This window comes from Nocardia crassostreae (genome assembly GCF_001613405.1).
Taxonomy (GTDB): Bacteria; Actinomycetota; Actinomycetes; order Mycobacteriales; family Mycobacteriaceae; genus Nocardia; species Nocardia crassostreae.
In genome coordinates, this window is the sequence record NZ_BDCH01000019.1 from 1 (window position 1) to 228,072 (window position 228,072).

At 67.3% G+C, this 228,072-nt stretch carries 223 protein-coding genes and 11 pseudogenes (1 of these 234 only partly in view); 104 read left to right on the forward strand and 130 right to left on the reverse strand.

What is annotated here, in order from left to right; all coding sequences use genetic code 11:
* Positions 1-616 precede the first annotated feature (616 nt).
* The 4 genes from ruvB to NC4_RS18895 all read right to left on the reverse strand — a co-directional run bounded on the left by ruvB (position 617) and on the right by NC4_RS18895 (position 3,535).
* A complete protein-coding gene (gene ruvB, locus NC4_RS18880; protein ID WP_067540061.1) occupies positions 617-1,711 on the reverse strand; it encodes a Holliday junction branch migration DNA helicase RuvB in 1,095 nt (364 codons plus the stop codon).
* A gap of 6 nt (positions 1,712-1,717) precedes the next feature.
* Complete coding sequence (ruvA, locus tag NC4_RS18885) at positions 1,718-2,323, reverse strand: Holliday junction branch migration protein RuvA (protein ID WP_067540064.1); 606 nt, start codon at positions 2,321-2,323, stop codon at positions 1,718-1,720.
* The gene (ruvC, locus tag NC4_RS18890) at positions 2,320-2,889 is read right to left on the reverse strand and encodes a crossover junction endodeoxyribonuclease RuvC (RefSeq protein WP_067540066.1); all 570 of its coding nucleotides are present in this window, start codon (positions 2,887-2,889) and stop codon (positions 2,320-2,322) included. The genes ruvA and ruvC overlap by 4 nt, the downstream gene beginning before the upstream one ends.
* A 127-nt stretch (positions 2,890-3,016) precedes the next feature.
* Entirely contained in the window at positions 3,017-3,535 is a 519-nt protein-coding gene (locus tag NC4_RS18895) for an O-acetyl-ADP-ribose deacetylase (protein WP_067540069.1), read from the reverse strand.
* A 186-nt stretch (positions 3,536-3,721) separates the two neighbouring features.
* On the opposite strand from NC4_RS18895, the gene NC4_RS18900 reads away from it, so the two are divergent.
* A complete protein-coding gene (locus tag NC4_RS18900) occupies positions 3,722-4,171 on the forward strand; it encodes a DUF4383 domain-containing protein (RefSeq protein ID WP_067540071.1) in 450 nt (149 codons plus the stop codon).
* A gap of 70 nt (positions 4,172-4,241) precedes the next feature.
* On the opposite strand, the gene NC4_RS18905 is transcribed toward NC4_RS18900, so the two are convergent.
* The gene (locus tag NC4_RS18905; RefSeq protein WP_067540074.1) at positions 4,242-4,994 is read right to left on the reverse strand and encodes a YebC/PmpR family DNA-binding transcriptional regulator; all 753 of its coding nucleotides are present in this window, start codon (positions 4,992-4,994) and stop codon (positions 4,242-4,244) included.
* Positions 4,995-5,098: 104 nt separating this feature from the next.
* The gene (gene pdxT, locus NC4_RS18910) at positions 5,099-5,719 is read right to left on the reverse strand and encodes a pyridoxal 5'-phosphate synthase glutaminase subunit PdxT (RefSeq protein ID WP_067540077.1); all 621 of its coding nucleotides are present in this window, start codon (positions 5,717-5,719) and stop codon (positions 5,099-5,101) included.
* A gap of 95 nt (positions 5,720-5,814) precedes the next feature.
* Here pdxT and NC4_RS45300 point away from each other — a divergent pair, with 95 nt between their 5' ends.
* Complete coding sequence (locus tag NC4_RS45300; protein ID WP_501193516.1) at positions 5,815-6,525, forward strand: APC family permease; 711 nt, start codon at positions 5,815-5,817, stop codon at positions 6,523-6,525.
* Between the two features lie 21 nt (positions 6,526-6,546).
* Positions 6,547-7,803, forward strand: a complete 1,257-nt coding sequence (locus NC4_RS18915) for an APC family permease (protein WP_501193517.1) — start codon at positions 6,547-6,549, stop codon at positions 7,801-7,803.
* A 96-nt stretch (positions 7,804-7,899) separates the two neighbouring features.
* Here the strand turns inward: NC4_RS18915 and NC4_RS18920 are convergent, their stop codons facing one another.
* Positions 7,900-8,751 carry an acyl-CoA thioesterase gene (locus NC4_RS18920; RefSeq protein ID WP_067540080.1) on the reverse strand — a complete coding sequence of 284 codons (852 nt, stop codon included), beginning with the start codon at positions 8,749-8,751 and terminating at the stop codon, positions 7,900-7,902.
* A gap of 190 nt (positions 8,752-8,941) precedes the next feature.
* On the opposite strand from NC4_RS18920, the gene NC4_RS18925 reads away from it, so the two are divergent.
* The 3 genes from NC4_RS18925 to NC4_RS18935 all read left to right on the forward strand — a co-directional run bounded on the left by NC4_RS18925 (position 8,942) and on the right by NC4_RS18935 (position 11,133).
* Positions 8,942-9,550 carry a nucleoside/nucleotide kinase family protein gene (locus NC4_RS18925; protein WP_067540082.1) on the forward strand — a complete coding sequence of 203 codons (609 nt, stop codon included), beginning with the start codon at positions 8,942-8,944 and terminating at the stop codon, positions 9,548-9,550.
* Positions 9,551-9,674: 124 nt separating this feature from the next.
* Positions 9,675-10,538 carry a P1 family peptidase gene (locus NC4_RS18930; RefSeq protein ID WP_067540979.1) on the forward strand — a complete coding sequence of 288 codons (864 nt, stop codon included), beginning with the start codon at positions 9,675-9,677 and terminating at the stop codon, positions 10,536-10,538.
* Between the two features lie 43 nt (positions 10,539-10,581).
* The gene (locus NC4_RS18935) at positions 10,582-11,133 is read left to right on the forward strand and encodes a DUF1990 domain-containing protein (RefSeq protein ID WP_067540085.1); all 552 of its coding nucleotides are present in this window, start codon (positions 10,582-10,584) and stop codon (positions 11,131-11,133) included.
* A gap of 25 nt (positions 11,134-11,158) precedes the next feature.
* Here NC4_RS18935 and NC4_RS18940 read toward each other — a convergent pair whose 3' ends face one another.
* Together NC4_RS18940 and NC4_RS18945 are read right to left on the reverse strand one after the other, a co-directional pair.
* Entirely contained in the window at positions 11,159-11,773 is a 615-nt protein-coding gene (locus NC4_RS18940; protein WP_067540088.1) for a nucleotidyl transferase AbiEii/AbiGii toxin family protein, read from the reverse strand.
* A gap of 232 nt (positions 11,774-12,005) precedes the next feature.
* Positions 12,006-12,650 (reverse strand): hypothetical protein, encoded by a 645-nt coding sequence (locus NC4_RS18945; protein ID WP_218021220.1) that lies wholly within the window; start codon positions 12,648-12,650, stop codon positions 12,006-12,008.
* 133 nt (positions 12,651-12,783) lie between these two features.
* Between NC4_RS18945 and NC4_RS18950 the strand changes: the two genes are divergently transcribed.
* Positions 12,784-13,725, forward strand: a complete 942-nt coding sequence (locus tag NC4_RS18950; protein ID WP_439957533.1) for an alpha/beta hydrolase — start codon at positions 12,784-12,786, stop codon at positions 13,723-13,725.
* 30 nt (positions 13,726-13,755) lie between these two features.
* On the opposite strand, the gene NC4_RS18955 is transcribed toward NC4_RS18950, so the two are convergent.
* The gene (locus NC4_RS18955) at positions 13,756-14,556 is read right to left on the reverse strand and encodes a thioesterase family protein (RefSeq protein WP_067540097.1); all 801 of its coding nucleotides are present in this window, start codon (positions 14,554-14,556) and stop codon (positions 13,756-13,758) included.
* Positions 14,557-14,644: 88 nt separating this feature from the next.
* On the opposite strand from NC4_RS18955, the gene NC4_RS18960 reads away from it, so the two are divergent.
* Positions 14,645-15,271: a TetR/AcrR family transcriptional regulator gene (locus tag NC4_RS18960; protein ID WP_067540100.1), complete on the forward strand. Its 627-nt coding sequence runs from the start codon at positions 14,645-14,647 to the stop codon at positions 15,269-15,271.
* Between the two features lie 26 nt (positions 15,272-15,297).
* On the opposite strand, the gene NC4_RS18965 is transcribed toward NC4_RS18960, so the two are convergent.
* Complete coding sequence (locus NC4_RS18965) at positions 15,298-15,711, reverse strand: SgcJ/EcaC family oxidoreductase (RefSeq protein ID WP_067540103.1); 414 nt, start codon at positions 15,709-15,711, stop codon at positions 15,298-15,300.
* A gap of 4 nt (positions 15,712-15,715) precedes the next feature.
* Entirely contained in the window at positions 15,716-16,123 is a 408-nt protein-coding gene (locus NC4_RS18970) for a hypothetical protein (RefSeq protein ID WP_067540105.1), read from the reverse strand.
* An 85-nt stretch (positions 16,124-16,208) separates the two neighbouring features.
* Here NC4_RS18970 and NC4_RS18975 point away from each other — a divergent pair, with 85 nt between their 5' ends.
* Positions 16,209-17,036, forward strand: a complete 828-nt coding sequence (locus tag NC4_RS18975) for a helix-turn-helix domain-containing protein (protein WP_067540108.1) — start codon at positions 16,209-16,211, stop codon at positions 17,034-17,036.
* On the opposite strand, the gene NC4_RS18980 is transcribed toward NC4_RS18975, so the two are convergent.
* Complete coding sequence (locus NC4_RS18980) at positions 17,011-17,868, reverse strand: MHYT domain-containing protein (RefSeq protein ID WP_067540111.1); 858 nt, start codon at positions 17,866-17,868, stop codon at positions 17,011-17,013. The genes NC4_RS18975 and NC4_RS18980 overlap by 26 nt on opposite strands.
* Before the next feature lie 369 nt (positions 17,869-18,237).
* Here NC4_RS18980 and NC4_RS18985 point away from each other — a divergent pair, with 369 nt between their 5' ends.
* A complete protein-coding gene (locus NC4_RS18985) occupies positions 18,238-18,747 on the forward strand; it encodes a tetratricopeptide repeat protein (protein WP_067540115.1) in 510 nt (169 codons plus the stop codon).
* 17 nt (positions 18,748-18,764) lie between these two features.
* Here NC4_RS18985 and NC4_RS18990 read toward each other — a convergent pair whose 3' ends face one another.
* Together NC4_RS18990 and pdxS are read right to left on the reverse strand one after the other, a co-directional pair.
* Positions 18,765-19,949: a metal-dependent hydrolase family protein gene (locus tag NC4_RS18990; RefSeq protein ID WP_067540118.1), complete on the reverse strand. Its 1,185-nt coding sequence runs from the start codon at positions 19,947-19,949 to the stop codon at positions 18,765-18,767.
* Between the two features lie 100 nt (positions 19,950-20,049).
* Entirely contained in the window at positions 20,050-20,952 is a 903-nt protein-coding gene (gene pdxS, locus NC4_RS18995; protein WP_067540981.1) for a pyridoxal 5'-phosphate synthase lyase subunit PdxS, read from the reverse strand.
* A gap of 237 nt (positions 20,953-21,189) precedes the next feature.
* Here pdxS and NC4_RS19000 point away from each other — a divergent pair, with 237 nt between their 5' ends.
* Genes NC4_RS19000 through NC4_RS42830 form a run of 3 tightly spaced genes read left to right on the forward strand, consistent with a single transcriptional unit; the run spans position 21,190 to position 22,589 of the window.
* On the forward strand, positions 21,190-21,402 hold the full coding sequence (locus tag NC4_RS19000) for a hypothetical protein (RefSeq protein ID WP_067540121.1): 213 nt from the start codon (positions 21,190-21,192) through the stop codon (positions 21,400-21,402).
* A gap of 56 nt (positions 21,403-21,458) precedes the next feature.
* On the forward strand, positions 21,459-21,842 hold the full coding sequence (locus NC4_RS42825) for an acyl-CoA dehydrogenase family protein (protein WP_245721787.1): 384 nt from the start codon (positions 21,459-21,461) through the stop codon (positions 21,840-21,842).
* Between the two features lie 45 nt (positions 21,843-21,887).
* Positions 21,888-22,589 carry an acyl-CoA dehydrogenase family protein gene (locus tag NC4_RS42830; RefSeq protein WP_245721788.1) on the forward strand — a complete coding sequence of 234 codons (702 nt, stop codon included), beginning with the start codon at positions 21,888-21,890 and terminating at the stop codon, positions 22,587-22,589.
* A 237-nt stretch (positions 22,590-22,826) separates the two neighbouring features.
* On the opposite strand, the gene NC4_RS19010 is transcribed toward NC4_RS42830, so the two are convergent.
* From NC4_RS19010 to NC4_RS19015, 3 genes and pseudogenes are all read right to left on the reverse strand, one after another.
* Positions 22,827-24,068 (reverse strand): hypothetical protein, encoded by a 1,242-nt coding sequence (locus NC4_RS19010; RefSeq protein WP_157554884.1) that lies wholly within the window; start codon positions 24,066-24,068, stop codon positions 22,827-22,829.
* 46 nt (positions 24,069-24,114) lie between these two features.
* Positions 24,115-24,387, reverse strand: a pseudogene (locus NC4_RS45305) (DUF8224 domain-containing phage-derived protein); the annotation flags it as partial.
* Positions 24,388-24,529: 142 nt separating this feature from the next.
* Entirely contained in the window at positions 24,530-24,952 is a 423-nt protein-coding gene (locus NC4_RS19015; RefSeq protein ID WP_067540983.1) for a nuclear transport factor 2 family protein, read from the reverse strand.
* 50 nt (positions 24,953-25,002) lie between these two features.
* On the opposite strand from NC4_RS19015, the gene NC4_RS19020 reads away from it, so the two are divergent.
* The 4 genes and pseudogenes from NC4_RS19020 to trpA all read left to right on the forward strand — a co-directional run bounded on the left by NC4_RS19020 (position 25,003) and on the right by trpA (position 27,840).
* Positions 25,003-25,485, forward strand: coding sequence for a MarR family winged helix-turn-helix transcriptional regulator (locus NC4_RS19020; protein WP_067540127.1), 483 nt, complete (start codon positions 25,003-25,005; stop codon positions 25,483-25,485).
* A gap of 42 nt (positions 25,486-25,527) precedes the next feature.
* A complete protein-coding gene (gene trpM / locus NC4_RS44715) occupies positions 25,528-25,695 on the forward strand; it encodes a tryptophan biosynthesis modulator TrpM (protein ID WP_369690770.1) in 168 nt (55 codons plus the stop codon).
* Positions 25,696-25,743: 48 nt separating this feature from the next.
* Positions 25,744-27,019: pseudogene (gene trpB, locus NC4_RS19025) on the forward strand (tryptophan synthase subunit beta).
* On the forward strand, positions 27,016-27,840 hold the full coding sequence (gene trpA, locus NC4_RS19030) for a tryptophan synthase subunit alpha (protein ID WP_067540129.1): 825 nt from the start codon (positions 27,016-27,018) through the stop codon (positions 27,838-27,840). The pseudogene trpB and the gene trpA overlap by 4 nt, the downstream one beginning before the upstream one ends.
* Here trpA and NC4_RS19035 read toward each other — a convergent pair.
* The 11 genes from NC4_RS19035 to NC4_RS19085 all read right to left on the reverse strand — a co-directional run bounded on the left by NC4_RS19035 (position 27,819) and on the right by NC4_RS19085 (position 41,826).
* Positions 27,819-28,487 (reverse strand): EthD domain-containing protein, encoded by a 669-nt coding sequence (locus NC4_RS19035; protein ID WP_067540132.1) that lies wholly within the window; start codon positions 28,485-28,487, stop codon positions 27,819-27,821. The two genes, trpA and NC4_RS19035, sit on opposite strands and share 22 nt — an antisense overlap.
* A gap of 384 nt (positions 28,488-28,871) precedes the next feature.
* On the reverse strand, positions 28,872-29,915 hold the full coding sequence (locus NC4_RS19040) for an NUDIX hydrolase (protein ID WP_067540985.1): 1,044 nt from the start codon (positions 29,913-29,915) through the stop codon (positions 28,872-28,874).
* Positions 29,915-31,039 carry a glycosyltransferase family 4 protein gene (locus NC4_RS19045; RefSeq protein ID WP_067540135.1) on the reverse strand — a complete coding sequence of 375 codons (1,125 nt, stop codon included), beginning with the start codon at positions 31,037-31,039 and terminating at the stop codon, positions 29,915-29,917. Before NC4_RS19045 ends, NC4_RS19040 begins: the two co-directional genes overlap by 1 nt.
* The gene (locus NC4_RS19050) at positions 31,036-32,043 is read right to left on the reverse strand and encodes a phosphatidylinositol mannoside acyltransferase (RefSeq protein ID WP_281186323.1); all 1,008 of its coding nucleotides are present in this window, start codon (positions 32,041-32,043) and stop codon (positions 31,036-31,038) included. The genes NC4_RS19045 and NC4_RS19050 overlap by 4 nt, the downstream gene beginning before the upstream one ends.
* Positions 32,040-32,711 (reverse strand): phosphatidylinositol phosphate synthase, encoded by a 672-nt coding sequence (gene pgsA / locus NC4_RS19055; RefSeq protein WP_067540138.1) that lies wholly within the window; start codon positions 32,709-32,711, stop codon positions 32,040-32,042. The genes NC4_RS19050 and pgsA overlap by 4 nt, the downstream gene beginning before the upstream one ends.
* A 1-nt stretch (position 32,712) precedes the next feature.
* Positions 32,713-33,336: an ATP adenylyltransferase gene (locus tag NC4_RS19060; RefSeq protein ID WP_067540141.1), complete on the reverse strand. Its 624-nt coding sequence runs from the start codon at positions 33,334-33,336 to the stop codon at positions 32,713-32,715.
* Positions 33,333-35,390 (reverse strand): threonine--tRNA ligase, encoded by a 2,058-nt coding sequence (gene thrS, locus NC4_RS19065; RefSeq protein ID WP_067540143.1) that lies wholly within the window; start codon positions 35,388-35,390, stop codon positions 33,333-33,335. Before thrS ends, NC4_RS19060 begins: the two co-directional genes overlap by 4 nt.
* 309 nt (positions 35,391-35,699) lie before the next feature.
* On the reverse strand, positions 35,700-36,566 hold the full coding sequence (locus tag NC4_RS19070; RefSeq protein WP_067540146.1) for a (2Fe-2S)-binding protein: 867 nt from the start codon (positions 36,564-36,566) through the stop codon (positions 35,700-35,702).
* A complete protein-coding gene (locus NC4_RS19075; RefSeq protein ID WP_245721789.1) occupies positions 36,533-36,994 on the reverse strand; it encodes a TIGR02611 family protein in 462 nt (153 codons plus the stop codon). The genes NC4_RS19070 and NC4_RS19075 overlap by 34 nt, the downstream gene beginning before the upstream one ends.
* Before the next feature lie 157 nt (positions 36,995-37,151).
* Entirely contained in the window at positions 37,152-39,368 is a 2,217-nt protein-coding gene (locus tag NC4_RS19080; protein WP_084529510.1) for a SulP family inorganic anion transporter, read from the reverse strand.
* 244 nt (positions 39,369-39,612) lie between these two features.
* Positions 39,613-41,826: a SulP family inorganic anion transporter gene (locus NC4_RS19085; protein ID WP_067540152.1), complete on the reverse strand. Its 2,214-nt coding sequence runs from the start codon at positions 41,824-41,826 to the stop codon at positions 39,613-39,615.
* Positions 41,827-42,178: 352 nt separating this feature from the next.
* On the opposite strand from NC4_RS19085, the gene NC4_RS19090 reads away from it, so the two are divergent.
* Positions 42,179-42,619, forward strand: a complete 441-nt coding sequence (locus NC4_RS19090; protein WP_067540154.1) for a hypothetical protein — start codon at positions 42,179-42,181, stop codon at positions 42,617-42,619.
* Positions 42,620-42,779: 160 nt separating this feature from the next.
* Here NC4_RS19090 and NC4_RS19095 read toward each other — a convergent pair whose 3' ends face one another.
* The 3 genes and pseudogenes from NC4_RS19095 to NC4_RS19105 all read right to left on the reverse strand — a co-directional run.
* A complete protein-coding gene (locus NC4_RS19095; protein WP_067540156.1) occupies positions 42,780-43,217 on the reverse strand; it encodes a hypothetical protein in 438 nt (145 codons plus the stop codon).
* Positions 43,214-44,038, reverse strand: coding sequence for a hypothetical protein (locus NC4_RS19100; RefSeq protein ID WP_067540157.1), 825 nt, complete (start codon positions 44,036-44,038; stop codon positions 43,214-43,216). Before NC4_RS19100 ends, NC4_RS19095 begins: the two co-directional genes overlap by 4 nt.
* 223 nt (positions 44,039-44,261) lie before the next feature.
* Positions 44,262-45,476 (reverse strand): annotated as a pseudogene (locus NC4_RS19105) (PucR family transcriptional regulator); the annotation flags it as partial.
* Positions 45,477-45,636: 160 nt separating this feature from the next.
* On the opposite strand from NC4_RS19105, the gene pruA reads away from it, so the two are divergent.
* The 3 genes from pruA to NC4_RS19120 all read left to right on the forward strand — a co-directional run bounded on the left by pruA (position 45,637) and on the right by NC4_RS19120 (position 49,750).
* Entirely contained in the window at positions 45,637-47,289 is a 1,653-nt protein-coding gene (gene pruA / locus NC4_RS19110) for an L-glutamate gamma-semialdehyde dehydrogenase (protein WP_067540161.1), read from the forward strand.
* Positions 47,286-48,245 (forward strand): proline dehydrogenase family protein, encoded by a 960-nt coding sequence (locus NC4_RS19115; protein ID WP_067540164.1) that lies wholly within the window; start codon positions 47,286-47,288, stop codon positions 48,243-48,245. The genes pruA and NC4_RS19115 overlap by 4 nt, the downstream gene beginning before the upstream one ends.
* Before the next feature lie 68 nt (positions 48,246-48,313).
* Positions 48,314-49,750, forward strand: a complete 1,437-nt coding sequence (locus NC4_RS19120; RefSeq protein ID WP_067540167.1) for an amino acid permease — start codon at positions 48,314-48,316, stop codon at positions 49,748-49,750.
* 15 nt (positions 49,751-49,765) lie between these two features.
* On the opposite strand, the gene NC4_RS19125 is transcribed toward NC4_RS19120, so the two are convergent.
* From NC4_RS19125 to NC4_RS19160, 9 genes are all read right to left on the reverse strand, one after another.
* Positions 49,766-54,274, reverse strand: a complete 4,509-nt coding sequence (locus NC4_RS19125; protein WP_439957535.1) for a carboxyl transferase domain-containing protein — start codon at positions 54,272-54,274, stop codon at positions 49,766-49,768.
* Between the two features lie 30 nt (positions 54,275-54,304).
* Positions 54,305-55,240, reverse strand: coding sequence for an ATP-binding protein (locus tag NC4_RS45145; protein WP_439957536.1), 936 nt, complete (start codon positions 55,238-55,240; stop codon positions 54,305-54,307).
* A 226-nt stretch (positions 55,241-55,466) separates the two neighbouring features.
* The gene (locus NC4_RS19130) at positions 55,467-56,783 is read right to left on the reverse strand and encodes a cytochrome P450 (protein ID WP_157554886.1); all 1,317 of its coding nucleotides are present in this window, start codon (positions 56,781-56,783) and stop codon (positions 55,467-55,469) included.
* A complete protein-coding gene (locus tag NC4_RS19135; RefSeq protein ID WP_067540173.1) occupies positions 56,741-57,871 on the reverse strand; it encodes an MAB_1171c family putative transporter in 1,131 nt (376 codons plus the stop codon). The genes NC4_RS19130 and NC4_RS19135 overlap by 43 nt, the downstream gene beginning before the upstream one ends.
* The gene (locus tag NC4_RS19140) at positions 57,871-58,347 is read right to left on the reverse strand and encodes an ImmA/IrrE family metallo-endopeptidase (protein ID WP_067540176.1); all 477 of its coding nucleotides are present in this window, start codon (positions 58,345-58,347) and stop codon (positions 57,871-57,873) included. The genes NC4_RS19135 and NC4_RS19140 overlap by 1 nt, the downstream gene beginning before the upstream one ends.
* Entirely contained in the window at positions 58,334-58,753 is a 420-nt protein-coding gene (locus tag NC4_RS19145) for a hypothetical protein (RefSeq protein WP_067540179.1), read from the reverse strand. Before NC4_RS19145 ends, NC4_RS19140 begins: the two co-directional genes overlap by 14 nt.
* Positions 58,750-59,424, reverse strand: coding sequence for a hypothetical protein (locus NC4_RS19150; protein ID WP_218021222.1), 675 nt, complete (start codon positions 59,422-59,424; stop codon positions 58,750-58,752). Before NC4_RS19150 ends, NC4_RS19145 begins: the two co-directional genes overlap by 4 nt.
* A gap of 207 nt (positions 59,425-59,631) precedes the next feature.
* Positions 59,632-60,045, reverse strand: coding sequence for an MTB12 C-terminal domain-containing protein (locus NC4_RS19155; protein WP_067540184.1), 414 nt, complete (start codon positions 60,043-60,045; stop codon positions 59,632-59,634).
* Positions 60,046-60,104: 59 nt separating this feature from the next.
* Positions 60,105-60,689, reverse strand: coding sequence for an ATP-binding cassette domain-containing protein (locus NC4_RS19160; protein WP_067540187.1), 585 nt, complete (start codon positions 60,687-60,689; stop codon positions 60,105-60,107).
* Positions 60,690-60,874: 185 nt separating this feature from the next.
* Between NC4_RS19160 and NC4_RS19165 the strand changes: the two genes are divergently transcribed.
* On the forward strand, positions 60,875-61,816 hold the full coding sequence (locus NC4_RS19165) for an RNA polymerase sigma-70 factor (RefSeq protein WP_067540990.1): 942 nt from the start codon (positions 60,875-60,877) through the stop codon (positions 61,814-61,816).
* An 80-nt stretch (positions 61,817-61,896) separates the two neighbouring features.
* On the forward strand, positions 61,897-63,075 hold the full coding sequence (locus NC4_RS19170) for an NAD(P)/FAD-dependent oxidoreductase (protein WP_067540190.1): 1,179 nt from the start codon (positions 61,897-61,899) through the stop codon (positions 63,073-63,075).
* An 18-nt stretch (positions 63,076-63,093) separates the two neighbouring features.
* On the opposite strand, the gene NC4_RS19175 is transcribed toward NC4_RS19170, so the two are convergent.
* Together NC4_RS19175 and NC4_RS19180 are read right to left on the reverse strand one after the other, a co-directional pair.
* On the reverse strand, positions 63,094-63,390 hold the full coding sequence (locus NC4_RS19175; RefSeq protein ID WP_067540193.1) for a hypothetical protein: 297 nt from the start codon (positions 63,388-63,390) through the stop codon (positions 63,094-63,096).
* Between the two features lie 66 nt (positions 63,391-63,456).
* Complete coding sequence (locus tag NC4_RS19180; RefSeq protein WP_067540195.1) at positions 63,457-65,640, reverse strand: serine/threonine-protein kinase; 2,184 nt, start codon at positions 65,638-65,640, stop codon at positions 63,457-63,459.
* A gap of 126 nt (positions 65,641-65,766) precedes the next feature.
* Between NC4_RS19180 and NC4_RS44720 the strand changes: the two are divergent.
* From NC4_RS44720 to NC4_RS19190, 3 genes and pseudogenes are all read left to right on the forward strand, one after another.
* Positions 65,767-66,018, forward strand: a pseudogene (locus NC4_RS44720) (FHA domain-containing protein); the annotation flags it as partial.
* A 442-nt stretch (positions 66,019-66,460) separates the two neighbouring features.
* Positions 66,461-66,814: a hypothetical protein gene (locus NC4_RS42835; protein ID WP_067540198.1), complete on the forward strand. Its 354-nt coding sequence runs from the start codon at positions 66,461-66,463 to the stop codon at positions 66,812-66,814.
* Positions 66,815-66,946: 132 nt separating this feature from the next.
* The gene (locus NC4_RS19190) at positions 66,947-68,275 is read left to right on the forward strand and encodes an MFS transporter (protein WP_281186324.1); all 1,329 of its coding nucleotides are present in this window, start codon (positions 66,947-66,949) and stop codon (positions 68,273-68,275) included.
* 4 nt (positions 68,276-68,279) lie between these two features.
* Here NC4_RS19190 and NC4_RS19195 read toward each other — a convergent pair whose 3' ends face one another.
* Positions 68,280-68,786 (reverse strand): alpha/beta hydrolase, encoded by a 507-nt coding sequence (locus NC4_RS19195; protein WP_067540204.1) that lies wholly within the window; start codon positions 68,784-68,786, stop codon positions 68,280-68,282.
* Positions 68,765-71,896, reverse strand: coding sequence for a non-ribosomal peptide synthetase (locus NC4_RS19200; protein ID WP_067540207.1), 3,132 nt, complete (start codon positions 71,894-71,896; stop codon positions 68,765-68,767). Before NC4_RS19200 ends, NC4_RS19195 begins: the two co-directional genes overlap by 22 nt.
* Positions 71,897-72,114: 218 nt before the next feature.
* Between NC4_RS19200 and NC4_RS42840 the strand changes: the two are divergent.
* Both NC4_RS42840 and NC4_RS42845 read left to right on the forward strand, forming a co-directional pair.
* A pseudogene (locus NC4_RS42840) lies at positions 72,115-72,486 on the forward strand (HAD family hydrolase); the annotation flags it as partial.
* A gap of 70 nt (positions 72,487-72,556) precedes the next feature.
* The gene (locus tag NC4_RS42845) at positions 72,557-72,730 is read left to right on the forward strand and encodes a hypothetical protein (protein ID WP_245721790.1); all 174 of its coding nucleotides are present in this window, start codon (positions 72,557-72,559) and stop codon (positions 72,728-72,730) included.
* Positions 72,731-72,762: 32 nt separating this feature from the next.
* On the opposite strand, the gene NC4_RS19210 is transcribed toward NC4_RS42845, so the two are convergent.
* On the reverse strand, positions 72,763-73,170 hold the full coding sequence (locus NC4_RS19210) for a DoxX family protein (RefSeq protein ID WP_067540210.1): 408 nt from the start codon (positions 73,168-73,170) through the stop codon (positions 72,763-72,765).
* Positions 73,171-73,196: 26 nt separating this feature from the next.
* Complete coding sequence (locus NC4_RS19215) at positions 73,197-73,976, reverse strand: dioxygenase family protein (protein ID WP_067540992.1); 780 nt, start codon at positions 73,974-73,976, stop codon at positions 73,197-73,199.
* Between the two features lie 87 nt (positions 73,977-74,063).
* On the opposite strand from NC4_RS19215, the gene NC4_RS19220 reads away from it, so the two are divergent.
* Positions 74,064-74,528 carry a MarR family winged helix-turn-helix transcriptional regulator gene (locus NC4_RS19220; RefSeq protein WP_067540213.1) on the forward strand — a complete coding sequence of 155 codons (465 nt, stop codon included), beginning with the start codon at positions 74,064-74,066 and terminating at the stop codon, positions 74,526-74,528.
* Between the two features lie 11 nt (positions 74,529-74,539).
* On the opposite strand, the gene NC4_RS19225 is transcribed toward NC4_RS19220, so the two are convergent.
* Positions 74,540-75,346, reverse strand: a complete 807-nt coding sequence (locus tag NC4_RS19225; protein ID WP_067540216.1) for an SGNH/GDSL hydrolase family protein — start codon at positions 75,344-75,346, stop codon at positions 74,540-74,542.
* 204 nt (positions 75,347-75,550) lie between these two features.
* Here NC4_RS19225 and NC4_RS19230 point away from each other — a divergent pair, with 204 nt between their 5' ends.
* On the forward strand, positions 75,551-76,747 hold the full coding sequence (locus NC4_RS19230) for a L,D-transpeptidase (RefSeq protein WP_067540219.1): 1,197 nt from the start codon (positions 75,551-75,553) through the stop codon (positions 76,745-76,747).
* 3 nt (positions 76,748-76,750) lie between these two features.
* Here the strand turns inward: NC4_RS19230 and ligD are convergent, their stop codons facing one another.
* Together ligD and NC4_RS39155 are read right to left on the reverse strand one after the other, a co-directional pair.
* Complete coding sequence (gene ligD / locus NC4_RS19235) at positions 76,751-77,716, reverse strand: non-homologous end-joining DNA ligase (RefSeq protein WP_245721791.1); 966 nt, start codon at positions 77,714-77,716, stop codon at positions 76,751-76,753.
* A gap of 47 nt (positions 77,717-77,763) precedes the next feature.
* Positions 77,764-78,492: pseudogene (locus NC4_RS39155) on the reverse strand (M23 family metallopeptidase); the annotation flags it as partial.
* 351 nt (positions 78,493-78,843) lie between these two features.
* On the opposite strand from NC4_RS39155, the gene NC4_RS19250 reads away from it, so the two are divergent.
* A complete protein-coding gene (locus NC4_RS19250) occupies positions 78,844-79,344 on the forward strand; it encodes a hypothetical protein (RefSeq protein WP_157554888.1) in 501 nt (166 codons plus the stop codon).
* 18 nt (positions 79,345-79,362) lie between these two features.
* Here NC4_RS19250 and NC4_RS19255 read toward each other — a convergent pair whose 3' ends face one another.
* Positions 79,363-80,034 carry a cutinase family protein gene (locus NC4_RS19255; protein ID WP_084529393.1) on the reverse strand — a complete coding sequence of 224 codons (672 nt, stop codon included), beginning with the start codon at positions 80,032-80,034 and terminating at the stop codon, positions 79,363-79,365.
* Between the two features lie 313 nt (positions 80,035-80,347).
* Between NC4_RS19255 and NC4_RS42850 the strand changes: the two genes are divergently transcribed.
* From NC4_RS42850 to NC4_RS19295, 8 genes are all read left to right on the forward strand, one after another.
* On the forward strand, positions 80,348-80,659 hold the full coding sequence (locus NC4_RS42850; RefSeq protein ID WP_245721792.1) for a hypothetical protein: 312 nt from the start codon (positions 80,348-80,350) through the stop codon (positions 80,657-80,659).
* A gap of 105 nt (positions 80,660-80,764) precedes the next feature.
* Entirely contained in the window at positions 80,765-84,580 is a 3,816-nt protein-coding gene (locus tag NC4_RS19265) for a LysM peptidoglycan-binding domain-containing protein (protein WP_067540234.1), read from the forward strand.
* 1 nt (position 84,581) lies between these two features.
* A complete protein-coding gene (locus tag NC4_RS19270; RefSeq protein WP_067540237.1) occupies positions 84,582-85,193 on the forward strand; it encodes a hypothetical protein in 612 nt (203 codons plus the stop codon).
* A gap of 194 nt (positions 85,194-85,387) precedes the next feature.
* Positions 85,388-86,209 (forward strand): hypothetical protein, encoded by an 822-nt coding sequence (locus tag NC4_RS19275; RefSeq protein WP_067540240.1) that lies wholly within the window; start codon positions 85,388-85,390, stop codon positions 86,207-86,209.
* The gene (locus NC4_RS19280; protein WP_157554890.1) at positions 86,203-88,515 is read left to right on the forward strand and encodes a hypothetical protein; all 2,313 of its coding nucleotides are present in this window, start codon (positions 86,203-86,205) and stop codon (positions 88,513-88,515) included. Before NC4_RS19275 ends, NC4_RS19280 begins: the two co-directional genes overlap by 7 nt.
* A 32-nt stretch (positions 88,516-88,547) precedes the next feature.
* A complete protein-coding gene (locus NC4_RS19285) occupies positions 88,548-89,465 on the forward strand; it encodes a hypothetical protein (RefSeq protein ID WP_067540246.1) in 918 nt (305 codons plus the stop codon).
* A 17-nt stretch (positions 89,466-89,482) separates the two neighbouring features.
* Positions 89,483-91,279, forward strand: coding sequence for a S8 family peptidase (locus NC4_RS19290; RefSeq protein WP_067540249.1), 1,797 nt, complete (start codon positions 89,483-89,485; stop codon positions 91,277-91,279).
* A gap of 39 nt (positions 91,280-91,318) precedes the next feature.
* On the forward strand, positions 91,319-92,653 hold the full coding sequence (locus NC4_RS19295; RefSeq protein ID WP_067540252.1) for an alpha/beta fold hydrolase: 1,335 nt from the start codon (positions 91,319-91,321) through the stop codon (positions 92,651-92,653).
* A gap of 16 nt (positions 92,654-92,669) precedes the next feature.
* Here NC4_RS19295 and NC4_RS19300 read toward each other — a convergent pair whose 3' ends face one another.
* The 5 genes from NC4_RS19300 to cynR form a co-directional block, all read right to left on the reverse strand.
* Positions 92,670-93,656, reverse strand: a complete 987-nt coding sequence (locus NC4_RS19300) for a zinc-binding dehydrogenase (protein ID WP_067540255.1) — start codon at positions 93,654-93,656, stop codon at positions 92,670-92,672.
* 25 nt (positions 93,657-93,681) lie between these two features.
* Positions 93,682-94,104, reverse strand: coding sequence for an organic hydroperoxide resistance protein (locus tag NC4_RS19305; RefSeq protein WP_067540258.1), 423 nt, complete (start codon positions 94,102-94,104; stop codon positions 93,682-93,684).
* Positions 94,104-94,544 carry a MarR family winged helix-turn-helix transcriptional regulator gene (locus NC4_RS19310; RefSeq protein ID WP_067540996.1) on the reverse strand — a complete coding sequence of 147 codons (441 nt, stop codon included), beginning with the start codon at positions 94,542-94,544 and terminating at the stop codon, positions 94,104-94,106. Before NC4_RS19310 ends, NC4_RS19305 begins: the two co-directional genes overlap by 1 nt.
* Before the next feature lie 82 nt (positions 94,545-94,626).
* Positions 94,627-95,505, reverse strand: a complete 879-nt coding sequence (locus NC4_RS19315) for an MBL fold metallo-hydrolase (protein WP_067540260.1) — start codon at positions 95,503-95,505, stop codon at positions 94,627-94,629.
* Between the two features lie 48 nt (positions 95,506-95,553).
* Positions 95,554-96,435, reverse strand: a complete 882-nt coding sequence (gene cynR / locus NC4_RS19320; RefSeq protein WP_067540262.1) for a transcriptional regulator CynR — start codon at positions 96,433-96,435, stop codon at positions 95,554-95,556.
* Between the two features lie 113 nt (positions 96,436-96,548).
* On the opposite strand from cynR, the gene NC4_RS19325 reads away from it, so the two are divergent.
* From NC4_RS19325 to NC4_RS19335, 3 genes are all read left to right on the forward strand, one after another.
* Positions 96,549-97,139: a carbonic anhydrase gene (locus NC4_RS19325; RefSeq protein ID WP_067540998.1), complete on the forward strand. Its 591-nt coding sequence runs from the start codon at positions 96,549-96,551 to the stop codon at positions 97,137-97,139.
* A gap of 28 nt (positions 97,140-97,167) precedes the next feature.
* A complete protein-coding gene (cynS, locus tag NC4_RS19330) occupies positions 97,168-97,638 on the forward strand; it encodes a cyanase (RefSeq protein ID WP_067540265.1) in 471 nt (156 codons plus the stop codon).
* A gap of 129 nt (positions 97,639-97,767) precedes the next feature.
* Positions 97,768-98,730 (forward strand): alpha/beta fold hydrolase, encoded by a 963-nt coding sequence (locus NC4_RS19335; RefSeq protein WP_067540268.1) that lies wholly within the window; start codon positions 97,768-97,770, stop codon positions 98,728-98,730.
* A 21-nt stretch (positions 98,731-98,751) separates the two neighbouring features.
* Here the strand turns inward: NC4_RS19335 and NC4_RS19340 are convergent, their stop codons facing one another.
* From NC4_RS19340 to NC4_RS42860, 3 genes are all read right to left on the reverse strand, one after another.
* Positions 98,752-100,818 (reverse strand): ATP-binding protein, encoded by a 2,067-nt coding sequence (locus NC4_RS19340; RefSeq protein ID WP_245721793.1) that lies wholly within the window; start codon positions 100,816-100,818, stop codon positions 98,752-98,754.
* 210 nt (positions 100,819-101,028) lie between these two features.
* Positions 101,029-101,625: an AfsR/SARP family transcriptional regulator gene (locus NC4_RS42855; RefSeq protein WP_245721794.1), complete on the reverse strand. Its 597-nt coding sequence runs from the start codon at positions 101,623-101,625 to the stop codon at positions 101,029-101,031.
* Between the two features lie 21 nt (positions 101,626-101,646).
* Positions 101,647-101,892, reverse strand: a complete 246-nt coding sequence (locus NC4_RS42860) for an AfsR/SARP family transcriptional regulator (protein ID WP_245721795.1) — start codon at positions 101,890-101,892, stop codon at positions 101,647-101,649.
* A 136-nt stretch (positions 101,893-102,028) separates the two neighbouring features.
* Here NC4_RS42860 and NC4_RS19345 point away from each other — a divergent pair, with 136 nt between their 5' ends.
* Both NC4_RS19345 and NC4_RS19350 read left to right on the forward strand, forming a co-directional pair.
* On the forward strand, positions 102,029-103,255 hold the full coding sequence (locus NC4_RS19345) for a cytochrome P450 (RefSeq protein WP_067540271.1): 1,227 nt from the start codon (positions 102,029-102,031) through the stop codon (positions 103,253-103,255).
* A gap of 5 nt (positions 103,256-103,260) precedes the next feature.
* Positions 103,261-103,461: a ferredoxin gene (locus NC4_RS19350; RefSeq protein WP_067540274.1), complete on the forward strand. Its 201-nt coding sequence runs from the start codon at positions 103,261-103,263 to the stop codon at positions 103,459-103,461.
* Between the two features lie 174 nt (positions 103,462-103,635).
* Here the strand turns inward: NC4_RS19350 and NC4_RS19355 are convergent, their stop codons facing one another.
* The 3 genes and pseudogenes from NC4_RS19355 to NC4_RS41680 form a co-directional block, all read right to left on the reverse strand.
* On the reverse strand, positions 103,636-105,288 hold the full coding sequence (locus NC4_RS19355) for a bifunctional 3'-5' exonuclease/DNA polymerase (RefSeq protein ID WP_067540277.1): 1,653 nt from the start codon (positions 105,286-105,288) through the stop codon (positions 103,636-103,638).
* A gap of 75 nt (positions 105,289-105,363) precedes the next feature.
* Positions 105,364-105,870, reverse strand: a pseudogene (locus NC4_RS19360) (macro domain-containing protein); the annotation flags it as partial.
* A 12-nt stretch (positions 105,871-105,882) separates the two neighbouring features.
* The gene (locus NC4_RS41680) at positions 105,883-106,032 is read right to left on the reverse strand and encodes a hypothetical protein (protein ID WP_218021225.1); all 150 of its coding nucleotides are present in this window, start codon (positions 106,030-106,032) and stop codon (positions 105,883-105,885) included.
* A 116-nt stretch (positions 106,033-106,148) separates the two neighbouring features.
* Here NC4_RS41680 and NC4_RS19365 point away from each other — a divergent pair, with 116 nt between their 5' ends.
* A complete protein-coding gene (locus tag NC4_RS19365) occupies positions 106,149-107,735 on the forward strand; it encodes an ADP-ribosyltransferase domain-containing protein (RefSeq protein ID WP_218021226.1) in 1,587 nt (528 codons plus the stop codon).
* A 73-nt stretch (positions 107,736-107,808) separates the two neighbouring features.
* Entirely contained in the window at positions 107,809-108,192 is a 384-nt protein-coding gene (locus NC4_RS19370; RefSeq protein WP_067540284.1) for an Rv0313 family protein, read from the forward strand.
* A gap of 14 nt (positions 108,193-108,206) precedes the next feature.
* Here the strand turns inward: NC4_RS19370 and NC4_RS19375 are convergent, their stop codons facing one another.
* Together NC4_RS19375 and NC4_RS19380 are read right to left on the reverse strand one after the other, a co-directional pair.
* Positions 108,207-108,917, reverse strand: a complete 711-nt coding sequence (locus tag NC4_RS19375; RefSeq protein WP_067540293.1) for an LppP/LprE family lipoprotein — start codon at positions 108,915-108,917, stop codon at positions 108,207-108,209.
* A 108-nt stretch (positions 108,918-109,025) separates the two neighbouring features.
* A complete protein-coding gene (locus NC4_RS19380) occupies positions 109,026-109,613 on the reverse strand; it encodes a hypothetical protein (RefSeq protein ID WP_218021227.1) in 588 nt (195 codons plus the stop codon).
* A 77-nt stretch (positions 109,614-109,690) separates the two neighbouring features.
* Between NC4_RS19380 and NC4_RS19385 the strand changes: the two genes are divergently transcribed.
* Both NC4_RS19385 and NC4_RS19390 read left to right on the forward strand, forming a co-directional pair.
* Positions 109,691-111,247 carry a sensor histidine kinase gene (locus tag NC4_RS19385; RefSeq protein ID WP_157554892.1) on the forward strand — a complete coding sequence of 519 codons (1,557 nt, stop codon included), beginning with the start codon at positions 109,691-109,693 and terminating at the stop codon, positions 111,245-111,247.
* A complete protein-coding gene (locus NC4_RS19390; protein ID WP_067541000.1) occupies positions 111,240-111,935 on the forward strand; it encodes a response regulator in 696 nt (231 codons plus the stop codon). Before NC4_RS19385 ends, NC4_RS19390 begins: the two co-directional genes overlap by 8 nt.
* A gap of 12 nt (positions 111,936-111,947) precedes the next feature.
* On the opposite strand, the gene NC4_RS19395 is transcribed toward NC4_RS19390, so the two are convergent.
* Positions 111,948-112,247 carry a hypothetical protein gene (locus NC4_RS19395; RefSeq protein ID WP_067540303.1) on the reverse strand — a complete coding sequence of 100 codons (300 nt, stop codon included), beginning with the start codon at positions 112,245-112,247 and terminating at the stop codon, positions 111,948-111,950.
* Positions 112,248-112,568: 321 nt separating this feature from the next.
* Here NC4_RS19395 and NC4_RS19400 point away from each other — a divergent pair, with 321 nt between their 5' ends.
* Together NC4_RS19400 and NC4_RS19405 are read left to right on the forward strand one after the other, a co-directional pair.
* Entirely contained in the window at positions 112,569-113,510 is a 942-nt protein-coding gene (locus tag NC4_RS19400; RefSeq protein ID WP_157554894.1) for a DUF5753 domain-containing protein, read from the forward strand.
* An 8-nt stretch (positions 113,511-113,518) separates the two neighbouring features.
* Positions 113,519-113,695, forward strand: coding sequence for a DUF397 domain-containing protein (locus tag NC4_RS19405; RefSeq protein WP_369690773.1), 177 nt, complete (start codon positions 113,519-113,521; stop codon positions 113,693-113,695).
* Positions 113,696-113,844: 149 nt separating this feature from the next.
* On the opposite strand, the gene NC4_RS19410 is transcribed toward NC4_RS19405, so the two are convergent.
* Positions 113,845-114,132, reverse strand: coding sequence for a hypothetical protein (locus NC4_RS19410; protein ID WP_067540311.1), 288 nt, complete (start codon positions 114,130-114,132; stop codon positions 113,845-113,847).
* A 147-nt stretch (positions 114,133-114,279) separates the two neighbouring features.
* A complete protein-coding gene (locus tag NC4_RS19415; protein WP_067541002.1) occupies positions 114,280-115,017 on the reverse strand; it encodes a class I SAM-dependent methyltransferase in 738 nt (245 codons plus the stop codon).
* A gap of 452 nt (positions 115,018-115,469) precedes the next feature.
* Between NC4_RS19415 and arr the strand changes: the two genes are divergently transcribed.
* On the forward strand, positions 115,470-115,883 hold the full coding sequence (gene arr, locus NC4_RS19420) for an NAD(+)--rifampin ADP-ribosyltransferase (protein WP_067545142.1): 414 nt from the start codon (positions 115,470-115,472) through the stop codon (positions 115,881-115,883).
* Positions 115,884-116,121: 238 nt separating this feature from the next.
* On the forward strand, positions 116,122-116,577 hold the full coding sequence (locus NC4_RS19425; protein WP_067540314.1) for a nitroreductase/quinone reductase family protein: 456 nt from the start codon (positions 116,122-116,124) through the stop codon (positions 116,575-116,577).
* 252 nt (positions 116,578-116,829) lie between these two features.
* On the opposite strand, the gene NC4_RS40315 is transcribed toward NC4_RS19425, so the two are convergent.
* A complete protein-coding gene (locus NC4_RS40315) occupies positions 116,830-116,970 on the reverse strand; it encodes a hypothetical protein (protein WP_157554896.1) in 141 nt (46 codons plus the stop codon).
* A 29-nt stretch (positions 116,971-116,999) separates the two neighbouring features.
* On the opposite strand from NC4_RS40315, the gene NC4_RS19430 reads away from it, so the two are divergent.
* Positions 117,000-117,845, forward strand: coding sequence for a class I SAM-dependent methyltransferase (locus tag NC4_RS19430; RefSeq protein ID WP_067540317.1), 846 nt, complete (start codon positions 117,000-117,002; stop codon positions 117,843-117,845).
* Between the two features lie 91 nt (positions 117,846-117,936).
* On the opposite strand, the gene NC4_RS44010 is transcribed toward NC4_RS19430, so the two are convergent.
* A complete protein-coding gene (locus NC4_RS44010) occupies positions 117,937-118,062 on the reverse strand; it encodes a hypothetical protein (RefSeq protein ID WP_281186328.1) in 126 nt (41 codons plus the stop codon).
* A gap of 98 nt (positions 118,063-118,160) precedes the next feature.
* Here NC4_RS44010 and NC4_RS44725 point away from each other — a divergent pair.
* Together NC4_RS44725 and NC4_RS41690 are read left to right on the forward strand one after the other, a co-directional pair.
* A pseudogene (locus tag NC4_RS44725) lies at positions 118,161-118,280 on the forward strand (MerR family DNA-binding transcriptional regulator); the annotation flags it as partial.
* Positions 118,281-118,354: 74 nt separating this feature from the next.
* Positions 118,355-118,897 carry a TipAS antibiotic-recognition domain-containing protein gene (locus NC4_RS41690; protein ID WP_245721796.1) on the forward strand — a complete coding sequence of 181 codons (543 nt, stop codon included), beginning with the start codon at positions 118,355-118,357 and terminating at the stop codon, positions 118,895-118,897.
* Between the two features lie 446 nt (positions 118,898-119,343).
* Here NC4_RS41690 and NC4_RS19440 read toward each other — a convergent pair whose 3' ends face one another.
* Both NC4_RS19440 and NC4_RS19445 read right to left on the reverse strand, forming a co-directional pair.
* Positions 119,344-120,261, reverse strand: a complete 918-nt coding sequence (locus NC4_RS19440; protein ID WP_067540320.1) for a hypothetical protein — start codon at positions 120,259-120,261, stop codon at positions 119,344-119,346.
* A 446-nt stretch (positions 120,262-120,707) separates the two neighbouring features.
* The gene (locus NC4_RS19445) at positions 120,708-121,220 is read right to left on the reverse strand and encodes a GNAT family N-acetyltransferase (protein ID WP_067540323.1); all 513 of its coding nucleotides are present in this window, start codon (positions 121,218-121,220) and stop codon (positions 120,708-120,710) included.
* Positions 121,221-121,419: 199 nt separating this feature from the next.
* Here NC4_RS19445 and NC4_RS19450 point away from each other — a divergent pair, with 199 nt between their 5' ends.
* Positions 121,420-121,641, forward strand: coding sequence for a hypothetical protein (locus NC4_RS19450; protein WP_157554898.1), 222 nt, complete (start codon positions 121,420-121,422; stop codon positions 121,639-121,641).
* Positions 121,642-121,772: 131 nt separating this feature from the next.
* Here NC4_RS19450 and NC4_RS19455 read toward each other — a convergent pair whose 3' ends face one another.
* Both NC4_RS19455 and NC4_RS19460 read right to left on the reverse strand, forming a co-directional pair.
* Positions 121,773-122,573 carry a polysaccharide deacetylase family protein gene (locus tag NC4_RS19455; RefSeq protein ID WP_067540328.1) on the reverse strand — a complete coding sequence of 267 codons (801 nt, stop codon included), beginning with the start codon at positions 122,571-122,573 and terminating at the stop codon, positions 121,773-121,775.
* 119 nt (positions 122,574-122,692) lie between these two features.
* Positions 122,693-123,385: a helix-turn-helix transcriptional regulator gene (locus NC4_RS19460; protein ID WP_067540331.1), complete on the reverse strand. Its 693-nt coding sequence runs from the start codon at positions 123,383-123,385 to the stop codon at positions 122,693-122,695.
* 74 nt (positions 123,386-123,459) lie between these two features.
* On the opposite strand from NC4_RS19460, the gene NC4_RS19465 reads away from it, so the two are divergent.
* Positions 123,460-124,062, forward strand: coding sequence for a class I SAM-dependent methyltransferase (locus NC4_RS19465; protein ID WP_067540334.1), 603 nt, complete (start codon positions 123,460-123,462; stop codon positions 124,060-124,062).
* Positions 124,063-124,066: 4 nt separating this feature from the next.
* On the opposite strand, the gene NC4_RS19470 is transcribed toward NC4_RS19465, so the two are convergent.
* Together NC4_RS19470 and NC4_RS19475 are read right to left on the reverse strand one after the other, a co-directional pair.
* Positions 124,067-125,035, reverse strand: a complete 969-nt coding sequence (locus NC4_RS19470) for a TerC/Alx family metal homeostasis membrane protein (RefSeq protein ID WP_067540337.1) — start codon at positions 125,033-125,035, stop codon at positions 124,067-124,069.
* 148 nt (positions 125,036-125,183) lie between these two features.
* The gene (locus tag NC4_RS19475; RefSeq protein WP_439957537.1) at positions 125,184-125,984 is read right to left on the reverse strand and encodes a carbon-nitrogen hydrolase family protein; all 801 of its coding nucleotides are present in this window, start codon (positions 125,982-125,984) and stop codon (positions 125,184-125,186) included.
* A gap of 23 nt (positions 125,985-126,007) precedes the next feature.
* On the opposite strand from NC4_RS19475, the gene NC4_RS19480 reads away from it, so the two are divergent.
* Positions 126,008-126,667, forward strand: a complete 660-nt coding sequence (locus NC4_RS19480; RefSeq protein ID WP_067540339.1) for a GntR family transcriptional regulator — start codon at positions 126,008-126,010, stop codon at positions 126,665-126,667.
* On the opposite strand, the gene NC4_RS19485 is transcribed toward NC4_RS19480, so the two are convergent.
* Positions 126,639-128,006 carry an MFS transporter gene (locus NC4_RS19485; protein ID WP_067540342.1) on the reverse strand — a complete coding sequence of 456 codons (1,368 nt, stop codon included), beginning with the start codon at positions 128,004-128,006 and terminating at the stop codon, positions 126,639-126,641. The two genes, NC4_RS19480 and NC4_RS19485, sit on opposite strands and share 29 nt — an antisense overlap.
* Positions 128,007-128,176: 170 nt before the next feature.
* On the opposite strand from NC4_RS19485, the gene NC4_RS19490 reads away from it, so the two are divergent.
* Positions 128,177-128,860 carry a DUF2848 domain-containing protein gene (locus NC4_RS19490; protein ID WP_067540345.1) on the forward strand — a complete coding sequence of 228 codons (684 nt, stop codon included), beginning with the start codon at positions 128,177-128,179 and terminating at the stop codon, positions 128,858-128,860.
* A 37-nt stretch (positions 128,861-128,897) separates the two neighbouring features.
* Here NC4_RS19490 and NC4_RS19495 read toward each other — a convergent pair whose 3' ends face one another.
* The 5 genes from NC4_RS19495 to NC4_RS19515 form a co-directional block, all read right to left on the reverse strand.
* Positions 128,898-130,751 (reverse strand): sensor histidine kinase, encoded by a 1,854-nt coding sequence (locus NC4_RS19495; RefSeq protein ID WP_067540349.1) that lies wholly within the window; start codon positions 130,749-130,751, stop codon positions 128,898-128,900.
* Between the two features lie 151 nt (positions 130,752-130,902).
* Complete coding sequence (locus tag NC4_RS19500) at positions 130,903-131,616, reverse strand: formyltransferase family protein (protein ID WP_067540351.1); 714 nt, start codon at positions 131,614-131,616, stop codon at positions 130,903-130,905.
* Positions 131,616-134,687 carry a non-ribosomal peptide synthetase gene (locus tag NC4_RS19505; protein WP_157554900.1) on the reverse strand — a complete coding sequence of 1,024 codons (3,072 nt, stop codon included), beginning with the start codon at positions 134,685-134,687 and terminating at the stop codon, positions 131,616-131,618. The genes NC4_RS19500 and NC4_RS19505 overlap by 1 nt, the downstream gene beginning before the upstream one ends.
* Positions 134,688-134,949: 262 nt before the next feature.
* Positions 134,950-135,255: a PLL family lectin gene (locus tag NC4_RS19510; protein ID WP_157554902.1), complete on the reverse strand. Its 306-nt coding sequence runs from the start codon at positions 135,253-135,255 to the stop codon at positions 134,950-134,952.
* A gap of 291 nt (positions 135,256-135,546) precedes the next feature.
* Positions 135,547-136,086, reverse strand: a complete 540-nt coding sequence (locus NC4_RS19515) for a cytochrome P450 (protein WP_067540356.1) — start codon at positions 136,084-136,086, stop codon at positions 135,547-135,549.
* A gap of 262 nt (positions 136,087-136,348) precedes the next feature.
* Between NC4_RS19515 and NC4_RS19520 the strand changes: the two genes are divergently transcribed.
* Positions 136,349-136,885: a carboxymuconolactone decarboxylase family protein gene (locus tag NC4_RS19520; protein WP_245721797.1), complete on the forward strand. Its 537-nt coding sequence runs from the start codon at positions 136,349-136,351 to the stop codon at positions 136,883-136,885.
* On the opposite strand, the gene NC4_RS19525 is transcribed toward NC4_RS19520, so the two are convergent.
* The 3 genes from NC4_RS19525 to NC4_RS19535 all read right to left on the reverse strand — a co-directional run bounded on the left by NC4_RS19525 (position 136,886) and on the right by NC4_RS19535 (position 139,598).
* Positions 136,886-137,905, reverse strand: a complete 1,020-nt coding sequence (locus tag NC4_RS19525) for an AraC family transcriptional regulator (protein WP_157554906.1) — start codon at positions 137,903-137,905, stop codon at positions 136,886-136,888.
* Between the two features lie 598 nt (positions 137,906-138,503).
* Positions 138,504-138,911, reverse strand: a complete 408-nt coding sequence (locus NC4_RS19530) for a helix-turn-helix domain-containing protein (RefSeq protein ID WP_067540365.1) — start codon at positions 138,909-138,911, stop codon at positions 138,504-138,506.
* A gap of 6 nt (positions 138,912-138,917) precedes the next feature.
* Complete coding sequence (locus tag NC4_RS19535; RefSeq protein WP_067540368.1) at positions 138,918-139,598, reverse strand: AraC family transcriptional regulator; 681 nt, start codon at positions 139,596-139,598, stop codon at positions 138,918-138,920.
* 296 nt (positions 139,599-139,894) lie between these two features.
* On the opposite strand from NC4_RS19535, the gene NC4_RS19540 reads away from it, so the two are divergent.
* Complete coding sequence (locus NC4_RS19540; protein ID WP_157554908.1) at positions 139,895-141,031, forward strand: nSTAND1 domain-containing NTPase; 1,137 nt, start codon at positions 139,895-139,897, stop codon at positions 141,029-141,031.
* Entirely contained in the window at positions 140,961-143,762 is a 2,802-nt protein-coding gene (locus NC4_RS19545) for a WD40 repeat domain-containing protein (RefSeq protein WP_157554910.1), read from the forward strand. Before NC4_RS19540 ends, NC4_RS19545 begins: the two co-directional genes overlap by 71 nt.
* 31 nt (positions 143,763-143,793) lie before the next feature.
* On the opposite strand, the gene NC4_RS19550 is transcribed toward NC4_RS19545, so the two are convergent.
* Positions 143,794-144,603, reverse strand: a complete 810-nt coding sequence (locus tag NC4_RS19550; protein WP_245721798.1) for an HdeD family acid-resistance protein — start codon at positions 144,601-144,603, stop codon at positions 143,794-143,796.
* A 412-nt stretch (positions 144,604-145,015) separates the two neighbouring features.
* Here NC4_RS19550 and NC4_RS19555 point away from each other — a divergent pair, with 412 nt between their 5' ends.
* Positions 145,016-146,341 (forward strand): carboxylesterase/lipase family protein, encoded by a 1,326-nt coding sequence (locus NC4_RS19555; protein ID WP_067540380.1) that lies wholly within the window; start codon positions 145,016-145,018, stop codon positions 146,339-146,341.
* Positions 146,342-146,685: 344 nt separating this feature from the next.
* Here NC4_RS19555 and NC4_RS19560 read toward each other — a convergent pair whose 3' ends face one another.
* Positions 146,686-147,120, reverse strand: a complete 435-nt coding sequence (locus tag NC4_RS19560; RefSeq protein ID WP_067540383.1) for a PIN domain-containing protein — start codon at positions 147,118-147,120, stop codon at positions 146,686-146,688.
* A complete protein-coding gene (locus NC4_RS19565) occupies positions 147,117-147,341 on the reverse strand; it encodes a ribbon-helix-helix protein, CopG family (RefSeq protein WP_084529406.1) in 225 nt (74 codons plus the stop codon). Before NC4_RS19565 ends, NC4_RS19560 begins: the two co-directional genes overlap by 4 nt.
* Positions 147,342-148,129: 788 nt before the next feature.
* Here NC4_RS19565 and NC4_RS40320 point away from each other — a divergent pair.
* The 5 genes from NC4_RS40320 to NC4_RS19600 all read left to right on the forward strand — a co-directional run bounded on the left by NC4_RS40320 (position 148,130) and on the right by NC4_RS19600 (position 152,712).
* A complete protein-coding gene (locus NC4_RS40320; RefSeq protein WP_157554912.1) occupies positions 148,130-148,738 on the forward strand; it encodes a hypothetical protein in 609 nt (202 codons plus the stop codon).
* 1,225 nt (positions 148,739-149,963) lie between these two features.
* A complete protein-coding gene (locus NC4_RS19585; RefSeq protein ID WP_067540398.1) occupies positions 149,964-150,311 on the forward strand; it encodes a hypothetical protein in 348 nt (115 codons plus the stop codon).
* Between the two features lie 118 nt (positions 150,312-150,429).
* Entirely contained in the window at positions 150,430-150,747 is a 318-nt protein-coding gene (locus NC4_RS19590) for a hypothetical protein (RefSeq protein WP_067540401.1), read from the forward strand.
* Positions 150,726-151,235 (forward strand): hypothetical protein, encoded by a 510-nt coding sequence (locus NC4_RS44730; RefSeq protein WP_169814831.1) that lies wholly within the window; start codon positions 150,726-150,728, stop codon positions 151,233-151,235. Before NC4_RS19590 ends, NC4_RS44730 begins: the two co-directional genes overlap by 22 nt.
* A 394-nt stretch (positions 151,236-151,629) precedes the next feature.
* Positions 151,630-152,712: a zinc-ribbon domain-containing protein gene (locus NC4_RS19600; protein WP_245721799.1), complete on the forward strand. Its 1,083-nt coding sequence runs from the start codon at positions 151,630-151,632 to the stop codon at positions 152,710-152,712.
* Between the two features lie 1,437 nt (positions 152,713-154,149).
* On the opposite strand, the gene NC4_RS19605 is transcribed toward NC4_RS19600, so the two are convergent.
* Positions 154,150-154,530 (reverse strand): glycine cleavage system protein H, encoded by a 381-nt coding sequence (locus NC4_RS19605; RefSeq protein WP_067541010.1) that lies wholly within the window; start codon positions 154,528-154,530, stop codon positions 154,150-154,152.
* 129 nt (positions 154,531-154,659) lie between these two features.
* On the reverse strand, positions 154,660-155,502 hold the full coding sequence (locus NC4_RS19610; protein WP_067540407.1) for an HARBI1 family protein: 843 nt from the start codon (positions 155,500-155,502) through the stop codon (positions 154,660-154,662).
* A 158-nt stretch (positions 155,503-155,660) separates the two neighbouring features.
* Between NC4_RS19610 and NC4_RS19615 the strand changes: the two genes are divergently transcribed.
* The gene (locus NC4_RS19615) at positions 155,661-156,074 is read left to right on the forward strand and encodes an actin-binding ADF family protein (RefSeq protein ID WP_084529409.1); all 414 of its coding nucleotides are present in this window, start codon (positions 155,661-155,663) and stop codon (positions 156,072-156,074) included.
* A gap of 38 nt (positions 156,075-156,112) precedes the next feature.
* On the opposite strand, the gene NC4_RS19620 is transcribed toward NC4_RS19615, so the two are convergent.
* The 9 genes and pseudogenes from NC4_RS19620 to NC4_RS19655 form a co-directional block, all read right to left on the reverse strand.
* The gene (locus NC4_RS19620) at positions 156,113-157,081 is read right to left on the reverse strand and encodes an MlaD family protein (RefSeq protein ID WP_067540414.1); all 969 of its coding nucleotides are present in this window, start codon (positions 157,079-157,081) and stop codon (positions 156,113-156,115) included.
* A complete protein-coding gene (locus tag NC4_RS19625; protein WP_067540417.1) occupies positions 157,078-158,145 on the reverse strand; it encodes an MlaD family protein in 1,068 nt (355 codons plus the stop codon). The genes NC4_RS19620 and NC4_RS19625 overlap by 4 nt, the downstream gene beginning before the upstream one ends.
* The gene (locus NC4_RS19630; protein ID WP_084529413.1) at positions 158,142-159,245 is read right to left on the reverse strand and encodes an MlaD family protein; all 1,104 of its coding nucleotides are present in this window, start codon (positions 159,243-159,245) and stop codon (positions 158,142-158,144) included. The genes NC4_RS19625 and NC4_RS19630 overlap by 4 nt, the downstream gene beginning before the upstream one ends.
* Positions 159,239-160,264, reverse strand: a complete 1,026-nt coding sequence (locus NC4_RS19635) for an MlaD family protein (protein ID WP_067540420.1) — start codon at positions 160,262-160,264, stop codon at positions 159,239-159,241. The genes NC4_RS19630 and NC4_RS19635 overlap by 7 nt, the downstream gene beginning before the upstream one ends.
* Entirely contained in the window at positions 160,252-160,674 is a 423-nt protein-coding gene (locus tag NC4_RS42865) for a hypothetical protein (RefSeq protein ID WP_245721800.1), read from the reverse strand. Before NC4_RS42865 ends, NC4_RS19635 begins: the two co-directional genes overlap by 13 nt.
* 12 nt (positions 160,675-160,686) lie before the next feature.
* The gene (locus tag NC4_RS42870; RefSeq protein WP_245721801.1) at positions 160,687-161,268 is read right to left on the reverse strand and encodes an MlaD family protein; all 582 of its coding nucleotides are present in this window, start codon (positions 161,266-161,268) and stop codon (positions 160,687-160,689) included.
* Positions 161,265-162,314, reverse strand: coding sequence for an MlaD family protein (locus tag NC4_RS19645; protein WP_157554914.1), 1,050 nt, complete (start codon positions 162,312-162,314; stop codon positions 161,265-161,267). The genes NC4_RS42870 and NC4_RS19645 overlap by 4 nt, the downstream gene beginning before the upstream one ends.
* 3 nt (positions 162,315-162,317) lie before the next feature.
* Complete coding sequence (locus NC4_RS19650) at positions 162,318-163,115, reverse strand: ABC transporter permease (protein ID WP_245721802.1); 798 nt, start codon at positions 163,113-163,115, stop codon at positions 162,318-162,320.
* A gap of 64 nt (positions 163,116-163,179) precedes the next feature.
* Positions 163,180-164,031 (reverse strand): annotated as a pseudogene (locus NC4_RS19655) (MlaE family ABC transporter permease).
* A 113-nt stretch (positions 164,032-164,144) separates the two neighbouring features.
* Between NC4_RS19655 and NC4_RS19660 the strand changes: the two are divergent.
* The gene (locus NC4_RS19660; RefSeq protein WP_067540426.1) at positions 164,145-164,789 is read left to right on the forward strand and encodes a TetR/AcrR family transcriptional regulator; all 645 of its coding nucleotides are present in this window, start codon (positions 164,145-164,147) and stop codon (positions 164,787-164,789) included.
* Between the two features lie 5 nt (positions 164,790-164,794).
* On the opposite strand, the gene NC4_RS19665 is transcribed toward NC4_RS19660, so the two are convergent.
* The 4 genes from NC4_RS19665 to NC4_RS19680 form a co-directional block, all read right to left on the reverse strand.
* On the reverse strand, positions 164,795-165,373 hold the full coding sequence (locus NC4_RS19665; RefSeq protein WP_067540429.1) for a hypothetical protein: 579 nt from the start codon (positions 165,371-165,373) through the stop codon (positions 164,795-164,797).
* Between the two features lie 23 nt (positions 165,374-165,396).
* The gene (locus tag NC4_RS19670) at positions 165,397-166,764 is read right to left on the reverse strand and encodes an FAD-dependent oxidoreductase (RefSeq protein WP_067540432.1); all 1,368 of its coding nucleotides are present in this window, start codon (positions 166,762-166,764) and stop codon (positions 165,397-165,399) included.
* A 38-nt stretch (positions 166,765-166,802) separates the two neighbouring features.
* Positions 166,803-167,024, reverse strand: coding sequence for a 4Fe-4S dicluster domain-containing protein (locus tag NC4_RS44735; protein ID WP_067540437.1), 222 nt, complete (start codon positions 167,022-167,024; stop codon positions 166,803-166,805).
* A gap of 199 nt (positions 167,025-167,223) precedes the next feature.
* Positions 167,224-168,549, reverse strand: coding sequence for an ABC1 kinase family protein (locus tag NC4_RS19680; protein ID WP_169814832.1), 1,326 nt, complete (start codon positions 168,547-168,549; stop codon positions 167,224-167,226).
* 252 nt (positions 168,550-168,801) lie between these two features.
* Between NC4_RS19680 and NC4_RS19685 the strand changes: the two genes are divergently transcribed.
* Together NC4_RS19685 and NC4_RS19690 are read left to right on the forward strand one after the other, a co-directional pair.
* Positions 168,802-170,235, forward strand: a complete 1,434-nt coding sequence (locus tag NC4_RS19685) for an ABC1 kinase family protein (RefSeq protein WP_067540443.1) — start codon at positions 168,802-168,804, stop codon at positions 170,233-170,235.
* Positions 170,222-170,563 carry a hypothetical protein gene (locus tag NC4_RS19690; protein ID WP_067540446.1) on the forward strand — a complete coding sequence of 114 codons (342 nt, stop codon included), beginning with the start codon at positions 170,222-170,224 and terminating at the stop codon, positions 170,561-170,563. The genes NC4_RS19685 and NC4_RS19690 overlap by 14 nt, the downstream gene beginning before the upstream one ends.
* A gap of 10 nt (positions 170,564-170,573) precedes the next feature.
* On the opposite strand, the gene NC4_RS19695 is transcribed toward NC4_RS19690, so the two are convergent.
* Positions 170,574-171,311 carry a TetR/AcrR family transcriptional regulator gene (locus NC4_RS19695; RefSeq protein ID WP_067540449.1) on the reverse strand — a complete coding sequence of 246 codons (738 nt, stop codon included), beginning with the start codon at positions 171,309-171,311 and terminating at the stop codon, positions 170,574-170,576.
* Positions 171,312-171,435: 124 nt separating this feature from the next.
* On the opposite strand from NC4_RS19695, the gene NC4_RS19700 reads away from it, so the two are divergent.
* The 17 genes and pseudogenes from NC4_RS19700 to NC4_RS19775 all read left to right on the forward strand — a co-directional run bounded on the left by NC4_RS19700 (position 171,436) and on the right by NC4_RS19775 (position 189,310).
* Entirely contained in the window at positions 171,436-173,085 is a 1,650-nt protein-coding gene (locus NC4_RS19700) for a flavin-containing monooxygenase (protein WP_084529417.1), read from the forward strand.
* Positions 173,082-174,032, forward strand: a complete 951-nt coding sequence (locus tag NC4_RS19705) for an SDR family NAD(P)-dependent oxidoreductase (RefSeq protein ID WP_084529519.1) — start codon at positions 173,082-173,084, stop codon at positions 174,030-174,032. Before NC4_RS19700 ends, NC4_RS19705 begins: the two co-directional genes overlap by 4 nt.
* Positions 174,029-174,238 (forward strand): alpha/beta fold hydrolase, encoded by a 210-nt coding sequence (locus NC4_RS39170; protein ID WP_084529419.1) that lies wholly within the window; start codon positions 174,029-174,031, stop codon positions 174,236-174,238. Before NC4_RS19705 ends, NC4_RS39170 begins: the two co-directional genes overlap by 4 nt.
* A gap of 66 nt (positions 174,239-174,304) precedes the next feature.
* A complete protein-coding gene (locus NC4_RS19710) occupies positions 174,305-174,883 on the forward strand; it encodes an alpha/beta fold hydrolase (protein ID WP_157554916.1) in 579 nt (192 codons plus the stop codon).
* Positions 174,884-174,984: 101 nt separating this feature from the next.
* Positions 174,985-175,944, forward strand: a complete 960-nt coding sequence (locus NC4_RS19715) for an oxygenase MpaB family protein (RefSeq protein WP_169814833.1) — start codon at positions 174,985-174,987, stop codon at positions 175,942-175,944.
* Positions 175,945-176,006: 62 nt separating this feature from the next.
* Positions 176,007-176,699, forward strand: a complete 693-nt coding sequence (locus NC4_RS19720; protein WP_067540461.1) for a hypothetical protein — start codon at positions 176,007-176,009, stop codon at positions 176,697-176,699.
* Positions 176,700-176,830: 131 nt separating this feature from the next.
* Positions 176,831-178,276: a cytochrome P450 gene (locus NC4_RS19725; protein WP_439957538.1), complete on the forward strand. Its 1,446-nt coding sequence runs from the start codon at positions 176,831-176,833 to the stop codon at positions 178,274-178,276.
* Complete coding sequence (locus tag NC4_RS19730) at positions 178,273-178,512, forward strand: ferredoxin (protein ID WP_218021230.1); 240 nt, start codon at positions 178,273-178,275, stop codon at positions 178,510-178,512. Before NC4_RS19725 ends, NC4_RS19730 begins: the two co-directional genes overlap by 4 nt.
* Before the next feature lie 3 nt (positions 178,513-178,515).
* Entirely contained in the window at positions 178,516-179,283 is a 768-nt protein-coding gene (locus NC4_RS19735; RefSeq protein ID WP_157554918.1) for a hypothetical protein, read from the forward strand.
* Positions 179,284-179,292: 9 nt separating this feature from the next.
* A complete protein-coding gene (locus NC4_RS19740) occupies positions 179,293-179,946 on the forward strand; it encodes a hypothetical protein (RefSeq protein WP_067540467.1) in 654 nt (217 codons plus the stop codon).
* A gap of 2 nt (positions 179,947-179,948) precedes the next feature.
* Entirely contained in the window at positions 179,949-181,442 is a 1,494-nt protein-coding gene (locus NC4_RS19745; protein WP_084529523.1) for a cytochrome P450, read from the forward strand.
* Positions 181,443-181,485: 43 nt separating this feature from the next.
* A complete protein-coding gene (locus tag NC4_RS19750; RefSeq protein WP_067540470.1) occupies positions 181,486-181,887 on the forward strand; it encodes an SCP2 sterol-binding domain-containing protein in 402 nt (133 codons plus the stop codon).
* Positions 181,884-183,407: an aldehyde dehydrogenase family protein gene (locus NC4_RS19755; protein WP_067540473.1), complete on the forward strand. Its 1,524-nt coding sequence runs from the start codon at positions 181,884-181,886 to the stop codon at positions 183,405-183,407. The genes NC4_RS19750 and NC4_RS19755 overlap by 4 nt, the downstream gene beginning before the upstream one ends.
* Positions 183,404-184,981: an AMP-binding protein gene (locus tag NC4_RS19760; protein WP_067540476.1), complete on the forward strand. Its 1,578-nt coding sequence runs from the start codon at positions 183,404-183,406 to the stop codon at positions 184,979-184,981. Before NC4_RS19755 ends, NC4_RS19760 begins: the two co-directional genes overlap by 4 nt.
* Positions 184,982-185,029: 48 nt before the next feature.
* A complete protein-coding gene (locus NC4_RS19765; RefSeq protein ID WP_157554920.1) occupies positions 185,030-185,998 on the forward strand; it encodes an oxygenase MpaB family protein in 969 nt (322 codons plus the stop codon).
* A 109-nt stretch (positions 185,999-186,107) separates the two neighbouring features.
* Positions 186,108-187,877 carry a DUF3556 domain-containing protein gene (locus NC4_RS19770; RefSeq protein WP_067540482.1) on the forward strand — a complete coding sequence of 590 codons (1,770 nt, stop codon included), beginning with the start codon at positions 186,108-186,110 and terminating at the stop codon, positions 187,875-187,877.
* Positions 187,874-189,310: pseudogene (locus NC4_RS19775) on the forward strand (phytoene desaturase family protein). The gene NC4_RS19770 and the pseudogene NC4_RS19775 overlap by 4 nt, the downstream one beginning before the upstream one ends.
* Positions 189,311-189,458: 148 nt before the next feature.
* On the opposite strand, the gene NC4_RS19780 reads toward NC4_RS19775, so the two are convergent.
* Positions 189,459-190,448: a MaoC family dehydratase gene (locus NC4_RS19780; RefSeq protein ID WP_067540485.1), complete on the reverse strand. Its 990-nt coding sequence runs from the start codon at positions 190,446-190,448 to the stop codon at positions 189,459-189,461.
* Entirely contained in the window at positions 190,445-191,335 is an 891-nt protein-coding gene (locus NC4_RS19785; protein ID WP_218021231.1) for an HpcH/HpaI aldolase/citrate lyase family protein, read from the reverse strand. The genes NC4_RS19780 and NC4_RS19785 overlap by 4 nt, the downstream gene beginning before the upstream one ends.
* Positions 191,336-191,427: 92 nt before the next feature.
* On the opposite strand from NC4_RS19785, the pseudogene NC4_RS19790 reads away from it, so the two are divergent.
* Positions 191,428-192,584 (forward strand): annotated as a pseudogene (locus tag NC4_RS19790) (acyl-CoA dehydrogenase family protein).
* A gap of 50 nt (positions 192,585-192,634) precedes the next feature.
* Here the strand turns inward: NC4_RS19790 and NC4_RS19795 are convergent.
* Genes NC4_RS19795 through NC4_RS19810 form a run of 4 tightly spaced genes read right to left on the reverse strand, consistent with a single transcriptional unit; the run spans position 192,635 to position 196,490 of the window.
* Entirely contained in the window at positions 192,635-193,942 is a 1,308-nt protein-coding gene (locus NC4_RS19795; RefSeq protein WP_067540488.1) for a phytoene desaturase family protein, read from the reverse strand.
* A 12-nt stretch (positions 193,943-193,954) separates the two neighbouring features.
* Positions 193,955-194,818: an SDR family oxidoreductase gene (locus NC4_RS19800; RefSeq protein WP_067540491.1), complete on the reverse strand. Its 864-nt coding sequence runs from the start codon at positions 194,816-194,818 to the stop codon at positions 193,955-193,957.
* Between the two features lie 43 nt (positions 194,819-194,861).
* Positions 194,862-196,022 carry an acyl-CoA dehydrogenase family protein gene (locus tag NC4_RS19805; protein WP_067540495.1) on the reverse strand — a complete coding sequence of 387 codons (1,161 nt, stop codon included), beginning with the start codon at positions 196,020-196,022 and terminating at the stop codon, positions 194,862-194,864.
* A 3-nt stretch (positions 196,023-196,025) separates the two neighbouring features.
* Complete coding sequence (locus tag NC4_RS19810; RefSeq protein WP_067540499.1) at positions 196,026-196,490, reverse strand: enoyl-CoA hydratase-related protein; 465 nt, start codon at positions 196,488-196,490, stop codon at positions 196,026-196,028.
* Positions 196,491-196,566: 76 nt separating this feature from the next.
* Between NC4_RS19810 and NC4_RS19815 the strand changes: the two genes are divergently transcribed.
* Positions 196,567-197,172 carry a TetR/AcrR family transcriptional regulator gene (locus tag NC4_RS19815; RefSeq protein WP_169814835.1) on the forward strand — a complete coding sequence of 202 codons (606 nt, stop codon included), beginning with the start codon at positions 196,567-196,569 and terminating at the stop codon, positions 197,170-197,172.
* 150 nt (positions 197,173-197,322) lie between these two features.
* On the opposite strand, the gene NC4_RS19820 is transcribed toward NC4_RS19815, so the two are convergent.
* From NC4_RS19820 to NC4_RS44020, 14 genes are all read right to left on the reverse strand, one after another.
* Positions 197,323-198,951 (reverse strand): flavin-containing monooxygenase, encoded by a 1,629-nt coding sequence (locus tag NC4_RS19820; RefSeq protein WP_084529431.1) that lies wholly within the window; start codon positions 198,949-198,951, stop codon positions 197,323-197,325.
* Between the two features lie 16 nt (positions 198,952-198,967).
* On the reverse strand, positions 198,968-199,816 hold the full coding sequence (locus NC4_RS19825; protein ID WP_067540504.1) for an SDR family oxidoreductase: 849 nt from the start codon (positions 199,814-199,816) through the stop codon (positions 198,968-198,970).
* Positions 199,813-200,937, reverse strand: a complete 1,125-nt coding sequence (locus tag NC4_RS19830) for an MBL fold metallo-hydrolase (protein WP_218021232.1) — start codon at positions 200,935-200,937, stop codon at positions 199,813-199,815. The genes NC4_RS19825 and NC4_RS19830 overlap by 4 nt, the downstream gene beginning before the upstream one ends.
* Positions 200,938-201,054: 117 nt before the next feature.
* Entirely contained in the window at positions 201,055-201,600 is a 546-nt protein-coding gene (locus tag NC4_RS19835; protein WP_067540507.1) for a hypothetical protein, read from the reverse strand.
* A 26-nt stretch (positions 201,601-201,626) separates the two neighbouring features.
* Complete coding sequence (locus NC4_RS19840; protein WP_067540510.1) at positions 201,627-202,598, reverse strand: MlaD family protein; 972 nt, start codon at positions 202,596-202,598, stop codon at positions 201,627-201,629.
* Positions 202,595-203,209, reverse strand: coding sequence for a mammalian cell entry protein (locus tag NC4_RS42875; RefSeq protein WP_245721803.1), 615 nt, complete (start codon positions 203,207-203,209; stop codon positions 202,595-202,597). The genes NC4_RS19840 and NC4_RS42875 overlap by 4 nt, the downstream gene beginning before the upstream one ends.
* Positions 203,210-203,704, reverse strand: coding sequence for an MlaD family protein (locus NC4_RS42880; protein WP_245721804.1), 495 nt, complete (start codon positions 203,702-203,704; stop codon positions 203,210-203,212). It lies immediately after the preceding gene.
* Positions 203,701-204,792, reverse strand: a complete 1,092-nt coding sequence (locus NC4_RS19850) for an MlaD family protein (protein WP_067540513.1) — start codon at positions 204,790-204,792, stop codon at positions 203,701-203,703. The genes NC4_RS42880 and NC4_RS19850 overlap by 4 nt, the downstream gene beginning before the upstream one ends.
* A gap of 1 nt (position 204,793) precedes the next feature.
* Positions 204,794-205,861, reverse strand: a complete 1,068-nt coding sequence (locus tag NC4_RS19855; protein WP_084529433.1) for an MlaD family protein — start codon at positions 205,859-205,861, stop codon at positions 204,794-204,796.
* The gene (locus NC4_RS40330) at positions 205,849-207,948 is read right to left on the reverse strand and encodes an MlaD family protein (RefSeq protein WP_157554922.1); all 2,100 of its coding nucleotides are present in this window, start codon (positions 207,946-207,948) and stop codon (positions 205,849-205,851) included. The genes NC4_RS19855 and NC4_RS40330 overlap by 13 nt, the downstream gene beginning before the upstream one ends.
* On the reverse strand, positions 207,912-208,775 hold the full coding sequence (locus NC4_RS19865; protein WP_067540516.1) for an ABC transporter permease: 864 nt from the start codon (positions 208,773-208,775) through the stop codon (positions 207,912-207,914). The genes NC4_RS40330 and NC4_RS19865 overlap by 37 nt, the downstream gene beginning before the upstream one ends.
* A complete protein-coding gene (locus NC4_RS19870) occupies positions 208,775-209,626 on the reverse strand; it encodes an MlaE family ABC transporter permease (protein ID WP_067540520.1) in 852 nt (283 codons plus the stop codon). The genes NC4_RS19865 and NC4_RS19870 overlap by 1 nt, the downstream gene beginning before the upstream one ends.
* Positions 209,623-209,943, reverse strand: a complete 321-nt coding sequence (locus tag NC4_RS44015; RefSeq protein WP_281186334.1) for an alpha/beta hydrolase — start codon at positions 209,941-209,943, stop codon at positions 209,623-209,625. The genes NC4_RS19870 and NC4_RS44015 overlap by 4 nt, the downstream gene beginning before the upstream one ends.
* On the reverse strand, positions 209,837-210,784 hold the full coding sequence (locus NC4_RS44020; protein ID WP_281186335.1) for an alpha/beta hydrolase: 948 nt from the start codon (positions 210,782-210,784) through the stop codon (positions 209,837-209,839). Before NC4_RS44020 ends, NC4_RS44015 begins: the two co-directional genes overlap by 107 nt.
* A 70-nt stretch (positions 210,785-210,854) precedes the next feature.
* On the opposite strand from NC4_RS44020, the gene NC4_RS19880 reads away from it, so the two are divergent.
* From NC4_RS19880 to NC4_RS19895, 6 genes are all read left to right on the forward strand, one after another.
* Entirely contained in the window at positions 210,855-211,487 is a 633-nt protein-coding gene (locus NC4_RS19880; RefSeq protein WP_067540523.1) for a TetR/AcrR family transcriptional regulator, read from the forward strand.
* A 139-nt stretch (positions 211,488-211,626) separates the two neighbouring features.
* Positions 211,627-212,835: a GMC family oxidoreductase N-terminal domain-containing protein gene (locus NC4_RS19885; RefSeq protein ID WP_245721806.1), complete on the forward strand. Its 1,209-nt coding sequence runs from the start codon at positions 211,627-211,629 to the stop codon at positions 212,833-212,835.
* Entirely contained in the window at positions 212,836-213,312 is a 477-nt protein-coding gene (locus tag NC4_RS42885) for a GMC oxidoreductase (RefSeq protein WP_245721807.1), read from the forward strand. It abuts the gene before it with no gap.
* Entirely contained in the window at positions 213,302-214,510 is a 1,209-nt protein-coding gene (locus tag NC4_RS19890) for a flavin-containing monooxygenase (protein WP_439957539.1), read from the forward strand. The genes NC4_RS42885 and NC4_RS19890 overlap by 11 nt, the downstream gene beginning before the upstream one ends.
* On the forward strand, positions 214,507-214,782 hold the full coding sequence (locus NC4_RS45150; protein WP_439957540.1) for a hypothetical protein: 276 nt from the start codon (positions 214,507-214,509) through the stop codon (positions 214,780-214,782). The genes NC4_RS19890 and NC4_RS45150 overlap by 4 nt, the downstream gene beginning before the upstream one ends.
* Before the next feature lie 33 nt (positions 214,783-214,815).
* The gene (locus NC4_RS19895; protein WP_067540527.1) at positions 214,816-216,291 is read left to right on the forward strand and encodes a flavin-containing monooxygenase; all 1,476 of its coding nucleotides are present in this window, start codon (positions 214,816-214,818) and stop codon (positions 216,289-216,291) included.
* Positions 216,292-216,404: 113 nt separating this feature from the next.
* On the opposite strand, the gene NC4_RS19900 is transcribed toward NC4_RS19895, so the two are convergent.
* The 4 genes from NC4_RS19900 to NC4_RS19910 form a co-directional block, all read right to left on the reverse strand.
* A complete protein-coding gene (locus NC4_RS19900; RefSeq protein ID WP_067540530.1) occupies positions 216,405-217,412 on the reverse strand; it encodes an FUSC family protein in 1,008 nt (335 codons plus the stop codon).
* A 95-nt stretch (positions 217,413-217,507) separates the two neighbouring features.
* Entirely contained in the window at positions 217,508-218,149 is a 642-nt protein-coding gene (locus NC4_RS19905; RefSeq protein WP_084529435.1) for a disulfide bond formation protein B, read from the reverse strand.
* An 11-nt stretch (positions 218,150-218,160) separates the two neighbouring features.
* Entirely contained in the window at positions 218,161-218,322 is a 162-nt protein-coding gene (locus NC4_RS40335; RefSeq protein WP_157554924.1) for a hypothetical protein, read from the reverse strand.
* 4 nt (positions 218,323-218,326) lie between these two features.
* Positions 218,327-218,674 (reverse strand): RDD family protein, encoded by a 348-nt coding sequence (locus tag NC4_RS19910; protein ID WP_067540533.1) that lies wholly within the window; start codon positions 218,672-218,674, stop codon positions 218,327-218,329.
* 89 nt (positions 218,675-218,763) lie between these two features.
* On the opposite strand from NC4_RS19910, the gene NC4_RS19915 reads away from it, so the two are divergent.
* The gene (locus NC4_RS19915; protein WP_169814836.1) at positions 218,764-219,378 is read left to right on the forward strand and encodes a GntR family transcriptional regulator; all 615 of its coding nucleotides are present in this window, start codon (positions 218,764-218,766) and stop codon (positions 219,376-219,378) included.
* Here NC4_RS19915 and NC4_RS19920 read toward each other — a convergent pair.
* On the reverse strand, positions 219,334-220,113 hold the full coding sequence (locus tag NC4_RS19920; protein WP_169814837.1) for a FadR/GntR family transcriptional regulator: 780 nt from the start codon (positions 220,111-220,113) through the stop codon (positions 219,334-219,336). The genes NC4_RS19915 and NC4_RS19920 overlap by 45 nt on opposite strands.
* A 100-nt stretch (positions 220,114-220,213) precedes the next feature.
* Here NC4_RS19920 and NC4_RS19925 point away from each other — a divergent pair, with 100 nt between their 5' ends.
* Positions 220,214-221,392: an alpha-hydroxy-acid oxidizing protein gene (locus NC4_RS19925; RefSeq protein WP_067540539.1), complete on the forward strand. Its 1,179-nt coding sequence runs from the start codon at positions 220,214-220,216 to the stop codon at positions 221,390-221,392.
* 77 nt (positions 221,393-221,469) lie between these two features.
* Here the strand turns inward: NC4_RS19925 and NC4_RS19930 are convergent, their stop codons facing one another.
* Together NC4_RS19930 and NC4_RS19935 are read right to left on the reverse strand one after the other, a co-directional pair.
* On the reverse strand, positions 221,470-222,474 hold the full coding sequence (locus tag NC4_RS19930) for an amidohydrolase family protein (RefSeq protein WP_067540542.1): 1,005 nt from the start codon (positions 222,472-222,474) through the stop codon (positions 221,470-221,472).
* Between the two features lie 128 nt (positions 222,475-222,602).
* On the reverse strand, positions 222,603-223,376 hold the full coding sequence (locus NC4_RS19935; RefSeq protein ID WP_157554928.1) for an SGNH/GDSL hydrolase family protein: 774 nt from the start codon (positions 223,374-223,376) through the stop codon (positions 222,603-222,605).
* 279 nt (positions 223,377-223,655) lie between these two features.
* On the opposite strand from NC4_RS19935, the gene NC4_RS19940 reads away from it, so the two are divergent.
* From NC4_RS19940 to NC4_RS19960, 5 genes are all read left to right on the forward strand, one after another.
* The gene (locus NC4_RS19940; protein WP_067540545.1) at positions 223,656-224,048 is read left to right on the forward strand and encodes a hypothetical protein; all 393 of its coding nucleotides are present in this window, start codon (positions 223,656-223,658) and stop codon (positions 224,046-224,048) included.
* A 150-nt stretch (positions 224,049-224,198) separates the two neighbouring features.
* Positions 224,199-224,552 (forward strand): hypothetical protein, encoded by a 354-nt coding sequence (locus NC4_RS19945; protein ID WP_067540547.1) that lies wholly within the window; start codon positions 224,199-224,201, stop codon positions 224,550-224,552.
* Positions 224,553-224,616: 64 nt separating this feature from the next.
* Complete coding sequence (locus NC4_RS19950; protein WP_157554931.1) at positions 224,617-225,705, forward strand: MBL fold metallo-hydrolase; 1,089 nt, start codon at positions 224,617-224,619, stop codon at positions 225,703-225,705.
* A gap of 31 nt (positions 225,706-225,736) precedes the next feature.
* Complete coding sequence (mdlC, locus tag NC4_RS19955) at positions 225,737-227,338, forward strand: benzoylformate decarboxylase (protein ID WP_067540555.1); 1,602 nt, start codon at positions 225,737-225,739, stop codon at positions 227,336-227,338.
* 98 nt (positions 227,339-227,436) lie between these two features.
* A protein-coding gene (locus NC4_RS19960; protein WP_067540559.1) for a LysR substrate-binding domain-containing protein crosses the window boundary here: on the forward strand, positions 227,437-228,072 show its 5' portion. The gene runs 297 nt beyond the window's last position; only the first 636 of its 933 coding nucleotides appear in the window; the start codon lies at positions 227,437-227,439; its stop codon lies off the right edge, out of view.

Here is a 228,072-nt window from a genome sequence, read left to right on the forward strand (position 1 = left end):
AGTGCCTCACCAGGCAACCGAGGTTCGCCTCCGATGGACATCCGAGACAGGGGGCCACAGTGAGCAGCCGGAGGGCTGTTCATGCTTGTCTTCTCACGGCCGCGAATGTCCGCCGCAGGCGAACCCCGAACCGCAGGTGACGCAAGCCCGTCCGCTGCACACGGCGGTCGACAGCAATCCTGTTGGCAGATTTCTATCCCGCCGCGAAAGCACGGTAACTGCAGGGAATTCCGTTCGAACAGTGCTGTGAGGGTTTGGGCCGTCTCGATTTTGGACTGAGTGGAGCGTGCGTCTGTGCGGGGGAGCGAAGCGGAGGAGCACAGACGTGCGCGGAGGGAGGGAAAAATCGAGACTTAGAGGCCCAAACCCCGCCCGGAGCGAAGCGGAGGGCAAATTAAACACAGCCACGAGCGTTCCTGATCAGACCCACCCTCTCACTTATCAGGGTGCGATCAACGGCTTCATGAAATCTCCTGCAGGCGAGCACAACCCCGCAATCCGCACACCTTCACCGCACCAACCTCACACCCTTTCCTCTGACTACACACCCCCATAGCCGGTGTGCAGTCACGAAACAGGGTGTGAGGTCACCGATTTGGCGGTTGTGGGCGTGAACTCACTCGAAAAGGTCAAGCGTCGGGTGGGATTCTCTGGCGCGGACCTCTATCGACCCGAAGACCAAGTCTGGTGGTGGTACCAGTCCCAAATGCTCCCATGCCGCTGCGGTGGCGACTCGGCCGCGGGGTGTTCGTGCGACCAATCCTGCTCGAACCAGGAAGGGTTCGCAGACTTCCTCAACGGTCGCGGCTTCCTCCCCAACTGCTACCGCGAGAGTTGAGACCCCCACGGGCCCGCCGTTGAAGCTGCGGATCAAAGCGCCGAGAACTGCGCGGTCCAGTCGGTCCAGCCCGAGGGCGTCCACATTATAAACGGCGAGGGCGGCCTGTGCGACCGCGCGCGTCACCAAACCGTCAGCCTTCACTTCGGCGTAGTCGCGGACGCGCCGCAGCAGCCGATTGGCGATGCGCGGCGTGCCGCGGGAGCGACCTGCGATTTCCACAGCAGCGTCGACCTCCAGCCGGACGCCCAGAATCCGCGCGGAGCGTTGGAGGATCAACTGGAGTTCGTCCGGTTCGTAAAAGTCCATATGCCCTGTGAACCCGAACCGGTCACGCAGTGGACCGGTCAGGGCTCCGGAGCGGGTGGTTGCGCCTACCAGGGTGAAGGGGGCGATATCGAGGGGAATCGAGGTGGCGCCTGGGCCTTTGCCTACTACTACGTCTACGCGGAAGTCCTCCATGGCGAGGTAGAGCATTTCTTCGGCTGGTCTTGCCATGCGGTGGATTTCGTCGATGAAGAGGACGTCGCCCTCGACGAGGTTGCTGAGCATGGCGGCGAGGTCACCGGCGCGCTCCAGGGCGGGGCCTGAGGTCAGGCGCAGGGCCGTGCCGAGTTCGGCGGCGATGATCATGGCCATGCTGGTTTTGCCGAGGCCGGGGGGACCCGACAGCAGGACGTGGTCGGGGGTGCCGCCGCGCAACTTCGCGCCGCGCAGGACCAGGGCGAGTTGTTCGCGGACTCGGGGCTGGCCTATGAAGTCGTCGAGGGATTTCGGGCGGAGGCTTGCCTCTATTTCGCCGTCGGAGGCGAGATAGCTTGGGCTGACTGTGGATTCGTCGGCGGGTGGAGTGAGGTCCTGGTCGTCGGTCATGATCGCCTATCGGTTCTTGCCCAGCAGTCCCAGGGCGGCGCGCAAGGCCTTGGAGGTGTCGGCGTCGGGCTGGTCGAGCAGGACGGCGCCGACGGCGGGTTCGGCGTGGCGGATGGGGAAGCCGAGGCCGATGAGGGCGTCGACGACCTGGTCGCGGATGGGGGTGACCATGGGGACGGGGCCTGCGCCGGGCGGGCCCGATTGCACGGGAACGAGATTCACCTTGTCGCGCAACTCCACGCACATGCGTTCGGCGCCGCGTTTGCCTACGCCGGGGACGCGGGTGAGGGCGGCTACGTTCGATTCGGCCAGGGCCTTGCGGAGGGCTTCGGGTTCGAGGACGGCCAGGACGGCCATGGCGAGTTTGGGGCCTACGCCGGAAACCGTTTGCAGGAGGACGAACAGCTCGCGGGCCTCGGTGTCGGCGAAGCCGAACAGGGTCATGGAGTCCTCGCGCACGATCATGGTCGTGTAGAGGCGCGCGTCCTCGCCGCGGGTCAGCCCGGCCAGGGTGGCGGGGGTGACGTTCAGGCGATAGCCGACTCCGGCGGCCTCCAGGACCACATGGTCGAGTCCGATCTCGAGTACCTCACCGCGTACCGACGCGATCACCGGGTTACCGCCTTCCGTTGCTGGGCAAGCCTTTCCTCGTACATGCGCCGTTGCTGCGCGGCCTGGGCCTCGGCCTTGGCCATGCGGTCCAGCATGGGCGCGCGCCAGCAATGGCAGATGGCCAGCGCCAGCGCGTCGGCGGCGTCGGCCGGTTTGGGCGCGACCGCCAGGCCGAGAATACGGGTGACCATGGCGGTCACTTGCGCCTTGTCCGCCGAACCGTTTCCGGTGACGGCGGCCTTGACCTGGCTGGGGGTGTGGAAGTGCACGGGAATGCCGCGGCGCGCGGCGGCTAGGGCGATGACGCCGCCCGCCTGCGCGGTGCCCATGGCGGTGCGCACATTGTGCTGGGAGAACACCCGCTCGATGGCCACGGCCTCGGGTTTGTGCGTATCCATCCAGTGCTCGGCGGCATCGGCCACGCGCATGAGTCGTTCGGCGAGATCCATCTCCGGCGGTGTGCGCACCACATCCACGTCCAGGGCCGTGACCTGTCGGCCCACTCCGCCCTCGACCATGCTGAGGCCGCACCGGGTGAGCCCGGGGTCGACGCCCATCACCCGCACGAAAACCCCTCTCACCGCTAACGAACAACTGTTCGAGAGTCTAACGGACGCAGCGCGAGTCCCCGGCAACCGACACGGGCCGGTCGGCGGCAGGGGTTCCGCTCTCACCGCCGCGGGCGGCGTCGGCTCACGCCGTGCTCGCGAGGATCGCTTCGAAGGCGTCGTGGGCGTCCGCGGTGAACAGGACGAATCGCACCTCACGCACGGCGGTATCGGCAGTGCGCACCGTCTGCACCGCAATGCGCGCGCCATCGTCGATGGGCCAGCCGTAGATACCGGTCGAGACGGCCGGGAAAGCCACCGTCTCGGCACCCAATTCGTCTGCCACCCGCAATGATTCGCGATAGCAGGAGGCGAGCAGGGCGGAACGGTCCTCGGTGGCCGACCACACCGGGCCGACGGTGTGAATCACCCAGCGCGCGGGCAGGTTTCCGGTGGTGGTGGCGACCGCCTGGCCGGTCGCCAGGCCGCGGCCGTAGTGCGAGGCCCGCAGGGCGCGACAGGCAGCCAGGATCTCCGGACCGCCCCTGCGGTGTATAGCCCCGTCGACTCCCCCGCCGCCCAGCAGTGACGAATTCGCCGCGTTCACCACGGCATCCACCCGCTGTTCGGTGATATCCCCTCGGACCGCGACCAATTCGACCATGCCCGGATTCTGCCACCCATTCCCGCGGTCCCGCCCGCGCCGTAGGCTCGTGCCAGGCGGTGACCTGGACGAATTCTCCCGCCGTTCGCGCGCGGCCGAATCGGGTACGCCGCCGGTAGGCCGGCGGACCGGACGCCGCGGCGCTTCGCGGCGCGCCGACGCCGGACGGAGAAAGGCGAACGGACAATGGCCACTTCCGGAACCATCCTCACCCGCTGGTCACCGGTACAACTGGGCGCGGCCGTCGTGGGCGCGACCTTCCTGGTGGTAGGGATTCTCGCGTTCATCCCCGGCATCGTCACCGACTACGACGACCTCGGCTTCGCCGGGCACGAATCGCACGCCGAACTCCTGGGCATCTTCCAGGTCTCGGTGCTGCACAACATCGTTCATCTGCTCTTCGGCGTGGCCGGTATCGCCGCCGCGCGCACCATCGCCACCGCCACCTGGTTCCTCCTCGGAGCCGGGGCGCTGTACCTGCTCCTCTGGATCTACGGCCTGCTCGTCGACCAAACCAGTTCCGCCAACTTCATCCCCTTCAACCCCGCCGACGACTGGCTGCACTTCGCCCTCGGCCTCGGCATGATCGCCCTCGGCCTGCTACTGCCACGCCTGTCCCCCCGCGCGGCAACCTGATCACCCCCGGCACGGCGAAGGCCGCCTCCGATCACGGAGGCGGCCTTCGTTTTTCGCTGTGTGAGCTCGATCAGGCGTCGAGTTCGGCGAGGACCTCGTCGGAGATGTCGACATTGGTGTAGACGTTCTGGACGTCGTCGCTGTCTTCGAGGGCGTCGACCAGCTTGAAGACCTTGCGGGCGGTGTCGGCGTCGACGGCGACCGACATCGACGGCTGGAAGCCGGACTCGGCGGACTCGTAGTCGATGCCCGCGCCCTGCAGGGCGGTGCGGACGGCGATGAGGTCGCCGGGCTCGGAGATGACCTCCCATTCCTCGCCGAGGTCGTTGACCTCTTCGGCGCCCGCGTCCAGGACGGCCATGAGGACGTCGTCCTCGGAGAGGCCGTTCTTCTCCAGGGTGATGACGCCCTTGCGGCTGAACAGGTAGGCGACCGAACCCGGGTCGGCCATATTGCCGCCATTGCGGGTCATGGCCACGCGCACCTCACCGGCGGCGCGGTTGCGGTTGTCGGTGAGGCATTCGATCAGGACCGCAACGCCATTGGGGCCGTAGCCCTCGTACATGACGGTCTGCCAGTCGGCGCCACCGGCCTCTTCACCGGAGCCGCGCTTGCGGGCGCGCTCGATGTTGTCGTTCGGGACCGACGACTTCTTCGCCTTCTGAATCGCGTCCCACAGGGTCGGGTTGCCGTCCGGGTCACCACCACCGGTCCGGGCCGCCACCTCGATGTTCTTGATCAGCTTGGCGAACAGCTTGCCGCGCTTGGCATCGATCGCAGCCTTCTTGTGCTTGGTGGTGGCCCATTTGGAGTGGCCGCTCATTCCCTACTTCCTCGGTTCAGGGGGCAACGTCGCCCGCGGACGGACAGCGGCCCCAGTCTACTGCGCGCCGTCGGAGCGGCCACGCACCCATGATCTTGTACCAGTCAGACTCCGGCGCGGGGGCGAACCACGGTGTCGACGAACAGCTTGTGCACGCGCAAGTCGCCGGTCACCTCCGGATGGAAGGAGGTGGCCATGACATTGCCCTGCCGGACCGCGACAATGCGCCCGGCCGCCGGACCCGACGGGACCGTGGCCAGCACCTCGACGCCGTCCCCGGCCCGCTCCACCCAGGGCGCGCGGATGAACACCGCGCGCACCGGATCGTCCAGGCCGGTGAACTCCAGATCGGTCTCGAAGGAATCGACCTGACGGCCGAAGGCATTGCGCCGCACCGTCATATCGATGCCGTGCAGCGGCTGCATATCCGGGCAGGTGTCGAGCACCTCGGAGGCCAGCAGGATCATGCCCGCGCAGGATCCGTAGGCGGGCAGTCCGTCGCGCAGCCGCTGCCGCAGCGGTTCGAGCAGATCGAACACCTCGAGCAGCTTGCTGATAGCGGTGGATTCGCCGCCCGGGATCACCAGACCATCCACGGTGTCCAGCTCGGATTCCCGGCGCACCGCCACCGGCTCGGCCCCGCAAGCCGCCAGAGCGTGCACATGTTCGCGCACGTCACCCTGCAATGCCAGTACACCAATCCTCGGAGTCACGCCGTCGAGCATACTTTTCACCGGCGGTGTGGCCCTGCTCACCCAGGGTGTGAAGGATTCGTTAGGACGGATGACCAGTCCGGTATCAGGCGCGCACACTCGCCCAAGTGACTGATGCGTTACCGCAAACCACGCCCGGACCGCGCGGCGGAGTCGACATGCCGCCGCCGCGTAATCGGGGAATGATCCGCGCCGGACGCAATACCGACCGGAACGGCCCCAATCAGATCGGCGGCAGCCCGGATACGACCGGGACTTCCACTCGTGGCGCCGGACATCCCGGCCGAGGTTCGCTGTTCCGTCGCCGCGGCGGACACGGGCTGACGGTCTCCACCGGATTGGCCGGGCTCTCCCTCGACGCCATGGCGTCGGTGTCCTACGGTCCGGAAGCCATCGTGCTGGTCCTGGCGGCGGCCGGGGCGGCCGGTCTGGGCTTCACCCTGCCGGTGACGGCGGCGATCGTGGTGCTGCTGGCCGTGCTCATCGCCTCCTACCGCCAGGTCATCGCCACCTTCCCCAATGGCGGCGGCGCGTACGCCGTGGCCAAACAGCGGCTGGGGCATCGGACCAGCCTGGTGGCGGCGGCCTCGCTGATCGTCGATTATGTGCTCAATGTGGCCGTGTCCATCGCCGCCGGTGTCGCGGCGCTGACATCGGCCTTTCCGGGGCTGCACGCCTATATCGTGGAAATCTGTCTCGCGATTCTGGTGGGCATCACCGCGCTCAACCTGTACGGGATCCGGGAGAGCGCTCGCGCCTTCATGATTCCGACGATCGTGTTCGTGCTCGGGATTTTCGCGGTCATCATCGGCGGCTAGCTGCGCGCCGAGCCTGCGAGCGTGGCGACCGGCGCAGCGGTGGTGACCGATGCGCACACCATTGGAATTCTGTTGCTGCTCAAGGCTTTCTCCAGTGGGTGTGCGGCGCTGACCGGTGTGGAGGCCATTGCGAACGCGGTGCCGAGCTTCGCGCAGCCGAAGGTGCGGCGGGCGCAGCGGGCCGAGGTGGCGCTCGGGGTGCTGCTGGGCATCATGCTGCTGGGCCTGGCGACGTTGATCGAGAAGTTCGAGGTGCATCCGATCGAGGGCACCACCGTGCTCTCGCAGCTGACCGAGGCGGCGCTGGGGCACGGAATCGCTTACTACGTGGTGCAATTCGCGACGGTGATTTTGCTGGCGCTGGCGGCCAATACGTCCTATGGCGGGTTGCCGACGCTGACCAAGATCCTGGCCGACGACAACTGCCTGCCGCACCGGTTCGCGGTGGCTTCGCCGCGGCAGGTGTACCGGTTCGGCGTTCTGGCACTGGGCATTTCGGCGGCGGTGCTGCTGGTGGCGTCCAATGGCAATATGAATGCGCTGGTGCCGCTGTTCGCGATCGGCGTGTTCGTCGGGTTCACCATCGCGCAGGTCGGCATGGTGCGGCATTGGCTGGCCACGCGCGGCGCGGGCTGGAAGTGGCATGCCGGCTCGTCGTCCATCGGTTTTGGTACCGGACTCTCACTACTCATGCTCAACGGCTTCGGTGCGATATTGACCTTCGTGGCGGCCATCGTGACCACGGCCATGAAGTTCACCGAGGGCGCGTGGCTGATCGTGGTGGTGCTGCCGCTGCTGGTGGTCGCCATGGAGCGAATCCGCAAGACCTACGGCAAGATCGAGGGCTGCCGCGGCGCGGGCTGCGTGCCCGAGACGCCGAAGGCCACCGAGACCGCCATCGTGGTGCCGGTGTCGGAGGTGTCGGAGTTGAGCCGGGAGGCGCTGTCGGCGGCCATGTCGCTGGGGCGCGATGTGATCGCGGTGCACGTGTGCCCGCCCAGGGAGAACATCACGGTGTTCACCAAGGAATGGGAGGCGTGGCATCCCGATGTGCGGCTGATTCTGCTCGAGGACGGCGACTCGACCGTCGGCGGACCGGGCGCGCGGTATGTGCGCGATACGTTTCCGGGACGGCGCAAGGTCGTGGTGATCGCGGAGATCGAACCTCCGGCGGGGTGGAACAAGGTGCTGCCCAGCCATCGCAGTGACGAACTGGAGCGAGTGCTGCGCAAGATGCCGAACACGGTGGTCTGCCACCTGCGAGTGCAGACGGCCTGATCGAAACGCGCGAGCGCGCCGAGGGAAAACCGTCGGCGCGCTCGTGACGTTCGATGCGGTGGTGCGTGCTCGGCACCGGCGCGGTCGTGTGACGCGTCAGTTGGTGCCCGGCGGGTAGGACTGCGCGTTCTTGTCGCGCGGAGTCCGAATCAGCCCTTCCTGCATGACGACCGCGACCATCTCGCCGCGCTGATTCCAGATCCGGCCGCCGGTGAGCGCCCGCCCGAATCCGGCCGAGGGCGACTGCTGGTCGTAGAGCAGCCAGTCGTCGGCGCGGAAGGGCCGCAGGAACCATATGGCGTGATCGAGCGAGGCGTTCTGCGTCGGCTCGTCCGGATGCGGCACCTTCGACGAACCGAGCAGCGTCATATCGCTCATATAGGCGAGCGTGCACACATGGAACAGCGGATCGTCGGGCAGCGGATGCCGGTATCGGAACCACACCTGCTGCTGCGCCGCCAGCCCCTCCCGCCGTGTGACCTGCTCCTGCGGAATGGTGCGGATATCCCAGTGCTCCCATTCCCGCATGGCCCACAGCCGCTCCGGTATCATCGAGGTGCGCGCGTCCAGAAGATTCTGGGGCAGCTCCACGGTCGGCATCTCGTCCTGATGCTCGGGCCCTTCGTCGCCGCGATAGAAGGAGGCCGACATGGTGAAGATGGCCTCACCGTTCTGCACGCCGGTCACGCGCCGGGTGCAGAACGAGCGCCCGTCGCGAATGCGATCGACCAGGTACACGGTGCGCTCCTGCGGATTGCCCGGCCGCAGGAAGTAGCCGTGCAGGGAATGCACCTGGAATTCCGGCTCCACCGTGCGCACCGCCGAGACCAGCGCCTGCCCGGCGACCTGTCCGCCGAAGGTGCGCGGCAGCTGCGTCTTGGTCGACGCGCCCCGGAAGATGTCGCGTTCGAGCCGCTCGATCTCCAGAGCCTCTTCGATCGTCGCCATGCACCGTTCCCTTCCGAATAGTCGGGAGCTAGGTTAACAGCCGTTCACTGAACCGAACCGCCCGACCTGCCCGAACACCGCATGGATCGTATCCGCCGGGCCACCGTTCCCGGGCCGATCACGCGGGTGCGAATGCGTGCGGCTCCCATCGCCGCCGTCCCGGCCCGTCACCATCACGCATGATGGTCGGGTGCCCGAGTTCGCCGCCGTCACCCCCGATGCCCTGACGAACCTGATCGCCGACCGCGCCGCGACTCTGCCCGCGCCCGCCGTCATTGCCGTGGACGCCGCCGACGCCGCGCGCCCGGTCCCGTTCGCACAAGCCATCGCCGCCCGCATCCGCGCCGCAGGCCGCCCCGCCGACGTCGTCTCCCTGCACGATTACGTCCGCCCCGCCTCCCTGCGCCTGGAGTACGACCCCATCGACGAATTCACCTACCGCACCGCCTGGTTCGACTATCCGGCGCTGGATCGTGAAGTCCTGAAACCACTGCGCAGCGATGGCCGCTGGCTCCCCGCCCTCTGGAACGAGCGGACCGACCGCTCCGCCCGTGCCCGCATCCGCACCGCCGCCCCCGCCATGGTCCTGCTCATAGCGGGCCCGATGCTCCTGGGCCGCGGCCTGCACTTCGACCTGACGGTCCGTCTGCGCATGTCGGAGTCCGCCCTGCGCCGCCGCACCGATCCGAGCGAGTCGTTCACCCTCGGCGCCTTGCGCGAACACGAGGGCACTCATTACGAAGATCCGGACATCCTGGTCGCGTGGGATCACCCGGACCGCCCGGCCGTGCGCACCTGACGCGGCCGCGGTGGAACCCGTCACTGCCTGCTTCCCACCGCCCGCAATGGTGGGATGATCGACCCAGTCTGCGAATTCAGTGGGCGCGCACCGCATATCGGTGCGCGAGAACGAAGGAGCGAGCATGACCATCGGAGTTCCCGGCGTCCGCATCGGCCATTGGTCGGATCCCGTAGGCGAAACCGGATGCACCGTCCTCACCCTCCCGCAATGGACCACCGCCTCCTGTGAGGTCCGTGGCGGCGCGCCCGCCACGCGTGAGCTCGATGCCCTGGCCCCGGACAAGACCGTCGCCGTCGTGGACGCCATTCTCCTCACCGGCGGTTCGGCTTTCGGCCTGGCCGCGGCGGACGGCGTCATGCGGTATCTGGAGGAGCAGGGCCGGGGCGTCCCCACTCCCGGCGGAGCCGTTCCCATTGTCCCGACCATGGCCTTGTTCGACCTCGCTGTCGGCGATCCGGCCGCGCGCCCCACCGCGGACCACGGCTATGCCGCCGCGCAGGCCACCGGTGGCGACCAAATACTGCAGGGTCGGATCGGCGCGGGCTCCGGTGCGTACACCGCGCAGTGGCGCGGCCCCGATCATCGCCGTCCCGGCGGCATCGCCTATGCCGAGCGACGGTTGGACGATGTGATCGTCGGCGCCCTCTGCGTGGTCAATGCCTTCGGCGATATAGACACCGGCTCCGCCGAGATCTCCCTTGAGGCCGTGGCCCAGCTGAACCAGCCCTTCGATTTCGCGAATTCGCGCGCGCACACCACGATCGGCGCGGTCATCACCAATGCCCGCCTGAGCAAGGCCGACTGCCACATCGTCGCCCAAGGCGCCCACGACGGCCTCTCCCGAGCCCTCACCCCACCGCACACCCGCTTCGACGGCGACGGCTTCATCGCGGCCGCGACAGGTGAGGTCGACTCCAATGTCGATGTGGTCCGCCTGATGGCCCTGGCCACGGTGACCGAAGCCATCCGGTCACTGGCTTCCTGATCGGCTAGGGTCGCGTACCGGACACGTCCAGCCGAGGAGCCGCATGCCTTTCGATCCGCCCCACGACGTGGCATTCAGCTATCCGGCCATCGGTGCGACCGCCCCCGCCCGCCCTGACTGGCCCACCGTGATTCCCACCTTCCGGCACTACGACCGGACCGTCGCGATCGGCCGGGGCGACGCCGATTGGCTCGCCACCGTGGACGCCGTGCTCACCTGGGGTATCAAGCGGCGCAGCGGTTTTCGGATCACTCCCCTGGGCGTGGCCGCCGACCGCGTCACGGCGGGCGCCGACTACCGCATCAGCGCCTTTTTCGGGCCGTTCGCGGTGCACGAGCCGGTCCGCGTGGTCGCCGTGGTCGACACCCCCACCCGCGCCGGTTTCGCCTACGGCACCCTGCCCGGCCATCCGGTCTCCGGCGAGGAAGCCTTCGTCGTGCACCGCGATCCCGACGGCACGGTCTTCCTGACGCTGCGCTCCCTGACCCGCCCGGCGCGTTCTGGCCCCTGGCGCGCCCTGTTCCCGATCCTCCCGCAAGCCCAGCGTTTCTATCGCCGCCGCTACCTGCGCGCCCTCACCCGCGGCGGCTCGTAAATGACTCGGTCCCAGGATGATTCGGTCATGTCAGGGCTCGCCGTAGGCGCTGGGCGAACTCCTCCTCACGGCCCGCCAGTTGGGGATGGTCCCTGACGGAGGCGGGCCAGTCGACATTGGTGGTGATGTAGTCGACGAGCCGGGCGTAGCTGCCGTAGTCCCGGTAGTCCTCCTCGGGGTGGAGGGTTCGGTCCAGGACCTCGCTCGGGAGGTGGCAGTGCTCGGCGAGGAGGACGGCGTCGTAGAGGTCTTTGCCGCGGGGGTACTCGTCTCTCGCCAGCCATAGGAGTTTCCAGGCCAGGGAGAGTTCGGGGGTGGCGGCGTTCAGGACGGCGGAGACGCCGGGGCGGGCCATACGAGGTATCCGGGTGAGGATGGGTGGCTGCGCCAACGGCTGCCCGAATACGAAGTCGATTTGCACTGAGCCCGAAGGAATGTCCTGATCGACTGCGGTCCAGGGCAGGAGCAGGCGACGGCCGGGGACGGTGTCGTAGGTCCAGATGTCGTCGGTGGCGGCCATATCGGCGTGGAAGCGGATGACGCTGTCGGCGGCCTGTGCGGCGAGTTCGGCCTGCTCGGCGATATCGACGAACATGTCGCCGACTCGCTCGTCGCCGAGTCGCCACTGGCCGCGAACCATGCCCGCCCGGTGTCGGGGTCCGCGAACTGGGGCTCGGTGAGTCGCAATCCGTTGCTGTGGTGGTCCATGGCGACGTCGTAGTACAGGTGCTGGACCACGCCGTCGCCGAAAACCGGTGCGACGGTGCGAGGTAGATCCTGGGCGGCGCGGGTGGCCTCGGACAAGGGCGCGTTCGGGGCGAGGTGCTCTCTCGAGCCGTGGCGGCGCTGGAAGTCCTCCCAAGAACCGGCGGTCATGGCTGCTGCCCTTCGGTGATCCACCCGGCGTCGATCGATTCGTCGCTGTCGTGGACGACGAATTCGCGCTCTACGGAGAGTATTTCGTAGTCGGTCAGTGCGGCGAGCAGGGTTTCCAGGCGGGCCGCCGCTGTGGTGTCGCCGACTCGGCGGCAGCGTTGGGTGACGAAACGTTCGGTGCGGCCGTCCGGGCGGGTGCGGCGGGCGTTGGCGGAGAGGTGGGCGGCGTGGATGACGGCTATCGCGGTCAGGGCGGTGGAGTCGGTGTCCGGAGGTAGCAGGAGCTTGATGTGGTGTTCGAAGTAGTAGCGGGGGTCGAGGGACCGCGTGTCGGATTGCGGGACGCCCTCCGCCCACGGCGCGGCCTCGATCTTGGTGCGCACCACCGGGAATCCGTCACCGGACAAGCGAGCCGCAAGGTGTTCCACCGCGACGCGAACGGCCTCGAACGATCCCGATCGCCGCACGGTGATCATCGGCTGCTGGGGAACTCGACCCCGGTCCAGGACGATGTGGATGAACTTCAGATCGTTGGCGGCGGCATAGGTTTCGAAGGCGTCGATCTCGGCGCCGGTGTCCGCGCGGACGGTCAGGTGCGCTTCGAAATCGCCGTGGAATGCCGGTGCTGTGGTGGTTGTCACCAAGACCATTTTTCCAAACCGCGAACTCGCCGTCGCGTGGATTTTCGCGGGCTATGAAGGCGCGAAATCTCGTGTCCGTGCAATGGATTACGGCGCATCCGCGAAATCCGCGGGGTGCAGTCGGTACAACGGAGTGGTGAACGCTTCGAAGATCTGGGCTCTGTTCGCGTGTGTCGCCGCCGCATCCGTCGTCCTGGTCCGGCCCGCCGCGGCGGCCCCGCAGGAGGCGTGGATGGTTGGTGAAATCCCTATTGGAGAACGTATTTCGCAGGTCGACGTCTATTCCCCGGCCATGAACCGGGTCGTGTCCAATCGGGTGATCCGGGCCGTGGACGGTCCGGCGCCGACGCTGTACCTTCTGACCGGCGCGGGCGGAGGCGAGGATGGCATCTCGTGGTGGGACGACACCGATATCCGGGAGTTCTTCGCGGACAAGAACGTCAATGTGGTGCTGCCGACCGGAGGGGCGTTCAGTCTCTACACCGACTGGATTGCCGATGATCCGATTGCGGGTCGAAATCGCTGGCAGACCTACCTGACCGCGGAACTGCCCGGGATCATCGACGCGCGATTCGGCACCAGCGGCCGCAATGCCATCGCCGGGGTGTCCATGAGTGCGGGATCGGCCATCGATCGCGCCATTCAAGCGAGCGAGAAGTATAGTGCGGTCGCGTCTTACAGCGGCTGCCCCTGGACCTCGGATTCCACCGGCGTCGCCATGGCCAGCGCCGTGGTCCTGCGCGGCGGCGGGAATCCCGGCAATATGTGGGGCCCGCCCGGCGGTGCGGTGTGGCGCTCGCACGATCCCTACCTCACCGCGGATCGCCTGCGCGGCAAGACCGTCTACCTCTCGGCCGCCACCGGCATTCCGGGCGCGATCGATCAGGGCGGCATCCCCTCCCCCGTCATCGAGGCGATCGCCGGTTCGTGCACGTCGGCCTTCGCCGCGCGCCTGACCCAACTCGGCATGCCCCCGATCCATGTCAGCAGACCGGTGGGCTCACACACCTGGGGCCAGTTCCAAACCGATCTCCACGATTCCTGGCCCCACCTGGCCCGCGCCATCGGAGCCTGACCCGACCCGCCATCGGCCGCGATGTCGCCCCTACGGCTGGGGGCGGACGGTGAGGATCTGCTGGGCGGATCCGATGGGGCCTCGGGTGTCGTGCAGGACGGTGGTGGTCAGACCCTGCCCGGTGTGACCGAAGACGACGCTGGTGTCCAGGCCGGTCCAGAGCCCCTCGGGTTGGCGGTAGAGGTGGATGGTCAGGTCCAGGTTGGGGAACATCCATTTGGTGGGTTCCTGCCGGACGGCAATGCCATTGGCGGTGTCGACCAGGGCGATATAGGACGCGAGGGTGCTCGCCTGTTCGCCCGCCACCAGGTCCAGCGGCGTCGAGACCCACATGGTGGTCCGACCGGGCTGCGGGGTGCCGACCGCGCGGGTGTCGAGAGAGGCAATGTATCCGCCGAGCCAGACCGAGGTCAGCGGCCAGGCGGACAGAGACTCGGGATTCGGGAGACGAACGGGTTCGCCGCCTGCGACGCTGTCGGTGTCATCGCCGCTGAGGAACCACGCGCGCGCGGCCACCACGCTGCGGCCCGCAATGACGACCGCGGCCTGGACGAGTTCGATGGTGCGGCCGGGCCGGAGGGTTTCGACATGGATGTCGAACTCCTCGAACCCGATGCGGCCGAGGATGTCGAACCTGATACGGCTCATTGTCAGCGCGGCGCGTCGCTCGCTCGCCCGTGCTCGTTCGATTTCGTGCACGATCAGCCCGCCCAGTGGGCTGAAGTGCTGCTCGTCGGTGGCCCACGCGCCGCTCGCGTGTCCGGTCGGGACGAAGCGGTGCGCACCGACTCGTCGGAAGTAGCTGGACTCGGGCCCGGTCGCATCGATCATGCTTATCAACCTACGGGTCGAACTTTCGTCCCACTAGTCGTATTGCCGCCTTTGTGGTTTACTTCACGACCCCGGATATGATCGGGCGATGACTTCGACCGTGGACCAGGAGGCCGCTCCCGCCGGGCGCGCCGCGCGCCGCCGTGACCGCCGCAAGGCGGAGATGATCGCGGTCGCGCTGCAGATCCTGTCCAGCAGCGGGTATCAGGGCATGCGGTTCGAGGACGTGGCCGAGCGCACCGATATCGCCAAAGCCACGCTGTACCACTACTTTCCGAGCAAGGACGCCTTGGTGTCGGCGGCCTTGGAGAAGCTGACCTCCGATGTGCTGCTCCGTCTCGGCGAGGCCCTCGACGCCGTGTCCGACCGATCGACGACCGAGCAACTGCGCACGCTTGTCGCCGAGCAGTTGCACATTCTGACCGTGCTGTATCCCGAAGTGGGCAAGCTGTTCTCGTTCCCCGCGCCCTGGCCCGACGAGCACAGCGATGCCATCAAGACCATGCGCCGCCGCCACGACCGGCTCTTTCGCGAGGTCATCGACCGCGGTATCGAGTCCGGCGAATTCGATTGCCCGGACCCGTCGGTGGCCTTGCACTGTCTGCACGGCATCCTCAATCACGCGTCCATCTGGTTGCGCCCGGAGGGCGACCCGGACGACCGGACCCGCGACGCGGTGGTCGGCGAATCGCTGCGGCTGTTCGTCCGGGCCTGACTCCGGCCGTCCGATGACCCGCCCGCTCAGGCCGGGAACTGGGTGACGCGCGTGTTCCGGAAGGTGGTGAACAACCAGGTTCCGTTGGCGCGCACCGCGACTCGGGTTTGAATGGATTGCTCGTCGGGTCCGGCGGGGTTGTCGGGGCGGCTCGGGCGCACGCCCTGGGTGATCATTACCGCGGTATCGGGGGCGGGGAACCGGATTTTCAGGGTGCCCGGCTCGGACATGCGGGTGCCCTTCATGAAGCCGTCGAAACCCTTCTGCATCTCGATGGCCATTTCTTCGCGGCCTTGAATGAATTCGCCGATGACCGAGACGAAATCGGCGTCGTCGGTGAAGGTGGCGGCGAAGGCCGGGCCGTCGCCCGCGGCCCAGGCGTCGGCTTGGGCTTGCAGCAGGGTGCGCAGGGCGGATTCGTCGTGCGAGGTGTTGGTCATGGGTTCACCGATCCTTGTGGAGGCCGAGGTATTCGGCGGTGGCGAAGAGGGCGACGACTGCGGCGCCGATCAGGAGGAATGCGCTGCCCCAGGCGGTCAGGGAGAGCACGTCCGTGAAGGCGAGGATGGTCAGGGTCACGGCGGACAGCGCGTTGACGATCACGACGGTGACCGCCGGGCGGGTCGGGATGGCCGGGTAGCCCGCGATGAGCAGGAGCGCGACCGCACCGCCGAGCATGGCGACGCCGAAGGGGGCCGACCAGGCTGTCGGCATGCCGAGGGGTTCGCGCAGGACAGGTGCGGCGGCGAGCATGAAGGCGCCGAAAACGCCTGTGCCCCAGCCGTCCAGACGCAGTGCCGTGCGCAGGGGATCGGGTCCGGTATCGATGGCCGGAAGAGTTGTCGCTGCCATGGAGTCGACGGTGCCAGCCCGACGGTCATGGTCTCAATGACCTCGGAGTTCATGGCCGCCCACCCGCCCTGGCTAATCTGGGTGTGTGGCGCGTGTGGTTCGGGAGTCCGGGGTAGGTGTGCTGCTGCGGGAATGGCGGCAGCGGCGGCGGTTGATTCAGCTGGATCTGGCGCTGGCGGCCGACAGTTCGGCGCGGCACGTGTCGTATGTCGAGACCGGGAAGGCGCAGCCCAGCCGCGCGATGGTGCTGAAGCTGTGCGAGGTCCTGGATGTGCCCCTACGGGAACGCAATACCGTGCTGCTCGCGGGCGGGTATGCGCCGGAATACCGGGAGAGCAGCCTCGACGATGCGGAGATGGCGTCGGCGCGGGCGGCCTTGGATGCCATGTTGACCGCGCACGAACCGTATCCGGCGGTGGTGGTGGACCGGTATTGGAATGTGGTCGCCACCAATCGGTCGATGGGGCTGTTCGACGATGCGGTGCCCGCCGAGCTGGCCGATCGCCCGCCGAATGTGTACCGGCTCGCGCTGTATCCCGAGAGTCCCTCCGCCCCGGCGCATATGGTGAACTACCGCCAGGTCCGCGCCTGGCTGCTGGAGCGCCTGCTCCGCCAGGTCAATGCCACCGGGGATCCGATCCTGCGCGAACTGTACGACGAGGTCTCGGCCTATCCGTTCCCGCCCGAGACCGAGGATGCCGACGAACCGCTGACGAGCCCGTTCGCGGTGCCACTGCGCATCCGCACCCCGATGGGTGAGCTGCGCATGTTCAGCACCATGGTCACCTTCGGCGCCCCGGCGGATGTCACCCTCTCCGAGCTGGCGATCGAATTGTTCTATCCCCTGGACGATTTCACCGCGACGACGCTGCGCGCCCTGGCGAGCGTCACGGCCGGTCGCGACGGGATCTGAAGGTCTCGGTGGGAAAGTCGTCGGGATCGAACCGATGCCGCACGGCCCCGTCCGCACTGGGCCAGTAGCGGCTGGCGTACTGGCCGCGGATGCGGCTGAGATCGGGCTCGTCGACATCGGTGATGCCGACCTGCAACAGCATCAGCAAAGTGACCATGCTGACCGCGATGATGAGCAGCGTCAGCAACTGCCCGGGATTGGCCCCCGGCGGAATATGCATGTCCATGTGCTCGGCGACATGCGCGCGCATGGAGTACATCCCGGTGTAATGCATGCCGCACACCGCGATTCCCATGATGAGCGCCGCACCGATGGTGGCGATCAAACCGCGCACGTGCAGCGCGAACCACAGCGCCGCCGTGGCGGCGACCACCGCGATGGCCAGCGACAACAGCACGATCCACGAGTCGTAGCGCACCGCCGCATTGGTTTTCATGGCGTACATCCCCGAGTAGTGCATGGCCCCGACCCCCAGACCGGTCACCGTCCCGCCGGTGAGCAGCGCGAACGCCTCTCCCCCGTGCCGGTGCACCACGATCGACAGCCCCAGCCACACCACCCCCATGGCGATGAGTGCGCTGATCACCGTGATCGGCACGTTGTAGCGAATCGTCGCCTCCCGCACCGAAAACCCCAGCATCGCAATGAAATGCATAACCCATATCCCGGTCCCGCCCAGGGCGACGGCCCCGATCGCAACCCACCCGCGATGCCCGGTCTGAGCGCGCGCCCGCACCATGCACCGCAGCGCCAGCAACGACCCCGTGACGGACATGACATAGGCCAGCGTGGGAGTCAGCCAGCCATAGGTGAATTGGTCGATTTCCAGCATGCGGACTCCTTGCCAGAAGCTCTAACGTCGACTGTTCACCGGTGATAGCGCCGAACACTAGCCACGAAATGCCAGGTAGTAAATTTGCCGCAGCACAATACTGGAAAAGTTGCCGAGTTTGCTGGAGCGTATGCGCGCTGGTAGCGAGACTGCGCTGCCAATACCAGGCACCACGATTTCACGTCTAGCACCCTGGACGCCCAGCGTCCGTCTCGCAACTTCCGGCAGTCGGCGAGGGCATCGACCGAGACCGAATAGCTTGCTGCGAAACGCTTATCGTGGAATCGTTGAAATGGGCTGGGGAGCTTCAACAGGCGGCGATCGTGACCGCTCCGTGCCGCCGCCGCGATCCGGACGAGCGGAGGGGGAATGATGCGGGTCTCCGCACGAAGTGTTTTCGGCAATATGGTGCTCTGGTTCGCTGTCGCCTACTGCGTCAAGTGGCTGCTCGACCAGCTGGCACCGGAATCGCGGCCTCGGCCTTGGACGGATATCGGGATATTCGCCGTGCTAGTGGTCTCCATCGTGGCGATCAAGAGCTGGCGGTCGGTGCGGACCAGTCGGCAACGGGCGTCGAACATCCTGTTCCTACTCCGTTACGGCGCGCACGACGAGGCAATCGAGCCCTTGCGCGAGATGCTGCGCGAGTGTGAGGAGCTGCAAGGACCGACATCGGACAATGCGTTGTATTGGCGGCACCGTCTCGCCGATACGCTTGCGCACGTTGGGGATACCGCCGAGGCACTAGCGCTGGCAGCCGGCGCGATGTCGGGACGCGAAGCACTGCACGGGTTCGACCATCCGGAGACGCTGGAATCGCGGCAACTCTACGAGGAACTGCTGCGGCGCGAAGCAGGTGGGCGAACCGATCGAGAGTGACCGTGCGAACTGCGCCATCAGTCGGCGATCGGCGCACCGGCCTGGATGACGGTGCGCTCGCCGTTCCACAGCACGGACGGGTCGGTGAACGGGTCGCCGTCGACGATGAGGAGGTCGGCGACGCAGTCGGGGCGGATGCGGCCGAGGTCGGGGCGGCCGATGAGGTCGGCATTGACCGAGGTCATCGATTGCAGGGCGAGGGCGAAGCCGTCGATTTCCACCTGGAGCCGGATGCCTTGCAGCTGTTCGTCTTCCAGCGCGCCCATCAGGTCGGTGCCGAAGCCGACGCGCACCCCGGCCGCACGGGCCATTCGCACCGCCTCGGCACCGGCCTCGAGGACCTCGAGGTTCTTCTCGGCCGAGACCGGAGCCAGGCCGACCTCCTTGCCGCGGCGGGCAATAGAGTCGTAGGTGGCCAGGGTCGGGACCAGGTAGGCGCCGTGTTCGGCCATGAGGGTGGCGGTTTCGGGGTACATGAGGTTGCCGTGCTCGATCGAGCGGACGCCATTGCGCACCGAATGGCGGATGGCATCGGGCGAATACGCTTGGGCGGCAACATAACTGCCGCGTCGGCTCGCCTCGTCGACGGCGGCGCGGATCTCCTCGGCCGAATACTGCGGCACCCGGATCGGATCCGCCAGCGACATGACGCCGCCCGAGGTCATCATCTTGATGGCGTGCGCGCCGCGGCGGAAGCGGTCGCGCACGGCTACCCGGACGGCGTCGACACCGTCCACCACCTCGGTCATGTGCGAATGGCAGCCGCAGACATCGGAATCCACGCCGCGCGCATCACCGTGGCCGCCGGTTTGGCTCAGCGCCGCACCGGTGTAGAGGTAGCGCGGCGCGCTGATGAGTCTCTCGGCAATGCCCCGCGCGAGTCCGGCGTCGCCGCCCGCCACATCGCGCACGGTCGTGAAACCGCGGCGCAGCGCCGCGGTGAGGCGGCGCGCCCCGGCCAGCGCGACATAGCTGGGCGCGCTGGATTCGAGACCGAGCAGATCGAGGGAGATGCCGTAGGCGTGGCAGTGCGCGTCGATCAGGCCCGGCAGCACCGTCCGGCCGCGCGCGTCGATGACCCGCTCGGCCTCGAAACTGCCGCCGACGGCGACGATTCGCCCGCCCTCGATATGCACCGGGGCTTCGACCGGTTCCGCGGATTCACCGTCGAAGATCGCGGCATTGACAATCGACAGGCTCACTGAAGCTCCCGAACGGTCGGCGGACAAGATCGCCTCCGAACCTAGCAGGGCGGGCCCGAAGGCCCGCCCTGCTAGCGCGAATCGCTTGTGCAACAGCCGATTACCAGCCGCGCTCGGCGAGGCGGTGGGGCTGCGGGATCTCCTCGACATTGATGCCGACCATGGCCTCGCCCAGGCCGCGGGAGACCTTGGCCAGCACATCCGGATCGTCGTAGAAGGTGGTGGCCTTGACGACGGCGGCGGCGCGCTGGGCCGGGTTGCCGGACTTGAAGATGCCGGAGCCGACGAAGACGCCCTCGGCGCCGAGCTGCATCATCATGGCGGCGTCGGCGGGGGTGGCGATACCACCGGCGGTGAACATGACGACTGGCAGCTTGCCGGTCTCGGCGACCTCGCACACCAGCTCGTAGGGGGCCTGGAGTTCCTTGGCGGCGACGAAGAGCTCGTCCTTCGACAGCGAGGTCAGGCGGCGGATCTCGGCGCGGATGGTGCGCATGTGGGTGGTGGCGTTGGAGACGTCGCCGGTGCCCGCCTCACCCTTGGAGCGGATCATGGCCGCGCCCTCGGTAATGCGGCGCAGCGCCTCGCCCAGGTTGGTGGCGCCACAGACGAAGGGGACGGTGAAGTTCCACTTGTCGATGTGGTTGGCGTAGTCGGCGGGGGTGAGGACCTCGGACTCGTCGATGTAGTCCACGCCGAGAGACTGCAGGATCTGGGCCTCGACGAGGTGGCCGATGCGGGCCTTGGCCATGACCGGGATGGAGACGGCGCTGATGATGCCGTCGATCATGTCCGGATCCGACATGCGGGACACGCCGCCCTGGGCGCGGATATCGGCGGGGACGCGCTCGAGCGCCATGACGGCGACGGCGCCGACATCCTCGGCGATCTTGGCCTGCTCCGGCGTGACGACATCCATGATCACACCGCCCTTCAGCATCTCGGCCATACCGCGCTTCACGCGGGCGGTGCCGATGGTCGGGGTGGACTCGGGCGTAGTCACGGCAAACTCCTGTATCATCTGGGCCAATCGGATCGCTCGGAATCGAACAACCCGATTCTAGGCGTCCACATCAGGCCACTTCATAGCCAGTCGGACACGACTGGACTGCTGCCGTGGCGAGAGTAGCCCGCATCACACCGACCGCCCGGCCGGACCGCGCAATACGGCTATTCCGCCGCTACAACCGACCGGCCGCGTCGGTGGCGAGCTGCCGACCAGGGCGGATACCGTTCAGGTATGGATTCCGGCGAGGAGATCTCGGTGGGCGGCGCCACCGAGCCCGGGGACGCGCCACCGCCGGTGCGCCGCGGCTATCCGGACGCGTATTCGGTATGGCTGGGGCCGCTCCGCGAGGAACCCCGGCGGCGGTGGCCGCGCATCACCACGCTGATCCTGCTGGCGGTGTGGCTCGGGGCGTGGGCCGCCTATATCTGGCTGCCCGGCGGATAGATCTCGAGTCGGATGCGGCTCGAACCCGCGGCGAACGCGCCGCATAGTTCTGCGGTATGACGATCACCGAATCCGTAACCCCCGCCACCGACTGGGTCGCCGCGGCCGCGGCCGTCGGAGCCGAATTGGCCGATGCCGTCGCCGAGCGTGATCGCAGCGGTGAGCTGTCGCTTCCGGCCTACGATCTGCTCCGGTCCTCGGGGCTGAGCCGGGCGCTGGTGCCCGCCGAGGCGGGCGGCGGCGGGGCCAGTCATCGCGACATTGGCGATGTGCTGCGGGAGCTGGGCCGCCACGATCCGTCGACGGCGGTGGCGTTCGCCATGCATTCGCATCTGGTGGCATTGCAGGTGTGGCGGCACAAGCACGGGATGGATGCGAGCGCCGTATTCGAGAAGGTGGTCGGCGGCGCGATTCTGGCCAGTACCGGCGCTTCGGACTGAGTGGAGTCCAATGGCAGCGCCGTCCGGGTGGAGGGGGGCTATCGGGTGAGCGCGCGCAAGGCCCCGGCGAGCGGGTGCGAGGCCGGGAATGTGGCGGTGACAAGTATTCGCTGGGAGTCGCCGGACGGGCCGCAGGTGCTGCACTGCGCGATTCCCTTGAGCGCGCCCGGGGTTCGGATCGACAAGACTTGGGACACAATCGGTTTACGGGCGAGTGGATCGCACACCATTGTGTTCGAGGATGTCTTCGTGCCGGATGCCGCGATCTCGCTGATCCGCCCGGCCGATGTGTGGCCGCCGATTCTCAATTCGGTGATCGGCGCGGCCCTGCCGCTGGTGATGGCGGCCTATCTCGGAATCGCCGACCGCGCCGTGGAATTGGTGGCGAAGGTGCTGGCGGGCCGCACCGAACCGCATATGGTGGCGCTGGCCGGGGAGATGATGAACGCCTACACCACGGCCGCGGATCTGATCGGCGCCATGTTCACCGATGCGGACGATCTCCGTTTCGGCAATACCGATGCCTTCGCCGCCCGCACTCTCAGCCGAAAGACCGTGGCGGCCGATTCACTGGTCGCCACGGTCCGCCTGGCCATCGAAACCGTCGGCGGCGCAGGCTATTCCCGTTCACTGCCATTGGAGATGTGGTACCGCGACATCCACGGTTGCCTGTTCCATCCCCTCCCCCGCGCCAAGCAGACTCGCTTCACCGGACATGTCCTGCTCGGACACAGCCCGCTCGGCTGACCGGTCAGCGCCAGCCGACCACCAACATGGTCGCCCAGTACTCCGCACCCGAGGGTCCCAGATACGGCACCAGGAAGTCATACAGCAGGTAGGACAAAACCACTCACCTCCACACAAGGGTTCGCCCTCCTGCGAACCGCCACCGACCCTAACCGACGCGGGCAGCCGTCACATCTCGATCAAAAGAACCGACCGCCCCTGACTCTGTTCCCGCGCGCCGGAGGCGCAAACCTGCGATCAGTCCCAGCGGTCCAGGGTGTAGCGCACGCGGATGCCGCCGGAGGTGACGCGGAAGGTGTGGCCGAGGGTGCCGCCCTTGGCCATGAGCAGGCCGCAGACTTGTGCCTCGTTCTTGCCCGCGACCACGGCGTCCTTGGCGTATGCCTCGAGGGTCTTTCGGATTTCGTGCAGGTCGGTGCTGAGGAATTCCGGGAAGAAGCCCGCGCCGTTGGTGTAGGCGGTGTCGGTCGCGCCCGCCAGGGCGAACAGCACCGCTTGTTCGCGGGCGGTGCGATCGGCCTCGACGTGCCAGGTCGCGGGGTGCGGGATGATCGCCGTCACCGGGCAAAACTCGCCCGGCCGCAAACCCCATTGCTTGGCCGGGGAGCCGTTGACGTAGAGGTACCAGGTGACCGGGTTGCGGCGGTCGAGCTTGTCCCACTGCACGATCGGCGGGGCATCCGGATTCGCGGCGGTCACCATGGCCCCGTAACTCGTGACGCCCGTGGGCACCTCGAATTCGATGCGCTCCGCGGTCGGCAGTACGGTGCGCTGGAACTTCTCCCAGGTCATGACCACCGGATCGGCATCCAGATCGCCGCTGCCGCGCTTCTTTCCGGCCGTCGCGAGATGCCCGAAAACACCGCTCGCGGAACGGGGTTCGTCTCGCCGCTCGGGCGACCACATCGGCTGCACATCGTCCAGCCGGGCGAACCGCCGCTCCAGTGATCCCGCCGCCCGCAACTCACCGATGACCCGCTCCGCCCGCGCGATCATGGCCGCGGTCGGGGCAGCGGTCGGCCGCCGATACTGCAGCGGATGCATCTTCTCCGCGAACCGCTGCTTCACGCTCTCGTACGGCAGCCCCGCGGCGAGATCGGTGAGCAGCGTGCCGATCATCCCGCTCTTCACATGGCAGTACCCGGCGGGCGCGGTAGCCGCCGCCAGCCACACGAGATTGTCCCGCCGCCGCTGCGCCGCCCCGTCGCGCCCGCGCACCGCCTCGAGTCGCTCGTGCAATTCCAGCAACCACGTCCCCGCCCCGAGAATCGCATCCGACCGATACAGCTGCTCCGTACGCAACAGCGCCACAGCCTTTTTCACGACATCACGCGGGAACTCCGCGACAGCGCGCACGAGCGTTTCCCGATCGGCGTTCTTGGCCGCGACGTACTGAAACGTGGTCGCCACCGCCGAGGGCCGATGCACCATCCCCTCGGGCGGCGTCACCGCGAGATGCGTCCACTCCCCCCCGCTCACCGCACCCCCAACTCGTCTCCTGCGACCGGAACACCGACCCGACGGGTCTACGCTCGACCTCCGCCGCCACCGCCCCGACAGCCCGCTCATACCGCGGCGGAACCCCGTTCACCGCCCACAACGCAGACTCGGCCCGCCCATCCGCACCGACCACCACGAGCCCGCCGAACCGCCGCACGAAGGCACGGCAAGTCCCGCAAGCATTCTCAGCCGCGAGCTCGGGCGTGAGCGCCTCGAGAAACACCTCGAACAGTCCCCCGGTATCGACGGTGAACAGCTCCCCGCCCGCGCCAACGGCCGCCCGAAACCGCTCCCGCACCGCAGCGAGAAACTCGTCCTACCGATCGTCGATGGGCCGCGGAACACTCCCCGCAGTCTGCATGGTCATAGTGGCTGTCGATCCTCCCTATCCACCCGAAGCCCGAGACTAACCGCCAACGGCACTTGATTTCCCCCGCATTTCACTCCGGAACGGGCGTAAGGCGTTCGTAGCAGTCGTAGTTCCGCTGGGCGACGATCTTGCCGTCGCGGAATTCGAGGATGGCGGCGATATGCGCGCGGAGGGTGTGACCTGCGGGGAGGTCGCCGAGGGGGATGGCTGTCGTGCCGGTCCAGAGGACTTCCAGGGCCACCTGGTTGTCCATGGCGATGGCGTTGCGGACCTCGAAACTCTGACTGCTCAGGGTTTTTCGGCCTGCGGCCGAGGCGGCACAGAGAGCGGGGAGGTCGCGGGTGTTGCCGTCCGGGAAGAGGGCGTTGGGGAGTTCGTGGTGGGTGGCTTCGGGGTGGAAGAAGACGGCGAGGTCGTCGCCGGTCGCGAATTCGGCGACGGCCCGGTGGTAGCGGATGGCGATGTCGATATTGGGGTGCTGCTGCGCTGGCATATCCACAACGATAGTTGCACAACCATGGTTGTCAATGATGTAGTTGGTCCATGACACGCACACTCGACCCGAGGGAGCTCGATACCGGGAGTCTTGCCCTGTTCGTCGGGCAGGCCGCCGCGGCGGTGGTTCAGGAGCGACTCAGCGCGCAGGGGTTCGGGGATCTGCGGTTTTCGCACGGGTATGTGTTTCAGCATCTGATCGACGGGGAGCCGACGGTCGGTGAGCTGGCCGCGCGACTGGGGGTGACGCAGCAGGGGGCTTCGAAATCCGTCGTGGAACTCGAGAATCTCGGGTACTGCGAGCGGGTGCCCGATCCGGGCGATGCGCGTATTCGGCGGGTGCGCCTCACCGATCGGGGGCGGGCGGGAGTGGAGGCGGCGCGGCAGGCTCGCGCGGACCTGGACCGGCGGCTGGGCGATGCGTTCGGCGCGGAGCGGCTGGCCGAACATCGGAGCCTGCTGGCGGAACTCTTGCACGAACTCGGTGGAACCGCGGCCGTGGAACGCCGCGCGGTGCGACCACCGCGATAATCCCGGCGGTACAAGCGAACACCACGCTGCTAGGCTGCGGGCATGTCCATTGCCGTTCGCCTCGCCCGTGGTTGCCGCCCTCGCGGCTGCCGGGCGCCTGCGCGGCGGGTGCATGGGCGTCGGGTGCGGTATGTGATCGGGTCGGAACCCGGTCAGGTCAATGGGATGCGATGGCTTTGCGCGCCGCCTCGCGGCTGCGCGTCTTCGTAACCCATAAACCATTCAGACCGCCGGGGCGCAGTGCTCCGGCGTAGGAGCATGCCGACAATGAATAGTGAGTTCTTTGTTCCGGATCCGGAGGGGCGAATCCCCGGGGCGGACGGATATTTCGGGAAATTCGGGGGGAAGTTCATTCCGGAGGCGTTGGTCGCCGCCGTGGACGAGGTCGCGGCGGCGTACGACAAGGCGAAGGTGGATCCCGGGTTCGTCGCCGAGTTCGAGGGGCTGTTGCGGCATTACGCGGGGCGGCCCAGTGCGCTGACCGAGGTGGCGCGGTTCGGTGAATATGCCGGTGGGGCACGGGTTTTCCTCAAGCGGAAGGATTTGAATCACACCGGGTCGCACAAGGTGAACAATGTGCTGGGGCAGGCGCTGCTGACCAAGCGGATGGGTAAGACGCGGGTGATCGCGGAGACGGGGGCCGGATCGCACAGGGTGGCGACGGCCACGGCGTGCGCGCTGTTCGGGCTCGACTGCACGATCTATACTCGACTGCACGATCTATATGGGCAAGGTCGATACGCAGCGGCAGGCGCTCAATGTGGCGCGGATGAAAATACTGGGGGCCGAGGTGATTCCGGTGACGTCCGGGTCGCGGACGCTCAAGGATGCGATCAACGAGACATTCCGGGATTGGGTCGCCAATACCGAGACCACGCATTACATCTTCGGCACGGTCGCGGGGCCGCATCCGTTTCCGGCGATGATTCGCGATTTCCAGCGGGTGATCGGGGTGGAGGCGCGACGGCAGATGCCGGAGCGCACCGGACGGTTGCCGGATGCGGCGATCGCCTGTGTGGGTGGCGGATCGAATGCGATCGGCTTGTTCCATCCCTTCCTCGCGGACGAGAGTGTGCGGCTGATCGGTTGTGAGGCAGCCGGATTCGGCGTCGAATCCGGCCGTCACGCGGCATCGATCTCGGCGGGCGAGCCCGGGATTCTGCACGGCTCGCGCTCCTGCGTCCTACAGGACGAGGAGGGGCAGATCACCGAAGCCCATTCCATCTCGGCGGGACTCGACTACCCGGGCGTCGGACCGGAGCACTCCCATCTCCACGACATCGGCCGCGGCGAATACCGGCCGATCACCGATGCGGCGGCCATGGAGGCCTTCCGTCTGCTGTCCGTCACCGAGGGCATCATTCCCGCCATCGAGAGCGCACACGCCCTCGCCCGAGCCCTCGAGGTGGGCCGGGAACTGGGTGAGAACGGCCTGATCCTGGTGAATCTGTTCGGTCGCGGCGACAAGGATATGGAAACGGCCACAACCTATTTCTCTCAGCGGAGCACCACCGAAGGGACCGATGCCGCATGAGCGGGAACATTCAGCTCCTCACCGACACCCTGGCCCGGGCGAAGCGTGAGAATCGCGCCGCGCTCATCGGGTATCTCCCGGCGGGCATCCCCACCGTCGACGGCGGTATCGCCGCCATCGAGACGGTGCTGACCAGCGGCGCGGATATTCTCGAAGTCGGCCTGCCGCACAGTGATCCGGTGCTGGACGGCCCGGTCATCCAGACCGCCGACGATATCGCGCTGCGCGGCGGCGTCCGCATTGCCGATGTACTGCGCACGGTGCGCGAGGCCCACGCCGCCACCGGCAAACCCGTCCTGGTGATGACGTACTGGAATCCGATCGACCGCTACGGCATCGAGCGCTTCGCCACCGAACTGGCCGCAGCGGGCGGCGCGGGCGTCATCCTGCCCGACCTGCCCGTCCAGGAATCCGACCTGTGGCGAAAGCATGCCGCCGCACACGATCTCGCCACCGTCTTCGTGGTCGCGCCCAGCAGCACCACCGAGCGACTCCACGAAATCGCCGGAGCCGGAAGCGGATTCCTCTACGCCTCCGCCCTGATGGGGGTCACCGGCACCCGCACCACGGCGGGCGCGACCGCGCAGGATCTGGTGCGCCGCATCAGAGCCGCCACCGGCCTCCCGGTCTGCGTCGGCATCGGCATTGCCGATGCGACCCAGGCCGCCGAGGTCGCGGCCTTCGCCGATGGCGTGATCGTGGGCACCGCCCTGGTCAAGGCCATGCTCGACGCCCCCGATGCGGAGGCGGGTCGCGCCGCGCTGGGCGCGCTCACCGCCGAGCTCGCCACGGGCGTCCGTCACCCCAGCTTGTACACGTAACGGCTGGTGGGAACGATGTCGAGGTCGAGGTGCGCACCGAAGCCGACCACGCTCTCCATCATGCGGGTCATGCGGCGCTGTAGCTCGGCCTCGTCACCCCCGCTGCCGTAGAAGGCGTGCAGGCTGGTCATGGCCGCCATCGGGAACAGCTCCTCGACCAGGGCATCGACGCGATTACCGGCGGTCACCGGCTCGACCACGGTGTTCTGGACGTAGCCGAAGGTGTCCTGGGTTTCGATGGCGACCGGGGTGTGCAGGTCGTGCCAGCGATGCAGCCATTCCGCGCGGGTGAGATCGGCGGGAATGCGCAGCAGCGCGATATTGGCCAGCGCATCGGTGCGCACCCCGTTCCCGACCGGCGGCGGCACGATGGGCGTCCGCTCGTCGACGACCCAGCCATTGACCTCGTCCGCCACCGAAGCCAGTGCGGCGGTGACGTTTTCGTGGTCGCCGTCGGTGCGGACGCTCACGATGGCGGCGATCGGCTCGTCGTAGGTCGTGTGCCGCAGCTGCGCCGCATCCACCGCGGCGTCGCGCACATTCACCTGGAGTTCGGTCGCGCCCAGATCCGCCAGTCGGCGCCGCAGCTCGGCGGAGTGCAGACGCTCCCCCGCCTCGGCGCCCCACAGCGCGTACATCAGTTTCATGCCGGAACCGTAGACCCGGCTATGCGTGCGTCCGCACGGTTTCGGCGGCCGATCCCACCCACCGGACCGACGTAGGACGCACCCGTCAGGCGCCTATTTTGATTCCGGGGGCGATTTCATGAAACACGTCACGTTTTGCTGCGGATTAACTCCATACCCGCATGATGCGGGACCGCAAGAAAGGAAGAAACAATTCTCATCACGCTGCTGGCTACCGCAATCTGGTTTGCGGCAGTTGTTGCGCTCGCCGGAATCGGAATATTCCTCTGAGCGACCCGCGCGCGGCTCCGGGATAGTCGGGGCCTGACCTATCCAGCCCGAACGCCACCAATGGTAACCACCGGTTATCTGGTTGGCGCTCGGCCAATTCCGGAACAAGGCGCGTCAGCGAATGGAGCGGACTTCCGGATCGGCGTCGGCATCGGCCGCGGAGACGGCCTCGTCCAGCAGTTGGTCCAGGTGGTAGGGGTACACGGTCTCGCCGGAATGATCGAGGGCGGCGATATCGGCGGGGGTGCACCATTTGTTGCCGTTGATGGAGCGGCGTTCGACGTAGTCGAGATTGGCGGGCACCGGATCGAAATTCTTGGTGCGCAGGGCGAAGAACAGTTCTTCGGAGCGAATCAATTCGCCATTGAAGGGGAAAACGGCGACCCGCCGCCACAGCGGACCCCGCAGCATGGACGAATCGGCGGGGTGGCCGGTTTCTTCGTAGAGCTCGCGAACAGCGGCTTCCCGCAAGGATTCGCCGGGATTCACGCCGCCGCCGATGGTGAACCAGAACGGGACGTCGGGCACCTTGGGATCGACGCCGCGCAGGAGCAGGACGCGATCGTCCTCGTCGAGCAGCACCACGCGGGCCGAGGTGCGGACGATATCCACATCCAGACCGGTGGAGGCCGCGGGCGTGACGCGCTCGGCGATCTCGAAATAGGTCGGCAGCGGCGCGGTACCGCCGAGGTGCAGGGTGCGGACCAGGCGGCGGGTGCGCAGTGCGAGGGTGTCGCGCACGGCGTCGTTGTGGAAGCGGCGGGCAATGAGCACGCGGGCCTCCGCATCGGCCAGCTCGGCCACCAATTGCGGCGGCAGCAGCGCGATATCGACCGCGGAAAGCGCTGCGGCCAGCTGGTTCTCGACGGCTTCGCGATCGCGCCAGTTTACCCGTTCGGCGCGGTCGGCCAGCGCGACCAAGCGGCGGGCCTGTTCCACGAGCTCCGGGTCGCCCCCGAGACCGGAGATGGTGGTGGCCACCGAGCGGGCCACCACCGCGCGCCGCGCGAGCGCCGCGTCCAGGGCGTGGCGGGCCTGATCGGTGCGCACGTGCAGGCGATCGAGGCGGTTCGCCGTGGTGTAGGCCCAGACGCCGACGGTGATGACAATGGCCGCGACGAGCGCGAGGACCAGAATCGTGGTCGCGGAGAAAGTGATCATCCGGCGGTCCTCACACGCACGTCACCGACGGTGACGGTCTCGTAGACGCGCAGGATCTGTTCCGCCACCACCGGCCAATCGTATTCGCCGACAACCTGATTGGCCGTGCGAATGAACTCCTCGCGGCGGCCGGTGTCGGTGAGCAGCGCATCGAGAGCCGTGGCGAGCCGGGCGGAATCGCCGACGGGGACGAGCAGCCCGGCGGTGCCGTCGCGCAGCACGCGCCGGAAGGCGTCGAGTTCGCTGGCCACGACCGCGGTCCCGGCGGCCATGGCCTCGACCAGGACGATGCCGAAGCTCTCGCCGCCGAGATTGGGCGCGCAGTAGACATCGGCGCTGCGCATGGCCGAGGCCTTCTCCGCATCCGAGACCTGCCCGAGGAAACGCAGATGCGAGGCGAGCGCACCGGCCTCGCGGCGCAGGCGCTCCTCGTCGCCGCGGCCCACGATCAGCACCTCCACCTCGGGATGGCGCGCCACCAGCGCGGGCAGCGCGCCGAGCAGCACCTCCATACCCTTGCGCGGTTCGTCGTAGCGGCCCAGGAACAGCACCGTGCCGCCCGCCCGCGGATACCCCGCCAGCAGCGGCGCGTGCGCGAAGAACGGCACGTCGACGCCATTGGGGATCTCCACGGCGTCACCGCCGAGGGCCTCCACCTGCCAGCGCCGCGCCAGCTCCGAGACCGCGATGCGTCCGCTGATCTTCTCGTGATACGGCCGCAGCACACCCTGAAAAGTGCTGAGCACCAGCGATTTCGTGGTCGAGGTGTGGAAGGTGGCCACAATCGGCCCCTCGGCGATCTTCAAGGCCAGCATGGACAGGCTCGGCGCGTTCGGCTCGTGAATGTGCAGCACGTCGAAATCGTTCTCGGCGATCCAGCGCCGGATGCGCGTATACGCCGTGGGCCCGAAGGACAGTCGCGCCACCGACCCGTTGTAGGGAATCGCCACCGCCTTGCCCGCCGACACCACGTAATCCGGCAGCGGCGTGTCCTCGGCGGCGGGCGCGAGCACGCTCACCTTGTGCCCGCGCTCGATGAGCACCTGCGCCAATTCCACGACATGGGCTTGCACACCGCCCGGAACGTCGAACGAGTACGGGCAAACCATGCCGATTCTCATAGCGCGCCGTCTCCCCTACGCCCCTCGGTTCCGGTGTCAGCGCCCGGTTCCCGATACCCCAGTGCCTGTTGCGCCGCCGCGATGCGATCGCGGCGGGCCTGCGACAAATCACTTTCCCACAGTGGTTGCAGCATGTGCCAGTCGGCGGGATGGGCGGCGATATTGGCCGCGAACCGGTCCGCCAGCGCCTGGGTCGCCGCGGCCACACCGGCCGAAACATCCAGGGGCGCCTCGGTCTTCATACCCCAGGATGCCCCGCCGCGGCCTTCGGTGTTGAACCAGCAGTGCACCGGGATGAGCGCCGCCCCGGTCTCGGCGGCCAGTTTGGCCGCACCGGCGGGCATCCACGTGCGCTCACCGAAGAAGTCGACGGGCACGCCTTTGCCGGTGAGATCGCGTTCGCCCATGAGACAGACGACTTTGTTCTGCCGCAACCGATCCGCCAGGATCGGGAACGGCGGCTGTTCGCCGCCGGTGAGCGGGAAGACCTCGAAGCCGAGGCTCTCGCGATAGGCCAGGAAGCGCTCGTACAGCGATTCCGGTTGCAGCCGTTCGGCCACGGTGGACAGCCCGCCGTGGTTCTGCACCAGCCACACTCCGGCCATATCCCAGTTGCCGGAATGCGGCAGCGCCAGCACCACGCCGCGCCCGCGTGCCAGGGCGGCTTCCAGATTCTCGACGCCCTCGACGGTCATCCGCCCGATGGCGGCGTAGTCCATGGACGGCAGCCGGAACGCCTCGCGCCAATAGCGGGCGTAGGAGCGCATGCTGTCGCGAATCAAGCTGTCGGGCACCTGCTCGGGCGTCGCGCCGAGCACGCGAGCGAGATTGCGCCGCAACTGATTCTGCTGTCCCCGCTGCGCGGCCCTGTTGACCTTTCGCGCGGCGAAGTCGGCTCCGGCGTCGAAACCCTTGCGCGCCATCCCCTCCGGGAGTGCGCGCACCAGCCGCCACCCGGCCGCGTACGCCTTGTCGGTCATCGCGGACGTGAAAGAGGTGCTCACCGCTGCGGTTCCTCCGGAGCCTTGACCGCCATCGGAATAACCTCGCGCGCGCCCGGCGAATTGCGCACCGCCAGCACTCGCTGGAAGACGGTGACGATGCTCAGCACCGCCAGGACGTACATGGCCGCGTAGACCGCGTAGCTCAGCCACTCGATGCCGAAATGCCCGCCGATACCGGTGAATCCGGCGCCGACCAGCATGATGACGAGGCGGTCCGGCCGCTCGATGATGCCGCCGTCGGCCGAGAGCCCGCTGGCCTCGGCGCGCGCCTTGGCGTAGGAGATGACCTGCGAGGTCACCAGCACCACCAGCGTCGCCGCGAACAGATGCTTGGAGCCCTCGTGGTACACCGCCCACCAGGCCAGCCCGGCGAAGATGGCGCCGTCCGCCACCCGGTCACAGGTGGCGTCCAGGACCGCACCGTATTTCGTGCCGCCGCCGCGGGCGCGCGCCATGGCGCCGTCGAGCATGTCGAACATGACGAACAGCCAGATCACCATGGTGCCCCAGAACAGGTGACCCGACGGGAACAGTGTCACGGCGGCGGCAATCGAGGCGGTGGTGCCGATCAGCGTCATCGCGTCCGGTGTGAGGCCGGTGCTCACCAAGGCTTTGCCCAGGGGCGCAGTCGCTTTGGCGAACGTTTCGCGACCGAAGAAGCTCAGCACGCTACTCGGATTCCTTCCATGCCTCCGCCAGCAGCGCCCGGGTTTCCCGCAGCAGCTGTGGCATGACCTTCACTCCGCCGACGACGGTAATGAAGTTCGCGTCGCCACTCCAGCGGGGCACGATGTGTTGGTGCAGGTGATCGGCGAGTGAACCCCCGGCAACGCCACCGAGATTCAGACCGACATTGAAACCCTCGGGTCGCGAGACCCGCTTCATGACGCGAATGGCCTGCTGGGTGAACGCCATCAGCTCGGCGCTCTCCTCGGCGGTGAGGTCCTCCAGATTGGCCACGCGGCGGTAGGGCACGACCATCGTGTGGCCGGGGTTGTACGGGTACAGGTTCAGCACCGCGTACACCCACTGGCCGCGCGCCAGGATGAGCCCGTCCTCATCGGTCATCTGCGGGATATCGGTGAAGGGATGCCCGGTCTTCTTGGGCACGTCCGCATTCCGCCCCTCGTCGACGGCCGCGCCGGTGATATAGGACATGCGGTACGGCGTCCACAGCCGCTGCAGGCGATCCGGATCCCCCGCACCCACATCCACGATCTGCTCGCTCGGTGCCGAATCTTCTTGCGCGGCAGTCTCGTTATCGAGATTGCCGGACGCCGTAACCTCACTCATGCGTTGGCGCTCCGAATTTCGAACCCCTCCGCCGTGGGAGAGCTGTTGTCGCGCCGCTGAATCCAATCGACAATGGTGGCGATGGCGTCGGCCACCGGCACACCGTTGACCTGGGTGCCGTCGCGGAAGCGGAAGCTCACCGCGCCCGCCTCCACATCGCGCGCCCCGGCCAGCAGCATGAACGGGATCTTCTGCGCGGTCTGGTTGAAGATCTTCTTCTGCATGCGGTCGTCGCTGCGATCGACCTCGGCGCGAATGCCCTGCGCGGCAAGCTCTTCGACGACGGCGTCCAAATGCTCGGCGAAGGTCTCGGCGACCGGGATGCCCACCACCTGCACCGGGGCCAGCCAGGCCGGGAACGCGCCCGCGTAGTGCTCGGTGAGCACGCCGAAGAAGCGCTCGATGGAACCGAACAGCGCGCGGTGGATCATGACCGGGCGATGCTTGGAGCCGTCGGAGCCGGTGTACTCCAGCTCGAAGCGCTCGGGCAGGTTGAAGTCGAGCTGAATGGTCGACATCTGCCAGGTGCGGCCCAGGGCGTCCTTGGCCTGCACGGAGATCTTGGGACCGTAGAACGCGGCCCCGCCCGGATCCGGCACCAGCTCCAGACCGGAGTCGGTGGCCACCTTGCGCAGGGTTTCGGTGGCCTCCTCCCACAGCTCGTCGGAGCCCACGAACTTCTTCGGGTCCTTGGTGGACAGCTCGAGGTAGAAGTCGTCGAGGCCGTAATCGCGCAGCAGCGAGAGCACGAACTGCAGCGTGGAGGTGAGCTCCGCGTGCATCTGCTCCTTGGTGCAGTAGATGTGCGCGTCGTCCTGGGTCATACCGCGCACGCGGGTCAGGCCGTGCACCACGCCGGACTTCTCGTAGCGGTACACCGAGCCGAACTCGAACATGCGCAGCGGCAGCTCCCGGTACGACCGGCCGCGCGACCGGAAGATCAGGTTGTGCATGGGGCAGTTCATCGGCTTGACGTAGTAGTCCTGGCCGGGCTTGCGCACCGTGCCGTCCTCGTTGAGTTCGGCGTCCAGGTGCATGGCCGGGAACATGCCGTCGCGGTACCAGTCCAGGTGGCCGGAGACCTCGAACAGATGGCCCTTGGTGATGTGCGGGGTATTGACGAACTCGTAGCCCGCGGCGATATGCCGACGCCGCGAGTAGTCCTCGAGCTCCTTGCGGATGATGCCGCCCTTGGGGTGGAACACCGGCAGGCCCGAGCCCAGCTCGTCCGGGAACGAGAACAGATCCAGTTCCAGGCCCAGCTTGCGGTGGTCGCGCTTCTCGGCCTCTTCCAGCAGGCGCAGGTACTCGTCCTGGGCCTCCGGGGATTCCCACGCGGTGCCGTATATGCGCTGCAGATCCTCGCGGCTCTGATCGCCGCGCCAGTAGGCGGCCGAGGAGCGGGTCAGCTTGAAGGCCGGAATGTACTTGGTGGTCGGGATGTGCGGGCCGCGGCACAGATCGCCCCACAGCTTCTCGCCGGTGCGCGGATCCAGATTGTCGTAGATGGTCAGCTCTTTACCGCCGACCTCCATGATCTCCGGATCGTCGATACCCGACTTGTCGGAGATGAGCTCCAGCTTGAACGGCTCCTTGGACAGTTCGACGCGGGCGTCCTCGACCTCGACCACGCGCCGCGAAAAACGCTGCGCGCCTTTGACGATCTTCTTCATCCGGGATTCCAGCTTGGCCAGATCCTCGGGGGTGAAGGGGCGGTCGACCTGGAAGTCGTAGTAGAAGCCGTCCTTGATGAACGGGCCGATGCCGAGCTTGGCCTCGGGGAACTCCTGCTGCACGGCCTGGGCCAGCACGTGCGCGGCCGAATGCCGGATCACATTGCGGCCGTCCGGGGAGTCGGCGGTGACGGCCTCGACCTCGACGTCGGTGTCCGGAATCCAGGACAGGTCCTTGAGGTTGCCCTCGTCGTCGCGCACGACGATGACCGCGTCCGGGCCCTTGCTGGGCAGGTCCGCCTCGCGCACCGCGGCACCCGCCGTAGTCCCGGCCGGCACCCGGACGAGGGCGGCTGGGGATTTCGGCGGTGAGGTGTTCACGGCTGCGCACTCCTTGGCAGTATCGTAGGCGAGGGGGCGCCTCGCCGATCTTATTCGGATGGCCGGTCCTGCCTCGTGGCGGTGCACGACAGGCAAGACTCCGGCGCGCACCATGCTATCGGCATGGTCCCGGCCCCGCGTCGATGGACCATGCCGTCGCGTCGCCGCCGGGGGCCCCGGCGACCCGGCGCACGTGCCGCGAACGCGATCCGCCCACGCCGCCGAGACCTTCCGACCGTCGCGGCGCGGGCTGATCCGACCGTCCCGGCCCCGTCTCCGCGGGCCCGCCCCGCACCGCGTCGAAGCAGCTCAGCCGCGCGCCGCCAACTCCGCCAGCAGCTGTTCCCGTTGCGCCGCAGGACGTTTCGGGCAGCTGGTGCACATTTCGCAGCCCGGCACCTCGAAGACCAGGCAGCAGGAGATACGACGCACAAAAGTGCGCCCGCCGATATCACTGAAGCGCGGTACCGGCAGCCGTCCGGCCACCTCGCGCGCCAGATGCGCCCCCACCTCTTCATCGCCCGCGTCCAGGGCGCGATTGCCGATAGCGTCGGCGACGATCACCCAGAGCGACGCCTCGCCCGCGCCCGACACGCGCGACACCACCGGAATGACCTGCGAGAGGGTGTGCCGCAGCAGCGGCCCCGCACCGGTGCGCGGAATCTCCCAGCCGAGCGTGTCGCACGCGCGGCCGGCGCAGGCTCCCGCCTGGGCCACGGTCATGTCGCCCGAGGGCGACGCGACCGCCGGTTCCGGCACGACGGGCTCGAGTTCGATACCCAGCTCGAGTTCGATACCCGGCTCGAGTTCGACGCCCGGCTCGAGCCGGATCCCGGCCTCCGGGTGTGCACCGGACGCGAGCGCGGCCACCGCCTCGGGCGTGATCTGGAGGACCTGCTCGATCCCGCCGTCGGGGCGAATCTCGAGGGCCAGATGTTCGAGGGTGGGGTCGAAGTCCTCGTCATCGTGCGCATAGGCGACCACGATCGGTTTCACCAGCGAGGAGGCGGCCATGCACCACCACAGGGTGCCGGAGACGCGGACGTCGCCGGTGCCACAGGAGATCCCCATATCGGCAATGCGCTCCCCCAGCCACTCCGGCCGGAGCAGTTCCGTGCCAGGCACGATCACCGGCCCGATGTTCACCGGAACAGCGGACTGCGCAGTGGTTCCCATTCGACTCCGATCAGGTCGCCGACGACGCCGAAGGTTCCGAGCAGCCACAGCGTCGCCAGTACGAGGGCGAGCGTCGCCACCGCACCAAGCCCCTTGACCAGCCATCCCTGCGCGGAATACCAGTCCATGACCCGCCGATACCGCCCGTGCGTCCAGTGCAGAGTCCGATGCTCCCAGGCGAATTCGGTGGCCAGGATCCCCAGCCCCGCGAAAACGATCAGCCAGCCCGGGCCCGGATACGGAATCGCGAGAATCCCGACCACCAGTACCGCGACACCGAGCACGCCCACCGCGATGCGGTAGACGACGTTCAGCGTAGGCCGATCCGCCACGTGCCCTCGCAAGGCGCGCCAGCGCCGCCACTTCCCCGTCGCACTTTCCGGCGACTCCCCCGCGGTCCGCGGATCCGGATCAATCTCGGTGCTCACACAGCCCAGATTACGTCCGCCCGCGCCCCCCGCCCTCCGGGAAAGCCCCCAATCCGCCATCACCCCAAGGAGGTAATGCACCGGTACGCACCCCTTCTCGCTGGTGCACACCCTCTATAGAGGGTGTGCACCAGCGAGAAGGGGTGCGTAGTGGCCGTCAGCTCATGGCGGCGGCCAACTCGGCGGATAGGTCGGCGTCGTCGATTTCGGCGATGCCGTCGGGCCGTACTTCGAGGACCCGGGCGGTGCCGATATCGAAGAACAGGCCCGACAGGGCTACTCCGCGTTCGTGAATGGCGCGGCGGACCACCGGGTGGGCCGAGAGGGTTTCCAGTTGGACCGCGACATTGACCATGGCCAGTTGGTCGGGGACGCCGAAGCCCGCGCGGGCGGCGGCGAAGGCGACCGGGTGGCCGCGGCGGAAGCGGTCCAGGCTGGGGGCCGCATTGCGGAGCCAGGCGCCCAGGCCGGGGCCGCTGGGCGGATCCGCCAGCAGGGCATTCATGGCGCCGCAGGACGAATGTCCGCACACCACAACGTGATCGACCTGGAGTTCGTCCAGGGCGAAGGACAGGGCCGCTTCGATGGAGCTGTCGCGGCCCTGCGGGGGCACCAGGTTGCCGACATTGCGGACGGTGAACAGGTCGCCGGGCCCGGTATTGGTGATGACATTGGGCACGATGCGGGAATCCGCGCAGGTGAGGAAGAGCGAGTGCGGGTTCTGGCCGTCGCGCAGTTCGTCCAGGTGCGGGCGGACCACGTGGGCGTGGCGGCGGTGGTATTCGGCGACACCGGCGGTGACCGGGTTGCCGTCCTCGCCCTTGCGCCAGGGGCGCAGCACATCGTCGAGCAGATTGCGGGCGTGGCCGCGGACCGGCGGGCCGGTCACGGCATCGGCCATGGGGACCGTGCCCAGTTCGACGAAATCGACGCGGCCGCCGGTGGTTTCGTGCTGGCGCGCCCAGTCGTGGATGGCCTCGTAGGCGGCGTGGTCGAGGAAGTCGACGCTCATCTCGATCAGTACGTCGGCCCCGGCGGGCACCTTCACCAGTTCCTTGGACAGCTTGGGCAGCGCCAGGAAGGTGCAGGTGCCGTCCACGCTGATCAGCCAGTTGTCGGCGCCCTCCACCGGCCCGGCCACGATCACGACCTTGACCACGCGCCACAGCAGCAGCGCGAAGGCCAGCACCAGGCCGACGAGCACGCCTTCGAGGAGGTTCAGGAAGACCACGCCCAGCACGGTGACGACATAGACGAGCAGATCGCCGGTGCGGTGCGCCAGTTTGATGTGGGCGGTCTTGACCAGCTGGATGCCGACCACGATGAGCAGACCGGCCAGCGCGGACTTCGGAATCTGCTGCACCACGGCGACCAGGGCCACCGAGAACACCAGGATCCAGATGCCGTGCAGGAAGGCCGAGGCGCGGGTGCGGGCCCCGGCCTGCACATTGGTGGCGCTGCGCACGATGACGCCGGTGACCGGCAGGCCGCCGAGCAGCCCGGAGGTCATATTGGCGGCGCCCTGGGCCATGAGCTCCTTGTCGAAATTGGTGCGCGGGCCGGTGTGCATCTTGTCCACGGCGACCGCGGACAGCAGGCTCTCGACGCTGGCGATGAGCGCGATGGTCAGCACCGCGAGCGCGACGGCCCCCCAGCCCCCACTGGGAATCTCCGGCAGCCCGATGGCGTCGAACAGCGAGCCGCTCAAGACGATTCGCTCCACAGTGCCGGGCACCACCAGCGACAGCAGTGTGCCCGCGACGACGGCGACCAGCGGTCCGGGAAGCACCCTCAGCTTCCCGGGCATGTATTTCCAGCCCAGCATGACGGCGATGACGACCGAGCCGATGAGCAGGTCGTTGCCGTGCAGGCTGGTCAGTTCACCGGGCAGCTGCACGATGTTCTGGAAGGCCGTGCTGTGCGAGGACCCGCCCAGCAGCACATGCAGCTGCTGCAGCGCGATGGTGATGCCGATTCCGGCGAGCATGGCGTGCACCACGACCGGCGCGATGGCCAGCGCGGCGCGGGCGATCCGGCTCAGGCCGAACAGGATCTGCAGCGCTCCGGCCGCGACGGTAATGAAACAGGCTGTCTTCCAGCCGAATTTGCTGATGGTCTCGGCGACCACCACGGTCAGGCCCGCGGCCGGGCCGCTCACCTGCAAGGGCGAACCGCCGAGCAGGCCCACCACCACGCCGCCCACTACGGCGGCTATGAGACCGGCGGCAATGGGGGCGTCGGAGGCGACGGCAATGCCCAGCGACAAGGGCAGGGCGACGAGGAAGACGACGAATGAGGCCGGCAAATCGTGGCGCAACCAATTGTTGAACCGGTCAGTCGGTCTGCCTGGCGGTGAATCGGTGTCGAGGGACATCTCGGCTCCTTCTCCGGAGCACTCGCTCCGAAAGACGTCGAACATGTTCTGCGGGCATCGAATTGATGCTGTGGGCGGCATTGGCCACAGACTCACCGGACGAGCTGCCGACAGGATAAAAGTAAAATCTTAGCAAAGGCTGAGAAAACCTGAGTCACAATGTAAAACGGGCGTGAACCTTGTGTGAGGTCACGCCCGCACCATGCTGGCTACTCTGCGCCATCGCCCCGGTAGACCGGGATTTTCAGGCCGGTTGCGGCTCGGCCACCGGGTGGTTCAGGTCATCGATTTCGGCAATGCCGTCGACCGTGACCTCCACCACTCTGGCGGTCGCGATATCGAAGAACAGGCCGGACAGCACCACGCCGCGCTCCTCCACGCCCCGGCGGACCACCGGATGGGCGTAGAGCGTCTCCAATTGCACGGCCACGTTCACCATGCCCAGCTGGTCGATCGGCCCGAAGCCCGCCGCCGCGGCCGCCCGCCCCACCCGGTGCCCGCCGTGGAAGGCCGCCAGACTCGACCGGGCATGGGCCAGCCAGTCGTCCAGACCCGATCCGGTGACGGCCTCCCGGTACAGCGCATCCATTGCGCCGCAACCGGAATGCCCGCACGCCACCACCGAGCGCACATCGAGTTTGTCGAGGGCGTAGACGATGGCGGCCTCCATGGAGGCATCGCGGCCGTGCGCGGGAATCAGATTGCCCACATTGCGCACGGTGAACAGATCGCCCGGACCGCTATTGGTGATGACATTGGGCACGATCCGGGAATCGGCGCAGTTCAGGAAGAGGGCGTCGGGTTCCTGCCCGTCGAGCATCTCGCCCAGGTGCGGGCGCATGACATGGGCGTGACTGCGGTGATAGGTCGCGATACCGGCCACGATCGGGTCGACCCGCGCGCCGGTGCGCCGCCGGGGGCCGAGCACATCATTGAGGATGCGGCGGCCGTGACCGCGCGTCGGCGGGCCGGAACCGGCATTGGCCATGCGCGCCGAACCCATTTCCACGCATTCGACGCTGCCGCCGTCGGCGCGATGGCCGCGCATCCACTCCTCCAGCGCCTCGCAGGCGGCGTGGTCCAGGAAGTCGACCGTCATCTCGAGCGTAACGGCCGCTCCGGCAGGGATTTTCGCCAGTTCCTTGGTGAGCTTGGGCAGCGCCAGGAAGGTGCAGACGCCATCGATGGTGACCAGCCAGCGGCGCGAGTCGATGGCCGAGGCGGCGACCGCGACGCGCACCACTCGCCACAGCAGCAGCGCGAAGGCCACCTCCAGGCCGATGAGCACGCCTTCGAGGAGGTTGAGCAGCACCACGCCCGCGATGGTGATGGCGTACACCGCCAGATCGCCGGTGCGGTGCGCGAGCTTGATATGGGCCAGCTTCACCAATTGGACACCGACAACAATGAGCAGACCGGCCAGCGCGGCCCTGGGAATCTGCTGCACCATGCCCACCAGCGCGACGGCGAAGACCAGCACCCAGATGCCGTGCAGCACACCGGATGCGCGGGTGCGCGCCCCGGCCTGCACATTGGTGGCGCTGCGCACGATCACTCCGGTCACGGGCAGACCGCCCAGCAGGCCGGAGGTCAGATTGGCCGCGCCCTGCCCGAGCAGTTCGCGGTCGAAGTTCGTGCGGCTCCCGCCCGCCATCCTGTCGACGGCGACCGCCGACAGCAGGCTCTCCACACTCGCGATGAGCGCGATGGTCAGGACGGACAGGGCGATGACGCCCCAGCTCTGATCCGGAATCTCCGGCAGGCCGACGGCATCGAAGAGCGATCCGTCCAGCCGCACCCGGTCCGCGTCCCCCGGCAGCGCGAATGCCAGTGCGGTGCCGCCCAATACCGCGACCAGCGGCCCGGGGATCACCCGCACCCGCGGCGGCATCCAGCGCCAGCCGACCATGATGGCGATCACGGCGCAGCCGATGACCACCGCCTCCCCGTGCACATCGAGCAGCTGCTGCGGCAGTGCGGCGATGTTCTGCACCGCCGTACTGTGCGACGAACCGCCCAGCAGCACGTGCACCTGCTGCAAGGCGATGGTGATGCCGATGCCCGCGAGCATGGCGTACACCACCACGGGCGCGATGGCCAGCGCCCCGCGCGCAATCCTGCTGAGCCCGAAGACGATCTGTAATACGCCCGCCGCCGCGGTGATGAAACAGGCTCCACGCCAGCCGAACTTGTCGATGGTCTCGACGACGACCACGGTCAGGCCCGCCGCCGGGCCACTCACCTGAAGATTCGATCCGCCGAGCACACCGGCTACCACTCCGCCTACGACGGCGGCTATGAGGCCGACCTCGACCAGTGCATTGGATGCGACGGCAATCCCGAGGGAGAGGGGCAGCGCGACCAGGAAGACCACCACCGAGGCGGGTAGGTCGTATCGCACCACTGTTGCCAATCGCGGAAGCGACGTCCGGAGTGCTTGATCGGTGTCGGTGGACATATTTCTCCTTCGCCGGAGCGGCGAGCCAGTCCGGTTCATCGGTCAACATGTACTGGCATCGAGAGCGAGCGGCGGGCGCAGCTGTGACAGCACGACGCCATGGAGAACAACGAACGGCAAAATCGTAAAGACAGTGCAAAGAACCTGAAAAGGGTTTGCGTCGATTGGGGCGAACTGCGATCAAAATGTGATCTGGGCCACTCGGCGCATACCTCTCGGTCGGGTGTCCAAAACGTCCGCGATGCACATGCGTCCGGCGTTACACTCGACACGCCAGAGTGGCTGAAAGCTTAACGGACACAATGACTTCCGCTCGGGGTTATGCTTTCGTTTGCAAAGAAACGACAAGACAATGATTCTGGTATTCGTAGCCAAGGACATGAGCATCGTCGACAAGGGCTACAAGGACTCCTACACCGACAAGAGCGATAGCTTCGGCATCGCCTACGCCTACAACAAGAAGTTGTGGCCCGGTGGCATCCGGCTGGAGAAGAAGGAGAACCTCTTCATCACCGCGCACGGCAACGACGAAGAGATCGGCGACGCGGACGACACCGGCCCGGCCATGTCCTTCGAAGCCGCCACCCTGGCGGGCATTCTCAAGCAGATCATCCCCACCGGATACACCGGCGATATTTACCTGTCCACCTGCAACTCCTACGAGTACGCCAAATCCCTCGAGGCCAGCCTGGGCACCCTGACCTCCGGCAGCGACTTCTACGGAACCAAGAAGACCATCCCCTACAAGATCCAGGGGCCCGGCGGCAGCAACTGGCACAAGGTGACCACCTGAGCGACGGCGTGATACGGGCACTCCCGGCCGAGGGTGAGGGGCGTTCGGCCGGGAGTGCGTCCGGGGCCACGTCAGGTGTGCGCACCCGACGCCAGAGCAGCGGCACCCGGAGTCCGTGTCGGACGCCCGGAGGGTCGCCCGAGAATTGCGAGACGCGAAGTCACAGTCGCCCGGCGTCTTTGAGCACGCGCCGGGCCTGTGCGAACAGCATGCCGACATTGACGGTCTTGCGACAGACCACCACCACGACGACGTCCTCCCGACTTTCGGTGCGAATGAAAAGGTGGGTGAGGTTGTCGCTGTTCACCAGAATTTCCAGGAAATAATGGCGGTCGGTTCGTATTCCGCGCCGTTCCTTCCAGATATCATCGATCATGGTCACATTGCGGCCCTGGAAGATATCCAGCGTGGCCGCGGCGAGCAGATCGAGAACTTCCGGCGGATGATTGTCGATCGTGTCGACCGACAGCAGCATTCCCGTCGCCATATCGATCGCGCCGGCGGCAATGCAATCCGGCGCCTCGGACCGTAGCGCCTTCACTAGGAGCCCGACCCTGTCCGAAAGACTGCCGACACCGGTGCTGGTGGGTGTACTCATGTCGTCCTTTCTTGTTCCCGTACGGGGGTGGAAGCCTGACGTCCCGAGCTCGCGGCGCGCGGTGACGGCGTGGGCAGGGTGTCGTTGATGCCGCTGGCACCGCGGCGGCGGCGCGGTAGCACCGAGCGGGGCGTGCCCGGGCGCGGCGGCGGCTGCTCGGGGACCTCGGGGCGCACCGGCGTGATGACCAGGACCCCGGCGTCCAACATGCGCGACACCTCGACGGTCACCGCGTAGAGCCCGCGGCTGAGCAGCAGCGCGATATCGCGGCAGGTGCGCCGGCCATTGACCCAGAACAGGATGTCCTGCCAGGCCGTTCGCTCCGATCCGGCCAGCAGCGCGCGGCCGCGGTCGGTGAGCGAGAGGTGATTTCGATGCGGTGACACCGGACCGTGCGCCAGGGCCCGCAGCCGCCGCTCGGTCTCCAGCAGCAGCCAGCCCGAATCGATGCTCGGCATCGGCACCAGCCCCGGCGGCGGCACCGCCGAACTCTGCCAGCGGCAATCGCCGAGCCAGCCCGAGGCAATGGAGAAGGCGCCGTCGAGGGCCGCCATCATGGCCACCAGCCGCAGATCCGCCGCACCGCTGGAGGTGCGCCCGGGCCGCATCAGCAGATCGTGCACACCGGGCGTCCCGGCCGAGGCCACCATCACTATGTTCCCGTCGATCAGATAGAAATCCCCGCCGGGATCACCGGTTACGCGCAATATCCCGGTGCGCGATTCCACCGCCCCCGAAGACAATTCCCGAACCAATTCCCGAGTGGCTTCCCGACCGGATGTCAGCGGCCCTCCCGTATCGGAGATGTGCCCCGCGGTCATGGTCGATCTCCTGAAAATAGACACGAGCCGAGAAAAGGAAGGAATACCGATCACGGCCGCTCCATATCGAGGTGGTCGCGTGCGACATATCCTGGCAGCCCCACTGTTTTGGAGCAATGAATTCCGAAGAATTGCTCGGCGTTCGTACGCGGCGTCGCCGCGCGACACGCCCGCTACCAGTGGTCGTAGAGGCGAGATCCGCACGCGGGGACGTTAATCCGGCTTAACGGGGACGTTGCTCGCGCCGGTGCAGCGCCAGCTGGAGTTCCAGCAGCAGCCGGTCCGCCGGATCGGTGAGGACCAGGCCGGTGATGTCCTCGACGCGGCGGATGCGGTAGCGCAGCGTATTCGGATGCACCTGCAGCACCGCGGCGGCGCGGCGGACGTCGCCGTGCTCGCGCAGATAGGTCTCCGCGCTGTCGTGCAGATTCGCCGAATGCCTTCGGTCGTAATCGAACAGGGCCCGCAGGCGCGGATCGTGCAGCTCGGGCCGCGCGCGCAGCAGATCGAGCACCTCGCCGAGCAGCACCGCGGTACGCGACTCCGCGAGGGTCGTCACCCGGCCCTTGGGGAAGGTGGCGGCGGTGCTGTCGAGCACCCGGTCCACCTCGGCGCGGGCCGCGGCCACGGCCGCGAGCTCCGCCACCGGGATCACGATGGCGGCGCGCAGGGTGGGCGCGCGCTGCTCCTGCCGGTCTACCAGCTGGCGGACCCAGGCGGTGACCGCCGGTTCGGAACGGTAGCCGGGCAGCAGGACGTACACCCGTTCGGCGAAGGCCATGGTGACCGAATCGGGCCGGAAAGAGCTGGCGTGCAGGCGGATCACGCTGGCCAGATTGGCGTGATCCGATCCGGCGGGCAGGTCGGCGGCGGCGAAGCCCAGCACCGCGGCCGGACCGGAGGTCGGCAGGTGCAGCGCACCGGCGAGGGACGGGGCGTCCACGCCCTCACCGCGCACGCCGAACAGTCGCTGGTTCATGAGCGCCTCGGTGGAGGGCGCGTCCAGGATGCGGGTGATGATGCGCGCCGCAATGGCCGCCGCGCCGCGCATGACCTGCGCCGCGTCCGGGGTGAACGGGGTGTCGCCCTGTTGCAGCCAGATGGTGCCCAGCACGTCCGCGCCGCCGGTCCCGGCCGCGCGCCGAATGCCGATCACCAAGCGGCGCTTGATATTCAGCTCCGGGTGCGCGGGGACGTCGATCACCTCGTCGGTGTGGCGGATGCGGTCGAAGACGCCCCATTCGCGCAGCACCCGCAGATAGTCGCGTGGGCCCTCGCGGCCGAGGATGGATTGGATGCGCAGCGGATCGGCGGCCTCGCCGGAGGCGGAGTAGGCCAGCACGTGCGAGGCCTGATCCTCGATGGACACCATGCCCCCGGCCTGATGCGCGACCAGCTGCGCGAGACCGTACAGGTCGGTATCGGCGGTGAGTGCTTCCGCGGTCATGAGACACCGCCCTTCGGCCTACTGAACAACAAATCGGTCCAATCCTTGTCCATTCGGCTCAATCTCGGGAGCGGTTTGCGTAGTTGACTCGCGGTCACCGGAATGTGTCCCAGCGCACAGACCCGAACGCGCTATCGAACAAGGAGTCGTCATGGACGCCATCGCGACCACGCCCACCCCGGTCAACGAACCGGTCGGAACCTTCGCCCCCGGCAGCCCCGAACGGGCCCGGCTGCAGGCGAAGCTGGCCGAACTCGCCGCCACGCCCACCGAGGTGCACAACGTCATCGGCGGCCAGTATCGCCGCACGAACGGATCGGTCATCGAGGTCGTCCAGCCGCACCGGCACGCCGCGACCCTGGGCACCGTCACCGCGGCGGGACCGGCCGATGTCCAGGACGCGGTCGAGGCCGCCGCCGCGGCGGCGCCCGGCTGGCGGGCGCTGTCCTTCGAGGACCGCGCCGCCATCTTCCTGCGCGCCGCGGATCTGCTGGCCGGGCCGTGGCGCGAAACCATTGCCGCCGCAACCATGCTCGGGCAGTCCAAGACCGCGTACCAGGCCGAGATCGACGCGCCCTGCGAGCTGGTCGACTTCTGGCGGTTCAATGTGCATTTCGCGCGGCAGATCCTGGCCGAGCAGCCCATCTCGACGCCGGGCGTGTGGAATCGCCTGGAATACCGGTCGCTCGAGGGGTTCGTCTACGCCGTCACGCCGTTCAACTTCACCGCCATCGCGGGCAATCTGCCCACCGCGCCCGCGCTCATGGGCAATACGGTGATCTGGAAACCCGCACTGACGCAATCGGTCGCGGCGTACTGGACCATGAAACTGCTGGAGGCGGCGGGGCTGCCGCCCGGTGTGATCAACCTGGTCAATGGCGCCGGGCCCAAGGTGTCGGATGTGGTGCTGGCCGATCGGCGGCTCGCGGGGGTGCATTTCACCGGTTCCACCAAGACCTTTCAGCACCTGTGGCGGGCGGTGGCGGCCAATCTGGCCGATTACCGGACCTATCCGCGACTCGTCGGCGAGACCGGCGGCAAGGATTTCGTGCTCGCCCACCCGTCGGCGGATCCGGAGGTGCTGACCACGGCGCTGCTGCGCGGCGCGTTCGACTATCAGGGCCAGAAGTGCTCGGCGGCCTCGCGGGCGTTCATCCCGAAGTCGGTGTGGGCGCGCATGGGTGACGATCTGATCGACAAGACCGCGGCGCTGCGCTACGGCGATGTCAGCGATTTCACGAATTTCGTTGGGGCCGTGATCGATCGGCACGCCTTCGAGCGCAATGCCGAAGCCATCGCACGCGCCAAGGCCACCCCCGGTCTCACCATCGCCGCGGGCGGCAGCGTCGACGACAGCGTCGGATACTTCGTCGATCCGACCATCCTGCTCGGCGAGGATCCCGCCGACGAGGCGTTCCGCACCGAGTACTTCGGGCCCATCCTGAGCGTGCACGTCTACGACGACGCGGTGGCCGGATCCTTCGAGACCGCCATGGAATACATCGACGAGGGCTCGGCCTACGGGCTCACCGGATCGATCATCGCCGACGACCGGACCGCGGTCGCGCGGGCCACCGAGCGGCTCACCTTCGCGGCGGGCAATTTCTACATCAACGACAAGCCCACCGGTGCGGTGGTCGGCCAGCAGCCCTTCGGCGGCGGGCGCGCCTCGGGCACCAATGACAAGGCGGGCTCGGCGCAGAACCTGCTGCGGTGGACCTCCGCTCGCACCATCAAGGAGACCTTCGTGCCGCCGACCGAGCACCTGTACCCGCATCAGGCCACCGATCTGGAGAACCGATGACAACCGCCGGACTGCTGCGGCCCGCCATGCTGGCCGCCTCCCGCTCCCCGCGCCTGGAGCGCACCATCAGCCGTATGCTCGCCACAAAGAAGCTGGTGGATCGATTCGTCGCGGGCACCTCCGAGCTGGACGCCATCACGGCGGCCGAAAACCTGCTCGGCTCCGGTCGATTCATCTCCATCGACTATCTCGGCGAGGACACCACCGAGATCGAGCAGGCACGGACCACTGTGGCGCATTATCTGTCCCTGCTGCCCGCGCTGGCGGAGCTGTCCGCCGCCGGAACCGCTCGGCCGCTGGAGGTTTCGCTCAAGCTGTCGGCGCTGGGCCAATCCCTGCCGCGTGACGGGCATGCCATCGCGCTCGCACACGCCCATGAAATCTGCTCCGCCGCAACGGCCGTGGGCGTGGCGGTGACCATCGACGCCGAGGATCACACCACCACCGACTCCACCCTGGGCATCGTGCGGGAACTGCGGGCGGAGTTCCCCGACCTGGGCACGGTCTTGCAGGCGTATCTGCGGCGCACCGCGGATGACTGCCGGGCGCTGGCCGGACCGGGTTCGCGAATCCGGTTGTGCAAGGGCGCCTATCGGGAGCCCGCGAGCGTGGCCTATCAAAGCAAGACGGATGTGGACCTGTCGTATCTGCGCTGCCTGCGCATCCTCATGGACGGCCAGGGTTATCCGATGGTGGCCACCCACGATCCGGCCATGATCGCGGCCGCGCAGCGGTACGCCACCGAATGCTACCGCGGCAGCGAGGATTTCGAGTTCCAGATGCTGCACGGCATTCGGGAGCCCGAACAGCTGCGGCTGGTGGGCGCGGGCCACCGCCTGCGGGTGTATCTGCCCTACGGCGACCAGTGGTACGGCTACTTCATGCGCAGACTCGCCGAACGGCCCGCCAACCTGGCATTCTTCCTGCGCTCGCTGACCCCTGGCAATCGGCGCTGACTCCAGCACATAGTGTGACCTGCGTTATGCACCATCGGGCATCGCAGTAGAGAAAGGAACATCCGCATATGGCCCTCGCGGAATTGCGCACTCAGATGTTGCGCCGCAAACCCCTCCGGGAAGTCGAGGAGGACACGCCCGCCGATGAGCGGCTGGCCCGGCACCTCGGGCTCTGGCAGCTCACGGCGATCGGCGTCGGCGGCATTATCGGCGCGGGCATCTTCACCCTCGCCGGATCGGTCGCGCATTCCGTCACCGGGCCCTCGGTGCTGATCTCCTTCCTCATCGCCGGTGTCGCCAGCGCCGCGGCCGCGCTGTGTTATGCCGAATTCGCGGGCATGGTCCCGAAAGCGGGTTCGGCATACACCTACGGCTATGTCTCCCTCGGTGAGCTGGCGGGGTGGTTTATCGGCTGGGATCTGCTGCTGGAATACATCGCGGTCGCGGCGGTGGTCGCCATCGGCGTCTCGGGCTACTTCCGATTCCTGTTGGAGCAGGTGAACATCGACCTGCCCAATTGGATGATGGGCGCCTCCGGCACCGGTGACGGTCACGTCGTGGACGTGTTCGCCATACTGTTCTGCCTCGGCACCGCCTTCGTGCTCTCCCGCGGCATTCGCAGCGTCGGCCGCTTCGAGACGGTCACGGTGGCCATCAAGGTCGCCCTGGTGGTCCTGATCATCGTCCTCGGCGTCTTCCACATCGACAGCTCCAACTACACCCCGTACTTCCCGTTCGGCGCGGGCGCGGTGTGGACCGGCGCGGCCACGGTCTTCTTCGCGGTCTTCGGCTACGACGCCATGAGCACCGCCGCCGAGGAATCCGTCGACGGCAAGAAGCACCTACCCAAGGCGATCCTGTACTCCCTCGCCATCGCCATGGTGCTGTACGTGCTGGCCACCCTGGTCCTGACCGGTATGCAGAAATACACCGAGATCAGCCCCACCAGCGGCTTCTCCACCGCCTTCGAATCCGTCGGCATGCCCGGCATCGCGAACATCATCGCGGTCGGAGCGATCGTCGGCATCGTCACCGTGGTGCTGACCTTCATGCTCGGCGTCACCCGCGTCTGGTTCGCCATGAGCCGCGACGGCCTGCTGCCGGAATGGTTCGCCAAAACCCATCCCACCCGCAAGGTTCCGACCCGCGTCACCTGGATCGTCGGCATCGGCTCGGCGGCCATGGCGGGCCTGCTCGATATCAGCGTGGTCGCCGAACTCACCAATATCGGCATCCTGATGGCCTTCATCGTCGTCTCGGTCGCGGTCATCGTCCTGCGCCGCACCCGCCCCGACGAACCGCGCGAATTCAAACTCCCCTTCATGCCGGTCATTCCGCTCATCGGCATCGGCTTCTCGATCTACCTGATCTGGTCGCTGCCCTGGGAGACCTGGGTCCGCTTCGCCGCCTGGCTGGTCGCGGGTCTGATCGTGTACTTCCTGTACTCCCGCACCCACTCCAAGCTGGAAAGCCCTACCGCCGCAGGGCTTTCCAAGTCCTCCTAGGTCCGCACGCCCCCGTCAGAGCCGCGGCCGGATGGCCGCGGCGATGCGGGGGCGGAGGTCGGTGGCGGGGATGACGGCATCGACCGAGCCCACTGCCACGGCGCGCTGGATGCTGTGGATGGTGTCGAATTCGGTGGCCAGGGCCGAGAGGTGCTCGGCGCGGACCTGGGTGCGCAAGTCGGCCAGTTCGGTGGCGAGTTCGGCACGCTTTTCTGGGGTGTCGGTGACGGCGATGCGGTCCTCGAGGGTGCGGATGCGGGAGTCGGCGGCGGTACGGGAGCCGACCGTGCGGGCGAAGACCACCGCGGCAGCGGGGGCGCCGCCGATCACGGAGGCATAGGAACCCTCGACGGCCAGGACGGTCATGGCCGGGTTGAGCGCCTTGGAGAAGACGACGAAGGCGCCGCCGTGGTAGCGGGAGATGACGGTGAAGACGATGGGGCCGTCGAAATTTACTATGGCCCGGCCTATCTCGGCGCCGTATTCGAGTTGGATGCGGCGCATGGACTCGGGGGAACCGTCGAAGCCGGAGAGGTTGGCCAGGACCACCAGGGGGCGGTTACCGCTGGCGGCATTGATGGCGCGGGCGACCTTTTTCGAGGAGAGCGGGAAAAGGTTTCCGCCGGTGAAGGATTCGGGGCCGTCGGCAGGCGGGAAGCCGTGGCGGGGCACGGGGCGGGATTCGATGCCGACGAGGCAGACGGGGTGGCCGTCTATGCGGGCGTCGGCGACCACGGCGGTTTCGGCTTCGGCCATATCGGCCCAGCGTTCCAGGAGCGGGTGGTCCTGGTCGGAGACGGCGCGCAGGACGGCGCGGATCGCGAAGGGCTTCTTGCAATCCGGGTTCTCGACCGGGGAGAAGATGGCGCCGACGGTGGTGAACTCGCTGTCGGGGTGGGCGTGCGGGTAGACGGTGACGTCGCGGTCGATCGGGTCGGCGGTGGGGGCGCGGCGCGGCCCGGATTCCCCGGCGGCTACGTAGGTGTGAGCGTAGTGCTCCATCAGGATGTCCTGGGCGGCAGCCAGATTCGGCGCGAAGTACTGGGCCTGGCCATTGGGTCCCATGACGCGGGCGTAGCCGCCGATGCCGAAGTTGTCCTCGGCGGAGACGCCGCCGGAGAAATCGAGGGACTGCTTGCCGGTGAGCACCATGGCCGAGGCGGGTGTCATGACCAGAATGCCCTTGGTGTGCATGAGCATGGTGGCCTCGGCGTTCCAATACGGTTGCGCGCCCACATTGATGCCCGCCACCACGATATTGATCTCGCCGCCGTCCTGGGTGAAGCGCACGATGCGCCGCAGCGCCCGCGCGACCCAGTCCATGTTCTCGGTCCCGGAGTCCATGGCAATGCGCGCGCCCGCCGAGAGGGCGAACCATTCGACCGGAATCCCTTGCTGTTCAGCGAGATCCAGTGCGGCCACGATGCGGGCGCATTCGGGTTCGGACACCGCGCCGAGCGCGGCGAGCGGGTCGCCGAGCAGCACGATCCGCCGGATGCCCGCCGGATGCAGCGCGGTGGGCGTGCACACCGCGCCGACCACGATCCCGGCCCGATTGAGCCCGCGCGGCCGATCCACCTCGCGCAGTTCGCCCTCGTGCAGATCGAGCTCGGTGAACGCGCCGTCGGGCCCGGTCAGCAGGTCGATCAGCTCATAGGGGTACACCGCGCCGCGACGACGGGTGCGCAGGACCTTGCGGTGGTAGTCGTCCAGCGGCGGCAGCGGCTGTTCCGGCGGCGCGCCGACGGTCACCTCGGTGCCGCCGTCGCGGGCATGGCGCAGCCGCGCCATACGCAGTTCGCTGGAACCGTCGGCGCGGCGCACGTGGCCGTGCACCACGATCTCACCGATGCCCGCGCGCACGATATGCGGTGCGGCCGTGCGCAACCACTGCGCCAGCGAGTCGGCATCGGCCTCGACGACGGGGCGCACATCGAGCCAGATCGAATTGGGTTCCAGCCCGATCCCCGCCGGGTCCAGTTCGCGGCGCGCCCGCGCGATCATCTCGGCGCAGCGTTCCAGCATGGTCTCCGCGGCGGGCACCGCGACGATCGCCCCGGTCTCGTCGCGCACCGGCTCGAAGCGCCGCACCTGCGCCAGCGCGACCAGGCGCTGATCGGACGCGTTCTGCTTGGCCTCGACGCGATACAGCATGGCGTCGGCGGGCGCGGGCAGCCGGTGCAGGTGGAATTCCCGCAACCGCCACAGGTGCAGCCGCCGCGCGATGAGCGGGTGCACGCCGCGAATCACGCTGTCCTCCAACAGCTCTCCGGAGCGGCGGCGGAAGGTGTAGTGCTCCACCGGCCCGTCCTCGGCCGGGGGCACCGCCACGGTGATGCGCCGCGCCTGCTGCGCGATCGCGGTGTGCCGCAGGGCCGTCAGCAGCTCCTCGGCCCGCTCCGGCACCGAGGCGGGACCGTCGGGCCAGGCCAGCAGCAGATCGACCACCGGCACATGATCGGCCGGGGACGCGGCCAGAATGGCGTTCACCCCGGCCACCAGTGAGCTGTCCTCGCCCTGGCGCAGATCGTCCACCCGCCCGATACCGGCGACGCACACGGTCGGCACCGTGTGGTGCGGCCGCAGTTCGAGCTGATAGTCGCAGGTCGCGAAGACCCGCCCGCCAACCGCCAGGGTGCGCACCGAACCGAGCTGCTGCTCGCCGTAGCGGCGGCGGCACAGCACCTCCAGCAGCGGCTGATCGGGCACGAAACCCTGCTGCCGCAAACGCGCCAGCACGATCCCGTCGAGGGTTTCCGGCACCTCGGCCAGTGCGGCCAGCCGGTCCGCGCGCTCCCGGGAAGCGGGCAGGCCGCCCAGCGCCCGCAATTCGTCGGCGGCCGCCGCCAGCAGGGCGGTGCGCGCGGCCTCGGCCTCCGGGTGCAGGTACCAGCGGGAGACGACGCTGCGCGCCAGATCCGCGCCAAGCGGCGCCCGCCCGCCCAGCACGGTGATCAGCCGTTCGAGGGTGGCGCGTACGCCGTCGCCCGCCGGGAGGGGATCACCGAGCCACACCTTCAGCAGTTCCTGCACGGTGTGCAGATGGGTGTCGAAGTGCTTGGTGGCCAGCACGATCCGGTAGACGGCCTGCTCGAGTTCGGGCGTGCGGGTGAATCCGTCGACGCTGTAGCGGTGCAGCGCGCCGGTCAGCGCCTGCCGGAAACCGGCCGACAGCGCGCCGCGGTTCAGATCCAGGCTCTGCAGGTAGATGTGCAGCTGTTCGCGCCGACTGCGGTGCGACCCGCCCTCGGGCCGGATATCGCACAGTTCGGCGATATCGCAGAAGGCTTCGAGGATCTCCGCCTCGGCGGCGTGCCGGTCACCGAGCTCGGCGACCGACCCGGCGCGATCCCGCAGGTACTGCGTCAATGCCGCGGCCGGAACCGTCGAGCGATCGAAACCCAGTACGGTCCAGGTGATCTCGTTCAATGCCGCCCCCTCGCGGCCGGTCACCGCCGGTTCGCCGAGTTCCGGCAGCAACAGATCGACGGGCTCGGCCGATACGGTCTCCCCCGCCTCACCCAGCGGTTCCAGCTGGGCCAGCAGGGTTCCGGTGGCGACCTGACTGCCCACCGAGACCAGCAGCGACCGCACGCGGGCGTCGAAGGGCGCGGGGACGACGGTCTCCATCTTCATGCTCTCCAGCACCAATACCGGTGCGCCCGCCGCGATTTCGGATCCCGCCGCGACGGGCGTAGCCACCACCAGCGCCGGGGCCGGTGCGCGCACCGCGCCGCCCTCGTCGCGGCTGACCCGGTGCGTGACGCCGTCCACCTCCACCACCTGCACGATGCCGTGCGTGGCGGTGACGATCCGATAGGTGTGCTCCCCCACCGCCAACCGGCTCGAATACCGGTCGCGGCGCAGGAAATCCGCCTCGAAGCGCGCATCCCCGTCGATGCCGATGCGGAACCGGGTGGGCCCGACCCGCTCCGCGGTCACGCGATGACCGCGCCCGGCCAGCTTCACCTCGACCGCGCGCACCGGCTCGTCCAGCAGTTGCGGCCGCCCGCCGCGTCCGTTCTCCCACAATCGGATTCGGCGCGCGGCCTCGTCGTCCTCGTAACTGGCGATGGCGGCCGCGGCCAGCGCGATCCCGGTGTGGTGCGGCGCCATGAGCTCGCCCGCCGCCCGCGCCCGGTCGACCCAGGCGGTATCCGCGGTCGCGTCCACCACCTCGGGTGCGTCCAGCAGCGACATGAACAGGCTCTTATTGGTCGCGCCGCCCTCGATGACGACGGTGGTCTCGGCCACCGCGCGCCGCAGCCGCGCCAGCGCCTCGCTGCGATCCCGGCCGTAGGCAATGATCTTCGCGATCATGGAGTCGAAATCCGGTGGGATCTCATCGCCCTCGACGATCCCGGTATCGATGCGAATGCCAGGTCCGGCGGGCCAGCGCAGCAATTCGATCCGCCCCGGCGCGGGCGCGAAGTCGCGGTCGGGATCCTCGGCATTGAGCCGCGCCTCCACCGCGTGCCCGCGCTCGATCGGCCGCTCGCCGGTCAGCGCCAGCCCCGCCGCCACCTCCAATTGCGCCTTGACCAGGTCGATTCCTCAGGTCACCTCGGTGACGGGATGTTCGACCTGCAAGCGGGTGTTGACCTCGAGGAAGGCGAACAGCCGCTCCTGCGGCTGGTACAGGAACTCCACGGTCGCCGCCCCGCAGTAGCCGACCTTGGCGACGAGGCGTTCGGCCGATTCCTTCAACTGCGCGATCTGATCACTGTCCAGCAGCGGCGACGCCGATTCCTCGATGATCTTCTGATTGCGCCGCTGCACGGTGCAGTCGCGCACGCCCAGCGCCCAGGCCCCGCCGTGCGCGTCCGCGATCACCTGCACCTCGATATGGCGGGCCCCGGTGACCAGGCGCTCCAGGAATACCGTCGGATTGCCGAATGCCCGCGCCGCCTCCTCCCCGGTGCGCGCGTAGGCCTCGCGCAACTCCTCGGGCGTGGTCACGATGCGAATGCCGCGCCCGCCGCCACCCGCGGTCGCCTTGAGCATGAGCGGATAACCCACCTGCGCGGCCACGTCCAAGGCCCGCTCCAGGGTTTCCACCGGTCCGCGACTCCACGCCGCCACCGGCACCTGCGCCGCCTCGGCCAGCAGTTTCGCGCCGATCTTGTCGCCGAGCGCCCGCATGGCCGTGGCGCTCGGCCCGATGAAGGTCACCCCGAGGCGTTCGCACAGTTCCGCGAACGCGGGCTCCTCGGCCACGAATCCCCAACCGGGCCAGGCGGCTTCGGCCGCGGTCGCCGTCAGCGCGCCTTCCAGCACCGCCAGATCGAGATACGGCCGTGCGGAAGCCGTTCCGAGGCAATAACTCTCGTCGGCCTCCCGCACGAATCCGGCGTGCCGCTCCCCCTCGGTGTAAAAGGCAATGGTCCGCAACGGTTCCCGATCCCGATGCTCGGCATTGAACTCGCGTACCGCATGAATCAGCCGTCGCGCGGCTTCACCGCGATTGACAATAGCGATACGCGTGAACATGGAGACTCCTCCAAAGAGCGGGATTTCGTCGAGTTCGACAGAAAGAGATCCGACCGGCGACGCCGCCGCGGCAACCGAGAAATATCATTCCCGCGATCAGCCCGCCAACCCCTACCCGCTCGGTAAACCCCTAGCCGGACCCTGTTGCGCCCCGATATCCAAGCGTGACCAGCAACGAGAGGAAATCCCGAAGCCGTTGTGAGAATTTTCAATTCACCGCGGATCGTCACTCCCGTGCCGAGAACTCCCGCGCCGCGATGTCCAGGGTGAGATTGCGCGGTTTGAGGGTCGGGAACTCCTCGATATCGAGTGGTGCGACGGGTGCGCCGAGTTCGTAGCCGTGCACGAGATGCGCGACGGTGAGGACGGCCTCGTGCAGGGCCAGGGCGCGGCCGATACAGGCCCGCGCGCCGGTGCCGAAGGGCTTGTAGGTGATCGGGGCCGGGCCGCCCGCGAACCGATCCGGATCGAAGGCGCCGGGCCGCTCCCACACGGCCGGATCACGATGGATGGCGAGCAGATTCAGATACACCCAGCCGTCCGGTGTCACGCGATGCGCGCCGATACGCGTCACGCCGCGGGGGCTGCGGATGAAGGCCGGGGCCACCGGATGCAGGCGCAGGGTTTCGTCGATGACGGCACGCAGATAGCGCAACTGCACGACATCCTCGTAGTCGAGCCGCGCCGGTTCCTTCCCCAGGGCCGCGATCTCGGCCCGCGCCCGCTCCGCGACCTCCGGATGGCGCGCGAGTTCGTAGAGCGCGAATGCCACCGTCCCGGCGGTCGTCTCGTGCCCCGCGATGAGCAGCACCAGCGCCTGATCGACGATCTGCCTCCGGGTGAGCCCGGCATCGGAGGCGGTGAGCGCCCGCAGAATCGGGCCCGGCGCGCCCGTGGCGTCGGCAATGCGCTCGACATGCGCGCGCAGCGCACCCGCTTGCGGCGGAACCGGATTGATCCCGAGCATGGCGTCCAGGAACGGAATGACCTTGCCCCGGTTGGTGGCTCGAATGAGCGCGAACATCCCGTCGATGAACTCCCGGCGCTGCGCGCGGGTCAGCTCGGCCCCGAATCCCGCCCGGGTAATGATGTCGTAGGCCAGATCCTGGGTGCGGTCGGTGACATTCACCGGTTGCCCCGCCCCCGCCCATCGCCGCAGGTGCGCGGGGATGACGGGATTCATGGCCGCGTGATACTCGCGCATGGCGGCGCGGCCGAAGGCCGGTTGCAGCACGCCGTGCGCGAGCTGCCACTGCGGATCCTCGGTGGCCGTGAACAACAGGCCCGTGGGGGCCAGCGGCGCCAGGCGCCGGAAGGCCGGGCCATTGACCTTGGTGTAGGCGGCATCGTCGAGAATCGGCTCGGCCAGCGCGGCCGAATTCACCACCAGCATGCGGGGATAGCGCAGCACCCGCACCTCGAACACCTCCCCCAGGCCCGCGGCGGCATGTTCGGCAATGCTCTGCGCGGGCGTAGTGGCGGAGAGGGAGAGCGCGTCGCCTACGAGCGGGACGCGCCAGGGTGGATGAGGGACGGTCGGCATGTCGACCACTCCTTAGCGAGCGCGGACAGGATTCGGGTTTCGGTCTGCAGGTCTTCGCCGCCGGGCAGATCGAGGCCGGGCGCGGCCGAGTCCGGTGGCGCACCGGCCAGTTTCGCCGCGGCGGCGGCCGCGAGCAGCGGCGCGGTCGCGCCCGGACCACCGTGCCGCGTGCCGGAGGGTACGTACGGCGACAGCGCGAGCACGGCGTCGTTGATCTCGATCACCATGCGGTGCAGGCGATAGGTGGCGTCGGCGTGGTCCGGGCGGGGCTGCACCACCTCGGGACAGACCCGGGTGAGGTCCGCCCACAACGGCGTCAGGTCGGTAATGGCCCGCGCGGTCGGATCACCGCGCACCGCGTCGACGGCGCGCAGCGCCAGAGGAATGGCGGCCAGCGGCGTGAAGGCGATGATGTCGACCACGAAGGCCATGCGGTCGGTGTGCGCGGCATATTCGGTGAACCCGTTGACCCGCCCGGTCGCGAGGATCAGCGAGGTGGTCAGCCCGAAGCTGAGACTGCCGATGAGCCCGGTGAAGATGGCCAGGAACAAGCCGTAGAACAGCCGCGCCCCGAGCGGTGGCCGTGCGCGCAGCTCCTGAATGCAGGCGGCGACGATGAGTACCGCGCACGCGTACGGGAACACCACGAAGAACACCGTCATGGGCGCGGCCTGCCAGCCCGGGTACTGCAGCACGATCCCGCCCCCGTCGACCACGACATCGCCCAGGATCAGATAGCCCAGCCCCAGCAGCACCGCCGCGGTGTAGACCGGCAGCGGCGCCGGTGGATTGCGCTGGCGGGTATGCGAAATCATGAGATACGCCGCCGCCATGACAACGATCATCAGGGCATTGGCGAGCTGGTACTGCCGCGCGGGGCTGAGCAGTGGATGCAGGGGCCCGAGCCGATGCTGGGCCGATTCGATGAGCAGCAGCCAGGCGATGGTCGAACCCACCAGCGCCACATTGATCTGCCGGTTGGCGAAGGTGTCGGCGCACCAACGCAATCGCAGCGCGGTCACCGTCGCGGTCAGGGCCCACAGCGGCCAGGCGAACGCCTCCGGCAGCGACGAGTGCGGCGGCAGCATCAGCGCCGCCCGAAGCTGTTGCGCAACGGCGCGAACGGCCGCCGCCGGGTGGCGGGCATGATGAGATTGGCGAAACTCTCCGCCTCGATCTCCTTACCGGTGTCGAAAGCGCCGCGCGCCAGCATATTCCCCATGCGGGCCACGGAGTCCGGCCCGACGAAACCGCCGAGGTATTCGCCCAGCGCCTCGTGGATGCGCTCGCCCTCGTGCCCCAGCAGCAGATGGCCGATCTCGTGCAGCACCGTGTGCTCGACCATGTACCGCGAGGACCGCTCCTCGTAGACGATGAGGGTCATATCGTCGCTGTCGGCGAGCAGGCCGCAGGGGAATCCGGCGACCCGCAGGCCCGGGAGTCCGGTCAGCACAATGGGTTTGCCGCGGTGCGCGGCCAGCTCGTCGACGAACCGCGTGAGATTCCACGGTTCGGGGATGGCGAGTTCGGCGACCAGGACCGCGACGGGATCAGGGCTTGCCATGCGAACCGCCCGGTGCCGTGGCGCGCGCGGCCCGGATGGTCTCGATGAGCAATTCCACGGTGTCGGTATTGAGATTGCCGCCGCGGAAGTGCACCGCGCCGAGCTTGATGCCGAGCGTGCGCGCGGTTTCGAGAATGCCGAGCTTCTGATCGAGGACCCGCATCTCCTCCGCCTCGGGATCGAGCAGATAGCGGGGGTCCATATCGAAGTGCACGGCGATCGCGCACAATAGTTCCCGGTGCGGATCACCGCTCCCGGACCGGACCGCCGCGATCTCGGCGGCGGCGACAGCGCGCCCGAGTATCCGGCTCGCCGCATCCGCGATCTCCGCGTTCTGCTCGGTGTCGTCATCGGAGCGTCCGAGGAACCCGCACAGCCGGTTGACTCGATCCGCAACGACATTCATTCCGAGCCATCTCCTGCATCCCGGCGCGCCCGCGCGAGCCTGCCGGTGAATCTACCTGCCAATGCGTCCGGAATGTCGGGTGCACGGCCGATCAGCCAGCGCCGGTACAGCTTGCCCTCGTAATCCGGATCGTCCTCGGACACCGGACCGCTCAGCAGTTCGCCGAACGCCTGCTCCAGCAAGGGCGGCGATGCGGCGTCCGGATGCCAGTTCCGTTCCAGCAGGTCGGTCAGGTACAGGCCGAGCAGGCAGCCGAGGCCCGCATTGAGCCGATCCAACGCGGCGCGCAGGCAGGGCTCGTCGACCCGCTCCCCGGTCAGGGCCTCGTTGACCTCGATCTGAGTGTTGAACAGCTCCAAGGCCAATCCGGCCGGGACCGCCACCACCGCGGTGCCCGGATCCAGCGGGGGTTGCGCGAGCCGGGCGCGCGGCTTCTCGCCGCGCCAGTACGCCCGCGCGGCGCTGCCGTCCTGCCAGGACAATGCCTGGTCCAGGCGGCGGAAGGTGACCGGTTTGGGCGCGGGGCCCAGGGTCGCGGCCTCCACCCGCACCAGCGTGCGCCGCGTCGGCCCGCCTGCCGCGATCACGTCGTCGAAACTGACATTGAGCTCCCGCCGCCGCTCCCGCACACACGCCGCGAGGAACGTGGCGTACTCCGGTTGCATGTGCACCAATTTTCCCCTGCGCCCCGAAGGATTCGACCTCCAGCAGGCTACTCCCCTCGCGCAACGGCTTTTTCACGTTTTCTACCGATTTTTCTTGCCGCGCGGCAGGGCCTGGCCTAGGCTCAGGCCCATGAGCCGGGGCGGCGCACCGATCTGGTTGAGGAGGGGAGAGCTCGGCGCGCTACCCCGGCTTGTTCCGTGCGTTCCGGCTCGTCACCACGCCATATTGGCGTAGCTCACCAGCGTGTCCTGGCTCTCCTGCGAGAGCTTCAAGGTGCCGCCGACGTTCTTCCAGGTCAACGGGATCGGGAAGGAGTACGAGCCGAGGCGGCTGTTCAAGGTGGCGGACAGGACATCCCCGTCCACGGTGACCGGACCCGAGACATCCCAGCTGTACCCGGGAATGCGGTTGATGGTCTGACCGACCACGGCAATGGAGGCGGCATCGCCGGACTCGAGCTCGGCGGCGGAGCCATTGAGCGCGGCCTGCAGCTTGCCCTGCAGTTCACCCGGGCTCGGCGCGGCCGGTGCGGCGACGGCGGCGGGGGCGTTGACCACGACGACGGCGGCAACCGGGGACAGCAGAGCGGCGGTCGCCAGGGAGGCCGCGACGAGTGAACGAATCATGGGGTGAAACTCCTCTTATGTAGGTAAGCCTAAGCATATTGCACGAGGTCCGCGGCCGGTCAACCTAGGTGCACGCTCGGCCACTGCCGGATATCGCGCCGCAACTGCCGATCGCGGGTGGCCACCACCACCGCCGCCGCGGTCGCCCGCACAGCCTCGGTGAGCTCGTCCACCAAGGCGATGGACAGATGGTTGGTCGGCTCGTCCAGCAACAGCAGATGCGGGCGCGCGGCCAGCGCGCACGCCAGATCCAACCGGCGCTGCTGCCCCATGGACAGCTCGCCCAGGCGTTTGCCCGCATCCTCCCGCGAGAGCAGCCCGAGCTCGGGCAGTTTCACCACCTCGTTCTCGGCGAGCACGCCCGCCGAAACCAGACCGGAAGTGAACGCGGAGTACGCATCTCGCGCCCGGCGCTGCGGCTGTCGCGCGGATTCCTGCCGCAACAACCGAATTCGCGCCCGGCGCGCCCGGCGCACGTGCCCGGTCGTGGGTTCCAGTGTCCCGGTGAGCACATCGAGCAGCGTCGACTTGCCCGCGCCATTGGCGCCGGTGATCACCAACCGGTCACCGGAGTCCACGGCCAGCGCCACCGGCTCGCGCAAACGCTGCGCCACCGTCGCTTCCTCGACGCGGACCAGGGTCACCCCGGGCCGGGAAGGCGAGATCGATAATGGTCTCGGCCACATCGGACAGCAGCGCCCGGTCATGGCTCACCAGCACGACGCCACCGGCGAATCCGCTCCTGCGTCGCCAGCGTGCCGACCCGGTGCACCGCACCGGCATCGGGGGCGAGTGGACGCGGCCCGTATCCGTGGCCGACCATGGGCGCATGCTCAGTACGTACGAAGCCGATCTGTTCGAGAGCGCCCGGGGCCGCCTGGAGGCGATCGCCTACCGGTTGCTGGGGTCGGCGAGCGATGCCGAGGACGCGGTGCAGGACACGTACCTGCGGTGGCATGCGGCGGACCGGGAGCTCATCGAGACGCCCGAGGCATGGCTGACCAAGGTGCTCACCAATCTCTGCCTCAACCAGCTCACCTCGGCGCGGGCCCGGCGCGAAACCTATGTGGGGCAATGGCTTCCGGAGCCACTGCTGACCGGTGACCGAATGCTCGGACCCGCCGACACCATGGAGCAGCGGGAGTCGGTGTCCATGGCCGTGCTCACCGTCATGGAGCGGCTCTCGCCCAATGAGCGGGCGGTGTACGTGCTGCGCGAGGCATTCGGATACTCGCATCGCGAGGTGGCGGAGATCCTCGATCTCACCGAGGCGAACTGCCAGCAGATCTACCGGCGCGCCAAACAGCATGTCGGCGCCGAGCGCGCCCGCACGACCATCGACGCGGAGGCCGCGCGCAAGATCGTCGAGGAGTTTCTGGCCGCGGCCCTCAGCGGCGATACCCAGCCCCTGGTCCGGCTGCTCACCGACAACGCGGTCAGCATCGCCGACGGCGGCGGCAAGGTGCATGCCCGCAGGACCCCGGTCCTGGGCGTCGCCCGGGTCGCCCGCTACCTGCACAACCTGTTCCATCCGAATACCGCCAAACAGGCACTGATCGAGGGCGTCCCGAGCCTGTACGCCGTCGAGGTCAATGGCGGGCCCGCCGTGCTGCTCGAGCTCGACGGTCAGGTGTACGGCGTCTTCTGCATCCAGGCGACGGCCGACGGCATCGCGGCTCTCCATATCCAGGTCAACCCGGACAAGCTGGCTCACATCAACCGCCAGTGGGCGGCCGCCGGGCCCCAGCACCCCTACCACGCGGGGTGGTGACCCACCTCACAGCCCGGTCCTGTCAGGGTTCGCGCACCTATCCGGTTCAGGAGGTGAGTCCAACCCGATAGGAGCAAGCCATGAAGCACCGCATCGTCGTCCTCGGAGCCGGGTACGCCGGAGCCGTCACCGCGGGCCGCCTCGCCAAGCGGCTGCACCGCGACGACGTCGAGATCACCCTCGTGAACGCCGATCCCGACTTCGTGGAGCGGGTGCGCATGCATCAGCTCGCGAGCGGACAGGATCTGCCGCAGCGGCCGTTGCGTGAGATCTACGCGGGCACCGGCGTGCAGGTCCGGATCGCCCGGGTCGCCGCGGTGGACGCGGAGGGCAAGACCGTCGATCTCACGGGCGAGAACGGCGCCGAGACCCTGGGCTACGACTCCCTCGTGTACGCCCTCGGCAGCACCATCGCCGATTTCGGCGTCCCCGGTGTCGTCGAGTACGCCCACAATGTCGCGAGCAAGGCCGCCGCGATGCGGGTGCGCGCTCGGCTGGGCGAGCTGGCCGCGGGCGCGCGGGTGCTGATCGTGGGCGGCGGTCTGACCGGCCTCGAGGTGTCCGCGGAGATCGCCGAGGCGCGCCCGGATCTCGACGTCGCGATCGCCGCCCGCGGCGGTATCGGCGACTGGCTGGACGAGAAGGCCCAGCGCTACCTGCGCGCGGCCTTCGACCGATTCGGCATCACCGTTCACGAACGGACCGACATCACCCGCGTCGAAGCGAACGGGGCGGTCACCGGGGACGGCGTGATTCCGGCCGATTTGACCGTCTGGACAGCGGGTTTCGCGGTGCACCCGATCGCGGCCGCCACCACGCTGGAGGTGACCGGAGCCGGGCAGATCGTCGTCGACGCCACGCTGCGCTCGGTCTCGCACCCGGATGTGTACGCCGTCGGCGATGCCGCCGCCGTCATCGGGGTGGGCGGTAAGCCGCTCCGGATGGGCTGCGCCACGGCGATGCCCATGGCCTGGCAGGGCGCCGATGCGCTCGCCGCGCGCCTGACCGGCCGCAAGGTTCCCGATGCCCCGATCGGCTACGCCAAGCAGTGCATCAGCCTCGGTCGCCGCGATGCCGTCATCCAGCATGTGACCCCCGAGGATCAGCCCACGGACAAGGTGACCACGGGCCGCATGGGTGCGCGCATCAAGGAAGTCATCTGCGCGTCGACGGTCTGGGCCGTCAAGCACCCGACCTTCATGCTGCCGAGCCGCCGTCGCCGCATCGTGACGGCGAACCCGGCGAATGTCACCGTGTGAGAGGCGATGGGGCCGCAGTCATTCGGCGGCGGAGAGCTCGCTCTCCCATTCGTTCGGATGACCGTGCACCGTCGGGTCGTAGAGCACCACGAACCGGAATCGCTGCGGCGCGGATAGTGGGAACGGCCCGACCGCCAGCTCCTCGGAGGTGTAGCGGTCATCGCTCATGGTGCGCACCCAGGTGGGCGTCCCGCCTTGCCGGTCGATCCATTTCTGGAAGACCGACCGGGACGGCTTGGCCGCCATGATCACCGACATGAGCGGAAGCTCGTCGAGTTCGCCGGTGGTCGAAACAAACCGCAAGCCATCGCTCATAGCCGTGATCCCCTCATCCGTCTGCTACACCGTCGCCCCTCACCTCACCAAGGCGGTCGGCGAAGGTCAATCCCCGGCGACCGGTTGGTCGAGTACAGCCGCATTGACGACGCGGGTGAGCGCGGCCAGATCTGCCCGAATGGCCCGGAACAGGGTGAATGCGAGTGCGAAGGCCGCTACCGAACCGGCGCACAACCACACCACCGATCCGGCGATCGAATGCAGATCGATCGGATCCAGGAATACCAATCCGACCCCGATGGTCACCAAAGGCACCCAGGCCGCCATGGCCAGCACGCGTTCACAGCGCCGCGCCAACCGGCGCAGCTGCTCGGCATCGGCGGCGGTCCTGGTCCCGTACAGCAGCAGTGCGGGGTAGTACCAGCGCACGACATGAAAGGTGATCAGGAAGAACGGGGCGGTCGCCGCGATCACACCGGTCATGAAATGGGATCCGACCAGATTAACGAACACCCCGACCGGCGGATCGGCCATGACCAGAATCGCGCTCCCGAGCAGGGCGAGCGCAATCTCCCAGCCCGCCACCATGATCCACCCGATGCGCCGCCCGCAGGCCAGGGTGTCGGCCCGCGCGCGGGCCAGGGTCGCCGCGTCGTACCGTCTGCCCTTCCGTATACCCCACGGCACAGTGAGCACATACCGGCAGGCGACGAGAATCGCTGCGCCGCAACCGAGGTGGAGCGCGATGGCGACGATCGCCGACGTCGTCCAGTACGCGGGTTTCCCCTCCGCCGGAATGTGCACGTTCAGCAGGGTCACATTGTGGCCGAGCAGATACAGCACGGCGCACAGCTGCGCGGCGATCACGGCGAATGTGGCGACGGGGATCGGCCGCAGATCCAGCCGCGCCCGCCAGCTATGACTGGGCGGGTCGACCAGATCCCGGGCGCGCGCGTCCAGGCACACCTCCAGCTGCTGGGCGAGTTCGGCGCCGGAGGCCCAGCGTCCGCCCGGATCCGGTGCGAGACAGGTCAAAAGCACCCGGCGCAGCGTCGCCGGGCAGTCCGCCGGGAGATCGGCCAGCCGTTCCGGCCCGACGCCGTGGCGGCGCACCGTCAGCATGCGATCCACCGATGCGGCCGAGATGCCCGCGTTCGCTTCGTCGTCGAAGGGCCTGCGCCCGGTCAGCAGCTCCCACAACAGGACTCCGAGCGCGTACAGGTCGCTGCGCTCGTCGAGATCCTCGGCCCGCTCCGGCAGATACGGATGGCAGGCCGCCAGCTGTTCGGGTGACATGTAGGCCAGCGACCCGCCGAAATACGCGGCCGGTCCAGTGCCGGGGACGTGATCGCTGAACCCGATATTGAAATCGGCCAGCTTGGGGATCCCCTCGGCGGTCAGCAAGACATTGGCGGGCTTGATATCCCGGTGCAGGACGCCGTGCCGGGCCGCGTGCTCGAGCGCCTCGGCGAGGCGGCGTCCGAGCCAGGCGACGGTCTCCGGCCACGACAGCGCCGCGATCCGATCGCGGGTGCCCGACTCGCCCGGGCGCACGCCCCGCTCGCCCAGGTGCTCGTCCACACTGCCGATCAGGGTCCGGCCGCTGCGCTGCTCCGGCGGGGTCGCGGCCACCCGATGCGACAGATCCCGCAGGGTTCCCCCGGGCACGTACTCCATGTACATGAGCTTCAGGTCGCGATTGGCGAGCAGGCGCTGGTCGAAGACCCGCACGATGAACTGCTGGTCCAGTTGCGCCAGCAACTGCGGTTCGCGGCCGTGATTGTAGGAGATCTTCAGCGCGACAAGGCGTTCCATGGAACGCTGCCGGGCCAGGTAGACCCGGCCGAAGGCGCCGCTGCCGAGTCCGAGCAAGAGGTCTAAGTCGTCGATGCGGTCACCGACGTCGATGGCCGCGAGCTCGTGGTGAGCCCGCGGCGGGACGATGAGGGTGCTGCGATAGCTGTCCGCGACGTCCTCGGCGTCGCCCGATACCCGGGTCGGGTCGGTGGCGGCGCCGTAGGCCCGGACGCAGTGGAACTCCTCGTAGAGCAGGTCCGGCGGCAGCGGTTCGGCGACGAGTTCCGGGAAGTCCGCGAGATATCCGGCAAGGCGTTTGGGCGCCGCGCCGCGCCGCCATCGATAGTGCAGGTCCACCTTGATCAGTTCGATCAGGCAGATCCGCCGGAGATCGGGCGAAATCGGAAGATAGGCGGCGAGATCCGGTGGTGCGTCCGCCTTTTCCCATGCCTCGGCGAAGCGGGTGACCGCGGTGGTGAGATCTTGGTCCATTGGTTCGTGCGGTCCTTCTCCGATCCCTCCGGAAAATGATAACCCCGTGAGAACCCGATGTTCCCCGTGCTCGTATGACTTCGAGTGGTGGACAATTGCGAGCTGTATTACCACGACAATCGGGGAATGCGGTGCAGACTGGCGCTTTCCGAACAGGAGCCGCTGATTGTCATCGGGCGCGCCGACGCCACGGATATCGCGCTGAATTGGGACCAGTCGGTGTCCGCGGTGCACGCAGTCATTCGGTGTATCGGTGGTTATTGGACGGTCGAGGACAATCGTTTGTCTCGCAACGGAACTTTCGTGAACGGTAAACGGCTGTGCGGGCAGCACCGGCTCCACGACGACGACCGGATCACTATCGGCGCGATCTCGTTCGTCTTCCGGCAGCGCGGCGAGACCTGGCTGTCCGATACCGTGCAACCGGGCGGCAATCGGCCCGAGTTCGCGGTCACCCGCGCGCAGGCGCGGATCCTGGCGGCGCTGACCCGGCCGTTCCGCGACGGCCGCCCCGATCCGGTGCCCGCCTCCAACCGGCAGATCGCGATCGAGCTCGCTGTCCGAATCGACGGTCAAGACCCATCTGTGCGATCTGTTCACCCGCTTCGGCATCACCGGAGCTCCCGACCATCGGAAGCGATTCCTGCTGGCCGAACACGCGCTCCAGTCGGATCTGGTCACCCCGGACGACCCGCCGCCCTGAGCACGGCGCGCCCCCGCTCCGCATCGTGCGATGGGTTGATTGTTCTCACCCCTCGAGGGTGCGTGCGCAACGCACCCGGCCGATGCCCCGGTCACCCCGAATCCCGACCATTGAGGAATGACCACAAAGCTTCGCCGATCCTCGATTTGGATCGCCGCCGCCGTGCTGGCCGGTGCGGGCATTCTCGGCACCGGCACCGAGGCACAGGCAGCTCCGGGCAACTGCCGCTACGAATCGGTGCGCAAGACCGACGCGACCGTCACGGTCTTCGGAACGCGCGCCTGGTGCTCGCGTAACGACGGCGCCACCCATTACTACACCCGAATTACGTGCAATCTCTGGGGGCAGGCATCGAATTCCACCGCCGCCTTCGGCAACCACGTCCGCGTGGGCGAAGGCACGTACTCGACCGCATTCTGTGGCTTCGGGGCGACAGTGGGCGATTACACGGTGTGGAGTTATCAATGGTGAACGAGGGGGAACCGGTCGAACCGCTATGCTGGCGAAATCGACACACCGCGGAATTTCCGGGATGTCGCCGTTGGTGTACGCACCGGCGGCGAGAGGGGTGCGTGGCTTTCCTTCGGGGGCTGCCTGATAGCGGTGTTCATGCAGATGGTGGACGGGACCATCGTGACAACGGCGCTGCCGCGGATCACGGCGGATCTGGGGGCGTCGGCGCGGGCGCAGCTGCTGATGGTCTCGGGCTATGCGCTGGCCTTCGCGTGTACCTTGCTCACGGCGGCGCGGCTCGGGGAGCTGCTGGGTCGGCGGAGGCTGTTCCTCGGCTCGGTGGCCGCCTTCACAGCGGCCTCGGTGTGGTGCGGAATATCGACCAGCGCAACCGAACTCGTCGCAGCCCGGGTGGTACAGGGCGGTGCGGCGGGCGGGATGGCGGCCCAGACCATCGAGATAGTCACGGCGACCTTCCCGCGTGAGCGGCATGCGCACGCCTTCGCCGTGTACGGGGCGGTGGCCGGGTTCGCGGGCATGCTGGGGCCGATTCTGGGCGGGGCGCTGCTGACGGCCGATCCGTTCGGACTGGGCTGGCATTCGATCTTCCTCATCAATCTGCCGCTCGGGCTGCTCACCTTCGGGCTGGCGCTGCGCTATCTGCGTGCGGGCAGGCCAGCACGGCACGAACGGCTCGATCTCCCCGGGGCGGCGCTGTCGGCCGCCTGCCTGTTCACCCTGCTGTACGCGCTCACCGATATTCAGCAGAACGGCTGGCGGCCGGGACCATTGGCGATGATCGCGGCGGCGGGAGTGATGGCGGCGGTCTTCCTCGCACAGCAGCGGCGAGCGGCGCGGCGGGGTGCGCCGCTGCTGCGGCTGGATCTGTTCGCCGATCGCGGCTTCGCGCTCGGATCCGTCTTGATCACGGTGTTCTTCGGGCTGTTCACCGCCTTCGTCTTCGCCATCTCGATCACCTTGCAGGAGGTGCTGCGGTTCTCGCCCTGGCGCACGGGCCTGTTGATGACGCCGTTCGCCATCGGCGCCTGCGCGGGTGCGCTGGCCTCACCGATGCTGGTGCGGCGCTGGGGAATACGGGTGCTGGCGGCGGGCATCGCACTGTTCGGCGGATGGGTGGCCATCGGGGCCGGATACCTGCATCTGACAGACGGTTCGATCTCCGTCCCCTTGGTGCTCGGGCCGGTGGTGCTGGCCGGGCTCGGCGTCGGATTGTTCTCCGTGCCACTGCAACCGGTCATGCTGTTGGGCCTGGAGCATCGGCAGCTGGACGCGGCCTCGGGTGTGGTGCCGACCATCGAGCAGATCGGCAATGGACTGGGGCTGGCATTGCTGAGCGCGGTGTTCTTCCGGGCGCACACGCTCTCCGGCAGCGTCACCATGTTCGCGGCCATCGCGGTGGTGGCCCTCGGCGCCGGAGCGCTGACCCTCGCCATGCCCGAACCGGCACACCGGGATTGACGCGCTACACCCCGAGCGCGGCGGCGAACAATGGCCAGGAGTCGTGCAGATCGTCCTGCCAATACGGCCATGCGTGCGTGGCCGCGCGGTGCACCACGGTGGCCGGAATGCCCAGTGCGGCCAGCCGATCGGTGAGCGCCGCGGTGCAGCTCAGTACGGCCGCTTCCATGACGCCGCCCACCAGCAGGCGATCGGCCAGCCTTCCGGCATCACCGGCGATGGAGGGATCGCCGAGCGTATCGTGCACGCCGGGCGCGCCATTGCCCGCCGAAATGTAGAGCGCCGCACCGCGTAACCGCTCGGCATTGACCACCGGATCGTGGGCGACCCAGGCCGGATCGTCGGCCGCACCCCACATATTGGCAGCGTTCCCGCCGAACAGGCTCAGCTGCGACTGCACATACACGCGGGCCACCGGATCGCTGGTGCGCGGGCAACCGCTGAAAGCGCCCACCGCCTGGTAGTGCCCGGGGGCCTCGATGGCCAGATTCAGCGCCGAGGTCGCCGACATCGATGTTCCCGCACGGTCGGGGCGGCATAGAGCCAGCGCACCGTCACCGGCATGCCGGTGGCCGTCGCGAGTTCGGCCGAAAGCGCCACGCCCAGTAGCGAATTTCCGCCCAGTTCGAAGAAGTCGTCGTCGCGGCCGACGCGCGGGGCTCCGGTGATGGCCGCGAACTGCGCGGCGACCAGGGTTTCCACGCCGGATTCGGGTGCGCTGTAGGGCCGCTCCCCCGACGGCGGGTCGGGCAGGGCGGCGCGGTCGATCTTGCCGTGCGCGGTGACCGGGAGCCGGTCCAGTTCGACCAGTTGCGCGGGTACCAGTGCGGCGGGCAGCAATTCGCGCAGGCGGCGAATGAGGTCGGGGTGGTCGAGCGGACTGCCGGGTGCGGCGACGACGTAGCCGATCAGGCGAAGACCGCGCGGCCCGTCGTGGGCGGTCACGACGGCGTGCGCGATCTCGGGCAGCGTGGTCAGCGCGGCGGCCACTTCGGCGGGTTCCGCGCGGCGGCCGCGCACCGTCAGCTGATCGTCGGCGCGGGCGAGGAATTCGAGTGCGCCGCTGCCGGTCCTGCGCACGAGATCGCCGGTGCGGTAGACCCGTTGGCCGGTGCCCGCCGGATCGGCGAGGAAGCGTTCGGCGGTCGCGACGGGCCGCCCGCGATAGCCCGCCGCCACGCCGGGCCCGCCCAGATACAGTTCGCCCTGCCCGCAGGGCGGCGCGGGGCGGAGCCGATCGTCGAGGATCAGCGCCCGCACGCCGGGCAGCGGCGGTCCGATGGGAACCGGGCCGCCGGGCGTCAGGGCGTCGGATTGCGTTGCCATGACCGTGGTTTCGGTGGGGCAGTAGCCATTGAACAGCCGCAGGGACGGAGTCCAGCGGGCGATCAGGTCGGCGGGGCAGGCTTCGCCGCCCACCACCGCGACGCGCAGCGCGGGCACGCGTGCCGGGGTCAGCGTGGCCAGGACGGCCGGGGTGGTGAGGAAGTGGGTGATGGCGGCCTCGTTCAGCAGTGCGGCCAGATCCGCTCCGGCGATCACGGCGGGCGGTTCGACGATCAGCCGCGCGCCGCCCGCGAAGGCGGCCAGCAGTTCCAGCAGATGTGCGTCGAAGGACGGCGCGTGTGCGTGCAGGACCCGCGAATTCCGGTCCACGCCATAGTGTTCGACTATGTAGTCGGTGAGCGGGCCGAGTCCGCGGTGGGTGACGACGACGCCTTTCGGCGCGCCGGTGGTGCCCGAGGTGTAGATCAGGTAGGCCGGATGGTCGGGGTGCAGGGGCCGGGTGCGCTCGGTGTCGTCGATCGGGGCCGCGGAGCGCCGCCGCACCCGGTCCAGGGTGTCCGGGTCGTCCAGCATCAGCCAGCCCGGTTCCGGGGGCAGCGCGGCGCGGACGGCGGCGGTCGTCAGACCCCATCGCGCCCCGGAATCCGCGGCGACGGCGGCGGATCGCCGCGCCGGATCGCCGGTGTCGATCGGCGCGAAGGCGGCTCCGGTCTTCGCGACCGCCCACACGGCCAGGACCGATTCCGCCGAACGCGGCACCGCCACCAGAACGTATGCCCCGGGCCCGGCTCCGGCCGCGATCAGCTCGCGCGCCCACCGCGACGACAGCTCGTCCAGCTCCCGGTAGGTCCAGATCCGGGAACCGTCCTGCACCGCAACCGCATCGAGGACCCGATCGCCGCCGGAATCGCCGAGCACGGCGGAACGCAAGAGATCCGGCAGCAGTCGGGCGGAGTCCACCACAGCCGGAATCGATACCACGCCAGCTGAATCCAGCGACCGCACCGCCCGCTGCGGGTCGGCGAGGAAGCGGTCGAGGTACTCCAGGAAGCGCCGGTGATGCACCGCCAGATCCTGCGCCGAGTACAGCTCCGGGTTGGCCTGGATGTCGATGGTGATCGAATCCTCGTCCGGCCCGAGCTGATAGCCGTTGATCATCAGGTCTTCCACCGGCCCCAGCGACAGCAGCCTGATCCGCGCCGTATTGGATCCCATGCGCAGCGGCTCGACGGCCCCGAGCATATTCACGACCGGCCCGAAACCGCCTCGCGCGGTGTGGTTCACGCCGCGATCACGCTGAATGTCCTCGTAGCGGTAGCGCTGATGCCGCAGCGCGCCGATCAACCGCGCCCGCACCCGCTCGACCGCCTCCCCCACGGTGATCTCACGAAAGCCGCTCAGCCGCAGGGGAACCACATTCGACACCGACACGGCCGAACGCCGCAGGGCGGCGCTGGGCCGCGCCGCCACGGGCAGGGACAGCACGATCTCGTCCGCACCGGTCATGGCCGCCAGATAGCAGGCGAAGGCCGCGATGGTCAGTTCCGGAAACGTGTGCCCCGACCGTTGCCGCCACTCCGCCAGTCGCGCGGCGGTTGTCGTGGGCACGGTGGCGGCCAGCCGATGCGGCGGGCGCGGCCGCGATGCCGGGCGTCCGGCCAGGCACGCCGGTTCGCCCATTCCCGCCACCTGCTCCGACCAGTAGTCCCCATCCGTGCGCGCCCGCGCCGATTCGGAGTACGCGCACTCCTCCGCCAGCAGTCCGGCAATCCCGAGCGGGCTCGGCGGTTCCTTGACGTTCGCGGAATCCATGGTGGCGGAATACAACTCGAAGGTGCGCTGCAGGACCGACGCCGCACCCAGGCCGTCCAGCACGATGTGATGGCTGCGCAGGTAGAGCAGGTGCACACCGTCGTCGACCCGGAACAGCCTGGCGACGGTGAGACGGTCGGTGAGCAGATCCAGGGCCGACGCGTGGTCGTGCTCCATCCAGACCAGGGCGGCCGCCTCCGGGTCCGGATGGTCGGTGAGATCCTCGTAATCCATCGGGGCGAAGGCGTCGGGGTCCAGGACCTGCCGGGGATAGCCGCCGTCGAGCCGGAACCGCACATGCGGCGACTGCAACTCCCACGCGGCCTTGCCCGCGCACTCGCGCAGCGCCTCGACCTCGAACGGCCCGCGCAACTCCAGATACAGGGCGACCGTATTCGGCACCTCCGGATACAGCTGCTGGGCCACCCACCAGCGCAATTGCGCCGCCGACAGGGGAAGCCCCGCATCATCCGGCAGCGCCGCCGCTCGCGACGCCCGCAGCTCCCCATCGGCTCGCGCCAACGCGTCTCCTCACGCCCCGAGCAGCAATGATCGAACCGTTCACGGAAAACCTACGGCACAGGTCCGGATCGATCCCGGAGGAACATGCGCTCGCGCCGACATTTGTATCGTGGCAGGCGGAGCGCCCGCCCCCCGGCGGCCCGTTCCGCCGTCCGTGACCGCGCATACTCCGGGAGTTCCGCATGCCTATCCTGATCACCAGCGCCCTTCTGCTCGATATGGACGGGACCCTCGTCAATTCCGATGCCGTGGTGGAGCGCGTCTGGCGGGAGTGGTCGCTGAAGCACGGCCTGGATCCGGAGCACACACTGGCGGTGACCCACGGCAGGCAGGGCTACGCGACCATGGCCGAAATGCTCCCCGACCGCCCGATGGACGAGAACTACGCCGAGAACGCCGAACTGCTCGCCGTGGAGACCACCGATGTCGACGGCGTGGTACCGGTAGCAGGAGCCCCCGCCTTCATGCGGGCCATCGCACAACTGCCGCACGCCCTGGTCACCTCGGCCGACGAGGGCCTGGCCCAGGCCCGCATGGGTGCGGCGGGCCTGACAATGCCGGAGGTCCGGGTAACCGCCGAACAGGTCGGCGCCAGCAAACCAGCCCCCGAGGGATTCCTGAAGGGCGCCGCCGAACTGGGCTTCGCCCCCCGGGGATTGCGTGGCGTTCGAGGATTCCCCGGCGGGCGTGGCGGCCGCCCGCGCGGCCGGGATGCGCGTCATCGGCGTCGGCCCGCGCGCGGCCGACCTCGAGCCGGATGTGCACGTCGCGGATCTCACCGAGGTACGGGTGGAAGCGACCGCCGACGGCAGGATCGCACTGCATATCGGCTGAGCGCGCCCGAGCCCGGCGGTCAGGAGGGCAGGTCAGTTTCGCAGCAGCAGGGTGATGCCCGCGGCGATCACGGCCACCGCGATGGCCGCCAGGCCGTAGCCGATGCGGTGCTGACGCAGCCGGGGCAGATGGTGGTCGACGGCAATGCGACCCGGCCCGGTCAGGGCCAGCGTGGCGGCGGCCAGGGCGAGGCCGCCGAAAGTCTCACTCAGACCGGCGATCACCGCCATGACGTCGCCCGCGGGGTACCCGCTCGCGGTGAAGAACTTGCCGGTACCGGAGATGCCGCCGCCGCCGAACCAGCCGAACAGCTTCTGGACGCCGTGCGCAGCCAGGGTCAGGCCGATGGCCAGCCGCAGCACCAGAAGTCCTGCGTCGTAACCGAGTTGGCCGGAGGTCTCGGCCGACTGCCGGGCGGGGGTCAGGGTGGTCGTGGTCATGGGAACTCCTCGTACGGATCGATGGGTCAGCCGAGCTGGATGGAGCGTTTGGCCAGACCGCGCCAGAAGCCGTCGATGACGGCGCGTGGCGCGGCCGGGCCGGATTCGCCCGCGCCGAGCGCGACGAAGAGCGGGGCGAAGTGTTCGGTGCACGGATGCGCCAGATGCGCTGCGGGAGCCTTGTTCTCGAAGTCGAGCAGGGCGTCGATATCGCCGTCGGCCAGCGCCTCGCGGCCCCACTCGTCGAATTCGCTCATGACCGGATGGACCGAGCCGTGGCCGGTGAGCGCCCGCAGATTGTGGGTGAAGAATCCGCTGCCCGCGATCAGCACGCCCTCCTCGCGCAGCGGTGCGAGCTTGCGGCCGAGCTCCAGCAGCGCGCGCGGATCCAGGGTGGGCAGCGACATCTGCAGGACGGGCACGTCGGCGTCCGGGTACATCTCCACCAGCGGCACATAGGCCCCGTGGTCCAAACCCCGCTCGGGCACGTCCTGTACGGTGGTTCCCGGTCCCCGCAACAGCTTTCGCATCTGATCCGCCAGCTCCGGCGCACCCGGCGCCGGATAGCGCACGTCGTAGTAGTGCTGCGGGAATCCCCAGAAGTCGTACACCAGCGGCACCGTGCGAGTGGCCCCGAGCGCCACCGGCGCATCCTCCCAGTGCGCCGAAATCATCAGCACCGCCGTGGGTTTCGGCAATGCCGCCGACCAGTCCGCCAGCTGCCCCGGCCAGATCGGGTCATCGGCCAGCGGTGGCGCGCCGTGCGACAGGTACAGCACCGGCATCCGCTGCGCGTTCTCCGCCATCACCACAACTCCTCTTGTTCAAATTTGAACCAGGAGCCTCAGCGTACGCGATTATTCAAATTCGAACAATGTGGATAAGCTGAGAAAATGCCCGAACCCCAGTGGCTCGATGCCGAGGAGATGCGTGCTTGGAAGGCCCTGCTGTCCGGCTGGGGGCTGCTCGAGCGGGAGATCGAGCGGCAGCTCAAACGCGATGCCGGACTCTCGCACGCCCAGTACGAGGTGCTGGTCCGGCTGGCCGCGGCGCCCGGCGGCAGCCTGCGCATGACCGAGCTCGCCGACTCCCTGATCAACTCCAAGAGCCGGTTGAGCTACCAGATCGATCAGCTCGAGAAGGCCGGGCTCGTGCGCCGCGAATCCCATCCCACCGACAGCCGCGGCATTACCGCCGTGCTCACCGAGGCCGGACGCCACAAGCTCGAGGATGCCGCGCCCGGCCATGTCACGCTGGTGCGTGATCTGCTCATCGACGTCCTCACGCCGGGGCAGCTGACCGCGCTGGCCGACGGGCTCGGTGAGGTCGCCCGCCGGATCCGGGACGATGCGGAGTAAGGCGGCGGGCCCTACCCGTTGATGCTCACCGTTTTCAGCTCGGGACGCTTGGGGTCGAGGCCGTCGCCGGAGGAGCGGCCGGTGAGGCGGCGGTGGATCCACGGCACCAGGAATTCCTTGGCCCAGTGCAGGTCCTGCTGGCGCGCGGCCTGCCAGGGCATGGGTTCCTCGGCGGGCCAGGGGGCGCGCCAGTCCTCGTCCACCGGTGCGCCGAGCACCTCGCAGACGCGCAGGGCGAGGCGGCGGTGCCCCTCGGCGGACAGGTGCAGCCGGTCCCAACTCCAGGCGCGGTGATCGCGCAGCGGCTTCAAACCCCACAGATCGACCACGGGACAGTCGAATTCGTCGGCGATGACCCGCAGGTTCATGTTGTAGGTGGCGACCTTGCCGCGCAGATGGCGCATGACGGGCTGCGATCCGGGATCCCAGCCGGTGAACACGACCACGGTCGCGCCGGTGCCGCGCAATTCGGCCACGGCAACGCGGAAGATATCGGCGAGTTCGTCGGGATTGCCGCCCGGGCGCAGCAGATCGTTGCCGCCCGCGCAGAACGTCACCAGATCCGGTCGCAGTTCGACCGCGCGGGCCAGTTGATCGTCGACGATCTGGCGAATCAGCTTGCCGCGCACCGCGAGATTCGCATAGCGCACCTCGCCGACCTGCCCGGCCAGGTGTTCGGCCACCCGATCCGCCCAGCCGCGGTAGCGCCCGTTCGGCGTCTGCCCGCTGTCCGGGTACGGATCGTCCATGCCTTCGGTGAAGCTGTCGCCGAGAGCGACGAAGGACAGAATGTCATTCGGTAGTTCGATGGCGGGCATGGTGTTCGATCTTGCCAACCAACCGTCTGGTTACGCGACCGTCGGTTGCCCGAATGCACCGGGAATCACATTGTTCGGCGGTGTAGCGAGCAAAGGAACGGTGTCGGTTGCGCGACGGAAGGGTGGAGGTTCGCCCGTCGCCGCCACCAAGATCGTCCCGGTGTGCTGGGCTGCGGGGGTCGGCCTGATGAAGGGAGAGACGCGGTGGCGGTGCGACGTCGTGATCTGCTGATCGGCTTCGCGGGGGCGGGCGGATTCGCTCTCGCCGGGTGTGCGCGGGAGCAGGAACCGCCACCACCACCCAAGCCCGCCGTCATTCGGTTCGACCCACCACCGGATTCACACGGGGTCGGCGCGCGCACGCCGGGCCGGGTCACGGTCACCGACGGGACGCTGCGGTCGGTCGAATGGATCGACGAGACGGGCAGACCCTTGCCGGGTATCCCGGCGCCCGACAATCGCGGCTGGATCAGCTCCGAGCCGCTCGGCTACGGCCACACCTACACCGTGAAAGCCGTGGCGCACGGCGAAACCGGTGAGGTCGTCGCGACGGCGGTGTGCTCCACAGTGTGGGCCGAACGGCTCCTGGATGTCTCACTGCGCTCGGGCAATCTGGTCGAGCTGGCCGAAAACGACACGTACGGAGTCGGTTTCGTACTGGTCGCACGATTCGACGAGCCCGTCGACCGGATGGCGGTGGAACCCCATCTGAAGGTCACCACCGAACCGGCCGTCACCGGAGCCTGGTACTGGCTCGACGATCAGAACGCACACTGGCGCCCCGAGCGCTACCACGCGCCCGGCACGCGCATCACCGTCGCGGCCGAACTCTTCGGCGCCGACCTAGGCGGCGGCGTGTTCGGCCTGCGCGATCAACACGTCTCGGTGGTCATCGGTCCCACCCATGTCGCGATCGCCGACGACAACACCAAGCACATCGACGTTTTCGAGAACGGAAACCTGGTGCGCAGCATGCCGACATCCATGGGCATGGGCGGCACCGCGGTCGTCGGCCGCAATGTCCTGTCCTTCTGGACCCGTCCCGGCGTCTACACCGTCCTGGACCGCCGCCACCCGGTCACCATGGACTCCTCCAGCTACGGCCTGCCGGTCGCTTCTCGCCTCGGCTATCGCACCGTCATCGACCATGCCGTCCGCATCAGCCACGACGGCATTTTCGTCCACGCCCTGGCGGAAAGCATTTGGGCCCAGGGCAATACGAATGTCTCCCACGGTTGCCTCAACCTCTCCCCCGACGATGCCGCCTGGTTCTACGACTTCGTCATCCCCGGCGATATCGTCGAGGTCCGCAATACCGGCGGCGACCCCCTCGACATCTGGCAGAACGGGGATTGGACCATGCCCTGGTCCGATTGGCTGCGCGGCGGCGCGGCCATCTGAGTGTCAGTCGCCGGTGTCCTCGTCGAGGTCCACCTCGACCTTGTCGCGGTCGGCCCATTCCAGGAGCGGTTCGAGGTCGAAGACGGCCTCGTCGATACCGGCGTGCAGATCGCCGAGTTCGGCATAGCGGCCGGGGACGGTGGTCATGGTGAAGTCGCGGGGGTGCAGGTCGGGGATCTCATCCCAGCGGACCGGGGTGGAGACCGTCGCCCCGGGGACGCCCCGCACCGAATAGGCCGCGGCGATGGTGTGGTCCCGGGCGTTCTGGTTGTAGTCCACGAACAGCTGCTTCGGATCGCGGTCACGCCGCCACCAGGCCGTGGTGACATCGTCGGGGGCGCGGCGCTCGACCTCCCGCGCGAAGGCGAGGGCGGCGCGGCGGACTTCCTGGAAGCCGAAGCGCGGCGTCGTGCGCACGTAGATGTGTAATCCCTTGCCGCCGGAGGTCTTCGGCCAGCCGACCGCTCCCAGTTCGTCGAGCACCTCGTGCACGACACCGGCCACCCGCTGCACGCGCGACCACGGGCAGTCCGGCATGGGGTCCAGATCGATGCGCCATTCGTCGGGCAGTTCGGTGTCGAAGCGGCGGGAGTTCCAGGGGTGGAACTCCACGGTCGACATCTGCACCGCCCAGATGACATCGGCGAGCTTCTCGACACAGAGTTCGTCGGCGGTGCGGCCGTAGCGCGGGAAATACAGCTCCACGGTGGGAATCCAGTCCGGTGCGCCGCCAGGCAGCCGTTTCTGATGCACCTTGCCGCCGGGTAGCCCTTTGGGAAACCGGTGCAGCATGCACGGCCGGTCCCGCAGTGCGTTGACGATCCCGTCGCCCACGCTCAGGTAGTACTGCACCAGGTCGAATTTGGTCGCCCCGGTCTCGGGGAAATACACCCGATCCGGATTGGATACGCGCACCGTGTGCTCACCGACCGTCAATTCCACGGCCGGTGAGGCCGACTTACTGGCCACCCGTCCGACCATAACGGCAATCCGGGCGATTCCGCGCTACAACTCGCTCAGTCCTGCTCGGGACCGAGGGAGATACCGCGGCTGGCCAGCCAGGGCAGCGGGTCGATCTGCTGTTTGCCGTCGAGCCAGACCTCGAAGTGGCAGTGCGGGCCGGTGGAGAAGCCGCGGTTGCCGACGGTGGCGATCTGGTCCCCGGCCAGGACGCGCTGGCCGACGGTGACGGTGGTGGTGTCCACATGGCCGTAGACGGTGATGGTGCCGTCGTCGTGCAGCAGGCGCACCCACATGCCGAAGCCGGAGGCCGGGCCCGCGCTGATCACCGTGCCGTCCTCGACGGCCTCGATGGGGGTGCCGATCGGGGCGGCCACATCCACGCCGTAATGCGTTACGCCCCAGCGGGCCCCGAAGCCCTAGGTGAAGACGCCCTCCGCGAACTTCGCGAACAGCGGGCGCAGACCCGCCGAGGCGCGCGCCTCGTCGTCGGCGGCGAAGTGCTGTCCATTGCGCAGCAGGTTCTGGATCACCTCGGGATCGTCCAGCGGTGCGGCGCTGAGAATCTCGGGGAAATGCGCGTCGGTGCCCGCCAGACCGGCCTGCTGCGCGGCATTCTGCGGATCCGCCAGCAGCATGCCCTGCACCTCGACCGCTTCGTGGACGGACATCTCCTGCATGCCCGCCTGCACGGCCGCCACCGCCGCGCCCATGGCCACCGCCACCATCACGGCCCGGCCCTTCAAAGCGTCGATGGCCGAGGGCTTTCGATGCCTGCCCCGTCGCCGCTCACCCTGCCCGACTCGCCCCGACACCCCGTGCACATCCCCGGAAGCACTGCCCCGCAATAGAATCCAACCCTCCAACCGACGCTGCTCCGGCGGGTGCCACCCACAGCGCACACCGCCCATCCAGCTCGGCCGCACCTCGCCCTGACTCGGGTGCGAGACCCTACCACCCGAACCTGTGAGCCCGAATCTGCTGCGCCGTCGCTGAATCCGGGCCGGTGCGCCCGGAGCGCACCGAAGAAATCGTGATAGCCCCCTCGACAGATATCTTGCCTTTTCTCCGTTTGGTGATAGTTTTTCTCTATGGTCGATTCGACCGAAAACTCTCTGTGCATCGAGGGAGATGCCGTGTCCAGGGCTGTGAAGGTTACCGCCGCACGGGTTTGCGGGGGAATTCTGGGGATTATCTTGTGTCTGCTCGGGGTGAGCCCCGCGCACGCCGCGGACCCACCCGGTCCGGCCGTGGTCGACGGCCGCGCGTATTTCGCGCTGGGCGGCTGGAACTGCTCCATCGATGCGGGCGGTACGGTGGGCTGCGATCTCGTGGTTCCGGCGGCTTCCATGAATGTGTTGATTGCCGGAATGCAGGTGCCCATGCCGCACGTGCCCGCCATCGTCATCGATTCGGCCACCTGGCCCGCGCATCCCCAGTGGAGCTCCAATGGCAGCCATACATTGCCGGGCGGAAATCCGGTGCTGCCGCGCATCACTGCCGTGAACTACCACGATCCCCAATATTCGGTCACCCATGCCGGGGCGACCTGTCAAATCACCTTCAAAGGCATACCCGTGTGCACCTCGATGGGGCACGGGTTCAGCCAATGGGGACCAGAGCCGTTCGGCTACTGATCCCCATGAATCAACTGACTACCGGTACCAGACGCCGGAATCCCAAGCGCCGTAGTTCCATACGTTGAAATCGTATCGACTATGCGCGCCCGCGAAGAAGTAGCCCCACCAACCAGCGTTGGTGTCGCAGATCTGGTCGTCGTGGTTGCACACGGTCAGCACCGGGAAACCGCCGAACCAGTCGTCGACGCCGGCCAGTGGATAACCGATGAGGTGATTTCCCGGAGTGGCCGACAAACCGGCCCCGCCGGGCCCCGGTGCCCGCTTGGGATCGGACAGCAGAATGGCATTGGCATTGCCGACATCCTGATGGCCGGTGACCCAGGCGTGAACGAGGGCGGCGCCCTCGCTGTGCCCGATCAACCTGATGTGGTCGTCGGGGCATTGATCGCGATGCGACCAGAACAGCCGGTTGATTTCGTTCAACCCCGACATCGGATCGGCGGAGTTGTAACCGACAGGCTGATTCACGAAGGCGGAGAACACCGAGGAGGTGTTGTCGCCCAGACCGCCGATGCCGATGGCCCAGTCGCCCGTACAGGGATCGGCCTGGGCCCGAGGGCTCGTCGCGTAAGAGATGGAAAGGAGGAGGGCCAGCATTACTGCGGCGAAGAGCGCCGTTGCTCTACGCATGGTCGTGACTTTCTTCATTTGTGGTGACTCCCGGGTCCGGACCGGCTTGCGCACCATGTACCCAGAAATTGCTGGCGTTCTTGTTTCCTGCCGAAACAGTTACATCGGCCTCGAATTCGTAGGCCGTACCGTAGTGCTTCGGATTCCCGAGCCGATCAGGAATCGAGAAGCGCTCCCCGGCGCCTCCCGACTAGCGTTTCCGTATGCGTCCCCGACCGGAACAAACCGCTGGCGGACAGATTGCTCGCCCCGCGAAGGAGGATTCGATGAACTGGAACGCCGTGACCCGGAAGTCGCATCGATGGCTGGCGATCGTATTCACCGCGACCGTCGTCCTCACCGTCTTCGGGCTGGCACTGAGCGGCCCGGAGTGGCTGGCCTACGTCCCCCTGTTCCCGCTCGCCCTGCTCTTCTTCTCCGGGCTGTACATGCTCGTGCGGTTCTATGCGGCGCGGCGGCGCGGCGGCGCGGCGCGGCCACGGGAACCAGCAAGATCCGGCGCACCCATCGCTGGTCGGCCATCGTCTTCATCGTCACCGTCCTGGTCACCTTCGTCGCGCTGTCGCTGCCGGAACCGATCGTGTGGGTGTCCTACCTACCGCTGCTGCCCCTCGCGGCACTGTTGGGAACCGGTCTGTACATGTTCGTGCGCTGGGCCCGGAAGTCGCAGGTCACCGCGTAAATCCGCGCCAAAGTCAAGTAGTCCGCTACTCGTGCTCGCGACCCTCGCGCGGCCATACGGTCATCTCGTCCTATCGGAGTCGGGGAAACGCGACGGGAGAGTCCGATGGCGCGCGTGCATACGGTGGTCGCCGGTGACACCTTCCGGGGAATCGCGCAGCGGTTCTATGGCGACGGTACGAAATTCGCGCTCATCGCGGCGGCCAACGGGATAGCGAACACTAATCTGATCCATCCGGGCCAGATCTTGCAGATTCCGGATCTGCCGGGGCCCACGCCCGTGCCGACGCCGGAGCCCACTCCCCCGCCACCCGAGACTATCGAGTTCAGGCTCTTGCGACCGGCCGATCTGGTCGACTTGCGGTGCGAGGCAATCGGTTTCCGGTTCGCCCCGGCGCCGCAGCCGGGCGTGGTGACCCATGTGGTGGTCGAGGGCGATACGCTCTGGGACCTCGCGGTGCGTTTCTACAATGACGGCACCAAGTTCGCCTTGATCGCGGCGGCCAACCACATCGCCGATCCCAACCTCATCTTCCCGGGCCAGGTGCTCGTCATTCCCGATGTCCCGGCTCCCGCCCCGGATGTCACTCACCTTGTGGTGGAAGGCGATACGCTCTGGGATCTCGCGGCGCAGTTCTACGGCGACCCGACGTTGTTCACGCTCATCGCGGCCGCCAACCATCTCGCCGACCCGAATCTCATCTTCCCCGGGCAGGTGCTGATCATTCCGGCGGTCCGCCCGCCGGACCCGCCGGTCGAGCGGCCGCGGTTGGTCGCGGTCACCGAGGACGCGCACATCATCGTCCGCTTCGGCAGCCAGAACCTGCTGGAGCAGCGATTCAAGGTCGCGCCGAACGCACCGGCACAAGTGCACGATTCGCGTGTGGTCTTCGCCGTCGCGAAGGGCACCGAGTTCGACTACTCGATCGCCGGTGTCCTCACCGCGCTCGGCGCCTTCCCGCTCCGCGTGTCGAAGCTGGCGCTGCCCGCCCGGGAGGACGGTGTCGCGGTACCCGCCGATGCGCCGGACAAGCCCGCACCGCCGGAGGCGAACCAGACGGCCATCGAGGCGCCGTTCCGATTGATCGTGTCGCCGAGCCCACGCGGCGGATTCACCCACACCGGGACCGTGTCCGCGGCCCCGGGCGATCCCGCCCGGACCGAGTTGTGGACCACCCGGCTCGGCGTGCGCAAGGTGGTCGACGGGAAGTTCACCGAGGTCGACGAGCGGGACGACAACCAGCGCATAGTGCGCGCCCTGTGGACCCGGGACGACGACACCGGGACTGCCGCAACGGCTTTCACAGGGTCGCTGACCCCGATGCAGCGCCGGGGGATCGTGCGCCAGACCGCGGACCGACGGGTGCGCGACGCCGCGGGCAAACCGATCGATCCGCTGCCGCTCGGTGTGCGGCGGCTGTATTTGAGCGCGGTCGGCGCGTGGGTGGACTGGCGTGCGAGGTGGGATGCGGAGTCGTATCCGGAGGCCGCGGACACCACGACCCTCGAGGCGTACCGCCATCTGGCGCCGATGGGCCGCGACGCCTATGTCCGCGTGGAGACTCCGGCGTTCCTGTTCCCCTTCGGTCACCGAGTCACCCTGGTGAATGTCACCGAACGGCGCATCGCCGTCGGCGACGATCCGGTGGCCTTCCTGAAGGAGCGGACGTTCATCGTGGTGCGCGAGCGCACCAGAACCTACCGCGACACCCAGGGCAAGGTACTGCACGCGCTGCCGTTCGAGACCGTGTCCATCGATCCGCCCGTCACCCCCGACCTCGATTTCATCGATGTCGACACCGCCGCCCCGGCGCTTCCGGCAATCAGGGGCAAGGAATACCTCTGGAAGGTGACCGGTATCGATCACGCCGGTCAGCCGGTCGAGATGCTCGCTCCGTTGATCCTGGTCACCAAGAAGGCCGCGGCGAAACCGACGGCCATGCAGGACATCCGGGCCGTGTGGCGGAAGGAATTGCAGCAGATCCCGCTGAACGACGCCGAGGTCGCGATGGCGCCGCCGACGGCCAAGGGCGATACCACCTTCAAGGTGAACGCCCTCGATCTGGACGGCGCACACGAAACCCCGAAACTCACCAGCACACCGGCGATGGCGCGAGCGTACATCGCGATACCTGCCCTGAACGCCATCAATGGCGGCAGGGAACCGGTCGAGGTGTCCTACGAAACCGACTACAAGACCAAGAGTTTCCAGCACCGGGCCGAGGTCTTTCTCACTCTGGCGGATCGGCAGAAACTCGACTTCGCCAAAGGCAGCGATCAGGGCGGTGGTTTCATCGAGCCGAGCGTCGGCGTCGCGGCGTTGTCGCGGTCGATGGGCGCCATCGGGGATTCCGACGTGGCACCCGGGAGTGCGCTCAGTCAGGGCACATTCGATCCGACGGCCTTCCTGGCGGGAGCCCTGCCCAAGCTGTTCGGGCTGTTCGATCTGGTCGACATCATCGCCAAGGGCACGGGTTTCGACCAAGCGCCGAATCTGATCGCCGAACAACTCGGCATGATCGATTCTCTCGCCGCGGAATTCGCCCGATTGGTGGCCGTGCTCGACAAGGCGAGCACCGATCTCGGCGGTGATATCGCGAACGCCGCCAATGCCGCGGCCGGGCAGCGGCTGCAAGCCCTCCGGGGGAAGGTCGACACCGCCCGCACCACGCTGACGGGCGCGGCGACCAACCTCCAGGCCGCACTAGCCAATGTGCTCGCCGGGCAGGCCCAGGGCGCGGCGACCGAGGCATCGGAGTTCGCCGGGAAGCTCGCGAGTATCGACGCGGTCGTCTCGGATCCGATCCTGCCCGCCGCCGTCCGCGGCGCGCTGGAGAAGCCCGCGGCGGCGTTGCGCACCATCTCGGACCTGGCACAGGGCGCGAAACTGCTTGCCGCGCTGCAAGCGCCGACCTTGTCGGACGTCATGCGCTTCGAATGGCAGCCCGAGATCAAGGATTGGCCCGAGCCGGGACCCGCCATCTTCAAGCCGGACAAGAACGGCCTCACCATCGCGGTCGAGGTCCGCACCACCGACCGCGACAAACCGCAGGTCGATGTCAGCGCACAGTTGCGAGCCTTCGAACTGGTCCTCATGCCGGGCGCGGAGCTCATGTCGATGCGGTTCGGCCGCTTGGGTTTCCGGGTGAGCACCGGCCGCAAACCGGAGATCGACGTCGTCTTCGACAAGCTCGAATTCCTCGGCCCGCTCACCTTCATCGAGAAGATCCGCCAGCTGATCCCGTTCGACGGTTTCGCCGACCCGCCCTATGTGGACATCTCCACCGAGGGCGTCACCGCCGGGTTCGATCTGGCGCTGCCGAGCGTGGCCGTCGGCGTCTTCAGCCTGGAGAACATCTCCCTCGCCGCCGACTGCCGCATCCCGTTCCTCGGTGAGGCCGTGACGGTGGGATTCGGCTTCTGCAGCAAGGAATCTCCGTTCCGGCTGACGGTCATGTGCATCGGTGGCGGCGGCTGGGTGGCATTGCGGTTGAGCCCGGCCAAGATGGTCGTGCTCGAGATGGGCCTGGAGGCGTGCGCGAGCCTGAACGTCGATCTCGGCGTCGCTTCCGGCTCGGTCTCCGTCTCCATCGGGGTCTATCTGCGGCTCGAGGACAAGAAGGGTCAGCTGACCGGCTACTTCCGCATTCGCGGCGAAGTGGATGTGCTGGGCCTGATCTCGGCGTCAATCACCCTCGAACTGTCGCTCACCTATCAGTTCGACACCGGCAAGCTGGTCGGCCGCGCGAGCCTCACCGTCGAGGTCGAGGTGCTGTTCTTCTCCGCTTCGGTGGAGATCACCTGTGAACGTCAACTGGCCGGATCCAAGGGCGATCCAGCAATGCTCGACATCATGCCGCCGCACGCGGGCGGGCAGTCGATGTGGAACTCGTACTTCGACTCGTTCGCGATTGGAGCCTGATATGGCCGCCTCGGTGCAATTGATGACCACGGTGCTGCCGCACTCGGTGGATCCCAATGCCGATTTTCATGTGTCCCTGTTCTTCACTCACCGGCTCACGCCGGGCGCGACCGGCACCCTGGCCGATGTGACGGCCATGGCGAACTGGGTGAGCACTCTGAAGAACGCTCAGATCACCCTGCTCACCGATGCCGGGCCGATCGCGTGCACGCCCGTGCTCGCGCCGCTCAGCGAATCGGCTTGGCAGACAGCGTTTCCGGGCACGACCCCGGTCCGGGGTTTTCCCGCGCCCAAGACGTCCGAGGCGCCGTGGAAGAGCTACCCGGCCAACCGGCTGCCTGAACACGCACTGGCCGCGCACTATTCGTCGGCCTTCTCCTCACCGGTGACCCGGCCCGGCGTGGCCGGGAACCGGCTGGCGCAGGGCGTGCTGAAGCTGTTGCGCGAGGAGGTGGTCGGCGGCGGGCATTCGCCCAAGCTGCGCGAGACCTTCGCCCTGCTCGACTCGTATGCCCGCAATCAACGGCGGCGTCGCGCCGGATTCGACGACGCCGCCGTCACGAATGCCGGTGGCGCGGTCGAATTCGAGCTGCCGCCCCCGCGACCGAACTGAACGGCGATCCGACCTCTTTCGCGCCCGGCACGCTGCGCTCGTCGGGATTCTCGCTGGCGCACATCGATCGCCCGGACGAACTGCGAGCCCGGGTCGAGGCCGCGGAGCAACTGACCCCGCTGGTCGCGAACGGACAGGTCCCGATTGCCGAGCGCCCGCGGTTCAGTTTCGACTCGCTCGCTCGCGGCTACCGCGTGGAGGTCTGGGACGACGCCACCCATGGCTGGCACAGCCTGCATCGGCGGCGCGTGGACGCGGATTTCCGCGGCGCGCCGCTGCTTTCGGACGCCCCGGACACGGGCTACCTCCAGAACACGCCGATGAGCCGGGCGCCGGGCAATCCGGCCAACCCGTACTACGTGCACGAGGTCATCGCGGGCTGGGACGGCTGGAGTCTGGCCGCGCCACGGCCCGGCCTCCGCATCGTCCACGACAGCGGTCAGGGCGCAACCGGTGACGGTCAGAACAGCGATCCCGGTTCCGAGATGGTCACCGATGTCGCGGAACGTCCGAAGCCCGCGGACGACGGGATCGGCATCCACAGCGTCGCCGCCCCGCACACCCTGCCCGCCCTGCGGTACGGCCGTCGGTACGCGTTCCGGATCGTGGGGGTCGACCTGGCGGGCAATAGCGTCGAGCACAGCATGACCACCCGGTCCATTGCCGCGGGCGATCCCGCGGCGGCCACCGCGAGCGCCCATATCGCGGCCCTGCGCGCCGCCGCCGACGCCCGCGACGCCGCCGGACTGCTGGAGCTCCAACGCGGCGAGGCCCAGGCGAAGCCGCCCGCGAACGACCGGATCGCCGAGGTCGAGAATGCAGTGTCGGCCATCGAGGCCAAGGCCGCCCGGCTGACCACCCGGCCGCAGCTGGATATCGATCCGGCACAGTTCGCGGGCCTGTACACCGCCGAATCGGCGGACCCGAACACCGTGACCACCCCGCGGCTGTTCCTGCGCTGGGAGGCCGTACTGCCGCCCGCGGTGGTGCCGCGCCATCCCTACACCGCATGGTGATTCGCGACAATGTCGATGGCTCGGTGACCTCGCAGCGCCATCTCGTGCCGCCCAAGTCCACCCAGCTCGACGCCGAGCTGGACGGGCGTTTCGACGCGCTCATGTCCTCCGCGGATCTCGACGACCGCCGCCGCGGTTACGCCATCGCGCTGAAGGAACGCGGCAGCCTGTTCGACATCCGCATTCAGCACCTCGACGATCCGGCGGGAACCGTTGCACAGCCCGGTGTTTCACTGCACGCGTCGCCGGGCGCGGATCCGGCCGCCTTCGTGACGCTGGAGCAACTCCAGGCCGATCCGGAATTGCAGCCCGCCGAAGGCCAGTACGTCGTACACGATGTCGACGACCTGGTGGTGCCGTATCTGCCGGACTCCATGGCCGACGGCATCGCCCTGGTCTTCTACCGGGCGGGCGCGGGCCATCACCTGCGCACCGCGCAGATCCTGCAATCGGTCGTGATTCCCTTTGCGGGACACTGGCCCGGGGTCGAACCGCTGCGCCTAGTGGTGCATGGCGCACCGGCGCTGCGCGCGAAGCAACACGGGAATATCATCGATGTCGGCATCCCGCCCGGCGAGCAGATCGCCGTCGCGGTCTCCACGACGCTCGACAAGGAGCATCTGGATCGCCTGGGGCTGTGGCGATTCCACGCCGTGCACGATCCGAATGTCGCCGAGTCCGACCGCCGTCTGCTCGAGCAGGCCGCGCTCGACGGGTGGCTGTGGTGGCTGACGCCGAGTATCGATCTGCGTCTGGTGCACGCCACCGTCCGGCCCGCCATCCCGCCCGCCATCACCGCATTGACCTCGCCCGGCCGCCAACAGGGCGTCGTCACCGCCGAACTCGTCGGCACCCTCGATATCCACGGCGACAGCACCGAACGCGCCGAGTTGCGCGCGACCTGGTCCGACATTCTGGACGACGACAGCACCGACGAGGCCGAACCCGTGCCGCATCGCGAGATCGTCGCCACCTTCGCTGTCGGACAGGACGAGAAGGAATCACTCGTCACCACCCGGGGCACTCCCCCGGCGGGCGCCCGCCCGCCCGGTGTGCCGGTGCGCCCGATCGTGCACGCCCTGCCCGACACCAAATACCGCAAGGTCGACTACCGGCTGCACGGCACCTCCCGATATCGCGAGTTCTTCGACGCCGCCGACCTGCCCGCGCCCGATGACGAGGCCTCGGCCGGAAACACCTGGCAGGTCACGCATTTGAACTCCGCACCGCCGCTGCCGCCGAGCGCACGCGATGTCATCCCACTGTTCCTCTGGGAGGAGGACAGCGAACCGGAGCATCCCTTCGCGAGGCGGGGCACCCGCCGCAGCGGCGTCCGTATTTGGCTCGACCGGCCCTGGTTCTCCAGCGGCGACGGGGAATTGCTCGCCGTGGTGGTCGGGGCCGTGGATTTCCCGGTTCCGCCCGGCGCCAACCCTGCCGACCCCACGGATACCCCCACCACTGAGGCCATCAGCCTGTGGGGCCGCGACCCCGCCTTCATTACGCAGGTCCTGCGCAATGCCACCGACCTGCAAGTGGTCCCGGCCTGGCAGCAACGCGCCCTGCAACTGACCCTGGATCCGAAACAGCGCCCCGGACGCCCGGTGTCCTACGTCCAGTTCGAGTCCAAGCGCGGTGCGTATCTCTACAAGCCCGAGTACCACCGGGGACGCAAACGCTGGTTCGTCGATGTCGTCTTCGACGCCGCCGACACAGCGTGGCCGTTCGTCCGGCTGACTCTGGCTCGCTACCAGCCGAATTCGGTCGCGGGCTGCTTCATCTCCCCGACGGTCTCCACCGACTTCGTGCAGCTGCTCCCGGAGCGTATCGCCACGCTGAGCCGTCCCGAGGCGGGCCAGGTCCGGGTGACCGTCTCCGGAGCCACCGCGTTCACGAACCTCCCCGGCATCTTCGACGCCCCGAATCCGCCGCCGCAACCGGTGGATCCGGTCGCCTTCGTCACCTGGGCGCTGCCCACCAGCCGCCGCATGATCGCGACCTTGCAAGCCAAGGATCCCGGATCGGACAGCGATCTCGCCTGGACCATGCTCGAACAGGCGCACTGCACCATCGAGGGCGTGCGCGCGGTCGTGGATCCCGGCAATTCACGCATTACCGAGTTGGCCGCCAGCTGGAGTGGCGTGCTGCAACTCGATCCGGCTCATCCGCTCCAGACACCGGGCACCACACCCGAACTCCGCGTCCTGGTCGAGGAATTCGAGATCCTGCCCACCGATCCGGAGCCCGGCGCCCAGGGCAAGGCCACCATCTCGCGCCTCGTCTACGCCGACCATCTGTACCTGTGATTCGACCTACCTGACATCAGAGGATGATTCCAATGCCTCTCACCTCACCCCAATTCGCCGGTGACGCCCGCCTCGAGGCCGTCCTGGTCGACGATGCGGCACACGTGACCCCGGGCCAGACCGGCGCGCATGTTCTGAAGATTCAACTGGCTCTCCAAGTGCTGGAGGGGATCACGCTGCCCAGCGTCGAGAAGGACAATTTCAAGTACGGTCCCGAGACCGCAGCGGCGGTATTGCACTACAAGCAAATTCGGCGCATCATCAATTTTGCCATTCAGCAGGACGCCGACGATATTGTCGGCAAACGAACGATTCGCAGTATGGACGATGATCTCGCGGCGGGCGGCGTCACCCATGGCACCCAGATGTCGCAAGCCCATCGGCGCAGCCGGGAGTCGCAGGAAGCCGTCCTCGCCCGATTGGTCGGTCTGCGCACCAAAATCGATATCGCCGCCGCACTGCCCGAGCCCGCCCGCACCTTCGAGGCCGGAATCATCAGCGTGGCGCACGCGCGTGACCTGCAGGTGCTGGCGCGGCGCCTGGTGGTCAGTGCCGATCCGCTCGATGCGTTCCTGCGGCAGGGACTCACCTCGGTCATCAATCTGATCCGGGGGAACCTCGCACAACCGGTGACGGTCCTCGACGAGGGTGTGCTGGGCCGGTGCGCGGACGTCCCGCCGCCCTTCGCCGCCACGGTGGCCGAGGATCCCGATCCCAAGGTGAGCCTGTGCACCCCGTTCTTCGCGGCATCGGCGGATCTGCAACGCGACGTCATGACACACGAGTATTTCCATGTGATCGGCATCGGCGACAACTCGGTGAGCAATCTGGATGAGGCCCTGCGGAATGCGAACACCATCGCGCAGATCGTGGCATTTCTGTTCGATCGGTTCCGGCAGGTGAACTCCGATGGCAACGAGCCCGCGATTCCCCCGTTCCCGGCGCCGTAGCCCGAGGGGGCGAAATCATGAGCGGTGACCGGTCGATGTGGGACAACCGGGTGCACTGCGCGCTCGGCGAGTTGTCCACGCGCTATATAAAAATCACCGAGGAATCGGTGCTGACAATGGTCGCCGCCCGGTTCGCGTCCCGATTCGAGGCCGCGGATCGGCTGTACACGGACAAGAAGCCCAATTGGCATCATCGCGTACGGAAGTCGCTGGAGGACCTCACCACGGCCGGGCTGGTGCGCGAGTTCCATCTGACCGAGGCCGGGGAGCGCGCGCTCGGTGACGCGTGCGAGCGAGCGCGGCGGGTCGAGGAACGCCCGCTCACCTCGCCTCCGGACCCGCGCGAACGGGCGGAGATGCCGATCGCGGGTGTGCTCACGCCGCCATTGCGCGCGGAGTTCATAGCGAAGAACGGCGGTGGGCGCTCGCCGGATCCGATTCCGGTCATGATCGAGCTGAATCTCCGGTACCGCAGCGGACCGAGCAAGGCGATGGCCCGTGTCAAGGAACTGTGGCGCTACCTCGGCAGGCCGGACGAGCCGCGGCTGCTGGCCGACGAGTACGCGGTCGGCGAGCTCACCACCACCGAGATCGAAGGTTTGATCTCGGCGGACGCGGTCGGCATCGACTGGATCGATCGCTCGATCTATCGGATCTGGCCGGACTTCCCGATCGAGACGCAGATCGACGCGTCGGCGCGGACCATCAAGGCCACGGCCGCACAGCGGGCGTTCAGTAGCTTCGGCGACGGAATCGTCTGGGCGGTCATCGATTCGGGAATCCAAGGTGACCATCCGCATTTTCGCGGGTATCACACCCTCGACGATCCGACGGTCATCGGCTTGCACAAGGACTTCACCGGCACCGGCTCGGACCCGTTGATGGACGAGAAGGGGCACGGCACCCACGTGGCGGGCATCATTGCGGGCGGGCTGGAGCTGTGGGAGGGCACGACCGACCGGATCCTCGTCACCGAGAGGCGATTCAATGTCGCCGAACCGGAGACGCCCATAGTGAAACCGCGGCCGTTCGAGCGCCACGGCCTGGCGGGAATCGCGCCGCGCGCGAAGCTGGTGAGCCTCAAGGTGCTCGGCGGCCGGGGCACCCTCGACGCGCGTACCACCCGGGTGATCGAGGCGCTCGCCTATGTGCGTGAAATCAATGCCGCCAGTGGGAAATTGCCGCGCATCCAGGGCGTGAACCTGAGCCTGGGCTACGAATTCGATCCGGAATGGTTCGCTTGCGGGCGCAGCCCGCTGTGCCTCGAGGTGGACAAGCTGGTGCGTTCCGGGGTGGTCGTGGTGGTCGCGGCGGGCAATTCGGCGTACATCACCCTCAATGCCTCCATGTCGGACGTGCGGAAGTTCAGTGCGGCCATGACCATCAACGATCCGGGCAATGTCGAGCGGGCCATCACGGTGGGTTCGACGCACAAGGATTCGCCGCATTCCTATGGCATTTCGTACTTCTCCTCGCGCGGCCCGACCGCGGACGGCCGCAATAAGCCCGACCTCGTCGCGCCGGGCGAGCGAATCGCCGCGGCAGCGGCCGGTGACCTGCTGCGGCCGGTAGCGAACACGCTCGACAACAAGGGCGCGGGCATGGCCGTCTATATCGAGGACAGCGGCACCAGTATGGCCGCTCCCCACGTGTCCGGCGCGGCCGCGGCATTCCTGTCGGTGCAGCGCGAATTTATCGGCGACCCGGAGGCCGTCAAACGGATCCTGGTCTCCTCGGCCACCTCCCTCTGCCGTGACCGCGCCTTCCAGGGCGGCGGACTGGTCGACCTCATGCGCGCTCTTCAGTCGGTGTGAATCCGCAATCGGTGTGAATTTCCGGAAAGGACAAGGAAAATGACCGATACGATCGTCGGCCGCCCCTTCTGGCGACTGGTCTTCGACGATGACGGCGATGCGCAACCTCAGCAGGTCGCCACCCTCTCCCAGGAGATCCGCGATTCGGGGGTGACCGATATCGTGTTCTTCTCCCACGGCTGGAACAATGGCGAGGACACCGCGGTCCGGCTCTACAAGAGATGGTTCGAATTACTCGCCGCGCACGTCGGGGCGGCGCGCAAGGTGGGATTCGTCGGCGTGTTCTGGCCCTCGCAACTGTGGCGTGACGAACCGATCCCCGATGTCGACTCGGCCCCAAGACATGTCGGCGACGGAGCCGCGGCGCTGGACGCCGGGGCGACGGTCGACGCGGGCGCGCCGACGCTCGACCCGCTCGTTCTCGCCGACCTGAAGAGCATGTTCCCCAAGGGCTCCGGACAACTCGACGCCATAGCCGGTCTGCTCGCCGCACCGCCCAGCCGCGCGACCCTCAATGACCTTTTCGCACAGCTGCGTTCGTTCCACGAGGCCACCCCGCAGGGCTTCGGCGACGGAGAAACCGAGCAGGGCGGCGACCCCGGCATGCTCGACGCCACCGACCATTCCCCCGTCGAGCTGTTCGAGGAGTTCGCGGCCAAACTCGCCGACACCGGAGTCGAATTCGGTTCCGGCGGCGGCGAAGCCGGGCTCGGCGACTTCCTCGACAAGGCCCTGCACGGCGCGAAGGAGGCGCTGCGCCAGCTCAGCTACTGGAAGATGAAGAACCGCGCGGGCGTGGTCGGCCGCACCGGCCTCGGCCCCGTGGTCGCGAAACTCGGCGCTGACCACCCTGGTCTGCGCGTCCACCTCGTCGGCCACAGCTTCGGCGCACGGGTCGTGGCCTACGCCCTCGACGGCCTGCCCGACGGTTCCGCGACGGTGAAGTCCATAACCTTGCTGCAAGGCGCATTCTCGCGCTTCACCTTCACCGACCGGCTCCCCTTCCGCGACGGAAGCGGTGCGCTGGCGGGCCGCCTGGCCCGTCTCGACGGGCCGCTGACCGTCTGCCATTCCAGCCACGATTCGGCATTGAGCACCATGTACCCGCTCGCCTCACTCGCGGCCAAGGACGACGCCAGAGGCGCCGACGACAGACTGTTCCGCTTCCGCGCCATGGGATCTCACGGCGCCTTCGACGCCGAGCGCCACCCACTGGGCAACCCCGGCACCGCCTATCCGTTCCAACCCCACCGCATGCTCAACCTGGACGCCTCCGACGTGGTCAACCAGGGCGGCCCGCCCAGCGGCGCACACAGCGACATCTTCAAAACCCAACTCGCCTGGGTTGTCGCAGCAGCGGGCGGATTGACCTAGACCGGTCTCGCTCGAATCAGACCTCGGTCGCGGACAGTGCGATCTTGGCGTTGCGGCCGGGGCGCTCGCTGGCGGCCGCGGCGTCAGCGGCGGCATTCAGGGAGAAGGCCGCTTCCACCTCGAGTTGCAGCGCGCCCCGCGCGGCGAGGCCGACGAGTTCGGTGATCAGGCGGCGGCGGTCGGCCGCGCCGATCTCCTCGGCACGCTTGGAGCCCCAGAAGCCTTTGACCACAGCCTGTTTGAAGATCATCTTGCCCGGATCGATCACCAGGGGCTGACCCGAGAGGGCGCCGAAGGAGATCAGTTCGCCGCGCGGGCCCAGCAGGGCGAGCAGGTCGTTGGCGGCGCGGCCGCCGACCTGGTCCACGGCGCGGGCGATGGGTGCGCCGCCGGTGGCCGCGGTGGCCTGTTCGAGCCAGTCGGCGGATTCGGTGTCGAAGACCGGGTCGAAGCCCAAGTCCTGCAAGGCTTTCTGGGCGGCGGGGCTGCGGACCAGGTTGAGGACGTTGATGCCGCGGTCGCGGGCGAGCACGTTCAGCAGGCGGCCGACCGCGCCGTTGGCGGCATTGACGGTCATCCAGTCGCCGGAGGACAGTTGCAGATCCTCGAGCAGCATGAGCGCGCTGAGCGGCATGGCCAGCAGCTGGCTCGCGGTGGCGTCGGAGACCGAGTCCGGGACCGGGACGATCGCGGCGGCGGGGGCCAGGAAGTACTCCGCCCAGGCGCCCTGGATGCCCGAAACCGTCACGCGCTGACCGATTTCCAGGCCGGTCACGGCCGCGCCCAGGGCGTGGATGCGGCCCACGGCCTCGGTGCCGGGGATGGCGGGCAGCGGCGGCCGATAGCCGTACACGCCGCGAATAATGGCGAGATCGTGATTGTGGATCGGCGCGAGGATCAGTTCGATCCGCACCTCGTCGGGGCCGGGTTCCGGAATCGGCCGCTCCGTGGCGACCAGGACATCCTTCGGCTCGCCGAACTGCTCGATGACTACCGCACGCATAGTCCGCTCCTTCCGATCAGTGTTCTCAGTCTTCGGCGACCAGGACCTGGACGTCGATATTTCCGCGCACCGCATTGGAATACGGGCGCACCTGGTGCGCCGCCTCGGCCAGCGCCGTCGCCTCCGCACGGGGCAGGTGCGGCAGCGACACCTCGAGCGTCACCGCCAACTCGAACCCACCGGCGTCATTGGGCCCGATGCCGACCTTCGCGCCGACGGCCGAATCGGCGATATCCGCCTTGGCCCGCGCGCCCACCAGGCGCAGCGCCGAATGGAAGCAGGCCGCGTACCCGGCCGCGAACAGCTGCTCGGGATTGGTCCCCTCACCATTGCCGCCAAGCTCCTTCGGCGCGGACAGGTGCGCGTCGATCTTGCCGTCGGTGCTGCGCGTGCGCCCGTTGCGGCCGTCACCGGTCGCCAGCGCCCCGGCGGTGTACAGAACGTTCATTACTTCTCCTTGGGGGTATTCAGCGCCGCGGTCACCCGCCGCAATGTGTCACGCAGGGCCGCAAGCTCTTCCATCGACAATCCGGTGGCCTCGGCCATCTGCGCCGGTATCTCGCACGCCCGGCCGTACATGGCACGACCGCGCTCCGTGAGCCGGATCTCCACCCGCCGCTCATCGGCGACCGACCGCCTGCGCTCCACCAGCCCGGCCGCCGCAAGCCGCTTCAGCAGCGGCGACAACGTCCCGGAGTCCAGCGCCAGCGCCGCGCACAGGTCACCGACGGTGCGCTCGTCGCGCTCCCACAGCACCAGCATCACCAGGTACTGCGGATACGTCAGCCCCATCTCCTCGAGCTTCGGCCGATAAGCGGCGGTCATTGCCCGCATTGCCTCGTAGAGCGGGAAACAGACCTGCTGCTCGAGCGCCATCGGGTCGGCCATGTCCATGACTGTAGCCCCCAATTAAGTTGTGCACAATTTAATGGCGTGTAGCGATCGTCACGCCACGATCGCGTCGAACCGGCTAGCGAATCGGGTACAGGACGAAACGCGGGAAGGCGCGGCGCGCGGGCGAGTCGCCGATCTCGTCGAGGGCCGCGCGGATATCGCGCAGGTCATCGGGGGTCATCTGGAGCGGGAGCTCATCGGGCTGGTAGGTCGCGCCGATCGGATAGTCCTTGCCCGGTTCGGTGCTCATCTCGATATGGCAGCCGAGAATGTGGGTGATCGGCCGCCGGTCGCAGAGCGCGATCATGCGGTCGATGGTGCGACCGAAGGCGGCCCAGTCCCGGATGTAGAGACGGCCGGGGTAGACCGTGTCGCCGGTGAGCAGAATGCCGGTCCACGGGTCATAGAAGGTGACGGCCGCATCGTCGTGACCGGGGGTGGCCAGGCATTCCAGGATGCGGCCGCCCAGATCGAGAGGTCGTGTGGCGTCGGGATTCTCGGTGAATCTGAAGTAGTTCCAGGCGCTGGTCAGCTCGGCGTCCACCACCGTGGTGGCGGGCCGGTCGGCGAACTGGGCGTCGGCCGCGATGTGGTCGGTGTGGGTGTGGGTGTGCACCACCAGCAGTTCGTAGTCCGGCCGGGGGTGCCGCGCGAGCCAGTCCTCGACGAGGTCGTCGACCACCCGGCGCAGGGGGAAGAATTCGGCGTATGCCGTTGCGCCGGTGTCGATCAGCACCGCGCGGGCATTGCCGAACAGCATGTACAGGAACGGCGCTTCACAGTGGACGGCCATGTTCTGCCGCAGGATCACGGTGTGCTCGTCGTAGGCGTGTACCTGGATGTCGTCGTCGGTATTGTGCTTGGCCGACGGTGAGCCGTGGATCCACCGGACATCCAGTGCACGGGCCTCGGGATGCACCCGAGCGAAATCGATGAGCGATGCGCCTGCGGTCATGACCGCACAGTACCGAAACCCGCAGCGCCGCTTCTCCGATACGGCGGGTCAGCGGATCAGGGTCGTGAGCACGCGGGTGAGAGCGGCGGAGCCCGCGCTCTCGTAGCCGTCGGCGCGGCGCAGCAGGGCGACGCGACGGGCGGGCGGCGGGGGGTCGACGGCCAGGGCGGTCAGGCCGGGGTGGTCGGCGGCGACGGCGGTCAGAAGCAAGGTGAACAGGTCGGTGCGCTGCACTATTTCGATCAGTGCCTGAATCGAATTGGCCTGCACGGCAATGCGGGGGTGCACGCGGTGGGTGTGCAAGTAGTCGTCGATATGGCTGCGAGTCGCGAAATCGGCGCTCAGCAGCGCGAGTTCGAGTCCGGCCAGGTCCCGCACCGGGAGGGCCGCGGCCCGGTCGTGCTCGGACTGCGCTCCGGCGACCAGGCTGAGGGTTTCGGTGCACAGGCCGGTGGCGTCGATCCCTGGCAGATGGCTGCGGTCGAAGGCGATACCGAGGTCGAATTCGTCTGCCAGCAAACCGGTTTCGATGCGATCCTGGGTCGTCTCGGTGGTCTCGAGGTCGAGCCGGGGGTGACGGCGGCGCAGTTCGGCGGTGAGCGGGCCGACGAGGTAGGCGGTGAAGGTCGGGGTGAGCACCAGTCGAACGCTGCCCCGGGACAGGTCGGCGACATCGTGCACCGCGCGTTCGGCGGCGCGCAGTTCACGAATCGCGCGGGCGGCGTAGCGGGTGTAGGCCGCGCCCGCGTCGGTGAGCCGGACGGTGCGCCCGCTGCGGTCCAGTAGTTGTGCGCCCAAAGCCTTTTCGAGTTGTTTGATCTGCTGGGACAGGGTCGGCTGCGAGATGTGCAGGTCGTGCGCGGCGCGGGTGAAGTTGCCCTGTTCGGCGACCGCGAGCAGGTAGCGCACATGACGCAGTTCCGGGTCCATGGCCCAACTATAGATGAGGCCAATAGCAGCGATGGAAACTACGACTTGGACACTATACACACTGGTAGAGCACAGTTGATCGTGTCAGCCACCGGCCGATCCAAGGAGTGACCATGCACGATCTCGCGGCGGGCGTCGCACAGTTTCAGCGCACCGTCTTCCCCGCCAAAACCCCGCTGTTCACCCGGCTCGCGGGGACACATCAGCCGACCGCGCTGTTCATCGGCTGTTCGGACGCCCGCGTCGTGCCCGAGTTGATCACGCAGAGCGAGCCCGGGGACCTGTTCGTCATTCGCACCGCGGGCAATATCGTGCCCGCCTACTCCCCCGGCTCCGATGGCGTGGCCGCGAGTATCGAATATGCCGTCGCCGCGCTGCGGGTCACCGATATCGTCGTCTGCGGCCATTCGGCGTGCGGGGCGATGACGGCGCTCGCCGAACACCACGATCTCACCACCGCACCGGCGGTCGCGGGCTGGCTGCGGCACGCGGACGCCGCCCGCGCCCGGGCCGCCATGTCCGGCGGCCCGGCATCCGTCGATGCCCTGGTGCGCGCGAATGTGCATGCGCAACTGGCGAATCTGGCCACCCACCCCGCGGTTGCGGCCGCGCTGGCCGACCACGCCCTCACGCTGCACGGCTGGATCTACGACATCGGCAGCGGCGCGGTCGACGAGGTCGCGCCCGCCGCACTTCCCGCCTGAAATCCCCACCCCCGAAAGGAAACCCATCATGGTGCACGCTCAGTTCGATCCCACCGCACGCCAGGCCCTGGCCGCCACCGCCGTCGAGGCCAAGATCCGGAAGGACCTGTCCTGGCAGCAGATCTCCGACGCCGCCGGGCTGTCGGTCGCCTTCGTCACCGCGGCCGTGCTCGGCCAGCATCCCCTCCCCGAGTCCGCCGCAACGGCCGTCGCCGAACTCCTGGAACTCGGTGACGAGGCCGCAATCCTGTTGCAGACCATCCATTCTCGCGGTTCCATTCCCGGCAGGGTGCCGACGGATCCGACCATCTACCGCTTCTACGAGATGCTTCAAGTCTACGGCACCACGCTCAAAGCCCTTGTGCACGAACAGTTCGGCGACGGCATCATCAGTGCCATCAACTTCGAGCTGGATGTGCGCAAGGTCGCCGATCCCGAGGGCGGCGAGCGCGCCGTGATCACCCTCGACGGCAAGTACCTGCCGACGAAGCCCTTCTGAGCCGAACCCCACCCCCTTGGGTGGTGATCTGTTCACCCTCGAGGGCGCGATCACAGCACTCGGGGTCCTGATATCGGCGGCCGAGACGGCGCAGAGTGGTAAGCCACCACCAGTGAACCGGAGCCACCGATGACGATCACCCGCACCACCGCACCACCGGCCATGCGGCGCCACACCGTCCTGACGGAAGACGGTGTGGCGCTCGCGGTTCGTGAGTACGGGCCGCGGGATGCGGACGTCACGGTGGTGCTCGTGCACGGGCACTGCTCGAGCACCGAGTCGTGGTCGGATCTGCGCGAGGCGCTGCCGCAGCGGTATGCCGGGGCGCGGGTCGTCTGCTACGACCACCGCGGGCACGGGGAATCCGGCGCGGCGGACCCGCGGTCCTATCATCTCGGGCAGCTCGGTCGCGACCTGGGCGCGGTGCTCGACGCGGTCGCGCCGACCGGGCCGGTCGTCCTGGTCGGGCATTCGATGGGCGGGATGGCGGTCCTGACCTATGCCGCCCAGCAGCCGCACGAGATCGGCGCCCGGATCGTCGGCGCGGCCCTCGTCTCGACCGTGGCGAGCGGGCTGGCCGACTCCGGTCTGGGCCGCTTGCTGCGCCACCCGCTCATCGCCCTGTTCCAGGCCGCCGTCCGGCGCGCGCCCACCCTCATGCGGCATGCGAAGTTGCTGGCCTGCAAGGTTTTCTCACCCGTCGCCCGGATGGCCGAATACGGTGATCGCGAGGTCAGCCCGCGCGTGATCACCCTCGCCAATGCAATGCACAATGCGACGCCGATCGTCACCATGGCGAGCTTCCTGAGCGCCTTCCTGGACTTCGACCGCACCGACGCGCTGCTGCTGCTGTCGCGCATCCCGACGTTGGTGTTGTGCGGCTCCGCCGATCTGATGACCCCGCCCGCGCATTCGGTGGCCATTGCGGCGGGGGTCGACTACGCCGATCTCGTCCTGGTCGAGGGCGCGGGCCACTCGGTGATTCTCGAACAGCCGGACCAGGTCGCCCGCTCCCTGGTCCGGCTGCTGGCACGGGCGAATACCACCGGCGCGGCGCGGCCCGCCGTGCCCGTGCTGCGCCTGGTGGCCTGAGTCCGTCCGCGGTGTCCACGCTCACCCGGCGAGTACGGCCTCGGCCAGTTCGCTCCAATTCGCTTGTGTCACTTCACCCGTGACCGCGCTGAAGCGTTCCTCGCCGAGCTGGCCGCGCACGGCTTCCTCGATGCGCACCCCATCCGGATGCGACCGATCCGGCAGCCCGCGCACGGCGGCGCTGGCCGCCAGCAGCCGCGCGGCCTGCTCGTGCTGTTCCGACCGCAGCGCCACATCCGCGACCCCGATGAGCACCGCGGCGATGAGGGGCGCGTGCCCGGCCTCGGAGGCCGCGCGGACGGCCGCGGCGCGGTGGGCGCGCGCGGCGGCGAGATCCTCGGCGAGATAGCCCAGCAGATCCTCGATCACCGCGCGGACCAGATCCCGCTCGGCCGCCTCGCCGAGAATCGCCGTCGCCACACCCAACTCCCGGTGCACCTGCGCGGCATCGCCGCGCCAGCGCGCCAGCTCCGCCTTCGACAGCGCCACCTCGGCCAGGGTATTCGGCCAGGCCGAGCGTTCGGCGACGCGCTGCATATCGGCCATGGTGGCCGCGCTCGCCTCGAGATCGCCGAGCAGCCAGTGGAATTGGGCCTGCCGCGTCCCCATCCGCACGACGTCCTCGATCGCGCCGACCTCGGTGACGACCGCGATCGCCTGATCGTAGAGTTCGCTCGCACCGGCTATATCGCCGCGCATGGCACTGCGATCCCCCAGTTCGGTCAGTGCGAACGACAGCCCCCACCGCTCGCCGATGGCGCGGAACTCGGCGACCGACCGCTCGAGGTAGGCGTCCGCGCCCGGGCCGTCGTGACCGAGCTGAATGCGCATGCGGCCCAATTGCAATCGGGCCAGGGCGCGCACCCACGGATCCTCGTCGGTCAGCAGTTCCTCCCAAGCGGGCAGGAAGGCGTCCGGGGCCCGCAGCATGGCCTCCAGCGGGGCCACGAAGCGCAACACCCAGTGCCTGCTCCCGATCCGGCGGCTGATCTCGTACGCCTTGCGGATCCACTCCTCGGCCTGGTGCTCGTCGCCCTGCCGCCCGGCCGAAACGAACTGCACCACAAAGGCGTACACCACGGCCCGGTGTTCCTCGGACGCCTCACCGGGCAGATTGGCGGCCGCCACCATCAGCTCATTGCTCTCGCCCTTGTACCCGCTGAGCCACCAGTACCATCCGGCGGTCGCGGCCAGGCGCACGGCCCCGTCCGATTCCCCGGCCGCGAGCGCCCCACGCATGGCGGCGGCGATATTGTCGTGCTCGGCATCGAGGGTGGCCAGCCAGCCCAATTGCTCGGCGCGGCGCAGATGCGGTTCCGCGGTCTCGACCAGTTCGGTGAAGTACGCCAGGTGCGCCCGCCGCGCCGAATCCGCTTCCGCCGCTTCGTCCAGCCGCTGCTGGGCGTACTCCTTGATGATGCCGAGCATGCGGTAGCGCGGCGCGGTATCGCCCTCGGCGAGCACCAGCGATTTCTCGGCCAGCGCGGTGAGTAGTTCGTGCACCTCCCACGACGCGACCGCGTCGGCGGCGCAGACCCGCTCGGCCGCCTCCAGGCTGGCGCCGCCGGAGAACACCGAAAGTCGGCGCAGCACAATGCGTTCGGCGTCGGTGAGCAGCTCCCAGCTCCAGTCGACCATGGCGCGCAGCGTCCGATGCCGGGGCAGTGCGGTGCGGCTGCCGCCGGTGAGCAGGCGGAACCGGTCGTCGAGCCGATGGGCGAGCTGATCGAGGGTCATGGTGCGCAGCCTGGCGGCGGCGAGCTCGATGGCCAGCGGCATACCGTCCAGGGTCCGGCAGACGCGCACCATGGTCGCCAGGGTCTGTGCGTCGGCCCCGAGATCCTTGCGCACCGCGCTTGCCCGATCCTGGAGCAGCCGCACGGCCGGGGCTGCTGCGATCTCGGCCGGATCGGCGTCGTCGGCGGGCACGGCCAGCGGCATTACCGGCCACAGCCCCTCGCCGGTAATGCCCAGGGGTTCACGGCTGGTCGCGATGATCCGCAGGCGGCGGCATTCGCCGAGCACGCGATGGGCGAAGGCCGCCGCGGATTCGATGACGTGCTCGCAATTGTCGAGAATCAGCAGCATGGCCCGATCCCGGATGGCGGCGATGACCCGGTCGGTGGGGTCCGCGTCCGAGGCGTCGCCGTGCAGTGCGTCGCGCAGTTTGAGCGCGCCCAGGGTCGCCTGCGCGACATCGCCGTCCGCGCCGATGGCCGCGAGTTCGACCAGCCAGACCCCCTCGGGCAGATCGCCGAGCAGCGTGCGCGCGGTCTCGGTGGCGAGGCGGGTCTTGCCCTAACCGCCCGGCCCGATCAGGGTGGTGAGCCGATGTTCGGCATTGAGCCCGCGGACCGCGCTGATATCGGCGTCCTTGCCGACGAAGCTGGTCAACTCGGCGCGCAGATTGGTCTTGCGAGGCTCCTCTCGCCCGCCCAGCTCACCGCGCAGCAGCGCCACATGCAGGCCGGACAGCTCCGGTGACGGGTCCACGCCCAGTTCGTCGGCCAGGGTTTCGCGGGCGCGCTCGTAGGCGAGCAGCGCCTCGGTATCGCGACCGCTGGCGACCAGGGCGCGCATGAGGGCCGCGACCAGGCGTTCGCGCACCGGATGCGCGGCCACCAGATCGGTCAGCTCGGTGACCATATCGGCGCCGCGGCCGAGTTCGATCTCCGCGTCGAAGCGGTCCTCCATGGCGGTCAGGCGCAGCCCTTCGAGGCGGGTGACCGCGGCGTCGAACGCCCCGCTCTCCTGCAACCCGATGTCCTGCATGGCCGCACCGCGCCACAGCCCGAGGGCCTCGCGCAGCAGCGCCACCCCGCTCGGATCGTCGTTCTTGCGCGACTGGGCGAGCAGGCGTTCGAACCGCACCGCGTCGACGGCCTCGGGCTCCACGCGCAGCCGGTAGCCGTCGGACTAGCCTTCGATCGATCCGGCGGGCAGCGTCTTGCGCAGCCAGGACACCAACTGCTGCAAGGCATTCGTCGCATCGGCAGGCGGGTTCTCACCCCAGATCCAGTCGACGAGCGCCGCCTTCGGGATGGCGTGACCCGGTTGCAGCGCGAGGGCCGTCAGCAGCCCGCGCAGCCGCGCGCCCGGCACGTCGGCGAAAACGCCATCGGCCGTGCGAACTTCGAATGGTCCAAGAATCCCGATTTGCACCCGCCCGATCTTGCCATGGGCGATCGGTGCGCCGCCGCGCGCTGATACGGCCGCCGCCCGTATCAGGGCCGTGTCAGGGCGCTGACAGGCACGTCGGCGACCGTGGCTGCATTACACCGCCACGAAAGGAAATCCGATGACCCAGACGGTTCCCGTCCCGCACGGCCTCCCCATGGAACGCGATGCGGGCCCGTTCGATCCGCCCCGCGCGATCACCCGGCTGCGCGCGGCTCGTCCGGTCAGCCCCATGGTCTTCCCCAATGGTCACGAGGGCTGGCTCGTGACCGGCTACGACGCGGTCCGGCAGCTCATGGCAGACACCCGGTTCAGCTCCCGCCAGGACCTCGGAATCGTCCACGTACCGTTCGAGACTCCGGGCATGCCGCCCCAGACCGAGCCGTCGCCGCAGACGCCGGGCCTGTTCATCGCCATGGATCCGCCGGACCACACCCGGCTGCGCCGCATGCTCACCGGCGCTTTCACCGTCAAGCGCATGAAGCAATTGGAAGACCACATCGTCGAGATCACCGAGCGGCAATTGGATGCCATGGCGCGCCTGACCCCGCCGGTCGACCTGGTCAAGGAATTCGCGCTGCCGGTGCCCTCACTGGTGATCTGCGAACTGCTCGGCGTCCCCTACGCGGACCGCGAGACCTTCCAAGGCAACTCGGCCCAGTTCCTGGTCCGGGACCAGACCCTCGAGGAGAAGGCCGCCGCATTCGGCGCCATGACCTCCTACCTGGCCCAGCTGGTCATGGCCAAGCGCGCCGAACCGAGCGAGGACATCCTCTCCGACCTGGCCCGCAACGAAGACCTCAGCATCGAGGAACTGGTCGGCATCGCCTTCCTGCTGCTCCTCGCCGGTCACGAGACCACCGCGAACATGCTGGGCCTGGGCACCTTCGCGCTGCTCGAGCACCCCGAACAACTGACCGAACTGCGCGCCAACCCCGACCTCGGAGCCGACGCGGTCGAAGAACTACTGCGCTACCTCTCCGTCGCCGACATCTTCTACCGCTACGCCACCGAGGACCTCGAGCTCGGCGGCGAGCTGATCCCCAAGGGCTCGACCGTCGTTGTCTCCCTGCTGGCCGCCAACCGCGACCCCCGGCGCTTCCCCGACCCCGACACCCTGAACTTCCACCGCAACACCGGCGGCCGAGTCGCCTTCGGCCACGGCATCCACACCTGCCTCGGCCAACAGCTGGCCCGCATCGAAATGCGCGCCGGTTTCGAGGGCTTGCTCCGCCGCTTCCCCACCCTCACCCTGGCCGTACCCGCCGACGAGGTGCGCCTCCGCACCGACATGAACATCTATGGCGTCCACGCCCTCCCGGTCACCTGGACACCCGAGGAGAGCTGACAACCATGGTTATCACCGCCAACCGGGACCGTTGCATCGGCGCGGGCATGTGCGCCCTGCTCGCACCGAATGTCTTCGATCAGGACGACGACGATGGCCTCGTCCGAGTGCTCCACCCGGCCCCGACCAGCGATCACTCCACCGTCCGCGAGGCCGTAGCCGCCTGCCCGGCCCGAGCCCTCGCCATCGACGAGCCCCGCAGGTGAGCTCGCGAGGCGAATCCCCATTGCAGACGCGAGTGGCCGTGCGGGCGCGAGTCGCCACGCGGATGCTGGTCGCCACGCTGGTGCGGGTGGTCGTGCGGGCGCGGGTGGGCTGGCAGCGCGGCTGGACTGGAGCGGCGGTGTGGTGGGCGGGGCGGCGGCGGCAATGCCGCACTCTCACTTGGCGTCTCCGTAGCACTCGACGATCGCCGTGGTGAAGGCGAAGCGGACCGGGGTTGCGCCGAAGGCGATGCGGCCTGCGGTGTTGGCGGCGGATGTTATTGCCACGGCGACTGTTTCGGCTTCCTCCGCCGGGCAGTGGACGATGACCTCGTCGTGCTGGAAGAAGACCAGTTCGGCGCGGAGTCCGGCCTGAGTCATGGTCTGGCGCAAGGCCGCCAGGAGGAGCAGGGCCCACTCGGCGGCGCTGCCTTGGACGACGAAGTTGCGGGTGAAGCGGCCGCGGGCGCGGGCTCTGGGAGTATTGGCGGAGTACGGCTCGGAGTCGAGGTCGGTGTCGGCGGAGACGGGAGGGCAGGTGCGGCCCAGCCAGGTTCGCACCAGGCGGCCCTCCTCACCGGCGCGCGCCGCCTCGTCGACATAGGCGATGGCGGCCGGGTAGCGGCGGCGGAGTTCGGCCATATGGGTGAGGGCGTCACCGGAGGTTTGACCGTAGATCGCGCCCAGCAGTGCGATCTTGGCTTGGGCGCGGTCACCACCGAAGGCGCGGGCGGCGAGATCGGCGTACATGTCGTCACCGCGACCGGCGACTTCCATCAGGCCCGGGTCGCGTGAGATGGCGGCGAGCACGCGCGGTTCCATCTGCGCGGCGTCGGCGACCACCAGCCGCCAGCCGGGATCGGCACGGATCGCTTGGCGCACCACCTTCGGGATTTGCAGGGCACCAACGCCATTGGTGGTCCAGCGCCCGGAAACCGTGCCACCGGGCAGGTATTCGGGGCGGAAGCGGCCGTCGTGGACCCATTGTTCGAGCCAGGACCAGCCGTGGGCGGTGTAGAGGCGGTAGAGCGACTTGTAGGCCAGTAGGGGCTCGACTGCGGGGTGATCGATCTCCTGGAGTTCCCATTTCCTGGTGGAGGACAACAGAATTCCCGCGCGGCCGAAGGCTTTGACGATGTCGGCGGGCAGGTCGGGCCGGACCCGCACCCCGGGGCCGAATGCCCGCGACACCTCGTCGGCCAGCTCCACCATGCGGCGCGGTTCGCCGCCTGCTATCCGCTCCCCCAGCATCCGGTCCAGCAGGTCGCGGTGAACGTCTGCGCGCCAAGGGATTCCGGCCCGGAACAACTCGGCGGCCACCAGCATGCCCGCCGATTCGGCGGCGAGCAGCAGCCGCATGCGGTCGGGGTGCTCGGTTTTCGCCGTGCGCGCCACCTGCGCCGCGTACACCTCCAGCAGTGCGGTGAATTCGTCGGTCCCGCTCGGTAAGGGCACCGGCCCGGACTCGAACAGCGACGGCTGGGTCTCGGCGGCCCGCAGCGGGGCGTCCGGCGGGACCGGAAGGCGGTGCAGCCGCGCCCATGCCGCAGCCAGCGAGCGCGCCTGCCCGGACTGACCTTCCTCGTGCCCGATCAGCAGCGCTTCTGCGGCCTCCACGTCATAGCAGCGCTCCACCCGCACCCCGGCCGCCAGCAGACGGCGGTAGATCTCGGCGGTCGAGCGCCAGACCCAGCGCTCCACCTCCGGCCGCGAGCCCACCGCCGCGGCGAGCGACGGCTCGTGCAGTACCGGCCCCGCCGGTCGGCCGTCCTGATCGAGTGGGCATACCCGTGCACCCCCGTCCGCTGTTTCCGCCACCGCCCATCGCATGTTCCAGAGTCTCGCATCGAGCACAGACAACTTCGGATATCCGGCACGGGGGCGGTGGCGAACCGCGTCGGAGGGTCAGCGCTTGGCCGAGGGGCGCGCGATGCGAACCCGCTTCTCGGCAGGCGCGTTCTCGATATCGTCGAGCTGGGCGAAGATGGTGGCGCGCAGCTGGTCGTAGTCGTCGAACGAGTAGTCGTTGAACAGGGTGTAGCCCGTCCACATGAGGTTGGCGCAGACGCGCGCGGGCACGCTGCCGGTCATTGCGCCCATGCCGACCAGTGCGACCGAGGTGATGCTGCCCGGTGCGGCGTGGTTCTGGCGGTGGATCGCCTGGAACCCGGCGGCGCAGGCCAGGGCGACATTCAGGGTGGCGCTGACATTCTCCACGGTGGATTCCATGGTGGGCGTGGAGATCAGGAACTTCGGATTGGTCGCGCCGGAAGGCACGCAGACCGCGCTGCCGATCGGGAGGCGGCCCGCGAACCCGTCGCGGATGGCGCGCTGCACGCGCAACTGGATACCCGCGCCGAGATGACGCTTGATGACCGCGTCGACGCCCCCGTTCATCAGGCCGCGGGAGTTGGTGGGGGTGACCTAGGCGTCGACCTGTTCGTCGAGAATCGAGCCCCGGCGGATTTCGATGCCGGATTCGTCGGCGAAGGCGGCCCGCCACGCCTCCACGACGTTCTGGTTGATATCGGTCAGCACCACTCGCAGCGGCGTCTGCGCACGGTTCACGGTCATGAAAACTCCTATCGGAATGCGGTCCCTGCAACCGTTCTCGAAGCTAGCGCCACCCACCGACATGTCTTCTGCCAGAAGTAAATCCATGTCGGAGCCATGCCATAGAGTGCCGGGCCGTGAGCACCAATGACCCGCTGGCCCTGACCGAACTCTTCCACGGCGGCGGCGAGCCCTGGCTGCCGCTGCTGCGGCCCGTGATCGAGGCGCAGCCCAATGCCGCCATGTACATCGGCCCGAGTCGCGGCCCGCAGGTCGTCCCTGTCCGGGAGTTGACCTTCCAGGCGCTCAAACCCAATCCGCCGCACAAGTGGAAGGTCGTCGCCCTCGGCCAGAATCCGTATCCGCGGCCGGAAAGCGCCACCGGAATCGCCATGTTCGACAACACATTCCATGATTGGAAGGACAGTCAGTTCGGCCGCGTGGTGAGCATCCGCTGCATCATCAAGGCGGCGGCCGTGTGGAAGTACGGCATTCCCAAGAAGACTCCGATCGCCGATATCCGCGCCCTGCTGCGCGAGCGCGACACCGTGCAGCCGCCGGAATGGTTCCAGGCCATGCTCACCCAGGGCGTGCTGCTGCTGAACGCGGCCCTCACCGCCAGCGCCGACGGGGCGCTCGGGACCGATCAGCACACAGCGTTCTGGCGGCCGGTGGTGGAGCGGATCGTCGAAGAGATCCTGCGCGCCAAGCAGAATGCCGACCCGGCCGACCGCGGGGTGGTCTTCGCGTGGTGGGGTGCGCACGCACGAAATCTCAAGACTGTCGTGCTGCGGCTGCAAAAGAAGTATCCGGATGTCGACGTCCGGCACGTGGATCACGCCAATCCCGCGGCGCAGGGCGATATCTTCTGCAACGGAGACCATTTCGGCACGGTGAACGCGGCGCTGGCGGCGTTGGGCCTCGACGAGATCGACTGGTTGCCGAGCACCGGCTGGAACAAGGCGGCCGAGACCGGCGGAGCCGATCACAAGGTCGCCGAGCGCCTGGGCGCGTTCATCGCCTCCACCATGGAGTTGCACCAGCTGTATCTGGAACGACTGGCGAGCGTCAAGGACGAGGGCCTGGTCCTGCCCGCCATCACCGGCGTCTTCGACACGCCCCTCATGAACTTCGAGGACGCCATCGCCCCCGTGGCCCGGCAGCTGTCGGGTCTCGACTGGCACGCCAGGCAATCACGCGACTTCGGCAAGGAACGCGCCGACCAACACACCACCGCCCTGTCCGCCGATGCGATTGCCGCCCTTCACCTTTACACCTGCGAGTCCGCCTTCTACCGGGAGATCAATGCCGTCCTGCGCTCGACGGACCGCACGCGACTCACCCCGTATCTTCCCTATCTGCGGCTGCTGTTCGCGGCGGTCTCGGGCCTGCCCGCCCGCAGCGAACCCCTGTGGCGCGGCGTCTCACTGGACCTGCGCCGCCAGTATCCGAAGGGCCGCACCATCACCTGGTGGGGTGTGTCCTCCTGCACCTCGAAACCCGCCGTGGCCCATTCGTTCCTCGGAAGCCGCGGCAAGCGAACGCTTTTCGAGGTGCACCCCACCCGCGCGGTCAGCATCCGCAATTTCTCGGCCTTCACCGGCGAGGAGGAATTCATCCTGCTGCCCGGCACCCAGCTGGAGGTGACCGACGTCCGGGCCGAACGCGGCGGCCTGTGCGTCGTCGAGCTCACCGAATCGGCCGAGCAACCCCTCGTGTCCTGAGCCATTGGCGAAGTCGGCGCGGCGCGAGGACACTGGGGTCGTAGCGCCGACCTCGTCTCCAGGAGCACATGCGATGGCAACCAACGGCCCGTTCGGAATCGATCCGGAAGAGTTCGAACGCGCGCTGCGGGAAGCGGGCATAGAGGTCCGCGACCTGATCGCCAAGGCAGGCGAATACCTCGACCGCTCCAGCGCCAACCCCCTGGCCTCGCTGCTCGGCCAGTTCATCCAGCCCGAGCGCACCCAGTCCCCGAAGACCGAGGGCCCCACCACCGGCGAAACGGGTAGCGGCGTCTGGGCCATCTACACCCTCGACGACACCGGCTCCGCCCGCGTGGACCAGGTCTTCCCCACCGAACTCGAGGCCCTGCGCGCCCACCGCGACAACACCGACGACCGCCGCCGCGTCCGCTTCCTGCCCTACGGCGTCCCCGCCAGCGCGCTCGACGCGACCTGAGCGACCGGCCCGGGTTACTTCGACGGCGGGAATTTGCCGTTGGCCTGGACCTTTCCGCCGGACAGGGTGAAGGTCACGATGCTGGGGCCGCCTTCGGGGCAGCACAGGGCTTCGTTGGAGGTCAGCCAGCGGTATTGGACGCGCACGGTGTCTTTGGTTTTGCCGAGTACTTCGGTGTAGCCGTACCGGTTCGCGGTGGCGGTGCCCAGCCAGGTGCCGTTGGTGAAGAAGAGGATGTGCACCCAGGGGTGGATGTTTCCGGAGGTCACCGTCATCCAGGACAGGGTGTTGGTGCAGCCGTTGTCGATCGGGTCCTCGCTCGCGTCGCTGACGTACCACGGGCCTGCTTCGGGCACCGCGAGACTGGCGATGGCATCGCCTGCCAGCTGGGACTTCACGTCGAAGCAGTTGCCTCGACCGCTGCCATTGGGGGCCGGATCCTCGGTCACCGGCGCGACCGTGGGCGGTTGCTGCGGAGCGGTGGTTTCCCCGCCGCTTGTCCCGCTTTGATCACCGCTCGTGCCCTCGCCCTGCTCACCGCTGGTGCCGCCGCCCGGATTCCCGCCCGGCTTCGTCACCGTGGAGGTGACCACCGCACTCGGAGTCGAAGTGCCGCCCTGGTTCGGGCCGCCGCCTTGACTCGAGGTCGTGCCACATCCGCTGGCGCTCACCAGCATTCCCGCCGCGAGCAGGCCGAACACCATCGACTTCGCTTTCACGATCACTCCCGATTCCTCCCCGACCCCGACACCTACACCTTCGACCGTAGGGTGCCGCCCACCCCGGCGTTATCCGGCGAATGCCCTAACCACCCGCGGCACAGGCGAATAGGGTCACGGGCGGCTGTCGGGCGACGGCAGCAGCACCCGGTGCAGGACAGCGGCCGCCGCGGCGGCGAGGAGCGCGCCGTCGAGGTAGTGGCAGGCCATCGCACCGAAATAGGTGGGGCCGCCCCAGGCATTGACGGTGAAATTCGGGTCCAGACCGGCGAGAATTTGCAGACCGATCCGCCAGGGGCAGTAGGCCAGGAGCGCCAGGAAAGGGATGGCGAGCAGGGATCGGAGCAGGGCCGTGGGGTGACGGAAGATCGAAAGCGCGGTGTGCGCAAGCCTTTTCGCTGCCGGTGCGCCGAGGGGAGCGAGCAGCAGGCGGGTTGGCGACGGTGCGCGTCGGAATATCCGCCAGCCGATCGCGACAGCCAGGACGAGGAGGACCAGATGCGGGCCCCAAGCGGCCGTGCCCGCCACGTGCGTCGGGGGCTCCGGCGAGCGGTTCAGGAAGACCATGCCGCCCGCTGCGATGCCCCACCCGAGGGAGCCGACAGCAATGGCGGTCGACGGGACCGACAGCCGAAACGGCTCGGCGGGCGCGGGGAGGTCTCCGGAACCGGGCCGGAGGTGCTGAGTCTCTCGATGGTTCATGCCTCGAGCTTCGCGCGCACGGCCCCGCCGTGTCGTCGGCCCACGGCCGCGAGATCAGGTCCGACCCGAGGCGGACGGTGGCGGTTCGGTCCGCCTCGAGGTTGATTCGCGCGGTCGACCCAGGGCCCGACTGGCTCGATATCGCCCTTGCGGTCGCCTGTTTCGCGGTCTTCACCGGGCCACTGCTGATCGGCCTCACCGACGGGATCGGATCGAAACCGATGATCGCGGCCTACGGGGCCGCCGCGGTCGCGCCGCTGCTGCTCCGCCGCCGCCTGCCGCTCACCGTGCTGTTCGCCGTGACGGCCGTGCTGTGCGTGGCCGCCCTCGCCGGTGTGCGGTTCACGCCATGGGTGAGCAATGCGGGACCGGCCTTCGGCGTGGCCGTGCTGACCCTCGCCGATCGGCGGCCGCGCCGGGAGTCGCTGCTCGCCACCGGTGCGACGCTCATCGCCGTCTACATCACCATGATGGCCGCATTCCATTGGCACACCGATCAGGATCAGAACTTCGTGCAGCTGATCGTCGCGGTTCCGGCCTGGCTGGCCGGGGACATGCTGCGCACCCGCCGCGCGTACCGCCGCGCACTCACCGAGCAGCGGCGCGCCCGGGATGCGGAGGCGGAGCTCAGGACTCGCGCCGAGGAGCGGCTGCGAGTGGCGCGAGACGTACACGATCTGCTCTCGCATACCTTGAGCATGGTGGCCGTCCGGTCGGGCGTGGCCCGGCTGGTCATCGATCACAACCCCGAGGAGGCGCGCCTGGCGCTGACCACCATCGAGACCGCCAGCAGATCCGCCTTGACCGAACTGCGGGCGGTGCTCGCGCAAATCCGCGAACCCACACCCCCGGACGACGACCCCGCCGAACCCGGACTCGACGAGATCGCGGGCCTGATCGCCCGCATCGGCCACGACGGCCTGATCGTGGACCAGAGCGTTTCCGGCACCCCCGCCGACTACCCGCCACTGCTCCAGACCACGGTGTACCGCATTGTGCAGGAAGCACTCACGAACATCGTCAAGCACGCGCACACCGACCGCGCGCGGATCGAGATCCAGCACGAACCGCACACCCTCACCGTATCCATCGCCGACGACGGGCCGGTCACACCGGGCCCGCGCGGCAGCGTGAACCCCGCGGTTTCGGGACTCGCCGACAACCCTCGCGGGCCCGGCGACAACGACCCGAGACTCGACAACAGCGACCCGGAACTCGGCAACAGCGAACTGGGGCTCGGCAGCAATCCAGGGCTCTGCAACAGCAATCCGGAGCTAAGCAGCAGCGATCCGGAGCTCAGCGGCAGCGGCCCGGACCTCAGCAGCAGCGGCCCGGACCTCAGCAGCATCGGCCCGGACCTCAGCAGCAGCGATCCCGACCTCAGCAGCAGCGATCCCGACCTCAGCAGCAGCGATCCCGACCTCAGCAGCAGCGATCCCGACCTCAGCAGCAGCGATCCCGACCTCAGCAGCAGCGGTTCGGACCTCAGCGGCAGCGGTTCGGGTCTCGGGCTGGCCGGGATGCGGGAGCGGGTGGCGCTGTTCGACGGGCGGTTCGAGGCGGGGCCGCGGCCCGGCGGCGGGTTCACCGTCACCGCGAGTTTCCCCATCGGCGAGGATGGACGCCATGGCTGACGCCTCCCCCGCGACCGGACGGCACCCGATCCGGGTGCTCATCGCCGATGACGAAGCGCTGGTGCGGGCGGGATTCCGGGTCCTGGTCGAGGCCGCGCCGGATCTCACCGTGATCGGCGAGGCCGGTAATGGCGGCGAAGCCGTGCGCCTGACCCGCAGCCTGCACCCCGACGTCGTTCTCATGGATATCCGCATGCCGATCATGGACGGCCTGGAAGCCATGCGGCACATCGCATCCGACGGCACTGACGCCCCAAACGTGCTCATAGTGACCACCTTCGATCAGGACGAGCACGTCTTCCGCGCATTGCGCTGCGGCGCAGCCGGATTCATCCTCAAGGACTCGCCCCCCGAGCAGCTGTTGCACGCGATCCGCGTCGTGGCCGCCGGTGACGCCCTCCTGACCCCGAACATCACCCGCCGCCTCATCACCGCCTTCGCCCGCCACCCCGCCACTCCCGCAACCGAATCCACCCTCCCCGCCACCCTCACCGACCGCGAACGCGAGGTCCTCGCCCACATCGCCACCGGCCGCTCCAACGCCGAAATCGCCACCGCCCTCCACCTCGGCGTCGCCACCGTCAAGACCCACGTCGGCCGCCTGCTCACCAAACTCGACGCCCGCGACCGTGCCCAACTCGTCGTCCTCGCCTACGAAACCGGAACGGTCACCCCCGGCGGCCGATGAAACCACCCGCATTCAGTCCACTACGACACCATCGACAAGAACCGCGAAAACCGCCGCATCCCAAGGCGTTGCGTCCACCCCCGCCAGAATCGCATCCAACAGCGGCGCATACGCCAGGCTCCCCGGCCCATAGTGCCCACCGGCCCGCGCACTCGCCATCACGGCCCGGATGATGATCGCGTACACCTCGGCAAGCGGCACCGCGACGGTACTCCCCGCAGCCTCGGCACCCTGCAACAGATACTCCGCAGCAGCGATAACGTCTGCCAGCACCCGGATTTCGAGCTCACGCGCACTGTCGGCCGGATACATGCGATCACCACGCTCGATGTTTGCCGTGCAGGCGATGAGTATTGCGGAGCGGCACACGGTGGAACTCGAATCCGCCCCCACACACCGGCGCTGTCGGCGCGTCTGAGGCCGGGGAGTCGGCTGCCGCATCCAATAGCGCGCTCATCGACAGGATGAGGCAACCGACCAGAACGACGACCAACGCGATTGTTTCCCAAAGCATTACGAGCCTCCTCGCCGGTGCTTATCGCAGCTTCAGCTGTCTGTGGAGACCATTGTGTTCGCGGAAACCCACACGGAAACAACAATTTGAGAAATAAAATTGAAGTGTGCAGTGCACGTGTGCGTGAAGAACACTCCCCAGATAGCGAGGCTAACGAAATGGCCGGTTTGACGTTCTCCCGCACGGATTTCGGAAGTTTCATTCAGGGAATGCGAAAGCGCGCCCCACATACGGCGTTGTCGAGAGCGGCGGATCATCTCGAAGTGACCCGGTTTGTGTTGATGCGCATGGAGGAGGGATTGCCGACGAAGCAAACGACACCGCAGTTGAAGAGCCTGCTCGAATACTACGAAGCCTCTCAATCGGATACCACGCAGGCATTGCGACTGTGGGCCGAAGTTCGCGAACAAGACAAATCCGCCAAGGCGCAAGGAAATTCGAAAGGATTCTGGAAGGCGTACACCGACCAGATCGCCCCGAACTTTCCCAAGTTTCTACGCCTCGAAGGAGCAGCGAACCACATCGTGGCGCACCAGATCGTTGTGGTTCCAGGCTTGTTGCAGATACCGGACTACCGCCGCGCCATCGTTCGCATCAATGAACCCGAGTTGTCCGCAGTGGATTTGGAGCGCCGCCTCGAACTCACCGCACACCGCCAGGCACGGCTGAACGAATCCGATTTCCGGTTGGAGGTCTTCCTTTCGGAAGCAGTGCTGCGCCACCGTCCCGCGAGCGCGCCGTTCATGGCGGACCAACTCGCCTGGCTGATGGAAGCAAGTGAGCGAACCAATGTCAGTATCCGCGTCGTTCCCTTCTCCACCGGGCCTCATCCTGGATTGACGATGCTGATCTTCACCCTGCTGCAGTTCCCGAAGGGCGCGAGTGGAATGACACTGCCGCCCGTGGTTTACGCCGAGGGCGCGATAGGCACGACGTTCCACGAGCACAGCGAGGAAGTCAACCAGTATCGACAGGCCATCGAAGGGTTGCGGGCGGTAGCGTTGACAGAACAGGGCACCCGAGACATGGTGTCGCGCATTGCGAAGGAGTACGCGGCGTGAAAAATCCGGTGCGAGGCGAGTGGTACAAGTCGAGCCGGTCCGACGGTGGAAAACAGTGCGTCGAGGTCTATCACGACCTGGCCCGAACCGGCATACGCGACTCCAAAAACCCGACCGGTCCCGAACTATGGTTCAGCGGCGAACAGTGGGACCGGTTCCTACACAGCGGCATCTGGCAGGTCTGAGCCGGGTCACGACGGCGGGATGAGGACATCGTCGAAGCGACCAACCCGAGCCGCCGTTCGCGGATGATGTCGAGCAGTCGACCGTAGGCATGGGCCACCGCTCCCGCCCACCGTGAGAAGCCGTTTCCGAAACCGTCGGTGACTGTTGATCAGGCAGCGAGTCGGGTTGTGGCGATGGAGATGCGGTGACCGGTGGGCAGTTGCCGGGCGGACGCGGAGGCGATGAACTGGTCGTGTAGTGCGTTGAGTTGTTCGTTGTCGAGAAGTGTTGTCTCGTAATATTTTTGGATCACCAGCTGCCAAATCTGTTCGGGGTTGCCGCTGAGGCCGAGGGTGACCTGTTCCCAGATGACCGGCTCGAATCCGGCAGGGATGAGCAGTTCGTCGAGCGCCAGCGGCCTTGTCCGCAGTGAGGTCGTAGCTGGTTCGCCCGTCACCGGTCGGATGGGCGAACACGAACTCCGACATCGCTGTCGGTGCCCGATCATGCGCACTGTTGCCATCGCCGAGGTGGCCAACTTCATGCGCGGTCGGCGGATCAGAGGTTCGTCTCGAGGGTGAGTCCGGACGCTCGGGCGTAGGAGTCAGGCTTCCAACACCAGGAACAGGAAGGCCAGGAACCTCGGGTCCTCGCGGTCCTGGAAGAACTCGGGGAACCGCTCCACCGCTTCCGGGGCAGGTCCCGGTTCCTCGACGCGGGTGACACGGAACCCGCTGTCGAAGAATGTCCGGAACATCGTCGACAAGGACCGATCCCAGAACGTGAGGTCTGCGTCCTGCCCGGCCATATCGGTCATTTTGCGTTGGCGCGTGGCGAAGTAGTTCGTGGTCTCTCCGGTCTGAAGCTGCGTGAACCACATGACGAGCGGGTGCTCCACCGAGAGGATCAGGCGACCTCCGGGCTTGAGCACGCGGCGCATCTCCGCCAGCGGGGAGTTCCAATCTTCGAGGTAGTGCAGCGCGAGGGAGCAGACAATGTCGTCGAATGTGTTGTCGCCGAACGGTAGAGGGTCAGCCAGATCCCCGACGTGCAGCTCTGCGGCGGCCCCGACTCTGTCGGTGGCGATGTCGATCAGGGCCTGGCTGCCGTCGATTCCGACCGCTGTCGCTCCGCCTTCGATGAGGTCGACGAGCGTGGGACCCGAGCCGCACCCGGCGTCCAGCACATGCTTGCCCGTCACGTCACCGAGCAGGTTCCGGATCGCGGGCCGGTTATAGTACTCGTTGAGCAGGCTCGTCGCGTTCTCCGCGGCGTAGGCCTCGGCGATTGGGTCGTACGCTCCCGCGCCGCCGGAGCCGGTCCGCTGCGTTGGTGTGCCCACGTGCTCGACGCTAACACGGCAGTCGCGGATGAGCGTTGCAGGCGAGAAGCGCACCGCCGCGGAACGAAGAGAACCTCCACGCTGGATTCACTCCTCGAACATGCTGTCGCGCAGGCCAACAGTACACCCTGCATCGGCCACCGGCCTCTGAATCGATGAACTCCACCCAGCAATCATCAGCGGGCGACGGCGACGACGGCACCCACGACCGACTCCGAGCAAACAGTCGAAACCAACGATCCGCGTCAGGTTTATTGGCACAGCCGCATGTGTGCCAGAACGATGGCACTATGTCAGATGAATCGGCCAGGAGTGCCGCGGTGACAGGGGTGAGGTTCCGCTACTCGCCCCACGACCTCTACCTTCAGGATAAGACACAGGCCGGGGCTTGCGGCAAGACCCGGGCCATGCGGCAGAATCGCTCGTCCCACCAGGCAGAGGAAAGGATTCACGTGTCCGCGAATCTCGATGATGGACCGTTCTTCCACGGCACGATCGCTGATCTGCTCGTGGGCGAGTTCCTCACCGCAGGCCGCCCATCCAACTACCGCCCCGAGATCGTGATGAACCACATCTATTTCACCGCTGTTGTCGATGGGGCCGGACTCGCCGCGGAGATCGCCGCAGAACTCTGCGAGGGAGACGCGATTCCGCGGGTCTACGCGGTAGAGCCGACCGGGCCGTTCGAGAATGACCCGAACGTGACCGACAAGAAGTTTCCGGGTAACCCGACCCGGTCGTACCGCAGTAGCGCCCCGCTGCGCATCGTTGGTGAGATCACCGACTGGACACGCCTCACACCCGAACAACTGCAGACCTGGCGGCAACGGCTGTCGACCGTTGTGCGAGGCGAGATACTGAACTGACGACAACCCGCGACAACCATGCAGAAGTGTCTGGAAGCTCCGAGCGAGCAGCAGGAATGGCATTGTTCCGCATACACATCGGAGACTCCTTCGAGTTGGGTTTCGTTCGCGCCGATCGCGGTGAGCTGCTACTTACAGACGCTGCGAGGGCGGGATACACCGCGGCCACACATGATGCAGTCACGAAAAGCTCGCGAAGATGTCGACAGAAGATGTCGGCCAGCTGAAGGGAGAGACCATGGGCGACAAGCAGAAGACCCCCGACTGGGTTGCGGAAAGCGGCGCATGGGTGCTGGAAAACGGTCACCGAACCTTGTTGAAGCTGACCGGCGGTCGCTGGCCGCACAGGCTCGGCTCGATGCAAGCGTTGGAGCTGCACACCATCGGTCGCAGGACCGGTAAGCGGCGCTCCACGTTGTTGAGCTCGCCCATTTTCACTCCGGAGCGGATCGTCCTGACTGCCTCGCTCGGCGGCGCTTCGCACAACCCCGCCTGGTATCTGAATCTCGTTGCCCATCCCAATGTCGAGATCACCGTGCGCGGCGAGACCAAGCCGTACATCGCGCGCACCGCTTCCGCAGAGGAGAAGGCCGAGCTCTGGCCTGAGATCACCCGCGGCGTCGGCAACCCGTACGACGGATATCAGCGCAACACTGCGCGGGATATCCCGGTGGTTATCTGCGTACCGGCCTGACAGCGGCTCTTTCACGCCTCGATGGCCGATTCGGTCCGCCCAGTGCGCAACATAACAGTGCGTCGCAATGCAGCGGCGATCGGAGACCACGATTGTCCGATCGAGCGGCAATTGTGCGAGCTGAGGCCGACTCGCCAGAACTCGGCATTTCGGTGCGTTCGGTGGACACGGCCACCCGGCCGGGCACGCTCGATGGGAAGTCAGAGTTTGCCGATGTCAACGGATCTCAGCCTGACTTGCTGACTCGAGAGTTCACCGATAGCCGCCGTCCGGCTTGACCAGCGTAGCCACGATGGCGAGCGGATCGGGGCGGTCGGGCGATCGGGCTATGGCCGCCAGGGCGCTGCAGGCGCATCCTGTGAAGTGCGCGGGGTGGGTGGGTGTGGCCAGCATGCTGGGTTCTGGCCGACAAGGAGGAATGCATGGAAAGCGCGCCGAGCAGGACGGCGATGTTTGCGGCCGTGTCGCGTGGATTGTTTCGCCTGGAGACGGCGTCACCGTGGGTACTCGACGATGTGCTGGCCCTGGTGCTCGTCGGCCCGGTATGGCAGCAGCTGCGCGACCGGTTCGATCCGCTGTTCCCCGACCAGGTTCGGCGCGAGGCCCGCGCGTCCGCCTGCACCCGCAGCCGGTACGCCGAGGACCGGCTGGCTGCTGGCGCCTTCACACAGTTCGTGATTCTCGGTGCGGGGCTCGACTCGTTCGCGTGGCGGCGGCCGGATCTGCTCGGCTCGCTGACGGTGTTTGAGGTTGATCACCCCGCCTCCCAGGCATGGAAGCTCGAGCGCGCCAGAGAGCTCGGCCTGCCGCTCAGCGCCTCGCAGGTATTCGTGCCGGTTGATTTCGAGGCCGGACCGGTTCGGGATGGTTTGGGCGCGGCCGGGTTCGACTGGGCACAGCCGACGATGTTCTGCTGGACGGGCGTCGCCCCCTATCTGACGGCACAGGCGATCGAGTCGACGTTGCACACGATCGCGGCGGCCGCTCCCGGGTCCGAGGTGGTGTTCTCCTACCTGGCCGAGGACGCTGCGCTCGACGACGCCGGGACGGAATACGCCCGTATCTACCCCCCGATCGCGGCTTCTGTCGGCGAGCCTCTGCAGCCTGGCTGGCCGGTATCCGAGATCGAGAGCCTGGTCAGCCAGTGCGGGCTCAAGGTCGTCGACCACCACACACGCGCAGACCTCCAGCAGCGGTACTTCGCCGACCGTACCGATGGCCTGCGACCGTCTACCTTCGAGACCCTGCTGACCGCGCGAGTCACCTGAGCGAGTCGTGTCGTCCGCGAACACCCGCGTCGCCACGAACCAACCTCCGACACAGACCAACTGCGGAAGGTTCCAGCTGTGGCCGGTCGAGTCAGCGTGCCACGCGGCCGTAGCGGATGTGCTGGGGTTGGTTGCTCAGCTGATACTGCTTATCCATCTGGTGATCATGACGAGGTGAGTCAGGATCGATCGTGCCGGTCGAGGTCTTGAGGTTCACGTGGCGTGAATGTTTAGCGTCGAAGTGCCGGATGGACCGGCGGAGTTCCAACGGGGAGGTAGTGGGTCGTGTCCTGGTCGATTGTGGAAGTCGCCCGTATGTCCCGGGTGACCACGCGGACACTTCGGCACTACGACGAGATCGGCCTGCTGTCGCCAGCAGGCGTCCGTAGCAACGGCTACCGCTTCTACGAGCAAGCGCAGTTGCTGCGCCTGCAGCAGATTCTGGTGTTGCGGGAACTGGATCTCGGGCTCGATGAGATCGCAGCGATTCTCGACAGACCGATCGACTGGTGGCGCTGCGGGAACATCACGCGAGATTGCTGCGTGAACGTGACCGCCTCGATCAAGCGGTGCACACGATCGCCCGCACCATCGAGGAACTCCAGACACAGGAAGGAACAACGGGCATGCCCGAAATCAACAGGCCGGAAAACCTTTTCGAGGGACTCGACCCGAGTCGGTACGAAGCAGAGGCGCTGAAACGCTGGCCCGATCTGGCGGAGGCGGTGGACCGCTCGAAGGCGTACACCAGCTCCCTGTCAGCCGAGGAGATCGCGCGAATGCAGAAGGAGACGACCGCAGCGATGATCCGCATGGCTGAGCTGATGGCAGCGGAAACGCCTGTCAGCGATGCGGCCGTGCAGTCCGAGATCGACGCCGCATACCAACTCATCAGTGTCACCTGGAACCCGGACGCACAGATGTTCAAGCAAATTGCCCAGACCTACCTCGACGACCCCACCGCCACCGCAAGTTTCGATCAGATCGCTCCAGGACTGGCCACCTACTACCGCGACGCGATGGTGGTCTTCGCTGATACCAGACTTCCGTAGCCGACAGCCGCCCACACCCATCCGGGTACGCCAAGCGGTCGCCAGGAGCAGTCACTGGCCTGTCACCTCCGCGGCTCGGTAATCGCTCATCGGCATTTCAGGATGTCCTGCGCGACAGACGATCTCGTGATCGGCTCGACCGATAAGCAGCCGTTATCGGCGGTCAGAACCTCCCTCTCTCCTCCGAACTACAGTCGGCTGGCGGTGATGTGCTGTTTTGGACTCGCGTCCGCTGGAGTTGATCAGGGAGAAGGACCAGGTTGCGTTCGATGCGACCGGCCGGGCGTGTGCTGCGGTGGGTTGGCGGTATGCGGTGTGCGATCGGCTCGATGGGCCTCTGGGTTGCGAATCAGCCGGTGACTGGCGGGCTATCAGCATCCGTGGTGCATGAACACCGAGGTTGCCAAGCGGCTGGTGGAGGTGTTTGCGACGTCGAGGCGCAACGTTCACCCGCGGTGATTCATAGCCTTTCGGTGCGCGGCGGCGACGGCCTCGGACGCGCCCCCGTTCTGGTAGTACCAGGGGTACTGGAACATGTGGTGACTGGTGCGATCGAAGACCGCGGCGAGCTCCGACCATCGACCGGCGTGGGCGAGCACGTATCCCAACACGCTCATGTCGTGAAGCATCAGGGCGTGCATCGGCGGCTGCGACCCCATCAGGACGGCCATCGCCCGGTCGATGTCCGCTTGTGCGCGCGGCGTCGTCCAGAGTGGGTGGGGCGGATCGACGGCCACCCGATGATCCCCGTGTTCACGCAGCATGTATTCGCAGTGCGCTTGGAGCGGCACGACCACCAATGGAGAACCCTTCGGTGCTTCCGATGCGGCGGTCTCAGCGAACTCGTACATCTGCTCGTGCGAGCCGTACCATTTCTCGGACGAGAACTGCAGGGCGGCAATATATCCGGCCCTGTTGTAGGGATCGCGTGCGCAGGTTTCCTTCCAATACGACCGGAACGAGTCCGGGGATTCTTGCCCACCGATCACCAACCACAGCCTCGCGACCCATGGAGTCGGATCATCCGGGTTCAACTCGATCGCCCGCACACACCACTGCTGCGCACGGCGCAAGATCGTGGCGAAGTTGGCCATTGCCTCGTCCGAGGTCTGACTCGCGTAGGCGCTCCCCCGAGCGTTCCAGGCGCACAATACTTCCGCTTTCGCCCGCAGCACATGCGCATCGGGATCGTCCGGTCGTTCGGCACACCATCCGACCAACCACGTCATATCCGGTGCCGCCGACTCCGCCAGTGCCTCCACGCGGTAGGAACGCCGATCCCAGTCACGCCCGGTCGCCGCGAGCAGCTTCGCCGCGGGCATCCAGCTCCCGGTCGTCTTGATCTCGTCGAGCGCCGTCTTCAACGCCGAATCGTCTGCGGCCCATTCGGTAACTACCACCGGTGTGGGCCTGTGTCCGAAGCGGCGGAGGAACCCCATCTCAAACTTCCAATCTCACATCCAGCCCGAACGGCATGTTCGCGGCGCGCTCATGATCAACACTAGCGGGCCGGTGCGATACATACCGAGCGGTCCACTGGTGGACGGGAGGGCGGCAGACACCGGGCCGTCAGAAGCCCTAGCTCAATTCGACGATCTGCTCGTTTCTGGCCCTGACAGGCCAGGGCCACCGGTGCGGCGCAGTCCTCGCGCTGCAATCCGCACCGACCGCGTCGGCACGCTTCTAGGAGCCAGCGCCGACATCTGCCCTTGTGTTTGACCTTCGTATGGTTGGCTTCGGCAACACACGGGTTGCGGATGCTCTGCGCCGCAGAACATCTCGCCACGCTGCCTGCGCCGGACGCGGCATGTCAGTGCGTTGCAGGAGTCGGCAGCCTCATGAACGTGTGTCGTCCGCGCAGTGCTGGAACCCAGCGCCGGGCAGGCTGCTCGAACACGAGTCGAAACTTGCGGAGGACCACGCGCGGTGGAAGCGTCCACTTTGATATGGGGCGGAAATCGTAGCGGGCGAAGTAAGCGGGCTTCGCGGTGGCAAGCCACACGAAAGCCGCCCCGGATTCTGCTGCCTTCGTCAAGCACGCCTGCATGAGTAACGCGCCCACGCCTCGGTTTTGCGCGACCGGATCGACCGCGACCGCCAATATCTCCGCGTTCGCACGCGTATGGCGGTGCAGCGCCGCACACCCCACCGGACGTTCACCCGTCTCCGCGATCACGAAGTCGTCGAGATCGCGGAGAATCCGCCGACCGGATTGCTGAAACAACGACGCGTCGGCGGCATTCGCGGCGAGGACTCGCCGGATCGCTCCGACATCCGCCCTGGTCGCCCGGCGCACCGACACGATGTCGAATCCATTCCCCACGAACCGGATTCAACCACGACGGACGTTTCCGAAAGGTGCGAACATCGGCATGAGCGGATGCTCGTTGCCAGTACTCGAAGGTGCCGGATGTGGACACACGATCACCGGGAACTGGTGGCGGCGTCGGCCGAGAAGGCTCCGCCACCAGTTCCCGGTGATCAGTTGACCAGTCGGCAATGCGGCAGCGGAGACGGGCGCTTTGCGCTGGCTGGTTCGGTCAGCGCGGGTGGTCCGCAAGCTTCCGCAATCCGCATGGTTGACCGACAACTACCCGGACTTCGGTGGCTCCGGCCGCGGCCTCGTCGAGTCGACGATCTTCGACAGCCACATCAGAGGTGGTTGGTACGGCCCAGCGGACCTCGGCGACGAGGACAACGGTTTCGGCGACGAGAAGGACATGCCGCAGAGGCGGCGGGTCTGATGGCCTGGTACCTCCGCGGCGGCCTATTCGACAAGTTCGATTCGTTCGAGCGGGCAACAGCCTTCGACATCGCCCTACGCGAACAGTGGGACCGGTTCCTACACAGCGGGATCTGGCAGGTCGGAGCTGGGTCATGGCGGCGGTAGCAGGACGTCGTTGAGGGTTACGAGGTCGAGTCGGCGTTCGCGGATGATGTCGAGGAGTTGGCCGTAGACATGGGTGACCGGTGGGTGGTTGGCGTGGCCGATCACGATGGCCTGGGCGTTGAAGTAGCGGCGGGCGCAGTCGAGCAGGTAGTCCTCGGTGATCAGGCCCGAATCCGATAGGGATCCGTACCACATGGTCGGCACCGTGTAGCCGAGGTCGGCGGCGACGCGGTCGACGGCGGTGTTGTGCCTGCCGAAAGGCGGCCGATAGTACGGCGTGCCATCGACCCCGAATGTATTGCGCAGGAACGGCTTCGTCCGCCCTAGCTGATCAGCCACCGCCGCATCCGCCATCGTGGTGAGATCCGGATGACTCCAACTGTGATTGCCCAGCTGGATCTGCCCCGATTCGACCAATGGCCGCAGTTGCTCGCTGTGCACGGTCCACGACTCGAACTGCCCTGTGACAAAGAAGGTGAACCGGGCCCCGCTATCGCGCGCGAACCGGATATAAGCGCCGACGACATCGGAATTCGCGCCATCGTCGACCGTCAACGCGAGGTTGTTGCCGCTCCCCGGAAGCGCGGTCAAAGTGCCCCGATCGATAGCAACCGGCACAGGCCGCGGCGTCGTACTCGGCACGGCGACTTCCGGACTCGGCACGGCGGGTATCGAAACCGGCGACGGAGCCCCACCCGACTGCTCGACTGCCGCCGTATCGCTCTCCCCCGCGAGCCGGACCCCACCCAGCGCTCCCACGGTCCCCGCGGCGAGCGGCACCAACATTCGCCGTCTCTTCAGAACGGCGGGCCGATGACCGGCGGTTCTCCGACGTGACTCTGCCATGCCAGCCAGTGTGCTGAATATTTGCTGATATTGCACGTCTCTCGACCGGCAACCCGGCCCTAGCGGGATGCCGCCCGCCAGTCGCGCGGGGAGATGCCGTGTTCGCTGCGGAAGAGGCGGGCGAAGTAGCCGGGGTCGGGGAGGCCGGTGTGGCGGGCGATATCGCGGAGGGACAGGGGGTCGGGGTAGTGCTGTTCGATGATGTCGTAGACCTGGGTGAGCAGGGGGTCGTCGGTGCGGGGGTCGGTGACCACGTCAGCGGAGAGGCGGGCGAGGTCGACGAGCAGGAGGGTCAGGTGGGCGGTGATCGCTCGGCGGAAGCCGTCCCGGCGTTGGGCCAGTTCGGTTTCCAGGCCGGTGATGGCGAGATTCCAGAGTTCGCGGCGCTCGGTGGGCAGTTCGAGGCGCAGCAGACCACCGGATTGGCGGTGTCGGAAGGGGAACAGCAGCGGATGCCCGAGCTGGGGAGCGGAGGCGGGATCGTCGAGCGCGGCGGGGTCGAAGAAGATGACGAAGGCGTGGTCGTCGGCCGGGACGGTGGCCGGGTCGACGACTCGACCGGCCGCGATGACGGCGACCACGCCGGACCGGGGCAGGTACACCAGCGCGGGGAATTCGTGGATGTGCCTGTGCTCCTCGTGGTGTCCCCCGTCGAGCCGGACCACGGTGACCGGCGGGGTCGCCGGATCGGTGTGGTAGCCGAAGACCGGGATCCCGTCGCGCTGACGCACCAGCCGCGAGCTGTCGGCCATATCGCCGAGAGTAGTCCGGATACTTCCGAATATCGTCCCACTGCACGGCCAATCCGGCGCCCACCATCGATGGCATGACCGAACATCGTCCGGACTCCGTGACGCACTATCTGGGCAATCGCCACGACTACCTGCCCGCCGCGGGCAACGACCTGCTGTTACCCGCCTACGATCTGCTCACCCGGCTGCTGGGGATCGGCGGGGTGCACGACCGGCTCGTCGAGCAGGCCGAGCTCGAACCGGGGCATCGTGTGCTGGAAATCGGCTGCGGCACCGGCAATCTCACGCTGCGCGCGCACGCCGCCGGGCCGGGTATCGAGGTGGTCGGCTCCGATCCCGATCCCCGCGCCCTGGCCCGCGCCGCGAGGAAGGCGCGCGGCCGCGACGGTATCCGCTTCGAGCGCGGCTACGCGCAGCAATTGCCGTACCGCGACGGCGAATTCGACCGGGTGCTGTCCGCCATGATGCTGCACCATCTGGATCCCGACGTGCGGGTCGCCATGGCCGCCGAGGTGAAGCGGGTCCTGCGGCCGGGCGGCAGACTGCACCTGGTCGATATCGGCGACGACATCCACCACCCATTCCTCGACGCCGGATTCGATTGCACCGCAACGGCTTCCCACAAGCACCGGATTATCGGACGGCTCACCTACTACCGAGCCGTCCGTCCGGCCTGATCCGTTACGAACGCTTCGCCGGTTCGGCCTCCGGCTGTTTCCGCGAGGCAAGCAGGCTGGTGATCGTGGTGATCACCAGGACGGCGCAGATGACGACGAGGGAGAACGGGGTGGAAATTTCGGGGGTGTTCACACCGGATTCGTGCAGCGCGTGCAGGACCAGCTTGACGCCGATGAAGCCCAGGATGACCGACAGCCCGTAACTGAGGTGCACCAGCTTCTTCAGCAACCCGCCGAGCAGGAAGTACAGCTGGCGCAGGCCCATCAACGCGAAAGCGTTGGCGGTGAAGACGATATAGGGGTCCTGGGTCAGGCCGAAGATCGCCGGAATGGAGTCCAGGGCGAACAGGATGTCGGTGGTGCCGATGGCGAGCATCACCACCATGAGCGGGGTCAGCACACGCTTGCCATTGTTCTCGATGAACAGCTTGGTGCCGTGGTACCGGTCGGCGACGCCGAACTTCCGCTCGATGGACTTGAGCAGCCGGTTCTCCTCGAACTCCTCGTCCTCCTCCTCGGCCCTGGCCTCCCGAATCAGCTTCCACGCCGTGTAGATGAGGAACGCACCGAAGATGTAGAACACACACGAGAAACTGGAGATGATCGCCGCGCCCGCCCCGATGAACACCGCGCGCAGCACCAGGGCGATCAGAACACCGAACAACAGCACCCGCTGCTGCAAATGCGAAGGCACCGAGAACTTCGCCATGATCAGCACGAAGACGAAGAGATTGTCCACACTCAACGACTTCTCGGTAATGAACCCGGCAAAGAACTCGGTGGAGGCCTGCGCCTCCCCGAACACCATCAGCCCGAGCCCGAAGGCAACCGCCAGCACGATCCACACCACCGTCCAGATGCCAGCTTCCTTCATCGACACGTCATGAGGCTTACGCCCGATGAAGAAGTCCGCCGCAATGAGCACCCCCAACCCGGCGACGGTCAGCACCCAAAGGGTCAACGAAACATCCACTACGCACGCCTCCGGGGCAGATCTCTACAACAGAACCAAACGGAATTGCTCCCCTCCGTGGGCACGAGGCTACCGGGGGCGGCCTCAAAGGTAAAGAAACCCCCAAATAATGGTCAGCGTGTAGTCAATCAGCAGCCCTCCGGCTACCTCAGATCCGCCGGTTCGCCAGCACGGGCAGCACCCGCCGGACCTGGGCGACGCGGTCGAGGTCGATCGGCACGGTCAGCAGACCGGGTTCGGCATCGAGTGCGCCGAGCACCTGCCCGTCCGGGGCCACGACCACGCTGTGTCCGACGCCCAAAGGCGCTGTGGTGTGCGAGGTATCGAAGGCGGGGCGGGCCTGGCCGCAGGCCACGACGTAGGCGGTGGCATCGAGCGCCCGGGCGCGGGTGAGCAATTGCCACTGTTCGGCCTTGCCCGGTCCGTCGCCCCAGGATGCGGCGACCACGATCACCTCCGCGCCCTCCGCCGCCAGGCGCTGGAAGAGGGCCGGGAAGCGCAGGTCGTAGCAGATCGCGAAACCGATTCGGGTGCCGTCAATTTCGAGGAGCAGGGGCTTGTCGCCGGGTTCGACGGAATCGGATTCGGCATGGCCGAAGGCGTCGTAGACGTGGATCTTGTCGTAGTGGGCGTCCACGCCGCCGCCTGTGACCAGCAGGGTATTGCGCACCCGCCCGTCGGCGGCGGGTGCGAACATGCCCGCGGCCACCGTGACTCCGGCGCGCTCGGCGATCGATCGCACGGCCTCGGCCCACGGTCCGTCCAGGGGCTGCGCGACGGCGGCGAGCGGGCCGCCGAACGGATGCATCATCGCCTCGGGGAAGACCACCAATCGCGCGCCCTCGGCCGCCGCCCGGACGGTGTACTCCGCGAGGACGGCGAGGTTTGCCTCCGGGTCGCCGGTGCTGGTGACCTGCGCGAGGCCGATGGTGTGGAGCATGAAAACCATCCCTTCTGGTGTATACATGTTGTATGCGGAAAGCAGAGCCCGGGCCGGTGGTCTCGGGCCGGGAGAAGGCCTACACCTATGTCAGGGATCAGATCCTGACGGCCCTTCCGGCCACCGGAACATTCCTGAACGAACAGGAATTGGCCACCCGGATAGGGGTGTCGCGCACGCCCGTGCGCGAGGCGCTGCTCATGCTGCAGGCCGAGGGGCTCGTGGAGATGGTGCCCAAACGCGGCGCGCACGTGCCCGCCATGTCCGGGCGGCAGATCGCGGAGCTCATGGATCTGCGCGGCGTCCTGGAACGCCATGCCGCCAGTCGGACGCTGGCGGCGCACACCGCACCCATTGCCGAGATGCGCGCCGCCCTCGCCGAACAGGAAGCCCTGGCCGACACCGCCGATGAGGCCGCCGCCCGCGAATTCATCGCCTGGGACAGCAGATTCCATCAGATCCTCATCGATTCCGAGGGCAGCGAACTGCTTTCGAGCACCTGTGCCGGACTGCGCGCCCGGCAGTTGCGGGTCGGGCTGGCGGCTCTGTTCGCGACGCCGAACCGCCAGCGCCTGGTGTGCGGCGAACACGAGGAGATCGTGGACGCCCTGGAGCGCGGCGATGAACGCCTGGCGCACACCAAGATCGACGAGCACCTCGAGATCACCCTGCAGATTTTGTTGCGGGCGTGAGGATTCCGGCCAGCTCGGCGTAGTGCTCGTCCTCGGCGGTGTCACGATCGCGGGTCAGATAGAGGCCGAGCACGGTCAGCACCGTGACGATCAGGATGTAGATCCCCAGCGGCACCCAGCTGTCGAACCGGCTCAGCAGCGTGGTGAACAGCAGCGGAGCCATCGCGCCGCCGAAAACACCGGCAATGGTGTAGGCCAGCGAACTGCCCGTCGACCGCAGCCGCACACTGAATTGCTCGGTGATGAGCGCCGCCTGCGGGCCGTACATGAACGAGTGGAAGGCGAGGCCGACGGTAATACCGACGGTCAGCCACAACTGTGAATTCGTGCCGATCAACGGGAAGAACACGAAAGTCCAGACAAGCCCGCCGACCGCCGCGACACCGTAAACCAGGCGGCGGTTGATCCGGTCGGAAATCGCTCCCGCCCAAGGAATCATGAACAGCTGGAACGCCGATCCGATCAGCACCGCGACCAGCACATCGGTGCGCTCGAAATCCAAATGCTTGGTGCCGTAAGTAATGCTGAAGACGACGAACATGGCGTACATGACATCCGGCGCCAAGCGCGCGAGCACCGCCGCCACCAGCGGCCGGGTCTGCTCCCGGAACACCTCGCTGATCGGCGCCTCGGGCCGCTCACCGGATTCCGGCAGCGCCTGGAACACCGGGGTGTCCTCCAGCCGCAAGCGAATCCAGAGCCCGAATCCGACTAGCACCGCGGAGGCGAGGAAGGCCAATCGCCAACCCCAGTCCTCGAATTGGTCCTCGCTCAACACCACGGTGAGCAGGGCCAGCGCACCATTGGCCAGCAGATTGCCCGCGGGCGGCCCGACCTGCGCGGCCGAGGCCCAGAATCCGCGCCGACGGGGATCGCCGTATTCGCTCGACAGCAGCACCGCGCCGCCCCATTCACCGCCGACCGCGACGCCCTGGGCGAAGCGCAGCACCACGAGAATCAGCGGGGCCGCGATACCGATGGTGACGTAGCCCGGGATCAGGCCGATCGCGAAGGTCGAAATGCCGATCATCAGTAGCGTGATCACCAGCAGCCGCTTGCGGCCGAGAATATCCCCGAGTCGTCCGAAGACGAATCCGCCGACCGGCCGGGCGAGATAGCCCACCGCATAGGTCGAGAACGCGAGAATCGTTCCGGTCAGCGGATCTTCACCGGGAAAGAACACCTGCGGGAAGACCAATGCCGCGGCCGTCGAATAGATCGCGAAGTCGTACCACTCCAACGCGGTGCCCGTCAGACTGGCAGCGAACGCCTTGAACAACCCTTTCCGGTGTTCGGGCGAGAGTTGTGCGATCGGTGGCGCCTCGGTTCGTGCCGACATGGTGCTCCTTGATTTCGATACGCGGCCGGGCCGAACGTTGTGCGCTCGGTGACACGGCCCGTTGTACGCTGCATATACTTGCTGTATACAAGACGTATGCGCAAGCCCCCGGCTGTAAACAGCTGGTTATCTCGGCCGCATCCTCCCCGCCCCGCCCGCAAAGGACCCGTATGCCGCCCCTGACCTTCACCCTCCCCGACGGCGCCATCGAATCCGTCGAGGTCACCGCCCTGTACAACGCCGGTTACGCCGGGCGCGCCCAGGACGAGGTGGCCGCCCACATTGCCGAGCTGGCCGAACTCGGCGTCCCCGCCCCGCGCACCACCCCGACGCTCTACCCGCTCGCCCCCTATCTGGCGCAGCAGACCGACGAGGTCTTCGTCCAGCACGACCACACCTCCGGCGAGGCCGAATTGGCCCTGGTCATCACCGCCGACGACGTCCTGCTCACGGTCGCCTGCGATCACACCGACCGCACGCTCGAAACCCACGGCGTCGCCTGGTCCAAGAGCACCGCCCCCGATATCCTCGGCACCCGCGCCTGGCGCCTCTCCGATATCGCCGACCACCTCGACGCCATCACTCTCAAAGCCTGGGTCACCCAAGGTGATTCGACCGAGCTCATCCAGTCCGGCACCATTGCCGACCTGCTCCCCCCGACCTATTGGATCGATGTCCTCTACGACCGCGGCGCCGACAAACCCGGCACCGTCCTCATTTCCGGGACCATCTCCATGCTCCCCGGCATCGACCAGTTCGCGGACTCCTGGCGCGTGGAACTCCACGACCCCACCACGAACGACACCCTCGCCTGCACCTACCGCACCACCCAACTCCCCACGCCCATCGACTGATTCGAGTCCCGAGCGGTCACGATGCCATCGACCCGCACTATCCGTCATCAGGTTCCGGGGGATCTGTTCGACTGCCACCGAGTGGGAACGTCGCGGTGAGACGGGTGCCGCACCCTGCCTGGCTGTCGACGGCGAACTGCCCGCCGAGCGCGGCGACCCGGTCGGCAAGCCCGTCGATCCCGCCCCCGGGTTGTCGACGAGCGCCGCCGGATCCATTGTCGGACACACTGATCCGCAGCGTATCGGAGCGCTGTTCGAGCCGGATCTCGGCGGTGGACGCGTCGGCATGCTTGATGGTGTTGGTGAGCGCTTCGGCGGCGAGAAAATAGGCGGCGGCCTCGACCGGAGCCGGTGGCCGAGCCGTGAGGTCGCCGCTGATGTGCACGGGCAGCGGCGCGGTCTCGGCCAGTGACGACAGGGCCGCGAGCAGCCCCCGCTCGGTGAGGACCGGCGGGTAGACGCCGCGGGCGAGTTCCCGCAATTCGGCTATGGCGGTACCGAGTTCGGCGACGCCGTCGGCAATGAGGTTGCGCTGGGTGTCGCCGCCGCGGGCCCGATGCGCGCGGCCGAGCAGAATGGCCGCCGAGATCAGGCGCTGCTGCGCGCCGTCGTGCAGATTGCGCTCGATGCGCTGGCGTTCGGTGTCGGCGGCGGCGGCGATCCGCTCGCGGGAGCGGCGCACCTCGGCCAATTGGGTGCGCAGTTCGGTCTGCAGCCGCTCGTGATCGAGGGCGAAGGTCGCCGCGGCTCGCACCGCGGCGAGCAACTCGGCGTCATTGGCGGCCAAGGCGGCATCGTGCACCAGCGCGCCCACCGGCCTGCCGTCACGTTCGAGCGCGGTCGCCACCATGGTGTCGCCGATATCGTCCAGTCGCCGGGGGTTGCCGTCCGGATCCCGGTACCGACCCGATTCGGGTTCGTAGGTCCACAATTCGAGCGTCGGATCGCGGACCGCGCGGCGCAGCTCGGTCAGGAACTCGTCGCTGAGCGGCGCCGCACCGACCTCGACAATGGCCGTTCCCACGGCGGCCCGGGCGAACTGGAAGCGGATCATACCGATCGCCACCGCCACCGGCAGCAGCATGGCCACCGGATAGCGCAGGTAGAGCACCCAACTGCCGCTCAGGCCCGGTACCTGCGCGGTACTGGCGAATGCCACCACGCTCACCGCCGCCGACACCAGGAAGCTGAGAACCAGTGGTGCGTAGGCGAATCGATAGGCGGCCGTGGCGGAGCGCCAGCGCATGATCACGACGACGCCGAGCGTCAGGTCCAGACTCAGGCCCAGGATGCCGACCGCGGCCTGGATCGGCAGCGCGATCGTCGGATCATGGTGCACGAGCAGCAGATTCACCGACGTCGACGGGTGCGGGGCGGGCTCGGCCCGCGGGTCGAGAAACATCCACCCGGCCGCCACCCCGAGGGTCGACACCGCCCAATAGACGCCGACGAACCACGGCTCCCACCGCCGCCGCAGGCGACCGGACGGGAATCCGAGCGTGACCGGAATGACCAGGAGCACAGGGGCGTTCGTCAGGACTATCCCAATGGTGAACAGGAGCGGGTGGCCGGAACGCCGCAGCCCGGCCGCCAGCCACAGCAGACCGCCCACCACGATCATCCACCCCGCCCGGTCTGCCGGACGCGCGCGGCACACGGCCACTCCGGCGCCGACGAATCCGAGGCCGCACACCAGGAACAGCACCATTTCGCCGACCCCGAAAACCGGCGGATGGGGCCCGCGCGCATAGACGAAGGCCGCGCGCGGCCCGAGCAGCAGGGCGCGGGCCGGATCGTGTACCGCCGCCTGTGACCAATCCGCTTCGACGGCAACGACAGCCGCCAGCAGCGCCGCGCCCACTGCCACGCCGACGGCCGCCCACCGGTTCATCCGTCGCTCCTCGGGGCCTCCTTCGGATACCGGCCCAGTATCCGCCACCGCGGCGTCCGGCGGGGCCTGAACTCCGTGCCAGCACGGAGGTTTTCACCGCGCTGGCACGGATGGCGCGGAGCTCTTTCCGCCGTAACTTGTGGATCGGGGTTCACCCCGCGCCACGGGAGGGGAGGTGCGGGGGCGAACCCCTCACCTCATGTGCGATAGGCGTCCGGCGGCGGCCAGGTCGGGGTAGAAGGCCGAGAGCGGTGGCGCGGGGGAAGTCGGGGTGCGCGGTGAGATCGCGCAGGGATTCCAGGGATTTGCGGCCGTAGTAGGCGCCGCCGTCAGCGGATTGGGGTCGCGGGGTGGTGCGATTGGCGGCAACGGGTTCGAGGTTGCGTTCGAACAGCGCGGTACAGGCGCGCAGGCCCGCAAGCATGATGTCCTGGAAGCCGTCGGCGGGGGTGATGGGGAATTCCTCGGTATCGAGGATGGCTCCGGTGTCGACGCCCGCGTCGATCTCGTGCAGGGTGGCGCCGTAGGCGGTGTCGCCATTGAGGATCGCGTGGGCGATGGCGGCTTCGGGGAGTCCGCGGTGGCGGGGCAGCAGGCCGTTGTGGATATTGTAGATGCGCATGCCCTTGTGCAGCAGTGGCTCTCGCAGGATGGTGGCGTTGTTGATCGAGAACACCACGCCGTCGGTGCAGGCGTCAGCCAGCTGATTCGCGGCGGCGTTCACATCGGCGGTGGCGAGCACCGGGACCTGCCGTCCGGCGGCGGTCTGCCCGGCGGGGACGACCACGAGATCGACGGGATGTCCTGCGGCGGCGGTGAAGTCGACCGCACGCCACAGCATGGAACCGCTTCCGATGAAGAGCATCAGTTTTCTCCGCTCGCCGCGACGGCCACGGCCTCGCACACTCGGTCCGGGGTCAGGTGGTGGATGAGGCCCTCCACCTGGGCGACGAAGGCCTGTTCGGCGGCCGTGCCGACGATCTGGCGGGAGACCTGCGCGGCCATCTCCACGGTGGCGAGGGAATCGCCGCCCAGGGCGAAGAAGTCCGAATCCGCGACCAGTGCCGCCGAGTCGCAGCGCAGCACCTTGGCCCAGATCTCGGCGACCTGATCGCGGATGTCGGCCTCCGTGGCGATCTCGTCCGCGCCGATCTCATCCACGCCGGTCTCATCCATGCCGATGTCGCTGCCGGGCAGGGAGTTCGGGTCCCCTTCCGGAGTGGCGGCGAACAGACCCGCGAGCGCGGTGCGATCGGTCTTCCCATTGCTGGTCAGGGGCAGTTCGGCGAGCCGGTGGAACGTGCCGGGGATCATGTACACCGGTAGCCGGTCGGCGAGGAAGTCGCGCAACGCCCGGTCGTCCGGCCGTCCGTGCGGCGCGGTGGGCGCGGGCACGACGAAGGCGTCCAGGACATGATCGCTGTGCTCCTCGCGGCGGCGGCCCAGGACGGCCGCGGCGGCGATCTCGGGATGCGATTCCAGCACGCAGGCGATCTCGTCGGGTTCCACGCGATTGCCGCGAATCTTGACCTGATGGTCGACGCGGCCAGCGAACTCGAGCTCACCCCCGGGCAGGCGGCGCACCAGATCACCGGTCCGGTAGGTGCGTTCACCGCGCACGGTGACGAACCGTTCCGCGGTCAACTCCGGCCTGTCGAGGTAACCGGCGGCCACTTGCGGTTCGCCCAAATACAATTCGCCCACCTCGCCGTCCGGCACCGGCAGCCCCTCGGCGTCGAGCAGGTGGACGGTGGTGCCGGGTGACGGCAGGCCGATCGGGACGGAGGTCGCGCCCACCGATAGCGGGTCGGCGAGCACGTGCGAGGTGCACACGAGGCTCACCTCGGTGGGGCCGTAGCTGTTGACCAATCGCACGGCGGGAACGAAGAATTCGCGCACCCGCTCGGCCAGGTCACGACTCAACTGCTCGCCGCCGAGCACGACGGTGCGCATGCCGACCGGCCGAATTCCTCGCCGCAGCGCGACTTCCGCGAGGCTGGGCGTGAAGAACACGGTGTCCGCACCGTTCTCGACCAGCATGTCCGACAGGGTCAGGTGGTTGATCTCCCCGGGCACCAGCACCAGCGTGCCGCCCGCGACGGCCGGGGACACCATGGCCATGCACGCCATATCGGCTGTGGGCGTGTGATAGTGCGCGTACTGGGTGTCCGACGTGAGCCGGTACCAGTCCAGGGCGGCGCGCAGATAGTGCACGACACCGTCGTGGGTGACCCGCACGCCCTTGGGTCGCCCGGTCGAACCGGAAGTGTAGGTCACGTAAGCGATATCGCCCGGCTGCACATCGACATCGACTGCCTCGAACCCACTCTCGGGCAGGTCTTCGAGCACGAGCGTCGGGACCGTATCGCCGACAATGTCCACGTAGCGCCGCTCGACCAGGCACACGCGCGCACCCGAGTCGCGGACGGTTCCGGTGATCCGATCCCGGGGGTGTTTGGGGTCCAGTGGAAGGAAGGCAGCCCCGGTCTCCAGAATGCCCCACTGCCCGGCTTGGCCCGCCGGTGTCCGCCCCGCGAGAATGGCCACGATATCGCCTTGGCGGACACCGTGTTCCCGTAGCGCGGCGGCGATCGCCGCGGACCGCGCCCCCAGCTGCGCGTAGGTGAGGGACCCGTCCGGCCCGGTGATCGCCACCGCCTCCGGCCGCGCCGCGACCTGCTCCCGCAGCACCCCCACCAAGGTGGCCGCAACCCGCACCGGCTCCGCTTCAGCCGATTCACTCGCCGGGACCGGCTCCGACCTGCTCTCCGCGAGCACCTCGGCAATGGCGTCGAGCAGGTTCTCGAGCCGCTCCGCCGCACCGCGACCATTACGGCAGGACACCGTGATTCCGGTCGAGCCCTCCGATTCGACGATCGCGAAACTGATGGGCGCGAGTCCGGTGTGCGCCGGAATCGCGACCAGACTCCGCGGCGCGAAATCCGGTCCCGCGAAGTCTTCCAGCACGGTCTTGCCCGCATGAGAAATAATGGCCGAGCACAGATTCCGCCCCGTCCGCCTGCCGACCGCCTCGATCGAGCGCATGACAGCCCGGGCCACCGGCGCGGGAATCTGCTCCAGCCCAGGGTTTTTCATCTGATTGAGCTCATCGCGCCGCAGCAACCCCGCGAGCATCCGCCCATTGATCTCCCGCCACCCCTCCCCCGGCTCGACATCCAGGAACAACGGCAATGTGAGGTTCGCAGTCGACGCCAGCCCCACATCATGCCGCCGCAGATCCACCGGAATCATCACCCGCGCCCGAGCCCCGATCGCCCCCGCCACGATCTCCCCGATCCGCGCGACGATCGCGGCATTCGTCCCCGGCATGGTCCTATGCCGCAACAGAAACGGCCGACCGTCGGTACCCGCGCCATGCCCGACCGGCGACCGGAACTTCAACCCCATCGGCACCGGCCGCCCCGGAATTCCCAGGCGCAGCGCAAGTTCCAGATCCGTGGTGGGATCCGCCGCGCCCGCGAGCTCCTCCCCGCGCAGCGCCCGGAACACATCCGCAGCCCACATCTGTAAGCCCTTGGCGTCCATCACGCCATGAAAAGCCCGGAAAATGACGGTCACCGGATCCGCCGTGAGCAGCACCACCTCGCAGTTAGGCGGCTCCGACAAATAATCCGGCCGCACAATCGCACTGTTCACCACGGGGTCATCAGTCAACCGGTCGTAATCAAGAGTCACATTCGGCACCGCCCGAACCCGCGGCGAGGCAGCCCCCGCAACCCAGTCCTTCCCCGCCCGCACCAGCCGCGCCCCAGGATGCACCCGCGCCGCCTCCTCGACCGCCCCCCGCAGCCGCTCAGGATCCAGCACCCCGTCCCCCTCGACGATCACCTGAATCAAGAACGGCGGATGCACCTCCTGCGCCGAGAGATACATCCGTTCGGTGGGCGAAATGCGGCGTCGAAAGGCGCTGCTCAACAGGATCGGCTCCTCGGGAAGTACCGGAATACGAAGCCAGTCTAGGTTCCGCAAACGCCAAGCAATGCTGTGTGCTTCCTCTCATCCACCGTTCCCGCTGCAACGAACTCACGTGTTGTGCAGCGAATAAGCAACCATGGCCCCTGGTTGTGACCCTTCACAATCGGCCCCCGGCGTCAGGGCCGAACAAAACCGGCAGGCACGTGCAGTGCCTGCCGGTTACCACCCTGCGACCACTCCCCACGGAGGAGGGCCCGACGAGCTACGACCACCAATTCACCCAGAGATGGCCCTTGTTGGCGCGGATGAAGACGTAAGGCCGCCCCTGATAGCTCGCGGTGGCGATCGTATCCGGATCCACGGTCAGCCCCGGTGGCGTCCCCTGATCCGACCACGACCAGGCATTGCCGTTCCACCAGTTCACCCACAAATGACCATTATTGGCGCGAACGAAGACATAGGGACGATCCTGATAGCTCGCAGTAGCGATCGTATCCGGATCCACCGTCAACCCCGGCGGAGTCCCCTGATCCGACCACGACCACACACTGCCGTTCCACCAATTCACCCACAAATGACCATCATTCGCCCGAACGAAAACATACGGATTGCCTCGATAACTCGCCGTCGCAATCGTATCCGGATCCACCGTCAACCCCGGCGGCGTCCCCTGATCACTCCATGTCCATGCCATGGCTCCGATTCCTCTCTGGCAAGAGTGTTGGAGATGAGCTGCGAAAATATAACGTGCAGAAGTATTTTCACACCCGCGCACTCGATCGTCCACGGACACAGCCTATTTAGATCCCCGCCAAAAATATCCGAACCGTTCGGATTGTCCCCGCAACGAAGTTGTCCGCTACTTCAGGAGTACCGGCAGACGGTCGTGCCCATTAGCGATAAATCCCGGTGCCGAGCCCAGCTCGTCGGGAGAAACCGCCAGTTTCATCTGTGGAAACCGCCGGAACAGCGCAGGCAGGGCCACCTGCGCCTCCAGCCGGGCCAGCGGCGCGCCCGGACAACGGTGCGCGCCGTACCCGAACGCCATGTGGTCCTTGTTCGTCCGCGTGGGGTCGAACTCGCCCGCGCTGTCCCCGTAGACCTCAGGGTCCCGATTGGCCCCGGCAGGGCAGGACAGAATCGGATCGCCCGCCGCGATCGCCATATCCTTGGCGGGATTCTCCCGGCGGTACTCGACCGGGCCCTGCAGAAGCCCGATCATCTCCTCATAATTGGCGACGGCCGCCTCTTCACTCAGGGCGATGTCGAAGATGCCGTCCACACATTTCCGCAGTGGCCCGACCAGGTGCCCGGGCACCCCCATCAGCTCATTGATCACACGCAGCGGCAGCGGATAGGCGAACGCCTCCCGATCTCCCCATTCCGGAACGCGGGCCAATGCTGGCGCGGATCTTTGGACACCTCGGCCCCGGACAGGATCTCCTTCAGCAAAGCCGCACCGGTCACCGACCAGGCCGACACTCCCCCCCGGCAAGGGCGATACCTGCGGAAGCAATGCTTCCATCTGGCGGGTGTGTCGCGCCGGGTCCCCTTCCTGGCACGTTTTGTCCCCGCGCGTTCTCTGGATCCGCCGATAGGTTTCACAGCGACGGTTACGCACGAAACAAGTACTCCACGAACAGGATTCACCTATATCTCGCTTGCCCCTGATCCAGCCCGACACCGCCACCGGCAAGGCCGCCGACCTGCTGGCCGGCGTGCAGAAGGCCCTCGGCGTCACCCCGAACATGACCAAGGCCACGGTCAACAGCCCCGCCGTGCTCGAGGCCTATCTCGGGTTCTCCGGCGCGCTCGGCGGCGGTGCGCTGCCCGCGGCGACGCGGGAACGGATCGCGCTGCTGGTCGCCGAGGAGAACAGTTGCGACTACTGCCTTTCCGCGCACTCCTACATCGGCGCGAATACCGCCAAGCTCGATGCCGCCGAGATCGAGGCCAGCCGCCACGGGCAGTCGGCCGATCCGAAAGCCGCAGCGGCGCTGACCTTCGCCACCGCGGTGGTCCGCGCCCGCGGCGGCGTCGACGAGGCCGATATCAAGACCGCCCAGGCCGCGGGCCTGACCGACGGTGAGATCACCGAGGTCATCGCCCACGTCGCGCTCAACGTGTTCACCAACTACCTGAACAAGGCCGTGGACACCGACATCGACTGGCCGGTCGTGCGTCACCACGAGCACTGATCATCCGGCACGACGCCCCGACGCCTCCTTACGGACGGCGTCGGGGGTCCGCCCGGTCCAACGATGGACGGCGCGACGCAAGGCGCGGGCGTCGGCGTAGCCGACGCGGGCGGCGATGGACTGCACGGGAAGCCCGGTGTCGCGCAACAGATTCAGGGCCTGCTGCTGCCGGACACGCTCCACCTCGGCCCGCCAGGTGGTGCCCAGCTCACCCAGACGGCGCTGCAGGGTGCGCGGGCTCAGCGCCAGCCGGTGAGCCACGCCCTCCAGCCCGAGCTCGCTACGCCCCAATGCGTCGGATATCGCGGCGTGCAGTTTCTCTCGCCAGTCCGGAACCCGTCTGGAGGAGGTCAGCAGCAGCCGGGCGTAATCACAGAGCACAGCCCCCAAACCGGGATCCGCGCCAGTGGGCAGCGCGCCAGCGTCGAGGAAGGTGATCTCGGAGCGCGGCGCCCCGAAATCGATTCGCCCGGTACCGAACTCCTCGATCATCTCGGGGTAGCGGCGCGTGCAGCGATGCGTGAACGCGACCCGCACCGGTACGACCCGTTCCCCCGTGGCCTCCCGTATCCGCCGCAGGATCAGCGACAGCACGAACTCCTCCACCGGCACGAACACCGGATCGGATTCCACGGCCACCCCGACCCGAACGGTGAGCAGCCCACCATCGTCGAGAACTTCCCACACCACAGCCGGATCGGTCACCGCCGAACGCAATTCCATAACGGCACACAGACTCTCGGCCACGGTGGCGTGGCTGGAGAACAAATAATCCCAAACTCCCAGCGCGCCGCGCGCAGCGGTGGCGGACGCACACAAACCCGCCCCCGGCCCACCGACGGCGCCGATCAACTCCCACATCCGCCAAGCCGATTCGATCGGCACCCGCAAACCCTCGCCGTCCACTCCGGCCAGGTCCACACCCGAGGTGGCCGCAATCTGCCCTTGCGACGCACCGACCCGCAATGCCGTCTCGTGCAGCACAACCGCGGTGCGCATGGGAATGGTGCCTTCGATCACCAGCGGAGCATAGACGGGCAATACGACCAACCGGTTTGCATAATCCTGTCCGCGAAGCTGCCCGTCCAGTGTCAACCGGTCGGCGAGCGGATGCTGCTGAACAAGCCCCTCTTGGTGGTCCTAACGCTGATCAACCGCCGCCAGCCCCTCGAATAGGCCGACTGATACCCCGGAGGCGCAGTATTTGTCTGTTTCGATAAACCACTCACGGGTGCACAGTGGATCGCATTGTCCGGAAACCATACCCTTTTGGTTGGATATCCCATCCTGGTTGCAAGCATCGGCGGAATACGCTGACACAATGACAATAATCAAACAAGCAGTGAGTGATTTATCGCAGCGTCGGTCCGCTCGATCCATGTCACGACGGAGTCATTTACGTCGATATCTTCGACGCGCGACCGAAGGCGCGCGACCGATTCAGAACGATCGCCACCTTCGTGCCATGAGTCGGCGCCTGGCGCGCCGATCACTGCGCATCGGCATCTTGGCGATGAGCCTGGATATTCTCCGGCTATGGATAGTCATCGGTCCGACCGTGAAGAGGACGCGAGAACGCATGGTCCGCAATTGAACCCTGTGCACAGCGACGTGTGCCTCACGATGCGATACGGCCATCCTCGACCGGTGCTCGCCCGGTGATTCCGGTATCGGCGGTGGACGATTCGAGCGCGCCGCGGACCCGTGTCCGGCTGGGCGGCTCGCCGTTCCAGCGCACATAAGCCCGCCGGAACTCGCGCGCTTCGCGGTAGCCGGTCTCCGCCGCGATCTGCACAATCGTCATCCCGGTTTCCCGGACCAGGAACAGTGCACGGCGCTGCCTGACCTGATCGCGGATATCGATGTACTTCACACCCGCCGACCGCAGCCGCCTGCGCAGCGTGCGCTCGGTGATGAACAACCGATCGGCGACCTCCGACATCGTCATCGAGCGGCGCAGGTTCTCGCCGAGAATCGACTCGACCGACGCAACGACATCGGTGCTGGCCGCACGCCCCCCATCCATTCGCCTTCACGCCTCGACGGCGACCGTCAGGCCAGCCCGGTTGTACGTGGGAATCGGCCGCGTGAACAACTCGGTGCGGAAGTCCAATTCGCTGACCCCGCTGCCGAATTCGACCGGGCATCGGAAGTATCGCCGATAGTCGGCGGCGTACACGGGCTCCGGATAGCTCAGCCTGACCCCGACGGGTTCGACCCCATCGCCGACCAGTGACCGACCGAAGGACAGTGCCGCCGCGATCGCCTGCTCGGTAAGGAAGCGCACCAGCTCCGGATCGGGCACGCGCTCGAACACCCGAACCGTGCTCAGCTCACCGCGTCGGCTCAATCCGAAATCCGTCAAGGTACCGGCCAGCCCGGACATTTCGCTCGCAAGTGCCATGGCATCGCCGATGGTCCTGTTGCTGCGCATCGCGAACCCGAGCATGCCGTAGGTGACGGTCGAATCGCGCGATCCGACCGCGAGCCCGAGCGTCCCTTCCGGCATCGCACGTACGGCGCGGCGGATGATCGTCGTCGCCTGTCGGTAGGAGACCCGCGCCGCCGGGGTATCGAGCCGTCGAGGTAACACGCCTGTCCCCAGGAACCACTGTTCGGGGTCCACTCCGCGCTCCGCCGCAACCGCACAGAGGCGGATGAGGATGGTCGGCGCGATGGTCGCCGCGCTGAACTCGGGATCGAAGATTTCCATACCGGACGACTCCTTCGGTGTTGCCGTCGATCGTGGTGTATTTCGAGCTTGCCTCATGACGCGAGTCGGATTGATGCATCGAATACTTCCGTGAAACTCGCCCCGCCATCAAGCGGCAAGTTGGCAATCTCCCCAGTTCGCACTGGTGAATCGCCTGGTCGGATAATCCGGACCGGATTGCATTGACATGATGTTTACGGCTGGAGCTATGGACATGGCTGCCGTGTTGCAGTAAAAGCTGCATGCTGGAGGTTCGCTACGCACGCGCGCCAGCTGTAACCTTCACTCGGAGAGTGTTGCGCGAGCGTCTGTCCGAGCGGTGTCGTCGGATCCCCAGGAGTTTGCCGGTGGTAGCGGGTGCGCGTGAAAGCTTCGCTCAACGGCTGACCGCACTGTTCCAGCTCGCGGGCACGCCGGTGGTCAAATCCGTGGTGCGACGGGCGAATATCGTCGGTACACCCGGTACGAGCCGGGTAACCGTGCAGCGGATCAGCGACTGGCGGCGCGGCATCGGCCTCCCCGCGACCTTCGAGTCCGTACTGCCGGTCCTCACGGTCCTCATCGACGACGTGAAGGCGCGGCCACCATCGGCGAATGCCGATCAAACCCTGCTCGATCTTGGTCGCTGGCAGATTGCTTGGCAACAGGCCAAGGACGACCCCGGCGATACGGTCCGGCGCGTGCGTGAACCGGATCATCCGCCGTACCGGGGCCTGTCCCCGTACCGCGCCGAGGACGCTGACCTGTACTTCGGCCGCGACAATGCCCGCGAGGCGGTCGTCGACGCGATCGCGCAGGTGGAGGCGATTGCCGATATGGCACGCCTGGTGCTGGTGGTCGGCGTCTCGGGTGCGGGCAAGTCCTCGCTGCTCGCCGCGGGTTTGCAGGCGAATCCCGACGCGCGCACGCCGGTACTGATGAACCCCGGCGCGCGGCCCGGCGCAACCCTGCGCGCCGCACTCGACCGGGCACCCGACGGCACCGACGTGTTATTGCTGATCGATCAGGGCGAGGAACTGTTCACCCTGTGCGAGAGCAGCGCCGATCGCCGAGACTTCGTCGAGGAGTTGGCGCGCATCACCGCACCCGGAGCCGCGCGGCGGGTCATCGCAGTCGTGGCCATCCGCTCCGACTTTTTCAACGACGTCATCCAGTACCCGCTGCTGGCCCAGGCGATGAAGAATGCGTCGGTCATCATCGGTGCGATGTCCGAAGCCGAACTTCGAGACGTGATCACCGGCCCGGCCCTGGCGTGCGGTCTCAAGGTGGAGCCCGCGCTCGTCGACATCATCCTGCGCGACCTGGACACCGCGACCTCCGACGACGGCAAGGCCGCACTTCTACCGCTGCTGTCTGTCGCACGTGCTCGAGTCGACCTGGTCGCACCGCCGGGGTCGGACGCTGACGCTGGCGGCCTACCGCGAGGCCGGTGAGATAGCGGGTTCGGTCGCGGCCACCGCCGAACGGGCCTGGGCCGCACTCACCGCCGACGAACAGCGTTTCGCGCGGTCGATCCTGATGACGCTCACCGTTATCGGCCCTCGTTCGATCACGCGGAATCGGGTGCCCGGCAAAGTCATGGTCGGTGAGTCCACCGACCCCGAGTTGACCGAACGGGTACTCGGCCGCCTTGTCGACGCGCGGCTGGTGATCATGCAAGACGACGAGATCGAGTTGCTGCACGAGGCGGTGCCGCGAGTGTGGCCGCGAATGGCCGAATGGGTCTCGGAGGAAAAGGAATTCGGTCCGGCCCGGCATCGCATCGAAGAGGACGCGCGTACCTGGTTCGCCGAGGGCGGGCCGAATTCGCTGCTGTATGCCGGCAAGCGCCTGGAGACCGCCGATGTGGTGACCGGCAGTGGCGGCTCGATCAATCGGATCGCCCAGGAGTTCATTGCGGCATCGATCCATTGCCAACGTGAATTGTCTTCGCGCCGACGGATTTTCCTGTCCGCGGTAGCCCTGCTGTGCGTCGTCGCTCTGATCACGGCCACGCTGGCGTTCATCCAGCGTCGCACGGTCGTGCGCGAGCGAGTCGACGCCCAGGTCAACGCCCTGATCAACGAGTCGAAGCGGATAGAGAACTTCGACCCGGCGGCGTCGGCACGAATGGCGTTGGCGGCCTACCGGATCCGGCCCGAAAACCTCGAAACCCAGGCCCGACTGATGGCCACCCAGGCATATCCGGTGATCACCACTTCGGCCGACCGGCACGCTGGCCGGATCAACGGTCTCGCTTACGATCCGGACCGGCGGATGCTGTTCAGCGCGGGCGACGACGCGGTGATCCGGGTGTGGTCCATCACCGACGACCACGTCCCCGTCGCCCTCGGCCCCGGATTGCGCGGCCACCAACGAGCGGTGAACTCGGTCGCTCTTGCGGCGGGCGGCGGCCTGCTCGCCAGTACCAGCGACGACGGGACCATCCGGACCTGGGATATCCGTGATCCGAGAACTCCCCGGGCCCTTGGCGCCTCGACGCTCACCGCACCGGTCACGTCGATCACGTTCACCCGGGACGGCCACACGCTCGTCGCGGCAGGGGAAGACGGCGCGCTGTCGCTGGTCGATCTCACCGACCCCACCGCGCCGCGGACACAGGACCACATCCCCGCCCACACCGGCGCGATCAACGCGCTGGCGATGAGTATCGACGGGACCCTGGTCGCCAGCGGTGGGGACGACCGCACCGTCCGTTTCTGGAGCATGACCGAACCGGGTCGGCTGAGTCCGATCGGCGAACCATTGGTCGCGGCGGCCAGTGCCGTGGCCGCCGTGGCGTTCGGCCCGGACGATCGCCTCATCGCGGGGACCGAGAGCGGAACGGTGCGAATGTGGTCGCTGACGGATCGGGCCGCGCCGAGGGAATTCGGTTCACCGCAGACCGTGCACGGCGCCGCCGTCAATGCGTTGCTGTTCGGGCCGGACGGCCAGATTGCCTCCGGCAGCGCCGACGGCACGGTTTGTCTGTGGCAGCAGATGGCCTCCGGCTACCAGCCGTTCGGGCGTCCGGTCGGCGGCAACCTCGGTCCAATCTCCAGCCTGGCACTCACCACCGATACTCACCTGGTCACCGCGGGCGGGGACGGGCGGGTCCGGATCTGGACTCGCCCGGCCGCCGATATTCCCGTGGCCACCGATGGGCCGTTCACCTCGGTAGAGCTCGACGCCGCGGGGGCACGACTGGTCACCGCGAGCACCAACGACCGTTTCCAGGTGTGGACGGTCACCCGGGACGCGGTCACGCCGACCAGCGATATCCAGGCCGCGCCGCCCTATCACGGTGTCCTGGCACAGATTCGTCCGGACGGCAAGGCGCTCGCCGCATCCGACTCCTCCGGCAGCAGCCTGCAACTGTGGAATCTGGCCGATCCCGCTCATCCGACTCCGTTCGGTACCCCGCTGACCACCCGCACCAAGCACTTCACCGCCACCGGTTTCACCCCGGACGGCCGGGTGCTCGTCACCGGCGACGACGACGTCTCGATCCGGCTGTGGGACGTCGGCGACCCCGCTGCGCCGCGTCCGCTCGGCACCGCCACGTCCGATGCCACCCACCACTTTCAATCGATCGCGATCGCACCCGATGGCAATCGGGTCGCCACCGGCTCCGGCGATGCCGCGATCTACCTCTGGAACATCACCGATCGACACCACCCGGTACTCGAGCGGCGACTCACCGGCCACCAGGCCCCGGTCTCGACCCTCGTCTTCGCCGCCGACGGGCGGCACCTGTTCAGCGGCGGCGACGACGAAACCATCCGCGCCTGGAGTATCGACGACCCGGCCCACGGAGGTCCGGACGCCGAGAAGGTCGTATACACCCCATCGGTAACCACTCTGGCGGTGGACCGCTCCGGCCGCAGATTGGCCTCCGCGGGTGTGGACCAAACCGTTCGGCTCTGGGATGTCAGCAACGCCGCCGACCCGATCCCACTCGGCCGGACGATCGCCGTCGCGCTCGGTTCGCGCTGGTTCGCCCGCTTCGACGGGACCGACGACGAGCGCGTGATCGGCGTCTCGGACCTTGCGTCCGAACGCTGGACCATCGATCCGGCGGCGGTGGCCGACCTACTCTGCCGCACCGCACTGGCCCGAGCCGACCGCTCGAACTCCGCCGACCAGGCACTGCTCGATACCCGTATCGAGCTGTGCCCCCGCTGATTCCGATCCGAATCGGTGCGGGCGGCCCGAATTACGCCCCCTTCGCAAGATCTCCTGGGCCGCTGCGGAATTCGGATGCGGACGCGCGGAGACCGGTCACCTTGTCGCGGACCTCGGAGGTGGCGCGACGAACCCGGAACGCGGTGATCATCTCGAGGACGCCGATCACGATGAGTGCGCAACCGGCGGTCAAGACGAGGACGGCGATCGAATCGAACGGCGCCCAGATCAGCACGCCGCCACCGATGGCGACAACGATGCCGAAGAAGATCTGCCAGCCTCGACTCGGCATATTCGGGTCGGAGATCGCCGCGATCATCACGGTGAGCCCGCGGAACAGCCAGCTGATTCCGATCCATATCGCCAGCAACAGAATCGACTCGAATGTGCTGTTGAAACAGAAGTATCCGAGCACCAGCGACAGGATGCCGCTGATGAACGCGAGGATGCGCAGACCGGTGTCGGTATGGAGGCCGAACGCCGCGAACAGCTGAAGCAACCCGCTGGCCACCAAATAGATGCCGAATGCGACACCGGCGACGACGAGCGTCGGCCCCGGCCAGACCAGAACGACGACGCCGAGCAGCACCGATAGGACACCGGTGACAAGGATGGACTGCCATGCGCTGCGGGCCAGCTTGTTCAGCTTGTTCAGCGGCCCATCGAGAATGCTCTCTTGAATGGTTGTCATCGAAACCCTCCTCGATAGAGTGGACACTGAGAGACGATAAAGCAGAACAAATTCTCTGACCATACGGAATAAATTCAACCCGACGTCAGTTGCATACTCGACATGTGAATCGTCCGGAAATACCACGACCTGTCCGCTGATGCCCGGCACAGCCGACCTTCCGCGAGTGCGGAGCGCCACAGTCGAGCATGTCCGAATTCACCCCGGTTTTGGACAGTCAGCCCCTCACTAATTCTCCAATTCCTGTGATCGAATGAAATTCTGCCTCCACATGGAAGCAGTAATTGAAAGTCTCGGATCGACCAACGGAGGCCGGTCCGAGATCTCCGGCAACGATGGGGTTGCCCGCACAGGCGGTGTCGCCGGTGTTCTGCCCCGGCGACACCGTCGCACGGTTTTCAATGGCGAATGACATATCCCGATTCGGTCGCCCCAGGGCTTCTTGACGTGGAGGGTTCATCATGAGCGAATTCAAGGTCGAATGTCCGGTCGGCAATATCCGAGGCGTGCTCGTGAACGGCGTGGCCCGGTACCTCGGAATCCCGTATGCGCCCCCCCCCCGGTGGGCCAGCGGCGATTCGCCCTGCCGGAGCCGGTCGACCGCCTCCCGGGCGAGTTCGCCGCCACCGAGTTCGGCCCGACCCCGCCCGCCTCCATGGAACTGCCCGAGCCGTACACCTACCCGACGATCGAGGGCGACAACTGGCTCACCCTGAACATCTGGACCCCGCCCGATGTCGAGCCCGGTACCGGACTCCCGGTGTACGTGTGGTTCTACGGCGGCTCGTTCGCCATGGGCAGCACGGCCCAGTCGCTGTTCGACGGCACGTCCTTCGCGCGCGACGGAGCCGTATACGTCTCGGCCAATTACCGCGTGGGCCTGGAGGGCTTCACGCACCTGCCGGATGCGCCCGACAACCGCGGCCTGCACGATCAGCTCGCCGCATTGCGCTGGGTACAGGCGAATATCGCCTCGTTCGGCGGCGATCCGCGCCGCGTGACCATCGGCGGTGAATCGGCCGGTTCGATGAGCGTGTCCGCGCTGGCCACCACCCAGTTCGCTGGGCAGCTGTTCCACCAGGTTATCTGCGAATCGGGCATCGGTGTCGCAGTCACTTCGGAGGTAGCGGCGAAAGTCGCCGCGCCGCTGGCCATGGCCCTCGGCCTCGACCTCACGGCGAAGGCGCTGCGCGAGATGGACCCCCGCAAGTCCGCCGCGGCGGTCGCCGAGCTCATGCGCACGCTCAGTCCGCAGAACATACTCACCCTGTTCCCGCCCGTGATCGACGGCGAACTGCTCACGGACAACCCGGTGAGCCGACTCGCCAAGGGCCCGGTGCCGGTCCGCATGATCATCGGCAACAACCAGCGGGAGTCCGACTTCTGGCGAGTCTTCGGCGATTTCGTGCCGAACGATACGGCGCTCGAGGCCCTCGAGTTGATGTTCCGGCCGTTCGGCGCGACCACGATACCGGCGGCGACCTACCACTCCGAGTACGACGGCAGATTGACCCCGGCCGAGATCTTCCTGGAGCTGCTGTCGGACGCGGCGTTCGCCGCCCCCACCTACGCCGCCCAGACCGGCCAGCGGGAGAACTGCTACGCCTACTACTTCACCTGGCCGTCGAGCATCCACACCCGCAGCCCGATGCACACCCTCGACCTGGGCTTCGCCTTCGACAACATCACCGATCCCGGGTTCACGCTCTACGCGGGCGACAATGCGCCACAGGCCCTGGCCGACGAAATGCACGGCCTATGGATGCAATTCATCAAAACCGGCGTCCCATCGGACGACTGGCACCCCTTCCGCAGCGACGACGACCTGCGCGTGTTCGGCCCACCAGCGTCGCGCAACACAACCGTCCTGAAGGCATGGACCTACTGAGTGCCCAACCCACCGCAAATTCGGTGTCGACACCGATCCATGAATCGAATTACCCACCCTCGCAACGATTTCGCATTGTTACCGTGGAACCAAAGAAGCCGCAGGTCGCTGACCTGCGGCTTCTTTCTGGGTGGTCCTAACCATGATCAACCCGAACCACCCGACGGCGGCGGGGCCGAAACTCCGTGTCAAGCCGGTGGGCGCGCGCCGGGCAAGATCTGAAGTAGGTGGTGGCCACCAATGACACCCGGATCGCAGGTCCGTGATTGGTCGAACGTCCGGCGATGCTGACGGTCCACCATGACGCGACGGACACGGTGTGTGAACGTTCGCCTCCGCACTCCTCAAAGGTCGTCGGGCAGAAGCTGAAAGGCGGAGTATCGGCTCAGCGGTCTCAGGACGCGAAAGTCCCTGCGGTCCAAGGTCAGAATGCGACCAGTGTCGAAGTGATCGGCCAACACCACGCAGGTCGCATCAACGATATCGAGGTTGAGATCGTAGTAGGTAGAGCGGACCTCCACGGCCGAACGCAGCTGCGCCGCACCAATTTCCCCCACGACGACACGGGTTTCCGCAATTCGATCGGCCAGCTTGCCGAGCGCCGCGTCGGCGACTTTGCGGCCGGCACGGACCGTCGCCACGTGGTGCACCTCGGTCAGCGCCAAGGGACTCACGACCAGCGCGCTCGCCGCGTCCGCCGCCCGTCGCACCGCGAAATGCTCTGGGTCGGAACGATTGAACAGCGCCAGCAGACCAGAAGTATCCGCGACAACGATCATGCGGGCCGATTCATCGCATCATGGATATCGTCCTTGCCGATCGGACCGCCCATATCGAAGGTGTCCTCGTCCTCGACCAGCGGCTCATCCCACTGCCGGTGCCTCATCAGGTACTCCCGGACCGCATCCCGGGTGATCTCGTGCTTGGAACGCCCCTCGACCTCGGCCTGCGCTTCTAGCGCGGCCTCTTCATCGCTGGGGAATCGCATCGTCCAAGCCATATGACAACGATACCATCGGTGATACCAACCCCGCCGGATTCGCAAGAACACGTTGACGGTTTACATCAACCCCCAAACGCAAGGAGCCCGCTGACCCGCAGCTCAACCAACGTCCAGCGTCTGAACCCGTGGCGCCCCTGCAATAGCCCGATCGGCCGAGTCTGCGGCCGCAGCGGTTCGGGTTACTACACGAATGCAACAAAGCCACAGGCCAATGACCTGCGGCTTCGCCGTGCTGTGGTCCTAACCACTGATCAACCCGAACCATCCTACGGCCCGGCTGTAGCGGACGTTTGCGCTCCAAATGCTGGTCGAGCTCCTGTGGTGTCCGTTGCCGTTCGTCTCAACTGTGCGCATGTCGAGCGTTTCATCGAGGCAATGAGTGAGTGACTGTCTGGTCGGGACAAGTACTCCGACCAGATCTTGAGTTTGGGCGAGGGGCGTCAGCTGCTCGATGCGATCCCGCTGCTCGTGCGAGCCGACTTCGGATCGTGGTCTCGCGCGGATATCGACCGGACTCTCGCGGGGGTGGATCGGCCTGTCCAGGAGGACCGAGATGGGGTCAGGGCCGTCATGAAGACGGATACGCAGTGGTCGTCTGTGAATGCGACGGTGACGCCGAACTATTTGGATCCCAAGCGGTGGGGGTTCGGTGAGTTCTACGACTTGTCGATGACGCAGTATGCCGCACTCCGGCACAGTTGGATCGGGCGTACACGGCCGCGCTGCAAGCGTGCGTACTACTGCTCGGCGCACCACCGCTGGTCGGTGGACCCAACGCTGTCGCAATGTGGTGCAGACCGGATATCACCATCAGACTGACGCGTTCGATCAGATACTCGTGCCTTGGCCTCAGCATCGAGCCCACCCAACCGGCGGCCGATTACGAGCACTGGCAGTGGAAGTGCAGCGACGATTGGCAGAGTCGGGACAGCTGGCAGGTACGTCCCGATCGCAGCCGGAAGGAAGGGGCGCCGGAGTGGGGTCATCCCGAATCACCCGCGACGACATGGGAAGGCATCGACCGCATGCTCGGTGAGCTCTTCTCCTCGCTCGGCTCGGACATGCCCATACTGCGCGAGTACGTCACCGATATCGTGTGGACGATCCACAGCAGCAGCTCGGAAAGCTTTGTGCAGGGCATCTTCTCGACCAGCAAGAACACCTGCTATGTCGAGAGGTGGGACAACGATGAAAAAGTCTTCGATCAGACCTCTCCGCTGACCCTTGAAGGCAGCCAGGATGCGGCCGCCGTAACCCTGGCATTGTTACGTGAAATCGCCTCGACGCCAGAGGAACTGGAACTGAGTCAGGCGTGGACTCAAGAAGAGTGGGGGCAGCAATCCGCCCGATCCCTCTGGGCAATACGGTTCGGGTTGGAATCCCAGAGTTGCTGACCGCGACTCGATCACTCACCCAGGGTCTAACGCCTGCTGAAGCATGCGGCCGCACACATCGGCATGAGAGCGCGTTCCAACTCCAAATCCACAGCGCCGCAGCATCGCCGATACGCTCCGGCCGTCGGCGCCGCGTGCATTACGTGTTGGCTTGTCGTTACCGCAGATCGTTGACCTGCGGCTTTGAAATTTTGTGGTCCTAACCATCCGCGATCGGTCGAACGTCCGGTTGCTGCGGACACCGCCCTGCCCACACGAGCGGCAGCGTATTTCGAGGACACAGCTCGACGTACCGGACGACACGTGTGATCGGCCTGGACTCGGATTTTGCGATACCTGTTGCAGACAGAACTCCGGACGGCGATCATGAATCATGGGGAGTGAAGATACTATTGAATACTCTTGTGAGACTTGCGATCTGAATTTCCTATTCGAAACCCGCACCGGACTTGTGGATCGGCGCGGTCGAGCGTCAGGTGAACGATTTCGATGCGGGGTAACGGGACTGCCGGTCATCGAACCGCACACCGCGTTCGCTCGCAAACCCGCTGTGCCGCAAGGTGTTCGGGACTACGACAAGCGCCGGTCCGGCCCACTGAAGGTCGATGTCGCGGAATTCGAGTGCGCCCGATGCGGTCGCACTGCCCTGGCGAACGCAATGACCGGATTCGTATATCCACACGAGATCCCCGGTACGGTCCACCGGTGCCAGAACTCGGAGTCGACAGTGGAAATCGTGGACGGAATCGTGCGCGGGCAACGGCTACTGAACCGGCAACAGCGCCGATTCGAGGTCGAGCGAGCGATTGTCCGACACGGAGTGGTCTGGAATAGCTGGGGCGACGGCCGGCACATCCTCGGAGGCGGACTACCTGGCCTCGGCAGGAACCGCCGCCACTGAATCGCTGGGCAGCGTTCCAAATTGCGGGCCACAGGGTTGGCGCGACGCACAGTGACGGGACGGCCTCGAGCCGAAATCTGATTGCCCGGTACCAATCTACGAGGGATGGGCCTTGCTGCCGACGGCTTCCTCGTGCGAATGGTTCGGGTTACTACACGAAATGCGGCAAACCCGCAGGTCGATGACCTGCGGGTTTGCCGGGTTGTGGACCTAGCTGGGCGTTATTCCAAACGCGCTGACCTGCAGAAATTCGAATCTACCCGCGCGAAGATCGACACTGCACGGCCCTCAACACGCCCTCACGGACGCCAGAAGCCTCGCGCAATGCGTCCTCGCGAACCACGCGAAATCGACCGGCGCCTCAGCCTTGCCACGATCGACGATCTCATCAACGCCTACCGCGACGGCACCTCCACCGCACAACTCTCGACGCACTTCGGCATCTCGAAGACCGCAGTCCTCACACTGCTGAACAGCCGCAAAGTCCCTAGGCGCTTCCAGTCGATACCCGCAGACCACATCGACAACATCGAACGGCTCTACCTCGCCGGCCATTCACTCGCCAGCTGCAGCCGCCTGTCCGGATTCCCCGCCAGCACCATCCGCGACGCACTCCGCCAGCGGGGCACACCCATGCGACCAGCCGGCGGCCGTCACCGCGGACCGCGTTAGCGCGACGTCCTCTCGGCGTGTCGACACGCCGACTCATGGATCTCATTTCCAACCACAGCAGTCGATTAGCAATCACCTTCCCGAATCGACGCACCGTGACACCGTCCAGGGACCCGACATGCCCAACCACACCGATCTCGCCGAACGCCCAGAACAGTTCGTCTCTGGTGCGAACTCGGCGCCGCCGCGGCCCGTCGGCATCACCGGCAACGCCACCCACGCCATCCTGCACGCACAGACACTGTCAGCGATTGCCGCGGCGGTCGCGATCGTGCCACCGATCGCACTGCTCGCCGCCGTACACGCCGTCGCAATCCTGCTGCGTGCGCACGCCCGCAGCAACCTGATCCACGCACTCGCGACACTCATGACCGTGCTCATCGCGGCCGCCGCGTTCCGCTGTCGTTCACCGCGTTGCGCGACCTCGCCCTGCTGACCGCGGTCCCGGACACCGAGGCCTGGCTGTGGCCACTGATCATCGAAGGATCCAGGACACAGGCCACCGTCGCCCTCCTCGCCCTCGCGCATTCACCGCGCACGAATACACCCCGGGTAGACGATCTGAACGCCGCGGACATGTCGGGATCAGTTCACGCAGAAGGCACTCGTGCGGACGCGCCCCCTGAAGCTGCCCATCCCCGCAGTACCAGCGGGTCCGTGCACACGAATAGGGTGCGCGGCCTGAGAGGCCATCGCCTCGACGAGCCAATGACCGAACGATGGTCGCAAGTGGCCGCCGCGATCTGCGACCGTGACCCCGCCGAAGTCAGCATCGTCCTCGCCAAACATTTCGACACAGCGATTCGGCCTGCCTCCCCACCTCGCACGAACGCCGCACCAAATGCTCTGGCAGACACTGCAATCTGCGCGAGCCGCCAGGCCCTCGAAGAATTCCATACCTACGAAGGCAATTCGGCATGGTAGAAATCTTGCGGTGCACCCAACGACGGCACCGCGCCCGATCATCACGGGGCAAGATCGTCAAATTGGGCCACTCATCAGAACGACGCGTTGGGGGAACATCGTGGCCCAGACATGCTAAACCCCGGAATGCGGGCAGCCTGCTGCGTTCACCACCCGCACAAAACCTGCCTGGTGCACCGACTGCATCGACTTCATCTTCAGCAAGGCCGGCCTGGTCCCCCACGAACCCTTCGACAAACCGAAGACGTGGCGCCTCGCGACATGCGTAACGTGCGAGATCCCAACGCACTATCTACTCCAGTCCGTCATCGGTAACATTCAGGCCAACCTGGCTCCCTGTCGAGTCTGCCACTGGAAAGCATGGGCGCAGTCGACCTATCCGACGACGAAACACATGTCGGACAGCGAGATTCGGAGCACACTGGCAGCGCACAACTTCGACTTCATCGTCGGTACCCATGAACTCAACAACCTCAACTATCCGCTGGTCGCCGAATGCAGGCGCTGCGGCAAGATCAGCGCGGCACGGCTGTCGGATCTCGAATATGGCTGCGAGTGTTCACGAAACATCCGGTCGTCGAACCCGGCCAGTCCGCGAGCGGGACGTCTGCTGCTGAGTGACTCGCAGTCGCCAGCGCTCGAGTGGTGGGACCCCGACCGAAACGACGAGGCGACCTTCCGCACCGTGACAGTGCGGGCCACACGATCCTGCCACTGGGTTTGCCCGATCTGCCGCCACCGGTTCGAGGCCAGTGTCTACGGAATGGCCGAAAGTCCGGCTTGCCCAGAATGTTCCGCACGCGAGACCGAGGAATGGGACAAGCAGTACACGCAGTGGAAGACCACGCCGATCTCGGATCTCCCAGAGCTCGCGGCAACATGGAACGATGCGGACGATCCTCGCACCGTGATGGTCGCTGACCATGGCATGCGAAAGTTCCTCTGCGAGAATGGACATCAACCACTGATCAGCCCGATCAGGTTCTTGGAATCGGGATGTCCACACTGCCGAGCCAACGACACGGCCCAGTCAAAGAAGTGGCTGGCCGACGTTCTCCCAGAGATCGCTGCACAGTGGCACCCCACCCGCAACAGCCCCAAGCTGAACCCCCGCAATATTGCATGGGACTCGAAGCGACGAGCCTGGTGGCAATCCCAGTGCTGCGGTCACGAATGGCAGGACACGGTTCGAAACCGCGACAGCCATCAGCGCCTGCGATGCCCAGCCTGCAGGTCAATCTTGGGATCGCTGGCATGGCTGGACCCTGGCCTCGCAGCAGAATGGAGTCCCAACAATCCGGTCAGCCCATGGCACGTGCGGCCGCATGCCGCGATCTCCTTTGTCCCGGATGGATCTGCGCAACGAACCCCGACCACGTGTGGCAAGCGCCACTGGGTGGCCGAGCGACAGGTGCCGAGTGCCCAGAGTGCCGCCAAACCGGCAAGTCACGCGTCGAAATGGACCACTGTGCCGTAGCCGTAGAAGTCTTCGGCAACGCACGCTCGGGCGTGATTCTGACCGACAGCGCGTTCGCTTCACGCAGATCATGGACCGCCGACATCTGCATCGACCTGGACGGCCACAAATTGGTGATCGAATACGACGGTGCCTACTAGCATTCCGCACCAGCGAAGGTACTCGTCGACGAGCGCAAGAGCCTCGACCTTCTCCAAGCAGGCCATCTACTCGTCCGACTACGCGAGGATGACCTTCCCGAACTCACGATCCGCGACCAGCGCTATCGGGAGATCCGCGTGTACTCCACAGCACCGCGTCCGCATGCAGTGATCGAACAGGTACGGGAATGGGCGACCTCGACCATTCGGCAGAATCCACGACCAAGAAACTGAACGCATCTCGGCTGTCCGAACCACACCCGACCAACCGACGATCACGCGCTACATGGCACACAGACCACGTGGACGACAGCCGGTCGCCCAGCGCCACTACATCGACCAGGGCATGCACCGCATTGGACGGCTATCAGCCCGCTGGCCAGCGGAAATAGCGATACTTTCTTCATCATCTCGTAGATGCGCCAAGATCGGCCGCTGACCGGGCGATCTTGGCGGGTAACCTATTTCTACCTGGCGTTTTCCGATCTCAACGCATCCGACGACATCCCGCCGGAACCTCAGAATTCCCGCCGTCTCGGCCGCAAAATGGCACTCGAGATGGCACTGCGGTTCCCGCCACATCCCGACATTGCGGGCCGTCGGCAAGCGTAGGACGGCACCAACCGCTCACACACACCACCACACGCACGACCCGTATCCGGCCCCGGTCGGCCTGGTCGTCCCCAACCAGGACGGTGTTCGATGCCCGAACCGTTCACACTGGGCAACGGGACGGAAACGTTGATCTTTTTCTCTGCGTGAGCGATTGGAAGCCGCACGCGGCAATGCTCTTCGATGGCAACATGATTGGGAAGGGGGCTAGTGCAGACCGGCGGGTGACCGGCCTGCGTGTTGTCAGCAATGAGCCATTCCGGGTAAGCGATTGTTCCGGTTGGTCTTTTGCTGGTTAGGTTGTGCGCTGGTGCGTGACGTGTAGGAGTACCAGTACGGCGGCGACAATGTCTCCGATGCTCCAGGGGCACAATCGGATTCGCCGCAGCGCCTTGAACGTGGTTTTGAGCAGGGAGTTTCCGCGTTCGCCGACGGTGCGTTGGCGGTGTGGGCTTTGTTGGCGGCTTGTTGTTCGTCGGTGATGTGGCCGCCCTTAAGGTTTCTTGGTGGCGGTGGTGATCAGCGCGGGCATGCTCTCGTGGGCGAGGTCGCCGAGCATCTGGCGCTCGGCTTCGGTGGTCCAGGCGGTCACGGCAGCGGCCCGAAAGCCACCGCCGTCACCGTCGGCGGCCCTGTCACCGGCCCCTGACTTCGGCAGTGTGCCCGACCGGAAACGCCCCGCTGGCTAGCCCATTCGCTCTACGTATTCCGTCGCGTCGAGCAGACCGTCCGTCGACGCGTCGGCGGCGAGCCGCAGCTTGAATATCCACGCCTCGTACGGGTCGATGCTCACCCCTTCCGGCGAGTCCTCGAGGTCGGCATTGATGGCAATCACTGTGCCTGAGGCCGGCGCGTAGATGTCGTTCACGTCCCTCGCCGCCTCGATAGTGCCGACAAGCTCGCTCACGGTCACCTCCCTTCCGACATCTGGCATCATGACCGCGACCAGAACATCGTCGAGGGCGAACTTATGCTCGGTGACACCGACTGCCTCCGTCCCGTCAGCCTCGGTGCGGACCCATTCGTGCGAGTCGGTATATCTCCGGTCGGCTGGCACTTCGCTCATCGAATTCTCCAGGATTGGTGACGTAATGCTTTGCACACCAACTTAACTCATCGACACGTCCCTCATACGGCGAAACGGGCGACGGTCACGGGACCAGCTTGGCCACTGAGCCTTCCGGGTAGCGGCGTGTCAGACCATGCGGTCGTGCTCGATGTGGAGGAGCACGAGTGCTGCCGCGACGATCGCCCCGATCCGCCAAGGGCACAGGCTGACTCGCCGCAACGCCTTGAACGTTGTTTTCAGTAGCGAGTTTCCGCACTCACCGACCGCCCGCTTGCTGTTGTGAGCCTTGTTCGCCGCCTTCTGCTCCTCGGTGAGCTGACCGCCCGCCGGCTTCTTCACCGCGGTGATGCACACCTGCTCCTCGCCCTCATAGCCCCGATCGGTCAATACCTTGCGTTCGTCGGCGGTCCATTCCCGCAGGGCGGGAAGCATTCCGGAGTGGGTTTGCATCGCGGTGACATCGTGGGTACGGCCCGGCCGTACCGGCGAGACCCAGATCGGCCAACCGTCGGGCACTGTCACCACCTGCACGTTCCCGCCATGGTGGCGATGCTTTCCCGACCACCACCGATCCACCGATCTTCCCGTGGTCGATCCCTTGCGCACCGTGAGACCGGGCTCGCCGATCCGGTCGGTCGCGATCAGCGTCCCGTCCACCGAAACATGCTCGTGCCCTGCGGCTTTGGCCGCCAACAACGCGCCGTGCAGACCCGGAGCACGCGCGGCGAGAGCGTCGATCACCTCCTGCAGATAGTCATAAGCGGTGGTCTTACCGATCGAGTTGTCGGTCGCCAGCTGCGTGATCCGGGAGCCGTCGATGAACCACCGCAAACCCAACACCGCCTGCTCGAGGCAGGTCAACGCCCGCCAACGTGTCCGCTTCGCCCGCCGCACGCCCTCGAGCAAACCGGCCACGAACTCGACGGCGGCCTCCTCGACCGCCAGCACCGCCGTGTATGTCACACTCATCCCGCGCAGAGTTCCTTGTATCAAGTTTGATCTTGGTCGACCAACCTTCTACCAGGACTCTACGCGTTCTCGTTGTCCAGCAACCACTTTCGGCGTGTCGGTAGGTCAGCCAGCTACCGAGCCACAAGCCGGAAAGGCTCAGTGAAGGAGCAGCAGCAATGTCTAGTGGAGTGGCCGTCAGCGACGCATGCCTGGAAGCGTTCAACAAGCTGAAGCTCGAGCAGGCATACAGGTACATCATCTTCAACGTGAACGTGCCCAACAAGGAGATTGTCGTCGAGAAGACCAGCACCGACAGCGACTACGAGCTGTTCCTCAACGATCTCCCGAAAGACGAGTGCCGTTATGCGGTATACGATTTCGAGTACCAGCAGGACGGCAAGCGCAACAAGATCCTGTTCTACTTCTGGGCACCCGATGCCGCCGCGATCAAAACCAAGATGATCTACTCCGGCTCGACGAGCGACCTCCGGCAGCGCTTCACCGGCGTCGCCGAGGACCTCCACGGCACCGACTACGACGAGGTGTCCTGCGAGGTCGTGCTGGACAGGGTCACCCGTCGGGTGCGCTGACCACCCATCTGTCGCCGGTCACCGCCCATCATCCTCTGTCATTTGAGACCTACTCGCAGACGGATCGCACCGTCCGGGGTCACCGAATTCAATGCCTGGGCGATGAGTGCCGACAGGTCGACGCCCTGTAGGGATGCGCCCGCCCGATCGGCCAGCGGGGCCAGGGTCGGGTACAGGCGTTGCAGGTCCGGGCCGACGCGGTCGATGTAGTCGGTCAGTTCGTTCAGGAAGGGCAGTAGGCCGGTGCCGTTGACGTAGGCGCCGGGCACCGGCCGGGCACTGATCAGTACTTCGACGGCATCGGCCACCTGCCGCACCTTCGCCCCGAAATCACCCCAGTGCGGGCCCGCATCCGCCAATTGCTGACCCGCCCAAGCAATATCCGATCCAGGCAGCTGCGCATTGATCAGTAGCCGACGGATCTGCGGCATGCGGTTCAGAACGGTTGCGGCCAGCAATTGCGAGGCGTGGGCGAGCTGCGGGAGCACGGCCTCGGCGCCGCTGAAGGATTGGGTAAAGGTCTGTATCAGGGAGCCCACGGCGCGCGGGTCGATCTGGTCGAGCAGCCGGGTCACGATGCGCGCGATCTCCGGAATGGATTTCGGGGTGCGGATCGAGTCGGTGCGCAGTTCCTGCCCGTCGGTCAGATAAGGCCCGCCCGCGCGCGTGGGCTCGAATTCGATGTATGGCTCGCCCATCGCCGAGAGTGCTTCCACAGTCACCGAGCTGTCGACGGGTATCCGGCGGCCGCGGTCGATGTCGAATCGGACGCGCACCCCGTCGGGTGTATTGCCGACGGCGGTGACCTGGCCGACGCGCACACCCGACAGCAGTACCGGTGAGCGCGGCGCCAGGCTCGCCGAATCCGCGAGCAGCATGGCCACCGATATCCGGTCGTCGCGCCACCGCACCTTCGCCACCCCGAAAACCAGGTACGTGATGCCGACGATCGCGACGGTGACGATGGCGGTCAGCGACAGCACCGAGCCGAGCTTGGGTCGTTTCATCGCACCATTCCGATCATGCGCAGGGCTGCCACGATGTTGTCCACCCGGTCGTCCGCGGACATCGGCACGGTGGCGTCGGCCGGTTCGGTGCGCACGGCGAGGATGTCGACCCGCGGCCGGTTGGCGAAGGGAATCAGCTTGTCCCGCAGGAACGAGACCAGCCGCGCGAGATTGGACGGCATCGAGAGGTTCAGCGCCCGCCCGGGCGCCAGCACCATGGGAACGAAGGCGCTCGCGGCGGCATCGCCCTGCCTGATCAACGGGACGAGCCACTCGATCGCGTGCGCGATGCCGCCGATCGAGCCGAGAATGCCGGTGACCTTGATGAACGACTGCGCGATCTGCGTGAGTTCTTCGGCGCCCTGCGCGGTGAGCAGTTCCTCGAACGCCTTCTTGTTGTCCATCACGAGCTTCGCGTTGGCGTCGGCGGTGTTCAGCATCGCGTCGACATCGTCGAGATGGGTTCCGAGATCGATGATATCGGCCTTGAGCATGCCGACGATGCGAGCGGTCTCGGCGGGGTCGGCGGGCAGCGCCGCATTCACCCGGTCGATGATGTGCTGTGCCTGCTGGACAACGCCGCCGGAAGCCAGCGTGGCCATGCCGGAAAGCATGTCCTCGATCTGCAACGGCGGTGTGGTCTGGTTGCGCGGAATCGTTCCACCGTCGCCCAGCGGAGCGGCGGTACTCCCGGGCGGAATATCGAGCGCGATGTAGATGTCGCCGAGGATGGTGTCCTGGCGCAACTGGACCGTGGCGGTCGACGGTAGTGTCACCGAGCGTTGCACCTCGATGTCGGCGATCACCGAACCCGGTTTGGCCACAACGGGATCCACCACCGTGACCCGCCGTAGTTTGCCGACATCCGCGCCGTTGGCCTTGACCCGGGCACGGGAAGGCAGGTTGAGCGCGTTGGCGAGTTCGACGTGCACCGTATAGGTCGGACCGGGAACCCCGGAACCGGGAAGGGTCAACTGTGCCCGATCCACGCCACAGCCCGCCAGCGCGACCGCGGCGAGCGCGCCCGCGCCGAGACCGTGGCCGATTCGCTTGTGCCGCTTCATCGCATACCCGCCAATCCGAGGACGAGGGAGCTCAGGTCCACGCCCGCCAGGCCGTCCGCGCCGTCGGTGCAGCGGCCCGGCGCGAGGGCCGTGACGGCCGCGCATACCCGCGCCGCGTCGGCCGGGGCCAATGCCACTCGCGGCGCGGCATAGGTCACCGCTACCCTACCTGTCCGCGGATCGGTGACCGTCCGGAATGCGGTAGTGACGGTGGGCACCAACTGAATCAGCTTCTGCACCGTGCCGACCCGGGCGCTGATGAGATCGATATAGGGAACCGAGTTGTCGAGCAGTTCCAGCAGGGAGCCACCGTATTTGGTGGTCACGTCGTTGATCCAGGGCAGGATGGTGACCAGCGATCGGACCAGTTCGACCACCTGATCCCAGACGCCGTTGACGGTTTCCAGGACCGGGGTCAAGCCGGAGAGCGTCTCATGCAGATTCCCCCAGCCGTTGGCGATGCTCTGTGACAGCACGCTGAGTGTGTCGATGAGCGAGCCGATCCGGGCGATCGGTTCCTCGGGGGACCGCATGGCCGAGGCCAGCTTGGTGACCATGTCGTGCAGCTTCGGTCCGTTCCCGGCGGAAGCGCGATCGAATTCACTGATCGCCGCGCCGAGTCTCCCGCGCCGCGCCGGATCGCCGCCCCCGTCCAACTGGTCGGCGAGCGCAGCCACCGAATCCAGGGTTCGGGTCAGGCTTTTCGGCGTCACGGTGCGGTTCACGCAGGTCGCGGGATTCCAGTCCGCGCCGTGGCCGCCGATCACCGCGAGGTGCCGGGCGGCGACCAGCGTGTCGGACACGGTCGTGGCCGAAACATCCCAGCGCAGTGGATGATTCGCATCGACACCGAAGTCGACGCGCACTCCGGTGTCGATGTTGGTGATGCCGGTGACGGTCCCGACCTTCATACCGCGCAAGGTCACGTCGTTGCCGAGGTACAGGCCGACGGCATCGGGCATCAGCGCGCAGTAGGCGATGCGTTTCTGCGTGGGCTCCAGCATCATCAGGCCACCGGCGAGCGCGACCAGCGCGACCAGCGCGACGCCTCCGACAGAGATGAAGCCTCGGGATGCGAGTATCCGGCGCAGCATCAGCATTCCCTCCCCGGTACCGGCACGCAGATCGGACGCGCGGCGACGGTGTGCCCGGACTGGTCCACCTCGAGGCCATCCGGTCCCGCGAGGGCGCGCAGGCGATCTCCGGCCTGGCCGAGCCCGTCGGCGACCGCACCGAGCTTGCCGCCCAATTCACGCAATTGAGGTGCGGCGGCGAGCAATCGATCGGCCAGCGGTTCGAGCTGGTCGCGCCACGCCGGTTCGACGGCCGCGATGCGGGCCAGCAGTTCACCGGTCACGCGCAGCGCCTCGACCAGGTCGGCCTTGCGACCCAGCACCTGCCCCTCCAACGCACCGATCTTGGTGAGCATGGCTCCGATGATCGAGCGGGTGTCGGTGAGCGTCGACAGATACTCGGACGCAGTGTCGAGTGCGCGGCGGATATCGGTGTTCTGCTTGTCGAGCAGGCCCACCAGGGTCGACATGCCATCGATCGCGGCGCCCAGGGAATCCGGGCTCCGCTCCAGCCCCGCGGCGAGCGCGTCGACATTGCGCCGCAGCGTGACCGCGTCCACCGTTTGCAGCGGTCGCTGAGCGTCGGCCACCGCCTGGGCCAAGCTGTAAGGCAGCCGAACCCGTTCCACGGGAATGGATTTCGCTCCCAGCGCAATCTTCCCGGCGGGAAACAACGCCAGGTAGTGGCCGCCGATCGGGGTGAGCATGCGGACCTCGATGCTGGTCATATCACCGAGGAAGACCTTGGTGTCGGCGGTGAAGGTCAGCCGCACGGAGTCGTCGAGCAGTTCCAGCGAACGCACCGACCCGACCGAGATGCCGGCCACCCGCACGTCCTCGCCCGGCCGCACCGCACCGGATTCGGTCAACAGCGCCGTGTAGGTGTGCTTGCCGATCGGCACCAGATAGACGATGGCGCTGCCGGCCAGGATCACCGCGACCGCCGCCATCCCGAACAGGCCGAGCAACCGTTGCCGGCGGGGTGTCTCGTCCTGGCCGTAGGTCACGGTGAACAGCCAGCGCAGCACCGCGGTCATCCGTTGCATATCGAGACCTGCTGTCCGGCGAAGAGCACCGAGAGCACTCCGGGCACCTCGGCCTGCCCGCGACTACAGGTGGCTTCGGCCCCGTGGTCGCGCGTAGGAATCAGCGCGATGAGCGACTGCAACAGCGCGGGCAGCCGATTCAGGGTGTCGATCGCGGCCTGTGGATCCGGAAACGCCAGGCGCAGATCGGCTTCCAGATCCGGGTTGCCCGGGCGGGTGAAACCGAAGGTGGCCAGCAGGGAGTTCAGGCCGCCGAGCACGGACGGTGCGATATCCGCCAGATCCAGCAGGCCGTCGAATTTCTCCTGCAGTGCCACGAACACATCGGAGATGCCTTTGAGCAGGGTCGCGGCTTGCGGCGCGCGGCCACCGATCTGGTCGGAGATGGTCGCGAGGTTGCGCAACAGCATCGAGATCAGCGCTTACCGATCGGTCACCAGATCAGACAGTTTCGCGATGGAGTCCAGGGTGGCCCCGACCGCCTTGCCGTCTCCTTGAATCACGGCCAGCGCATTGCGCAGGAACTGGTTGAGCGCCTCCGGCGAGAGCTCGGTCAGCATGGGTTCGAGCCCGTTGAACAACGTGGTGATATCGAAGGACGGCACGGTGTGATCGGTTCCGATCACGGTTCCGGGCGCGAGTTTCGTTGTCGGAGAATCGGGTTGGCGGATATCGAGATACCGCTGCCCGGCCAGGTTCTGGTAGCGGACGGCGACGATGCTCGACACGTACATCGGGCGATCCACCGCGACGGTGAATCTCACCCGTGCCCGATCCGCGATCAGATCGATGCCCTGCACCTTGCCCACCGCCACGCCGAACATGCGCACGTCGTCGTTGGTGTGCAGACCGCCCGCATCGGTGAAGTCGGCCTCGAAACCGACGGTGTCCGCACCCAGCGGACGCTGGATCGCCACCACGATCCCGGCGGCCAACGCCGCTATCAGTGTCGTGAACAGGATCAGCCGAATGATCACCGCCCGCGTCGATGTCGTTCTGTTCATCGATCCCCTCCCGTTGTGGTCGGCGGCGCTGCCGCACCCAACAGCGGCACCACCAGGCCGGGCACACCACGCAGCACCACGTCGAGGCCCAGGGTCGGCCCGTCGGGGGTGGCCCGGAAGGCCCGATCCAAGCGCTCCAGCAGTTCGGCGAGATCGGCCCGCGACTGTTGTGCGTTCGGCAGTGTCCGCACCACCTGTTCCAGCAAGGTGGCCAGCACCCCGCCATACGAGTTCAGGTACTTCTGGGCGGTCGTGCCGATCCGGCTGATGGCGGGAAAGAGCTCGTCGATGATGAGATCCACGGTGGTATTCACCAGCGGCCGGTTGTTGCGCAGGATCGGAATGTTGTAGACCTCGTTGATCAAGCGCACGGTGCCATTGGCGAAGACGGACGCCCCGTTCGCGAACGACCGGTACTGCTCGAGTAGGAACGAGGTCGGAAAGCGCTGGGTATCGGCGACCGCTCGGCTCAGCTCGGTCATCGCCCGCAGTATCGGATCGAAGGCGTCGAACTGGCCACCCAGCCGGGTGAGCAGATCATTCAACTGCGGTGTCAGCGCGACCGCGCTGACATCGCCGAGCGACCGCAGCAGGTTCGCCATGGTGTCGTCGCCGACGCGTCCGGGCGCTGTGAGATCCACGATGGCGCCGTCGCGGAGCGCGGTGCCGCCGGGTTTGGTGCGCAGCACGACCTCACTGAGGCCGAACATGTTCGCGGGTGCGAATTCGACATCCAGGTCGTCGCTGAGCCCGAACACCTGGGTGCGGTCGACCATGAGGGTCAGTTGCTGCGTGCCGCCGGGCGTGCTGTCCACCCGGGTGATCTCGCCGACCCGAATACCGTTGAGCCGCAAGCCCGCTCCGGTCGTCACGCCGCCGCCGACCACGCTCGTGCGCAGTGTGATGCGCATGCCGTCCTGGGTTCGGCGGGTGCCCAGGTGGTGCCAGCCCGCACCGAGCACCAGGGCCGCGATCAGCATCAGCGCCCCCGCGGTCAACGCGCCGCGCCGACTCGTCGTGACACCGGGAATTCCATAAGCAGGCACTGGTCACCCCGTGAAAACAATCGGCGAGTCGATACCCCACAGCACGATGGTGAGCGCCATGTCGACGGTGAGTACCGCGATGAAGCTGGCGCGCACGGCCCGGCCGCTGGCCACGCCCACCCCCTCGGGCCCGCCGGCGGCGAAAAAGCCCTGATAGCAATGGATCACGATGACCACTACGCTGAACACCAGCATTTTGATCGTCGCCGCGACGATGTCGTGCACATTCACGAACTGGTCGAAGTAGTGCGAGTAGATACCCGAGGGCTGCCCGTGCACCACGAGAACGACAGCCGCGCACGAGAAGTAGCTCAACAGCAGGGCGATCAGAAACGTGGGGACGACCGCGACCGCACCGGCGATGAGCCGAGTGGTGACCACGAACGGCACCGAGCGCAACCCCATGGATTCGAGCGCGTCGATCTCCTCGGCAATGCGCATGGATCCGATCTCGGCGGTCATGCGGCAGCCGGCCTGGGCGGCGAATCCGATGGCGGCCGCGATCGGAGCGAGTTCGCGGGTGTTCGCGAAGGCGGACACGATGCCGGTCAGCGGCCCCAGGCCCACCATGTCCAGCGCGGTGTAGCCCTGGATGCCGACGCCCGCGCCGATGGCGATGCCGAGGATCACCAGGACGGGCGCGGTCCCGCCACCGACGATGACCGACCCGCGCCCCCAGGTCATATCGGTGATCATGCGCATGGTCTCGGCGCGGCACCGGCGCATCGTCACCGGAATCGCGGCGACGACCTGCCAGACGAAGACGGCGAAGAATCCCGCGTTCTCCACCGGGGTCAGCACCCGGCCGCGGTCCCGGACGCGGCGTAGACCCAGTGCAACCCCTCGGGGGCGTACGGCGCGGCCATCACGCCACCCGCATCGGATGGAACATGGTGACCACCTGGGTGATGCCGACATTCACGATGGCGATCGCCACGACCGACAGCACCACCGAGGCGTTCACCCCGTCGGCCACCCCGCGCGGCCCGCCCCTGACCTCCAGTCCACGCTGGCAGCCCACGATCACCACCAGGAAGCCGAACGCCATCGCCTTGCCCAGGGAGATGACGAGATCGGTGAACGAGGCGAAGGCGCCGAAGGTGGCCCAGTAACTGCCGGGCGTGACGCCCTGGATGCCGGTGGCGACCGCATAACCGGCCAGTACGCCGACAAAGATGATCAGCACATTGAGCAGTGGTGCGACGAACAGCATGGCGACCATGCGCGGTATCACCAGGCGGTGCACGGGGCTGATGCCCATGGTCCGCAGCGCGTCGATCTCGTCCCTGATGGTGCGCGCCCCCAGGTCGGCGGCGATGGTGGCGGTGCCCGCGCCGCCCAGCAGCAGTCCGGTCGCCATGGGCGCGCCCTGCTGGATGATGCCCAGACCTCCGGCCGCGCCGAGCATGGAGTCCGCGCCGAGTTGATGGATCAGATTGCCGACCTGCACCGAGACCACGACGCCGAACGGAATTGCCATGAGTACCGCGGGCACGGCGGTAACGGTAACGAGATACTATGCCTGCCTGAGGGTTTCGGCCCAGTGGAAGCGCCGCGCCACCAGATCGGCGATCGCGCCGCGCACGGATTCGATCGCCAGCGCCACGGTGCGGCCGAGGGTTTCCAGACTGCTCAGGACCGTTTCGGCGAAGTTCCGGCGCACCACCCGCCTCAGCGAATCCCGCTGATCGGAGGGCGCTCTCCCCAGACTGATCATCCTGGTTTCTCCTCGAGAATACTCACGGCTCGCTACATATTAGACAGAATTCGTAGCGTATGTATCCCATTTGATTCTTTGCGTGTGTATTCCGACGCGCTACTGTGAGGCCCATGGCCGCCAAGACGACCACCCCCGCTAAGGTCGCCGCCACCTCCGAACGGGCCGCGAACCTCTTACAGGCGTTGCTGTCCATGGAATCCGTTCCGCGCCCGTCGGATTCGCTGAATCCGCTGCTGGACGCCACCGAAAGGTGCATCACCCGTTACGGATTCGCGCGCACCTCGATGTCGGATCTGGCGCGCGAGATGCACGTCGCACGCACCACGCTGTACCGCCAGGTCGACTCGGTGGACGACGCGCTGCTCCTGGTCGGGGCGCGCATCGTCCATCGGTTCATGGACGAGATCGGATTGGCACTGCTGAACGGCCAGGACTGGCGGGAGATGTTCATCGACACGGTCGTCCGCCTGATCACGCTCGGCCGCGAGGACCCGATCACACGCCGCATCATCGAGCACGAACCCGAAACGCTCGGCGCGATCGCCAGTTCCGATCTGGGCACACACACGATGCGCCGACTCATCGATGTCGCGACCCCGCTGCTGACCACCGCGCGTTTGGGCGGCGACGACCCGAGCATGGCCGCGGAACTGCTGGCGCGCACCATTCTCGGCCTGCTCGTCCAGCCGACCGAACACGATCTCACCGCGATGGTGGAGTTCTCGCTGCGGCCGCTACTGCCGCCGCCCGTGTAGCCGGGCTATTTGATCGGCATTCCCGCGTCGAGGCTGCCGACATCGGTGATCTTCCAGTCGGCGTTCTTGTTCACCGTCACCTTATAGGTCACGGTGGTCACGGCGCCGTCGGGATTCTGTGCACTGGTGGCCGTGACCGTGAGGAAGACGTCGACCGTGTAGACGCCGCCGTTATCGGACAGCACCTTGGCGGTGATAGGGGTGGCGGCGGAAGTCCAGCGCAGTGGGGTGAGGATGTCGCGCAGATTCGGGGCGGTGGCGTCGAATTTGGCGGCGAGCTCGGATGTCGTGTTGAACTTGAGCTTTCCGGTCCAGGCGTCGATGTTCTGGTAGTCGATGGTGGACGCGCCGACGGCGTAATCGGTGGCGGCCCGCTCCGCGTGCGCTTGGTCGGCGGAGGTCGCGTCGCGGTCGGAGAGCTCGCCGCGAGCCATACCCCACAGCACGCCGAAGGTGCCCAGAGCGGCCAGCAGCAATGCGACGACCAGCGAGTAGACCAGGGTGGACATCCGTACCGCTACGGTTCGCGTTGCGGTGGAAGGTTCTTCGGTCGCGGGTTTCGCAGCGACGGTATCGGTTGCCATGACATCTCCTGTCGTTTTCGGCTTCACTGATGCGCCGATCTCCTGATTGGCGAGGCCCCGGCCGCGCGCAGCATGTCGGCCACCCGCGTGAACTTGACCCGGGGCCGCCCCCAATGACTGCCGCATGCCTGCTCGTGGGCGTCGATGGCCGTCCAGCCGCGATAGTCGACCAGGCCGGGCACCCGGCGGGCCAGAATGGCGGAGACCGATTCCGGAGCCAGGGTGTCCGCGCGCGACAGCAGTCCGGCGCGCGCGTCGGCGAGCAGGGCTTCGGCGGTTTCCTTGGCGCACAACCGATTCGTGCCGATGACGCCACTGGGCCCGCGTTTGATCCAGCCCGCCACGTAATGCCCGGGAAGAACCCCGCCGTCCTCCCGGACCCGGCCGCCGTTATGCGGGATGGTGCCGCGATCCGGATCGAAAGGCAGCTCCGGCAATCCCTGTCCGGCATAGCCGATCGCGTGAACTACCAGACCGGCGGGCAGCAGCTCGGTATCCGGTGTCCGGCGCGACAGCACCCGATCGCCGACCCGCACGAGTTCGGTGCGGGCCACTTCGAGTCCGCGCACTCGATCCCCGCCGTAGCAGGCCAAAGGCGCACTGCAGAAACGGAATACGATCCGCCGCGCCCGCCCTGACGGCTGACGGCCGGCGAGTTCGCGCAGGATCTCCAGATTCGAGCCGACGATTCCCTCGCCTGTTTCCGCGTCCGCCAGGTCGGCAGGGTCCACCACAACATCCACGTCGGGCAGTTCGCTCAGATCGATCAGTTCCAGGGTGGTGAACGACGCCTGCGCGGGACCGCGTCGTCCGAGCACGACGACCTCGCGAATTCGGCTGTGCGACAAGGCTTGCAGTGCATGGTCCGCCATGTCGGTGGTGACGAACCGATCCGCCCGGCAGGCGAGTACGCGGGCCACGTCCAGCGCCACATTGCCGTTGCCGATCACCACCGCTCGCGTACCGGACAGGTCCACGGACAGATCGCGGTGCTGCGGACGACCGTTGTACCAGCCCACAAATTCCGTGGCGGAATGATTGCCCGGCAACAGCTCTCCGACAAGACCGGCACGGCGCCCGCGTTCGGCTCCGATGCTGTAGACCACCGCGTCGTACCAGCGCGCGAGCTCCCCGCAGCCGATGTCCCGGCCGACTTCGACATTGCCGAAGAACCGGAATCCCGGTCGCCGCGCGATCTTTTCGAAGACCCGGTTCACCGATTTGATCTTCGGATGATCGGGCGCCACTCCGGCCCGCACCAGCCCGAACGGCGTTGGCAGTCGGTCGAACACGTCCACCGCGACGGCCTGGTCGAGTAGGTGCGAGGCCGTGTAGAACCCGGCCGGTCCCGCGCCTACGACCGCCACCCGCACAGTCCTGTCGTCGATCATCGGCCGACGTAGAAATCCGCGTTGACCTGGATGAACGGCTACCACTGCAGCGGCACTCGGCGCTCGGGATACACCGCGTCCACCGGGCAGGACTGCATGCAGGCGTCGCAGTCGATGCACTCGGCGGGGTCGATGTAGAGCTGTTTCGCCTCGGCGAAGCCCGGCTCGTCCGGAGCCGGGTGAATGCAGTCGACCGGGCACACGTTCACGCAGGAGGCGTCTTTGCTGGACATGCACGGTTCGGTGATCACGTAGGCCATCTCTGTCGCTCCTTTGAAACGAGACCGGCTGACGCCGAGCGCCTCGCTACATATTTATCATCTTGTGTAGCATTCGTCCACAGGTGGCGGGTTCACCCACACGACGGTCGCGGACATGAAGAACGGCGAGCCCATGGGGACTAGCCGTTCGAAAGACGCTGCCTCAGACTCCGACTTGCGGGTGCGAAGACCACACCCGTTATGCGCGACCCAGTTCGGTCACCGGGTCCGCGCCGTCGACCCACTCTCCGGCGATGGCGTACAGGTTGAGTCGCGGGCGCAGCTGCCCGAGAATCGCCGCCACCTGCACTTCGGCGCGCAGCCGCACCACGTGCTCGACGGGGAGGTTGTAGCGGCGGATGCTGGTGCTCTGCGGCAGCATCAGCGCCGAAATCTGTTCGCGCGCATGGGCGGTGGTGACCTCGCAGTCCACATCCCGCAGATACCAGCCGAAGCTGCGCAGATAGGTGTCGTACAGCTCGTCGGCGACATACTGCCCTTCCGCGACGAACCCCCGCGCTTGCAGAATGGCCGCCAGCTGCTCGGTCTCACCCGCCGCGCAAGCGCGTAAGGCGGTCAGTTCGGCCGCGCCGGTAGCGTGATCGATCCGCTTGAGCAGACCGAAGTCCAGGAATGCGATGGTGCCGTCGTCCAACAGCAGGGAATTACCGGGGTGCGGGTCGCCGCTGTACATGCCCAGCCGGTAGGGAGTCTCGCCGTAGAAGCGGAATACGATCTCCGCCACCCGGTTCCGGACCTCCACGGGCCCGTTGAACGCCGTCGACAGCGGTCGGCCGTCGATCCATTCGGTGATCAGAACCCGTCGCCGACTCCACTCGCCGATGACGTCCGGGATGCGTATGAACGGGTGACCACGGAAGGCATCGGCCATGGCGCGGGTATTGGCGGCCGCGAGCTCGTAGTCGAGTTCGTCGCGCAACCGTTGTTCCAACTCACCCGCGAACGCGACCACATCGAGCCCCGGATGCAGCAGGCGGTAGAAGCCGAGCATCACGCGGATGTTCTTGAGGTCGGCGACGACCGTCTCGTCCACGCCCGGATACTGCACCTTGACCGCGACCGCCCGACCGTCGGACAGCCGCGCCCGGTACACCTGGCCGATAGAGGCCGCGGCCACAGGCTTCCTGTCGAAGCCGGCGAAGACCTCGTTGAGCGGCACACCGAGCTCCCGCTCGAGCTGAGCCCGCATGACCCGCCACGACATCTTCGGGGCATCGTCCTGAAGCTCGGCCAGTTTGGCCTGGAACAACTCTCGCTGTCCGGGCGGAATCACGCCGGTGTCGAGGATGGAGAGCAGCTGCCCGAATTTCATCGCCGCGCCGCGCATACTGCCGAGGGAGGCCACGACCTGCCGGGCGAGGCGCTCGCTGTGCAGCAACATGGCCGCGTCGGCGCGCTCCTTGGACCGGACCACATTCGCGGTGCGCACCGCGGCGTGTTTGGCCGCCCCGGTTCCGGCCAGCACGCCCAGCCGCGCCGCCCGCTTCGATCGAGACCGATCCATCGCCGCACCCATCCTACCGATGCGACCCACGTCACACCGTTGCCGACAAACTAGCCCGGATATCCGACACGAGCAACGTCCGCTTCACCACCCGCATCGACTCGGAGCAATCGGGCGCTACGCCCGAGCAAACCAAACCCGAAGGGGCGAGCAGCTTCTCGACTACATCGACGCGAAAGTCATTGACCATCTTGCGGACGTTACAGTTACAACATAATGTGTCCACAATGTCCATGGCCTCGAGGAGACCTGATGCCCGCGAAAAAGAAGATCCCCACCTCACGGGCGGCGCGCAGCGCGATGCTCGGGCGAGTCGTCGCCGGGCAGGCCGCGCGCCAGGTGGGGACGAAGATCGCCACGGCGGGCCGCAGCGCCGAATACAGGAGCGCCACCCTGCAGAAACGACAGGCCGAGGCGGCCAAGGCGCTGGTGACCGGGCTCGGGACCATGCGGGGCGCGGCCATGAAGATCGGCCAGATGATGTCGATGTTCGATATCGGTCTGTGGCCGGAGGAGATGCGGGAGGACATGCAGAGGGCCATGGCCACGCTGCAGAATTCCGCACCGCCCGTGGCGTTCGACAAGATGACCCGGGTCATCGAGAACGATCTGGGCCGCGGAGTGGATGCGGTCTTCGCTGACTTCGACACCACCCCCATCGCCGCCGCGTCGATCGGGCAGGTGTATCGCGCCGTACTGCGCGAGAGCGGCGCGCAGGTCGCCGTCAAAGTGCAATATCCGGGCGTGGACAAGGCGGTGCGGTCCGACCTGCGGAATCTGTCGCTGGTCTTCAAAGCGGCGAAAGTGCTTGTGCCCAACATGGATTGGGCGGCGTTGACCGAGGAGATCCGGGATCGCATCGAGGAGGAGCTGGACTACGAGCTCGAGGCCCGAAACCAGCACCTGGCCGCCCGGCTCTACCTCGATCACCCGTTCATCGTCATCCCCGACGTGTTCACCGAGCTGTCCGGACAACGGGTGCTGGTCACCGAATTCATCGAGGGCGACCGGTTCGAGCAGGTCAAAGGGAGACCGGTCGGCGAGGTCGACCGCATCGCCGAAATCGTGTTCCGCTTCTACTTCGGCGGACTGTTCACCCATCGTCAGTTCTCCCCGGACCCACATCCGGGCAACTTCCTCGTCACCGCCTACGGCCGCGTCGCGTTCCTCGACTTCGGTCTGTACAAGCGTTTGGACAGAACGGCTTTCGAGGAACAGCGCGCCCTGATGCGCGGCATCGTCGAAGGCACCCCCGACTCGGTGTATCAGGCGTTCGTCACCGCGGGCATCGCCGCGACCGACGCGGTTCCACCGCAGCAGGCGTTCGACTTCGCGCAGCGGCTGTTCTGGTGGGCACAGCATCGAGGGCCGCTGACCATAGAACAGGATGCCGTCAACGCGATGATGGCCGGGATGATCGATCCGACGGCGTCCCAGTTCACCTTCTCGCGCAAGCAATCCGCGGATTCGACCACGGTGCTGGCGGCCCGCATGATGGGCATGGTCGTGGCCGCCCTGGGCCAGCTCGAGGCCACCGGCGACTGGAACGCCATCCTGCGCGAAATGCTCTTCGACGAGGCCCCTGCCACCGACCTCGGCACTCTGGACGCCGAGTTCCGCAGCCTCCGCGGCCCGGCGGCAATCATCCGACCCGACCGCACCGGAGCCCACCGTGAATCCCATTGACCTGCTTCAAGAAGCCACACTCAAGGCCGCCAACGCCGTGCTCGACAACCCGGTCGGAACCGAAGCCCTGCACCGCGCGGACGATGCCCGGCAGGCCATGCAACAGCTTCAGGACACGATCCTGGGCCTGCTCGACCTGCCGACCGCGACCGAGCTGTCCGCCGTGCACACTCTGGTCCGATCACTCAATCAGCGGTTCGCGCACCTCGAGGACCAGCTCGCCGAACTCGGCGATCAGATCGTGATGCTCTCGCGCCTGACGTCGCGGATCGCCGAAACCATACGGATCGAGGAACCGCCTTCGCGCACAAGCTCTCTCACCGTCTGAGCCGCCATGGCTAATCGCCGACCGGCGGGCCGGTCGATCCAGGCGAGTTCAGGACTCCGAACCCGAGTGATTCGCCGGGCAGGCCGCTGAGCATTTCCAGCAAGCTCATGCCCGCCGAGAAGAGCAGGTTGGTGCAGGTCTCGATGAATTCCTCGCGGCTGAGATCGAGCTTGCCGGTGAGCCAGTTGGTGACCATGTCGGCGGAGCCGCCTACAACGAAGACGATGGCTGCCCGCGCTTGGGCCGCTTCGTACCGCTGGGATCCGAAGACCAGCTCGACGTACTGGCCGGTGAGGTCGGCGACCTTGCCGGTCAAGGCTTCGCGGTGGCGCAGCAGCATCTCCTTACCCTGCTGGTCATCGGCCCGCAGGTCGGCGAGCATCCGTGCGAATACCGGCTCGCCGGTCAGCTCGTCGAGGGAGCCCTCTATGACGATCCGCAAACGTTCCCGTGGGTCGTCCGATCCAGCGGCGGTCACCCGCGCGTAGATCGCGGCGGCGCCTTCGGTGGCTATCTGATCGGCGACGTCGTCCAGGAACGCATCGAGGTTGGCGAAGTTCTCGTAGAAGTACCGGTCGATCAAGCCCGCGTGGGCACAGAGGCTGGTGATGGAGATCTTGGCAAGGCCTTCACCGGCGAGCAGCTCCCGTCCGGCGGCGATGAACCTCGCACGGCCTGCCGTTCTTCGGCGCTCATGCCGCCGTACCGGCGGGATGTGGTCATGGCCCACATCCTGACACACCCCCATCTGAAGAAAGATCCATCAGATTGATAGTTGTCCAGTGCCGCAACGGACCAGACTCCACTCGGTACTCCCGGTTTCTACCGACCCGACATCCAGCACGGACCGTTCTCAACGAGGAGAAGGATCCATGTCCAGTGACTCATCGCCGAGGCCCCCGGCCACCACGCGTGCCAACGGTGCGGGCGCCCCCGAGCGTCCCGACCACGAGGTGGTCGTGATCGGCGCCGGGCCGGGCGGGATCTGCGCCGGCATCTTTCTGCGGCGCGCGGGGATCGAGGACTTCGCGATCCTCGATCGGGCAGACGACATCGGCGGAAGCTGGCGGGACAACGACTACCCCGGGGTCGCGGTCGACTCGTCGGCCCTGGCGTACCAGTACTCGTTCGCACGCAACGCCGAGTGGACGCGCACATTCCCGCGCGGCGCGGAGGTGAAGGCGTACTTCGACGAGATGGTCGACCGCTTCGGGCTGCGCCCGCATCTCCGCCTGCGGACCGAGGTGGTCCGCGAGGTCTGGGACGACGAGAACCATCTGTGGCGGCTGCGCCTGCCCGACTGCCAGACGATCAGCGCGCGGTTCGTAATCTCCGCGGTGGGGGCGTTTCTCAACCCCAAGCGCGATCCCGGGATCGCCGGGATCGCCGACTTCAAAGGCAAGCTGTTGCGGCCAGTGGGGTGGGATCACAGCTACGACCTCCGCGGCAAGCGCGTCGCAGTGGTCGGCACCGGGTCGAGTTCGATCCAGATCGTGCCCACGATCGCGCCCGAGGTCGAGCGCCTCGACGTCTACCAGCGCACCCCGGCGTGGTGCGTCCCGATTCCGGACACCACGATCCCCGTCGCGGTGCGGCGGCTGATGCGGATCCCGGGCGTGACGGCAGGCGTGTTCGGCGGCGTGATCGTGGCTACGGAGGCGCTGATGGCGGTGATGACATATACCCCGCCGACGGTCGCCAAGACGGGGCTGGCGGCGGCCGACTGGGCCATGAAGCGGGGCTACCGCGGCTATTTGGCGACGCAGGTCCGTGACCCGCAGACGCGGCGTGAGCTGCTGCCCGACTACGGCATCTGGGCCAAGCGTGCAACGGCATCGAGCAAATTTCTGAAGACGTTCAACCGCAACAACACTCACCTGATCACGACGCCGATCGAACGGATCACGGCGAGCGGCGTTCGCACGGTCGACGGGGTCGAGCGCGAGGTGGACGCGCTCGTGCTGGCGACCGGCTTCGAGGTCTTCTCCGAGCCGGAAAGCTGGCGGGACGCGGTCGTCGGCCGCGACGGGCTCGACCTCGCGGACTATTACACGAACGAGGGGATGCAGGCGTACGAAAGCGTCAGCATCCCCGGGCTGCCGAACCGCTGGATGGCGTGCGGGCCGTACTCGTGGACGTTCCCCGGCTGGCCCGAGCAGATCGAGATCACGACCCGCCACGCCGTCCGGGCGATCGCCGCGGCGCGCGAACGCGGCGCCACGACCGTGGAAGTGCGGCCCGAGGCCAACGCCGCCTACCACGCGAGCGTCATGAAGCGCGGCCGCAACCTCGCGCACTGGATCGTCGAGCGCAATCCCGGGCTGCACAGCTACTACATCAACGCACAGGGCGAGAGCCCGTACATCCGGCCGTCGACGACACTGCAGGCGCGCTGGGCAAGTCGCCATTTCCCGCTCGACGACTACCGATTCACGACTTGGCGGCCGTCTGCGCGGCGCAATGGCTCCCGGCCGACGCGCCGGGCCAAGGCGGTCGCACAGGCGGCGGGGAGGAACTCATGAGGCTGCGCAGCCGTGTCCTGACAGGCGACCGCCTCGTCGTCGTATCGGGTGCCGGGAGCGGGATCGGGCGTGCCGTCGCCCGACGGTTCGCCCGCGCGGGCGACCGGGTCGTAGTGACCGACATCGACCGCGAGAGCGCGAAGGAGACCGGCGCGCTGATCCACCGCGACGGTGGGGTGGCGATCGTCGAGCGACTCGACGTGACGAAGCCGGCCGAGTGGGAGCGGCTCGCGCGGCTGCTCGCCACCAAGCACGGCGGGGCAGACATCGTGGTCAACAATGCCGGGCTCGTGGTTGTCGGCTCGTTCCTCGAACACTCCGTCGCCGACTGGCAGCGCACGATCGACGTGAACCTGTACGGGGTCGTGCACGGCAGCCGGGTGTTCGCGCAGCAGATGGTGGATCACGGGCGCGGCGGGCAGATCGTGAACGTGGCCTCCCTTGCGGCGTGGGCCCCCAATATCGACGGTGCCGCCTATTCGGTCTCCAAGACGGGCGTGCTGATGCTGAGCGAGTCGATGCGAATCGACCTGCGGCGCCACGGGATCGGCGTATCGGCGATCTGTCCGGGCGCGACTCGTACCGGCCTCTCGCGCCACGCCACCAGCGCTGCGCTCAGCTCCGACGCGAGCGCCGCCTCCCTCGAGCGGATGGGCGGGCTCCAGGAGCGGTTCGCGTTCGCGAGCCCCGATCTGGTCGCCCGCGCGATCGAGTTGGCCGTCCGGTTCGACCTCGCGGTCGTGCCGGTGAGCGCCGAGTCCTTGGCGTTCTACGCCCTGCACCGGCTGTCGCCGGGGCTCGTGCGCGAGATCTCCGCGCGAGTGGCGAATCCCGATCTTGTTCGCGGGGCGTTCGAGATGCTCGAGCGGCTGTTCCCGGGCGCCTCGGCGAGAGGCGATCGAAACGGTGCGGCCGCGGGTGCCGAGACCGCGGTGCGTCCGACATGAGTCAGGTGACCAGCGGCACGGTGACCGTGGACGGCCAGCGCGTGCGATACGACGAGTACGGTTCGGGCGAGCGCGTCGTGGTGCTGCTGCACGCGCTGCTGATGTCGCGAGCGATGCAGGCCCCACTCGCGCGGCAACTCGCCGCACGCGGCTTCCGCGTCCTCTGCCTCGACCTGCTCGGTGAGCCCGAACCCGTTGCGGCGTAAGAGGTTTGGCGCTACACGAGCGACAAGCTCGGCGAACAAGTCCTCGGCGCGCTCGACGAGCTCGGCGTGCGGCGTGCGGTGTTCGGCGGGACCTCGATCGGCGCGAACATCTCGCTGGAGTGCGCGAGCAGAGCGCCGGAGCGGGTGGTCGGCCTCGTCTGCGAGGGACCGTTCCTCGAGGACTCCCAGGTGGAGATGTCGCTGCTCTGGTCCCCGGCCTTCGGGCTGTTCACCTTCGGGGGTCACGCGCTCCGGGCGATCGGCCTGGCCGCTCGCCTGCTTCCCGCGCGGGACGGCAGCCTGATCGGCCTCGGGCGCGATGTGCTCACCCGCGACCCGCACGGCTCGGTGGCGTTCCTCCAGGGCATTCACTTCGGTCGAGTCGGGCCGCCGCGCGACGAGCGACGGCGAGTCACCGCACCGGCGCTTGTCATCGGCGTGCACCCGATCGACCGGGTGCACAGCCTCTCCGATGCTCGGCGTCTGGTCGAGGAGCTGCCGGCGGCCGAGCTCGTGCGCACCGCGTCCCTCGCCGACCTGCGTTGGCGTCCAAGGCGGCTCGCCGAGCGGATCGCGATATTCGCGGGCGACTGCTGGGTGCTGGTCAGCGACCCGGCCGCCGGTCACAAGGGAGCGCCCGCATGAGACACGACATGTCCCCAGACACAACTCCGGCAGGAGGACCCATGCCAACCGCGACACACACACCGCCGAGACGACCGGCTGTCCGGCGCGGACCCGCGCCCGTGCCCGCGGGCCAGTCGACGACCGCTGACGGTCAGCCCGACTACGGCTACTTCGGCCCGTCCTCGGTGGTGTGGCAGGTCCTGCTCGGGCCGCAGTTGGTGCCCCTGTGGGAGGCGGTCACCGGCGTGCTCGAGGCCCCGCATCCGTCGGTGCAAAGCGTCGAAGTCGACCACGACCCTGTGGTCCTCGCGGCCCGGCAGAAGACCGGCGGCCCGGGGTTGCTCCTCGAGCGGGCGCGACGCACCGCCCGGCCCGTGATCCAGATCGTCGCCGGGGACACCGCCACGGCCGACTGGGCGGCACGGCGACTGCGGGCCATCCATGCGCGGATGACCGGTCACGTCGTCGACAGCGGCGAACCCTACGACGCCCAATCGCCGGCGATGGTGATCTTCGCGCATGTCACGATCTGGCATGCCGCGCTGCGGATCTACGAGACGCACACCTTCCGCGGAGGGCGCCGGCGACGGCTGTCCGCCACCGAGCGCGACCGCTACTGGGCCGAGTTGGTCACCTTCGGCGAGCTGATGGGGGCACCCCGGGAGATGGTGCCCGATTCGGTCGCCGCCGTCGCGCGCTACTACGACAGCATCCGAGACGAGTACCGCTTCACGCCCGAAATCTTCCGGGCCGCAATGGATCTCCTGCAGGCGGTGCTGCGGCCGACGTCGTGGCAGGAGGCTCGGCTGATGCCCTGGGCCGTGGTGGTGGCCGCGGGCGCGGTCCCCACCACGCCCGCGGCCCTCCCCCGCCCGCTGCGCAGGGTCTACCGCATCCCGCGGGCAGCCGACCCGGTCATCGACGCGATCGGCTCGGCCGGGTCCCTCGCGCTGGCAGCGCTGTCGATCCGGTCGATCGGCGACCGCTACACCCGGCAATTCATCGACGACGAAACGCTCGGGCTGATCCGCAACATGAGGACGCTCGTGGCCGACACGGCCACGGCGGAGAGCGCATGAAACCGGTGCCCGGCAAACCCGCGCAGCTGCGCCTACGAAGCCTACGAAGAGGAGACGACGCGATGTTCGACCATCGTCCCAATCCCGAACAAGCGAAGTACAACGCCCTGATGCCCGGGTTCATCGAACGATGCCGGGAACGGGAGCAGCGATACGTCGAGGCCGGGTTCCCGGCCGACGGTCTGACGGACTTCTTCCTGCAGTGGTTCACGGCCTGGGAACAGCGCTCGACCGTGCTGCTGCGGGAGTGCCTGACCGACGATCTGATGTACACCGACCCGACCATCGGGTCTGTCGACTGGCAGGCCACTCAGACCGAGTACGATCTGTACGCCTTGGCGTTCCGGCTGATCCCCGATCTCGGGTTCTACCCGCAGGACGACACGCTGCGCGCGCTGCCGTACTTCGACTTCGGCGACGACGTCGTTCGAATCACGATCCCGTGGCGCGCGATCGGCCGCCCGCGTTTCTCGCCGCGCGCGTTGAATATCGTCGGGGTGGACCGCTACATCATGCGCCGCGAGGACGGCGTGTGGCGGATCGCGCGGATCGACACCGACTTCGACATGCTCACCGCGATCGGCCGGGCGCTGCCGATTCCCCTGCACCTGCCGTCCCAGGCGGCGTTCCAGCGCGCGTTCGGCGCGGTTCAGCGGCTGCTGCCCGGGCTGCGTTCGGCGACCGTCTACCCCAGACCGCAGGTCGGCGCCGGAGCAAGCGCGGGGCGACATGGCGCGAAAGCCGGTGTCGCATGAGCCAATTCACGCACGCGGAGGCGGGCCAGCTGCCTGCGACGCCAGCCAGCGCAGCAACCCGCCATGAAGGTGATCGGCCCATTTCGGCTGAGCCGGTCCCAGCGCGACTCGATCGCGGTCGGCGCAGCCTGGTGGGGGCGCTGGCCAAGGACCCGCTCTGGCCCACCCGTCACCCGGTCGGCTTCGCCGCACGCGCGCTCGATGGCCGCGGTCGCCCGGGGCCGCTGCCACCGGGTCCGGTGGGCCTGCCCGGCGTCGGGGTGTGGCCGTTGTACACCCGGGACCCGTACGAGTACCTGCGCCACTGCGCGCGGCGCTACGGCGACGTGTTCCGGGTGCCGCTACCGGGATTCGACTTCGTCGTCTTCAACCATCCCGACTACGTCGCGCACATTCTCGGCGACGCCGAGACTCGCTACAGCATGGTCGGGCCGTTCGAGCGGCTGATCCGTACCGTCGGGGCCTCTACGCCGATGATGGACGGACCCGACTTTCGTGCGCGCCGCAAGACGCTGAATCCGATGTTCGGGCATCGGCATCTGGCCCGGATCGCCGACACGATCAGCGCGGAATTCGCTGCGCGCGTGGCAGATTGGGAGCAGTGGGCCGACACGGGCCGGGTGGTCGACCTGCAGCACGAGATCGCCCGTGTCACGCTGCCCGGGTTCCTGCGGGCCATGTTCTCGGCATCGATCACCGAACAGGAGATCGCCGAGCTGGACGTCGACATGCGCATCGGGATGCGCTTCGCCGGGGCGTCGATGACCCTGACCCGCCCGCCCAACCTGGTGCCGCTCCCGGGCGTCGACAGCGTGCCGGGCGCGGTCCTGCGCGCGTGGCGAACCGTCGGCCGCCTGATCTCCGACCGCCGGGCCAACCCCACCGGGGACAACGACCTGCTGGACATGATGCTCGAGGCGCGCTACGCGGACGGCACCCCGATCAGCACCCGCGACCTGAAGATGGAGTTGCTCACCCTGATCGGCGGCGGCTACGAGACCGTGGTCGCCTCGTTGTCGTGGACTCTCGCGCTGCTGTGCGAGAACCCGGAAGCGGCCGAGGCGCTCTACGCCGAGGTCGACGGGCTCGACGGCGCGGCGCCGACCTTCGCGGACCTGAATCGATTGACCTGGGCGAAGGCCTGTTTCGACGAGGGGCAGCGACTCCAGGGCGCCCCGCTCAACATGCGGTTCGCGCTCGAGGACGACGAGATCGGCGGGTACCCGATCCCCCAGTGGACCCTCCTCGGCATCCCGCAGTACGTGCTGCACCGCGACGAGCGTTGGTGGCCCGATCCAGACCGTTACGACCCGACCCGCTTCACCGACGAGGACGTCGTCAAGGCCCGACCGAATCTCGCGTTCATCCCGTTCGGCACCGGCAGGCACCGCTGCGTCGGCTCGGCGATGGGGTACATGAACGCGCAGTTCCTGCTGGCGCTGATCTTCCAGCGCTACCGCCTGCACACACCGGCGGGGTGGCATCCGCGCCACAGCTTCGGGCTGTCGACCACGGTCAAGGGTGGGCTGCCCGTCACAGTCACCCGCATCGGGACGGCGACGAAGAGCGCCCCATGACCGCACGCGCGATGAGCATCCGCGTCTCGATCGACCAGGAGGTCTGCCAGGCCGCAGGCTACTGCGTCCGGACCGCCCCCGGCGTTTTCGAGTTCGACGCGGACGGAGTAGCCGCCGTGAAGGCCGGCAAGCGGACGGGTTGCGGCCCCATGGACGTGCCGGAGGAGAGCGTCGGCCTCGTCCGCGCCGCTGTGAACGAATGCCCTTCTGGCGCAATCACTGTCAGCGAGGAGTGAACCATGCCTGCAAGACCCGATCGGAGCGGGATCGCCATGACAACGAAAACGGATGCCGGGACGAGCCCGCTGCCACCGGCCGCCGCACCCAGCCCACGCGGTTGGACGGAATCGATCGCGAACGATCGAGACGCGGACCTGCACGCTCCGCACCGCGCCTTGTTCGATGAATGGCTGCCGAAGGTGCGGGCCCAGGAGCAGATGTATGTCACGGCAGGCTTCCCCGCCGATGGCATCACGGACTTCCTGGTCAGGTGGTTCGACGCGTGGTTCGAGCGTTCGACGGAGGCCCTGCGCGACTGCTTCACCGACAGCTTGGTATACGCCGATCCGACGATCGGAAGCCGCGACTGGTACGCCGGACAGCCCGAATTCGACATCTACGCTTTGGGATTCAAGCTCACGACCGGTCCCGTCGGCTTCTACCCGCAGGATCTCACCCCGCGCTCGTTGCCGTACTGGGACTTTCTCGACGGAGACGTCCGGCTCACGCTGCCGTACCGGGGCCTCGGGCGAGTTCGGTTCGGCCTCCGGCCCATCGAGACCGTCGGTGTGGATCGCTACCACCTGGTGCGTGATCCCGAGCGGGGCTGGCTGATCGCGCGCATCGATACCGACGGCGATCTGCTGTTCCTCCCCACCCAGTTGCTGCCGATTCCGCTCCATCCTCCGTCGCAACGTGTGGCGCGTGCGGCGCTCAGCGCGGCACAGCGAGTCCTGCCTTTCTTGCGCTCGACGCGGGTACGGCCGATGGCCGATCGCTCGATCTAGGAGAGCGCAATGGTGAAACATCGCCCCAGTCCCCAGCATTCGGAGTTCAACGCGCTGATGCCGGGGTTCATCGAGCGTTGCCGGGCGCGGGAAGAGATGTACGTCGAGGCCGGGTTCCCGGCCGAGGGGCTGACGGACTTCCTGGTGCGGTGGTGCGCGGCGTGGGCGCAGCACTCGACGGCGCTGCTGCGGGAGTGCCTGACCGACGATCTGGTGTACACGGACGTGACCACCGGGTCGGTCGAGTGGGCCGCGAGCCAACACGAATACGACTTGTTCGCGTTGCTGTTCCGGCTCGCCCCCGATGTCACGCAATACCCGCAGGACGACACCCTGCGGGCGCTGCCCTACTTCGACTTCTTCGACGATACCGTCCGAATCACGGCCCCCTGGCGCGTGATCGGCCGACCGCGCTGGTGGCCACGGGGATTCAACTTCGTCTTCGTGGACCGCTACCTCATGCGCCGCGAAGACGGCGTGTGGCGGATCGCGCGGATAGACACCGACTTCGACATGCTCACGACATTCGGCCAGCTGCTGCCGATACCCCTGCGCATGCCGTCCCAAGCCACCGTCCAGCGCGTGTTCGGCGCGGCGCGGCATCTGCTGCCGACGCTGCGCTCGCCCGCCGTGTATCCCAGACCGCAGGTCGGCGCCCGATGAATATGACCACACCCCATGCGGTTCGCCTCGAGCGAGGTCCGAAGACTCTGCTGTCCCCGCTGGCAAGGGACCCGTGGTGGCCGACCAGGCACCCGGTCGGGTTCGCCGCACGCGCGCTCGTCGGCCGCGGCCGCCCCCGGCCGCTGCCGCCCGGCCCCGTCGGTGTGCCCGCGGTCGGCGTGTGGCCGTGGCACTCACGGCAGCCGCACCAGTACCTCCAGCACTGTGCGCGACGCTACGGCGACGTGTTCCGGCTGCCGCTGCCGCTCGTGGATGTCGTGTTCCTCAGCCATCCCGACCACGCGGCACACGTCTTGAACGACCGGGCGGGTTACGGCGTCGCCGGGCCCTTCGAGCCGATCGTGCGCCGGACGGTCGGGGTATCTGTGGTCTGGGCGGAGGGCGAGCACAGTCAGCGTCGCGCGATGCTCATGCTGATGTTCGGCCGACGCCATCTCGCGCGGATCGCCGACACGATCGTCGACGAGTTCGCCGGGCGGATCGACAGCTGGGAGCGATGGGCCGATACCGGTGCGGTCGTCGACCTGCAGCCAGAGCTCGCCAAGGTCATCTTGCCGGCGTTCCTGCGGTCGATGTTCTCGGCGACGATTACCGACGAGCAGATCGCGGAGATCGATGCCGACATCCAGATCTTGACGCGCTTGACCGCGATCACGACCCTGGCGTACCCGCCGCCGAATCTGGTACCGCTACCCGGAATCCCCAGTGTCCCAGCCGCGTTCGTGCGCCTGCGCCGAACGATCGGTCGCCTGATCGCGCACCGCCGGGCCAACCCGATCGAGGGCTCCGACCTGCTGGACGCACTGCTGGGTGCCCACTACTCCGATGGCAGCCCGCTCAGCTCGCGCGATCTGAAGGTGGAGCTCATAGCCCTGATCATCGCCGGCTACGACACCTTGGTGGCCTCCCTGTCGTGGACGCTCGGGCTGCTGTCCCAGCACGCCGATCCCGCCGAGACGCTCTACGGGGAGATCGACGAGTTGGGCGGTGCGCGACCGACGTTCGCCGACCTCGCCCACCTGGCCTGGGCGAAGGCATGCTTCGACGAGGGTCAGCGCCTTCAGGGAAACCAACTGTTCCAGCCGCGGCTCGCCCTCGAGGACAACGAGATCGGCGGCTATTCGATCCCGAGGTCGACTGTTCTCGGGATTCCCGTGCACACGATCCACCGCGACCCACGCTGGTGGCCGGATCCGGATCGCTACGACCCGACCCGCTTCACCGACCAGCGGCTCATCGAGGCCCGCCCGAAGCTCGCCTTCCAGCCGTTCGGTGCCGGTCCGCACCGTTGCATCGGTTCCGAGATGGCGTACATGAACGCCCAGTTCCTGCTCGCTCTGATCTTCCAGCGCTACCGCCTGCACACGCCGCGCGGGTGGGTCCCCCGCCAGCACTCCGCAACGCTGATCACGGGCCTCGAGGGCGGGCTGCCCGTCACCATCACCCGCTCCGGAACGGCGAGGAAGTCGCGATGAGAGCTGCAGGCAACCAGACCATCGAACACCGAGGAGATATGAGATGAGCTATTTCGCAACTGCCGATGAGGTTTACGAGTATGTCGGGGGTGTGTTCCGGCTGGCCAACGACACCCCCGGGGTTGGGGAGAAACTGCGGGCGGCCGACATGGTGCTGCGGCTGAACTACCGGGGTCCGGACGCAACGATCACGGTGGTGATGAAACAGCCAGCGGTGCAGGTGATCACCGGGCCCACGGACGTGAAGCCGGACGTGGTCATGGCCTTGTCATCGGACAACGCCGACAAGTACTGGCGGGGTGAGTACAACGTGGCGGTCGGGCTGGCCAAGGGCGAGGTCAAGGCGAAGGGTCCGGTTACCAAGATCCTGAAGCTGATCCCGGTGACCAAGCCACTGTTCCCGATGTACAAGGAGCTGGTCGCCACGAAGGACGCCGCACGATGACCGAGTCCGTTCCGCACTACCGGATGTACGTGGGCGGCGAGTGGGTCGACACCGCAGGCAGATTCGAGGTGGTCAACCCCGCCACCGGTGAGCTGGTCGCGACCGCGGCCAGGGGCACGGTCGCCGATGCCGACAGTGCGGTGGCCGCGGCACTGGCCGCACACCGTGACGGCGAGTGGCGCAATACGCCGCCGGACAAGCGGGCCGAGATACTCACCCGCATCGTCGAGGGCCTCAACGAGAAGATGGACCATCTCGTCGATCTGCAGGTTGCGGAGAACGGGGTGACGGTACGGCAGGCCATCGCCTTCCATGTCGGCTACTCGATCTCGCACCTGCAGTACTTCGCCGACCTGGCGCGCACCTACGAGTTCGAGCGCTCCGGCCCACTGCTGACCTACCCCACGGCCGCGGCCGGACTGGTGCGCCGCGAGCCCATCGGGGTCGTGGCCGGGATCGTACCGTGGAATTTCCCACTGCTGCTGGCGGTCTGGAAGCTGGGCCCGGCGCTGGCGGCCGGAAACTGCGTGGTCATGAAGACCGATGAGAAGACCCCGGCCACATTGCTGGAGCTGGCGCGGGTGGCCGACGAGGTCGGCCTGCCGCCCGGTGCGCTGAATGTCATCACCGGCGTCGGCGAAGAGGTGGGCGCCCGGCTGGCGGCCCATCCCGACGTCCGCAAGATCGCGTTCACCGGCTCGACCGCGGTGGGCCGGACCATCGGCGCGCTCGCGGCCGAGAACGTGAAGAAGGTGACCCTCGAGCTCGGCGGCAAGGGCCCGAACATCCTGCTCGAGGACGCCGATCTCGACCAGGCGATCGACGCCGCGCTGTTCGCCTGCTGCCTCTACCAGGGGCAGGCCTGCGAGTCGGGCACCCGGCTGATCGTGCCGGACAGCCGCTACGACGAGGTGGTGAACCGGCTCGCAGACCGGGCCGCGGCCATCCGGGTCGGCGACCCGACCGATTTCGACACCGACATGGGACCGATCATCTCCGCCGAGCAGAAGAAGCGCATCGACCACTACATCGAACTCGGCGTCGAGCAGGGCGCCCAGGTGGTCTTCGGCGGTCGGCCTCTGGAGGGCGAACCGTTCGACCGCGGCCACTGGGTCGGGCCCACCATTCTGGCCGACGTCCACAACGAGATGACCGTCGCGCGGGAGGAGGTCTTCGGCCCGGTGCTGTGCGTGCTGAGGTACTCCGGGCTCGACGAGGCCGTCGCGATCGCGAACGACACCGAGTACGGCCTGTCGGCGGGGGTGTGGACGCAGGACATCGAGACCGGGCTGGAGGTCGCCAAGCGGCTCGAGGCCGGAACCGTGTGGATCAACGACTGGCACATGGTCAACGTGGCCTATCCGTTCGGTGGCTACAAGCAGAGCGGCATCGGCCGCGAGCTCGGGCCGCGCGCACTCGATGAGTACACCGAAGAGAAGTTCATCCACATCGACCTGGCTCGCGGCATCGAGAACAAGGTCTACGACATGGTCGTTCCCCGAGACGAGGACCAGCGATGACGGCTGCACCCGACACGAAAACACCTGCGGCCGCGGAGTTGCTGAGCGATTTCGTCGAGCACTGGGCGGAGGCGAAGCCCAACGAGGTCGCGATCGTCTTCGGCGACCAACGATGGACCTGGGCGCAGTGGGCGCGACGAATCAGAGGTGTCGCGGCGGTGCTCGCTGCCGTCGGCATGCGGCGCGGTGCCCGGATCGGATTCCTCGATATGAACCACCCGGCCTGCCTGGAGGTGACCTTCGCCGCGGCCTCGCTCGGCGTGGCCACCGTCGTCGTGAACTGGCGCTTGGCGACCGACGAGCTCAGGCACGTCCTGTGCGACAGCGGTATTCGCCTGCTGTTCGCGGGCGCGGACCTGCTGCCCACAGCCGCGCCCGCCGTCGACGCGGCACCGTGCGTGGAACGGGTCATTGTGGTCGGCGGCGACCGCGACGAATACGAGGCGCTTCTCGCCGCCGACCCCATCGGATCACCGGTCGGCGCGAGCGCCCAGGAAACCGATACCGGCCTGATCATGTACAGCTCGGGCACGACCGGCCGACCCAAGGGCGTCGTGCTCAGTCAGAAGGCGCTGGTCGCTCACACGGCCAACCTCGCCCCCGAACTCCCATTCACCGACAGCGACCAGAATCTGGTCTGTATGCCGCTGTTCCATGTCGGCGGCATTTGTTATGCGTTCCACGGCATTCGGGCGGGCGTGCCCACCATCATGACCCGCCAGCCCGACGCCGCATCGCTGATCGCCGGCCTCACCGGAGGTGCGACCCACTGCTTCCTCGTCCCGCCGGTCATCGCCGGGCTCCTCGCCGCCGGGACCGTCGGGGTCGATGCGGTGTCGAAGTTGACCTATCTGGCTTACGGCGCCGCGCCCATGCCGTTACCGCTGCTGCGGCAGGCACTCTCGGCGCTGCCGGAAGTCAACTTCGTCCAGGTATACGGGCAGACCGAACTCGCCGGGGGGATCTCCACCCTGGCCCCGGCCGATCACCGCGACCCCGACCGGCCGCAGTTGCTGCTGTCCGCCGGAAAGCCGATGCGCGGCACGGAGGTTCGCGTCGTGAATCTCGCCACCGGGACCGACGTGCCCGCTGGAACGCAAGGCGAACTGTGGTTCCGCACCGAACAGGCCATGACCGGATACCTCGACAACCCGGAGGCCACCGCCGAAACCATCACCCCGGACGGATGGCTTCGGACCGGCGACATCGGCCGCCTCGACCTGTCGGGCCACCTCTACATCGAAGACCGGATCAAGGACATGGTGATCACCGGCGGGGAGAACGTGTACGGCCCGGAAGTCGAACGCGTCCTACTGCAGCACCCCGCTATCACCGACGCCGCCGTCATCGGCGTGCCCGACGATCACTGGGGCGAGTCCGTCAAGGCCATCGTCGTCGCCAACACCACCGTCGCCCCCGACGCCATCATCGCGTACTGCCGCGACCATCTCGCCGGATACAAATGCCCCCGCACCGTCGACTTCCGGGAAGCGCTGCCCCGCAACGCCAGCGGCAAGATCCTCAAACTCGAACTGCGAAAGCCCCACTGGGAGAACCGCCAACGCCGGCTCTGACCCGGCATCTGCTGGGGAGAACCGCTGCTGCACGAAGGAGTGCATCTGATGAACGACGCTACGGCCCGCACCTCAGCGCGCGGGGACATGAGCCGGAGTTCAACAGCGACCCGCGCCGCGAGTCCCGTCGCAGGTTCGCGTCGCCACCGCGACGCGGGTGCGGCGGTCGTACCGTTCGCGCCCGGGTCGGTGATGTGGGAGCTGGGCGGGGATCTGCGCGTCCTCCTGCTCTTCACTCCGGCGGCTTTCGCCCTGCAGGGGGTGCACCCGGTGGTCGGCAAAGCGCTCGCGGACCACTCGACAGTGTGGACCAACCCGTACGGCCGAGCGTGGCGGTCGGTCGCGGCCACCCAGCGCTGGGTGTACGGCGGCCAGCAGGCCTACGACGAGGCCCGACTGCTGCGGGACCTACACAAGAACATCGGCGGCACCGGCTACAACGGCCAGCGTTACCACGCGTTGAACGCGGAACCGTACGCGTGGGTGTGGGCGACCTCTGTGCCCGTATTCATCCAAGCCCTGCGCGCGTTCTGGGCTGAGCCGGTCACCGACGAGCTGGAGGAACGCCTCTACGCGGAGCTCGAGAACCTCGGTCGGATGCTCGGCGTGCAGGAGCGGATGATCCCGCCCACGCTGTCGGAGTTCGACACCTACTACAACGACATGCTCGACCAGCTGGCGGCGGGCCACCCGGCTGCGCACGACTTGCTCGCCTTGTGGTCCTCTCCCCCAGGGCCGCCGCTGGTACCGGACCGGCTGTGGTGGCCGTTGGGCCGACTGGCCGGACGCGGGATCATGTTCCTCACGGCCGCTTTCGGTCCCGAGGTTCTCCGTGACCTGGTGGCCGAGCACGCGGGCTACGACTGGACCGAGCGACGGCAACGCCGAGCCGATCGACTGCTCGAGACAGTACAGAGGGTCAGCCCCTTCCTTCCGGAGGCGACCCGGTACCTGCCCCACGTCTACGCGATCCGCGTCGCGGCCAGGAACCGACCCATCGGAACCTACGCGGACTGACGGCTCTGGACCTGCGAGTCCGACTTCGCGAATCCGAATATCCCTCTTTGCCATGGAATTTCGGGCGCGCTGACGCCTGCCCGAAATCTCCGCACGAAAGATTCCGACAATGGGCTTCAAAACAGGCGACTTTCCGCCGGTAGACCTGGACATATTTCTCGATGAACCGCTCATGGAACGCACGAAGGCCCTCGCCCTGCATTGGGTCGAATACGGTTTCGGCACACCGAAGATGATCCATACCATCTATGTGCTCAAGGTGCTGTTTCTCTACATTCTGGCCGGCACCGCGTTGATCACCTGGACCTCCGGTGTGGGCCCGTTCTGGGATATCGCGCACTGGTGGAATCAGCCGATCGTCTACCAGAAGCTCGTGCTGTGGACGGTCCTGCTCGAGGCGCTGGGCGTGGCCGGGTCCTGGGGTCCGCTCGCCGGGAAGTTCAAACCCATGACCGGCGGCATCGTCTTCTATGCCCGGCCGGGCACGATTCGGCTGCGGCCGTGGAAGCGGGTGCCGTTCACCGACGGCGACCACCGCACCATCGTCGACGTCGCACTGTATCTCGCGTTCCTGGCGAGTCTGCTGGTACCGATCCTGCTGCCCGGCGTCGCGACCGATTCGCTGTCGGAGGCATTGCCGGACAACACTTCCGGAGTGGTGCGGCCCGTCCTGCTGATCGCGCTGTATGTGCTGTGCGGGCTGCGGGACAAGACGATCTTCCTGACCGCCCGCGGTGAGCAGTACCTGCCCGCGCTGGTGTTCTTCGCGGTGCTGCCGTTCACCGACATGATCATCGCCGCGAAGCTGCTGATCTGTGTGGTGTGGCTGGGCGCGGCCGTGTCGAAGTTCGGCCTGCATTTCACCAACGTCATCCCCCCGATGGTCTCCAACAGCCCGGCCGTTCCGGCGAAGTGGTTCAAGCGGCTGCACTACCGCGACTTCCCCCGTGACATCCGCCCGTCGCGACTGTCGAGTATCATTGCGCACGTGGGTGGTTCGACTGTCGAGATCACCGGGCCGATGATCCTGCTGTTCTCCGGCGATCGTCGACTGACCCTGGTCGGCGTGGCGCTGATGGTCCTGCTGCATGCCGTCATCACCCTGATGTTCCCGCTCGCGGTACCGCTGGAATGGAACATCCTCTTCGGTTACCTGGTGGTCTTCCTGTTCCTGGGCTTCCCGAACTGGGCCGGTCACGGTCTCGGTGACATGTCCTCGCCGTGGTTGACCGCAGCCATTGTCGTTGCCCTGCTGTTCTTCCCGATTCTGGGCAACCTGCGCCCCGATCTGGTGTCGTTCCTGCCGTCGATGCGCCAGTACGCCGGTAACTGGGCCTCCGCGTTATGGGCATTCGCGCCCGGCGCGGAGGAGAAGCTGAATTCGCTGCCCCACCGCCCGACCCGAAACCAGGTGGACCAATTGCAGGCCATGGGTTATCCGCCGACCGTCGCCGAGATCACCATGCAACAGACGATCGCGTTTCGATCGCTGCACAGCCAGGGCCGCGGCCTGTTCTCGTTGCTGCTGAAGAACATTCCCGATATCGATTCCTGGACTGTCCGTGAGGCCGAGTTCGGATGCAACTCGCTCATCGGGTTCAACTTCGGCGACGGCCACCTGCACAACCACGGTCTGATCGAAGCCGTGCAGTCCCGCGTCGGATTCGCGCCGGGCGAGTGGATGGTGTTCTGGGTCGAATCGCAGCCGATCCATCGCCGCACCCAGGAATATCAGATCATCGACGCCGCACTCGGTGTCATAGAGCGCGGCACGTGGAAGGTCCGCGACGCGGTGCAAGCCCACCCGTGGCTGCCCGACGGCCCCATCCCGACCAAGGTCACGTGGCGGCGCGAGGAAGCGTTCCAGGACATCCGATGAGTACCGCGATCGTCGTCGGCGCAGGTCCGAACGGGTTGGCCGCCGCCATAGCCCTGGCCCGGGCGGGCGTACGGGTCACCGTGCTGGAAGCCGCCGACGAGATCGGCGGCGGCACCCGCTCGAGCGAGGCGATCGTGCCCGGACTGCTGCACGACCACTGCTCGGCCATCCACCCCATGGCCGTCGGATCACCGTTCCTGCGCGATCTCGACCTTCGGCGCTACGGACTGCGCTGGGCGTGGCCGGAGATCGACTGCGCCCACCCGCTCGACAACGGCACCGCCGGAATCCTGCACCGCTCGGTCACCGATACCGCCAATGGCCTCGGCCCTGACGGCCGGGTCTGGCAACTGCTGTTCGACAGCGCCGCAACACATTTCGACCAGCTCGGCGAGGATGTCATGGGCCCCCTGCTACGGATCCCGCGCCATCCGATTCGCCTGGCGCGCTTCGGCATTCCCGCACTGGCCCCGGCTTCCATACTGGCGCGGGCCTTCACGACCGAGCAGGCCCGGGCATTGTTCGGCGGTGTCGCGGCCCACGCCTTCCACCCCCTGCACCGGCCGTTGAGCGCCAGCATCGGCCTGGGCATCCTCGCCGCCGGGCACCGCTACGGCTGGGCCGTCGCCCGCGGCGGCTCCCGGCGTATTACCGACGCCCTTGCCGCTGCGCTCGCCGACCCTGGCGGAAAAATCGAGACCGGAGTCCCTGTGCGATCATTCGCCGACCTGCCACCGGCCGACGTGACCCTGTGGGATCTGTCTCCCACCGCCGTCGCCGACATCCTCGGCGACCGGCTCCCGCCACGAATCACCAAGGCATACCATAGGTTCCGCTTCGGACCGGGCGGGTTCAAGGTTGACTTCGCCGTCGAGAGCGGCATCCCATGGACCATCCACGCCGCACGCCGTGCCGGAACCGTGCACCTCGGCGGCACCTTCGCCGAAATCGCCGCCACCGAACGCGATATCCACGCCGGGCGCATGCCCGACCGCCCGTTCGTCCTCGTCGGCCAGCAGTACCTCGCCGACCCGCAACGCTCCGTCGGCGACATCCACCCCATCTGGTCCTACGCGCATGTCCCCCACGGCTATACCGGCGACGCCACCTAAGCGATCACCACCCAAATCGAACGCTTCGCCCCCGGCTTCCGCGACCGCGTCATCGGCACCGCGATCTGCACCGCCCCCGGCTTCGCCGACTACAACCCCAACTACGTCGGCGGCAACATCATGACCGGCGCCAAGGACATCCCCCAACTCGTCTTCGGCCCACGAAAAACCCTGCACCCCTACGATATTGGCCTCCCCGGCCACTACCTCTGCTCCGCCGCCACCCCACCCGGACCCGGCGCCCACGGAATGTGCGGCGCCAACGCCGCCGCCCGCGCCCTGCGTTACCTCGCCGAAGACGACTTCGGCACAACGTCGTAGCAACTGGCGCCGCCGAGGGAGAGCGTCCTACTATCGCTGGGCTGACAGCCAGCGAGCTATCTCAGCGAAATCCCTACGTGAATGATCATGTTCACGTCCCCCACGCAAGTGCTGGAATCGTGGTTGGGGATCCACAGTCCCGTTCCCGTCAGCGATGCAGAGCCAGGAAGCGCCAGTCGAGGACTGGTTGCGCGGTGCCGTCACGGTCGGCGGTGACCATGGCGCGCAGGTCGAGGAGGGTGGCGTGTTCGCGGATGGGTGTGCGGTTCTCGATGGTGATTCGGGTGCGCAGGGTGTCGCCTTCGTAGACGGGCGCGAGGTGGTCGCAGCCGTGCCAGGCGGGAACTGTGATCAGGCCGGGGAGGTCTCGAGAGATCTGAGCGAGGGCGAGGGCGATGGTGTGGCCGCCGTAGACCAGTCGGCGAACACCGGCTGCGGATGAATCATGGTGTACCGCAGCGATGTTCAGGGTGAGGCGGGCGAGTTCGGGTGCGCTGGAGACGACGTCTCCTGCGGGGATATCCCAGGTCCGGCCGGGGCGCAGGTCGTCCGCGGTCAGCCCGCCCTTCGGGAAGGCGGTGAGATTCCAGTCGGCGAGTGAGGCTGTGGCGCTGGCGATGTCGGTCTCCGCGCCGATCGCCGAGAGATCATCGTGGTGTCCGGTCTCGATGTTGGGGTCGCGGAGCGGGATCATGGCGCAGCGGTGGAAGTCCAGGATGGGCTGTTCCTGCTGGTCTGCCGTGACGATGCGGAGGACGGCGAGGCCGGTGGCCGAGCGGCCGGGTTTAGGGGCGTTCTGGCGCAGGGCAACCACAGTGGTGGTGGTATGCAGGGTGTCGCCGATCGCGGGTGCGCGGTGGAAAGCCAGGCTACGGTAGAAGAGGTTGGCCTTGACGCGGCGGGTGGCGAGGGTGGATTGGCCGATGGCGAGGTTCCAGACCAGGGCGGGGTGGGCCAGCCTGGTTCGACCGGTGACGCGGGCCGAGAGGACGGAGTCGAGGGGTAGGCGCAGCCGGTCGCCGATGATGGATTGATGCACGGCCGCATGCCCCTCGGTGAGCGTCACGGCAGGGGCATCATCGAAGCAGGTGCCGGGTTCGAGGTCCTCGAAGTACGGACCGTCGGCCGCGAATGTCATTGCTGCTCCTGGTGATCAGGGAGGCGTCGGCCCGCACGGACCAGTACGCGGCGGGTGCGGAGGGCGACGGCATCGTCGATCATCACACCGTCGAGAGTGAAGGCGCCGACACCGAGCCGATGGTGCGCGGCCAGCGCCGAGACCACGGCCTCGGCCCGCGCGGTCTCCTCCGGGGACGGCGTGAAGGCGTCGTTCACCGCGGCGACCTGCCTCGGGTGGATCACCCACTTGCCGTCGAAGCCGAGTCCGGCCGCAGTGGCGCACGAGGCTCGGAACTCGTCGTCCACGGCCACGCCCAGGTATGGACCGTCCACCGCCTCCAGGCCCGCCGCGCGGGCTGCGGTCAGCACGGCGTCCTGCGCGTAGAGCCAGCGGTCGGGGATACTGCGGCCAAGGGAGGCAGCGAGATCCGCGTATCCGATCGCCAGCCCGCACACTCGCGCCGACGCCCGGGCGATCGGGCCCGCGGCGGCGATCCCGGCGGCCGATTCCAGCAGCGCGTACACACCCACCGGCCGGTCGATGCCGGATCGCTGCTGCGCGCCGGCGAGCAGCCGATCGGCGAAGGCGATATCCCCGGGACTCTCGGTCTTGGGGAGCATGACGGCGTCCGGACCGTCGGTGGCGGCGCACGCGACCAGGTCGAGATGACACCAGGGCGTGCCGGGTGCATTGACCCGCACTACCAGGGTGGACGCAATACCGGTGCGCGCCACGGCGAGCGCCTCCGACAACCCCGCGCGCGCCACGTCCTTCTCGGCAGGTGCGACGGCGTCCTCGAGATCGACGATGATGCCGTCCGCACCCGATCGCGCCGCTTTGCCGACCAGATCCGGGCGCGAGGCCAGGACCGACAGCCACGACCGTGGCGGAACCCGCTGAGCCAAGGAGCAACCTTCCATCGCCGACCAATTTTAATCTATATTAAACTAGAAAGAGGTGTGGGCGATTCGCTCCTCCGTGAAAACAAGGGAGTGCCGTGAGCCAGCTGTCGGCAGAGGAGAAGTTCGTCGTCCGGACCGTCCGGGACTTCGTCGACCGCGAGGTGCGGCCGGTCGTGCACGAACTCGAGCACGCCATACCTATCCTGAAGCGCTCATCGACCAGATGAAGAAGCTGGGCATCTTCGGTTTGGCGATTCCGGAATCATTTGGGGGAACCGCGGTTTCGATGCCCTGCTACGTGGGTGTCACCGAGGAGCTCGCGCGCGGGTGGATGAGTCTGGCCGGTGCGATGGGCGGGCACACGGTAATGTCCAAGCTGATCCTGGCCTTCGGTACCGAGGAGCAGAAGCAGCGGTACCTGCCGCGGATGGCGACCGGCGAGATCCGGGCGACCATGGCGCTCACCGAACCCGGCGGCGGCTCGGATCTGCAGGCCATGTCGACCGTGGCCCGACGCGACGCGGACGGCTACACGGTCGATGGCGCGAAGATATGGATCAGCAATGCCCGCCGCTCACAGCTGATCGCCCTGCTGTGCAAGACCGACCCCACCGCCCGGCCCAGGCACCGGGGAATCAGTATCCTGCTGGTGGAACACGGTCCGGGCCTGACGGTTTCGCGCGATCTACCCAAGCTCGGATACAAGGGAGTGGAGAGCTGTGAGCTGTCCTTCGACGGCTACCGCGCCCCACTGGACGCCGTCCTCGGCAGCACGGAGGGCGAGGGTTTCGCGCAGATGATGAAGGGCCTCGAGACGGGACGCATCCAAGTGGCTTCGCGGGCGCTGGGTGTCGCGCAGGCCGCCTTCGACGACGCCTTCCGCTACGCGCAGGAACGGGAAAGTTTCGGCCAGCCCATCTGGAAGCATCAGGCCATCGGTCACTATCTCGCCGATATGGCCACCAAGCTCGCCGCCGCCCGCCAGCTGGTGCTTCACGCGGCCGACCGTTACGACACCGGCGAACGATGCGATATGGAGGCGGGCATGGCCAAGCTTTACGCTTCGGAGATCGCGATGGAGATCGCGCTCAATGCGATTCGCATTCACGGCGGCAACGGCTATTCCACCGAATCCGACGTCGAACGCTACTTCCGCGACGCCCCGCTGATGATCGTCGGCGAGGGCACCAACGAGATCCAGCGCAATGTGATCGCCGCCCAGCTCGTCGCCCGCGGCGGACTCACGCACTGACACCGACGCCCCCGGCACCGTGGATATCGGTGGCGGGGGCGCAGCTTCGCCTAGTGGGCCGCTACGGGGAACGCGGCGCGGATCTTGCCCACGACGATCTGGGCTGTTTCCGCGCAGGCGGTGGTGCCACCGTTGGCGTACTCCTTGACACCGTCGCCGACGTTCCAGAGATTGGCGATCGGGATGTCGTGCGGGAGGTCGAAGTCGGCGACTGCGCGCTGCGGCGGCCAGCCGTCGCGGGTGATATTGATCGAGAGAATGCGCGCGGAGTCGAATTCAGGCACTTCGTCGCGCAGATCCCGCAGCAGCAGTTGGGTTTCGGCCTCTTCGTCGAATGCGCCGACCGAGGGCTTCGGCACGGCCGTACCCTGGTACAGATACCAACCCTCGGGGGCCATTTCCGGGCAGGTCGCGGTGAAGTTGGCGATGTAGCACAGCCGCCGGGTCTTGGCGAAACTGGTCAGACACGGAGCCTCGACGAGCGGGGTCCGGCTCACGAAGTTCACCGAGATCATGGCGCACGGCCGATCGGCAGCCGCGACCTGCGCGACATGCTCGGCGAGCAGGTGCTCGGGGCCGACCAGTCCGACGGTGCCGGACGGCCCTACGTCGCTGATCGCGAAACGGCATGTCACCTCGACTGTTTCGCCATCGCGGCGGATGCGAGCGCCGCTGATCTTCCCGTCAGCCAGGATGAGGGACTCGACTTCGCTGGACAGCCACACCTGGCCGCCGTTCTGCACGACCACCTCGGCGAGGGATTTCCATACGCCGATGGTGCCGTCGGGGCAGAAGCCGAATTTCTTGAACGCGCTCTTGCGTGTGAAGTAGGTCAGAAACACCCGCGCGGGCAGTTCCTCCGAACCGACCGCGAACACCGAACCCGCCATATTGCGGAAGACGCCGTGCACCGATTCGTTCTTGGTGTATTTGGCCACCCAGTCCGCGAGGGACAGTTCGTGTTCGGGCAGTCCGCTGTCGTTGCGGGCCGCGCCCACGCCCTGCACCAGCTTCGCACCCTGGCGGGTCAGCTTGGACAGCAGGAAGCCCCAGCCGCCGCCGGTCACGTCCACGTCCTTGCCGGCGATGCGGTACAGGATGGGCGGATCCGCCCGGCGCACATCGAATTTCGCGCCGACCTCGTCGAAGGTGTCCTCGGTGATGCCGCCGAGTTCGATGACGATGGCCCCGTTGTTGACCTTGAAGCCGTCGATGTCGTCGGTGGAGGCGCGCCCGCCGACCTTGTCCAGGCGCTCGACGACCAGGGTGCGATAGCCCGCGTGTGCGAGTCGGGCGGCGGCGAACAGGCCCCCGGCACCCGCCCCGATCACCAGTGCGTCCCAGCTGTTCTCGCTCATGACCCTGTCCCTTCAGCCGAGCGGATTGCGGCCCGGCTCCGCGCCGGACATGTCGGTGATGCGGTCCCAGTTCGCGGCCACCTCGTCGAGGGAGGGCGGCTGGGCGAACAACACCGGCTTGTTGGCGAACTGCTGCACCCGCTGCACGGAGCCGCCGCCGACCACGAGAACCGTTGCGGTGTCGGTGCATTCCTCGCTCATGAGGTAGCCGACGACCGGCGCGACGTGTGCGGGCGGCAGCTTCTCCAGCATTTCCGCGGGCGCGATGTCCGCGGTCATGCGGGTCGCGGCCAGCGGCGCGACGGCATTGGCGGTGATGTTGTACTTGCGGCCCTCGAGCGCGAGGGTATTGACCAGCCCGACCAGACCCAGTTTGGCCGCACCGTAATTGGCCTGGCCGAAGTTGCCGTAGATGCCGGAGGTGGAGGTCGCCACGACGACACGTCCGAAGCCCTGATCGCGGAAGTGCGGCCAGGCGGCGCGGGTGACGTGGTAGCCGCCGGACAGGTGCACCTGCTGCACGGCCGTCCACTGGTCGGTGGTCATCTTGTGGAAGACGACGTCGCGCAGGATGCCCGCGTTGTTGACCACACCGTGGACGGTGCCGAAGGCGTCGACGGCGGTCTGGATGAGATTGGCCGCCCCCTCCTCGGTGGCGACGCTGTCGTAGTTGGCCACCGCGGTGCCGCCCGCGGCGCGGATCTCGGCCACGACCGCGTCGGCCATCGAGTGCCCGGACCCCGAGCCGTCACGCGCGCCGCCGAGGTCGTTCACCACGACGAGTGCGCCTTCCCTGGCGAGCAGCAGCGCGTATTCGCGCCCCAGACCGCCACCGGCTCCGGTGACGACGATGACGCGATCGGTTACTCCAGGCATGATTCTCCTTGTCCCGGTGGCTGTTGCGGCGCAACCGGCGATGTCAGTAGGAATTCGGCAGGCCGAGCACGGTCTGCGCGACGAAATTGAGCACCATCTCGCGGCTAACCGGCGCGGTGCGCATGAGCCGGGCCACGAACCACAGTTCGGCCAGCCCGTACTCCTTGGACAGGCCATTGCCGCCATGGGTCTGGATGGCTTGGTCGAGGGCCTTCAGGGACGCCTCGGCGGCGGAGTACTTCGCGATATTGGCGGCGGCCGCGGCGTTCTCGCCGATGTCGAAGAGTTCCGCGGCCTGGTAGGTGGCCAGCCGGGCCAGCTCGACGGCGATGTGGCAGTCGGCGAGGGGATGGGAAATACCTTGGTGCGCAACGATGGGCGTCGACCACACCTGCCGTTCCTTGGCGTAGCGCACCGCCTTGTCGATGGCGTAGCGGCCGATGCCGGAGCTGATGGCGGCGGCCAGAATCCGCTCCGGATTGAGCCCGGCGAACACCTGTCGCAGCCCGTTGCCGTGCTCACCGATCAGCGCTTCCGGACCGACCCGAACTTCATCGAAGAAGATGGTGAACTGGTGTTCCGGTGAGACGACGGCGGTTTCGAGCGGCTGACGGGTTACGCCCGGAGCGTCCACCGGCACCACGAACATCGACAGCTTGTTGCGCGCACCACCATCCAGATCGCCCGCGCGAGTGATGACCAGCAGCGCGTCCGCTTCATCGGCGGCGGAGATGAAGTACTTGCCGCCGGAGATGATCCAGTCCGCACCGTCGCGGCGCGCGGTAGTCTTGACCGCGTGGCTGTTGGAGCCGGAATCGGGTTCGGTGAGACAGAACGCCATCTTGGCGCTACCGTCCGCGATGCGCGGCAACCAGCGCTGCTTCATCACCGATGAGCCGTGCGCGGCGATGATCGAACCGCAGATGGCCGGGGAGATCACCGTCAGTAGCAGCGGAATGCCGTGCGCGGCGAGCTCTTCGATGACAATCGCAAGCTCCGACAGCCCCGCTCCCCCGCCCCCGTACTCCTCGGGCAGGTGCACGCCCAGCATCCCCGAGGCCCCGAGTTCGGCCCACAGTTCGTCGACCTTCCGGCCTTCCCGGGAGCGCTCCAGAAAGTAGGCGGCACCGTACTTTTCGGCGATCTTCGCAACGCTGTCGCGCAGCAGCGCGCGGTCTTCGGTGTCGTTGACGAGTCCCTGCACGGTCTATTTTCCTTCGAAGGTCGGGCGGCGCTTGGCCAGGAAGCTCGCGACGGCCGCGGGCGCGTCCGCGGTGGCGGCGGTATACCGCAGCGCATCGGTCGCGGCCGCCAATTGCTCTGCGAGCGTGGAGTTGCCGGATTCGCGCAGCAGCCGGCGGATGGCCCCGTAGGCGCGGGTGGGTCCGGCGGCGAGGCGGCGCGCGGTCGTCTCCGCCTCCTCCGCCAGCGCCTCCGCCGCGACTACCCGATTGACCAGTCCCCATTCGGCGGCGGTGTCGGCGAGGATGACGCGATCCTCGAGATACATCTCGGTCGCGCGCCGCACACCGATGAGACGGGGCAGGAACCACGAGGTGCCGCAATCTCCGGAGATGCCGATCTTCCCGAACCCGGTGGCGAATTTCGTGCCCTCCGCGGCGATGGCGATATCCGCGATGTACAGCAGTCCGAGCCCGGCCAGCAGGCTCATCTGCGCCAGCCCGCGTACATCTCGCGCTTCTCGTTGCGGGACAAGCCTTTCCCGAACCGCTCGGCGACGACCGTCGATGCCCAGTATGCGGTGGCCAGCACCCACCCGATCACCGGATGCGCGACCTGCAACAGCAACGCCGAGGGCGCGAGCAGGATCACCGTGCGGACTGTGGCCGCGCGCCAACCTGTCTACGCGCTTCGTCTACGAGAGCTTCACCGACCTCGACGACCTCACCGCCGCCGCCTTCGACCACGCCTCCCGCGCACTGGCCCGAACCATTCAGGACGCCGTCCACCGCGCCGCACCGGACCTCCGCGCCCGCATCACCGCGGTCATCGAAGCCATCACCGTCTTCTTCCACGACCACCCCGAACAGGGAAAGATCCTGTCCACCAAGGCATACGGCCACCCCGCCACCGCCCGCCGCCGACTCGCCCGCACCGAAGACTACGTCGAAAACTTCGCCGAACTCCTGCGCGGCCTACTCCCCGACACCCCGGCCGACCCCCGCACGATCGACCTCACCGCCCGATTCCTGGTCAGTGGCTTCAGCGAGACCGCTACCGCATGGATCCAAGACCCCACCACCTACCCACGCGAAACCTTCATCCACGACAACGTTGAATTGTTCCTCGGAGCACTGGACGCACTCCAACACACCACCGACCAACACACGTGAGCCGAAAGGGGCGCCCGGCTAAAGGTTCTCGACGGGAGAACCGTGCCGATGAGCCTGAGGGTGAGGATGCACGCGCCGCCACTTCGTGTCTACTGCAACGGGGTTCACCAAGGTGTCGCGGATGACGCGATCCACCGGCCGGATCGCCCGCTAGGCCACGCGGCGGGAGTAGCTGTAGTCGTCGAGAGGGAAGTGTTTGTTGCGCCACCACATTTCGATGTGGGTGGAGGGGCGGATGGCGGCGGCGTCGCCCTGGTAGTTGATGTAGTAGGTGTTGGATTTGTCGCAATCGGAGTTGAACCAGAGCGAATCGCGGTGGCGTTGGGTGCAGCGCCGGTAGTAGCGGTCGTGGGGCTCCTGTTTGATCTCCACTGCGGACGCGCCTCGGCGGCGGGATTCGGTGATGGCGCGGACCGCGTGGCGGGAGGTGCATTCGATCATGGCGATGTAGGAGAAGCCGGCGTAGCCGTAGGGGCCCGCGATGAGGAACAGGTTGGGGAACTTCGGGACCGAGACGCCCTGGTACGCCTGGAAGCGGTTGGCGTCCCAGAATTCGCCGAGTTCCAGGCCGTCGCGGCCGCGCAGCGGAAACGGGGGTGTCGCGCCCTTTTCCATGACCTTGAATCCGGTGGCGCAGACCAGTACGTCGATGGGGTGCTCGGTGCCGTCGGCGGTGACGACGGCATCCGCGGTGATCTTGACGATCGGGTCGGTGATCAGGCTGACGTTCGGCTTGGTGAACGTTTTCAGGTAGGCGTTGGACACCGAGGGCCGCTTGCAGCCGAAGGCGTAGTCGGGCGTCATGCGCGCGGCCAGTTCGCGGTCGCGCAACTGGACGCGGTGCAGGCGGCGCAGCACGAAGGTGGCCAGGGTGGATAGGAATCCGAGCCGCCGGTAGTAGACGCCCATGGCCGCCACGCCCATGTCGGTGCCGAAGGCGGTGGCCCAGCGCAGCAGCAGGCGCAGCGGCGGGAACAGGTCCAGCAGTTGTTTGAGGCCCCAGTCGATGCGGAAGTCGGGTTTGGGCATGACCCAGATGGGGGTGCGCTGGAAGACGGTGAGCTGTCCGGCGGTCTTGGCCAGTTCCGGAATCAGTTGCAGCGCGGTGGCTCCGGTGCCGATCACGGCGATGCGCTTGCCCGCGTAGTCGTAGTCGTGATCCCAGCGCGAGGTGTGCACCACCTTGCCCGCGAAATCCTCGACGCCGTCGATATCGGGCATCTTGGGGATCTCCAGACCGCCGACCGCGCCGATCAGGTACCGGGCGGTCATGGTCAGGCCGTCGGCGGTGGTGACCCGCCACAGGTGCAGCTCCTCGTCCCATTCGCCGCCGACGATCGCGGTGTCGAGCACGATGTGCCCGCGCAAATGATAGGAGTCGGCCACCTGGTCGGCGTAGGCCTTCACCTCCGCGCCGGGCGCGAAAACCCGCGACCAGGTCTTCGGCTTGGCGTAGGAGAAGCTGTAGTACACCGACGGAATATCCACGGCCACAACGGGATAGGTGTTGACGTGCCAGGTGCCGCCGATATCGCTGTTCTTGTCTAGGATCAGGAAGTCGTCGATACCGGCGCGCTGGAGCTCGACGCCGGTGCCGAGGCCGCCGAAGCCCGCGCCGATCACGACGACCTCGACATCGGGTTCGGCCGGATCACCGGATCCCGTAAGGCGGGCCCGGATCCGCTCGGCGATGGCCCGCACGGCGGCGGGGCGGCCCTCACCCAGCCTGGTGCGCGCCCATTCCTCGAAGATCCCGAGTTGATCTGTCGCGTTGCTCATTCGTGTTCTTCCTATCTCACTGCGCTGTCGGCGGATGGCTGACGTCCACCAATGACCCGCGATGGCGTGCGCCGATCTCGTCGGCGTGGCTGAGCCGTCCCGCGACCAGGCGGTTGAGCCAGGTGGGCGCGGCGGACATGGCGGCGTTGAGCACGGTCGTCTGCCAGCCCACCAGGACGTGCGGGTCTTCGAGCAGTCGCTTGCGGTGCACGGTTCGCCAGACGGCTTCGGCGACATCGGTCGGAATCAGCCGCACGCCAAGGGTTTCGGCGGTCTTGGATCCCTTGCCGACCTCGTCCATCATGGCGGTGGACACGAACAGCGGCAGCACGTCGTGCACGGCGATGCCCAGGCCCCGCCATTCCAGGTCGAGCGCCTCGGTGAGGCTGCGCACCGCCGCTTTGCTGGCGGCGTAGGTGGCCAGCGCCGGCTGTCCGTACAGCGCGGAGGCCGACGCCAGGTTCACGATCTGGCTGCCGGGATTCTCCCGCAGATACGGCAGCGCGCAATAGCACCCGTTGATGACGCCCTTGACGTTGACATCGATAACCCGATGTTGTTGCGCCAGAGCCACTTCGGTGAAAGCGCCCGAGACCAGTATTCCGGCGTTGTTGACCAGGACATCCAACTTGCCAGCGGCGGAGACGAATTCGGCCAGCGCCGTCTGCCAGCCTGCCGGATCGGTGACATCGAAGGACCCGGTCACGGTACGGGCGAGCGGCCCGAGACTTGCCGCGGTCGTGGTGACCGCCTCGTGGTCGATATCGTACAACCCGACGATCCAGCCCCCGGCGGCGAAGCGCGCGGCGATGGCCCGGCCGATGCCCGCAGCCGCCCCCGTGATGAAAATCGTTCGGGTGCTCATGGTTTCGCCGTCCCGTGCCGCAGCGACTTGTGCGTGAACGTGGGCCAGGTCCCCGGCGCCAGCCAATGCGCGGTGAGCTCGCTGGTCGGGAAGAACTGCAGGAAGCGGCTGTCGGCCTGGGACCGATCGACCGGGCTCTTCTCCAGGACGCAGAAGTTGTACTGCTGGGCGGTGGTCTCGAGGACATTGGCATTGAGGATGATCTCCTGCTGCCAGCGCTGCGCCCACCCCGCGACGCCCGGGATCCTGCTGTGTTCGGGCGTCAGGCATTCGGCGGCGATCACGTTCTCGGACATGGCCCAGACGCCGGTGTCGGTATTGAGCACCAGGGTCTGGTTGCCGCGTGCGTGACCGGGCGTGCGGACGATGGCGACGCCGGGGGCCAGCAGCCGGTCGCCGTCGATGGGCAGGATGCGGTCCGGATCCAGGTCGACGAAGGTCTCGGGCTGATACCAGGGCCGCTGTAAGGGATGCAGGTCGACCATGGACTCCAATTCCCGGCGCTGCACCACGAGTTTCGCGTTGGGGAACAGTGCGGGCACCGGCGCGTCCGGTGAGATGTCGGCTTGCGGTCGGGTGGTGCCGATGAGCCGGCGCACGTCCTGGGTGTGCAGGTGGTCGAAGCCGAGGTAGTCGACCTCGGCGGGATCGATGCCCGCCTGCGCGAGCCGCTGGGCGACGGTGGCGTATTCGCTGACGCCCAGCTTCTGGATCGGACCGGGCGTCTTCTCCCGCAGCGACGCGAAATACGGTGTGTTCCGGTCGAGTTCGACGTCGCTGGGCTCCCACAGCAGGGTCCGGGTCCGCTTCCCCTCCTGCCAGCGCACGATGACCAGCCGGGTGGTGATGAACAGCATCGGAGCCGGGGACAGCGGGGCCCGCCACAGCCCGAAGCTGGTCGGGTAGGGCAGGGTGACCAGATCGTGGGTGCTGACGTGGACGGGAGTGCCCGTGCCGAGGAACTCCTTCTTGAACTCGGCCCCGGCGGTGCGCGACATGCGCAGCGCCTGCCCCATCCCCTCGATCGCGTGGATACGGTCGAGGGTGTCGATCGGCGCGCCGAGTTCGGCCGCTTCGGGGACGGGGATGGCGAAGACGGGAAGCGTCGAGGTAGGTGGCACAGCGTTCTCCGTGACTACGTTGTTCGGTACAAAATCGGTTGTTGCTCAGCACATTTCGGGTGAGCAGCACTACTTGATCGGCAGCGTGCCGTCCATGCCGCCCACGTCGGTGATCTTTCAGCCGGAGGCGCGGTCCACGGTCACGTTGTAGGTGACGGTGGTCTGCGCGCCGTCCGGGTTCTGCGCGTGGGTGGAAGACACATTGACGAAGACGTTGACCTTGTAGACGCCGCCGTTCTCGGAGGCGACCTTGGCGCTGATCGGGGTGGCAGTGGAGGTCCACTTCAGCGGGGTCAGCACCTCTTGCAGCTTGGGCGCGGTGGCGTCGAACTTGGTGGCCAGCGCGGGCGCGGTATTGGCCTTGAGCTTGCCGACCCAGGAATTGAAGTCGGCGAAATTCACCGTGGACGCGCCGACGGCGTAGTCGGTGGCGACCTGCTCGGCGTGGGCGGTGTCGACCGCCGCCGCGTCGCGATCGGAGAGCTGCCCGCGCGCGGAGACCAGGAAGATCGCCAGGGTCACCGCCACGATGGCCAGCGCCCCGGTCGCCGCGCCCCACGCGAGCGTGGACACCGGCAGCGACACCGACCTGTGGGGCGCGCGGGCGGACGGCTTCTCAGCCCGCGGCCGGTGCTCGGCGACCGCGTCGTTCTCGACAGTCATGGGGAACTCCTTTGTCTCCGTTGCCGCTAGTTGAGGCTGACCCGCAGGTGCAGGGCGCCGTCGTCGGTGGTGGAATTCAGCGCCTGGGTGATGAGCGCGCCGAGGTCGATGCCGTGCGCGACGCCGGTCGCCGCGCCGACGACCGGTCGCAGCACCGGAATCAGCGGGGCCAGTTCGGGTCCGAGGCGATTCACCCGATCGGTCAGCTCCCGCAGCAGCGGGATGATGCCCATGGATTCGGGGGTGTCGATCAGGTAGTCGGCGGGCACGTCGCCGGAGCGGACGACCCGCGCGATGGCGGCCGCGACATCGGAGACCCGGGGCCCGAAGTCGGCCCAGGGCCCGGCTGCGTCGGTGAGAGCCGGTCCGGCCCAGGCCATGTCGTCGGCGCGGGCCTGCATGGCCCGCAGCATCCGGTCGATGACGTCGGTGCGGCTGAGTAGCGTGGCCGCCAGCAGGTCGGTGGCCCGCGACAGTTCCGGTATCACCGCCTGGGTGCCGGCCATGGCCTCGTCGAAGGTGCGCACGATCTCCGACAGCGCCTGCGGATCCAGTTGCCGCAGCACGTCGGTGGTCTGGCGCGCCATGTCCGGGATGGACAGCGGTGCGGTGACGCGATCGGCCGACACCGTCTGCCCGTCGGCCAGATAGGGACCGCCCAGCGCCGTGGGCCGGAATTCGATGTAGGTTTCGCCGAGCCCGGACATGTTCTCGATGCGGGCTGTGCTGTTCAGCGGGATCCGGTAGTCGGTATTGACCCGGAAATCGACGCGGACGGCGTCGTAGGTGGTCGCGACCGCGGTGACCTCACCCACCTGCACACCCGACAGCAGCACCTTGGAGCGCGGGATCAGTCCGCCGGAGTCGGGCAGGGTCATGGTCGCGTTCAGCTCTGGCCGGAACCAATTCACGTGCACCACGCCGAAAGCCAGGTACACGCTGCCCAGCACGAGAATCACGCCGATGGTCGCCAGTGAGACGAGGTGGCCGCGCTTCATCGCACCAGTCCGATCATCCGCAGGGTGGCGACCATGCGATCGACCTGCTGGTCGGCGGGCATGGGGTCGCCTTCGACGCCGAGGGAGGTGATATTGACCTTCGGCCCCTTCTCCGCGAAGGGAATGATCTTGTCCCGCAACAGGCTCACCAGCCGGTTCAGGTTCGACGGCGAGGACAGGTTCAGCGGCTGCCCGCCGAGCAGCATGGGCACGAACGCCTTCGCCGCGGCGTCACCGGCGACCAGCAGCGGGCTCGCCCACTCCAGGGCGTGACCGACCGTGGCGAGCGAGCCCACGATGCCGAGGGTGAGCACCAGCGACTGCGCGTCGGCGGGAATGTCGGTGGCGCCGCGTTCGCTCAGCAGCGCGTCGAGTTCGGTGGCGTTGTCGCGCACCGCCGCCAGATCGGCTTGGATGGCGGCGAGCAGCCGGTCCGAGGCGTCGAGATTGTCGGCGACGTCGCGGGCGTCGCGCCCGATGACGTCGAAGATGCGCGCGGTATCGGCCGGCTGTGCGGGCAGCACCGCATTGGCCTGATTCACGATGTCCTGCATCTTCTGCAGCCCGCCGCCACTGACGAAGGTGGACAGGCCGGTGAGCAGATCCTCCACCTACAGCGCGGGCCGGGTCTGGCCGAGCGGGATCACGCCGCCGTCCGGAATGGTCGCGCCGCTGCTGTTCTCGGGTGTGGTGAGCCCGACGTAGATATCGCCGAGGATGGTGTTCTGCCGCAGTTGCGCGGTGGTCGAGGCGGGCAGCCGCACCGCCGAGGAGATGTCGACGACGGCGTCGACCCGGCCCGGGGCGGACGCGGACGGGTCCACGACGGTGACCGAACGCAGGCTGCCGACCTTCGCGCCGTTGAGCACGACCTTGGCCTGGGCGGGCAGGTTGAGGGCATTGGCGAATTCGATGCGCACCGAATAGGTCGGCCCGGCAACCGACGCGCCGGGGACGGGCACCTGCGCCGGATCGATCGCGCAGCCGGTCACCGGCAGCGCCGCCGCGAGCAGCGCGGCCGTCCCGGCGGCGACGCGATGGCGGAAATGTCCACGCGCGCGGTCATTTCCGGCGCGGACCGAGAAGGCCAGACTCCGAACGCTCATCGCACACCCGCCAATCCGAGCACCAGCGGCACCAGGTCCACATCCGCCAGCCCGTTGTCGGCCCGGCAGCGACCGGGCATGGCGGCGTTGACGACCGCGCAGACCTGGTCCGCGTTCTCCTGCGGCAGTGCGACCTTGGGCGGCGCGTAGGTGAGCCGCGGCTGTCCCGTGGCCGGGTCCACGGAGCGCTGGAAGGCGCTCACGATCGGCGGAATCATGTCGATGATCTGCTGCAGCGAGCCGATGTGGGCCGACAGCAGGCGTAGTTTCGGAATCGCCGCGTCCAGCCCGTGCAGGATGGACACGCCGTGCTCGCGGGCGATGTCATTGAGCCACGGGATGATAACCAGCAGCGAGTCGACGAGCTTCACGTCGTCCTGCCACACCTCGTTGATGAAGGTGATGCCCGGTCCGGCCTGCAGCAGGGTGTTCTTGATGTCGTCCCAGTTGGCGGATATGCTCTCCATGAGCGCGCCGAACGCGTCCAGCATCGATCCCAGGTGGCCGATGGCCGCGTCGGGCCGGTGCAGCGCGGTGCCCATGTCCTGCACCAGCCGGTTGAGCTGGGGCCCGGTGCCCGCGGTGGCCTGCTGGAACGCTTCCACACTGTCCTTCAGACGATTCCGGTCCCCCGGGTCGTCGGTGATCTTGGCGGCCAGATCGGTGAAGGCGTCGAGGGTCTGGCTGATGCTCTTGGGCGTGAAGGTCTTCTCGATGCAGGCGCCCGGGTTCCAGGTGTTCTTCGCGCCGGGCTCGCCGAGCACCGCCAGACTCCGGTCGGCGACCAGGGTGTCGGAGACGGTGGTCGCGGTCGGTGTGCCGCGCAGTCGCCGGGCGGCGTCGATGTCGAAATCGACTCGCACACCGAGCCCTTCGGGCCGGACGGTCCGCACGGTCCCGATCGGGATGCCGCGCATGGTGACGTGATTGCCCGGGTACAGGCCGACCGCGTCGGGCATGAGCGCGCAGTAGGCGACGGTCTTCTTGACCGGATCGACCGCGAGGACATACCCCACCACCGTCACCAGGGCGGCCAGCGCCACGCCGACGACGGTCACGAATCCTTGGGAGGCAACGAATTTCCGCATCTCAGCACCCCCGTCCCGGGACCGGAACGCACACGTCCGTGCCGGTCAGGGTGGTGGCGGAATGATCGACCGCCGGGCCGTCCGGGCCGATCGCGTGCTGTAGTCGGTCACGGATATCGCCCATGGCGTTCAGCGCCGCGTCGAGGCGGCGGCCGAGTTCCTCCATGGGCGGCACGGCCTCTTGGATCTTGACCGCCAGCGGTTCGAGCACCGTACGATACGAGGGTTCGATGGCCGCGATGCGCGACAGCAGCTCGCCGGCGATCTCCATCGCCGCGGTGATCTCGGCCTTCTTGTTCAGGCCCTCGGTTTCCAGCAGGCCGACCTGACGCACGAAAGTGCCCAGCAGCGACTTGTTCTCGTTGATGGTGGTCAGGTATTCGTCCATCACGGTCAGCGCCTGCGAGATCTCGCTGTTCTGCCGGTTGAGGGTGCCGACCCAGGTCTCCATGGCGGTGCCGATGCGGCGCAGCGCATCCGGATTCTCCGACAGCGACTGCTGCAGGGCGGCGATATTGCGGCGCAGCACATCGGCGTCGACCTGGGCGACCGGCGCGGCGGCGGCCTGCATCGTGCGGATCAGGCTGTAGGGCAGCCGCACGCGCTCGGCGGGAATGGTCTTGTCGCCCAGCGGTTTGTCCCCCGCAGGGAAGAGCGCCAGGTAGTGTCCGCCGACCACGGTGAGCATGCGGATCTCCATGCTGATCTGGTCGCCGAGGAATACGTCGTGGTCGACGGTGAAGGTCATGCGGACCCGGTCCTCGCCCAGCTCCAGCGATGTCACCGACCCGACGGTCACCCCCGACACCCGCACCTGATCCCCCGCCTTGATCGACTGCGCCTCGCTGAGTTCCGCGGTGAAGGTGTCCTTGCCGATCGGCAGCGCGTACACGATGCCCACGGCGGCCAGCACCACCACCGCCGAGGCCACGCCCAGCAGGCCGAGCCGCAGCTGCCGCCGCGATGCGGCGGCCTCGTGCCGGTCGACGTGTGCGGCACGACCGGCCATCGCCGCGAAGTACTCATGAACGGCCTTGCGCCATGTCGATTCCGGGGTCACTTCTGGCATACCGAAATCCTTTGCCCGGCGATCAAGACGGCGAGGGGCGCCGGCACCGCGGCCTGGCCCTTGGAGCAGGTGAGATTCGTCTGTCCGGCACCCTGCGCCTTGGCCAGCGCCTGCAACAGTCCCGGCAGGCGCCCGAGCACGTCGGCGAGCTGATTCGGTTCGGGGAACAGCAGATTCAGGTCGCGCTCGAGATCCGGGTTCGCGCCTTCGGTGAAGCCGAGGGTCCGCATCAGGCTGTTGAGCGGCCCCAGCGCCGAGGGCGCGACGGCGGCGAAGTCGATCAGGCCGGCGAGCTTGTCGCGGAAGGCGGTGAACACGTCGGCCATGCCGCGCAGCAGCGTGATCAGATACGGTGACTTCCCGCCGATCTGAGTGGAGATGGCCTGCATGTTCGCGATGACGGCCGACACCACCGTCTGCCGATCGGTGACGTAGCGGCTCATCTGCTCGAAAGCGTCGAGCGCGGGCCCGATTCCGGAGCCGTCGCCCTCGATGACGGCCAGCACGCTCTCGGCGAACTGATTGAGCGCGCCCGGCGAGAACTCCGACAGCACCGGCTGCAGACCGTTGAACAGCTGCGTGATGTCGAAGGACGGAATGGTGTGATCGGCGTCGATGGTCGCGCCCGCCGGCAGCTTCTCGCCCGCCTGATCGGGTTGGCGCACATCGACATACCGCTGCCCGGTCAGCGACTGATACCGGATGGCGGGCACGCTGCCGCGATAGACCGGCCGGTCCCGCCGCACGGTGAAGGTGACAGTCGGCGTGGTGCCGTGCAGCGTGATCGCGGTGACCTTGCCGACCTCCACGCCGAACATGCACACCCCGTCACCGGTCTTCAGACCGCTGACATCGGTGAATTCCGCGCGATAGACAGCGGTTTCGCCGCCGATGGGCCGCGTGATGGCCGCGGCGATGACCACCAGCAGCGCGATCATGGCCGCGGCGAACACAGCCAGCCGCCAGGACACGCCCAGGGTCGTCTTGCGCTTCATCGCGCACCTCCCGGCCCTCGGCGCGCCGAGGGCGGCCAGGGTCTGCTGCCCGAGCAGCGGCACCGCGATGCCCGGGACGCCGCGCAGCGTCACCGCCAGATTCACCGCCGGACCGTCGGGAGTGTCGGAGAAGACGCGGTTCAGCCGGTCGATCAGCTCGGTCACCTGAGCCCGGGAGGTCGCCGGGTCCGGCACGGTGGCGGCGATGGCGGCCACCAGCGGGGTCAGCATGTCGGTATAGCCGAGGAAATGGGTGCGGGCCGCGGCACCGACCGCGCCGATGAGCGGGAACGCCTGGTCGTTGAGGACCGTCAGCGCGTAGTCGTATTGGGCCCGGTCATGTTGGAAGACTTCGATATTGAGCACCGCGTCCAGCAGTTTGAAGGTGGCGGAGCTGAACGCGCCGACGCCGTTGAACACCGACGCGTACTGGTCGATCAGATACGACGGCGCGTAGCGCTGGGTATCTGCGATCGTGCGGCTCATGCTCACCATCGTCTGCAGCAGCGGGGTGAAGGCCCGCAGGTTGTCGCCGAACTGGTTCAGCATCGTGGTCAGCTCCGGGGTGAACACCTCATTGGAGGTCTGGGTGAGTTGCCGCAGCAGCGCGCCCATGGTCACGTCGTTCACCCTGTCGCCGAGGTCGAGCACCGACCCGTTGTGCAGCGCAGTGCCGCCCGGGGCCCGGTGCAGGGCGACGGTGCTGATACCGAAGAGATTCTCCGGCGCGTAGTCGACGGTGAGAGCGTCGGTCAGGCCGGTGGCCAGCGATGGATTCAGATCCAGTGTCAGCAGCACCCGGTCGCCGTCGGCGGGCCCCACCCGGTCCACGCGGCCGACCGTCACACCGTCCAGCCTCACCGAGGTGCCCTCCACCACGCCCTCACCGATTCGCATGGCGCGCAATTGGATTCGCAGCGCCGACGTGTCGCCGCCGCGTCCCATCGACCAGACGGCGACGATCGCGACGACGGCGACGATCGCGATCAGTCCCGCGACGCGCGCGTGGCGCGGCCGCATCGCCACACCCGGAAGTCCGTAATTGGGCACCGCGCTCACCCCGGGAATTCGATCGAGGAATTGACGCCCCATAGCAGCAGGGTCAGGACCATGTCCAGCCCGACGATAGCCACGAAGCTGGCGCGCACCGCCCGCCCCGACGCGATGCCCACGCCCTCCGGGCCGCCGGTGGCGAAAAATCCGTAGTAGCAGTGGATCAGGATGACCGCGACAGCGAAGACCAGGATCTTGACCACCGACGCGAGCACGTCGTATCCGCTGGTGAACTGGAAGAAGTAGTGGTCGTACACGCCCCCGGCCTGACCGTGCAGCGCCACCACCACGCCCGCGCACGCCAGATAGCTCAGGATCAGGGCGATGAGGTAGGTCGGCACGATGGCGATGGCCCCGCCGATGACCCGGGTGGTCACCACGAACGGAACCGACCGCAGACCAAGCGATTCCATGGCGTCGATCTCCTCGGAGATGCGCATGGACCCGATCTCCGCCGTCATCCGGCAGCCCGCCTGCGCCGCGAACCCGACCGCCGCGGCGATCGGCGCGAGCTCGCGGGTATTGGCGAACGCCGACACCACGCCGGTGACCGGGCCCATGCCGATCAGGTCCAGCGCGGCGAAGGACTGGATGCCGGTGCCCGCGCCCATGGCGATGCCCAGCACCACCAGCATGGGCACGGTGCCGCCGCCGACGATCAACGAGCCACGGCCCCAGGTCATATCGGTGATGGTGCGCAACGTCTCGCCCCGGTACCGCCGCAGCGTCAAGGGAATCGCCGACAGCGCCTGCCACACAAAACCCAGCAGGAAGCCGAGCGAATCGATGCCGAGGAAGATCCGGCTCCGATGCCGCGCACCGCTGTAAGCCCAGCGCAGGCCCTTGGGAATATAGGGAGCCGCCATCACGCCACCCGCATCGGCATGAACATGGTGACCACCTGGGTGATCGCCAGATTGACCAGGATGATCGAGGCCACCGACAGCACCACCGCGGCGTTCACGCCGTCTGCCACGCCGCGCGGCCCGCCGCCCGCCTCCAGCCCGCGCTGGCAGCCGACGATCACCACGATGAATCCGAACAGCATGGCCTTGGCCAGTGAGATCCACACGTCGCCGAGGACGGCGAAGGAGCCGAAGGTAGCCCAGTAGCTGCCCGGCGTCACATTCTGCGCACCGATGGCGACCGCGTAACCGGTGACGATGCCGACGAAGATGATCAGGATATTCAACAGCGGCGCGACCAGCAGCATGGCCGTGACACGCGGAATCACCAGTCGGTGCACCGGATCGATGCCCATGACGCGCATGGCGTCTATCTCGTCGCGAATGGTCCGCGCGCCCAGATCCGCCGCGATGGCCGACGCGCCCGCACCGCCGAGCAGCAGCCCGGTGGCGATCGGAGCGCCCTGCTGGATCACTCCCAGCCCGCCCGCCGCGCCCAGCAGCGAGTCCGCGCCCAGTTGATGGATGAGATTGCCGACCTGCACCGAGACGACGACACCGAACGGAATCGCCATGAGCACCGAGGGAATCGCGGTCACGGTGATGAGATACCAAGCCTGGTGCAGCATCTCGCGCCATTGGAACCGGCGGTGCGCGATATCGGAGACGGTGCCGCGCACTACGCCGAGACCGAGATCCACCACGCGCCCGAGCGTCCGCAGGGTCGAGCCCGCGGTCTCGGCCAGATTCTTACCGGCGATACGCGCGACGGTCTCCGGACCGCCCCCTTCGCCCGGGCCACCCCCGCTCATGCGGACGCCTTGTCCGGCACGGCCGCAGCCGAAGCCGCAGACCCCTCATCGAGCACGCGCCGATGGAAGGCGGCCATCGCCTCGACGGCCTGCCGGGCGTCGGGGATGAAGTCGGCGGCGGACTGGAAGACGTGAATGGCGTTGTCCCAGACCTGAAGCGTGCAGGGCACGCCCGCCTCGGCGCAGCGGGCGGCCAGTTGTTCGGCATCGTCAAGCAAAACCTCGGTGGAGCCGACCTGAATGAGCACAGGTGGCAGGCCGGTGAAGTCGTGATGGACCGGCGACCACGCGGGGTCCACCCGGCCGTCGACGGCCATCCCCCACTTCGACGGCACGGCCAAATACCGCTGCCGACAGGTAGGCATCGGTGCGATCGTTGGGGTGCTCGAAGCGGCGGGTCGAGTGGTAGTCGGCCCACGGTGCCATCGTGGAGACGGCGGCAGGCATCGGCAATCCGGCATCGCGGATGGCCAACGCCAGTGTGAACGCCAGACCGCCCCCGGCCGAATCACCGGCGAGGATGACGCGATGCCCCGGGAAGCCCCGGTTCAGCAGGAACCGGTAGGACTCCAGCGCGTCCTGCACCGTCTCGGCGATGCGGGCGCGGGGAACCTGTCGGTAGTCGACGCTGAATAGGGGCAGTCCGCTGACCCGCGCGATGCGCGCCGCCAACCGGCGGTGAGTGTTGAGGCCGCAGGTGACGAAGCCGCCGCCGTGGAAGAACAGGATCGCCGCGGGATCCGCCATTGCCTCCGGGTCGCCGACAGCATCGTCCCAGAGCCATTCGGCGCGGAAGTTCTCGAACGCGACTCGCCGCCGCCGGGTGCCCCGGCGCGGGCGCAGGAAGATCATGAACGGGTCGAACAACCCGAGCATGCGCTGGAGCACCGCCGCACTCACCAGTCCGCGCCGGTCGACGGCGGCGAACAGATCGAACACGGTGCGCAGGACGGCGAAGGAGAGCCGGTGCGCCAGGCGCAGTCGCAGGCTGGCGCGGCGCGGCAGTTCGGCGACAACGACCGAGCGGCCGGAACGGGTCGATTCCGCAGCCGGAACAGCCATCTTCGGATCCTCCACCTCATTGTCGAGTGAGCTGCCGCACAAGATCTCGGCGTTTCGGATAGTAGCGTTATTAAAATAGCGGTGCAATATACTCACCAAAGACTCTCAGAACTCGGGGGACGCGTCTGGTATAGAGCAGGGGACGACGAGGGAATCGAGGTTGGAGATGCGGGCTGGGCGAAAGCCGGTCAGCCGCGCCGAAGCTCAACAGCAGACGCGCGAGGACGTACTGGACGCGGCCGAGGAACTGTTCCTGGACAAGGGCTACCACGAGACCACGGTGGCCAAGATCGCCGCCGCGGCGGGCCGCACCCAGGGCGCCATCTACGCCAACTTCAGCAGCAAGGAGAACCTCTGCTACGAGGTCCTGCAACGCCGCTACGCCCGCTTGTTCACGAATCTGGTCACCCAGGTCGGCAGCTCCGGCGAGGACCTCGAAGACAAGATCGCCTCGTTCATGCGCTGGTGGAAGACCCTGGCCGCGGATACCGAATTGACCGTCCTGGCCGCCGAATACGCGCTGGCGGTGCGCAACAATCCCGAGCAGCGCGCGGCCGCCACCTCGCAGATCGACACCCTCCGGGCACTCATGACGGTGGCCATGCAGCAGAACATGGCTCGCACCAACACCATCGAGCAGGCCGACGAGGCCGTGCTCGCCATCCTCGCCACCAGCTCCGGCCTGGCGGGCATGCGCGCGGCGGGCACCATCGACGAACCGCTCTCCGCGGAACTGATGGCCCGCACCCTGCGCCTGTGGAGCACCCAACTCGCGCACACCGAACCCGACGGCGACTGAGACCGCGGGAGGAGAGCGCCGATCACGCGGCACTCCCGTCGGCCAAATTTGGCATTGCAACACTATTCGAATAGCAATACTATCCTAATAACGTTCAGCTAGCGTAACGTTCAGCTAGCGCCGACAAGGGAGTCGCTCGATGGCCCATGGAAGTATCTCGCCGCAATCCGATGCCGCGGCGGGGTCGTTCGACTACGACTGGCTGGTCATCGGCTCCGGGTTCGGCGGCCGCGTTTCGGCCTTGCGGTTGAGCGAGAAGGGTTTCCGCGTCGGGGTGCTGGAGGCGGGTCGCCGCTTCGCCGATGACGAGTTCCCGCCCAATGCGCTCAGCGCGCGGCGGTACTTCTTCTTCCCGTCGCTGGGCATGAAGGGCTTCTTCCGCGCCACCCTGTTCAAGGATGTGCTGATCGTCGCGGGCGCGGGGGTCGGCGGCGGGTCGCTGGGATACGCCAACACCCTCTACCGCGCGCGGCCGGAGTTCGCGCGGAGCAAGCAGTGGGCGCACCTCGGTGATTGGGATGCCGAACTGGCGCCGCATTTCGAGACCGCCGAGAAGATGCTCGGCGTTGTCACCTATGACGCGGACGGTGACGCGGACACGCTGGTCAAGGAGTACGCCGAGGCGCACGGGTTCGGCGACACCTATGCGCGCAGCCGGGTCGGCGTCTTCCTGGGTGAACCCGGAAAGACGGTTCCCGACCCGTATTTCAGAGGCGAGGGGCCCGAGCGCACCGGCTGCATCCGCTGCGGAGGGTGCCTGCTCGGCTGTCCCCACAATGCCAAGAACACCCTGGTCAAGAACTATCTGTGGTTCGCCGAACGGCGTGGGGCGCGAATTCTGCCGGAGCGCAGCGTGACCGACATCCGGCCGCTCGGGGCCGCCGACGGGTCCGACGGGTACGCGGTGACCTCCGTGCGCACCGGCCGCTGGCTGCGGCGAGACCGGCGGACGGTGACCGCGCGAGGCGTGGTGGTGGCGGCCGGGGCGCTGGGCACCAATCGACTTCTGTTGCGCTGCAAGATGTCCGGGTCGCTGCCCGGTATCTCGGATCGGCTCGGCGAGCTGGTGCGCACCAATAGCGAGACCATTCTCGGGATCACCGCCCCGGACGACGCGCGCGATTTCTCGCGGGGACTGGCGCTGACCTCCGGCGCGCACCCCAGTCCCGATACCCATATTCAACCGGTCACCTACGGCGGCAATGGCGACATCATGTCGCTGGCGACCACACTGGCCACCCCGACCGGCGGCAAACGCACCCGGCCGCTGTGGTTCCTGCTGAACGTGCTGCGCCATCCGCTGCGCTTCGCGCGGGCCAGCCGGATCAGCAAGGCGTCGCGGCGCTAGATGCTGTTGACCACCATGCAATCCCAGGACAACGCCATCTCGCTGCGGGTGCGGTTCCGACTGCCGACCGGTCATCCGGTACTCACCACCGAGCAGGATCCCGACCACCCGATCCCGACCACGATCCAAGCCGGATACGACGCCACGAAGTGGATCGCCGAGAAGATCGGCGGCGTGGTGAAAGCCGCTGCCCCCGAAGCGATCTTCGCCATCCCGACCACCGCGCATATTCTCGGGGGCGCGGTCATCGGCGAGTCCGCCGACACCGGTGTAGTGGACACTCGGCACGAGGTGTTCGGCTATCGCGGCCTGCTGGTGTGCGACGGCGCGGCCGTGCCCGCCAATGTCGGGCTCAATCCCAGCCTGACCATCACCGCCATGGCCGAGCGCGCCATGAGCCTCATCGCACCCAAGCCAGGCGTCGTTCCCGCCGAACCCATTCGCTACACCGCTCAGGAGTCTTCCGATGCCCTCTGATTCCCCCACGCCGCGTCACGTCGGCATCGCGATCCTCGGTGCCGGATTCAGTGGGATCGGCGCGGCCGCCAAGCTCGAATTACACGGCTACCGCGACTATCTAGTGTTCGAGCGCGGCACCGCGGTCGGCGGCACCTGGCGCGACAACCACTATCCGGGCGCGGCCTGCGACGTGCCGTCGCACCTGTACTCGTATTCGTTCGCCCCGAATCCGTCGTGGTCGCGGTCGTTCTCACCGCAACCGGAGATCCACCGGTACCTCCATGACGTGGCCGACCGATACGGGGTGATCGCCAAGACGATATTCGGGTGCACGGTCAACGCCGCGCGCTGGAACGACACCGACGCGCGGTGGGAGATCGATTCCACCCACGGGGAATTCACCGCCGATGTGCTCATCGGCGCGTTCGGGGTGCTGGTCGAGCCGTCGATGCCCGAGATCCCGGGCATCGAGACCTTCGCAGGAGAGGTCTTCCACTCCTCGCGCTGGAACCACGACGTGGATCTCACCGGCAAGCGGGTGGCCGTGATCGGCACCGGGGCCTCTGCCATCCAGATCATTCCCGCCATCGCGGGCACGGTCGGGCGCCTGGACGTCTACCAGCGGACCGCGGCGTGGGTGCTGCCGCGCGCCGACCGGCCCTATACCCGGCTGGAGCAGGCGGCTTTCCGGCTCGTGCCGGGGTATCGGGCGCTCGTCCGCGCCAGAATCTACACCGCGCGAGAGTATTTGGCGTTCGCCCTGACGCGCGGATCGGCCTGGGTGCGCCCGCTCGAGCTGCTGGCGAAGGCCAAGCTGCACTGGGAGATTCGCGATCCCGGGCTGCGGACCAAGCTGCGGCCGAAGTTCCGGCTGGGCTGCGAGCGGATCCTGCTGTCCAACAACTACTATCCGGCGCTGGCCCGGGACAACGTGGAGGTGGTGACCGAGCCGATCGCGGAGATTCTGTCGAACGCGGTGATCACCGCGGACCGCACGATCCGCGAGGTCGACGCGCTGGTGGTGGCGACCGGCTTCCAGGTCGTCGACTCCCCCGTCTTCGACCTGATCCGAGGCCGGGACGGCGCAGTCTGGCCGAGGTCTTCGACAAGTCAGGCATGCAGGCTTACAAGGGCACCACCATCGCGAACTTTCCCAACGCGTTCTTCCTGTACGGCCCGAACACGGGCACCGGCAACACCTCTCAGATCTTCATGATCGAATCGCAGATCGACTACGCCGTCGGGGCCATCCGGATCATGCGCGGGCACAGCCTGCGCACGCTCGAGGTCAGGCAGGACGCGCAGGACGAATTCAATGCCCGGGTGCAGGCTCGGCTGGCGGACAGCGTGTGGAACACCGGCGGCTGTGCCAGCTGGTATCTGGACAAGCATGGCAACAATCCCACGATCTGGCCGGGGTTCACCTATACCTTCCATCGCCTCACGCGCGAGTTCGATCTCGACGCGTACGCCACGGCACGGCGCTGAACCCGCCATCAGTCACAGAAGGGAGTGAACACTATGGCACCGCAGCACGACGTGGTGATCGTCGGAGCCGGATTCGGCGGTATGGGGGCCGCGATCCAGTTACAGCGCATGGTGATCGAGGATTTCGTCATCCTCGACCGCGAGCAGGACCTGGGCGGCACCTGGCACGTGAACCGGTATCCGGGCCTGGCCGTGGACATCGCCTCGGTCACGTACTCGTTCTCCTTCGAGCCGAATCCGTACTGGTCGCGGCTGTTCGCACCGGGCGCGGAGATCAAGCAGTACGCCGACCACATCGCGGAGAAGTACGACCTGCGCCGCCGCATGCGATTCGGCACGCCGGTCGAGAGCGCACGCTGGGATGAGGACAACCGGCAGTGGATCGTGACGCCCGCGCACGGCGACCCGATCACCGCGCGATACCTGATCACCGCGACCGGCTACCTGTCCCAGCCCCGCACGCCCGATATCGAGGGCGTGGACTCGTTCACGGGCACCGTCATTCACACCGCGAACTGGGACGACTCCTATGATCCGGCCGGACGGCGCATCGGCGTCATCGGCACCGGCGCGACCTCCGTGCAGCTGGTTCCCGAACTCGCCTGCACCGCAAGCGAACTCACGGTCTATCAGCGCACGCCGATCTGGGTGGTGCCCAAGCTCGACTTCGCCATGCCGCGCGCGGCGCAGAAACTGTTCGCACGGGTACCCGCGACACAGCGCAAAGCGCACCTGGCGAATACGGCGATGCTGGAACTGCTCATCGCGGCCGCCCTGCACTACCGGCGATTCTCGTTCCTGAACAAGACCGCCACCACCATCGCCCGCACCCACCTGCGCGCTCAGGTGCGAGACCCGCAGATACGCGAATCGCTCACGCCGCGATACGAATTCGGGTGCAAGCGCCCCACTTTCTCCAACCACTACTTCCGGACCTTCAACCGGCCGAACGTGCACCTGGAGACGACCGGCATCGCCCGGATCGAACTCGACGGCATCGTCACCGCCGACGGCCGCAAGACCGAGATCGACACCCTGGTCCTGGCCACCGGCTTCAACCTGTGGGACACCAACTTCCCCGCCATCGAGATCATCGGGCGCGAGGGCCGCAACCTCGGAAAGTGGTTGCGGGACAACCGCTTCCAAGCCTACGAAGGCTTGACGCTGCCGCACTTCCCGAACTTCCTCGGCCTGGCCAACCCGTACTCGTTCAACGTGCTGTCCTACTTCTTCACCATCGAGGAGCAGATGGCGCACATGGCGCGGCTCTTCGGCGAGATGAATGCCCGTGGCGCGCAGGTCTTCGAGATCACCGAGTCGGCCAATGACCGCTACCTCGAGCGCATGACCCGCCTCACCGGTGACGCCGTGTTCACCCTCGCCGACTGTTCATCCTCCCGCAGCTACTACTTCGACCCGCACGGCGATCCCTCCCTGGTCCGCTTCGGCGCCAACACCGCCGTCCGCAACCGCGGCCGCTTCCCCCTCGACGACTACGCCTACGAGTGAGCCCCAGCCGACGTCGGCGTGCTCGCGAACGAAACGGGCGCGTCGAATGCCGAGCCGTTCCAGCTCCGGGACCGCCTGGTGCGCTGGGATTTCCGGGGCAGAGATGGCGCGGGCTAGCCCTTCTCCGCGGCGGCGGGCAGCACAACCGGCTCGGCGAGAGGCTCGAGCAATGTCCGGCGCCGCCGGGCGCGGCCGCCGGGCGGCCACAGCAGATACCAGAAGATCACGACGATGACGCAGGCGATGGCGGTGTCGAGCAGGCGAGCGCCGAGCAGGCCCCCGCCACCCGGTCCCGCCAGCGCCAGCACGATCACCGTCACAAGCATGGTGTGCAGCAGGTAGGCCTGATCGGTCCAGCCCGGCAGCAGTGCGCCGATCACGGCCGCCACCACGACGAGAGTCCAACCGTAGGAGACGAATTCGAGTAGCGCCCAGGTCAGGAGCAGGCCGAGGATCGTGCCCGCGAACCGGTGCGCGACCCGGTATCCGATCCGGTCCTCGTTGACCCGGAAGACCAGGCACACGGTCACCGGCAGCCACCAGGAGTGCTCCGGATGGATCAGCACCGCCACCAGCGAGGCCGATCCCATGCACAGTCCCAGCCGCAGCGCGCGCAGCGGATCGGGACGCCAGGTTCGCGCCGGGGCGGATTCGTCGCTCGCCCACACCAGTTCGACCATGACGAGCGCGAGCATCGGCAAGGTGCCGAGCAGGTAGAGCCCGGCCGCCTGCCACAGCGGAACCGTCCCGCGCAGCGAGATTCCGATGGTGGTGAGGATCTGCAGTTTGAGCCCGCACAGCAGCCCCGACGGTCCGTGCGTTCCGATCAGCCCGGCGGCCAGTCCGGCGAGGGTGAGGGCCAGCACCTGCCAGGGACCGGGGCGGTGCACGAGTGCGCCGACCATGACCCCGCCCGCGCCGCCCGCCATCGTGGCCAGCAGCCGGGGCAGTCGGCGCGGCGCGGGTTCGTCGCAGTCGGCGTTGATCGTGCACAGCCCGCCGACCACAGGCAGCGCGGCTCCCGGGCCGCCGAGGAGCAGGCTCGTCATCAGCCCGACGGTCAAGGCCACCGCGCCGCGGGCGGTGCGCGCGGGTGGGAGGTCAGTGATCAGCCTGTGCACGAGTTCTGCTCCTGTCGTGGGTGTTTCGGAAATGGCGCGGCCGGGCTCTGCCGAGCCCGGCCGCGGTGCCGGTGGGTTGGGCGGTGTGGTCCGGATCAGCCGAAGAACAGCTGCCACAGTTCGTAGGAGTCCGGCCGGTGCGGCAGCAGCGGGTGCAGTCCCTGCTCGAAGACCATGCAGATCAAGTTGGTCACCAGGAAGGCCCCGAAGATCCACAGCGTGGCGCGGGACCAACCGCCGAAACGCACCTCGCCGGGCACGAAGTACTTGGAGCACAACAGCATCAGGCCCGAGACGAGGGTGGCGAGCATGAAGGTGATCCACGCCCAGGTGTAGGTGTGCAGCCCGAGCACAATGCCGCCCATGCCCAGATCGTTGACGTGCAGCAGCACGTGCCGGACCGAGATCATGGATGCGAGCAGACTCGCCACCACGGAGAACCCGTAGCCGGTGGCGAAGTCGGAGCCGGTGATGCGACCGAATGCCCGGGCGCGCAACAGGATCCACATCGGCCCCAGTGCCGACAGCATCATGCCGACGCGCTCCATCATGCACAGCGGGCACGGGTACTCGTGCAGGCCGAACTGCATGAAGTAGCCGCCGAACAGGACGCCGCACATGCCGAGCACATAGACGTGGGGAAAGACGATCCCGATCCAGCGACCCCACGCGGGTCCCCGGTCGGTCGCCGCGGCCGACCGCGGCGAAACTGCTTGTGCCATATCGGTGATTGCCATGTCGGTGCTCCTCAGAAGCGCAGCGGGGTGAACAGGGTGTGCGAGTGCACCAGGAAGGTGATCAGCACCGTCGCCAGGGTGAGCAGGCCCATTCCGGTCAGCACACGCATGGTGGGGCGGGAGACGCAGAGGAAGAAGGTGGCGACCATCAGCGCCAGGACAAGGGATTCCATGGGTTCAGTCCTCTTCCGAATCGATGCGAATCAGGCCGTCCGGGGTGATGCCCGCGGCGAGACGGCCGAGGGTGCGGCCGCGCAGTCCCAGGAAGTAGACGATCGCGACGACGATGGTGACGAGCCCGGTCCAGACCATTCCTCCGGGCCACACCACCTGGATCTGCTGTAGTCCGTGCGAGTCCTTCCACAATCGGGTGGCGGACTCCGCGGCCTCGCCGAGCGCGATCGCCGACAGCACGAACCACACCGAGACGAGGATCAGCACGTCGACCACCGCAGCGGCGAATTTCCGGCCGCCGCTTGCGGCTGGTCCCCGCGCGATGTCCGGGGCGGACGCAATGGCATCCATAGGTTTCTTCCTCCTCAGGCGCTAGTTGCATCTATCTTATATCTAAGATAAATACATCCTATTACTCGCCTCTCATGCAAGATAGATGCATGACAGTCGCCGTGGATCGCGCCTACGAATGGACCAAGGAACGCCTGCTCGACGGCACCTTCGCCGATGGCGAGCTGTTATCGGAAGGGCAGGTGGCACAGGAACTGGGGATCTCACGCACACCCGTTCGGGAGGCGTTCCTGCGCCTGCAGGCGGAATCGTTCCTCAGGCTCTACCCCAAGCGCGGGGCGCTGGTCGTGCCGGTGAGCCTGACCGAGGCACGGGAACTGAGCCAGGCGCGGACCACGATCGAGGAATTCGCCCTGCGCGCGGTCGCGCATCGCGGCGACGCCGAACTCGCCGAACTCGGGAAGGAACTCACGGCCAAGGCGGACGCCGCCGGTTCAGCCACCGGCAACGCCCGTATGCAGGCGATCCTGGACTTCCATCGCACCCTCGTCGCCGCGGCGGGCAACTCGGTCGTCACCGACATGTACCGCGGATTGTCCGAGCGCATGCTGCGCCTGGTCGCCGCGGCCTTGAATTCCTACGACCCGGTGCGGGACGCGGAGGAGCACCGCGAGCTGGCCGAGCTGGTCGGGACCGGTCAGGTAGCCGCGGCAGTGGAGCTACTGCGGCGTCATATCACCGGGAGTTTCGGCCGATTCGGCTGAATCCGATTCGTCGCGGTAGATGTCCAGATTCCGGCGCAGTGCGGCCTCGGCCGCGTCCGGGTCGCCCGCTTCGATCGCGGCGAGGATGGCCCGATGGTGTTCGCAGGATCGCGTGAACACCGTGGGCCAATCGCCCGGACTCGCGACCGCCGTCGCCATCTGGCGGACGAAGACCTCCTGCAGTCCCTCCATGAGGTAGGTCAGCAGCGAATTGCCCGCCGCTCCGGCCAGAGCCACATGGAAGCGGGCGTCGAGTTCGGTGTAGTGCTCCTGGTCGTCGGCGGCGGCTTCCATCGCATCGATCAGTTCGTGCAGCGCGGCGAGCTGTTCGGGGGTGCGGTGCAATGCCGCTCCACGCACGGCGAAGGTCTCGAGCGCGTACCGGGTCTGCATGACGTCGCGCACCGAGAAGTGGCCCAGTGCCAGGTACAAGCGCAATAGGCGGGACACCATGCGGCCGGGTCGGTCGCTGATCATGGAACCGCCCGCGGCCCCGACGCCGGTGCGGACCGTGATGATGTCCATGGCCTCGAGCACGCGCAGCGCCTCGCGCAGCGAAGGGCGGCTGACGTTGAGGGTCTCGCTGAGCTGACGTTCGTTCGGCAGTCGATCGCCCGGGCGGATGCGGCCCTCGACGATGAGATCCTCCAGTTGTTCCAGCACCACCTCGAAGGCGCGCTGCTTGCGGATGGGCTGGAACAGGGCCGCGGTGTCGGTCGGCTCACTCTCGGTCACCTTGACAAGCCTAGTGCCACGGAGAGTAAGTTGGTTTGTGCATCCTTTGGTAAGACCAAAAGACCAACAAACCATTTCTCCATATTTCAGGAGCCTCACAATGACCGAAAAGCTGCTGAGCCGCTACGGCGACTACCAGTTCGAGATCTACCGCGGCGGCAACCGCGGACGCCTGCCCAAACAGCCCTTCGACTTCCCCAGCCTGGAACGCAAAGCGCGGGAAGCGCTTCCGTCGTGGGTGCTGTCCTATGTCGCGGGCGGCTGCGGCGACGAGAACACCCAGCGCGGCAATGTCGAGGCGTTCCAGAACTACGGCCTGGTCCCCCGCATGGGCAACACCAGCACCGAACGCGACATGTCCATCGAATTCCTCGGCCGCCGGCTGCCCTCCCCGCTCATGACCGCCCCGATTGGCGTGATCGGCATCTGCTCCCAGGACTTCCGCGGCGACCTCGCCGTCTGCCGGGCCTCCGCGCGCACCGGCGTGCCGACCATCCAGTCCACACTGTCCATCGATCCGATGGAGGACCTGGCGGTCGCCTGCGGCGACACCCCGAAGTACTTCTCGCTGTACGCGCCCAAGAACCGCGACCTGGCGCTGAGCTTCATCCGCCGCGCCGAGCAGGCGGGCTACGAGGCCATCATCGTCACCATGGACACCTGGGTGCTGGGCTGGCGTCCGCGCGACCTGCAGATCGCCAACTTCCCGCAGCTGCGCGGCTACTGCCTGTCCAACTACTTCACCGACGAGAACTTCCTGAAGCTGCTCGACAAGAAACCCGAGGACGATATCGAGGCCGCCACCGCCGAATGGGCCAACCAGTTCGCCACTCCGGTGGACTGGGCGGACCTGAAGTGGATGCGCGAGGCCACCGACCTGCCCATCCTGGTCAAGGGCGTCAGCCATCCCGAGGACGTCAAGCGCGCCATCGACATGGGCGTCAATGGCATCTACTGCTCCAATCACGGCGGCCGCCAAGCCAATGGCGGCGTGCCCAACCTCGAGGTCCTCGCCGACGTCGTCGAAGCCTCCGGCGACCTGCCGGTCATCTTCGACTCCGGCATCCGCAGCGGCACCGACATCGTCAAAGCCCTGGCCCTCGGCGCCACCGCCGTCGCCGTCGGCCGCCCCTACGCCTACGCCCTCGCCGTCGGCGGCGAGGACGGCGTCGTGCAGCTGCTCCGCTCCATGCTGGCCGAGGCCGACCTGCTCATGGCCGTCGACGGCTACCCGAGCATCGAGGCACTGCGCGCCGGAGGACTACGCCGGGTGCGCTGACAGAAACCCATCGCCGCCGATCGGGCCCCAGCGGTTAAGGGTCAACCGGCGACCACCACTGCCCGCGGCCGTCTCACTCACGAGGCGGCTGCGGGCAGTGCGGGGGCGAGGCGGAACAGCCGGGCGGCGTTCTCGCCCTTGATCGCGACACCCTCCGCGGGGCGGAGGGTGTCGATCAGGTCGAGGTTGCCTTTCATCGATCCCGACAGGTGCGGGTAGTCGCTGCCGAACAGGAGGTGGTCCGTGCCGAAGACCTCCGCCGCGAGCCGGAGTTGTTCGGGCCCATAGGCGATGGCGTCGGCGTAGACGCGGCGGGCATAGGTGCTCGGGAGCTCGGAGGTGACGAGCCGGGCCGCCTTGTAGTAGCGGCTGGCCGCGTCGAGTCTCCCCATGAGGTAGGGCAGGGTACCGCCCGCATGACTGCCGATTATCGTCAGCTTCGAGTATCGATCAAGGAAACCGTCGTAGATCATCCTCGCCACCGCGAGCGTGGTGTCGAAGGGGAAGCCGACGCTGAACACCAGGTTGAATCTGTCGATGTCCATGTCCGCCACGCCGGGCGGGGTCGTGGGATGGACCAGCACCGGCAGCTCCCGCTCATCGATGACCTGCCAGATCGGGGCGAAGAGCTTGTCGGTGAGCGAAACTCCTTCGATATTGGCCAGCACCATGACACCGGCCGCGCCGAGCGCACAGGCCCTCTCGAGTTCCTCGACCGCGCGCGCCGGATACTGCCACGGCAGTGTCGCGAGAAATCCGATGCGATCCGGTCGGGCTCGATGCTGTGCGGCCATGTCGTCGTTGATCAGGCGGGCCGCCTGGGTGCTGACCTCTTCGCCACCCCAATAGGCGCTCGGGCACGTCAAGGAGACCAGGGCCAGATCGACCCCCGCCGCGTCCATGTCGGCGATACGCGCGTCATAGTCGAACATCTGGGGTGTAAGGACCACGAATGCCGTCGAAGCCTTGTAGATCGCGCGATTGTCACCCGGAAAATCGCCGAGGCTGTAGGTCCCGCTCTTGGCAACCAGTAGGTCGAGCCATTTCTCGCTCATCATGTGGGTGTGGACATCGATGATCATGCGGGCCCTCCTTCGGGTTCGGGGATCGGATCTACCAGCAACTATCGGGGCCGAACGGATGGTCGACAAATGCCTATCCCGGGGCGGGGCATACTGAACCGGCATAGCCCGCGCACCCTCGTGAGCGCTCAGCCTCGAACCGCATCCATGATCAGTGAGGCGACATACGATTGCCCGATCGCGTTGGGGTGCAGTGGAACCGAGACATAGGGCGGGTTGACCCACTGGAGGCCGGGCGGCTGGCACATATCGTGGCCGGTCACACCGCCCGGGTCGGCGAACAACGCCGAATGATCCGCGGCGACGGACCGCAACATCGCGTTGAGCGCGACACCGCCGCCCGCCGGAAATCCCCAGCAGCCGGGGCCGGTCGGCGGTGTGGCGGGCATGTAGCCGCTCACCACCACCGTCGCCCGCGGCGAGCGCTGATGGATCCCGTCCAGCACGGCCCCGATCTTCGCCGCCGCCACCGCAAGGGTGCTCGGGAAGGGGTTGTCGAAGCCGATGTCGTTGAAGCCGATGGTGATCGTCACCAGATCGGTGTCCGGAGTCAGCGCGTCGAACTGCGGCGGCATCCACATCAACGGCGCGGTCTGCGGATTCCACATGGCGTCCGTGGTGGCGAAACTGCAAGTGACATAAACGAATTCGCCCACCCCGAGGCCCCGCGCCACATCCGAGGGATAGTTGTCCGACGACCGGCCGCACAGGGGTGAGGCGTCGAACTCCAACAGGCCGAGCGACCCCACCGCGGCCGCCGAATCCCCCAGCGCCACATAACGATGGAATCCGCCGGACACCGGCTGAGCCGTCGCGGCCTTCGCGCCATACCCCGCCAGCACGGCGACCACCAGTGCGGCGACCGCGGCGAAGGAAGCCGTCCGAGATCGGGAAACCACCATGGCGAGCACCTTCTCTCTCAAATCGATTGCGATGTCGAATGGAGCGGCGAACCACGCGCGAGCGCTGACATCGTATTCCTCGTCCCCGTCGATGCCAACGAACACCCGGGGCCGATTCGACCGGTATGCGATATCGGCATAGGAGTCACGCGAATCAGCATTGGCCGTGCACAACCGCGGAATGCGCTAATCGAAGGCGCACAGAGGAGCGGTAGCCTGCACAATAGTTCCTGGCTCGACGCTCCGCGAATCCTCGACCACCGAGAGAAGAGGACGATCATGCGCACAGGCTTGCTCCGCCGATCCGGATCCGTGCTTGCCACGTTCTGCCTGTTGGGTCTCGGCGCGCCTTCGGCCCACTCCCAGGAACTGCAGACGCTGCGCATGCGGATCACGAATATCGGGACGTGTGACACCACGGTGTTGGAAGCCGAGCACGGGCAGCCGACGACGCTCAATATCGCCACCGACAATATCTATTATCCCGTGATGTTCTACGCGCCGACGCTGAACATCCAGCAGTCGGTGAACACCACCGGGGTTTGGACCGTCACCGATATCTACCTCGGTGACGACCTCCCGGCGGGGGATATTCCATTCACGATCACCGGGACATGGCTCACCGGCAGCGGCACCGACACGTTGTGCAATGGCGTCATTCAATCGCACTGAGCGGACGGTCGATCCGAGCCACTGCGGGCGGGATATGCGGGTACGGCATAGCGATTGGCGTGTATAGGTATTTGTCGGCGTTTCCAGGCGGGCCGATTCTTGCATGTAGATCCCCATTTGGATCATTGGCCCTTCGAGAAAGGATCCGTCATGTCGCTGATCAAGAAGACCTCCGCGGCTACGGCCGTTGTCGCCGCCGTCATCGTTCCCGTCGCGCTGTGCGGCGCCGCCTCGGCCGCGACGCCGCCCGGCAATTCCGTGGAAATCGCCTGGGGCACGAGTAATTCCGGTGGCACCCCGGGTGCGTTGAGCGTCGCCGGTGATATCGACGGCTGCACCGGTGCCATCGGCGTCACCTCGGCCGGGGTCACCGGGACCGAGTCCGGCGGTCCGGCCTGCCTGCGCCCCAACGGTTCGGCCGCGGCCGCGGTCGATTGGCCGAACGGACAGCGGTCGGCGGTCGGCGGCGACTGGTCGTTCACGCTGCCGGGCGCCGACTCCTAGACCACCCTCCACTCGGCAGAGGAGTCGCCTCATGTGCCTGGACAACACTTTCGGTCGGCGATCGATGCTAGCGTCCGGGCTGGCCGCCGCGGCGTTTCTCGGACTGACCGCCTGCGATTCGACCAAGGGCAAGGACGCGGCAAGCGGTTCGGCCGCGTCCTCCTCGGTCCCGAAGACCGGCGTGCACCTGAACACGCTCGGCACCGAAGCAGGACCGCCACCCAGCGCCAAGAGTGTCGGTATCTCCTCGGCCCTGGTCGTGGACGGCAAGGTGTACGTCATCGACTGCAGCCGGTCCTCGGTGACGCAATTCGCCAAGGCGGGACTGGCATTCGGAGATCTGGCGGGCATCTTCCTGACCCACTTGCACGCCGATCACATCGCGGATTACTACAACTACTTCCTGCTGGGCGGGTGGCTGCTCCAACCCGACGCACCCGGATTCCGCCCGGTGCCGGCGTACGGCCCGGGTTCGGCGGGCGGGCTGCCGCACAGGGAGGGCGGCGGCAGCGCGCCCGTGGTGGCACCATCCGATCCCACACCCGGAACCGTCACTCTCACAAACAAACTCACCGAGGCCTACGCCTACAGCATGAACATCTTCGCCCGCGATGCCTGGCTGGCGGACCCGAATAGTCTCATGGCCGTGCACGATATCGAGCTGCCGCCGGTGGGGGCGGATTGGAACAACACCTCGCCGACTATGAGCCCGTTTCCGGTCATGGCGGACGACCGGGTCAAGGTGAGCGCCACGCTGGTGCGCCATGACGACGTCTTCCCGGCGTTCGCGTTCCGCTTCGACCTCGACGGCGGCAAGTCGGTGACCTTCTCGGGCGATACCGTCAAGAGCGACAACCTCATCACGCTCGCACATGGCACCGACCTGCTGGTGCACGAGGCGATCTTCGATATCCCGGCGCATCCGGAGGCATCCGCGACGCCCGGCACGATGCCCGCGGACTACATGCAGCGATCCCACACCTCGGCACGCGAGGTCGGCGAGGTCGCGCAGGCCGCGGACGCGCAGCGGTTGGTGATCAGCCACTACGTTCCGGGGACCCCCGAATCGGAATGGGTGTCACGGATCCGTTCCGGTGGTTACACCCGGGACACCACCGTCGCCGCCGATCTGCAGACCTTCGAGGTGAAATAGGCCCACCGAACTCGGGAGAGAGTGAGCGCGGATGACACCGCTGAATCGGACCGTGCGCCGGGCCACCCACGAGGTACTGCGGGCGCACGGCATGACGACGTTCTTCGGTAATCCCGGTTCCAACGAGCTGCCGTTTCTCCAGAACTTCCCGGAGGACTTCCGATACATCCTCGCGATCCACGAGGGCGCGGGACTCGCCATGGCCGACGGATACGCGCAGGCGAGCGGCAAACCGGTACTGGTCAGCCTGCATTCGGCGTCCGGGGTGGGGCAGGCCATGGGGAATCTGGTCAATTCCGCCGCGGCGGGCACCCCGCTGGTCATCATGAGCGGGCAGCAGGCGCGCCCGCTGCTCACCATGGAGGGCATGCTCACCAACCGGGATGCCACCACTTTGCCCCGGCCACTGGTCAAATGGAGTTTCGAGGCGCCGTCTCCCCAGTCGGTGCCCGCGGTCATGGCGCGTGCCATCGCCTGTGCCACCACCGCACCCACGGGCCCGGTCTATGTCTCTGTGCCGCTGTCGGATTGGAGCGAACCCGCAGACGCCGTCAACCAGCACTTCCTCGTGGATCGCCAAATCGCCGGGCACCCACAGGCTTCCGATATCGCCCTGGCCGAACTGGCGCGCCGTCTGGACGCCGCCCATCATCCCGTGCTGGTACTCGGCCCCGACGTCGATGCCCGCCGCGGCTGGGACGACGCGGTCGCGCTGGCCGAAAAGGCCGGGCTGCCGGTGATATTCGGCAGCGACGAATATCACCGGATCTCGTTCCCGACCGACCATCCCTGCTATCGCGGCACTCTCGGCAAGACCGTCGAGCAGGTCCGCGAACAACTCGCCCCCTTCGATCTCATCGCCTGGATCGGCGGCCCCGCCCTGCCCTACCACGCCTGGACGCCGGGCGGCTACCTGCCTCCGCGCACCACATTGACCCTGGTGACGGCCGACCCCGACCAGGCCGCCCGTGCCCCGATGGGTGATGCCATCATCGGCGACCCCGCCGACGCGCTCGCCCGCCTCGCCGGATTGGTGACCACCGATCGGCCACTGCCCCAACGGGTTTCCCACGACGGCACCGACAGCGCGGGCTTCGACGAAGACCGGATCGCGCGGATCCTCGCCCGGGAGCGGCCCGCCGAGGCGGCCTGGGCGTCCGAGGCCCCCTCGATGGGAGCCTGGTGGGACACCATCCCGATCGACCGGCCCAACAGCTACTTCTACGCCGCGGCCAGCGGACTCGGATACGGTCTCCCGGCCGCCATCGGCGTCGCCCTCGCCCAACCGGACCGTCCGGTCATCGCCCTGATCGGGGACGGGGCGGCCAACTACAGCATCACCGGACTGTGGACGGCCGCCCAACACCACCTCGACATCACCTTCGTCATCATCCGCAACGGCACCTACCAGGTGCTGGTGGATTTCGGCTCGTTCCTGAAGACGCCCGACCTGCCCGGGCTCACCCTGCCCGATATCGATTTCGTATCGGTCGCCGCGGGTTACGGTGTGCCCGGTGAAAGCGTCTCCGACGCGGACGCCTTCACCGCTGCCCTGCGACGCTGCTTCACCACCCCGGGTCCCCACTTGATCCAGGCCGAGATCGATGCCGCACCCAGCGGCATGTTCGCCTGAGTGCATCGGATCCAGCAATCATCTCAAAAGGCTTCGAACCCGCTGAATATCTCCACAGCAACCTCATGGCATCCATACTTGGCGGTTAGACTCAGCCCGTGGACGTCCCATGTCTCCTCGACGGGCGGCTCAAACTCCGCCATCTGCTGCTCGTCGACGCCCTGAACCGCCAGGGCAGCGTGGTCGGCGCGGCGGCCGAACTCCACATCACCCAGCCCGTCGCCACCCGCTGCCTGCACGAGCTGGAACAGATCCTCGGCGCCGAACTCTACGAACGCGGCCCGCGCGGAGTCACCCCGACCATCTTCGGCGACGCCTTCACCGCGCACGCCCGCGCGGTCATCACCCAGCTCGCCCAGGCCGGACGCCACGTCGCCGAACTGGCCGACGCCGAACGCGGCAGCGTCATCGTCGGAACCCACATCGGCGGCACGATGGGCTGGCTCGCCGACACCATCGCCCTGCTCAAGACCAACCATCCGAGGGTGACGATCACCGTCCGCGAAGGGCCGCCCGCGCAGCTGCAGGTCGAACTCGAGGCGGGCCACATCGATGTCATGGTGGCGCGCGTGCTGCCGCCCACCGAGCAGACCACCACCCGCGACATAATGCGCGGCACCCCTTGCCAACTCGTGGCGCGCGCCGACCATCCGATGGCCGACGCCCGGGACCTCGGGCTCCGCGATCTGATCGACTACCCCTGGGTATTGCCCGGCCGCGGCGTGGCCGTCCGC

Excerpts from the sequence above, each read along its gene's own strand:
- ruvB (WP_067540061.1), bottom strand. The coding sequence starts at position 1,711 with ATGACCGACGACCAGGACCTCACTCCACCCGCCGACGAATCCACAGTC.
- NC4_RS18895 (WP_067540069.1), bottom strand. The coding sequence starts at position 3,535 with ATGGTCGAATTGGTCGCGGTCCGAGGGGATATCACCGAACAGCGGGTG.
- NC4_RS18900 (WP_067540071.1), top strand. The coding sequence starts at position 3,722 with ATGGCCACTTCCGGAACCATCCTCACCCGCTGGTCACCGGTACAACTG.
- NC4_RS18905 (WP_067540074.1), bottom strand. The coding sequence starts at position 4,994 with ATGAGCGGCCACTCCAAATGGGCCACCACCAAGCACAAGAAGGCTGCG.
- pdxT (WP_067540077.1), bottom strand. The coding sequence starts at position 5,719 with ATGCTCGACGGCGTGACTCCGAGGATTGGTGTACTGGCATTGCAGGGT.
- NC4_RS18920 (WP_067540080.1), bottom strand. The coding sequence starts at position 8,751 with ATGGCGACGATCGAAGAGGCTCTGGAGATCGAGCGGCTCGAACGCGAC.
- NC4_RS18930 (WP_067540979.1), top strand. The coding sequence starts at position 9,675 with ATGACCATCGGAGTTCCCGGCGTCCGCATCGGCCATTGGTCGGATCCC.
- NC4_RS18935 (WP_067540085.1), top strand. The coding sequence starts at position 10,582 with ATGCCTTTCGATCCGCCCCACGACGTGGCATTCAGCTATCCGGCCATC.
- NC4_RS18940 (WP_067540088.1), bottom strand. The coding sequence starts at position 11,773 with ATGGTTCGCGGCCAGTGGCGACTCGGCGACGAGCGAGTCGGCGACATG.
- NC4_RS18955 (WP_067540097.1), bottom strand. The coding sequence starts at position 14,556 with ATGATCGATGCGACCGGGCCCGAGTCCAGCTACTTCCGACGAGTCGGT.
- NC4_RS18960 (WP_067540100.1), top strand. The coding sequence starts at position 14,645 with ATGACTTCGACCGTGGACCAGGAGGCCGCTCCCGCCGGGCGCGCCGCG.
- NC4_RS18965 (WP_067540103.1), bottom strand. The coding sequence starts at position 15,711 with ATGACCAACACCTCGCACGACGAATCCGCCCTGCGCACCCTGCTGCAA.
- NC4_RS18970 (WP_067540105.1), bottom strand. The coding sequence starts at position 16,123 with ATGGCAGCGACAACTCTTCCGGCCATCGATACCGGACCCGATCCCCTG.
- NC4_RS18980 (WP_067540111.1), bottom strand. The coding sequence starts at position 17,868 with ATGCTGGAAATCGACCAATTCACCTATGGCTGGCTGACTCCCACGCTG.
- NC4_RS18985 (WP_067540115.1), top strand. The coding sequence starts at position 18,238 with ATGATGCGGGTCTCCGCACGAAGTGTTTTCGGCAATATGGTGCTCTGG.
- NC4_RS19000 (WP_067540121.1), top strand. The coding sequence starts at position 21,190 with ATGGATTCCGGCGAGGAGATCTCGGTGGGCGGCGCCACCGAGCCCGGG.
- NC4_RS42825 (WP_245721787.1), top strand. The coding sequence starts at position 21,459 with ATGACGATCACCGAATCCGTAACCCCCGCCACCGACTGGGTCGCCGCG.
- NC4_RS19015 (WP_067540983.1), bottom strand. The coding sequence starts at position 24,952 with ATGCCAGCGCAGCAGCACCCCAATATCGACATCGCCATCCGCTACCAC.
- NC4_RS19020 (WP_067540127.1), top strand. The coding sequence starts at position 25,003 with ATGACACGCACACTCGACCCGAGGGAGCTCGATACCGGGAGTCTTGCC.
- trpM (WP_369690770.1), top strand. The coding sequence starts at position 25,528 with ATGTCCATTGCCGTTCGCCTCGCCCGTGGTTGCCGCCCTCGCGGCTGC.
- trpA (WP_067540129.1), top strand. The coding sequence starts at position 27,016 with ATGAGCGGGAACATTCAGCTCCTCACCGACACCCTGGCCCGGGCGAAG.
- NC4_RS19035 (WP_067540132.1), bottom strand. The coding sequence starts at position 28,487 with ATGAAACTGATGTACGCGCTGTGGGGCGCCGAGGCGGGGGAGCGTCTG.
- NC4_RS19045 (WP_067540135.1), bottom strand. The coding sequence starts at position 31,039 with ATGAGAATCGGCATGGTTTGCCCGTACTCGTTCGACGTTCCGGGCGGT.
- NC4_RS19060 (WP_067540141.1), bottom strand. The coding sequence starts at position 33,336 with ATGAGTGAGGTTACGGCGTCCGGCAATCTCGATAACGAGACTGCCGCG.
- NC4_RS19070 (WP_067540146.1), bottom strand. The coding sequence starts at position 36,566 with ATGGGAACCACTGCGCAGTCCGCTGTTCCGGTGAACATCGGGCCGGTG.
- NC4_RS19080 (WP_084529510.1), bottom strand. The coding sequence starts at position 39,368 with ATGTCCCTCGACACCGATTCACCGCCAGGCAGACCGACTGACCGGTTC.
- NC4_RS19085 (WP_067540152.1), bottom strand. The coding sequence starts at position 41,826 with ATGTCCACCGACACCGATCAAGCACTCCGGACGTCGCTTCCGCGATTG.
- NC4_RS19090 (WP_067540154.1), top strand. The coding sequence starts at position 42,179 with ATGATTCTGGTATTCGTAGCCAAGGACATGAGCATCGTCGACAAGGGC.
- NC4_RS19095 (WP_067540156.1), bottom strand. The coding sequence starts at position 43,217 with ATGAGTACACCCACCAGCACCGGTGTCGGCAGTCTTTCGGACAGGGTC.
- NC4_RS19100 (WP_067540157.1), bottom strand. The coding sequence starts at position 44,038 with ATGACCGCGGGGCACATCTCCGATACGGGAGGGCCGCTGACATCCGGT.
- pruA (WP_067540161.1), top strand. The coding sequence starts at position 45,637 with ATGGACGCCATCGCGACCACGCCCACCCCGGTCAACGAACCGGTCGGA.
- NC4_RS19115 (WP_067540164.1), top strand. The coding sequence starts at position 47,286 with ATGACAACCGCCGGACTGCTGCGGCCCGCCATGCTGGCCGCCTCCCGC.
- NC4_RS19120 (WP_067540167.1), top strand. The coding sequence starts at position 48,314 with ATGGCCCTCGCGGAATTGCGCACTCAGATGTTGCGCCGCAAACCCCTC.
- NC4_RS45145 (WP_439957536.1), bottom strand. The coding sequence starts at position 55,240 with ATGTTCACGCGTATCGCTATTGTCAATCGCGGTGAAGCCGCGCGACGG.
- NC4_RS19130 (WP_157554886.1), bottom strand. The coding sequence starts at position 56,783 with ATGCCGACCGTCCCTCATCCACCCTGGCGCGTCCCGCTCGTAGGCGAC.
- NC4_RS19135 (WP_067540173.1), bottom strand. The coding sequence starts at position 57,871 with ATGCTGCCGCCGCACTCGTCGCTGCCGGAGGCGTTCGCCTGGCCGCTG.
- NC4_RS19140 (WP_067540176.1), bottom strand. The coding sequence starts at position 58,347 with ATGGCAAGCCCTGATCCCGTCGCGGTCCTGGTCGCCGAACTCGCCATC.
- NC4_RS19145 (WP_067540179.1), bottom strand. The coding sequence starts at position 58,753 with ATGAATGTCGTTGCGGATCGAGTCAACCGGCTGTGCGGGTTCCTCGGA.
- NC4_RS19155 (WP_067540184.1), bottom strand. The coding sequence starts at position 60,045 with ATGATTCGTTCACTCGTCGCGGCCTCCCTGGCGACCGCCGCTCTGCTG.
- NC4_RS19165 (WP_067540990.1), top strand. The coding sequence starts at position 60,875 with ATGCTCAGTACGTACGAAGCCGATCTGTTCGAGAGCGCCCGGGGCCGC.
- NC4_RS19170 (WP_067540190.1), top strand. The coding sequence starts at position 61,897 with ATGAAGCACCGCATCGTCGTCCTCGGAGCCGGGTACGCCGGAGCCGTC.
- NC4_RS19175 (WP_067540193.1), bottom strand. The coding sequence starts at position 63,390 with ATGAGCGATGGCTTGCGGTTTGTTTCGACCACCGGCGAACTCGACGAG.
- NC4_RS19180 (WP_067540195.1), bottom strand. The coding sequence starts at position 65,640 with ATGGACCAAGATCTCACCACCGCGGTCACCCGCTTCGCCGAGGCATGG.
- NC4_RS42835 (WP_067540198.1), top strand. The coding sequence starts at position 66,461 with ATGACCACAAAGCTTCGCCGATCCTCGATTTGGATCGCCGCCGCCGTG.
- NC4_RS19195 (WP_067540204.1), bottom strand. The coding sequence starts at position 68,786 with ATGTCGGCGACCTCGGCGCTGAATCTGGCCATCGAGGCCCCCGGGCAC.
- NC4_RS19210 (WP_067540210.1), bottom strand. The coding sequence starts at position 73,170 with ATGACCACGACCACCCTGACCCCCGCCCGGCAGTCGGCCGAGACCTCC.
- NC4_RS19215 (WP_067540992.1), bottom strand. The coding sequence starts at position 73,976 with ATGGCGGAGAACGCGCAGCGGATGCCGGTGCTGTACCTGTCGCACGGC.
- NC4_RS19220 (WP_067540213.1), top strand. The coding sequence starts at position 74,064 with ATGCCCGAACCCCAGTGGCTCGATGCCGAGGAGATGCGTGCTTGGAAG.
- NC4_RS19225 (WP_067540216.1), bottom strand. The coding sequence starts at position 75,346 with ATGCCCGCCATCGAACTACCGAATGACATTCTGTCCTTCGTCGCTCTC.
- NC4_RS19255 (WP_084529393.1), bottom strand. The coding sequence starts at position 80,034 with ATGGTGCGCAAGCCGGTCCGGACCCGGGAGTCACCACAAATGAAGAAA.
- NC4_RS19265 (WP_067540234.1), top strand. The coding sequence starts at position 80,765 with ATGGCGCGCGTGCATACGGTGGTCGCCGGTGACACCTTCCGGGGAATC.
- NC4_RS19270 (WP_067540237.1), top strand. The coding sequence starts at position 84,582 with ATGGCCGCCTCGGTGCAATTGATGACCACGGTGCTGCCGCACTCGGTG.
- NC4_RS19280 (WP_157554890.1), top strand. The coding sequence starts at position 86,203 with ATGGTGATTCGCGACAATGTCGATGGCTCGGTGACCTCGCAGCGCCAT.
- NC4_RS19285 (WP_067540246.1), top strand. The coding sequence starts at position 88,548 with ATGCCTCTCACCTCACCCCAATTCGCCGGTGACGCCCGCCTCGAGGCC.
- NC4_RS19290 (WP_067540249.1), top strand. The coding sequence starts at position 89,483 with ATGAGCGGTGACCGGTCGATGTGGGACAACCGGGTGCACTGCGCGCTC.
- NC4_RS19295 (WP_067540252.1), top strand. The coding sequence starts at position 91,319 with ATGACCGATACGATCGTCGGCCGCCCCTTCTGGCGACTGGTCTTCGAC.
- NC4_RS19300 (WP_067540255.1), bottom strand. The coding sequence starts at position 93,656 with ATGCGTGCGGTAGTCATCGAGCAGTTCGGCGAGCCGAAGGATGTCCTG.
- NC4_RS19305 (WP_067540258.1), bottom strand. The coding sequence starts at position 94,104 with ATGAACGTTCTGTACACCGCCGGGGCGCTGGCGACCGGTGACGGCCGC.
- NC4_RS19310 (WP_067540996.1), bottom strand. The coding sequence starts at position 94,544 with ATGGCCGACCCGATGGCGCTCGAGCAGCAGGTCTGTTTCCCGCTCTAC.
- NC4_RS19315 (WP_067540260.1), bottom strand. The coding sequence starts at position 95,505 with ATGACCGCAGGCGCATCGCTCATCGATTTCGCTCGGGTGCATCCCGAG.
- cynR (WP_067540262.1), bottom strand. The coding sequence starts at position 96,435 with ATGGACCCGGAACTGCGTCATGTGCGCTACCTGCTCGCGGTCGCCGAA.
- NC4_RS19325 (WP_067540998.1), top strand. The coding sequence starts at position 96,549 with ATGCACGATCTCGCGGCGGGCGTCGCACAGTTTCAGCGCACCGTCTTC.
- cynS (WP_067540265.1), top strand. The coding sequence starts at position 97,168 with ATGGTGCACGCTCAGTTCGATCCCACCGCACGCCAGGCCCTGGCCGCC.
- NC4_RS19335 (WP_067540268.1), top strand. The coding sequence starts at position 97,768 with ATGACGATCACCCGCACCACCGCACCACCGGCCATGCGGCGCCACACC.
- NC4_RS19340 (WP_245721793.1), bottom strand. The coding sequence starts at position 100,818 with ATGCTGCTGATTCTCGACAATTGCGAGCACGTCATCGAATCCGCGGCG.
- NC4_RS19345 (WP_067540271.1), top strand. The coding sequence starts at position 102,029 with ATGACCCAGACGGTTCCCGTCCCGCACGGCCTCCCCATGGAACGCGAT.
- NC4_RS19350 (WP_067540274.1), top strand. The coding sequence starts at position 103,261 with ATGGTTATCACCGCCAACCGGGACCGTTGCATCGGCGCGGGCATGTGC.
- NC4_RS19355 (WP_067540277.1), bottom strand. The coding sequence starts at position 105,288 with ATGCGATGGGCGGTGGCGGAAACAGCGGACGGGGGTGCACGGGTATGC.
- NC4_RS41680 (WP_218021225.1), bottom strand. The coding sequence starts at position 106,032 with ATGACCGTGAACCGTGCGCAGACGCCGCTGCGAGTGGTGCTGACCGAT.
- NC4_RS19370 (WP_067540284.1), top strand. The coding sequence starts at position 107,809 with ATGGCAACCAACGGCCCGTTCGGAATCGATCCGGAAGAGTTCGAACGC.
- NC4_RS19380 (WP_218021227.1), bottom strand. The coding sequence starts at position 109,613 with ATGAACCATCGAGAGACTCAGCACCTCCGGCCCGGTTCCGGAGACCTC.
- NC4_RS19390 (WP_067541000.1), top strand. The coding sequence starts at position 111,240 with ATGGCTGACGCCTCCCCCGCGACCGGACGGCACCCGATCCGGGTGCTC.
- NC4_RS19395 (WP_067540303.1), bottom strand. The coding sequence starts at position 112,247 with ATGTATCCGGCCGACAGTGCGCGTGAGCTCGAAATCCGGGTGCTGGCA.
- NC4_RS19425 (WP_067540314.1), top strand. The coding sequence starts at position 116,122 with ATGGGCGACAAGCAGAAGACCCCCGACTGGGTTGCGGAAAGCGGCGCA.
- NC4_RS40315 (WP_157554896.1), bottom strand. The coding sequence starts at position 116,970 with ATGCTGGCCACACCCACCCACCCCGCGCACTTCACAGGATGCGCCTGC.
- NC4_RS19430 (WP_067540317.1), top strand. The coding sequence starts at position 117,000 with ATGGAAAGCGCGCCGAGCAGGACGGCGATGTTTGCGGCCGTGTCGCGT.
- NC4_RS19455 (WP_067540328.1), bottom strand. The coding sequence starts at position 122,573 with ATGTTGGTGCCGCTCGCCGCGGGGACCGTGGGAGCGCTGGGTGGGGTC.
- NC4_RS19460 (WP_067540331.1), bottom strand. The coding sequence starts at position 123,385 with ATGGCCGACAGCTCGCGGCTGGTGCGTCAGCGCGACGGGATCCCGGTC.
- NC4_RS19465 (WP_067540334.1), top strand. The coding sequence starts at position 123,460 with ATGACCGAACATCGTCCGGACTCCGTGACGCACTATCTGGGCAATCGC.
- NC4_RS19475 (WP_439957537.1), bottom strand. The coding sequence starts at position 125,984 with ATGGTTTTCATGCTCCACACCATCGGCCTCGCGCAGGTCACCAGCACC.
- NC4_RS19480 (WP_067540339.1), top strand. The coding sequence starts at position 126,008 with ATGCGGAAAGCAGAGCCCGGGCCGGTGGTCTCGGGCCGGGAGAAGGCC.
- NC4_RS19485 (WP_067540342.1), bottom strand. The coding sequence starts at position 128,006 with ATGTCGGCACGAACCGAGGCGCCACCGATCGCACAACTCTCGCCCGAA.
- NC4_RS19490 (WP_067540345.1), top strand. The coding sequence starts at position 128,177 with ATGCCGCCCCTGACCTTCACCCTCCCCGACGGCGCCATCGAATCCGTC.
- NC4_RS19495 (WP_067540349.1), bottom strand. The coding sequence starts at position 130,751 with ATGAACCGGTGGGCGGCCGTCGGCGTGGCAGTGGGCGCGGCGCTGCTG.
- NC4_RS19500 (WP_067540351.1), bottom strand. The coding sequence starts at position 131,616 with ATGCTCTTCATCGGAAGCGGTTCCATGCTGTGGCGTGCGGTCGACTTC.
- NC4_RS19530 (WP_067540365.1), bottom strand. The coding sequence starts at position 138,911 with ATGGATGGGGGGCGTGCGGCCAGCACCGATGTCGTTGCGTCGGTCGAG.
- NC4_RS19535 (WP_067540368.1), bottom strand. The coding sequence starts at position 139,598 with ATGGAAATCTTCGATCCCGAGTTCAGCGCGGCGACCATCGCGCCGACC.
- NC4_RS19560 (WP_067540383.1), bottom strand. The coding sequence starts at position 147,120 with ATGATCGTTGTCGCGGATACTTCTGGTCTGCTGGCGCTGTTCAATCGT.
- NC4_RS19565 (WP_084529406.1), bottom strand. The coding sequence starts at position 147,341 with ATGGCTTGGACGATGCGATTCCCCAGCGATGAAGAGGCCGCGCTAGAA.
- NC4_RS40320 (WP_157554912.1), top strand. The coding sequence starts at position 148,130 with ATGTGGTGCAGACCGGATATCACCATCAGACTGACGCGTTCGATCAGA.
- NC4_RS19585 (WP_067540398.1), top strand. The coding sequence starts at position 149,964 with ATGCGTCCTCGCGAACCACGCGAAATCGACCGGCGCCTCAGCCTTGCC.
- NC4_RS19590 (WP_067540401.1), top strand. The coding sequence starts at position 150,430 with ATGCCCAACCACACCGATCTCGCCGAACGCCCAGAACAGTTCGTCTCT.
- NC4_RS19600 (WP_245721799.1), top strand. The coding sequence starts at position 151,630 with ATGTCGGACAGCGAGATTCGGAGCACACTGGCAGCGCACAACTTCGAC.
- NC4_RS19605 (WP_067541010.1), bottom strand. The coding sequence starts at position 154,530 with ATGAGCGAAGTGCCAGCCGACCGGAGATATACCGACTCGCACGAATGG.
- NC4_RS19610 (WP_067540407.1), bottom strand. The coding sequence starts at position 155,502 with ATGAGTGTGACATACACGGCGGTGCTGGCGGTCGAGGAGGCCGCCGTC.
- NC4_RS19615 (WP_084529409.1), top strand. The coding sequence starts at position 155,661 with ATGTCTAGTGGAGTGGCCGTCAGCGACGCATGCCTGGAAGCGTTCAAC.
- NC4_RS19620 (WP_067540414.1), bottom strand. The coding sequence starts at position 157,081 with ATGAAACGACCCAAGCTCGGCTCGGTGCTGTCGCTGACCGCCATCGTC.
- NC4_RS19625 (WP_067540417.1), bottom strand. The coding sequence starts at position 158,145 with ATGAAGCGGCACAAGCGAATCGGCCACGGTCTCGGCGCGGGCGCGCTC.
- NC4_RS19630 (WP_084529413.1), bottom strand. The coding sequence starts at position 159,245 with ATGCTGATGCTGCGCCGGATACTCGCATCCCGAGGCTTCATCTCTGTC.
- NC4_RS19635 (WP_067540420.1), bottom strand. The coding sequence starts at position 160,264 with ATGCAACGGATGACCGCGGTGCTGCGCTGGCTGTTCACCGTGACCTAC.
- NC4_RS42865 (WP_245721800.1), bottom strand. The coding sequence starts at position 160,674 with ATGCTGTTGCGCAACCTCGCGACCATCTCCGACCAGATCGGTGGCCGC.
- NC4_RS42870 (WP_245721801.1), bottom strand. The coding sequence starts at position 161,268 with ATGAACAGAACGACATCGACGCGGGCGGTGATCATTCGGCTGATCCTG.
- NC4_RS19660 (WP_067540426.1), top strand. The coding sequence starts at position 164,145 with ATGGCCGCCAAGACGACCACCCCCGCTAAGGTCGCCGCCACCTCCGAA.
- NC4_RS19665 (WP_067540429.1), bottom strand. The coding sequence starts at position 165,373 with ATGGCAACCGATACCGTCGCTGCGAAACCCGCGACCGAAGAACCTTCC.
- NC4_RS19670 (WP_067540432.1), bottom strand. The coding sequence starts at position 166,764 with ATGATCGACGACAGGACTGTGCGGGTGGCGGTCGTAGGCGCGGGACCG.
- NC4_RS44735 (WP_067540437.1), bottom strand. The coding sequence starts at position 167,024 with ATGGCCTACGTGATCACCGAACCGTGCATGTCCAGCAAAGACGCCTCC.
- NC4_RS19680 (WP_169814832.1), bottom strand. The coding sequence starts at position 168,549 with ATGGATCGGTCTCGATCGAAGCGGGCGGCGCGGCTGGGCGTGCTGGCC.
- NC4_RS19685 (WP_067540443.1), top strand. The coding sequence starts at position 168,802 with ATGCCCGCGAAAAAGAAGATCCCCACCTCACGGGCGGCGCGCAGCGCG.
- NC4_RS19695 (WP_067540449.1), bottom strand. The coding sequence starts at position 171,311 with ATGGGGGTGTGTCAGGATGTGGGCCATGACCACATCCCGCCGGTACGG.
- NC4_RS19700 (WP_084529417.1), top strand. The coding sequence starts at position 171,436 with ATGTCCAGTGACTCATCGCCGAGGCCCCCGGCCACCACGCGTGCCAAC.
- NC4_RS19705 (WP_084529519.1), top strand. The coding sequence starts at position 173,082 with ATGAGGCTGCGCAGCCGTGTCCTGACAGGCGACCGCCTCGTCGTCGTA.
- NC4_RS39170 (WP_084529419.1), top strand. The coding sequence starts at position 174,029 with ATGAGTCAGGTGACCAGCGGCACGGTGACCGTGGACGGCCAGCGCGTG.
- NC4_RS19720 (WP_067540461.1), top strand. The coding sequence starts at position 176,007 with ATGTTCGACCATCGTCCCAATCCCGAACAAGCGAAGTACAACGCCCTG.
- NC4_RS19730 (WP_218021230.1), top strand. The coding sequence starts at position 178,273 with ATGACCGCACGCGCGATGAGCATCCGCGTCTCGATCGACCAGGAGGTC.
- NC4_RS19735 (WP_157554918.1), top strand. The coding sequence starts at position 178,516 with ATGCCTGCAAGACCCGATCGGAGCGGGATCGCCATGACAACGAAAACG.
- NC4_RS19740 (WP_067540467.1), top strand. The coding sequence starts at position 179,293 with ATGGTGAAACATCGCCCCAGTCCCCAGCATTCGGAGTTCAACGCGCTG.
- NC4_RS19745 (WP_084529523.1), top strand. The coding sequence starts at position 179,949 with ATGACCACACCCCATGCGGTTCGCCTCGAGCGAGGTCCGAAGACTCTG.
- NC4_RS19750 (WP_067540470.1), top strand. The coding sequence starts at position 181,486 with ATGAGCTATTTCGCAACTGCCGATGAGGTTTACGAGTATGTCGGGGGT.
- NC4_RS19755 (WP_067540473.1), top strand. The coding sequence starts at position 181,884 with ATGACCGAGTCCGTTCCGCACTACCGGATGTACGTGGGCGGCGAGTGG.
- NC4_RS19760 (WP_067540476.1), top strand. The coding sequence starts at position 183,404 with ATGACGGCTGCACCCGACACGAAAACACCTGCGGCCGCGGAGTTGCTG.
- NC4_RS19765 (WP_157554920.1), top strand. The coding sequence starts at position 185,030 with ATGAACGACGCTACGGCCCGCACCTCAGCGCGCGGGGACATGAGCCGG.
- NC4_RS19770 (WP_067540482.1), top strand. The coding sequence starts at position 186,108 with ATGGGCTTCAAAACAGGCGACTTTCCGCCGGTAGACCTGGACATATTT.
- NC4_RS19780 (WP_067540485.1), bottom strand. The coding sequence starts at position 190,448 with ATGACATTCGCGGCCGACGGTCCGTACTTCGAGGACCTCGAACCCGGC.
- NC4_RS19795 (WP_067540488.1), bottom strand. The coding sequence starts at position 193,942 with ATGAGCGAGAACAGCTGGGACGCACTGGTGATCGGGGCGGGTGCCGGG.
- NC4_RS19800 (WP_067540491.1), bottom strand. The coding sequence starts at position 194,818 with ATGCCTGGAGTAACCGATCGCGTCATCGTCGTCACCGGAGCCGGTGGC.
- NC4_RS19810 (WP_067540499.1), bottom strand. The coding sequence starts at position 196,490 with ATGAGCCTGCTGGCCGGGCTCGGACTGCTGTACATCGCGGATATCGCC.
- NC4_RS19815 (WP_169814835.1), top strand. The coding sequence starts at position 196,567 with ATGCCCAGTATGCGGTGGCCAGCACCCACCCGATCACCGGATGCGCGA.
- NC4_RS19820 (WP_084529431.1), bottom strand. The coding sequence starts at position 198,951 with ATGAGCAACGCGACAGATCAACTCGGGATCTTCGAGGAATGGGCGCGC.
- NC4_RS19825 (WP_067540504.1), bottom strand. The coding sequence starts at position 199,816 with ATGAGCACCCGAACGATTTTCATCACGGGGGCGGCTGCGGGCATCGGC.
- NC4_RS19835 (WP_067540507.1), bottom strand. The coding sequence starts at position 201,600 with ATGACTGTCGAGAACGACGCGGTCGCCGAGCACCGGCCGCGGGCTGAG.
- NC4_RS19840 (WP_067540510.1), bottom strand. The coding sequence starts at position 202,598 with ATGAAGCGCGGCCACCTCGTCTCACTGGCGACCATCGGCGTGATTCTC.
- NC4_RS42880 (WP_245721804.1), bottom strand. The coding sequence starts at position 203,704 with ATGAGCGTTCGGAGTCTGGCCTTCTCGGTCCGCGCCGGAAATGACCGC.
- NC4_RS19850 (WP_067540513.1), bottom strand. The coding sequence starts at position 204,792 with ATGCGGAAATTCGTTGCCTCCCAAGGATTCGTGACCGTCGTCGGCGTG.
- NC4_RS19855 (WP_084529433.1), bottom strand. The coding sequence starts at position 205,861 with ATGCCAGAAGTGACCCCGGAATCGACATGGCGCAAGGCCGTTCATGAG.
- NC4_RS40330 (WP_157554922.1), bottom strand. The coding sequence starts at position 207,948 with ATGGGGCGTCAATTCCTCGATCGAATTCCCGGGGTGAGCGCGGTGCCC.
- NC4_RS19865 (WP_067540516.1), bottom strand. The coding sequence starts at position 208,775 with ATGGCGGCTCCCTATATTCCCAAGGGCCTGCGCTGGGCTTACAGCGGT.
- NC4_RS19870 (WP_067540520.1), bottom strand. The coding sequence starts at position 209,626 with ATGAGCGGGGGTGGCCCGGGCGAAGGGGGCGGTCCGGAGACCGTCGCG.
- NC4_RS44015 (WP_281186334.1), bottom strand. The coding sequence starts at position 209,943 with ATGGCCGTCGACGGCCGGGTGGACCCCGCGTGGTCGCCGGTCCATCAC.
- NC4_RS19880 (WP_067540523.1), top strand. The coding sequence starts at position 210,855 with ATGCGGGCTGGGCGAAAGCCGGTCAGCCGCGCCGAAGCTCAACAGCAG.
- NC4_RS19885 (WP_245721806.1), top strand. The coding sequence starts at position 211,627 with ATGGCCCATGGAAGTATCTCGCCGCAATCCGATGCCGCGGCGGGGTCG.
- NC4_RS42885 (WP_245721807.1), top strand. The coding sequence starts at position 212,836 with ATGCTGTTGACCACCATGCAATCCCAGGACAACGCCATCTCGCTGCGG.
- NC4_RS19890 (WP_439957539.1), top strand. The coding sequence starts at position 213,302 with ATGCCCTCTGATTCCCCCACGCCGCGTCACGTCGGCATCGCGATCCTC.
- NC4_RS45150 (WP_439957540.1), top strand. The coding sequence starts at position 214,507 with ATGATCGAATCGCAGATCGACTACGCCGTCGGGGCCATCCGGATCATG.
- NC4_RS19895 (WP_067540527.1), top strand. The coding sequence starts at position 214,816 with ATGGCACCGCAGCACGACGTGGTGATCGTCGGAGCCGGATTCGGCGGT.
- NC4_RS19905 (WP_084529435.1), bottom strand. The coding sequence starts at position 218,149 with ATGGCAATCACCGATATGGCACAAGCAGTTTCGCCGCGGTCGGCCGCG.
- NC4_RS40335 (WP_157554924.1), bottom strand. The coding sequence starts at position 218,322 with ATGGAATCCCTTGTCCTGGCGCTGATGGTCGCCACCTTCTTCCTCTGC.
- NC4_RS19910 (WP_067540533.1), bottom strand. The coding sequence starts at position 218,674 with ATGGATGCCATTGCGTCCGCCCCGGACATCGCGCGGGGACCAGCCGCA.
- NC4_RS19915 (WP_169814836.1), top strand. The coding sequence starts at position 218,764 with ATGACAGTCGCCGTGGATCGCGCCTACGAATGGACCAAGGAACGCCTG.
- NC4_RS19925 (WP_067540539.1), top strand. The coding sequence starts at position 220,214 with ATGACCGAAAAGCTGCTGAGCCGCTACGGCGACTACCAGTTCGAGATC.
- NC4_RS19930 (WP_067540542.1), bottom strand. The coding sequence starts at position 222,474 with ATGATCATCGATGTCCACACCCACATGATGAGCGAGAAATGGCTCGAC.
- NC4_RS19935 (WP_157554928.1), bottom strand. The coding sequence starts at position 223,376 with ATGGTGGTTTCCCGATCTCGGACGGCTTCCTTCGCCGCGGTCGCCGCA.
- NC4_RS19940 (WP_067540545.1), top strand. The coding sequence starts at position 223,656 with ATGCGCACAGGCTTGCTCCGCCGATCCGGATCCGTGCTTGCCACGTTC.
- NC4_RS19945 (WP_067540547.1), top strand. The coding sequence starts at position 224,199 with ATGTCGCTGATCAAGAAGACCTCCGCGGCTACGGCCGTTGTCGCCGCC.
- NC4_RS19950 (WP_157554931.1), top strand. The coding sequence starts at position 224,617 with ATGCTAGCGTCCGGGCTGGCCGCCGCGGCGTTTCTCGGACTGACCGCC.
- mdlC (WP_067540555.1), top strand. The coding sequence starts at position 225,737 with ATGACACCGCTGAATCGGACCGTGCGCCGGGCCACCCACGAGGTACTG.